Genomic DNA, 173,562 nt, shown 5'->3' on the forward strand with positions numbered 1-173,562 from the left:
CGCGCAGCGCCTGGTAGCGCAGCCAGGCGCTGTGCGTCATCAGCAGCGTCTGAGCCTCCTGCGTGACGCTCCGGGCGTTCTTCTCGAGCCACGTCCGACGGGCCGTCGAGCTGTCGAGCGCGGTGAGCTCCTCGTGGTGACGCCGGGCGGCCTGCAGCGACAGCTCCAGCAGCTCGCGGAGCTTTGTCTCGCTGGCCTGTGCCTGCGCTTGGGCCCAGATGCCGGGTGTCACCTCGCCCAGGGCATTGGCGTGGCCGAACTCCTCGGCGATCGCATCGAAGTGCGACTTGGCGCTGGCCCACCGCTCGTCCTCGACCGCCTGCAGCAGCGACCGGGTGAGGAAGATGTTCTCCTCGACCAGCGCGGAGATCTCGGCGAGCTGGACCTGGATGGCCATGAGGGCCGCCGCCGGGCCGGCGGACGCGGCAACCGAGACGGCGCCCTGGCTCCCGGCCGGCGCCCACCGCACGGAGTGCGCGAACTTGCCCTCCTGCATCAGCGTTCCGAGGTTCCAGCCGTCCTTGGTGACCGGATTGGCCCCCGCCTTCAACGCAGCGACGGTCTCGGGCGACAGCCGGACCAGGCCCCGAGCCGTGTTGATGCCGTTCGCGATCTGGGCGACCACGTTGGCGCCGCCGATCGCGATGGCCGCCGCGTCGGCACCTCCCGGCCGTGCACCGCCGGCGTCGAAGGTGAGCGGCATGACGTGCGCGCCGAGAACGGAGAGGTCCCCGCTGGCGAGATAGACCCCGGACACCGACGTCTCGGCAAGTGCGACCGCGGTCCGCTCGCTGTCGTCGACGGCGTCCGCCACCGCTGTCCCGTCCCCCAGATCGACCTGCGCGTCCATGCTTCTCCCATGTGTTCGCTCCGAGCCTGGCCGGGACTGTAGGCACGGCTCCGGGCCTGATTGGTGCTCCCACACCGACGATGAGAGGCAGGCGAGTCCCCCGAGGCGGGTGGGGTGAAGGAGCGTTCCGTACCCCGTCGATGCCCAGGAGCACGGGGGCGCCCCCGCGGTTCCTCGGTCCGGTCGGCGCGGATCTTTGGCCGGAGGGCTGTGAGGCCCGTCGCGGCGGACCATGACGCAGCGGTGGACCGAATCCGGAGGCATCGGCTCGACGGCGTCCGCACCCATGCCAGGGCGCGCGTACGAGGCGCTGGCCGTACTGACGTGTCCGCGGTGCGTGCAGCCCACACGTTGGCACAATAGGTAGCAACGCGCTACCGCTTGTGCCAACAGGAGGGAGTCCGCCGTGCTCACCGTCGGCCAGGCCGCCGAACGCCTCGGCGTCGGACCGGAGCAGGTGCGCCGGCTGATCCGCGCGGGGAAACTCGCCGCCCGCAAGGTGGGCCGGACGCTCGTGCTCGACGACGACGCGGTCGACGGCCGGGCCCGTCTCCCGATCACGGCGGGGCGGGTCCTAGCTCCGCGGACGGCGTGGGCCGCGCTGTGGCAGCTCTCCGGTGAGGACGTCGACTGGCTGCCCGCGCCCGATCGTTCCCGCTTGGTGGCGCGGATCCGCTGCTACGACGCCGAGCGGCTGGTCGCCGCATCCCGGGACCGCGCGGAACGGTGCGAGCTGCGCGTCCTGCCGGCCTACCGGCAACAGGTGCTGGCCGCCGACGGCGTCGTCCCCTCCGGGCTGACCGCGGCCGCCGCGGTCGGCGCCGACATCGTCGCCGCCGAGTCCGTCGACGAGGTGTACTGCTCAGCGGGCACGCTGGCCGCGCTGCGTCGTGAGCTCGGCCTGTCCGACCGCGGTCAGCCGAACCTCGTGGTGCGGGTGCCCCGGTACGACCGGCTGGACCTCACCGGCCGAGCGCACATGCCGACCGCGGTCGTCGCGGTCGACCTGGCCGAGTCCGCCGAGGTCCGCACCCGGCGGGCCGGGCTGGACATGCTCGCCGCCGCGCTGAGCGACCTGGCCCGGTGACCACGGCCCCGGCCGCGGGGCGGCGTGCTGTGGACGCGATGCCGCGACAGGAGCTCTGAGCAGCAATCTGCAGCCCACGCTGCTAATGTGCATGCATGCCGGTGTCGATGACCATCCGCGACGTCCCTGACGAGACGCGTGATGAGCTGGCTGCCCGCGCGGCCCGCGCCGGTCAGTCGTTGCAGGAGTACGTCCGCGCCCAGCTGACCGAGCTGGCCCGGCGGCCCAGCCCCGCCGACCTGTGGGACCGGGTACAGCACCGGGTCCGGGCGACGGGCACCAGGTTGCCGGCGGCGGAGATCCTCGACCTGCGCGACCACGACCGCACGTGACCATCGTCGTCGACTCCTCCGCGGTGGTCGCCGCATTGGTGGACGACGGTCCCGAGGGGGCGTGGGCGCGGAGCGGCCTGCGTCGCAACGTCCTGGTGGCGCCGGCACATCTGTACGTCGAGGTGTCGAACGTGCTCCGGCGCGCGGTCCTGGCCCGGCGACTCGGGCGGGATGCCGCCGCACTGGCGCACCGCGACCTCGTGCAGCTGCCCGTGACGACCTTCCCCTTCGAGCCGTTGGGCGACCGCGTCTGGGAGCTGCACCCCACGGTGACCGCCTACGACGCCGCCTTCGTCGCCCTCGCCGAGGAGCTGGGCGCGCCGCTGTGGACCCTCGACCGGAGGCTCGCCGACGCATCAGGTCCGCGGTGCACCTTCCGGACACCTGACCGCTGAGCCGTCACCGGTCGCGGTCGGCCAGCCGGGCCCGGTCCGCAGGCGGAGGCCCGTGGCCGACGCCGCGGGCTGCTCGCGCCGAGCGAGATGACCCGCATCGAGGGACAGCTGCGGGTGTACCTCGGACTCTGAACGCGCGGCCGGTGGCTCGACGCCCTGCTCCGGTCGCCATGACGGCTTCGGGGCGCTCGATGGTCAGGTCAGCCCGGGCAGGTTCACCACGATCGCCTCCTGGCTGCTCCGCGCGATGACCACCACGGCCTCCTCGTCGGTCGGGTTCTCCTCGCGGTGCGGGGTGTACGGAGGGACGAAGACGTAGTCACCGGGCGCGGTGGCCAGCCGGACCTCCTCGCCGTCCTCCGCGAAGACGAACACCGGGTGGCCGCGTAGCACGTGGATGGCGGTCTCGGAGTCACCGTGGTGGTGGTCGCCCGACGACGTCCGCGGGGCGACGTGCGTCTGGCCCATCCACACCCGCTGGGAGCCGACCGTCTTCGCCGACACCGCCTCCAGCCTCGTCATGCCGCCGGTCTGGCCGGTGTCGCCGGTGAGCTCGTCGGCCCGGACGTGCCGCAGCGGCTGGTGCCAGCCGTCGATGGGTTCCTCGGTCATGGCGGTCAGCCGACCGCGCCGCCACGCGGGCGTCAAGCCGAGGTTTGGACACCGCCTGCTGTGAGCACCGTCACGGGCTGGTGACCCAGAGCTGGAGGACCAGTGACCCGTCCGCGAGCAGGACTGCGCCGGCGCATCGGCGTCCTGGCGACCGCCTTCGTCCTCGCCGTCGCCGGCCTGACCGCCGGCCAGGCCGCGCAGGGAGCGGCACCTACCGCGCTGCCCCGGCTGGCGACCAGCGGCACCTACGTCACCGGCATCTCCTCCGGCGGGTACATGGCCACCCAGCTCCAGGTGGCCTACTCGAGCCGGATCCGCGGTGCCGCCGTGGTCAGCGCCGGCCCCTACTGGTGCGCCATGGGCAACGTCGCCGTCGCGCTCTACGCCTGCGCCGACTCGGCCCTGCCGCGCGACCTGTCGCTGCAGTACGCGAAGACGGCCGAGTACGAGCGCGACGGCAAGATCGACCCCACGGCGAACCTGGCCCGCATCCCCACCTGGCTCTTCCACGGCAGCCAGGACCCGACCGTCAAGCGCCCGGTCGCCGACGACCTGGCCGCCTACTACCGCCACTACGGGACGCCGCTGACCTACCAGTCCGGCATCGCGGCCGGTCACGGCTGGATCAGCCCGCTCGGGCCGGTCGCATGCGGTGCCACCGCAGCGCCATACATCAACAACTGCGCCCCTTACGACGCGCAGGCCGAGTCGCTGCGCGTCATGTTCGGCTCGGTCAACGCCCCGAACGCCGGCAAGGCCCGCGGCACGGTCACCGAGTTCTCCCAGGACCCGTACGCCGTCCCGCCGTCCCCGGGCATCGGCGACGTCACCCGCACCGGGGCGGCCGCGATCGGCATGGGCTCGACCGGCTACCTGTACACGCCGGCCGACTGCGCGAAGAAGAACGCCTCGTGCAAGGTCGTCGTGGCCCTGCACGGGTGCCAGCAGACCGCCGAGCAGATCGGCCGCACCTTCGTCGAGCAGTCCAACCTCAACGCCTACGCCGACACCAACCGCTTCGTCGTCCTCTACCCGCAGGCCCGGCCCGACGCCACGCTCGGCAACCCCAAGGGGTGCTGGGACTGGTGGGGCTACCTCGGCCCCGGGGACGTCGACTACGCGACCAAGCGCGGGCCGCAGATGGCCACCGTGATGAGCATGGTGACCGCCCTGGGTGGCTGAGCGGGCCGTCAGGACGTGAGGCCGTGCCGCTCGACGATGCGCTGCGATCCCTCGAAGTCGGTGTCGCACTGATAGGAGGCGGCGAGCGCGACGAGCTGCTCCTGCGTCGGTGGCTCGGTCAACGCGTCGAGCCGGCGGAAGAACTGCTCGAGCCCGGCCGGGGAGACGAGGTCCAGCACCGCGGCCGGCTCGTCCCCGGCGTTCCAGTACGTGTGCCACTGGTCGCGCGGCTTGACGATCAGGTCACCGGGTCCGGCCAGCACCTCGTCGTCCCCGAGGACGGCGCCCATCCGCCCGGAGAGGACGTAGGTGAACTCGTCCTCCCGGTGGTGGCGGTGCAGCGGGGCGGCCAGCGACCGGGGTGCGAACACGTGCCGGACGACGGCGAACCGGCCGCCGGTGTCCTCCCCGTCGATCAGGAACCGGTCCCGGGCGCGGACGGAGCCGTCCATCGTCGTCCCTCCTACACGTGGTCGGATCTCCGGAGCCAGGCGAAGGCAGCCCAGCCGGGCAGGATCGGCAGCCAGAACGTGGCGAGCCGGTAGAGGAACACGGCCGGGACGGCGACCGTGTGGTCCATCCCGGCGGCGACCAGCCCCGCGATCAGGGCGGCCTCCAGCGCGCCGAGGCCGCCGGGCGTCGGGGCGGCGGCCGCGACGGCAGCCCCGACGAGGTAGACGGCGCCCACGGTCGCCAGGCCCAAACCCCCGCCGAAGGCCCGCGTGGACAGGTAGAGGCAGACCAGATAGCCGAGGGTGACCACGGCCGCGCCGCCCAGCAGCAGCGCCAGCTTCCCGGGGCGGCGCAGAGCGGGGCCGACGCCGTGGACCGACCGCTGCACCAGCGGGACCAGCCTCGCGACGACCAGCCGGCGGACCGCCGGGACGGCGAGCGCCGCGGCGGCCAGCGCGAGGACCACCAGCACCCCCCACAGGACGGCCTGCGGGCGGGGCAGCCGGAGGGACCCGAAGGCCGACTGCCCGGCCCAGACGGCGAAGACCACCATGAGGACGACGTGCACGACCGAGCCGGCCGCGTAGCTCAGCCCGACCCCGGACGTGGCCACCGGCAGGTCCACACCGCTCTTCTGCAGGTAGCGCACGTTCAGCGCCATCCCGCCGAGTCCGGCCGGCGCCAGCTTGCTGGCGAACGAGGAGGCGAGCTGGGCGACGAAGGTCGTCAGCGGGCGCAGCCGGGCCGGGACGGCGCCGACGATGCTCAGGGTGGCCCCCGCGTAGGTCAGCGCGGACACCGCCAGGATCCACGGCAGCCAGACCCAGTCGGCGGCGCGGACCCGCGCGACCATGCCGCCCACGTCGCCGAGCTGGGGCGCGAGGAGGTAGGTGGCGGCCACCAGCAGGACGACGGTGAGGACCGTCGTGCGGTGGATCCGCTCCAGGTCCGCCAGCTCCGGCTCCGGGACCCCGCTCCGCCGGCACACGGCCGCCCGGATACGGGGGAGGAGCTGCTCCTTGCGGTGCCTCAGCGCGTCCCGGGTGGCGCCGCTGAGGCTGTTCGGCTGCAGCCGGGGGAGCGCGGCGGCCACGGCCTCGGGTCCCAGCCGGTCGATCGCCGCGTCGACGGCCGGCTCGACGCCGACGTCCAGGGCCAGCGCGACGAGGAGCTGGGCGACGTCCGCGTCGAGGAGCGCGGGGGAGGCGGCGACCTCGCTGAAGCCGAAGTCGATCAGCCACGGGGTCCCCGTGGGGTCGAGCAGGATGTTGGCGCGGCGCAGGTCGCGGTGGGCGACGGAGTGCCGGCGCAGGACGGCGACCTGCTCCCAGATCTGGGACAGCACCAGAGGGGGAACGGAGTCGGGAGGCAGCCGGTCGAGGGTGGAGCCGTCCACGAGGTCGTAGGACAGCAGGAACGAGTCGGACCCCACCGGCGCGATGGCGCGCAGCCGCGGGGTCCGCGCACCGGCGTCCCGGACGAGCAGCGACACCAGCGCCTCGTGCTCAACGGTCCGGCGCAGCGAGGAGAACGGCCGCTCGTCCCCGACGTCCTTGAGCCGGAGGAAGCGGTAGACCCGGAACAGCAGGTCCGCGGCGCGGTTGTCCGCGCCCATGACCTTGGTGAAGACCCGGCCGCCGTCCTGCAGAGTGGCGACGTAGGGCACCGAGCCGCGGGCGTCGACCACCGCCGGGTGCAGGTCGGCCGGGGGCAGGCCGCCGCCGGTCAGCGCCGCGGCGACCGCGCCGAGCGTCGGCCGCCTGCTGGGGCGGCCGAGCAGCAGCAGCGTCGCGGAGCCCGCCAGGGCGCCGAGGACGAGCGCGACCGCCAGCGTGCCCGGGTGGGCGATCGGCACCAACAGCCGCAGCAGGACGACCAGCGCCAGCAGCCGGGCCCCGGCGCGTCGCCAGCGCCGGGACACGAACGGCCCGAGGACGACGAACGACGCGGCCATCACCGCGACGCCGTCCACGGTGAGCGTGCTGTCGACGCCACCGCGCCGCGCCACCTCGGCCACCAGGGCGTCCGTGTCCGCCCGGTCGACGAGCCACCCGGCCCCCAGCAGCAGCAGGACCGCGAGGACGCCGCTGATCAGCAGGTGCCCCAGCAGCCGGGCGTGCCGCGTCACCAGCGGCGCGGCCCATGCTCCGACGAGCGACGCCAGGACCAGCAGGGTCACCGCGCCGGCCAGGATCCGGCCGACCGCTGGAGTCAGGAACGACAGCCGCTGGACGAGGTCCTCGTCCAGCGCGGTGGACTCGTCGCGCGCCCACCGGGCGAGGCCGAGGAGCAGCAACGCGAGGACGGCGAACACGACGGTGCGGAGGACGTCGCTCGGGGACCGTTCGTAGCCGGTGACCTCCTCCTCGGTGCGGTCGCCGCTCACCGGTACGGCGTCGCGCGCCGGAGGAACCGGGGGAGCCGCCACGCGTGGGGCGCGAGGGCTCGGGAGCGCCGTCCCTGTAGTCCGCTCCATGCCGTCCACCCCTCCCGGCCACGGTCCCGGGTCGTCGGCCACACGGGCGGGGTGGCCGGCCCGGTCGACGGACTCGGCGGGCAACGAGGGTAGGGGTGGACGCCCCGCGGTGGGCCCGGTCAGGCCTCGCCGGCCTTCGGTCGAAGCCCCCACCGGCGTGCTGCACCTGCCCGTGGGAGCGCGGTCGCGGTGCGAGTGGGCTGACGCTCCGCCACGTCCGGGGAGCGGGGGAACAGCGGCTCAGCGCGGAGCGGGCAGGTCCTCGAGGTCTGGGATGCTTGGTGGTATCGCACGGAGCTCACGGTCAGGGCCGCTCGCGGACCCCACCTGCACCGTGCTCCGGCGCCGTGGCCGGTCGGCGCGGGAGGCACCAGGACGGCGTCGTCCGTGGCAGGGTCCTCCAGGCTCTGCACTCGGCACCACGGGGGGACGTTGTACCGCGTCGACGGGCGGCTGGTCCTCAGCCCCAGTGACCTGACCCGGCACCAGGAGTGCCACCACCTCACCGCGCTCAACCTCCAGGTGGCCGAACGCCGGCTGGACCCGCCGGCCGAGGGTGCCAGCGACCAGACGGTGCTCGTCGCCGACCTCGGGATCGCGCACGAGCTGCGCTACCTGGAGTCGCTGGAGGAGCAGGGGCTGACGGTCGCCCGGCTGGCGGGCCGCCGCAGCGAGGAGGCCACGCTCGCGGCGATGCGGGCCGGCGTCGACGTCGTCCACCAGGCGACGCTGTCCGACGGCACCTGGGGCGGCCAGGCCGACTTCCTCCTCCGCGTGGACCAGCCGTCCGACCTCGGGGAGTGGTCCTACGAGGTCGCCGACGCCAAGCTCGCCCGCCGCATCAAGGTGCCGGCGCTGCTGCAGATGGCCACCTACGCCGACCGGCTCGCCACCCTGCAGGGCCGCACGCCCGAGCGGATCAGCGTCGTCACCGGCGACGGCGAGACCCGCCCGTGGCGGCTGGTCGACGTGGCCGCCTACGCCCGCCGCGCCCGCGCCCGGCTGGAAGGCTTCATCGCCGACCCGGTGGACACCGTCCCCGTCCCCGTCGCCCACTGCGACCAGTGCACCTGGGCGGTCCGCTGCTCCAGCGAGCTGCGCACCAGCGACGACCTCAGCCTCGTCGCCGGCATGCGCCGCGACCACCGCGCCGCCCTCAACGGCGCCGGCATCGCCACGCTCGAGCAGCTCGCCGGCGCACCCGACGACGTCCTCCGGGCCACCGGCATCAGCCGGGGGACCCGGGAGCGACTCCGCGACCAGGCCCGCGAGCAGCTCCGCGGCCGCGCGGCCGGCGCCCCCACGCGGACGCTGCTCACGCCGCAGACGGCGCAGGGACTCCTGCGGCTCCCCGAGCCCAGCCCCGGCGACCTCTACCTCGACTTCGAGGGCGACCCGCTCGCCGGCGACGGCGACGGGCTGGAGTACCTCGCCGGCCTGGGCGACCGAGCAGGCACCTTCACCGCCCTCTGGGCGCATGACGCCGCCGAGGAGCGGCAGATGGTGACCGACCTCGTCGACCGGATCGTCGCGGCCTGGCGCGCCGACCCCGGCATGCACGTCTACCACTACGCGGCCTACGAGGTCAGCGCGCTCAACCGGCTCACCGGGCGGTACGGCGTCCGCGAGGCGGAGCTGGACCAGCTGCTGCGCGCCGAGCGGTTCGTCGACCTCTATCCGGTCGTGACGCAGTCGATGCGGATCAGCGGGGAGTCCTACTCGATCAAGAAGGTCGAGGCCTTCTACGGGCGCGCGCACACCGGCGACGTCGCCGACGCGATGAGCAGCGTCGTCGAGTACGAGAAGTGGCTGATCGACCGCGACCCGGCCCGGCTGCGGTCGATCGAGGACTACAACAGGGACGACGTCGACTCCACCCGCGAGCTGCACGACTGGCTGGAAAGGGAACGCGCCGAGCTGGCGGCGCTGCACGGTCCGCAGCCGCGCCCGGGGGTGGCCGAGATCGCCGTCCCGGCGCCGCGCTCGGACGCCGAGGTCGCGGAGCTGGCGCTGGTCGAGCAGCTGCAGGACCGCGGGCACGACCTCCTCGGCGACCTGGTGCAGTGGCACCGCCGCGAGGCCCGTCCCGGCTGGTGGGAGTTCTTCAGCCGCGGCGACCTGGACGACGACCAGCTCGTCGAGGACCGGACGGCGCTCGGCGGGCTGTCCGCCGCGGTCGAGATCGGCGCCGAGAAGCGCAGCAGGCTCTACGAGTTCAGCTTCCCGCCGCAGGACGCCAAGCTCTCGGTCGGCAAGCCGGCGTTCGACGTCGACAGCCGGGTGCGGATCGGCGAGGTGCGCGAGCTGGACGCGGTCGCCGGGCGGGTCGTCGTGAAGAGCACCAAGCCGCCTTCCCCGGTGCGTGGCCTCGGCCCGGAGGGGCCCTTGAACGACGAGCAGCTGCGCGCGGCGATCGCGGCCACCGCGGACGCCGTCCTGGCCGGGGAGTCCTGTCTCGGCCGGCGGCTGCTCGACCGCGTCGTCCCCGCGGACACCCGCCGGCTGCCGGGGGAGGAGGCCGGCGACGCCGTCGTCCGGCTCGGCCTGGCGCTGGACGGCGAGGTGCTCGCGGTGCAGGGGCCGCCCGGGAGCGGCAAGACGCGGGCGGCGTCCCGGCTGATCCGCGCGCTGCTCGACGCCGGCAAGAAGGTCGGGGTCACGGCGCAGTCCCACGCGGTGATCGGCAACGTGCTCAGCGCCGTCGGGCGGCCGGCGCTGCAGAAGTGCGAGGAGTCGCAGGCCTGCGGGGCGCCGGGGGTGGAGTGGTCCCGCGACGCCGCCGACGTGGCCTCGCGGCTGCTGGACGGGTCGGCGTCGCTGGTCGGCGGGACGTCGTGGTTCTGGGCTCGTCCGGACCTGGCCGAGGCGGTCGACGTGCTGGTCATCGACGAGGCCGGGCAGTTCTCGCTGGCCAACGCGGTCGCCGTGGCTCGGTCGGCTCGCTCGCTGGTGCTGCTCGGCGACCCCCAGCAGCTGGCCCAGCCGACGCAGGCGGTGCACCCGGGGGAGTCGGGGCTCTCGGCGCTGGAGCACCTGCTCGACGGGCACCCGACCGTGCCCGAGGACCGCGGCGTGTTCCTCGACCGCACCTACCGGATGCACCCGGCGCTGACCGCGTTCGTGTCCGACCTGGCCTACGAAGGCCGGCTGGAGTCCGCGGCCGGCCGCGAGCGGATCGCGGTGGACGGCCGGTCCAGCGGGCTCGCCGTCCGGTTCGTGGAACACCTGCAGCCGTCGATGGCGGCGTCGCCGGACGAGGCGTCTGCGGTGGCCGGGGTGTGGCACTCGCTGCAGGGGGTCGGCTGGGTCGACGCGGCGGGGGAGCGGTCTCCGATCGTTCCGGACGACGTGCTCGTGGTCGCGCCGTACAACAACCAGGTCGCGCTGATCCGGCGGGCGCTCCCGGACGGCGCACGGGTCGGCACCGTGGACAAGTTCCAGGGGCAGGAGGCGCCGGTCGTCGTCTACTCGATGACGTCGACCTCGGCCGAGGACGCGCCCCGCGGGGTCTCCTTCCTCTACGACCTGCACCGGCTCAACGTCGCGGTGTCCCGGGCCAAGGCGCTGGCCGTCGTGGTGATGAGCGAGGAGCTGCTCGACGCCGCCGTCCGGACGCCGGAGCAACTCCGCCAGGTCAACGCGCTGTGCCGGTTGGTCGAGATGGCCACCGTCATCCGCTGACGCTCGACTGCCGGTGCCGACCCGGCTCCGGTGTCATGAAGCCGGCGAGGCGGCTCCGCGGCGAGCGATACCTACTCAGCCGGACCTCAGCCTCTGCTCACCCGTGTAAGCAGAGGCTGAGGTCCGCGGAGAGGACTCCGGGCCGGCGGACCTCACGTCGTCCGGGCGTTCGAGCCGCCCAGGGTGTGGCGGCCCGGAGTCGCGGGCGGCCACCAGCTCAGAGCCACGCCTCGATCGCGTCCAGCTGCCCGTGCGTCAGCCCGACGAACAGGTCCGGCGCGACCACCAGCACGTGTGGGTTGGCGGCCAGCCAGTCATCGGTGTCGGCCGCCTGCTGGGCCAGGTCGTCGTCGATCCACACGATGCGCCGGTCCGGTTCTGCTTCGGCGACGGCCTGGGCAGCGGTCAGCTTCCACCAGCCCGACCGGCCGCCCAGCGAGCCGAGGAAACCGGTCGGCGCCGAGTCCGCGCGGGCGTGGGTCCTGAGCCCTCGCGGCAACCCCATGGGCTCGGCCAGCAGCCGGTCGGCGTCCGTCGTCCAGGTGGTCAGCCACTGGATCTCCACCCGGCCAGACTCGTGCAGCTCGCGCAGCCGGGCGGTGATCGTCGGGTCCCACGACAGCACGTACCCGTTGAACGTGCCCCGCCTCCAACCCTCGGGCAGGTCCACGGACGCCGCGTTCAGCACGCCGTCGACGTCCAGCAGCAGGATCGGACGGTCACCGGTCGAGGCCATGCCGTCCTCCAGGAAGCGTGCGGTGTCGCGGTCGAGCATTCCTACCCGTCATCGGCGGGGCATCGATGTACCTACGATCGACTACGATGTAGTCATGGCGACACCTCGGTCGGTCCGGCTGTCGGACGACGTCCTCCGCCGGCTCGGTGACTTGGCCGGGCGGCGCGGGACGTCCGTCTCGTCCACCATCGAGCGGCTGCTCGACGAGGCGCTGCGCCGCGAAGCCCATCCAGGCATCACCTTTCGCGACGGCCCCAGCGGCCGGCGGACCGGGCTGGTGACCGGGCCGGACGTCGACGAGGTCGTCCGGACCCTGCGCGCCGTTCAGGCGGAGGTTCACGAGGACGCCGTCGCCGTGGTCGCCCGGACGATGTCGCTGAGCGAAGCGCAGGTGCGCACGGCCGTCGCCTACTACGCCGACCACACGGCAGAGGTGGACGCGAGGATCGCCGCCAACGAGCAGGCCGCCGAGGAACTGGAGGCCGCCTGGCGCCGGCAGCAGGAGATCCTGGCCGGCCCCATCCGGTGAGGCTGTTGCTCGACGAGATGTACCCACGGCGGCTCGCCGATCAGCTGCGCGCCGACGGCCACGACGTCGTCGCCGTCGTCGAGCTGCCGGACCTGGTCGGACGGGCGGACGACGAGGTGGTGCGCTGGGCTCGCGAGCACGGTCGCGTCGTCGTCACCGAGAACGTCGTCGACTACGCACCCCTGGACCCGGCCGACCACACGGGGCTCCTGCTGGTGAACTCCCGCCGCTGGCCGCGTGCACCGGGCGGACTGCCGCGGCTGTCGGCGGCACTGCGCTCCTGGCTCGACGTCCGGGCCGACAGGGGAGCCCCGGGACCGGGAGGAGCCGGCCTGGTCGAATGGCTCTGAGGACGTTCCCGCGGGAACGACCACCGGGAGCACGCAGCGGGGACCCAGGGACCTTCGCGTCTGGTGACGGCCGTCGTCCGCTCCTAGCGTCCGGCGCGTGTGCGGGAGCAGCCCATGACCGGCGTCCCGCTGCTGGTCGTCGTCGACGAGGACCCCGCCCAGCGACGGGACGTCGAGCGCGAGCTGCGCAACCGGTACGGGGCCGACTACCGGGTCTGCTGCCTGAGCTCCCCGCGCGAGGGCATCGCCATGCTGCAGCGGCTCGCGGAGGACGGCGCCGAGGTCGCCCTCGTCCTCGCCGGGGAGGTGCTCGACGGCGCGCCCGGGACCAGCCTGCTGGCGCAGGTGCGCAACCTCTTCCCGCACGCCCAGCGCGTCCTGCTGCTCCGGTGGGGCCTGTTCGGCGACTCGGCCACCGGCGACGCCATCTTCGAGGCGATCGCCAGCGGGCGGATGGACCACTACCTGCTGCGGCCGTCGACGCCACCGGACGAGCTGTTCCACCAGTCCATGTCGACCTTCCTGCTCGCCTGGGCCGAGTCGCAGCACCGCTCCCCGCACACGATCGACGTGGTGGGGGAGACCTGGTCCGGCCGGGCGTACGAGCTGCGCGAGGTCCTGGAGCGCTGCGCGATGCCGCACCGGTTCTGCCTCGCCGCCTCCGAGGAGGGGCGCGCGCTCCTCGCCGAGGCGGGGGAGCGGCGGTTCCCGCTCATGGTCATGCCCGACGGGCACGTCCTGGAGGACCCCAGCGACGTCGACATCGCGCGGGCGTCGGGCACCGCGGTCGCCCCGGACCGGGACCGCTACGACCTCGTGATCGTCGGCTGCGGACCCGCCGGGCTGTCCGCGGGCGTCTACGGCGCCTCCGAGGGGCTGCGCACCATCGTCATCGACGCGGGCGCCCTCGGCGGGCAGGCGACCACGAGCTCGTCGATCCGCAACTACCTCGGCTTCCCCCGCGGTGTGAGCGGCGCGGACCTCGCCCGCCGGGCCTACCAGCAGGCGTGGGTCTTCGGTGCCCGCTTCGCGTTCATGCAACGGGTCACGCACCTGGCCCGCGAGCGCGACGGCGTCGTCCTCACCCTGGACACCGGCGGGGTCGTGGAGGCCCGTGCCGTCGTCCTGGCGACCGGTGCCAGCTACCGCCGCCTCGGCGTCGAGTCGCTGGAGGCGTTGCGGGGAGCCGGCGTCTTCTACGGCGCGGCCGCGTCCGAGGCGCCGATCGTGGCCGGACAGGACGCCTACGTCGTCGGCGGTGCGAACTCCGCCGGGCAGGCCGTGCTGCACCTGGCCCGCTACGCCCGGCGCGTGACGCTCGTGGTGCGCGCGGAGTCGCTGGCCGCCGGGATGTCGCACTACCTGGTCCGGCAGATCGAGGAGACGCCGAACATCGAGGTCCGGACGGCGACCGAGGTCGTCGGCGGCGGCGGTGACGGCCGGCTCGAGCACCTGGTGCTGCGCGACCGGGGGGACGGCGAGCTGCGGGACGCCGAGGCGCACGCCCTGTTCCTGATGATCGGCGCCCGGCCGCACACCGACTGGCTGCCGGGGACGATCGAGAAGGACGACGCCGGCTTCATCCTGACCGGCGCGGACCTGAGCGACGACGCGCGGCGGGCGTTCGGGCGGCCCCCGCTGCCGCTGGAGACGAGCATCCCCGGCGTGCTCGCAGCCGGTGACGTCCGGCACGGGGCGGTGAAGCGTGTCGCGTCGGCCGTCGGCGAGGGCGGCATCGCCATCCAGCTCGTCCACCGCCTGCTCGCCGTGTGAGCCGCTCCCGACCTGCCAGGCCGGGGCCTCTCGGGACGGTCAGGACGGCGGCTGGCCACCGATCACGCCGGCCACCACCGCGGCCGCAGCGTGACCGGCGCGGACGGCGTCCAGGACCGACCTCCCGGCTCGCCAGCCGGCCAGCACGCCGGCGGCGAAGGCGTCGCCGCAGCCGGTCGTGTCCCGCAGCCGCCACGGCAGGGGCTCCACCGGGACCTCGGCCGCACCGGCCCGGGTCAGCACCCGGGTCGGTCGGGAACCTGCGTGCACCAGCACCAGGTCCGGCGCCCACCCCGGCAGGTCGCCGTCCAGCCCCAGCACCGCGGCCTCGGCCGCGTTGCAGAACAGGACGACGGGCCGCAGCCCCGCGAGCAGCTCGACGTACCTGTCTGTGCCGTGCTGCTCGACCCGGGTGGCCGCCGCCACGTCGACGCTGACCGGCACCCCCGATCCGTGCGCGAGGGACGCCGCGGTGCGTACCGCCTCGGGGAAGCGCAGGAGGTCGTAGCCGTCCAGGTGGAGGACGGCGGCGCCGCCGAACCACTCCGCGCGGACGTCGGCCGGTTCCAGCCCGCCCTCGCCACGGTCGGTGAGCAGGGTCCGCTCGCCGTCCGGGTGGACCAGCACCGTCGACAGCGGCGCCCGGCCGTGGCGCACCACCACGATCTCGACGCCGCATCCGGTCAGTCCCGCCAGCAGGCCGTCCGAGAGAGGGTCTGCACCGGCCCAGCCCGCCAGCCGCGCCGGTACACCCAGCCGGGCCAGGTTCGCCGTCACGTTCGCCGGCGCCCCGCCCGCCGTCGTCGTCCGCACGACCCGCTGCTGACCGCCCACCACGAGGGGCGCGGACAGCTCCAGCACCTGGTCGGCGACCAGCTTCCCCAGCGCGACCACCGGTCCCGGGCCTGCGGGGCGAGGCCACCGAGGAGTGCTGTCCTCCATCCGTCAGCCGCGCGACCGCTCGAGGCGGTGCAGCGCTTCGGTGAAGCTGTCGTTCCACAGCCCGAGGTGCGGCCATCGCTCGGCGACGTACGCCGTCGCCGCCTCGACCGACATCCCCTCCTCGCGGACCAGCCAGCCGCGCAGCACCAGCCCGGTGCGCGAGGCGCCGCCGTGGCAGTGCACGAGCAGCCGGTGGCCCTCGGCGCGCAGCGCGGCCATGTCGTCGAGGACGTCGGCCAGCATCGCGTCGAGGTCGGCGTTGTGGTCGTCGTCGGCGATGTAGGCCATCCGGTGCACCGGGTGCGGGAACGGCTCGCCCAGCCGGCACAGCGAGATGACGGCGAAGTCCTCCTCGCTGTAGCGGGCGCCGTCGAGGTTGCCGGCCCAGATGCCCGGCAGCACCTCGCGCGGGCCGATCCGCGGGATCACCCCGGGGTCGTAGCTCTGCTGCGCACCGCCGTCCAGCGCGGCCGCGAGCTGCTGCAGGTCGGCCAGCCGCCACACGCGATCGCCGTGCCCCGGGATGCGCCCGTGGACGACCGACGCCCAGCGGATCGGGATGCCGCCCATCCCGTACACCGCCCCGGCCAGCCCGCCGGCGACCGCGGCGACGGTGTCGGTGTCCCCGCCCAGGTCGACGACCAGCCGCAGCACCTCGGCGAACGACGTGCCGCGCCGCAGCGCCCACACCGCCTGACCGAGCGTCGGCCACACCGCGCCGTCGGACTCGCTCGCCCGCTCCGGCGTCCAGTCCGGCGCGAGCACCGTCGCCCACCGCTCGCGGTGCTCCTCGGCGACCGCCGCCAGGGCCGGAGGGACGGCGGCCAGCGGGTCGCCGCCGTCGAGGGCCACCCGCACGAGCTCGTGGTAGACCGCGCAGCCCTCGCCGGCCGCCGGGTCGCCGTGGGTGAGCGCGGAGATCCGGCGGGCGGCGTCCATGGTGGCCTCGCGGCCGTCGCGGGCGAACCGGATCGCCGCCGGGGTGGTGCGCATCAGCGAGCCGTTGCCGGCCGCGTGCCCTGAGCGGGCGAAGTGCTCGGCGGCGGCGACGTCCCACGGCAGTCCGGAGCCGAGGACGGCGCGGGTCTGGTTGCCGATGTCCGGCGGGCCCGCCTCGGCCCAGCGCAGGAAGCGGTCGAACAGGTCGGCCTCGTCCAGGCCGCCGCGCTCGACCAGCGAGGTGCCGGCGAGCAGCGCCATCTGGGTGTCGTCGGTGAACTCGCCCGGCTCCCGACCCGGCGACCCGCCGCCGCACATCTCGGTCTCCGCACCGCGGGCCGGGGTGGGGAAGCGGGCGCCGAACTGCCCGGGTGGACCGAACTCGAAGGGCGCGCCGAGGGCGTCGCCCACGGCCGAGCCGACCAGCGCGCCGGCGGCACGGGACGAGCGGTGCAGGCGCGGGCTCACCGGGACTCCGTCACGTCCCCGATGATGACCCCGCGGCCGGTCACCTGCCGCCGTCGGCTCATGTGCTGCCAGATGGCGGCGTCCAGCGCGCCTGGCGAGCACCCGCGCAGCCTGGCGGCCGCCCTGACCACTGCCCCGTATCGCTCGTAGGTCGCGACGTCGACGCCGGCGTCCCTCACGAAGCCCCGGACGTGGACGTCCACCGCGACGTGCTCGCTGGACCCGCAGAGGATCGACAGGTAGTCGAGCGTCTTGGGACCCACGCGGCGCACGGTCCGCAGCGTGGAACGCAGACCGCCGGCCGGGTCGGCCAGTGCTCCTCGCAGGTCGGGAACGGTCTCGACGTCGGCTCGCGCGAGTGCGTCGGTGAGGTCGCTGATGACACGCAACTTGGTGGGCCCGCGCCAGGGGAGCGTCGCCCCGATGTCGGACGTCTCCAGGCGTGCGGAGAAGCGGGAGACGGTGGTGGCCTCCGGCCACGCCGCGACGAGCCGGCGCACGCGCGGCTCGACGACGCGGCGGTAGCTGCACCGCGGCTGCAGTGCCGCATCGCAGATGACCGCGCCCATGTGGTCCCAGCCCCGCGTCCGTTCCTCCACGACCAGACCGACGGCGTCGACGTGCCGCAGCAGGAGGACGGCATCCGGTTCCGTGGTGGGGCCCATCGCGCTCACGGGTTCCCGTATCGGCGGCCCGCCCGGTCCTGCGGACCCTCCGTCACCGGCGTCCGCCGTCACCCACGCGATCGGAGGACGACGGCGTCCGGCGCGTGGACGCCGCAACGCCCCGGTGCTGTGCTGTCACTCGCCGGGAACCCCCAGGACAGGAGCACGCCGTGACCGATCGCGAGCTCGAGCCGAGCACCGGCAGCCGGACGCGTCCGGCGCCCTGCGCCAGCACCGCCGCGGGCCACGGCGTCCATCCGACCCGGGTCCTGCTCTGCGACAGCACCCCGCACGACGCCTGGACCCCGGTCGTCGTCATGGGCGCCGTCGGCGACGTGCTCACCGTCGCCTGTGGTGCCGAGCTGCGTCGCTACCGCAACCACGATCCCGGCCGCCTGCTCGACCTGGCCGCCGTCACCGGCCCGGACGCGCTGCTCAACGAGCGCTACGGCCTGCTCTTCCTGCGCACCTGGCCGCAGGACGCGGCGTCGGTGTTCTCGCTGCAGGAGGCCGACCGGCCACCGCACCCCTGCTGCTGACCTCCGCGGGGAGACAGCCGGGATGCCCCGGCCGGCGGCGTCGCCGGCCGGGGCACCCCCTGCTGGACAGGGTCAGACGACCCGGCGGGCGCCCGCGTAGCTCGGCATCGAGTCCAGGGACACGACGCTCACCGGCTTGCCGGCGCTCGAGGAGTGCACCATCTGGCCGTTGCCGATGTACATCCCGACGTGCGAGACCGGGCTGTAGAAGAACACCAGGTCACCGGGCTGCAGGTTCGCCTTCGACACCGGGGCGCCGAACGTCGACTGGGCCTTCGACGTGCGCGGGATCGAGACCCCGGCCGCCTTGTAGGCGAAGCTGGTCAGCCCCGAGCAGTCGAACCGGTCGGGACCGGTCGCCCCGTACAGGTACATGTCACCGCGCTGGGCGAGCGCGGTGTCGACGGCCGTCTGGGCCGCGCCGGTGGCAGCCGCGGCCGGAGCGGCGGCCACGGTGCCCCCGCCACCACCACTGTCACCCGCAGCGGCCGAGGCCGGCAGGGGCGAGAGGACGATGCCGGCTCCGGCGATGGCCGCGACGGCGATGCCGCGGAACGAGCGACGAGAAGTGGACGTGCGTGCAGTCGTCATGGACGACGGTTCTCCTGTCTCCGCAACCGCCTACCGGGTTAGCTGACGGGTTCGGGCGGTGGAGTCGCCCGGCGCGACGGATCGCGCTTCACCCCAGTGCTGCTGTGGGTCCCCGGTCCGTTGCCGGCGAGTCGGCCGGCGCCTGGTTCGGCGTGTCGGGCGGGTGTCACACGGGTACGTGACGAAGGGCCCTACCGACGGCGACCGAGGCTAGGTGGACCACCGGCCCGGCTCCACGTCGGAGCGGGGGGTTGCCGACGGCGACCCTGCGTGACCCCGACACGCCGTGCTGACCACCGCAGACACCGTTCCGGCCAGGCGTCCCCCAGCGCGTAACCGCAGGTCAACGGCTCGACGACGACTTGTCCCGAGCACGGAGCGCCCGAACTCAGCGTGGTCGGACGGCGACGTACGGCCGAGCGAACCGAAGGGGTTGGGCGGGCCGGGTCGGGGGCACGACAGAGGGCAACCACGACGACGGACGAGTGCACGGAGGAGGGACACCATGGCCGGCATGTTGAGGAAGCTCATGGCCTCGGGGATCGCGGCGAAGGTCATCCAGGAGGCCAGCAAGCCGCAGAACCAGGCCAAGATCAAGGAGTTCATCGCCAAGATGGGCGAGCAGAACAAGAAGCAGGGCGGCGGCCGGGGTTACGGCCGCGGTCCCGTGCGCTGAGCGCGCCGCACCGACTGCACGGCGACCCCCGCCCGCACCGGGCGGGGGTCGCCGTGCCGTCCTCGGGCTACGGGCGGCCGGCGTGCGGGACGTCGACCTCGGTCGCCAGCAGCACCGCCTCGCGCACCGACATCCCACTCGTGATGGGTCGGAGGCCGGTCACCCGCGCCGACCTGCCCTCAGGCCGCGCCCATGGGCGAGCGGTCTGCCGTGCTGTCGATCAGGTCGGTCATGCCCACCAGGCGCAGCAGCTGCGCGGTGAACGGCGACGGGGCGGTGACCCGCAGCCGGCCGCCCCGGCTCTCGGCCAGCGCCGCCCCCGCGGCCAGCGCCCGCAGGCCGTCGGCGTCGCAGAAGCTGATGCCCGCGGCGTCGACGGTCCAGGTGCGGTGCCCGGTCTGCACGAGCGCGAGCAGCGCGTCGGTGAGCCGGTGCGCGACGGCACGGTCGAGCTCACCGGCGGCCGTGATCAGGCCGTTCCGCAGGTCGATGGACAGCAGCAGCGGGCGGGAGGAGTGCTCGGCCCACCGCCCCGCGATGACGCGTGCGCACATGGTGGTCCCCCTTGCCGGGCGCCGGGTCGCCGGCGGCAGCCGGCTGACGGCGTCCCACGGACGTGTGCGACGAGGCCGGCTGTTCGACCTGAGTGGAACGCTAACAGGACTGGAGTGACTCTGCTGAGGGCGATGGGGTTGCCTGCCTCCAGATGTGTGCCGACGCGCCGGGGGACGGGAGCGGACCCCGGACGGAGGCCTGAGGAGAGCGGTCACGCGCTGCTGCTCGACGAGCCCGAGCGCGTCTCCAGCGGGCGGTCCCCGACGTCCACGCCGACGCGAGGTGTCGCGGTGGTCGACGCTTGCATGGCGCCGGTCGGGGTAGCCGACGTCCGTGAGCGAGACGACGAACAGCCGGGTCAGCAAGGTCGAGGCGGTCGAGGTGGAGGCCGGGCAGATGGGGCAGCGGTACCTGGCCGCCGGTGCCCGGGTCGGGATGCGGCTGTGGGCTGCGCAACCGCCCAGCGAGGGCAAGCCCGAGGCGGCCCGGGACTACGAGACGGTGGGGTACGTCGTCCTCGGGCAGGCCCGGCTGCGTGCCGGGGACCAGACGCTGGAGCTGGGGCCGGGTGACTCCTGGGTCGTACCGGCGGGCGTGAGCCACACCTACGAGATCCTCGAGGCGTTCACCGCGGTCGAGGCGACCTCCCCGCCCGCCCAGCAGGCCGGCCGGGACGCCCCGCCCGCCTGAGTCACCGCTCCGCTCGTGCTCTGCCGCGACGGGACGCTGGCGGCCGGCTCCACTCGACCGGTGACGTGTCGGTGGCCGCGCGGTGGGTGATGTGCGGGCATGGCGTGCTTCCGCCCGCAGAGTGCGCCACGACCGCACATCACCCCGCCTGCGGGCACGGGGCTCTCAGTCGCCCTTGACGTTGACCACCTGGCGAAGCGTGTGCCGGACCTCCACCAGGTCGGCCGCGTCGGCCATGACGACGTCCACCGGTTTGTAGGCGTCGGGGTGCTCGTCGAGGAACGCGTTCGAGCGGCCCCAGGCGATGCCCCTCATCCGCCGGTCGAGGTCCGCCCGGCTGAACCGCTTCCGCGCGGCCGTCCGGGAGAACGCCCGCCCGGCGCCGTGCGGCGCGGACGTCAACGACTCCACGTTCCCCTTGCCGACCACGACGTAGGACGCCGTGCCCATCGAGCCGGGGATGAGCCCCCACTGGCCGGCCCGCGCGGAGATCGCGCCCTTGCGGGACAGCCACACCTCCGAGCCGTAGTGGGTCTCCCGCTCGGTGTAGTTGTGGTGGCACTGCACGACCTGGGCCCGCTGCACCTCGTCGGTCAAGAAGCGCGACACCTGCTCGGCGAGGCGGTCCATCATCTCCTCGCGGTTGAGTGCGGCGAACCGCTGCGCCCAGTGCAGCGCCTCGACGTACGCGTCGAACTCCGGCTCGCCCTCCTCCAGGTAGGCGAGGTCGCGGTCGGGGACGTCGACGCCCTTCGCCTTCGTCCGGTCCTGCGCGATCCGGATGTGCTTGGACGCCAGCCGGTTGCCGACCCCTCGTGAGCCCGAGTGCAGGAACAGCCAGACCCGGTCGTCCTCGTCGAGGCAGACCTCGATGAAGTGGTTGCCCGAGCCCAGCGAGCCCAGCTGCAGCGGCCAGTTGTGCGCGACGCCGTCGGCCTGCGCGACCCCGGGGAGGTCACGCAGCTCCGCGACCCTCGCGGCCGCGGTCTCGCGCAGCTCCTTGTTGTAGCGCCCGGCCGACAGCGGGACCGCCCGGGAGACCTGCTCGTGCAGCGTCCCGAGGTCGCGGCCGCGGACGTCGTCGCCGGTGAACTGGGTGCGCACGGCCATCATCCCGCAGCCGATGTCCACGCCCACCGCCGCCGGGATGATCGCCCGGTCGGTCGGGATCACCGAGCCCACCGTCGCGCCGAGCCCCAGGTGCGCATCGGGCATCAGCGCCACGTGCGGGTGGATGAACGGCATCGAGGCGGTGCGCTCGGCCTGCACGCGGGTGGTCGGCTCGAGGATCGACGCCCAGTTGAGCAGCCGGTCGCTGATCTTCTCCATGTTCTCGCTCCGGGTCGGCCCCGTCCCGGGCACCGCCCCGAGCCTGCGAGGGGTGGGGAGGACGGGGTCCTCGATCAGTCGTCCTCGTCGTCCTTGCCGTTGCCGTTCCCCCGGCCGCGACCCCGCCCGGGCTGCTCGTCGTCCCCGTCGCCGTCCCCGTTCGCCGTCTCGGCAGGAGCCGGCGCGGGTGCCGCGGTCGGCGGCGGCGGTGGCGGGGCGACGGCGTGGGTGACCACCACCGTGGTGCCGACCGCGAGCTCGCCGGTCGGCTCCAGCGCGGTCACCCGGCCGGCGGGGACGTCGGCGGTCTCGACGGTGCGCAGTTGCACCGGCAGGTCCAGGCCGGTCAGCCAGGCCTGCACCTCGGCGACCGGGCGCCCGATGTACTCGGCGGGGTCGACCCGGACGAACGTGCCCGTCGCCCGCGGCGCGTCGGGGGTCGGCGGCGCGCTCGTGGCGGGTGCCGCCGCGGGGGCGACCGGCTCGGGGACGTCGCGCGACCCCAGCACCAGCCCGGTCACCACCAGCGCGGTGGCGACCAGCCCGACCAGGACCGGCACCAGCAGCCGGCGCAGGCGGCCGCGGTCGTCGCCGTCCCCGTCGTCGGGCAGCGGGACGGCGACCGGGTCGGTGTGCACCGGGGCCGCGGCGGCGACCGGGCTCACCGGCAGCGTGCGGGTGACCGGCGCCTGCTCCACCGGGGCGACGGGCAGCACGCGGGTCGCCGTCCGCTCGTCGTCCGGGACGGTGGCGGGCTCCGGCACGCGGCCCGCGGCGGCGGCGGCCACCGCGGCACCCAGCGCGCCGCCGTCCGGGATGCGCTCGGCCGGGTCGGTCACCAGCGTCGCCTCGACCAGCGCGCGCACCGGCGCCGGGACGTCGGCCGGCAGCGGTGCGGGCGGCTCGGTGAGCCGCTGCATCGCGACCTCGACCGCGTTGGGCCCGTCGTAGGGACGGCGCCCGGTCAGGCACTCGTAGGCGACCGTGCCCCAGGCGTACACGTCGGCGGCCGGCGTCGCCTTCTTCCCCTGCACCAGCTCGGGGGCGAGGTACTGGGGGGTGCCGACGACGTGGCCGGTGCGGGTGACCGTGGCGTTGGCCGCCGACCAGGCGATGCCGAAGTCGGTGATCTTCACGGTGCCGTCGGGGCGGACCAGCAGGTTGGCCGGCTTGACGTCGCGGTGCACGACGCCGGCCGTGTGGGCCGAGGCCAGCCCGGCGGCGACCTGGCCGAGCAGGCCCAGGGTCCGCTCCGGCGTCAGCCGGCCCTCGCGCGCCAGCAGGGTCGACAGCGGCTCGCCGTCCACCAGCTCCATGACCAGGTAGACCAGCCGGTCGCCCCCCGGCTGCGCCGGCTCCACCTCGCCGTAGTCGTGCAGGACCGCGACGTTGGGGTGGCCGAGCCCGGCCGACAGCCGCGCCTCGGTGCGGAACCGGGTCAGGAACACCGGGTCGCCGGTGAACTGGGTCTTGAGGACCTTGATCGCCACCTCGCGGCCGAGCACGCGGTCCAGGCCGCGCCAGACCTCGCCCATGCCCCCGGTCGCGATCAGCGACGAGAGCTCGTAGCGGTCCGAGAGGACGTCTCCGGCGGTCGGCATGCTCAGACGGGATCGACCAGGCGCAGCGGCGGGTGCGGGGTCAGCCGCTTCTCGAGCGTGACCCGGTGCCGGCCGTCGGCCTCGTGCCGGAAGTCCAGCGAGTCGACCAGCGCCTGCATGAGCAGCAGGCCGCGGCCGTCGTCCAGCGGGGAGCGCTCGTCGCGCGCGGACAGCTCGGCGGGGTCGAAGCCCTCGCCGTTGTCCACCACGCCGATCCGGCACAGCCGGTCGTCGATGGCCACCGCGACCTCGTAGAGGGCGTGGTCCCCGGCGTGCCGGACGACGTTGGCGCACGCCTCGGTGAGCGCGAGCGCGATCTCGTCGATCACCGTGCCCTCGACGTGCAGGTGCTCCAGCGCCTGGCGGCACAGCCCGCGGATGAACGGCACGCTGCCGGTGTCCACCGGGAGGTGGACCGTGAAGGCGATGTCCACGCCTCGTTCCCCCCTCCGGCCGGCAGGCGACTAGGCTGCTCGGGTTGCGCGTCGACGATGGGGAGGACCGATCCGTGGAGTTCGACGTCCACCGGACCACGGCCCTCGGGCGGCCGGCGCTGAGAGTACGCGGCGAGCTGGACATCGCGACCGCCCCGCGCCTGGCGGAGGCCGTCGAGTCCCAGCTGTCCCGGCAGCCGCAGTCCCTGGTCGTCGACCTGACCGACACGACCTTCCTGGACAGCTCCGGTGCGCGGACGCTGGTGGCGGCCGCCCGCCGGGCCGCAGCCGCCGGGGTCTCCCTCGAGGTGGTCTGCCCGCGCGCCAACCGGCCGGTGCGGCTGGTCATCGACCTGCTGGACCTGCGGGCGGTGGTGCCGATCGTCGAGTCGCCCAGCCTGACGGAGAACGAGGTCGGTCCGTAGGGTCGGCCGGCGATGACGCAGACCGCCACGGACGACGCCCTGCGGCGCTGCGCCGACGAGCCGATCGCCGTCCCCGGCGCCGTCCAGCCGCACGGCGCGCTGCTGGCGGTCACCGAACCCGACCTGGCCGTCGTCGTCGCCTCCGCCGACGCCGCCGACGTCCTCGGCACCGTCCCGGCGACGCTCGCCGACGTGCTGGCCCCCGCCGACCTCGACCGGCTGCGCCTCGGCCTGGCCGGGGACCTCGCCGAGCTGAACCCGCTGCGGGTGCGCATCGGCGGCGCGGAGGTCGACCTGGTCGCCCACCGCGCCGACGGGCTGCTGGTCGCGGAGTGGGAGCCGCTCGCCGGTGCGGGGGAGGCCGGCGCGGCCTGGCACCGGCGGCTGCCCCTGGTCCTGCAGCGGCTGTCGGCCACCACCAGCCTCGACGACCTGACGGCGGTGCTGGCCCGCGACGTCCGGTCGCTCACCGGCTTCGACCGCGTGATGGTCTACCGGTTCGACCCCGAGTGGAACGGCGAGGTGGTCGCCGAGGACCGGCGGGCCGACCTCGAGCCCTTCCTCGGCCTGCGCTATCCCGCCAGCGACATCCCCGCCCAGGCCCGCGCCCTCTACGAGACCAACTGGCTGCGGCTGATCCCCGACGCCACCTACCGCCCGGTGCCGCTGGAGCCGGCGGCGAACCCGGTCACCGGCCGGCCGCTGGACCTCTCCGGCGCCGTCCTGCGCAGCGTCTCCCCGGTGCACCTGGAGTACCTGGCCAACATGGGCGTGGTCGCCTCGATGTCGGTGTCGCTGGTCGACCGCGGCCGGCTGTGGGGGCTGATCGCCTGCCACCACTACGCCGGACCGCACCGGCCCTCCTACGCCGACCGCGTGGCCGCGGAGTTCCTCGGCCGCACCGCCTCGCTGCTGCTGCACACGACGGTGGACGCCGGCGAGCAGGGCCGGGTCGTCGCCGTCGCGCAGCGGCAGGCCGAGCTGGTCGCCGCCCTCGGCCGCACCCCGCGCGCGCCCGCGCGGGCGCTCACCGAGGGCACGCCGACCCTGCTGGACCTGCTGCCGGCCGCCGGCGCCGCGCTCCGCCTCGACGGCCGGCTGCACCTGCTCGGCAGCACCCCGCCCGCCGACCGGGTGCCCGGCCTGGTCGCCGCGCTGCTGGCCGCGCAGCGCCCGGCCACCGACGCGCTCGGCGGCCTGGTGCCCGGGGCCGCCGACGTCGCCGACACCGCCAGCGGCCTGCTCGCGGTCGAGGTCGGCGGTGGCCGCGGGGACTTCCTGGCCTGGTTCCGGCCGGAGACCGTCCGCCAGGTCACCTGGGGCGGCAACCCGCACGCGTCGAAGACGGTGCCGACCGCGGCCGGGCCGCGGTTGAGCCCCCGCCGCTCGTTCGCGGCCTGGCGCGAGACGGTCCGGGGGACGGCGACGCCGTGGCGGGAGCACGAGGTCGCGGCCGCCCGGGCGCTGGCCGCGCACCTCACCGAGTCGGCGCTGCTGCGCGCCGGGGAGGACAGCCGGCTGGCCGCGGCACTGCAGCGGACCCTGCTGCTCGAGGAGCTGCCGAAGGTGCCCGGCGTCGCGCTCGCCGCCCGCTACCGGCCCAGCGCCGCGGACGTCGTCGGCGGCGACTGGTACGACCTGGTGCCGCTGCCCAGCGGCCGGCTGGCGATCGTGCTGGGCGACGTCGCCGGCCACGGCCTGGCCGCCGCCTCGGTCACCGCCCAGCTGCGGCACGCCCTGCGCGCGCACCTGCTCCGCGACCGCGGTCCGGCCGCCGCCCTGCAGGCGCTGGGCGGGGTGATCGCCGCGCTGCTGCCCGGGGAGCTGGCCACCGCGGTCGTCGCCGAGCTCGACCCGCAGACCGGGGACGTCGCCGTCGCCAGCGCCGGGCACCTGCCGGTGCTGCACGCCGCGGACGACGGGGTGCGGCTGCTGTCCGGGGGACGCGGCCCGGCGCTCGGCCTGCTCGACGAGGTGGACTACGCCGAGACCCGGCTGCGGCTGGCCGGCCCGGACCGGCTGCTGCTCTACAGCGACGGGCTGGTGGAGCGCCGCGACGTCCCGCTACCGGACCGGCTGGACGCGCTGTGCGCCGCGGTGGCGACCGGCAGCGAGCCCGACGCGCTGCTCGACGGGGTGCTGGCCGCGCTCGACCCGCCGGACGCCGACGACGTCACCCTGGTCGCCCTCGGCCGGGTCTGATCAAGGGCCCCCTCGCCCCCCGCCCCTCGCAGGCTCGCGACGGGACCCTGCGAGGGGGCCACCCGCTGCCCCCGCCTCGCAGGCCTGGCGGGGGTGGGCGACCTCTGCCCCTGTCCCGCGTGGTGGGCGGGGGCGGAGGTCGCGCGTCACCGGGTGCGGCCGTCGGCCTCCGTGCGGCCCGGGACCGGCGGCTGGCGACGCGGACCGCCGTCGAAGCGCTGCGTGAGGTCGCCGGGCTCGTCCTCGCCGTCCGCCGCGTGGCGCCCGAGGGTCGCCAGCGAGAACTCCGCGGTCTCGTTGAGCAGGTGCTTGGCCACGATGTCGTCGTCCTCTCGTGCGTGGTCGCCTCCGAGGCTAGGAGCCCGGCAGGTGACGGCTGGGGCGCCCGGGCCAGGTGGGCCCGGTGGGACTGCCGGGTGCGGAGAGTCGTCGCCCGGTGGTGCCTTCCGCGCGCGAGAGGCACCACCGCTCATCCGTCGCGGCGGAAGCGGCGGCGGAAGGAGTTCTCGTCGCCGCGGCCGCGGGCGAAGGACTCGGCGATCTCCCGCGGCCAGCCGTCGTCCACCAGCAGCAGCTCCAGCCGCCGGCCGAGCACCTGGTCCACCTCGGCGGCCGGCAGCTCCGAGCCGAACACCACCTCCCGCAGCGCCCAGCCGCGCCCGGCGCCGGACCCGGCGGCCACCGCAGCGGCCAGCGACTCCACGCCGGCGACGTCCATCCGCAGGGCCGCCCAGCGCAGCACCGGCGGCAGCACCGCCACCGGCACCACCTCCTCCAGCCGCCCGAGCCAGCCGGGGTCGGCGACCAGCAGGTGCCCGAGCAGCGCGCCGTGCTCGGCGGTCCAGCCGGGGGCGCGCCGCCACTGCGCGACCAGGGCCTCCCGGACCACCGGACGGCGGGTGGCCAGCAGCGCGAGCTCCCACGTCTCCCCGGTGAGCCCGAGCAGCGGCAGGTCGACCCCGCGCTCCAGCGCCTGCTCGACCAGCTGGCCGGTCGCGCGGTCCAGCCGGGCGATGCGGCGGCCGCGGCGCACCTCCTCGCCCAGGGCGGCGCACAGGTCGCCCTGGCCGATGCCGGCGACCTCGACGGCCAGCTCCGCCGGGCCCTCGGTGCCGTCGAACACCTCGTCCAGCAGCGCGCCCAGCACCCGGCCGCGCACGTGCTCGGCGACCGCCGGCCACCGGTCGACCGCCGCCCGCAGGGCCGCCTCCACCGTCGGGTTGCCGGCGGCGGCGGCGAGAGCGAGGTCGGCGGTCGTCCCGCGGGCCAGCCAGCCCGGCGCGGCCGAGGACTCCAGCACGCTGGCCAGCTGGTCGGCCGACAGCCCCGCCGGGTCCTGCTCGGCCCACGCGTCGGCGAACAGCCAGGCGTCGAGCCGGCGGACGTCGGCCAGGTCGTCGGGGGCCAGCTCGCCCTTGCTGGCGGCCTCGAGCAGGGTGCGGGCCCGCTCGGTGTCGTGCGGCCCGGCCGGTGCCGGCGCGGCGCCGGACAGCTCGACCCGGACCGGCGCGGTGTCGCCGTCGTCCTCCCTCGGGCCGGCGGACAGCGAGACCGCGGCGGTCAGCGCCCGCGGCAGGACGGCGAACACGACCTCGGCCGCCTCCCGCCCCGACGCCGTCCGCAGCGGGAGCGCGCAGCGGCCCGCACCCGCGGCGAGGGTGGCCAGCAGCCCGGCCAGGGGCGGGGTGAGCGCGTCGACCTCGTCGGGGTTCAGCGCCGGGGCGGCCCGGTCGGCGAAGGCCACCCGCAGCGGCGGCAGCTCGGCGGTGGGCGCGGAGTCCGCGGGCAGCGCGTCGAGGAACCGCCCGGCCCGCCGCAGCGCCAGCAGCTCGCGCACGCCGAGCCGGCCGCTGTCGTCCCACAGCAGGTGCACCAGGTAGTTGCCGGGGCGGCCGAAGCCGTCGGCGCTCGCGGCGACCGCGCGGTGCAGCAGCCGGCCGGTGCCGCGGGAGAGCACGCCGTAGGCCTCGCCGTCCGAGGGCCGGAAGCCCACCAGCGCGCCCAGCGCCTTACGGGTGCGGCCGACCTCGGCCGGCCAGTCCGGCGAGTGCGCGTAGACCCCGAAGCCCGGACCCTCCAGCGTCCGGCTGGCGGAGGTGTACAGCGCCTGCGGGCAGGCCCGGCCGCTCACCGCGACCACTCGCCGCGCAGCGTCGTGCCGTACTCCTCCTCGTCGAGCCCCTCCTCGGAGAGGAAGCCGGCGCGGGCCAGCAGCACCAGCAGCGGGTCGAGCACACCGACCGGGGTGATCCGCGGGTAGCCGCCGTCCCGGGCGTCGGCGCCGGTGGCCGAGACCGCGTGCACGGTCGGCCGCGGCAGCCGGTGCAGCGCCGCGGTCAGCAGGTTGGACCCGCCGCTGAGCTCCAGGAAGTCGACCAGCCGGGAGCTGGTGGCGCGCACCTCGGAGAACCAGGAGGCCAGCGGCGCGCTGCGCAGGTCGGTGTCGCGCAGGGTGTCGGCGGGGAACTCCGGCACCGCGCCCAGCTTGTCGGCCTTGCTCAGCACGACGGCGGTCGCGACGTCGTCGACGTGCGCGTCGGGCGGCAGGTTGCGGGCCGCGCGCAGCACGTTGGCCAGGTTCACCACCATCTGGGTGTGCCGGGCCAGGCCGATCGAGTCCTCGCCCGGGTCGGCCAGGTGCCGCAGCCGGGGGAAGACGCCGGGGGACAGGACGACCAGCAGCGACGTCGCGGCGAAGAGGAACCGGCCGTACTGGCCCATGTCCTCGCTGCGGTAGAGCTGCTCGCCGGAGGCGTCGAAGAACACCAGGTTGACCGCGCGCTCGGCGCCGTTCCGGCCGGTGCCGCGCAGCACCAGCATGAACGGCTCGGGGGAGCTGCCCTCGCCGAGCAGGGGAAGGGTCAGCGGCAGCTGCTGGCGCTGCACCACCAGCCGGTAGCGGTGGTCGTCGAACCGGGCGGCGCTGTCCTCGTCCATCTCCACCGAGATGCCGAGCGGGGCCAGCGCCCCCTCGTGCAGCAGGTCGATCAGCACCGTGAGGTAGGTGCTCTTCGACGCGCCGGTCAGCCCGACCAGACCCACGACGACCGTCGGCCGGTCCAGGTACTCCGGCGGCAGCCGGTGCCCGCGCGGGCAGGTCGGCACCACGTTGGCCGCGGCCGCACCCGCGGCGTCCCGCGCCGTCGGCACCGGCAGCGGGTCGGTGCGCAGCGGGTCGAGCAGCCGCTGCCAGCGGCCGCGGCGTTCCACCGGCGGGCGGGTGGGCGCCCCGGTCGCGTCGCGCCAGACGGGCGCGGTGAGCGGCTCCAGGCAGCGGGGGCAGACGCGTCGGCGCATGTCAGCGGACGAAGACGGCGAAGAACACGACGGTCGTCACGGCGAGGATCGCCAGCAGCAGGCGCTGGCGCTCGCGGAACCGCTGGCGGCGCGCGTCGAGCCGCTGCTGGGCCAGCGCGCGCTCGTACATCCCGGACACGGTGCTCCTCCTCGGGTCAGAAGACGGCGTGGTAGAGGACGGCGAGCAGCAGCCCGGCGACGATGCCGAGCAGCACCACCACTGCGGCGGCGACCGCGAAGCCGGCCCAGGTGTCGGCGACCGCGCGCTCCACCCGGGCCAGCTCGAAGCGGGCGGCCTCGGTGACCCCGCCCAGCGACTGCAGGTCGCGCATCGTCGTCCGCGGGTCGGGGATCTGCGAGGTCTCACCCAGCCAGCGGGTCTCCTGCTCCACCTGGCGGGCCAGGGCCGCGACGGTGGGACGGCGCTCGGGGTTGAACCGCAGCGCCTTCTCCACGCTGTCGAGCAGGTTGGCCGGCACGCGGGACAGGTCCAGCCGGCCGGCCCGCAGCGCCAGGTAGTAGTCGGAGTCGGGCATCGTGTCGTCGGGGTCGACCGGGTGCACCGCGCCCGCGGCGAAGGCGATCACCAGGCCCCAGCTGTAGACGTCGCTGGCCTCGGTGAGCACCGCGCCGGCCAGCTGCTCGGGGCTGGCGAACAGCTTGGTGCCCAGCGCCGCCATCCCGGTGGTCGCGGTGCCCGACGGCTGCTCGGGCCCGATGTAGCGGCTGATCCCGAAGTCGACCAGCCACACCTCCGCGCCGGAGATGATGATGTTGCCCGGCTTCACGTCGCGGTGGACGACGCCGGCGCCGTGCACGTCGCGCAGCGCCCGCAGCAGCCCGATGGCGATCCGGCGCAGCTCCTCGGCGTTGAGCCCGCCGGCGCGGGAGGCCATGAACTCGTCCAGCGGCGTCCCGGAGACGTACTCCTGCACGTAGTAGGGCGCCTCGGCGGTGAGGTCCTGGTCGACGATGGCGGCCACCCGCGAGCTCTTCACCCGGGCGGCGTTCTCCACCTCGCGGGCCAGCCGCTTGCGGGCCAGCTCCGGCGCGGCCGCGGGCAGCTGCTTGATGACCACCAGCGCGCCGTCGGGCCCGGCCGAGCCCACGAACACGTCGGCGCCCTGGCCGCCGCGGGGCAGCCGGCACAGCAGGTCGTAGGGGCCGATGCGGTCGGGGTCGCCGGGCTCGAGCAGGGCGATCTTCCGGGTGCCGGCCAGGTCGGCGACCGCACCGGCGGGGTCGAGCGCCTCGTCCACGGTCCTCCGGCCCTCTCCTGTCGGCGGCGGCTGGACCCCGACGGTAGAGGACCGGCCTGTGCACCGGCTGTGAGTCGCGCGCCCCTCCGGAACACCGGGCCGGGGCCCGCGCGTTCGGCGGGGGAGGATCGAGTGGGGCCGGACGGGGAGGTGTCATGGGCGGCGTGCGCACCGGGGTGCGACCCGGGTCCGGTGTGCCCGGGCGCACCGGGAGGCACCGCCGTCCGCCGCGGCGCCCCGGCCGCTGGGTGCTGCTCGCCGGGGTGGTGGCGCTGCTGGTGGTCGTGGCGGCCGTCGTCGTCCCCCGGCTGGCCGAGGACCCCGCGGCCGAGCCGCCGGCGTCCGCCCCGGTGGACACCAGCGACCTCACCGACCCGGACAAGCGCGACGTGGCGATGCAGCTGGTCGCCAGCGCGGAGAACTCCACGCTGGACTGGCGCGCCCAGTACAGCTACGTCGAGTGGGACGTCGAGGGCGTGCCGGCGGAGAACCGCGGCTACACCGCCGGCCTGGTCGGCTTCTGCAGCGGCTGCGGCGACATGACCCGCGTCGTCGAGCGCTACGCCGCCCTGGCGCCCGGCAACGAGCTGGCGCAGTACCTGCCCGCGATCCGGCGGCAGGCCGAGCTCGGCATGGGGAGCGTGACCCAGGAGGGCCTGGGCGCGCCCTTCGTCGAGGACTGGCGCGCCGCCGCCGAGGACCCGCTGTTCCGCCAGGCGCAGGACGACGTCCTGTCCGCGGAGTACTTCGACCCGGCCGTGGCGCAGGGCATCGCGGACGGCGTGCACGCGCTCGGCCAGTTCGTCTACTACGACGCCCTGGTTATGCACGGCCCCGGGGAGCAGGCCGGCGCGTTCGGCGGCATCCGGGCCGACGCGCTCGAGGAGGCCACCCCGCCGTCCCGGGGCGGGGACGAGACCGCGTGGCTGCACGCGTTCCTCGACGCCCGGGTGGCGGCCATGCGCACCGAGCGGGCGCACCTGGACACCACCCGGGTCGACACCGCGCAGCGGGTGTTCCTCGAGGAGGGCAACCTGCACCTGAACCCGCCGCTGTCCTGGTCGGTCTACGGCGACGACTACGAGATCGGCTGACCGCCTGCGGTCAGCACCCCGGACTCCTGCCGGACCAGCCGGCCGCCGTCCAGCGCCCGGGTGAGCGCGGCCTGCAGCAGCGGAGCCAGCGACGGCGTCCGGCGGCGGTAGCCGAACACCTCGGCGGTGCGCGTGGCCAGCTCGTCCTCGGCCAGCCCGTCGGCGGCCCGGCACAGGGCCACCATCGCGTTGCCGACCTCCTCGGGCGCGACGTGCTCCAGCGGCCGGTCGGCGCTCGCGGCCTGGCGGCGGAACCCGGTCCACGCGGTCCGGTCCAGCGCCTCGGGCCAGGCGAACTCGCCGTCGACGGCGCCCTCGGGCAGCAACCGCAGCAGCGCGTCGCGGCGGGCCTCGCTCACCCGGGACAGCCCGAAGGCGCCCGCGGCGATGCGCACCAGCCGGTCGCGGTGCACCGGCCCCTCGGCCCGCAGGCCGGCGACCAGCACCCGCCGGACGGTGCGCGCGGCACGCGGGTCGTCGAGGGAGTCCAGCGCCTTGCGCTCCAGGCCGCCCTTCGGCGTCCACGGCACGAACGGCGCCTCGCCGTCCGGGGAGGGGACGGCGGTGGCCCGGCGCGGGGTCCGGCGGGCGGGCCGGGCGGGCGGCTCCCCGTCGACGGCCGGCGCCTGCTCGGCGACCGGGGCGTCCGCGACGGCGGGCTCGGGCCGGACGACCGGCTGGGGCTCGACCGGCACGGCTTCGACGACCGCCGACGGCGCCGCGCGCAGCGCGACCACGGCCCGCTGCTCCGGGGCCGGCGGGCCGGCCGGCTCCGGGACGGCGGGCGTCTCCGGCTCCCCGGCCACCGGCGCCTCGGCAACCGGGTCCCCGGTCACCGTCTCCTCGGCCACCGGCACCATCGGCGCCTCCCCGGCCACCGGCGCGGGCTCGCGGACCGGCACCGCCGCCACCGTCGCCGCCAGCCGGTCCAGCACCGCCTCGCGGTCGCGCAGCCAGGTCGGCAGCCAGACCCGCTCGACGGCGGGCCAGCCGAGGATCCCGGAGAGCACCTCGACCGGGAGCCCGTCGCGGTCGCCGACGGTGCGCCGCCGCGCCCACGACGGGCCGTCGAGCAGCACGGCCAGCACCGGCTCGTCCGGCGTCCCGGCCCGGGCCACCGACAGGTCGACGCGGAAGTCCGACAGCCCGACGTCGGTGCGCACGCTCAGGCCCCGGTCGCGCAGCGCCGCCGCGATCTCCTCGCGGTGCCGGTCGGCCACGGCGACCGGCCGGGCGTCCCGCGGCAGCGCGTCGGTGCCCAGTGCCGCCAGGTCGAGGTAGGCGCGCAGGTGCTTCACGCCGACCGACGAGGTCTGCTCGGCACGCAGCTGCGAGGGGTCGAAGGAGGAGACGACGACGACCTGCCGCCGGGCCCGGGTGACCGCGACGTTGAGCCGCCGCTCGCCGCCGACCCGGTTGAGCGGGCCGAAGTTCAGCGGCAGGAGGCCGCGGTCGTCGACGCTGAAGCCGGTGGAGAACAGCACGACGTCGCGCTCGTCGCCCTGCACGTTCTCCAGGTTCTTGACGAACAGCCCCTCGCCGTCGGTGCGGTCCAGCGCCTCGGCCAGCCGCTCGTCGCCGGCGTCGCGCAGCAGGCCCTCGATGTAGGCGCGCTGCTGGGCGTTGAAGGTGACCACGCCGATCGACGGGAGCGTGTCCGGGGAGGCGTCGAAGCGGCGGCGCACCTCCGCGACGACCGCCTTGGCCTCCATCGGGTTGGTGCGCAGCAGCCGCCCGGCGCCGGTGCGGTGGAAGGTGCCGTTGACGCGGACGAGCGAGATGCCGCGGCCGTCGACGTCGGAGGAGGGCCGGCCGTGGGTCGGCGCGGGGAACGACGAGAGCCGGTTGCCGTAGTAGTTGGCGTTGCTGAAGGCGATGAGCGACTCGTCCCGGCTGCGGTAGTGCCAGGACAGCCACTGCCGCGGCACCCGGGCCTGCACGCACTCCGAGAGGATCGACTCCTCGTCCTCCACCGAGGTGCCCAGCAGCTCGACCGCGTCGTCCTCGCCGACCCCGTAGGTGGGCTCGGCGAAGGACGTCGGCGGCATCTGCCGGCTGTCCCCGACGACGACCGCGGCCCGCGCCCGGCCGAGCGCGCCGACCGCGTCGGCCACCCGGATCTGCGAGGCCTCGTCGAAGACGACCAGGTCGAACAGGCCCGCCTCGGCGGGGAAGAAGCGCGCCACCGAGTCCGGGCTGACCAGCACGCACGGCATGACGGTGGTGACCAGCCGGCCGTAGCGGGCCAGCAGCGCGCGCACGCCCAGCCCGCGGCGGGCCTTGGCCAGCTCCCGCCGCAGCGCGCCGACCTCGCCGTCGGCCGCGACGGGCGGCCGCGCGGCGAGCACGGAGGCCGGCAGCGCGGTGCGCAGGTGCTCCCGGACCGCGCGGGAGGCGGCGGTGAAGCGGGTGATCGCCCGCTCGTGCACCTCGGCGTCGAAGTCGTCGAGCCCGGAGGCGTCGCGGCGCTCGACCACCGAGGCGCGCGCCAGGCCCTGCTCGAAGGCGCGGACGGCGTCCTCGGCGGGCAGCTCGCCGGTGACCAGCAGCGCCCGCGCCTCGTGCAGGCCTGCGGCGCGCAGCGGCTCGAGGGTGTCGACGAGGTCGGCCCAGCGGCGCAGCGACATCAGCCCGGTGTGCTCGACGCCGCGCTCCGGGCGGGTCATCTGCCAGCGCAGCACCAGGCCGTCGTCCCCGGCCCACTCGGCCAGCCGCCGCTGGCTGCTGCGGACCACCCGCAGCAGCACGGTGAGCGTGTCGCGCAGCCGGGCGACCGCCGCACCGGCGGCGGGGTCGGGGCCCTCGCCCTGCACGACCCATCGGCGCAGCGCGACGGCGAACTCGCTGGCGCTGTCGGTGGCCGCGCCGGCCCGCTCCAGCCACTCGACCTGGCCGACCAGCAGCTCGGGCTCGGCCAGCGGGTTCCAGGTGGGCGGCACGGACAGGCCGGGGATGACCGAGGCGCGGGCGACGATGCCGGAGGCGGCGGTCTGCAGCCGCCACAGCTGCTCGGTGAGCGCCGGGACGTCTCCCAGCGGGACCTTCACCCCGGGGCGCAGCACCGGCGCCAGCTGGTCGCGGACGGCGCGCAGCCCCGCGCGGCGGGCCATGAACCGGCCGGCCTGCGCGGTCTGCGCGGCGACGTACAGCTCGCCCAGCGGCAGCGCGAGCGCCGCCGGGGTGGTCCGCTCCAGGCCCGGGTGGACGGCGCTGCTGAACGCGGCGACCTCGCCGAGCACGGTCGTCGTCGCGACGTTCCAGCGCTCGGTGGGCACCTCGTCGAGCACGGCGAGCGACGTGACCGGGCCGCTGAGCAGGTGGGCCAGCGCGTCGAGGTCCGCGGGCGTGCGGACCTCGCGCAGCACCCGGGCCAGGTGCGGCTCGGCCGGCAGGTCGCGGACCGCCTGGTCGACCGCGGCCGCGGTCTGCTGCGCGGCGAGCAGGTCGACGTGCGCGGTGTCGACGAAGGCCCAGGCGTGTCGCGGCGAGGGGCGCACCAGGTCTGCGATGTCGGGCAGCAGCGCCAGCGCGCGGCGCACCTCGGTGAGGGTCTCCCGCGACGCGGCGGCCACGAAGGCGGGGGAGACCGGCAGCGTCGGGACGCCGTCGCGCCGGGTCAGCGTCGCGGTCCGCGCGGTGTAGTACGACAGCCCGGCGGCGTTCTCCGCCTGCAGCCGGTCGGCGTAGCGGGCCAGGGTGCGGCGGGCCGCGCGCAGGTCGTCGCCGTCGGCGGTCAGCGCCTCGTCGTCCACGGCGACCGCGTGCTCCAGCGCGGCGGCGACCTCGGCGCGCACGACGGAGGCCTTGGCGCCCTTGTCGTGCAGGTCCAGGGCGAACGGGCCCATGCCGACGGCCTCGAGCCGCCGCGCGACGACGTCCAGGGCCGCCCGCTTCTCGGCGACGAACAGCACCCGCTTGCCGTCGGCGACCGCGCGGGTCAGCAGGTTGGTGATCGTCTGGGACTTGCCGGTGCCGGGCGGGCCCTCGAGCACGAAGGTGCGCCCGGCCGCGGCCTCGGCGACCGCGCGCAGCTGCGAGGCGTCGGCGGGCACCGGGCAGGCCGCCGCCAGCTCGTCGAGGTCGGTCGCGGCGGCGGTGTCGGGCGCGGGGTCGACGAATGCCTCGGTCGGCCGGTGCACGAGGTGGCGCACCAGCGGGTTGGCGGTGAGGTCGGCCCAGTGCTCGTCGAGGTCCTTCCACAGCCGGTACTTGGCGAACTGCAGGACGGCGAGGTCGGCGGTCGGCTCGACGCGGTGCGGGAGGCCGGCGTCGGCCAGGGCCTGGCGCATGGCCTGCAGCGAGCGGTCCAGGTCGATGCCGGCGCCGTCCTCGCCGGGCTCGATCAGCCCGGGGACGGCCAGGCCGTGCACCTGCCGCAGCTTCTCCAGCAGGCAGTAGTTCGGTGTGCTGGACCCGGTGTCGTCCAGCGTCATCCGATAGACGCCGTGCCGGCTGGTCGGGCTCAGCGCGACCGGGACCAGCACCAGCGGGGAGCGCAGCGGGCGGCCGTCGAGCTCCCACACCAGGCTGCCGAGCGCCAGGTAGAGGTTGTTGGCGCCGGTCTCCTCGCGCACCGTCTTGGCCTTGTAGGCGAGGTTGCGCAGCCGCGGCAGGTAGCCGCCCTCGCTCACCCCGGCGTGCACCGCGCGCCGCTCGACGAGGGTCTCGGCGAGCAGGTCGGTCGGCAGGTCGCGCGCCGAGGCCAGGCCGCGCTCGCGGTGGACGGCGGCGATCCGGTCGTCGGGCAGCAGCTGGACCGCGGTGCCGGTGTGCAGCAGGTCCTCGAGGACGGCCAGGTGCGTCGCGGGCACGGTCAGCGGCAGGCCGGCGCGCTCGGTGTAGTTGATCAGCCGGTTGCGCAGCGAGAGGTCCAGCAGGCTGTTCTTCCACTGCTGCACGCGGGCGGGGACCTCCGGGCCGTGCTGGCTCCCCGGCCCACCCGGCGGGGCCGGCGTCCGCTCGACCGGCCGGGCCGCGACGCTGTGCACCGCCGGCCGGTACTCGACGACCTGCACCGCCCCGTCCCGGCCGCGGGTGCGCGCCGGCAGCGGCACGATGCCGTCGCGGCGGGCCCGGTGGACGTCGGTGACACCGAGGACCCGGTCCAGGTCGCCGGTCAGCCAGGCGTCGTAGGCCGCGCGGTGCAGGTCGGCACCGGCCGCGCCGCGGCTGGTGAGCAGCGTGGTCTCGACCAGCCGGACCAGACCCAGGTCGACCAGGTTGACCAGCGGGGCGACGTCGGTGGTGGCGACGCTCTCCGCGCTGCGCTCCTCGCGCCAGTAGCCGAGGAACGCGTGCCCCTCGGCGACCCACAGCAGCGGCCGGATGCCGGCCTGCTCCAGGGCCGCGGCGAGGGTGACGACGGTGTCCAGGCAGGTGCCGACCCGCCCGTCGAGGACGTCGCCGGGGGTGCGCACCTTCTGGCCGACGTCGGCCCAGCTGGCCGGGGGCTCGGTGTAGCGGACGTGCCGGCGGTGCACGGCCTCGGTCAGCGCGGCGACGATCTCGTCGACCCGCTCCGGGCCGGACTGGTAGCCCTGCACCGACCCGCTGCCGGTCGTCTGCTCGAGCAGGTCGGCGGCCTCGGCGATGAGCGCGGTGACCGCCGGGTGGTTGGGCAGCACGTGCGCGGCGAGCATCTCCAGCGCCAGCGGCAGGGGAGCGGCCAGCCACTGGCTGGCGGCCAGCACCTGCACCGGGACGGCGGTGCCGCCGACGTCCTCGCCGTCCACCAGCAGGTCGATCTCGATCGAGCCGGGCCGCTGCTCCTCGATCTGCAGCATCGCGGCGGGGTCCATGACCAGGTCGACGTCGCTGAGCACGGTGGTCTGGCCGGCGTCGAGGTCCACGAGGAGCTCGACCGGGGTGCCGATCGGTCCCTCGGCGTCGCGCACCCCGACCCGGACGGTCGCCCCGCGGATCGCGGCGCCGTGGTTGGTGAACGCCAGCCGCGAGACGACCGGGACGCGGTTGTGCGCGAGGGCGTAGCTGAGCACCGGCGTCGAGGTCGCCTGGATCGCCACGGCCGGCCGGGTGCGGGGGTCGGAGGGCCGGACGTGCGTGGTGCTCATGGGCTCCTGTCTACCGGTCCGGACGGACCGGTCCCCTCAGGCCGGCGAGGCGTCTGGGAGCCCTGTGACGGGTGGGGCGCGACTGACTCCGGATCCGGCCGGGGCTCCTCGCGGAGGGTCACGAAACCGGGCCCGCGTGCCGATGGAGGCCGTCGGTGTTCCCGTTCCCGCTCGGCGTCGGATCGCCCGGACCGGCCGGGAGGCGGCGCCTCAGCCCAGCTGGAAGGGGTCGCGCGTGCCACCGGTCAGCTCGACGAAGACGGACTTCGTCTCGGTGTACTCGTGGACGGCCTCGATGCCGTTCTCCCGACCCAGGCCGCTGTGCCCGAAGCCGCCGAAGGGCATGTTGGGTGCGACCACCCGGTAGGCGTTGATCCAGACGGTGCCGGCACGCAGCTTCGCCGCCACCCGGTGCGCCCGGTGCACGTCCTTGGTCCAGACCGCCCCGGCCAGCCCGTACGGGGTGTCGTTGGCCAGCTCCAGCGCCTCCTCCTCCGTGGTGAAGGTGACCGCGGCCAGCACCGGCCCGAACACCTCCTCCCGGACGATGGTGTTGTCCGGGGTCACCCCGGTGACCACGGTCGGCTTGACGAACAGGCCGCCGCGGTCGCCTGCCGCCTCTCCGCCGCAGGCGAAGGTGGCGCCCTCCTCGCGGGCTCCCCGGAGGTAGCCGAGCACCTTCTCGTACTGCGGCCGGTTGGCGACCGGGCCCATCTCGGTCTCCGGGTCGGTGGGGTCCCCGAGCCTGATGGTGTCGGCACGGGCCACCACCTTCTCGACCAGCGCGTCGTGGACGTCGGCGTGCACGATCAGCCGCGAGCCGGCCATGCAGGTCTGGCCGGTGGCCGCGAAGACCCCGGCGACCAGCCCGTTGGCCGCCGCGTCGAGGTCGGCGTCGGGGAAGACGATCTGCGGGCTCTTGCCGCCGAGCTCCAGGGTCACCCGGTTGACGTTGGCGGCCGCCGCCTGCGCCACCTTGATCCCGGTCGGGGTGGACCCGGTGAAGGCGACCTTGTCGACCCCGGGGTGGGCGGCGAGCCGCTCGCCGGTCGACCGGTCCCAGCCGGTCACGACGTTGAGCACGCCGGCGGGCAGGCCCGCCTCGTGCAGCACCTCGGCGAAGGCGACCGTCGAGGCGGGGGAGTGCTCGGAGGGCTTGACGACGCAGGTGTTGCCGGCCGCCAGCAGCGGGGCGAGCTTGAAGGTCAGCAGGAGCAGTGGGGAGTTCCAGGGCGTGATGGCACCCACGACCCCGACCGGCTCCCGCCGCGTGTAGCCGAAGTAGTTGGCGTTCACCGGGGGCACGGTGCGGCCCTCGAGCTTGTCGGCCAGGCCGGAGAAGTAGAGGTACCACTGCGGCAGGGCCGTGAGCTGGCCCAGCATCTCGCGGAGCAGCTTGCCGGAGTCGCGGACCTCGAGCAGCGCCAGCCGCTCGGCGTTCGCCGCGATGCCGTCGGCGCAGGCGCGCAGGACGGCGGCCCGCTCGAAGCCGGTCAGCTGCCCCCACCGGCCGTCGAACGCGGCGCGGGCGGCGCCCACGGCGACGTCGACGTCCTCCGGCCCGCCGTCGGCGATCCGCGCCCACGGCCGTCCGCGGTAGGGGTCCTGCGACTCGAAGGTCGCGCCCGACAGCGCGTCGACGGAGCGGCCGTCGATGAAGAGCTTGAACTCCTCCAGTCCGGTGGTGGGCTCCGTGGCGGTCATCGGCCTCTCCTCCTCGGTGGGGCGCACGGTCCGTGGCCCCGGTCGTCATCAGGACCGCAGCGTGCGGCTGGGCAGCTCGCCGAACCGGTCGCGGTACTGCTGCGCGAAGCGGCTCTGGTGGCAGAAGCCCCACGCCGTCGCGACGTCGGTGACGCGGACGCGCGCCGGGTCACCGCGCAGCAGCTCGGCGCGGACCCGCTCCAGCCGGACCCGCCGCAGGTGGGACATCGGTGTCTCGCCGAGGGCCTGCTGGAACGCCGCGTGCAGCGTGCGGACGCTCATGCACCCCACGCGGGCCAGCTCGTGCGGTGTCAACGGCTCGCCGGCGTGCGCCTGCACGTACGCCACGACCGCCGCCAGCCCCGGGGTCGCGCAGCGGGTGGCGGACCGCTGCCCGGGCCGGTCGAGGGTGTCGGTGGGCAACCCCGCACCTCCGCCGATCGCCGGGCGGGCCGGTGTGCCACCGGCCTGTGGCGCACGCCACAGTTGGGCACCATACTTCCGCTGTGGCGGGCGGGTACACCCGGCTGCAGGTCCCGGCCGGTACCGGTCCGGCCGCGGGCCGCGCCCCGCGGATGGTGCACCCCCGTCGTCCGTGATCGGCTGGAGGAGCCGGTGCGACGGCCCGGCGATCGGCGAGCGACACCCAGGAGCGACGACGGCATGAGCCTCACGGCCACCCCCGCGGACAGCGACACGGGCACCGACCGGGTCCTGCGCGAGATCGAGGAGCGGGTGCTCTGGCTGGCGACCGCGATCGTCGACCACGCCAACCGCGTGCGGCCCAACCCGGGCGGCCTGAAGGTCGGCGGCCACCAGGCGTCCAGCGCCTCGATGGTCACGATCATGACCTCGCTGTGGCTCGAGCAGCTGCAGGCCGACGACCGGGTCTCGGTCAAGCCGCACGCCTCCCCGGTGCTGCACGCGCTGGAGTACCTGCTCGGCCAGCTCGACGCCTCGTACCTGACGACCCTGCGGGAGTTCGGCGGCCTGCAGAGCTACCCCAGCCGGTCGAAGGACCCGGTCCCGGCCGACTACTCGACCGGCAGCGTCGGCATCGGGGCGACCGCCCCGATCTGGGGCGCGATCGCCCGCCGCTACGTCAACACCCAGCTCGGTGCCGGCGGCACCGGGCGGCAGTGGTCGCTGGTCGGGGACGCCGAGCTGGACGAGGGCGCCGTCTGGGAGGCCGTGCTCGACCCGATGGTCGCCGAGCTCGGCGAGGTGGTGTGGGTCGTCGACCTCAACCGGCAGTCGCTGGACCGCGTCGTCCCGATGATGGGGGCCACCCGGCTGCAGGGGATGTTCGCCGCGGCGGGGTGGCAGGTGCTCACCGTCAAGTACGGGCGGCTGCTCGAGGAGCTGTTCACCCGGCCGGGCGGGGCGGCGCTGCGCGGGCGGATCGACGGGATGTCCAACCCCGAGTACCAGCGGCTGCTGCGCCACGACGCCGCCGACCTGCGCCGGCTGCTGCCCGGGGAGGGGCCGGGTGCGGCGGACGTCGCCGCGCTGGTCGCCGACCTGTCGGACGCCGACCTGAGCGCCGCGGTGCGCAACCTCGGCGGGCACGACCCGGCCGCGCTGCGCGAGGCGTTCGAGCAGATCGACGACACCCGCCCGACGGTGGTCCTCGCCTACACGCTCAAGGGGTACGGGCTGGCCACCGAGGGCCACCCGCAGAACCACTCGGCCCTGCTGACCGAGGCGCAGCTGCACGAGCTCGCCGCACGCCTGGGCGTGGACCCCGCCGACCCGTGGGCGGGCCTGCCGGCCGACGGCGCCGCGGGCCGGCTGCTGGCCGCGGCTGCGGAGCGGCTGCGCCGGCGGGCGTACGAGGCGCAGTCGGCCCCGCCGGTGCCGGCCGACCTCGGCCGCACGCCCTCGGGGACGGCCACCACGCAGGCCGCCCTGGGCCGCACCCTGCTCGACCTCAACCGGGCCGCCCCCGAGGCGGGTCGGCGGGTGGTCACCGTCAGCCCGGACGTCAGCTCCTCGACCAACCTCGGCGGCTGGGTCAACAAGGTCGGTGTCTGGTCGCACGAGGACCGGCGCAACTGGTTCGCCGACGACGCGGAGACGATCCTGCACTGGCGGGAGCGCCCCACCGGTCAGCACATCGAGCTCGGCATCGCCGAGACCAACCTGGTCGGTGCGATCGGTGAGCTGGGGGCGACCTGGAGCCGCTGGGGTCAGCCGCTGCTGCCGATCGGGGTGCTCTACGACCCGTTCGTCGAGCGGGCGCTGGAGCCGTGGTCGTTCGGCATCTACGCCGGCGGCCAGTCGGTCCTGGTCGGGACGCCGTCGGGCGTGACGCTGGCCCCCGAGGGCGGCGCCCACCAGTCGATCACCACGCCGTCCGTCGGGCTGGAGCAGCCCGGTTGCGTGACCTACGAGCCGGCGTTCGCGCTCGACACCGAGTGGTGCCTGCTGGCCGCGCTCGGCCGGCTGGGCAGGCCCGGCGGGTCCTCGGCCTACCTCCGGTTGTCCACCCGCCCGGTGGACCAGATGCTGGCGGCCGTCCCGGCCGACCCGGCCGCGCGCGAGCGCCGTCGCCGCCAGGTCGTCGCCGGCGCCTACCCGCTGCGACGGCCCGCCCGGCCGGTGGTCACCGTCGCGGCCATGGGCGCCCTGGTGCCCGAGGCGCTGGCCGCCGCCGACCGGCTGGACGCGCTCGGTTTGGCCGCCGACGTGGTCTGCGTGACCAGCCCGGGGCAGCTGTTCCGGGCGCTGCAGGGCCGCCGCGGGCTCGACGAGGCCCCCGGCTGGGTGCTCGACAGCGTGTTCCCGGCGGAGCGCGCGGCGCCGATGGTCACCCTGCTGGACGGGCATCCGCACACGCTGGCGTTCCTGGCCGGCGTCCGCGGCGTGCCGGCCACCCACCTGGGCGTCACCGCCTTCGGGCAGAGCGGCGACCTGGACAGCGTCTACCGCCACCACGGCCTCGACGTGGACTCGATCGTCGGTGCCGCCCTGGACCTGGTCGAGTAAGGAGAAGGACCCCCTTGCCCCCCGCCCCTCGGAGAAGGACCCCGTCCTCCCCACCCCTCGCACGCTCGGGGCGGGACCCGGGACGGGGCCAGGGCCCCTGCACGGGGGCCGTTCCAGCACCTCACCGTGGAGAGGACCCGCCATGACCGCAGTGCAGACGTCCGGCGTCGTCGCCGAGCAGACCCGGATCGCCGAGGAGACGCTGCAGGAGGTCGAGGACCTGCTGCGCAGCATCTCCGACGCCGACCTGCACCGGGCCGACCCGGGTGGCGGCTGGACGGGGGCCCAGATCGTCAGCCACATGACGCTGGCCGGCCTGCTGTGGGTGGGCGACGTCCAGCGGCTGGTGGCCGACCCCGACCTCGACCTGTTCTACCGGGAGGAGATCGGGCACGACGTCACCGGCGCGGTGCCCCCGACGGCGGCCGAGGCGGCCGACAAGATCGCCTCCCTGCGGCACACCGTGGTCGGCACCATGCCCACGCACACCGAGGAGGTGCTGCGCCGGGAGGTCGAGATCACCACACTGGGACGGCGCACCGTGGCGGAGTGGCTGCCGGTGGTCGTGGGGCACCTCGCCCACCACCGGGACCAGCTGCACGACGTGCTGAGGTCCCGCGGCCGGCTGCCGGAGCGGTTCGACCGGGCCGCCGGCGCGCCCGGGGCGGAGGGCTGAGGTGCGCGCCGCCGTCCTGACCGGCGTCGGGCGGGTCGAGGTGCAGGAGCGGCCCGAGCCGGTCGCGGCGCCCGGCTGGGTCGTCGTCCGGGTGGACGTGGCCTCGCTCTGCGGCACCGACGCCCACCAGTACGAGGGCCGGATCGACTCGCCGTTCCCGCGCGTCCCCGGGCACGACTTCGCCGGCACGGTGGACTCGGTCGGCGACGGCGTCGACCCGGGGCTGGCCGGCCGGCAGTTCGCCGTCAAGCCGTCCCTGCCGTGCGGGGAGTGCGCCGCCTGCACGGCCGGGTCCCCGCTGGACTGCCCGCGGAAGAAGCTGATCGGCTTGTGGTCCGACGGCTGCCTGGCCGAGCGGATCGCCGTCCCCGCGGTCAACCTGGTGCCGATACCCGACGGCGTCCCGGTGTGGGGCGCGGCCCTCCTGGAGCCGTTCGCCGTCGCGCTGAACTGCGTCGACCGGCTCGACCTGCGGCTGGGCGACACCGTGCTGGTGCTCGGGCAGGGGCCGATCGGGCTGGCGGTGGCCCGCCTGGCGGCCGCGTCGGGCGCCGGCCAGCTGCTGGTCACCGACGTCCGCGAGGAGGTGTTCGAGGTGTCGCGGGCCTACGGCGCGACGGCGTGCCTGGACAGCCGGGCCGACGACCTGGTGCAGCAGGTCCTCGGCGCCACCGGCGGGCGCGGCGCGGACGTGGTGATCGAGACCTCCGGGGCGCCGGCCGCCACGGCCTCGGTCATCGACCTGGTCCGCAAGGAGGGCAAGGCGAGCTTCATCGGCTTCGCCAACGACCTGCCCGGGATCCCGGTGGTGCCGATGATGCTCAAGACGCTGACCGTCTTCGGCATCGGCGGCAACGGTGGTCGCGGCCAGTACGAGCGCTCGCTGGAGCTGATCCGGACCGGCCGGGTGGACCTGGCGCCGCTGGTCACCCACCGGTTCGGTCTCGATGACGTCGCCGAGGCGTTCGAGGTCGCCTCGACCAAGCGGGACGGCGCGATCAAGGTGGTGGTCGAGCTGTGACCCTGGCAGGACCCCCGTGCCCCCCACTGCTCGGAGAAGGACCCCGTCCTCCCCAGCCCTCGCCAGCTCGGGCCGGGACCCGGGACGCGGCCGGGGACCCTGCACGGGGGCCGGAGTGCTTCAGCCGCTGATCCGCTTGAAGCGGTCGGGCGGGGCCTCCCCGCCGGCCGTGACCTGCGCCGACCACCCGTCCAGCCGGCGGGTCAGCTCGGGCAGGTCGGGGCCGATCGCGTCGAGCACGGGAGCGAGCGCCGCCTCGGTCTGCTCCTCGATCCCGGCGCGCAGGCGACGGCCCGCACCGGTCAGCCCGCGCTCGTCCGCCAACCCGCGCCCGGCCAGCTCCGCAGCGGCCGCGGCCATCGCCTCCGGGGACCACCCGCGGGTCGCGGCGTAGCTGGTCGGCTCCCAGCCGACCCAGTGCTCGGTCATCAGGTTCATCTGCAGGCCGGTGAGGCCCGCGGCGACGTTGGCCGCCTGGTGGACGTCGCCCCGGTATTCACGCAGCAGGCCGGCGGCGTGCCAGAGCCCACCGAGCGGGTCGGCCGGCCACGGCAGCGAGACCAGCCCGGCGAACAGCGGCCGGCCGGCGAGGTCGGCCGTCACCGCGTCGATGCCCCGGCGGAGCTGCTCGACAGCGTCCTCGACGTCGGCGTCGGCGAGCAGCCGGCGCAGCGACTCGACCGAGCCCTCCTCGCGCGCGGCCAGCACCTCCTCGCGGGACGCGAGGCCGCGGGCCTGCTCGTAGAGGGAGCCGATGAGGCCCGGTTCGAAGACACCGAAGGCGGCGACCACGACCGGTGCGACGGGTTCGCCCATGGGTGCCGCGCGCCCCCACACGTACCCGGTCAGGAAGTCCAGCCCCAGTGCGGCGAACCGCTCGTTGACCGCCCGGGACCAGAAGCTGATCGTGGCGAGGGGCTCGGCGGCGTCGCGCAGCCGGCGGGCGGGGGTGTCGGGCACCCCGGGTGCCGGCCGCGGGGTCTCGGGCTCGGAGAGGAAGACGGTGCGGGCGGTGGCGTAGTCCACCGTCGCATCGTGGCCCGCGGGGTGGTCCGGCCACCATCCGCACAGCGCAGCGCTGCGGCGGCTCCCCGCTTGCCCGGCGGGCGCGGGTGCCGCAGGTTGCTGGCATGGCTGATGCGCAGCGCAGGGAGTCGGGACTGGTCGTCGAGGAGCGCGGGCACGTCCGCGTGCTCACCCTGGACCGGCCCGAGCGCCGCAACGCGCTTTCGACCGCGCTGCAGGCCGACCTGGTCGAGGAGCTGCTGCGCGCCGGGGAGGACGGCGACGTGCGCGCGGTCGTCCTGGCCGCGAACGGGCCGGCCTTCTGTGCCGGCTTCGACCTCGACGAGATCCGCGAGCAGGATCGCCGCGGCGAGCGGTTCCGCCCGCCCATGGACCGGCCCACCCGCGCGCTGTTCGAGGTGGTCACCGAGGTGCCGGTGCCGGTCGTCGCGGCGATCGCCGGTGCCGCGGTCGCCGGCGGATTCGAGCTGGCGCTGGCCTGCGACCTGCGGGTGGTGGCGCCCGGCGTCCGGATGGGGCTGCCCGAGGCGAAGATCGGCATGGGCGCCAACTTCGGCTCCGTCGTCCTGCCCAAGCGCATCCCGATGGGCATCGCCCTGGAGCTGCTCTACACCGGGGAGTACGTCACCAGCGAGGTCGCCGAGCGGTGGGGCCTGGTCAACCGCCTCGTGCCGGCGGACGACGTGCTGCCCACCGCACTCCGGCTCGCCGAGGCCATCGCCGCCAACGCCCCGGTGTCGGTCCGCCGGATGAAGGCCACCGCGGTCAAGGGCCTGGAGCTGCCGCTGTGGCAGGCGCTGCGGCTGGACGTCGGCCCGAACCCCTACCTGTCCGAGGACCGCGTGGAGGGCATCGCGGCCCAGCGCGAGAAGCGCCCGCCGCGGTGGACCGGCCGGTGAGCGCACCGCCCCGCGTCCGCGGCGTGCGCAACCGGCTGGCGTACGCGGAGGGCACGCTGCTCGACGAGCGGATCGTCCCCGGGTCGGTGACGGCGCGGCACGCACGGCTCGGCGAGCCGCACGTCGCCGAGCTGAACCGCTGGGCCCGGGACGTCGCCGCCGCCGAGCGCCGGCGCGTGCCGTTCCTCGACCCGGAGTCCGGTGGGGCGGCGGCCCGGGTGCTCGTGCTGCTGCAGGACCCCTCGGAGGTCGCCGCGCACGGGTCCCGGCTGATCAGCCGCCACAACAACGACATGACCGCGGCCAACACCCACCGCATCTCCACCGAGGTCGGGCTGCCGCACGCGACGACGGTGCACTGGAACGTCGTGCCGTGGTGGGTGGCCGACCCGGCGATCCCGGCGGGGGAGCGGCTGGGGTTGTCCGCGGCCGCGCGCCGGGCCCGCCCGCACCTCGGCACGCTGCTCGGCCTGCTGCCCGACGTCCGGGTCGTCGTCCTGCTCGGCAGGCTCGCGCAGCAGGCCTGGGACGCGAGCGGCCTGCGGCCCGGGAGCCGGGAGGTCCTGCGCGCCCCGCACCCCTCGCCGCAGGCCATCCACCAGACCGACCCGGCGACCGGCCGCCGCAACGGGGACGTGCTGCGGGACGTCCTCGCGGAGGCGGCCGCGCAGGTGCGCTGACTCGCTGACGGTGACGACACGCTCGTGGGGCCCCGGAGGCGTCCTCGGACGGGCCGAGGGGTCTCGGCCGGCGCCGGGCGGTGTCCGCTCCCGTGGTCCACCCGGTGGTCCCGGGACGACCGCGCGCCATGGTCGCTGGTCAGCGGGCGGTCGCGCGTCGGTCCGGGCGGGCGGCCGCTCCCGGACACTCCACGCTCCTCGGTGCTGCCGCCGCTCCACGGGGGTGACGCTGTGGGCGGTCTCACTGCCGACGGGACGCTGGCCGTCACCCGCGACGGGCACGGTGGGGCTGTCGGGCCTTCGCGCCCGGCAGGTCCGGTGCCGGCTCCGACCCGGCACCACCCCCGGTCAGCCGAGGCCGGAGAGGGCCCCACTGCGGGCGGCGTGTCCACTGACACCGCTCGCCACGACGAGAGGCCACATCCTCGATGACCGAGTCCAACAGCACGACGAGCAGCAAGACCCCGCCGACCGCCGACGCCCCCGTCGAGCAGGGCGACCCGGGCCGCAAGGGCCCGACCGGTCGGCCCGGCCCGGCCGGCGAGCGGGGCGACAAGGGCCCCAAGGGCCCGGTGGGTCCGGCCGGCCCGGTGGGTGAGCAGGGCGACACGGGTCCGGTGGGCCCGGTCGGCCCCGTGGGCGAGCAGGGCGACAAGGGAGCCAAGGGTCCGGTCGGCCCGGCCGGCGAACAGGGCGACACGGGGCTGAAGGGCCCGGTCGGCCCGGTGGGCGAGCAGGGCGACGAGGGCCCCCGCGGTGAGCAGGGTGACAAGGGTCCGGTGGGCTCCGTGGGCCCGATCGGCGAGCGCGGCCTCCAGGGGCCGATCGGCCTCCGGGGCGAGACCGGCCCCCAGGGTGAGACCGGACCGCGCGGCGCCCAGGGTGCCGAGGGCGAGACCGGTCCGCAGGGCGAGCGGGGACTGCCCGGCTCCACCGGGCTGCCCGGCGAGCAGGGCCCCCAGGGCCTGCCCGGCCAGCAGGGCCTGCGGGGGCCGGCCGGAGAGCAGGGTCCGGTCGGTGAGCAGGGACTGCAGGGTGAGCAGGGCCTGCGCGGTGCCCAGGGCCAGCGCGGGGTGATCGGCGAGACCGGCGAGGCCGGGGAGAAGGGTCTGCGCGGGCTGCAGGGCGAGCAGGGCGAGCGCGGGGAGTCGGGCGAGTCCGGCGTCCGCGGGCTGCAGGGACCGCAGGGCGTGCAGGGCCCGGCCGGCCCTGCTGGTCCGGTCGGTCTGCCCGGGGTGCAGGGGCCGCAGGGCGCGTCCGGTCCGGCGTGGCTGTACCAGCCCAGCCCCGCCGAGCTCGCGGCCAAGGTCAAGCAGGCCGCGCTGGACGTCTCACCGCGCACCGTGCTCGACCCGCGGGTGGGTGCCCGCTACCTCGCCACGCTGGCGTCGCGACTGGTGAAGCTGCAGGGCGGGTTGTTCCTGCGCGCCGTCGTCGACACCGACGCGGCGGCCACCAGCGAGCCGGCGCCCGACCGGTCCAACGTGCGCTCCATCGTCTGACCGCAGTGCAGGCCCGGAGGGCGCCTCGCACCGCTGCGGCGGTACGAGGCGCCCTCCGCTGCGTCGCGGGCTGCTGCTCTCACGCGCCGGTGAAGCGCTGCTCCAGGTCCTGCACCTCGGGCAGGCCGATGAGGTCGGTGAACTCCTCGAACGACGGCAGGGCCGCGAGTGACGGGACGCCGTCGCGGCGCAGCGTCGCCAGCAGCGAGCGCATCCCCGCCGTCGCCGCCAGCAGCGTGCCGATCGGGTAGATGACCAGTGCGAACCCCAGCTCGGCCACCCGGTCCAGGGACAGCGGGGGAGTGCGCCCGCCCTCGGCCCAGTTGAACACCAGCGGCGCGACGCCCGCGAGCTCCCCCGCCACGCGCTCGACGTCGGCCTCCGACGTGGGCGCCTCCACGAACAGCAGGTCCGCGCCGGCGTCGGCGTAGGCGCGGGCCCGGTCCAGCGCGTCGTCCACCCCACTGACCGCGACCGCGTCGGTCCGCGCGATGACCACCAGGTCCGGGTCGCGGCGGGCGGCGACGGCGGCCCGCACCTTGCCGACCATCTCGTCGCACCCGATCAGCGCCTTGCCGCTCATGTGCCCGCACTTCTTGGGCATCACCTGGTCCTCGAGCTGGATGCCGGCGACCCCGGCCTGCTCGTAGAGCTGCACCGTGCGGACGACGTTCAGCGCGTTGCCGTAGCCGGTGTCGGCGTCGGCGATGACCGGCACGTCGACGGCGGCGGCGATGCGCCGGGCGTTGTCCACCATCTCCGCGCCGGTGAGCAGCCCGACGTCGGGACGGCCGATGAGCGACGCCGTCGTCCCGAAGCCGGTCATGTAGACGGCGTCGAAGCCGGCCTGCTCCACCAGCCGGGCCGACAGCGCGTCGTAGGCCCCCGGCGCGACCAGCGGGGGGCCGGCCGCGAGCAGCTCGCGCAGCCGGGCGCGCGGTGCGCGGTCGCTTCCCAGGATGTCCCCCACGACGGCCTCCTTGTATGCAGTTCGACAGATCTTGCCGGACGGGATTGCCGGTGACCTGCTCTCGCCCCTAGGTTTGCACACAATCTCCGAGGGGGTGTGACGGCTGACACGCTCACTGACGTCCGCTGAGCGGGCGCTGACCACCCTGCGCGGCCTGATCATGGGCGGCGACCTGACCCCCGGTGCCCGCCTGGGCGAGGCCGAGCTGGCCGAGCGGCTCGGGGTCAGCCGGACGCCGGTGCGCGAGGCGCTCTCCCGGCTGGCCGCCGAGGGGCTCGTCGAGATCGTCCCCAACCGCGGCGCCCGCGTGGCCACCTGGACCGTCGCCGAGCTCGAAGGCGTCTTCGACCTGCGGTCCAACCTCGAGCCGAAGCTCACCGCCTTCGCCGTCCCGAACGCCGGCCCCGCCGACGTCGCGGAGCTCGACGACCTCGCCCAGCGGATGCTCGACGCCGGCTGTCCCGGCCCGCGGCAGGACCTCGACGCGCTGGTCCCGCTGAACCGGGCCTTCCACGACAAGCTGGTCGCCCTCGCCGCGCACCCGACGCTGGCCTCCGCGCTGGCCGCGGCGATCCACCCGCCGATCGTGCGCCGCAACTTCCTCACCTACGACGAGGCGTCGCTGCGCCGCAGCCTGGCCCACCACGTCGAGATCGTGGCGGCCATCCGGGCCGGCGACCCCGAGTGGGCCGGCGCCGTCATGACCTCGCACATCGCCAACGCCCGCGCCGTCATGGTCCGGGCCGCCCGCCAGCAGACAGCCCGGGAAGAGGAGTCCGCATGAGCTACCGGCTCGGAGTCGACGTCGGGGGCACCTTCACCGACGTCCTGCTCGTCGACGAGGACAGCGGCGCCACCTGGCGGGCCAAGACCGCCTCCACCCCGGCCGACCAGGCCGTCGGCGTGCTCACCGGCATCGAGAAGGTCTGCGCCGACGCCGGCATCGGCATGAGCGAGGTCGCCCAGGTGCTGCACGGCACCACCGTGGCGACCAACGCGATCCTCGAGGGCAAGGGCGCCACCGTCGGCCTGGTGACCACCAAGGGCTTCCGGCAGGTGCTGCAGATCGCGCGGAGCTTCGTCCCCGGCGGGCTGGCCGGCTGGATCATCTGGCCCAAACCCGAGCCGCTGGCCGACCTGGAGGACACCGTCGAGGTCGACGAGCGGATCGCCAGCGACGGCTCGGTGGTGCGCCCGCTCGACGAGGACGACGTCCGGCGGCAGCTGGGGAAGCTGGCCGGCCGGGGCGTGCAGGCCCTGGCGGTCAGCCTGATCAACTCCTTCGCCGACCCGGCCCACGAGAAGCGGATCGCGGCGATCGCGGCCGAGGTGCTGCCCGGCGTCCCGGTGTCGCTGTCCTCCGACGTGCTGCCCGAGCTGCGTGAGTACGAGCGCACGCTCACCACCGTCGCCAACGGCTACGTGCAGCCGCAGGTCGAGAAGTACGTGCGGCACCTCTCCGCCGGGCTGGGCGAGGGCGGGGTGACCGGCGAGCTGTCCATCCTGCGCAGCGACGGCGGACTGCAGTCGGCCGACGCCGCGGTCGCCGCCCCGGTGACCATGCTGCTGTCCGGCCCGGCCGGCGGGGTCACCGGCGCGGTGTGGGTCGCCGAGCAGTGCGGCCACCGCGACCTGATCACCTTCGACATGGGCGGCACCTCGACCGACGTCGCGCTGGTCCGCGACCTCGACCCGCGGATCGGCCGCGAGACCAAGGTCGGCGACCTGTCGGTGCGGGCCTCCAGCGTCGACGTCCGCACGGTCGGCGCCGGCGGCGGCTCGATCGCCCACGTGCCCCAGCTGACCCGGGCCCTGCGGGTCGGCCCGCAGTCGGCCGGCGCGGACCCCGGCCCGGCCGCCTACGGCAAGGGCGGGGTGGAGCCCACCGTCACCGACGCCGACGTCGTCCTGGGCTACCTGCCCTCCTCGCTGGCCGGCGGGGAGATCACCCTGGACGTCGAGGCGTCCCGGGCCGCGGTGGGCAAGGTCGCCGAGGCCATGGGGCTGGACTCACCGGAGGCGGCGGCCGCCGGGATCGTCGACATCGTCAACGAGAACATGCTCGGCGGCCTGCGGCTGGTCTCGGTGCAGCAGGGCTTCGACCCGCGCGACTTCGCCCTGGTTGCCTTCGGCGGCGCCGGCCCGCTGCACGCCAACGCGCTGGGCCGGCTGACCGGGGCGTGGCCGGTGATCGTCCCGCCCGGGCCCGGGCTGCTGTGCGCGCTCGGCGACGCGACCACCAGCCGGCGCGACGAGTCCGCCCGCACCGTGCTGCGCCGGTTCGGCCGGCTCACCGGTGCGGAGCTGGCGCAGGTCCTGCGCGAGCTGGCCGGCGAGGCGGGCGAGCGGCTCGCGGCCCAGGGGCTGGCGCGCGCGGACCAGACGGTCGGCTACCAGGTCGACGTCCGCTACCACGGCCAGGGCTTCGAGATCCCGGTGACCGTGGACCCGTCGTGGCTGGACGGTGGGGACGCGCTGGCCGAGCTGGGGAAGGCCTTCGACGCCGAGCACGACCGGCTGTTCTCCTTCCTGCTCGACGTCGACCACGAGCTGGTCAACGCCCGCGCCACGGTCACCGGCCCGCGTCCCGACGTCGCCCCGGTCTCCCTCGAACCGGGGGACGGCGACCCGCGGGGCGCCCTGGTCGACGAGCACCCGGTGTACGTCGACGGCGGGCACGCCACCGCGGCGGTCTACGACCGGGCGCGGCTGCGGGCCGGCGACGTCGTCCGCGGGCCGGCGATCGTCACCGAGATGGACTCCACCACCCTCGTCCTGCCCGGCCACCAGGCCACCGTGCACGCGTCGGGCTCGCTGCTGATCACCCCGGAGGCATGACCCATGGCCCGGATCATCGAGACCGCGACCGGCACGCCTCCGCGGGTGGACGTCGACCCGGTGACCCTCGACCTGATCGAGAACGGGCTGCGCAACGCCCGCTACGAGATGGACGAGGTGCTCTTCCGGACGGCGCTGTCACCGGGCATCCGCGAGCAGCACGACGAGTTCCCGCTGATCGGCGACCCCGAGGGGAAGATGGTCGTCGGCCAGTTCGGCCTGTCCGTCCCCGACTTCCTCGAGGGCTTCGACGACACCGTCGAGGAGGGCGACGTCCTGCTGACCAGCGACCCGTACGCCTGCGGGGCGGCGATCAGCCACGCCAACGACTGGCTGCTGGTGCTGCCGGTCTTCCACGAGGGCCGGGTCGTGGGCTGGGCGTCGATGTTCGGGCACATGTCCGACGTGGGCGGCAAGACGCCGTCGTCCATGCCCACCGACGCGCGGACCATCTACGAGGAGGGGGTGGTCATCCCGCCGTTCAAGCTCTACCGCAAGGGCGAGCTGAACGACGACGCGCTGCGGATCATCCTCAACCAGGTCCGCATGCCCGACTGGAACCGCGCGGACCTCAACGGCCTGGTCGCCGCGTGCCGGACCGCCGCCCGGCGGGTGGTGGAGATGTGCCAGCGGTTCGGGACGGCGACCTACCTGTCGGCGCTCGACGCGCTGCTGCAGCGCAACCACGACGCGATGAAGGTGCTGCTGCAGGCGGTGTTCGAGGAGGGCCGCACGCTGTCGTTCACCGACTACATCTGCGACGACGGCGTCGGCAACGGGCCCTACGAGCTGAAGCTCTCGCTGACCCGCACCGGCGAGAAGGTGCACCTGGACTTCACCGGCTCCTCGCCGCAGGCGGCCGGGCCGATCAACTACTACATCAACGAGAACCTGACCCGGATGTTCTTCGGGATCTACATGATCACCGTGGCCGACCCGCAGATCCTCTGGAACGACGGCTTCTACCCGCTGATCGACGTCACGATCCCGGAGGGCTCGTACTGGCGCCCGAAGCACCCGGCCGCGCTGAACGGGCGCAACCACGGCATCGGGCGGGTGTTCGACCTCTTCGGCGGGCTGCTCGGGCAGACCAACCCGGCGCTGCTCAACGCCGCCGGCTTCTCCTCCTCGCCGCACTTCATGTACTCCGGCCACTACTCCGGCGGCGAGCGGAAGGGCGAGTGGTTCCAGCTCTACTCGATCGGCTTCGGCGGCATCCCCGGCCGGCCGCTCGGCGACGGTCCCGACGGGCACTCGCTGTGGCCGAGCTTCGTCAACATCCCCTGCGAGTACCTCGAGTCCTACTACCCGCTGCGCATCGAGAGGTGGGAGACCGTCCCGGACACCGGCGGTCCCGGCCTGCACCGCGGCGGCAACGGCGTCGACGTCGCCTACGTCTTCGAGGAGCCCGGCGAGATCGCGATCCACGACGACCGCTGGCTCACCTACCCGTGGGGCGTGAACGGCGGGCACCCCGGCGCGCGCGGGCGCAAGTGGATCGACCGGGCCGACGGCACCCGCGAGGTGCTGCCCAGCAAGTGCCACGGGGTCGCGGTGGCGCCGGGCGACGTCCTGCACTTCGTCACCTGGGGCGGCGGCGGGTGGGGCGACCCGCTGGAGCGCGACCCCGAGCTGGTGGCGCGGGAGGTGCGCCGCGGGCTGGTCACCGTCCAGGGCGCCGAGCGGTACGGCGTCTGCGTGACCGAGGACGGCGAGGTGGACGCCGAGGCGACCGAGACCGTCCGGGACCAGATGCGCGCGGACCGGCCGGCCGAGCTGCCGGTGTTCGACATGGGGCCGCCGGTGGAGGAGCTGCTGGCCCGCTGCGAGGAGGAGACCGGGCTGCCCGCCCCGAGGCGCCCGGTGTGGGCGGCGACGTGACCGCCCGCCCTCCCCGGCGAGATCGGCGATGTCGTCGCCATCCGGCGCCGATCACCACGAGACCGCCGATCTCGTGGCCACAGGGGCAGTCGCCGTGACCGGGCCGCACGGGTCGGCGTTCTCCGGCCGGGTCGGGTGGGGCCGGCGCCCGGCGCTGCTGGTCATCGACCTGTGCCGCGCCTACACCGACCCGGGCGGGCCGTTCGCCCTGCCCGACCCCGGCCCGGCGGTGGCGGCGACCGCCGACCTGGTCGCGGCCGCGCGGGCCGGCGGGCACCTGGTCGTGTGGACGGCGGTCCGCTACGCCGCGGGCCTGGCCGACGGCGGGCTGTTCGTGCACAAGGTGCCGGCGCTGGCCTGCTTCGTCGAGGACGCCCCCGGCGACTGGGGCGCGCTGACCCTCGAGCCTGGCCCGGGCGAGCCGGTGGTGGTCAAGCAGTACGCCTCGGCGTTCTTCGGCACCTCGCTGGCCTCCACGCTGCACGCCGCGGGGGTGGACACGGTGGTCGTCGCCGGCGTCTCCACCTCGGGCTGCGTGCGGGCCACCGCCACGGACGCGCTGGGCTCCGGCTTCCGCCCGCAGGTGGTGCGCCAGGCCTGTGCCGACCGGACGCCGGCGCTGCACGACGGCAACCTCGCCGACCTCGACGCCAAGTACGCCGACGTCGTCGACCTGCCCGACGCGCTGGCGCACCTGTGAACCCGCTGGTGCACCCCTGATCGCGGCGCCGCCCGGCTGCCACCCCCTGCGCCGGGCGGCGCCGCTCCCACGACGAGGACGAGGACCGTGCCGAAGACCAGTGCGGGGCTGCTGCTGTACCGGCGGCGGGCCGCGGGCGTGGAGGTGCTCGTCGGGCACATGGGCGGACCGTTCTGGGCGCGCAAGGACGCCGGCGGGTGGTCGATCCCCAAGGGCGAGCACGGCCCGGACGAGGAACCGCGGGACGTCGCGCTGCGCGAGTTCGCCGAGGAGCTGGGGTCCCCGGCGCCGGTCGCCGACCTGGTCCCCCTGGGCGAGGTGCGGCAGTCCGGCGGCAAGCGGCTGACCGCCTGGGCGGCCGAGGGCGACCTCGACGCGGCCGCCGCCGTCAGCAACACCTTCTCCCTCGAGTGGCCGCCGCGGTCCGGCCGCGTGCAGGAGTTCCCCGAGATCGACCGCGCCGCCTGGCTGACCGTCGAGGAGGCACGGGCGAAGCTGGTGGTCGGCCAGGTGCCGCTGCTCGACCGGTTGCTCGACGTGATCGATGCGCAACGGTCCGACGAAGACTCGTCCCACTGATCACATCGCCGGTCACCGGGCCGTCATGGGATGGCAGGGTCCCCGGCGGGTGGAGTCGCCGGACTTCCCGAGACCGAGGAGGAAGCCATGGCGTCGTGTGCGAAGTGCGGTGCGTCCCGCCAGTCGGGCCGGTTCTGCATCGGGTGCGGCGCGGCGGTCCCGCCGTCCCCGTCGCCGCGCCCCCGGTCACCGCTGGCCGACGAGCTGACCCAGCCCGTGCTGCGGCTGGACCGGCCGGGCAGGCCCGCCGTCCCGGCGCGCTGAGCGGCCCGGTCCCGGGTCGCGCACCGCGGCCCGGGACGCGCCGGCCGGGTGGCACGTCGACACGTCGACGTGTCGTGATGCGGTTCACAGCTAGCAATACGCTTGCAGGAGTTAGCAGACGGCGGACACGGGGCAAGACTGGAGACGTCAGGTCACCCCGATGTCTGGAGCTCTCCCCGTCATGACCGACAACGCCAAGATCATCAACCAGCTCCGCGCTCTCGTCCTCCTGACGCAGACCGAGGAGCAGGTCGCTCGCACCCGCGTGTCCCAGGCCCGCACCGAGGCCGTCCGCCGCGAGCTGACCCAGAACGCCGACCACGCCGCCGAGCGGACCCGGGCGATCACCGACCAGCTGCGCGCCCTCGGTGGCGTGCCCGACGTCATCACCCCCGTGGTCGGCCGCCTCTCCGCCGTCCTCAAGGCCGGTTTCGAGCAGGCCGAGCCGCTCGAGGAGGCCCTGCTGCAGGACCTCTCCCTCGAGCACCAGCTGCACGACCGCGCGACCTACGTCAAGGTGCTCGCCGAGCAGGCCGAGCTGCCCCGGGTCCGCGCGCTCGCCGAGCGGCTGCAGACCGCGCACGCGGCCACCATCGAGTGGCTGACCGTCGTCCTCGCCGAGGAGGCCATGGGCGGCCCCGCCGCGCTGCAGGCGACCGCCCTGCAGCGGGTCGCCGGCACCGCCGCCCGCGCGGCCAACGCCCCGGTCCGCTTCTGGGCCAACCGGGTCAACGAGGTCGTCGAGACGGTGCACCAGCGCCGTGAGCAGGCCGGCGAGAAGCTGGACGAGGCCGCCGACAAGGCCAGCTCCTTCACCGACGCCGTCCGCGAGACCCTCACCGTCGGCCGCAGCGCCGCGCTGCGCCGGGCCGAGCGCATCGCCCGCCGCGAGGGCAACAAGGACGCCGCGGACGCCGCCCGCGCCGCCCGCGAGGAGCTCGGCGACGTCAGCGCCGACGAGCTGCCGATCAAGGGCTACGACTCGCTGTCCACCCAGGACGCGGTCAAGGCGGTCAAGCAGCTCAGGACCGCGCACGACGTGCGGGTGATCATCCGCTACGAGGAGACCCACAAGGCCCGGACCAGCGTGGTCAACGCCGCGCAGACCCAGGTCGCCTCGCTGGCCAAGGAGGCCGTGGGCGTCGACAGCTGATCGAAGGACCTCCCTGCCCCCCACCGCTCGCAGGCTCGCGGCGGGACCCTGCAGGGAGGCCGCCGTCCTCCTCACCACGCGCAGGTTCGTGGCGAGCCGCTGGACGGGGCCACCGAGGGCCCGCTCCCACCCCGGGAGCGGGCCCTCGCGCTGTCCGGGGCAGGCCGCTGACGTGCGCGGACGGGCGCGGTCGGTCGGGGCTCGCGGGCGCCGGGAGATCTCCGTCGCACCGGGTTTGACCCGCCGACCGCCCCGGGGATGGGATGCCCCATGAGCATCACACCCGAGGCCCTCGAGCAGGAGTTCTCCCTGTCGACGGCCGTCACCCGACTGGACTTCCTCAGCCGGCGCGACTCCGGGGCCACCACGCTGAACACCGTCACCGACGTCGACACCGACGACTGGAGCTCCTTCAAGGACGCCGCGACGTCCCTCGACGTCCCCGAGTCGCTGGAGCTGCTCGCGCTCGGTGAGGTCGTCGCCCGCAAGGCCCGGGACAGCCAGCTGACCGGGTTTCGCGCGGCGCTCCGCGGCGGGGCCTCCTGGGAGCAGGTCGCCGAGGCGCTCGGCGTGCCGGCCGCCGAGGCGTGGGCCCGGTACCACCAGCTCATCGAGCGCCAGGAGCGCTCGCGTGTGCTCGCCACGGACGAGGCCGCGGCCGCCCGCGAGCTCGCCGGCACCCGCCCGCGCTGACCGAGGACCCTCCCGCCCCGCGACCCGCAGGCTCGCAGCGGAGCCCGAGGAGAGCCGTTCCCGCAGGCACCCGGCGCGCACGGCCCGGTTCCGCTCCGGGGGCCGATCCGCTGGACTGGTCCGGCCGGCGTCGTCCCGGGCAGCCGCCCCGGGAGCGCCGGCACGCACGGGGGTCCGAGCAGCCGAGGAGGCACGCGATGAGCACGCCCACCGAGACCGGCGACGTCACCGGCACCAAGGACAAGGACTACAACCTCATCTGGTTCACCGAGCAGTGCCTGAGCAACGCGCTGCGGCTGGAGACCTACATCCAGGACGCCGAACGGGAGGGTGACAGCGAGCTCGCCGAGCTGTTCCGCAAGGCGCAGAGCGACAGCCGCAAGGGTGCCGAGCGGGGCAAGGCCCTGCTCGGCACCCGGATGAGGGGCTGACGAGCGGCGCGGAGGGGCGGACGCCGGACGGCGTCCGCCCCTCCGCGTCCAGCCGGCCGTCCGGCGGTCAGCGCTGCAGCAGCGCGAACGTGGCGACCGCGTGCGCGAGCGCCTCGCCGTCCTGCTCGACGTCGGCCTCGCAGACGGTCAGGTGCGCGCCGCGGGTGCGGAGCCGGCCGCTGACCACCAGCCGGCCCGGCCTGCCGGGGCGCAGGTAGGTGACGGTGAGCTGGCTGGTCGCCGGCACCTCGCCCGCCCCGGTCGTGGTGCGGACCGCCTGGCCCATCGCGGTGTCCACCAGCGTGGCGACCACACCGCCGTGCAGCGTGCCGGCCGGGTTGAGGTGCTCGTCGCGCACCTCGAAGGCGATCCGGGCGCTGCCGTCCCCGGTGTCCTCGACCGCCGCACCGATCCGCTCCGCGAATCCGCCGGGTCCCGTCTGTCCGCTCATGCCGTCGCGCTACCCGGGGCGACGGCGTCCGACGCACCGGTCGGCTCGTGCCGCGGGCCCCGGGGCCCTAGCGTCGACGTCGTGAGCGCCCCGCAGCAGACCCTGGACCGCTGGGCCGACGGCGAGCGGCTGTTCGCCACCGCGCTCGGCCGGCTGACCGACGAGGAGTTCGACCACCCCTCCCTGCTGCCCGGCTGGGATCGGCGGCACGTGGTCGCCCACGTCGCCCGCAACGCCGACGCGCTGGTCAACCTGCTGACCTGGGCGCGCACCGGTGAGGAGACCCCGATGTACCCCTCGGGCGAGGCGCGCGACGCCGGGATCGCCGCGGCCGCCGCGCTGGACCCGCCGGCGCTGCGCACCGAGGTGATCGCCGCGACCGCCCGGTTCGCCGACGCCGTCCGCGGGTTGCCCGCACCGGCCTGGTCGGCGCAGGTGCGCACCATGCAGGGCCGCGCGGTGCCCGCCACGACGATCCCGTGGATGCGCTGCATCGAGGTGGTCGCGCACGCCGTCGACCTCGACGCCGGCGTGGGCTTCGCCGACGTGGCCGAGGACGTCCAGTCGGCGATCTGCGAGGAGGTGCTGGCCTCCTGGGAGCGGCGCGGCGAGACCCCGGACGTCGTCGTCTTCGCCGGCGACCGGGAGTGGGGGAGCGGCGCGGTCGCGGTCTCCGGCCCGCTGCCGGCCGTGACCGGCTGGCTCACCGGCCGCAGCCGGGGCGAGGACCTGACGGCGGACGGCGACCTGCCGGAGCTGCCCCGCTGGATCTGACCCTGCGGCACCCCGGCGGCGTCGGCAGGCTGCGGGGATGCAACCGCTGGTGGGCTGGCTGGTCACGGCGGCCGGGGCCGTCCTCGTCGCCCTGGCCCTGCGCGACATCTTCCACACCCTCTGGCGCCCCACGACGAGCTGCTCCCGCTGGTCGACGTGATGGTGACCAACGGCGGCTGGGGCGGCGTCCTCTCCGCCGTCGAGGCGGGGGTGCCGCTGGTGGTCGCCGGCGCGGACCTGGACCCGAGGTCGCCCGCCGGGTCGCCTGGAGCGGCGTGGGGATCGACCTGCGCACCCGCCGCCCACGGCCGGCCGCCGTCCGGGCCGCGGTGCGGCGGGTCCTCGCCACGCCCGGCATGCGGGGCCGCCGCCGGGCGGCTGGGGGAACGGATGGTCGCGGCCGGGGGCGCGGCGAGCGCGGCGGACGCCGTCGAGCGGGTGCTGGCCGGCCGCTGACCGGAACCCGGCGCGCCGATCTCGTCACCGTCTGTATCAGAACGTCATCGTCTCGTACAGTGCTACGGAGCCCGGCGTCACGGGGGCGCCGGGCTCGCGCCCCGTCCAGGGCACGGCCCGGGGCTTGCGAGGGGTCGGGCGGACGGGGTCCTCCCTCAGCAGAGCCGGGCCAGCAGCGCCCGGGCGAACGCCTCGGCCGCCGGCTCCACGGGCTCCCGCGCCGCCGCGGCCCGCAGCCAGCCGGCCAGCGGGGCGGCGAGGGCGGGGGAGAGCGCGGCGATCCACGCGCCGGTGCCCGCCCGCGCCTCGGCCACGTGCTCGGTGCCGCCACCGGGGGTGTGGGCGACGACCTCGGGCCGGCTGGCCAGCAGGCCGCCGAGCCGCCAGTCGCCGTCCGTCGTCCGTGCGGCGAGCGCCGCCAGCCGGTCGGCCGCCGTCCGCAGCACCTGCTCGGGGTCCATGCCCGGATGGTGCCGGACCCGGCGGTTGCCCGAGGTGGCGCCCCGGGTAGGCCAGGCGCCACCCACCCCGTCCCGGAGCCGCCCGTGGAGTCCTCCGACCGTCCCGTGCCCGAGCTGCAGACCATGCCGCTGGGCCTCTACGACGTCGTGCAGTTCGCGATCCTGGGGGCGGGCTTCGCGCTGCTCGCCTACTTCCTCTACACGCTGATCAGCCGGGACGAGGTGTCCGCCCGGCACCGGCCCTCGTCGTACGCCGCGGTGTGCCTGGCCGCGGTGGCCACGGTGGCCTACGCGCTGCTCTTCCTCGACTGGGACAGCGGCTTCCGGCTCGAGGACGGCGTGTACGTGCCGACCGAGGAGGCCCGGACGACGGAGGGCACCCGCTACATCGACTGGTCGGTCACCGTTCCGCTGCTGGTCGTCGAGCTGCTGGCCGTCTGCTCGGTCGCCGGGGCCGCGGCCCGCCGGCTGCGGCTGAGCACCATGGCCGCGGCCTTCCTGATGATCGCCACCGGCTACCTGGGGGCGCAGGTGCTGGACCAGGGGCGCGACGTGACCGCCCTGGTCGTGTGGGGGCTGGTCAGCACGGCGTTCTTCGGCTACCTCTGCGTGGCGCTCATCGGCGCGGTGCGCCGCTCGCTGCCCACGATGGGCGCCGAGGCGGCCACCAGCCTGCGGAACGCGACGGTCGTGCTGCTGGGCAGTTTCGGCGTCTACCCGCTGGTCTACGCGGTCCCCGTCTTCGCCGAGGTCACCCCGGCGTGGTTCACCGCCATGCAGGTGGCCTACTCCGCGGCCGACGTCGTGGCCAAGATCGGCTTCGGCGTCCTGGTGCACAAGGTCGCCAAGCTGCGCACCGCCGAGGACGTGGCCGCCGGGGTGGACACCCACCCCGAGCCGGTGTGGTCGAGCAACGTGCACAAGAGCGACGGCGTGCTCCCCGAGCTCGGCCGGGTGTCCCCGGCGGTGCTCGACCGGCTGGGACGGGTCGCGCCCCAGCGGCCGGACGGGTCACGGCCGTCGCCCTCCGCGGCCCGCGACCGACCCTGAGCCCCGTGGCCCGGGGGGCGTCGCGGGATCAGCCGGCCGGCTCGCGGCGCATCGGGACGTGCGGGATGCCGTCCTCGACGTAGCCGGGGCCGCTGGTCCGGAAGCCGAACCGCGCGTACCAGCCCGCGAGGTGGGCCTGCGCGCCCATCGTGATCGGGTGGCCCTCGCACAGCGCGATGCCGGCCTCGATCAGCTGCGCGGACAGCCCCCGCCCGCGGTGCGCGGCCGCGGTGGCGACCCGGCCGATCGCGCGGGTGTCGCCGTCGTCGAGCACCCGGATGGTCGCCACGACGCCGTCGTCGCCCTCGAACCACAGGTGCACCGTGGCCGGTTCGACGTCCCGGCCGTCGAGCTCGGGGTAGGGGCACTGCTGCTCGACGACGAACACGTCCACCCGCAGCCGGCACAGTCCGTAGACCTCGGCTCCGGTGAGCTCGGCGAAGCGGGCGGTGCGCATGCGCAGCGGTGCGTCGGTCACGGTGCTGTTCTAGCCGATGGGCCAGGTCCGCCCCGCTGCCGCCCGTGGTACACCTTTGCTGAGGTTTGGCTTGCCTATCTTCTGGAGTTCCTACGTGACCAGGCTCGTGCGGACCACCGCGACCGCCCTGTCCGCCCTCACCGTCGCCGGGGCGCTGGCCGGCTGCGGGGGGAGCGACGCGGAGGCCGCCGAGACGCTGACGGTGTACAGCGCCCAGCACGAGAGCCTGGTCCGCACGATGCTCGAGGGCTTCACCGAGGAGACCGGCATCGCGCTGGAGTTCCGCGACGCCAACGACGCGGAGCTGGCCAACCAGATCGTGCAGGAGGGCGAGGCGTCACCGGCCGACGTCTTCCTCACCGAGAACAGCCCGTCGATCGACGTCCTCGACCGCGAGGGGCTGCTCGCGCCGCTGGACCAGGCGACCCTCGACCAGGTCGGCGAGCAGTACCGGCCCTCGTCGGGGAACTGGACCGGCTTCGCCGCCCGGTCGACCGTGCTGGTGCACAACCCCGCGCAGCTGCCCGCCGCCGAGCTGCCGGCGTCGATCATGGACCTCGCGAACCCCGAGTGGCAGGGCCGCGTCGGCATCGCCGCGGGCGGCGCGGACTTCCAGGCCATCGTCGCCGGCGTCCTCGCGCTGCGCGGGGAGGAGGCCACGCGGGCCTGGCTCGAGGGGCTGGAGCGCAACGCCGACGTCTACCCGAGCAACACCGCGGTGATGGTCGCCGCCGACGAGGGCAAGATCGACGCCGGCGTCATGTACCACTACTACTGGTACCGCGACCAGGCCGAGAACGCGCTCAAGGGCGACGACGCCGAGCTGCACTACTTCCGCAACCAGGACCCGGGCGCCTTCCTGAGCATCTCCGGCGCGGGCGTGCTCGCCTCCAGCGACCAGCCGGAGGAGGCCCAGCGGCTGGTCGCCTACCTCACCTCCCCGGAGGCCCAGCAGCGGCTGGCCGAGAGCACCGCGCTGGAGTACGCCGTCGCGAACGGGGTGGCATCGGCCGAAGTGCTGCCGCCGCTGGAGGAGCTGCAGGCGCCGCCGGTCGACCCGGGCTCGCTCGACCAGCAGCGGGTCACCGAGCTCATGCAGGACGTGGGGCTGCTCTGAGCACCGCCGCGCCTCCCACCCCCGGGACGGCGGTCCGCCCGGCCGTCCCGGGGCGGTCCCGCGCGCCGCTGACCCTGCTGCTCGCCGCGGGAGTCGCGCTGCTGGCGCTGCTGCCGCTGGTGCACGTCGTCGCCGGGCTGGCCGGCGTCGGGTGGCCGGGCGTCCGGGAGCTGGTGGTCCGCCCGCGGGTGGCCGAGCTGCTGTGGAACACCGCGCGGCTGACCGGCGGCACCGTGCTGCTGTGCGCCGTCCTCGGCGTGGGCGCGGCCTGGCTGGTCGAGCGCACCGCCCTGCCCGGACGCCGGGTCTGGCACGTGCTGCTGGTCGCGCCGCTGGCCGTGCCGGCGTTCGTCAACAGCTACGCCTGGATCTCGCTGCTGCCGGGGCTGGACACCTACGGCGGCGCGCTGCTGGTCGTCACGCTGTCCTACTTCCCCTTCGTCTACCTGCCGGTCGTCGCCGCCTTCCGCGGCCTGGACCCGGCCCTGGAGGACACCGCCCGCGGTCTCGGTCTCTCCGGTGCCGCGGTGTTCCGGCGGGTGCAGCTGCCGCAGCTGCGGGTGGCGGTGCTCGGCGGCAGCCTGCTCGTCGCCCTGCACGTGCTGGCCGAGTTCGGCGCGCTGCAGATGCTGCGCTACCCGACCTTCACCACCGCGATCTACGACCAGTACCGGGCGACCTTCAACGGGCCGGGGGCGACCGCCCTGGCCGGCGTCCTGCTGCTGCTGTGCCTGGTGCTGCTGCTCGCCGAGCTGCGGCTGCGGGGCGCGCGCGGGTACGTGCGGACCGGGGCCGGCGTGGCGCGCGCCGGGCGGCCGGTGGGGCTGGGCGCGTGGGCGCCCCCGGCGCTGCTCGCGCTCGGCGGGCTGGTCGCGCTCTCGCTCGCCGTCCCGCTGGGCAGCCTCGCGCTGTGGATGGCGCGCGGATCCTCGACCGCGCTCTCGGTCCCGGCGCTGGTGCAGACCACCGGGACGACGCTCGGGCTGGCCGCGGTCGCCGCAGCCGTCACCACGGCGATGGCGCTGCCCACCGGCCGGCTCGCCGTCCGCGCGCGGGGCCGGGTCGCCACGCTGCTGGAGCGCAGCACCTACCTGGGCAGCTCGGTGCCGGCGATCGTCATCGCGCTCGCGCTGGTCAGCGTCTCCCTGGAGGTGACGCCGTGGCTCTACCAGACGGTGCCGGTGCTGCTGGCCGCCTACGCGGTCCTGTTCCTGCCGCGGGCGGTCGTGCCGGTCCGGGCGGCCTTCGAGCAGGCACCGCCGCTGTACGACGACGTCGCCGCCTCGCTGGGCTCCTCGGCGGCCGACCGGCTGCGGCGGGTGACGCTGCCGCTGCTGGCGCCGGGTCTCGGCGCCGGCGCCGCGCTGGTCTTCCTCGCGGTGGTCACCGAGCTGACCGCCACCCTGCTGCTCGCGCCCACCGGCACCACGACGCTGGCCACCGCCTTCTGGTCGGCCAGCAGCGCGCTGGAGTACGGCGCGGCCGCCCCCTACGCGGTGGTCATGGTGCTGCTCTCGGCGCCGGCCACCGTGCTGCTGTCCCGCGACGCCCGGCGGGGACTGACGACGTGAACCCCCATCGAGGACGGCTGCCATGAGCTCGCTGACGGTCACCGGCGTGACCAAGGCCCACGGCGGGACGCCGGTGCTGACCGGCGTGGACCTGCACGTGCCCGAGGGCAGCTTCACCGCGCTGCTCGGGCCCTCCGGGTGCGGCAAGACGACGCTGCTGCGGCTGGTCGCCGGCTTCGACGACCCCGATGCCGGGACCGTCGAGGTGGGCGGGCGCACCGTGGCCGGCCCGGGCGTCAGCGTGGCCGCGCGCCGCCGCCGGATCGGCTTCGTGCCGCAGGAGGGCGGGTTGTTCCCGCACCTGTCGGTCGCCGGCAACGTCGCCTTCGGGCTGCCGCGGCGGCAGCGCCGGGACGCCGGGCGGGTGGCCTCGCTGCTGGAGCTCGTGGGCCTGGACGCCGCCCTGGCCGAGCGCTCGCCGCACCAGCTCTCCGGCGGGCAGCAGCAGCGGGTCGCGCTGGCCCGGGCGCTGGCACCGGCGCCGTCCCTCGTGCTGCTCGACGAGCCGTTCTCCTCGCTGGACGCGTCGCTGCGCGAGGAGACCCGGCAGGCGGTCGCCGACGCGCTGACCGCGGCCGGCGCCACCGCGGTGCTGGTCACCCACGACCAGGCCGAGGCGCTGTCGATGGCCGACCAGGTGGCGGTGCTGCGCGGCGGCCGGCTGGTGCAGCTGGCCGACCCGCGCACGCTCTACCGCAGCCCGCGGGACCTCGACGTCGCCACGTTCGTGGGGGAGTCGGTGGTGCTGGACGCCGACGTGCGGGCGGGGCGGGCGCACTCGGTGCTCGGCGTGCTGGAGCTGGAGCAGGCCTGCCAGGACGGTCCGGCGCGGGTGCTGCTGCGCCCGGAGCAGCTGCGGCTGGGGCCGGTCTCCGGGGCCGGGCCGCGCGCGCGGGTGCGCGGCGTCGACTTCTTCGGCCACGACGCGAGGGTGCGCCTGGTGCTGCCGTCGGGGGTGGCGTTCAGCGCGCGGCTGGAGGGCCGGGACCTGCCCGCGGCGGGGGACGACGTGACGGTCGGCGTCCTCGGGGCGGCGCTGCCGTTCCCCGAGCCGCGGCTGGACGAGGCCCCGGTGATCGCGTCGAGTTAGGTGTGCCTAAGCTCACCGCCGTGGACCTCCTCCTCTTCACCGTCGACCCAGCGTGGGGTGCCGACGTGGTCGCCGCGGGTGCGGCCGGGATCGTCGTGGACTGGGAACGGCGCGGCAAGCTCCGCCGCCAGCTCGGCGAGGGCACCCAGATCAACAGCGACACCCCCGCCGACCTCAGCCGCATGCGCGCGGCCACCGACGGGCGGCTGATCTGCCGGGTCAACGGCTTCGGCCCGTGGACGCCGCGCGAGGTGGACGACGCGGTCGCCCGCGGCGCCGACGAGGTCCTGCTGCCGATGGTGCGCACGACCGCGGAGGTCGACCGGACCCTCGACGCCGTCGCCGGCCGCTGCGGGCTGGGCATCCTCGTGGAGACCCGGGACGGGGTGGCGCGCGCGGGCGAGCTCGCCCGTCGGCCGCTGTCCCGGGTGTACGTCGGCCTCAACGACCTGCGCATCGACCGCGGCTCGGACCAGCTGTTCACGCCGCTGGTCGACGGGACGGTGGACGGCGTCCGGGCGGTGGTGCCCGGGCAGTTCGGCGTGGGCGGGCTGACCCTGCCCGAGCGGGGTGCGCCGGTGCCGGCGTGGCTGCTCGCCGCCGAGCTGGTCCGCCTGGGCACCGACTTCACCTTCCTGCGCCGGTCGTTCACCGCCGACATGGCCGGGCGCGACCCGTTCGTCGAGGTGCCGCGGCTGCTCGCCGTCCTCACCGGGCTGGCGACCGCGACCGCCGACGAGGTGGCCGAGCGCCGCGCGGCCTTCGTCGCCGCGGTGACCGGGGTGCCGGTGGCACTACCGGCGTGAGGGCCCTCGTCACCGGTGCCGGCGGGTTCGTCGGCCGGCACCTGGTCGCCCGGCTGCGCGGGGACGGGTGGGACGTCGTCCCGCTGACCCGCGCCTCCGTCGACCTGACCGATGCGGTCGCTGCTGCCGCCTTCGTCCGCGACGCCGACCCGGACGTCGTCTTCTCCCTCGCTGCCGCTCGCCGAAAGGCGACCCCGTCGGAGCGCGCGGACACCGTCGCGGTGAACACGTCGCCGTGGCTGGTCGACGCGCTGCCCTCGCGATGCCGGGTGGTGGTCCGGCTCGGGTCGTCGACGGAGTACGCCGCGGCGCCGGTGCCGCTGGCGGAGGACGCCCCGCTGCAGCCGCGCGGGTTCTTCGGTGCGTCGAAGGCGGCCGGCTCGCTGCTGCTGCAGGCCGCGGCGGCCGAGCGCGGGGTCCGGTCGGCCGTGCTGCGTGCGTTCCAGGTGTACGGGCCCGGCGACCACCCGACCCGGCTGGTGCCGGTCGTGCTCGACGCCGCGCGCACGGGCGCCGCCGTCCCGCTGCCGGCACGCGTGAGCCGGCGCGACTGGGTGTGGGTCGGCGACGTGGTGGACGCGTGCGTGCGGGCGGCTCTCGCGGACGACCTGCCGCCGGGTCAGGTGCTCAACGTCGGCACGGGGGTTCAGACCTCGACCGAGGAGCTGGTGGCCACGGCGTCGCGGGTGACCGGCCGGCCGATCGCTGGCGTCGCCGGTGGCCACCCGGGCCGCGACTGGGACACCGACTGCTGGGTCAGCGACCCCTCGCTGGCGGCGTCGCTGCTGGGCTGGGAGCCGACGGTCGACCTGGCGGAGGGGCTGGCCCGGACCTGGGCCGCGCTGTCGTGAGGGAGGTGTCGTCGTGAGCCGGGTGTCGGTCGTGGTCCCGGTGTACCGGAACGCGGCGACCCTGCCGGCGCTGGTCGACCGGCTGGGGGCCGCGCTGTCCGGTCACAACTGGCGGGTGCGGTTCGTGGTGGACGCGTGCCCGGCCGGCAGTGCGGAGGTGGCTTCCTCGTTGGTGGGCCCGCGGGTCGGGGTGACGGTGCTGCCCGTCAACGGCGGGCAGCACGCCGCCCTGCGGCGGGGACTGGCCGACGAGCCGGACGCCGATGCGTGGGTGTGCATGGACGCCGACCTGCAGGACCCGCCGGAGGCCGTGCCGCTGCTGCTCGACCGGCTGGAGCGCGGCGACGTCGAGGCGGTGTTCGCCGGACGGCGCGGGGCGTACGAGTCGCGGGCGCGGCGGCTCACCGGCGGGCTGCACCGCCGGGTGGCCGCACGGCTGACCGGCCTGCCGCCGGACGCCGGCGCCTTCTTCGCCCTGGGCCCTGCCGTGCGGTCCGCCGTGATGGGGGCGTCGGACGCCCCGAGCGTCGTGCTGGCCGTGGGCCTCGCGCGCCGGCCGGTGACGAGCGTGCCGGTGGAGCGGGACCTGCGGCCGGAGGGGCGCTCGGCGTGGACGACGCGGGCCCGGCTGGAGCAGTCGGCGCGCTCGCTGGGCTGGGCCCTGCGCCACCGGTAGGGCTGCGGATGCCCGGTGCCCCCCTGGGTGTTCTTCGCGCTCCGGGATGCTGCAGGACTTCTGTAGTGCCAGTTTCACTCCAGGAGCCGCGGGCTCACGTCAACAGCCTTCTGAGCTCTGTGGACAGGCCTCTGAGCTGCGGGTTCATCTTGATCGGGACCTGTTCGTCGGCTAGACTTCGAACACTTGATCGAACCGGTGGGAGGTGTCGTGGACGAGCTGCTGGCCTCCCTCGACGCGCTCGCCGCGGAGGACCTGGCCCCGTTGTTCGGCCCGGCGCTGCTGGAGCGGTTGCGCCCGCTGCTGGTGGCGCAGAACCGGATCGCCGCCGAGGTCGCGCGCACGGTGCGGGAGTGCGAGGTGTCCGGCGCCGCCGAGCACGACGGGCTGAAGACGATGGGCTCCTGGCTGCGCGGGCACGGGCACCTGTCCGACGCCCAGGCCGCGCGGATGGTGCGCGCCGGGCGGGCGCTGGCGCACCTGCCGGGGATGGCTCAGGCGTTCGCCGCCGGTGCGGTGACCGGCGAGCAGGCCGCGGTGCTGGGCCGGGTGGCCGAGCCGGCGGCCTTGGCGCTGGCCGCCGAGCAGGGCGTGGACCTGGCCGCGGTGGACGCGGTGCTCACCGAGGTGGCGTCTGCTCGGCCGCATGCGGACACCGCGCGGGCGGTGCGGCACTACCTGGACCGGCTGGACGCCGACGGCCCCGAGCCCGATCCCACCGAGGGCCGCCGGCTGGCGATCACCCGGCACGCCGACGGGTCGGTCACCGGCCGGTTCGACCTGGACGCGGTGGGTGGGGAGCGGCTGCAGACCGCGCTGGAGGCGGTGGTGCAGGCCGGCCGGTGCGCCGGGGATGAGCGCAGCCGGTCCCAGCAGCAGGCCGATGCGCTGGTGCAGCTGTGTGACACCGCCCTGGCCGCCGGGCGGCTGCCGGTGCTGCGCGGGCACAAGCCGCAGGTCATCGTGAAGATCGACGCTGAGGACCTGTTCGGGCCCGGCACCCACCCCGGCGCAGGGGAGATGGGGTTCGGCGCGGCCATCTCCGCGGCCCGGGCCCGCTGGCTGGCCTGCGACAGCCAGGTCACCCGGATCGTGATGGGCCCCGACGGGGTGCCGCTGGACCACGGCCGCAGCCTGCGCCTGGTGCCACCCCACCTGCGCCGGGCCGCGGAGGTCCGCGACGGCGGCTGCGTGTTCAGCGGCTGCGGGGCGCCCACCTCCTGGTGCGACGTGCACCACCTGCTCGAGTGGGTCAACGGCGGCCCGACCAGCCTGGCGAACTCCGCGCTGCTGTGCGAGCGGCACCACACCAAGGTCCACCACGGCTTCCGGGTGGAACGACAACCCGACGGCCGATGGCGCACCTGGCGACCGGACGGCACCGAGATCCTCACCGGACCCCGACTCACCGGTCCGCCCCTCACCGCAGCCGCCTGACCGAGCAGCCGCACCACCCGTCTGCCGCGCACCCGTCACGGGTGCGCGGCTCCCGGTGCGCACAGCAGAGCATCGCTGTCCGAGCAAACTCCTAACCTGGCCGCATGGTCGGCGGCGGTGCGGTTCCCCCAGTCACACGGTGGAGAGACGGCCGGGAGTGGCGCATCGGCAGCGACGCGGACGTGGCGTGGATCAGGGACAGCACTCCGCCGGGACTGTCCATCACGTCGGCGATCCCACCGGTCTTCCCGTCGTACGCGACCGTCCTCGTGCCGAACAAGGACGAGGGTCGAGCAGCGGACCTCGACGTCCTGCTGCGGCTGCTCGGCGAGCAGTCACCCGACCAACCGTGGTGGCTCGGCTACCTCGAGACCGGTGCCGACGACGTCGTCTTCGCCGACGCACCCCGCGTGACGCTGTACGCCGACTGGCGGTACGTGCTCGTCCAGGCGACCCCGGCGGAGGCGGGACGCTGGCGGGCCGATCTCGGGTCGTGGCGGGCTCCCGGACCGGACCTGGTCTTCCCGGCCGACCACTCGTGGCTGGTGTCGTGGCTCTGGGACGACGACTGGCGCTGCGTGGGGGGACCGGCCGCACTCGTCGGCCGGCTGCTGGACCAGCCGCTGCTGCAGGTGCGGCGCGTCGGCCTCCACGAGGACGCCACGCCACCGGGACATGTCGCGCGCTGACTCCCGGCTCTCGCCCGCCGGATGAGGGTCAGCGCTCCCAGAGCTGCACCAGCAGATTGGTCTTGCCGGCGGGGAACTCGTACTCCGCGGTCACCCGCAGGCCGGCGTCCTCGAGGACGCCGTCGTCGTCGGTGGACACCACCTCACCCCGGATCATCCGGCGGACCAGCCACACCCGGTCCGCCGACGCGGGGGCGTCGTCAGGCGGCAGGACGACGTCGGGCCGCAGCTGCGGGGCCGCCGTCCGCACGTAGTGGTCCAGCCCCGTCGCCGAGCGCTGGTCGGCCGCCACGATGGGCTCGCCGGCACGGTGCCGGTCGGCCAGCAGCGCCACCACGTCGTCCGCACGTTCCCGCGGCTCGCGCTCGGCCAGCGGCGCCGCCGCCAGCAGCGAGCACGCCACCAGCAGCCCGGCCACCGGTGCCCGGGCGGCGCGCGGCAGGGTCAGCGCGCCCACCGCCGCCAGCACGCCCAGCCCGAGCAGCCCGGCCAGCAGGTACCGCGGCAGGAAGACCGGCCGCGCGAACTCGGCCAGGACCAGCAGCAGCAGCGGCACGAGGACCCAGCAGGCGCCGACCACCCGCACGCCGACGCCGCGCAGCGCACCCAGCACCGCCAGCCCGAACGTGAGGAACAGCAGCGGCGTCGACCCGCCGGTCCACGCCGCCGCGGCCAGGTCGGCGAGCTCGCCGTCCGTGTCCCGCAGGTGCTCGGCGTTCCGCGACCCGGTCCCGTTGAGCAGGTTCACCCCGATCAGGCCGATGACCGGCAGCGCCGCGATGCCGCCGATCAGCACGATCGGCAGCGCCCGCCGTCCCCGCAGCAGCAGCGCCGCCACCACGAACGCCGCCAGCACCGTGACCGCGTACCAGTGGGAGAGCCCCATCCCCGCGCCCGCCAGGCCGAACAGCGCGAGCCCCCGCGGCGGCTCCTGCAGCCAGCGCACCAGACCGAGCAGCGTGGCCCCGGTCGCCAGCACCGCCAGCCCGTACGGGCGCGCCTCCACCGCCTGCTCGAGCAACAGCGGGTCCGCCGCCAGCACCAGCCCGGCCAGCACCCCCGCCGCCCGCGAGGTCAGCCGGGTCACCGCGCGGGTCACGAGCGCCAGCCCACCGGCGGTCGCCAGCAGCGCAAGCACCCGCAGCGACGTGTCGCCGCCGATGCCCGGCAGCAGCAACCACGTGTGCACCACGAAGTACCAGGGCGCGTTGTACGACGGCGGGACGTCGGCCAGGTAGCTCGTCGTCCCGCGGCCCTCGACGATCGCCGCGAGGATCTCGGCGTACGACCGGCGACCCACCTCGGCGGTGAACAGCTCGTCGAACCACAGCCCGTGCCCGGGCAGCAGCAGCACCGTGCCCAGCAGGACGACCGCCAGCGGTGGCAGCAGCTCGAGGGACGACCAGCGGGGGGACGGCGACGGCGGGGTGACCGGCCGGGGGAGTGCGGACACCCGGTCCGTCGTCGTGCTCACGCCGAGCAGGTTAGGCGACCCTTCCTCCGGCTCCGGACGCGTCGGTGGCGCGTCGTAGCGTCCGCCCCGAGGAGGTTCCGTGGACCCGAGCCCACCGCCGTCGTCGGAGACCGTCGCACGGCGGTTCCGCCGCCAGCCCCGCCGCGACACCGCGCCCGAGCTCGCCGTCCGCCGGCGGCTCCACGCCCGCGGCGTCCGCTACCGCGTCGACGTCCGCCCGAGTCCCGCGACACGGGCTCGCGGCGACCTCGTCTGGAAGGGGCGGCGGCTGGTCGTCTTCCTCGACGGCTGCTTCTGGCATGCCTGCCCTGAGTGCGGCCACCTGCCGCACGCCAACAGCGCCTGGTGGGCCGCCAAATTGGCCGGCAACACCGCACGCGACCGCCGGGCCGACGCGGTGCTGCGTGCCGAGGGCTGGCGGGTGCTGCGCTTCTGGGAGCACGAGGACCCCGACGCGGTCGCCGACGCGATCTGCCGGGCGCTGGGCCGCCCGGTGTCCGGGGAGGTCAGTTCCCCCGGTGCCGTGACCGCAGCCAGTACGGGACCGCGAGCCACCACCAGAGCAGGAAGACGGCGACCGCACCGGCGGTGACCCACGCGAGGGTCAGGTCGAACAGCACGTCGGTCACCAGCAGCACGGCGCCGACGATCGCCAGCGCCAGCACCGTCAGGCCGAGGAACGCCGACCGGTTGCTGCGCTGCAGCAGTGCCTCCTTGTCGTGCTGCCGGAACAGCACCCGGTGCTGGGCGGCGGGTGCGATGAGCAGCCCGGTCGCCACCGCGGCGGCCAGCAGCGTCGCGAGGTAGACGTCGCGCTGGAAGTCGCTGAGCTCGGGAGCCTGCGGCGAGAACGGCACGATGAGCAGGAACGCGAACAGGAACTGCACCCCGGGCAGCGCGACCCGGAGCTCGTTGAGCAGTTCCATGAGCTCCCGGTCGACGCGCTCCTTGCGGCTCTCCTCCGACGAGTCGTCGCGGCGCTGCGCAGTCCGCACGTCGGTCATCGCCCTCACCGCCCTCGTTCACCTGCCGTTCACCTTCGGCGGGATGGTGCCACGCGGCGGCGCCGGGTACGCGGAGTTCGAACGCCCCACCTGACAGGAGGACGACGGCATCCCGGCCGCCGACCCCGGAGCCGGCGCACCGCCCCCGGCGGACGGGTTCGGCGTCGGCGGCGAGGAGCCAGACCGGCCCGAGGAGACGGACGCCGTGCCTCCGGCCGGTGACGCGGCACGTGCCGACACCCCGTTCCGCACCCCCGACCCGGGTGAGGTCGGACGAGGCTGAGCGGCCGGATGCGCGACGAGGCCCGGCGGACCGCAGATCAGCGGTCGGCCGGGCCTCGTCGCGTCGTGCGGGGTCAGCCCCGGACGGCGGCCAGCGCGCGGTCGACCAGGTCGAAGTGGCCGACCGCCCAGAAGACGACACCGGCCGCCACCAGGCCGCCGATCGTCACCGCCGCCGAGCTCACCGGGTGCTGCTTGGCGTGCGCCCAGGTGTCGCGGGCCTTCTTGCGGAAGGTCACGAAGATCCGCCGCGCCCACTCGAACTCCGTGGACCACACCCACAGCCCCACCAGGATCGGCGGGATGGTGAGCGGCCCGGGCAGCACGGTCAGCGCCAGGCCGAGCAGGACGAACAGCAGCCCGGCGACGAAAACCCCCACCCGGTAGGCGATGCCCAGGCCCGGCTTCTGCCGGATGCGGTCCCGCCACGAGCCCGGCTCCACCGGTCGCGGCTTGCCCAGGCCGTCGGTGCAGTCGGCGCACCGGGTGGCGCCTCCGCGGGCATGCGTGTCCTGGGTGTCGAGGGTGCGGGTCACCGGTGCTCCTGGCTCGGGTAGGGGTGCTGCGGGGACGGTCAGCGCTGGGCGAGCCCGCGCGCGACCTCGCTGGGCCGCTGCTGCTCACCGGCGTAGGAGCTGACCACCACGAGCGCGCCGGTCAGAGCCGGGATCACCCACTGCAGCTGGTCGAGCTTGGCCTGCGCCGCGGCGACCTCGGCCTTGGCGCGCTTGCTGGGCTTGGTGCCGGACCGGGACGGCGTGCCGCCGGCGTCGGAGACGACCTTGCCCAGCGCCCGGCTGTAGGCGGTGACGCCCAGCGCTGCTGCGGTCAACGCCGTCTTGAGCGTGCTCATTCCGGCCACGCCCTCCTGGTTGGCCACCCGCCGGCGGTTGGCCTGCAGCTGGCCGATGCTGCCGATCAGGTGCGCGCCGATGGCCGCGGCGTTGACCGGCGTCCACCGGTCCCAGCCGGCGTTGGCGACCCGGCCGGTGTCCGATGCGCTGCCGGCCTCGGCGGCCGCGGCGTTGAGCGCGACGGCGTTGGCCAGCGTGCCGCCGAACCAGGCGGAGAGTCCGAGGTCGTGCAGCGAGCGGGACAGGGTGTTGCGGGCCATTGCAGAACTCCTCGAGAGGGGGGATCGGTGGAGCCGCTCTACCCCGCCGATCGCGTTCCCACTCCGTGGTGCGTCATCAGGTGCCGTAGCGCACCGCCGCCCGCCTGCGCGCCTTGGCCGCCTCCTCCTCGCGGTCCTTGGGCGGCGCGGTGGTCACCAGCTCGGCGAGCAGCCGCGCGGAGACCTCGGCGACCTCGGCCACCGCGCGGTCGAACGCCGCCGCGTTGGCCCGCGACGGCCGGGCCGTCCCGCTGATCTTGCGCACGTACTGCAGCGCGGCCGCCTGCACCTCCTCGTCGGTGACGGGCGGGTCGAAGTTGGCCAGCGGCCGGATGTTGCGGCACATGCGGGGAGCGTAGGAGCGCGGGCCGCCGTCCGGGAGGGTCAGCCGGCGAAGCCGGCCCGGTCCACGCGGCGGTGGTAGCCGGTGCCCAGCGCGCCACCGAGCACCGCGCCCAGCAGCGTGGCCCCCGCGGCGGCGCCCAGCGTGGCCAGCCCGGCGGTGGTCGCGGTGCCCTCGCCGACGGGGATGCGCGGCAGCTCCAGCCGGGCCAGCACGTTGAACTCGCTGCCCAGCACCGCCACCGCACCGGCCACCAGCAGGACGACGACCAGGCCGACCAGCCACACCGCCAGGCCCTGCCGGACGCCGGAGAAGCGGGCCATCCGCCCGGCCACGTACCCACCGGCGAGGAAGGAGACGAACAGGACGACGAGCAGCGCCACCGCACCGCGCAGCCCGATCGTCTCCGCCGACGCACCCGCGGTCAGGCCGAGTGCGACACCGCCCGCCGACACCAGCGCGAGCAGCAGCACCGCGAGACCGGTCGCCGACAGCCAGCCGAAGAACGCCGCGCCCCACTTGGTCCCGCCGAACACCGACTGCTGGACGGCCACGGCCTCGCGCGCCGGGTCGCGGGTGGCCGGGGCGCCGTCGCGGGCGGGCAGGGTGCGGCCGGTGCGCGCCATGACGGGCCTCCTGGGGAAGATCGGGCCTGCCGGTGCAGTGCCCGGCGGCGGTCGGCGCAAACGGGAGGGGACGGCGTGGCGGTGCTGCTGGTGGACGCCGCCAACACGGTCGGCGCCCGGCCCGACGGCTGGTGGCGCGACCGGGCCGGCGCGACCTCCCGGCTGCTCGCCCGGCTGGCCCCGCTGGCCGGGCGCGACCTGCCCGCACCCGGCGGCGGCCGGGTGCGCTGCGACGAGGTGGTCGCGGTCGTCGAGGGGGCGGCGCGAGGGGTGGACGCCCCGGACGGCGTGACCCTGGTGCGGGCACCCGGCAGCGGGGACGACGCCCTGGCCGCCACCGCCGCCGCGCTGGTCGCGGACGGGCGGGAGCTGCTGGTGGTCACCGCCGACCGGGGCCTGCGCGCCCGGCTGCCCGGGAGCGCCGCCGTCACCGGCCCCGGCTGGCTGTACGACCTGCTGCCTGCATGACCACGCGAGCCCGCGGGTAGAGCGACTCCAACGACGCGCTCCGGACCGGTCCGCGCGTATCCCCTCCCCAGACCCGAGGAGCCGCATGCCGCCGACCGCTGCGCCGTCCCGCCCCCTGACCGCCCTCGTCACCGGCGCCTCGAGCGGGATCGGCCGGGCCACCGTGCACGACCTGGCGGCCCGCGGCGCCCGGCTGGTGCTCCTCGCCCGGGGCCGCGAGGCGCTGGAGGAGACCGCCGCCGAGGCGCGGGCGAGAGGCGTCGCCGAGGTCCTCGTCTGCCCTGCCGACGTCGCCGACGCCAAGGCCGTGCAGCGGGTGGTCGAGACCGCCGTCGAGCGCCTGGGCCGGCTCGACGCGGTGATCCACTCCGCGCAGACCATGGCCTACGGCCGGATCGAGGACGTGCCCCGCGAGGTGTTCGAGAGCGTCGTCGACACCTCGCTGCACGGCACGGCCAACCTCGCCCGCACCGTGCTGCCGGTCTTCCGCGCCCAGGGCGCCGGGCACCTCGTCGTCGTCAGCTCGCTGCTGGCCGAGGTGACCGCGCCGCTCATGGGCACCTACGCCGCGGCGAAGTGGGGGCAGCTGGGGCTGGTCCGCACGCTGCAGCAGGAGACCCGGGACGTGCCGGGCGTGCACGTGTCCGCCGTCGCGCCCGGCGGGGTCAACACCCCGATCTACTACCAGGGCGCGACGTGGGCCGGCAGCACCGGCCGGCCGCCACCCCCGGTGTACTCCCCGGAGCGGGTGGCGCGCGCGGTGGTGGCCCGGCTGGACCGGCCGCGGCGGCTGGTGCAGGCCGGTATCGCCAACCCGGTGGTCATCGCCGGCTTCCGGCTGCTGCCGGCCGTCTACGACGCGCTGGTCGGCCCGCTGTTCCGGGTCTTCGCCCTGGCCGGTGACGGCGCGCCGCCGACCGAGGGCAACGTCTTCGCCTCCCGGCCCGAGCGCAACGCCAAGGACGGGCGCTGGCACGGCGTCTGAGATCTCATCCCCAGCGGCTGTGGCCGTCGGTCAGGCCCTCCTCGAAGGCCGCGACCACCCCGGCGGCGACGTCGCGCAGCTTGACGTTGCGACGCTGGGAGGCGATCCGCAGCAGATCGAACGCCCGCGCCGCGGTGCACCGCTCCTGCGCCATGAGGAGGCCGACCGCCTGCCCGATGGTGGCCCGGGTGTCCAGCCCGCCCAGCAGCGACTGGGCGCGCTCGTCGCTGTCGGCGATCCGCAGCGCCACGGTCAGCGCGCCGGTGGCCTGGCCCGCCCAGCGGGCGGCGGTCGCCTCGTCGTCGGCGCCGAACGCCCGGGGCGCGGTGGCGTAGAAGTTCAGCGCGCCGCTGCTGTGACCCTCGACGACCAGGGGCAGCGACAGCGACGACCGGACGCCGAGCTCCGCGGCCCGCGCGGGATAGGGCGCCCATCGGTCCTCGGCGGCCATGTCCTCGACCCGGATGACGGTGCCGGTACGCATCGACTCCAGGCACGGCCCGGTGTCCACCTCGTACTGCCGCTCGTCGGCCCGGTCGGCCAGCGGGCCGGTGCTGGCCACGGTGACCCCGGTCGAGTGGCGGGTCAGCGTCAGGCCGCACGCGCGGGCGGCCGGCACCTGCCGCGCGGCCAGGTGGACCAGGTCGTGGAGGAAGGTGTCCAGGTCCCGGCCGGACGCCAGCAGCGCCACCAGGTCGCCGTCGTCCGGACCCACCATCGTCGCCACTGCCGTCCGTCCTCCGAGTCGCGCGCCATCCGGTGGCGCGCCGCCGGCCGATCATCCCGCATCCGCACCGGGTCGTGACAGCCTCGACCGCGGCGCTGCGGTGAACGGCGTGTTGCGCCCGCCGCAGGCCGTTGACCCGGCCAGGGCGCGGGACCACGCTGGCCCTCCCCGCCTCCGGCGGGCCGACCGCGGAGGCGCCCGTGACCGTCGATCCGACCGCCCGTCCCACCCCGTCCCGACCGGCCCACGCCGGCGTCGAGGCCGAGCGGGTCGACGCCGGCTACCTGGAGAAGCGCCGGCTGCGCACCGGGACGGCGGGCTGGCTGCTGCTGGCCGGTCTCGGCGTCTCGGCGGTCATCTCCGGGGACTACGCCGGCTGGAACTTCGGTCTGGCCGAGGGCGGGTTCGGCGGGCTGCTGATCGCCACCGTGCTCATGGCGGTCATGTACACCGCGATGGTGTTCGGGCTGGCCGAGCTCGGCTCCGCGCTGCCGACCGCCGGTGGTGGCTACACCTTCGCCCGCCGCGCGCTCGGCCCGTGGGGCGGCTACGCGACCGGCGTCGCGGTGCTCATCGAGTACGCGATCGCGCCGGCCGCGATCGCCACCTTCATCGGCGCCTACGTCGAGTCCCTCGGGCTGTTCGGCATCACCGACGGCTGGTGGGTCTACCTCGCCGTCTACGCCCTGTTCGTCGGCATCCACCTGCTCGGCGTCGGCGAGGCGCTCAAGGCGATGTTCGCCGTCACCGTGGTCGCGCTCGCCGGCCTGGTGGTGTTCCTCGTGGGCGCCGTGCCGCGGTTCGACCCGGCCAACCTGCTCGACATCGCGCCCACCGACGCCGCCGGCGCCTCGGCCTTCCTGCCCTACGGGATCCTCGGGATCTGGGCGGCGTTCCCGTTCGCGATCTGGTTCTTCCTCGCGGTGGAGAGCGTGCCGCTGGCCGCCGAGGAGGCCCGCGACCCGGCCCGGTCGATGCCGCGGGGGATCGTCGCGGCGATGGGCGTGCTCGTCGTCCTCGCCGTCCTCATGCTGGTGTTCACCCCGGGCGCGGCCGGGTCCTCGGCGATCGCTGAGTCGGGCAACCCGCCGGTCGACGCGCTGGCGGGGGCCGGGGCGTCCGAGGGGCTGACCACGGTCGTCAACTACGCCGGCCTCTTCGGGCTGGTCGCCAGCTTCTTCTCGATCATCTACGCGTACTCGCGGCAGACCTTCGCGCTGTCCCGCGCCGGCTACCTGCCGCGCGCCCTGTCGGTGACCAACGCGCGCAAGGCCCCGGTGCTGGCGCTGCTGGTGCCCGGGGCGATCGGCTTCGTGCTGTCGCTCACCGGGCAGGGCGCGATGCTGCTCAACATGGCGGTCTTCGGGGCGACGGTGTCCTACGTGCTGATGATGGTCAGCCACATCGTGCTGCGCCGCCGCGAGCCGGACCTGCCGCGCCCGTACCGCACGCCGGGCGGGACGGCGACCACCGGCGTCGCGCTGGTGCTGGCCGCCGCCGCGGTCGTGGCCACCTTCCTCGTCGACGTCACCGCCGCGCTGTGGACGCTCGCGGCCTACGCCGCCTTCCTCGCGTACTTCGCCCTCTACAGCCGCCACCACCTGGTGGCCTCGGCGCCGGAGGAGGAGTTCGAGCTGCTGGCCGACGCGGAGGAGGACGTCCGATGACGGCGCGCCGGGCCACCGTCGGCGGGCACACCTACGAGTTCCCCACCCTGGTCGAGCTGATGGCGAGGGCGACACCGGCCCGCTCCGGCGACGTCCTCGCCGGGTGCGCGGCGGAGTCGGCCGCCGAGCGGGTCGCCGCGCAGACGGTGCTCGCCGACCTGCCGCTGGCCACCTTCCTCGACGAGCAGGTGGTCGGCTACGACGAGGACGACGTCACGCGGCTGGTCCTGGACACCCACGACCCGGACGCCTTCGCGCCGGTCGCCTCGCTGACGGTGGGGGAGTTCCGCGACCGGCTGCTGGCCTGGGCCGCCGCGGGCGACGAGGCGGCGATCAGCGCCCTGGCCCCCGGGCTGACCCCGGAGATGGTCGCGGCCACGTCGAAGCTGATGCGCAACGCCGACCTGGTCGCCGTCGGCCGGCGCACCCGGGTGGTCACCGGGCTGCGCAGCACCCTGGGCCTGCCCGGGCGGCTGGCGTCGCGGCTGCAGCCCAACCACCCGACCGACGACCCGCTGGGCGTGACGGCGTCCATCGTCGACGGGCTGCTGCAGGGCTGCGGCGACGCCGTCATCGGCATCAACCCCGCCACCGACTCGCCGGCCCGCACGGTCGCGCTGCTCGAGCTGGTCGACGAGGTGATCAGCCGGTACGGCATCCCGACCCAGTCCTGCGTGCTCGCGCACGTGACCACCACGCTGCGGGCGCTGGAGGCCGGCGCGCCGGTGGACCTGGTGTTCCAGTCCGTCGCCGGCACCCAGCCGGCCAACCGCGGCTTCGGTGTCACCCTCGACCTGCTCGCCGAGGCCCGCGCCGGGGCGCTGGCGCTGGGCCGCGGCACGGTCGGGGCGAACGTCACCTACTTCGAGACCGGGCAGGGCTCGGCGCTGTCGGCCGACGCGCACCACGGCATCGGCGGCCGGCCGGTGGACCAGCAGACGCTGGAGGCCCGCGCGTACGCCGTCGCCCGGCACTTCGAGCCACTGCTGGTCAACACCGTCGTCGGCTTCATCGGCCCGGAGTACCTCTACGACGGCAAGCAGGTGTTGCGCGCGGGGCTGGAGGACCACTTCTGCGGCAAGCTCCTCGGCCTGCCGATGGGCGTGGACGTCTGCTACACGAACCACGCCGAGGTCGACGAGGACGACATGGACTCCCTCATGCTGCTGCTCGGCGCGGCGGGCTGCACGTTCCTCATCGCCGTCCCGGGGATGGACGACGTGATGCTGCACTACCAGTCGCTGGCCTTCTCCGACGTGCTGACCACCCGCTCGGTGCTCGGGCTGCGCCCGGCGCCGGAGTTCGAGGCGTGGCTGGCGCGGATGGACCTGCTCGACGAGGCCGGCCGGGTCCGCGAGCTGACCGCGGACGCGCCCGCGGCCCGGGCCCTGCTCGCGGCGGCGTCGGCATGACCGTCCCGGAGAGCCAATATCGCGATAAAGGCGACCCGTGGGCGGTGCTCCGCGCGGCCACCCGCGCCCGGGTCGCGCTCGGCCGGGCCGGCGACGCGCTGCCGACCGCCCGGGAGCTGGAGTTCCGCGCCGCGCACGCGGCCGCCCGCGACGCGGTGCACCAGCCGCTGCACCCGGACGTGGTCCGCGCCGCACTGCCGGACGTCGAGCTGCTCGAGGTGCACTCCGCCGCGCCCGACCGCGCCACCTACCTGCAGCGCCCCGACCTCGGCCGGCAGCTGGCGGAGGGCACGGAGCTGCCGCGGGTGGGTGCGGACCTCGCGGTGGTCGTCGCCGACGGGCTCTCGCCGCGGGCGGTGCACGAGCACGCCGCCGGGCTGGTCACCGCGCTGCTGGACCGGCTGCCCGGGTGGAGCCTCGCCCCGCTGGTCCTGGCGCACCAGGCCCGCGTGGCGCTGGGCGACGCGGTGGCCGACGCGCTGGGGGCCCGCGCCGTCGTCGTGCTGATCGGGGAGCGGCCGGGGCTGTCCTCGGCGGACTCGCTCGGCGTCTACCTGACCTGGGACCCGCGCCCGGGGCGGGCGGACTCCGAGCGCAACTGCGTCTCGAACGTGCGCCCGCCGCACGGGCTGTCCTACGCGCAGGCCGCCGACACCGTGGCCGCGCTGCTGGGCGCCGCCCGCGAGCTCGGCGCGTCCGGCGTGGTGCTCAAGGACGAGGGCCCGGCGCTGCCCGCCGGCGCCGGCTGAGCGCAGCGACGGGGACGGGCGACCGCGTCGGCGTCGCCGGGCGGACGACCCAGAACGACGCTCGGCGACACCGGCGGGCGCGTGCAGTGTCGACCCCGCCGTCCCGCCGGGGAAGGGGTCTGGCGGCGGCCGGGTGTGGTGGTCGCCGTCCGTCCCCGCCTCGGTGGTGCAGGGTCACCGCGGCTCGGCCTCCTGCCAGGCCGGCCGGCGGCCGACCAGCGAGGGAACCGGCGGGTGACGGCCCGGCCCGACAGCTCGGGAACGGTCGGTGTCGGGGAGTGCACGCGGCCACGCCCGGGAGGGCCGGACGCCCCTCCGAGAGCGTCCTCATCGGGCGCTCGCGGCCACCCGTGTGTCGTTCCCATGCGGGCGCGGAGGGGCCGGTACCGAAGCCTCCGCGCGCCTCAGTGCCCGTCGGGGTCGGTGGACCTGCCCGAGCCGGTGCTGCCCGAGGCGCCGGCCGCCCCGTCGCCCGTGAGGACGTGGACGGCACGGTGGCCCAGGCTGTTGGCGACGTGGCGGCGCATGTGCTCCTCGGCCGCGTCCGGCTCGCCCGCCAGCACGGCCGTCATGATCGCCTGGTGCTCGGCTCGCACGCGGGCCCGGTCGTCGACGGGGTCCTCATCGGCCTCCAGGGCCGCACGGCGGTAGCGGTCGGCCTTGTCCCACAGCCCGTCCAGCAGGGTGATCAGCAGGTCGTTGTGGGAGGCCCGGTAGAGCGCGACGTGGAAGGTGCGGTGCGCGTCGAGCGCCGCGAGACCACTGCCGGCGTCCAGGGGCTGCAGGGAGGCGGCCGCCTCCTGGACCCGCACGCGGTCGGTGTCGTCGCGACGCTCTGCGGCCAGGCGCACCGCGAGCGGGTCCAGCTGCTGGCGGACCTCGAACAGGTTCTGGGCCTCGTGGGCCGTCAGCGGGGTGACCCGCGCGTCCCGATGGGCGTCGAGGACGACCAGTCCCTCGGAGGCCAGCCGGCGCATGGCCTCACGGAGAGGCGTGGTGCTGACGTCGAGCTCGGCGGCGAGCGCCTCCTGGCTCAGGGTGGCGCCGTGGGGGAGCGCGCCGGACATGATCCGGCTCCGCACCTCGCCGTACGCGTAGTCCGCCTTCGTCAGCACCGGCCGCCTCGCAGGCACGGTCATGTCGTTCCTCCCGCTCGGATGGTGGGCTCACCCCAGGACCCCTTGTAGCCTATAAGGACGACGACCCCGAGGAGGACCCGTGCACCCGCTCGACAGCTTCGGCGCCCGACGCACCACGACCCTCGGGACGGCGAGCTCCGAGATCTGGGCGCTCGATGCGGTCCCCGGCGCACGAGAGCTCCCGTTCTCGCTGAAGATCGTGCTCGAGAACCTGCTGCGCCACGAGGACGGCACCGCGGTGACCGCCGAGGCGATCCACCGCCTCGTGTCGGGTGCCGGAACCGGTGAGGCCGTCGCATTCGCCCCGTCGCGGGTCTTCCTGCACGACACCAACGGTGTCCCGGTCCTGGCTGACCTGGCGGCCATGCGGGAGGCGGTCCGCGACCTGGGCGGCGACCCGGCGGCGGTCGACCCGGTGGTCCCGGCCGAGCTGACCGTCGACCACTCGGTGGTCACCGACGTGTTCGGCCGACCGGATGCGATCGCGGTCAACGTGGCCCGGGAGTACGAGCGCAACGACGAGCGCTACCGGTTCCTCAAGTGGGGCCAGCGGCAGTTCGAGCACCTGGCCGTCGTCCCGCCGGGCACCGGCATCATGCACCAGATCAACCTCGAGTTCCTCGCCGACGTCGTGGTGCGGCGGGACGGGCGCGCCTTCCCCGACACGCTGGTCGGGACCGACTCGCACACCACGATGGTCAACGGGCTGGGCGTCCTGGCCTGGGGCGTCGGCGGCATCGAGGCCGAGGCGGCGATGCTGGGTCTGCCGGTGAGCACGCTGCTCCCGCCGGTCCTGGGTCTGGAGCTGACCGGCGAGCTCAGGCCGGGGGTCACCGCCACCGATCTCGTGCTGACCCTCGCCGAGGTGCTCCGGGCGCGCGGTGTCGTGGGCAGCTTCGTCGAGTTCACCGGCCCCTCGGTCGGGGCCGTGCCGCTCGCGGACCGCGCCACGCTGGCCAACATGAGTCCGGAGTTCGGCTCCACCTGTGCCGTCTTCCCGATCGACCAGGTGACCCTGGACTACCTCCGCTTCACCGGTCGCGACGAGGAGCACGTCGCGGTGGTGGAGCAGTACGCCAAGGCCCAGGGGCTCTGGCACGACCCGGCCGTCCGGCTCCGCTTCGACGACACGGTGCGCCTGGACCTGTCCACGGTGGAACCGTCGCTCGCCGGACCCCGTCGCCCGCAGGACCGCATTCCCCTGGCCAGTGCGCGCAGCCGCTTCCAGGCCGCGCTCGCGGAGCTGCTGGCCGACCGGCCGCCGTCGCCCGTCGACGACCGCGTCGACGAGGCCGGCCGGGAGTCGTTCCCGGCCAGCGACGCGCCGGCGCTCCCGGTCGGCCCCTCCGGCGTGGGGGTGCCGCGCGGCCTCGAGCACGGAGCCGTGGCGATCGCCGCGATCACGTCCTGCACCAACACCTCCAACCCCTCGGTGATGGTCGCGGCCGGTCTCCTCGCGCGGAACGCGGTCGCGGCGGGACTCACGACCCGGTCGTGGGTGAAGACCAGCCTCGCGCCCGGGTCGAAGGTCGTCACGGACTACCTGGCCCGGTCGGGGCTCGACGGCCCCCTGGAGCAGCTGGGCTTCCACACGGTCGGCTACGGGTGCATGACGTGCATCGGCAACTCCGGCCCGCTGACCGCCGAGGTCAGCGCCGAGATCGCGGAGCGGGACCTGGTGGTGGCCGCGGTGCTCTCCGGCAACCGGAACTTCGACGGGCGCATCAACAACGACGTCCCGCTGAACTACCTCGCCTCGCCACCGCTGGTCGTGGCCTACGCGCTCGCCGGTTCCATGGACGTCGACCTGCTGCACGACCCGATCGGCACCGGACCCACCGGGGACCCGGTCTTCCTCGCGGACCTGTGGCCCGGCGACGCGGAGATCGCGGCCGTCGTCCGGAGCGACCTCGACCCGGCCATGTTCTCGGAGCGCTACGCGGACGTCTTCGCCGGGGAGGAGCGCTGGGCCCGGCTCCCGGCCGGGGGAGGGGCCACGTTCGACTGGGATCCCGGCTCGACCTACGTCCGGCGTCCGCCGTTCCTCGACGGACTCACCCCGGGCCCGGGTGAGGTGCACGACATCACCGGTGCGCGCGTCCTGGCCGTCCTCGGGGACTCCGTCACGACCGACCACATCTGCCCGGCCGGCCGCATCCCGGTCGACAGCCCGGCCGGGGAGTTCCTCCGCGAGCGCGGCGAGACCGATCTCAGCACCTACGCCTCCCGGCGGGGCAACCACGAGGTGATGCTGCGCGGGGCCTTCGCCAACCAGCGGCTGCGCAACGGGCTCGTGCCCGGCCGTCGCGGGGGATGGACGCTCGACCACCTGGACGGCGTCGAGCGCACGATCCACGACGCGGCGGAGCACTACCGCGGGACCGGGACGCCGCTGCTGCTCCTCGCCGGCACGGAGTACGGCACGGGCTCCTCCCGTGACTGGGCGGCCAAGGGCACGGCCCTGCTGGGCGTGCGGGCCGTGCTCGCCGAGGGCTTCGAGCGCATCCACCGCTCGAACCTGATCGGCATGGGGGTGCTGCCGCTGCAGTTCCTACACGGCGACGGCGTGGCCGCGCTGGGACTCACGGGGCGGGAGAGCTACGACGTCGAGGGCCTGCAGGGCCTCGACGGGGACTCCTGGCCCGAGCGCGTGACCGTGCGGGTCGAGGCGGAGGGGGTGTCCCGGAGCTTCGAGGTGCGGGTGCGGCTGGACACCGCGAGCGAGGCCACGTACCTCCGCCACGGCGGGATCCTGCCGTTCGTGGCCCGCTCGCTGGTCCGCGGCCGGGGCACGCCGGAGTGACACGCATCCTCGGACGGGCGTGCGGGCCGGACCCGTGCGGGACGGGGCGGTACCTGCCGCCCCGTCCCGCACCGGGTCAGCCGTCGTCGCGCGGGTCCTCGCGGGACGGGCGCCGCTCGACCGAGACGGCGTCGGTCGTCCCGTGGTGGTGGTGTGCCTCCTCGAGCTCGTGGACCGCCTCGTCGAGGACCGGCACGTGCGCCTTCGCCGGCAGCACCCGGCGAACGAGCGGGAACAGCAGGACCAGCGCCACGATCGCGTACACGACGACGGACATCGGGTCGATCAGCCCGCCGAGGTCGCCGTTGCTGATCTGCAGTGCCTGCCGGAGCTCCGCCTCGGCGAACGGGCCGAGGATCAGGCCGACGATGGCCGGCAGCAGCGGCAGCCCGTAGCGGCGCATCATGAAGCCGAGCGCGCCGATGACCAGCAGCAGGAACAGGTCGAACACATTGGCGTTCGCCGCGTACGCACCCAGGCTGGCGAAGAACAGGATCCCCGCGTAGAGGTAGGTGCGCGGGATGCGCAGCAGGCGTGCCCACAGCGGCGCCAGCGGCAGGTTGAGCACCAGCAGCGCGGCGTTGCCGATGAAGAGGCTGGCGATCAGCCCCCACACCAGCTCCGGCTCGTCCTCGAACAGCTGCGGTCCCGGCTGGATGCCGTAGCTCTCGATGGCGGCGAGCAGGACCGCCGCCGTGGCGGTCACCGGGATGCCCAGGGTGAGCAGCGGCACGAGCCCGCCCGCGGCCGAGGCGTTGTTGGTGGCCTCCGGGCCGGCGACGCCCTCGATGGCGCCCGTGCCGAACTCCTCGGGGTGCTTCGAGAGCCGCTTCTCGGTGACGTAGGAGAGGAACGTCGGGACCTCCGCGCCACCGGCGGGGACGGCGCCGAAGGGGAACCCGATCGCGGTGCCGCGCAGCCACGGCTTCCACGACCGGCGCCAGTCCGACCGGCTCATCCGCGGGTTGCCCACCGGGATGACCTGGACGGGACGTCGGCGCAGGTGGGCGGCGGTCCACAGCGCCTCACCGACGGCGAACAGGCCCACGGCCGCGACGACGACGTCGATGCCGTCGGCGATCTCGGCGATGCCGAAGGTGAGCCGCTGCTGCCCGGAGGTCGCGTCGATGCCGATCAGGCCGATGGTCAGGCCGAGCCCGAGCGAGGCCAGGCCGCGCACCCGCGAGCTGCCGAGCACCGAGGTCACCGCGATGAACGCCAGGACCATGATCGCGAACATGTCGGCCGGCGAGACCTCGACGGCGAGGTCGGCGACCAGCGGCGCCACCAGTGCCAGCAGCAGCGTCGCGATCGTGCCGGCCACGAACGACCCGATGGCCGCGGTCGCCAGGGCCTGCGCGGCCCGGCCGGAGCGGGCCATCTTGTTGCCCTCGATGGCGGTCACCACCGAGGCGCTCTCGCCCGGGGTGTTGAGCAGGATCGACGTGGTCGACCCGCCGTACATGCCGCCGTAGTAGATGCCGGCGAACATGATCAGCGCCGTGGTGACGTCCAGGCCGCGGGTCAGCGGCAGCAGCAGCGCCACCGCCATGGCCGGGCCGATCCCGGGCAGGACGCCGATCGCGGTGCCCAGCAGCACGCCCAGCAGCGCGAACGCCAGGTTCGTCGGGGTCAGCGCGGTGCCGAACCCGTCGATCAGGGAGCCGAACGAGTCCATCAGAGGATCCCCCTCAGGACCCCGGGGGGCAGCACGATGCCGAGCCCGAGGGCGAACAGGTAGAAGGAGCCGATCGACAGGGTGAAGGCGATCACCGCGTCGCGCACGTAGTGGCGGCTGCCGAGGGCGAAGGCGCTGCCCCAGAACAGGATCGCGCCGGAGAAGACCCAGCCCAGCGGCTCGATCAGCAGGGCGTTCGCGACGAAGGCCGCCGCGAGCATCCCGACCGTCCGCCAGTCGCTGCCGCCGGTCAGCTCGACGTCCTCGCCGCCCTCGGGCTCCCCGCGGCCGCCGCGCCGCACGTCGACGCCGAGGGCGATGCCGACGACGACCAGCAGGCCGCCCACGACCAGGGGGACGGCGGCGGGCCCGACCGGCCCGCGGACGATCCGGCTCTCCGGGATGAGGAGGGCCTGCACGATGACGAGGAGACCGAGCGCCGCCAGGAACAGGGCCACTCCGTACTCGGAGCGGCCCTGCTCCCGCGTCGTGCCTCCCGAGGAGGCAGTGGTCACGTCAGGCCCAGCTCGCTCAGCACGCCCTGGACGCGGTCGCTCTCGCTCTGCAGGAACTCGGAGAACTCGTCGCCGGTGACGAAGGCGTCGGTCCAGCCCTGCTCCTCGAGGACCGCCTGCCAGGCCTCGCTGTCGTGCATCGCGGTGACCGCGTCGACGAAGGCCTGCGTCTGCTCCTCGGAGATGCCCGGGGCCGCCACGATGCCGCGCCAGTTGGTGAAGGTCAGGTCGACGCCCTCCTCCTGCAGGGTCGGCGCGTCGATGCCCTCGACCGGCTCCTCGCTGGTGACCGCGAGGATGCGGACGTCACCGCCCGCCGCGGACTCGGCCACCTCGCCCACGCCGGTCGCGGCGAACTGGACGTCGCCGCCGAGGATGCCGGCGAGCAGTTCGCCACCGCCGTCGTAGGCGACGTAGTTGACCTCGGTCGGCGTGACGCCGACCTCCTGCGCCAGCAGCATCGGGGTCAGGTGGTCCGGGCCGCCGGGGTTGGACGCGCCGCCGACCGGCACGTTGCCGGGGTCGGCGCTCCAGGCCTGCACCAGCTGGTCGAGCGTCTGGTACGGGGAGTCGGCCGGGACGACGATCGCCTCGGCCTCCTCGATGAGCTTGGCGACCGGGGTCGTCTGGTCGAGGGTGGCCTCGGACTGGTTGCTGTACTGCGCGCCGACGACACCGAGGCCCATCTGCATGAGCATGTCGGCGTTGCCCTCCTCGTTGACCAGGCGCTGCAGGCCGACGGTGCCACCGGCGCCCTCGAGGTTGAACACCTCGACGCCCTCGGCGAGCCCCTCGTCCTCCATGACCTGCGCCCAGGCGCGGGCGGTGGTGTCGTAGCCGCTGCCGGGCGAGTTCGGGACCATGACCCGCAGGCCGGTGATCGGGCCCTCCTCGGCGGCGCCGCCCCCGCTGGAGGCCGAGCCGCCCTCGGCCGTGGTGCCGCAGCCGGTCAGCAGCAGCCCGGCAGCGAGACCACTGCTGATGGCGCCGACCTTGAGCTTCCGCAGGGAAGCAGTGCGCATCTCGTTCCTCCTGTGTGTCCGGCGGGTGTCCGCCGCTCGCAGCGAAGGTCGCAAGGGCAGTGGTGCGTGTCACGCTTGCGTGCGCATTGGGCTTTGTGGTCGTTGTGTGCACGCCGATCGGCGGCGCCGGCCCTGGTTCGATGACAGGCCCCGTCCCCGACCAGTCAGGAGTGCCCGTGACGCGGCGGCTCTCGCTCGCCGGCCAGCTGCTCGCGATGCAGGTGGTCATCGTCTGCGTCGTCCTCGTCGGCGTCGCCGCGGTCACCGTCGCGCAGTCGACCCTGCGTGCCGAGGAGGTCGAGGGGCGCCGGGCCCTGGTGGTCGCCGAGACCCTGGCCAACGCCCGGGCGACCCGTGAGGCGCTGGCCGTCGGGCTGCTCGACTACGTCCGCATCGCGGCGGAGAACAGCCGCAGCACCTCCGGCTCGGAGGACGTCGTCGTGGCGCGGGCCGACCGCACGGTCCTGGCCAGCGCCGACCCGGGCCGGCTGGACGAGCCGTTCGACCTCGGTGCCAGCCGGGTGCTGGAGGGCCGGTCCTGGGTCGGGGACGTCGACGTCCCCGACGGCCGGGCGGCGGTCGCCATGGTCCCGGTCTACTCACCGCGGGGGGACGACGTGCTGGGGTTCGTGTCGGTGCAGCGGCCCTACCCGGGGGTCGTCGAGGGGCTCTCGGCCGCCGCGCCGAACCTGCTCACCTACCTGGGCCTGGCCAGCGCCATCGGCATCGGCGGCTCGCTGCTGGTGGCCCGGCGGGTCAAGCGGCAGACCCTGGGGCTGGAACCCGCGGAGATCGCCGGACTGGTCGAGCACCGCGACGCCATGCTCCACGGCATCCGCGAGGGCGTCGTGGGGCTGGATCTGCACGGGCGGGTCACACTGGTCAACGACGAGGCCATCCGGCTGCTGCGCATCCCCGGCGACGCGCTGGGCCGCACCCTGGCCGAGCTGGACGTCGCCCCGGAGGTGGCCGATGCGCTGCTCTCCCCGAGCGTCGAGCGGGACCGGGCCGTGGGCACCGCCGGCCGGGTGCTCGTGGTGAACCGGCTGCCGCTCACCAGCCGCGGCCGGCCGATCGGGTCGGTCACCACGCTGCGCGACCGCACCGAGCTGCTGGAGCTGCGCCGCGAGCTGGACCTGAACCGGCACGTCACCGACACGCTGCGGGCCCAGGCGCACGAGTTCGACAACCGGCTGCACACCATCGCCGGTCTCATCGAGCTGGGGGAGGCGGAGGAGGCGGTGCGGTTCGTGCACCGGGTCAGCACCAGCCGGTCGGAGTTCGGCGGCGCGGTCACCGCCGCGGTGCGCGACCCGGCGATCGCCGCGCTGCTGGTGGCCAAGGCCAGCCAGGCGGCGGAGCTCGGCGTCGACCTGCGCATCGCCCCGGACTCCGCGCTGCCCGCGCTCGACCCCGAGCTGAGCACGGACGTCGCGACCGTGGTGGGCAACCTGGTCGACAACGCCATGGACGCGGCGTCGGCCGCGCCCCGGCGCTGGGTCGAGGTGGAGCTGGGACTCGTCGACGGGGAGGTCGACGTCGTGGTCCGCGACTCCGGTCCCGGCGTCCCACCGGGGATGGAGGCCGAGGTGTTCCGGCGCGGGGTCTCCACCAAGGGCACCACTCCCCACGACCCGGAGGTCCCCGGGGGTCGGGGGATCGGGCTGTCCCTGGTGCAGCTGGTGTGCACCCGCCGGGGCGGCGAGGTCACGGCGAGCTCGTCCGACGGGTCGGTCTTCACCGCCCGGCTCCCGGTCGGCGCGACGCTGGTCGACGCATGACCGCAGGGAGACCGGCGGGCGGGGGCACGGTGCGGGTGCTCATCGTCGACGACGACTTCATGGTCGCCAAGGTGCACGCCGGCTTCGTGGCCGCACTCGACGGCTTCGAGGTGGCCGGGACCGCGTCCACCGGCGCCGACGCGCTCGCGCAGGTGGCGCGGCTGGCCCCGGACCTGGTGCTCCTCGACGTCTACCTGCCGGACATGACCGGCCTGGAGGTGCTCCGCCGGCTGCGGGCGGACGCCGCGCCGGTCGACGTCGTCGTGATCAGTGCCGCCCGGGACGTCGAGAGCATCCGCAGCGCCCTGCACGGCGGCGTCCTGCACTACCTGGTCAAGCCCTTCGACCGGCAGACCTTCCAGAGCAGGCTGCGCGAGTACGCCGCGGCGCGGGCGGAACTGGCCGCGCTGGACGAGGCACGGCAGGTCGACGTCGACCGGGTGTTCGCCGGTGTGCGCGGCGGGGGCCGGCCCGCGCCCGTCACGCCCAAGGGGATCGCGCCGGAGACGCTGGAACTCGTCCGCGGGGCGCTGCGGTTGGCCGGCCAGGACGGCCTGTCGGCGACCCAGTGCAGCGAGCAGACCGGGCTGGCGCGGGTCAGTGCCCGCCGCTACCTCGAGCAGCTGGTCGCGCAGCAGGAGGCCGACGTCCGCCAGCGCTACGGCACCGCCGGGCGACCGGAGCGGCGGTTCACCCTGCGTGCCGCGCACCCCGGACCGTGACGCGGGGCACGCAACGACCGAAAGGATCGTTAGCGCCGCAACGCTGACGTTCCGGCGTCGGTGCCGCAGCCTGTCGTCCATGACCATCGTCGTGGGCTACGTCCCCACCCCCGAGGGCGAGGCCGTCCTCGACGCCGCGATCGCCGAGGCCCGGCTGCGCGACCAGCCGCTGCACGTCGTCAACAGCTCGCGGGGTGACGCGCTGGTGGACTCCCGGTTCGCCTCAGGGGAGGCGCTGGAGCAGGCGCGGGCCAGGCTCGACGCCGCCGGGGTGGTCTACGAGATCGACCAGCGGGTGGCCGGGCACGAGGCCTCGGACGAGGTCGTGGACGCCGCGGACCGCGTCAAGGCCAGCCTGATCGTCATCGGCATGCGTCGCCGCTCGCCCACCGGGAAGCTGATCACCGGCAGCCAGGCGCAGCGCATCCTGCTCGACGCCCACTGCCCGGTGCTGGCGGTCAAGGCCACCTACTGACAGAGGGCCACCCTTCCCCCACGCCTCGCAGGCTCGGCGTGGGGGGAAGGGTGGCCGTTCCCGTACCCCACCACGCTCGCCGCGGCCGTTCAGCCGAGGAGGTCCAGCGCGTCGCCGGGGCCGGTGGCCAGGTTCCGGAAGATCGTCCGGAGGCTCTGCGCGAGGTGCTCGGTGATCGCCGCGGCGGCCTCGTCGGCGTCCCCCGCGAGCAGCGCGTCGCACATGCGGAGGTGCTCGGCGACGGACACCTCCACCCGCTGCGGGTCGACGTGGGAGAGGTTGCGCAGCCGGGCGGTGTGCGGCCGCAGCTCGGCGATGGTCCGCCGCAGGTGCTCGTTGCGGGTGGCGTCGATGATCGCCCAGTCGAACCGGTCGGCCAGCTCGTAGAACGCGCGGGAGCGGGCCTGCGACGGCGCCCGCCGGACGACGCGGGCGAACTCGCCCCGCATCGAGGCGAAGGTCCGGCGCAGCGCGGGATCGGCCGCCGCGGCCTCGGTGGCCTGGCGCATGGCGGCGGGCTCGAGCAGCGAACGGAAGTCGAACAGGTCGCGGACGCTCTGCAGCGACACCCGGGACACCCGGGCCCCCTGCCGGGGCACCAGGTCGACCAGCCCCTCGGCGGCCAGCCGGCGCAGCGCCTCCCGCACGGGCGTGCGCGAGGCGCCGGTGCGCTCGACCAGGGACAGCTCCGACAGCGGCGTGCCGGGCGCCAGCTCACCGAGCTCGATCTCCTCCTTGAGCCGGCGGTGGACCAGGTCGGCCTTGCTGACGTCGGACGCGGCTCCCTCGGGCACGGTGCTCACCGCGCCTCCGCCGCCGGGAACGGCACGCCGGTCCCGGCGCCGAGCGCGCGCAGGTCGGACAGCGACTGCTCGGCGAGGACCACGCCCCCGGCTGCGAGGTTCGCCGCCTCGGCGCGGTCCTCGACCTCGCCCGGGTAGAAGACCTCGTCGAAGCCCTGCGCGAGCGGGACCGTCTTGACCTCGTCGACCAGCCGCCGCACCCGCGCCTCGTACCCGGTGCGGTCGCCGAAGGCACCGGGGTCGAGGGCGAGGAAGAGGTGGCCGGCACCGCTGGGCCGGTCGGCCTCGTACGGCCCGTGGACACCGGTGCCCACGGCGCTGCCGGTCAGGGCGCCGGAGAGCACGTCCATCAGGAAGCTGATCGCGTAGCCCTTGTGGCCGGCCATCGGGAGGACCACGCCGAGCACCCCCTCCGCCGGGTCCGTCGTCGGCGCCCCGTCCGCGCTGAGCGCCCAGGTCTCCGGGATGGACTCGCCGCGCTTGTCCGCCAGGTAGATCTTGCCCCGGGCCACCGCAGTGTTCGCGATGTCGACCGCGACGACCCGGCCGTCCGGGCCGGGGGCGGCGATCGACCAGGGGTTGGTGCCCAGCCGCTTCTCCCGCCCACCCCACGGTGCCATCGCCGGGCTGGCGTTCGTGGTCAGGACGGCGACGAACCCGTCCCGCGCCGCCCGCCGGGTGAAGTACATGGCCGTGCCGAAGTGGTTGGAGTCGCGCACCCCCACGACGCCGACCCCGTGCACCCGGGCCCGGTCGACGGCCAGGCGGCGGGCGCGCTCGGTGAGCACCTGGCCGATGCCGTCGCGGCCGTCGAGCAGCACCAGCGGCCCGGTGTCGGACAGCACCGCCGGGTCGGTCACCGCCCGCATGGCGCCGCTGCGGAGTCGGGCCGCGTACCAGGGCAGTCGCAGGAGGCCGTGGGAGCCGTGCCCCCAGAGGTCGGCCTGCACCAGGCTGTCGGCCACCAGTGCGGCGTCCTCGTCCGGCACGCCGAGCGCGGCCAGGACACCCGTACCGAAGGCCCTCAGCGGCTCCGGCGCGAGACGTTGGGCAGTCATCCTCGTGCCTCTTCCCCATGCTGTGTGCTGACCTGTATACAGGTTCGCATACAACGAGGCGGAGGTCCAGCGTGTTCAGCCTGATGGTCCAGATGGAGGTGCGGCGGGGCCGGCGGGACGAGTTCCTGGCCGGCATGTCCGCCAACGCGGAGGCGTCCGTCCGCGACGAGCCCGGCTGCCTGCGGTTCGACGTCTGCGCGGTCGAGGGCGACGAGCACCGCTTCGTCCTCTACGAGCTCTACACCGACGCGGACGCCTTCGCGGCGCACAAGGCCGCCCCGCACTTCGCGCGGTGGCGCGCGATCGCCGAGCAGGTCCTCGTCGGCCAGGTCAACACCCCCGGCGAGCTGCTGGTCACCCACACCTCCGAGGAGTCCGCATGAGCACTGCACCCCAGCCCGTCCCGCCGTCGATGGTCCTGCGCCCGGAGGAGATCGAGCGCTTCGACCGCGGCAACGGCGTCGTCACCATCCCGTTCGTCGGGAAGTGGAACTGCGCGGAGAACGAGGTGACGACGGGGATGACCGTCTTCTCGCCCGGCACCGGGATCCCGCTGCACTCGCACAACGTCGAGGAGTCGGTCCTCGTCTACGAGGGGGAGGCGACCGCGGTCGTCGGCGACGACGAGTTCGACCTGGTCGCCGGCCAGGCCACCTGGGTGCCGGCGGGGATCCCGCACTGCTTCCGCAATCGCGGCGAGGGCACGATGACCATCTACTGGGTCTACGGCGGCCGCGACGTCACCCGCACCATCACCGCCACCGGCGAGACGTTCGAGCACCTGTCCGAGAGCGACCGTGGCGCTGGGCTCGTCCGCCGGGGCACCGGCGCGAGCAGGGCATGAGCGCCGTCGTCACCGTCAACCCGGCCACGGGGGAACCGCTCGCCGAGTACCCCGCCTTCGCGGAGGGCGACGTCGCAGCTGCGCTCGACCGGGCGGCCGACGCCCAGGCCGGCTGGGCCGCCCTGCCGTTCACCGAGCGCGCCGCCGTCCTCCGCCGGGCGGCCGGGGTGCTGCGCGCCGAGGTCGGCGAGCTGGCCCTGCTGGTCACCCGCGAGATGGGCAAGCCGCTGACCGAGGCCCGTGCCGAGGTCGAGAAGTGTGCCACGGCGTGCGACCACTACGCCGAGCACGGGGAGGAGTTCCTCGCCGACGAGCCGGTGGACACCTCGGCGGACCGCAGCTGGATCGGCTACGAGCCGGTCGGCGTCGTGCTCGCCGTCATGCCCTGGAACTTCCCGCTCTGGCAGGTGCTCCGCTTCGCCGCCCCGGCGCTGATGGCGGGCAACGCCGCCCTGCTCAAGCACTCGCCGAACACCACCGGCTGCGCGCTGGCCGTGCAGCGCGTGCTGGCCGACGCCGGCGCGCCGGACGGCCTGTTCACCGCGCTCGTGGTCGCCGAGCCGGACGTCCCCGCGGTGACCCGGCGGCTGATCGAGGACCCCCGTATCGGCGCGGTCACCCTCACCGGCAGCGAGCGCGCCGGCCGGGCCGTGGGTGCGGCAGCCGGCGGCGCCGTCAAGAAGTCCGTGCTCGAGCTGGGCGGCTCCGACCCGTTCGTCGTCCTCGCCGACGCCGACCTGCCGCGCGTCGCCCACCTGGCCGCCCGGGGGCGCTTCCTCAACGCCGGGCAGAGCTGCATCTCCCCGAAGCGTCTCGTCGTCGACGCCTCGGTCGACGAGGAGTTCACCCGGCTCCTGGTCGCCGAGGTGGAGTCGCTGACCGTCGGCGACCCCGAGGCGCCGGGGACCGACGTCGGGCCGATGGCCCGCGCGGACCTCCTGGACGGCGTGCACCGGCAGGTCGAGGCCTCGGTCGCGCAGGGGGCCCGGTTGCTGACCGGGGGACGACGGCTCGAGGGCAGGGGCAACTTCTACGCGCCCACCGTCCTGACCGACGTGGCGCCGGGTCAGGTCGCCTACGACGAGGAGCTCTTCGGCCCGGTGGCCACGGTGATCGTGGCCGACGGGGACGACGACGCGGTGCGCATCGCCAACGACACCCGCTTCGGCCTGGGCGCCAGCGTGTGGACCACCGACCCCGAGCGCGGGATCGCCGTGGCCCGGCGGATCCGCTCGGGCGCCGTCTTCGTCAACGCCGTCGTCGCCTCCGACGTCCGGATGCCCTTCGGCGGCACCCGCGCCAGCGGCTACGGGCGGGAGCTGGCCGCGGCCGGCATCCGCGAGTTCGTCAACGTCCGCACCTGGTGGGTCCAGGACCGGCCCGCCGTCACCGCTCCCGCGTCCGAATAGGAGTTCCCGTGTCCACGAACCGCCCCTACCGCCTCGGCGTGATGCTCGGTGACGGCATCGGTCCCGAGATCGTCCCCGCCTCCGTGCGCGTGGTCGACGCGGCGCTCGCCGCCGCCGGCGCCGAGCCGGTCGAGTGGCAGGAGCTGCCGCTCGGCGCCTCGGCGATCGACGAGCACGGCAGCGCCATCCCTGCGGCCACCCTGGAGGCGCTCGCCGGGCTGGACGGCTGGCTGCTCGGACCGCACGACAGCGCGGCCTACCCCGAGCCCTTCCGGTCGCAGCTGAACCCGAGCGGGGCCATCCGCAAGCACTTCGACCTGTACGCGAACATCCGGCCGGCCCGCGGGTTCGAGGGAGGCGAGGCGATCGCCCCGGACACCGACCTCGTCATCGTCCGCGAGAACACCGAGGGCTTCTACGCCGACCGCAACACGTTCGCCGGCACGGGGGAGTTCATGCCGACCGCGGACGTGGCGATCTGCCACGGTGTCTTCACCCGGCCGGCGGTCGAGCGGATCGCCCGGACGGCGTTCGAGCTGGCCCGGCGCCGGCGGAACAGGGTGACCATCGTGCACAAGGCCAACGTGCTGCAGCTGAGCTCGGGGCTGTTCAAGCGCGTCTGCCTCGAGATCGCCGAGGGCTACCCCGATGTCGCGGTGGACGACGTCCACATCGACGCGATGACGGTGCACCTGCTGCGCCGGGCGGGTGCCTTCGACGTCGTCGTCGCCGAGAACATGTTCGGTGACATCCTCTCCGACATGGCGGGCGAGCTCGCCGGATCACTGGGCATCGCGCCGTCCGTCAACGCCTCGGACGACCGCTGCATGGCGCAGGCCTCGCACGGCTCCGCGCCCGACATCGCGGGCAAGGGGCTGGCCAACCCGACCGCGATGATCCTGTCGGCGGGGATGCTGCTCGACTGGCTGGGCACGCGGCACGGCGACGAGCGCGCTGCCGACGCCGCCGTCCGCGTCGAGGACGGCGTGCGGGCGGCCGTGCGCGCCGGCGTGAGCACCCGCGACCTCGGCGGCACGGCGTCCACCGACGAGTTCGCCGCCGCCGTGGTCGAGCGCGTCACCGCGGGCAGGTCATAGCCTCCCGCCATGACCGACCAGCAGGTCCCCGCGACCACCGACCTCTGCGACGAGCACCCGGAGGCGCAGGTGTGCGAGCCGGTGTTCCAGTCCTTCGGCGGCCGCGCCGCGTTCAGCGGGCCGATCACCACGCTGAAGGTGTTCGAGGACAACACCCTGGTCAAGCAGGCGGTCGAGGGGCCCGGGGAGGGCCGGGTGCTGGTGGTCGACGGCGGGGGGTCGAGGCGCTGCGGGCTGGTCGGCGGCAACCTGGCGGTCTCCGCGGCGACCAACGGCTGGGCCGGGCTGGTCGTGTACGGCTGCATCCGGGACGCCGACGAGCTGGCCGGGCAGCCGATCGGGGTCCGCGCGCTGGCGGCCTTCCCGCGGAAGAGCGAGCGCGGGCTGCACTCCGGCCAGGTGGGCCGGCCGGTCGTCTTCGCCGGGGTGGTCTTCCGCGAGGGGGAGTGGCTCTGCGCGGACAGCGACGGCGTCGTCGTCCTGCCGGCCGCGCCGGCCTGACCGGTCAGCGCCGGCGCAGCACCCGCGCGAGCCGGTGCCCGCGGCCGGAGACCAGCTCGGCCGGCGTGACCGGGTCGGGGACCTCGGCCAGCGCGGCGTGCCGCTCGCGCAGCCGGGTGCGCACCTCCTCGGGGGTGTGCGCCCGGCGCTGCCGCTCGCCGCGGGCCAGCACCGCCCCGGTCGCCGCGACGCCGGCGAGACCGGCCAGCCCGAGCAGCTTCCACAGACGCACGGCCCTAACGTAGCGCCGTGCCCGAGCTGACCCTGGACGCCGCGGTCGACCTCACCCGCACCGGCGACGTGTGGGTCTTCCGCGGCGCCTCGGTGGCCGACCGGGCGATCCAGACGCTCACCAACGCCCCGGTCAACCACGTGGGCATGGCCGTCGTCCTGGAGGACCTGCCGCCGCTGCTCTGGCACGCCGAGCTCGGCCGCTCGCTGCCCGACGTGTGGACCGGGCAGCACCAGCGCGGCGTCCAGCTGCACGACCTCGCCGACGCCGTCCGCACCTGGCGGCACCGCTACGGGCAGCGCGCGTGGCTGCGCCAGCTGGTCGGCCCGGCCGACGACGGCGGGGTGACCCGCGAGATGGAGGACGCCGTCCTGCGCACGATCGCCCGCCTGGACGGCCGCCCGTTCCCGACCACCCCGGGGCTGGCGCGCGGCTGGCTCACCGGCCGGCTGCGCCGGGGGACGTCGGCGGAGACGGTGTACTGCGCCGAGCTGGTGGCCACCACCTACACCGCGATGGGGCTGCTCGACGGCCGGCGCCCGCGCAACGCCTACGACCCGGGCAGCTTCTGGTCCGGCGACGACCTGCGGCTGCTGCGGGGCGCGACGCTGGGCCCGGAGATCCCGGTCGAGGTGCCGGCTCAGCGCACCCGGTAGGTCGTCTGCACCATCCCGGCGGCGTACGTCTGCGTCCGCACGTGCTCGAGCAGCACGTCGGCCGGCAGCGGCCCGAACGGCGTGTGCCCCTCGCCGATGAGCACCGGCACCCGGGAGAGGGTGAGGTCCCCGATCAGCCCGGCGGCGAGGAAGGTGTGCACCAGCCGGCCGCCGTCGACGTAGACCCGCCGGTACCCGGCGGCGGTGAGCGCGGCGACCGCCTCGTCGAACGAGCGGTGCACGGTGATCCGGTCGTCGGCGCCGGGCTCGAGCGTGGTGCTGACGACGTGCACCGGCTTCCCCTGGTACGGCCACTCGGCCAGCGGCGCGATCACCCCGTAGGTGCTGCGGCCCATGACCAGCGCGTCGATGCCGCTGACGAACTCGGCGAAGCCGAAGTCACCGCCCGCCCCGTCGTCGGGCGGGCCGCCGGCCTCGTCGCCGCCGGTGAGCCAGCCGAGGTCGCCGTCGGGCCGGGCGATGAACCCGTCGACGCTCATGCCGAGGAAGACCGATCCGGTGAAGGGCGCGTCCATGGCGGTCAGGCTGCCCGACGCGGCTGTCGGACGGGGCCGTTCGACCGCGGCGACCGCCCGGAACTGTCGCCACCCTGGAGTAGGCAGGGCATGCACGACCTCCCCGACGCGTTGCACCGGACGCGGGGGACCCGCCCAGGAGGGCACCATGTTCGAGGCCACGCAGCACCAGCACTGGGGCCGGCCGGACATCGCCGCCGACCTCCTCGCCGTCGCCCTCACCCGGGGCGCCGCCCCACCCCGGGAGATCCGCATCCGTCCCGAGCTCTACGCCCGGATGGTCGCCGGGATGGGGCCCGACGAGCGCGCCGCCGTCGTCGACCGCCGCCTCCTCGGGCCGCCGCCGGGCGTGCCGGTCGTGGTCGACCCCGCGCTGCCGGAGTTCCCGGGCTTCGAGGTCGTCCGCGCCCGGCCGGGAGCAGCGGCCGGGACGCACGCCGCCGCCGCGTAGCCGCTCAGCCGACCGGCACCACCTCCGCGGCACCCAGCCGGACGACCGTGTCGCCGGCCTGCTCGACGCTGTCGTCGTGCGTCACGCAGACGACCACCCGGCCGGCGAGCGCGGTGCGCAGGTCGCGCAGCAGCGCGGCGGCGGTCGGCGGGTCCAGGTGCGCGGTCGGCTCGTCGAGCAGCACGACGTCCCGGTCTGCCAGCAGCGCCCGGGCCGCGGCCAGCCGACGCCGCTCGCCGCCGGACAGCGCGGTCCCGCCCGCGCCGACCGGGGTGTCCAGCCCGTCGGGGAGGGACACCAGCAGGCCGGCGAGGCCGGTGGCGTCGAGGGCCGCGCGCATCCGGACCTCGCCGTCCGGCCCGGCCAGCTCGCCGCGCGGCGCGGCCAGGGCCAGGTTGGCGCGGATCGTCGAGGCGAACACGTGCGCCTCCTGCGGCAGCCAGGCCAGCCGTGAGCGGACAGCGTCCCCGGTCAGCCGCGCGGTCGGGACGCCACCCAGCGCGTAGCCGCCGGAGCGGGGCCGCAGCGCCGCCAGCAGCACCGCGAGGAACGTCGACTTGCCCGCGCCCGAGGGCCCGCGCACGACCAGCCAGCCGCCGTCCGCCGCGGCCCGCGTGGTGAGCCCGCGCAGCACGTCCGGACCGCCGGGCCAGCCGGCGACCAGGCCGTCGGTGGCCAGCTCGCGCACCGGGACGGGCGCCGGCAGCGGGTCCGCGGGGTCGGCCGGCACCGGCGCGGTGAGGACGGCGTCGAGGCGGTCGCGGGCGTCGGCCAGGGTGCCCCGGCGCTGCAGGGCGGTCACCAGCCCGGCCAGCGGCTCGGCCAGCGCGAGCGGGGCCAGGGCGAGCACCGCGATCGCGGGGCCGTCGACCCCGGCCGCGGCCCCGGCCGTCGCCGCGGCGACCGCGGCCAGCCCGGTGCCGAGCACGACCACCCCGGTGCCCAGCGCGCCGGCGCGGGTGCGGGCGCGGTCGGCCGCCGTCCGGTCCGCGGCGACCGCGGCCAGGTCGGCCGCCGTCCGCCCGGCCAGGCCGTGCGCCCGCAGGTCCGCCGCGCCCTCGAGCGCGGTGGTGGTGTCGCGCAGCGCGGCGATCCGCAGGGCCGCCTCGGCGCGGGCGGCGCCGGCATCGACCCGGCGGTGCGCGACGAGGACCAGCGCCACGCTGGCCAGCAGCACCAGCGCCGCGGCCCCCGCGGCGGCGGGGGAGACCAGTGCCAGCGCGCCGACGGTCGCCGCGGTCACCGTGCCCGCGACCAGGGCCGGGGGGACGACGCGCACCGAGAGGTCCTGCACCAGGCCGACGTCGCCGACCACGCGGGCCAGGGCCGAGCCCGGCGTCCGGTCGGCTGCGGGACCCTGCGCGGCCAGCGCCCGCCAGACCCGCACCCGCAGGTCGGCGGCCAGCCGGAGCGCCGCGTCGTGCGCGGTCATCCGCTCCACCCAGCGCAGCCCGGCGCGGCCCAGCCCGAACGCCCGCACGCCGACGATCGCGACCAGCAGGGTCAGCACCGGCGGCATCTCCGCGGCCCGCACGATGAGCCAGCCCGACACGGCGGTCAGCGCGACCCCCGCGCCGGCCGACGCCGTGCCGGCGAGCACCGCCCACACCAGCGCCCGCCGCGGCCAGCGCAGCCCGTTCGCCGGCGAGGCGCTGGACCCGGTGGTAGGCGCGTCGAGCCCTGCGAACTCGTGGTGATGAGCGGCTGATGGCCACGAGTTCGCAGGTCTCGCCGCGGGGAGAGGGGACGCGGCAGGGGAGTAGAGGTCCACCGTGCGGTCGGCGAGCGCGGCCAGGCCGGCGTCGTGGGTGACCAGCAGGACGCTCACCGTGCCCCGCAGCCCGGCCAGCACCGCGGCCACGGTCGCGGCGGCGTCGTCGTCCAGGTGCGCGGTCGGCTCGTCGAGCAGCAGCAGCCGGGCGCCGCGGCGGACCCGCACCAGCGCGCGGGCCAGCGCCACCCGCTGCAGCTCGCCGGGGGACAGGGTGGTGCAGGCGCGCCCGGCCAGCGTCGTGGCGCCGACCCGGGCCAGTGCCTCGACGACGTAGGCCTCGCCGACCAGCTCGTCCACCACGTCTCGACTCCCACCCCGCCCCGAGCCCGCGTGCCGGCGCAGCTCGTCGGCGACGGTCGCGCCGGTGGTGCGCGGGTGCTGCGGCACGTACGCGACCCCGCCGGCCGGGACGCCGGTCACGGTGCCCTCGACGGTCGCCGCCGGGTCGGTCAGCCCGGCGAGGACGGCCAGCAGCGTCGACTTGCCCGAGCCGCTGGCCCCCCGGACGGCGACCAGCTCACCCGGCCGCACGGCCAGGTCGACCCGCGGCAGCGCGGCGACCGCCCGGCCGGGGAAGCGCACGGTGAGCCCGCGGACGGCGACGTCGGCGCCGCGCGGGTCGTCGTCGTCCTGCGGGGGAGCCGGGACGGCGACCGGGACGGCCAGCACGGCGCGGGCCTCGGCGGCGGCCAGCGCGGCGTCCTCGCCGGCGTGGTGGGCCGCCCCCAGCGCGCGCAGCGGGGTGAACGCCTCCGGCGCCAGCAGCAGCGCGGTGAGGCCGACCGCCAGCTCGAGGTCACCGTGGACCAGCCGCAGGCCCACGGTCACCGCGACCAGCGCGACCGACAAGGTGGCGAGCAGCTCCAGCACGAGGGCGGAGAGGAAGGCCAGCCGCAGGGTCGACAGCGTGCGGCGACGCGAGGCCTCGCCCAGCTCGGCGAGCGCGGCGGCCTGCTCCGCGGCCCGGCCCAGCCCGACCAGCACCGGCAGCCCGCGCACCAGCTCGGCGACGTGCGCGGCGATCCGGTCCAGCGCGCGGGCGGCGGCGGTCGTGCCGTCCCGGGTGGTCAGCCCGACCAGCACCATGAACACCGGCACCAGCGGCAGGGTGACCGCGACCAGGACGGCCGAGAGCAGGTCGGTCCAGGCCAGCACGACGAGCAGCACCGGCGGCACGACCAGCGCCTGGGCCAGCGCCGGGAGACGGGTGGCGAGCGCCGGCCCGAGGTCGGCCAGCCGGGTGGTGGCCAGTACCGCCGCGGGACCCGGTCCGCCGGCGGCCGCGACCGCCGCCGGAGAGACGGCCAGCCGGGCGGTCAGCGCCGTCCGCAGCTCCTCCTCGGCGCGGCGGGCGTCCCGGGCGGCGAGCAGCTCACCGGCCCAGCCGGCGACCGCGCGCAGTGCCACGCCGGCGGCCGCGACGAGCAGCGGGCCGGTCAGCCCGCCGTCCGCCTGCCCCGCCGCGCGGGCGACCGCGTGCGCCAGGCCGGCGGCGAGCAGCACCAGCCCGGCCACCTGGACCAGGGCGGCGACCGCGGCGCGGAGGAGCGCCCCGGTCACCCCGGGGACGCCGGCCAGCGCCCCCAGCGGCCCGCGGTCCGAGGTGCCTTTATCGCGATATCGGCGGTTCACGGGTGGGCCCCGACGTGCTGCGCCTCGGCGGTGAGCCGCTTGCGGAACACCCAGTAGGTCCAGGCCTGGTAGCCCAGCACCACCGGCAGCCCGACCCCGGCGGCCCAGGTCATCACCGTGAGCGTGTAGTCGCTGACCGAGGCGTCGGCGATCGTGACGTCGAACGCCGGGTCGACCGTGGAGGGGACGACGACCGGGTACGCCGCCCCGAACACCGTCGCGGCGGCCGCCGCCAGCATCGCGCCCCACGCCGCGAACCCCTGGCCCTCGCGGCCGACCCGCAGCCGTGCCCAGGCGACCAGCACCGCCAGCGCGGCGACCAGCCACAGCGCGCCGGTGACCGGCGTGCCGGACCGCAGGTGCACCAGGCCGGCCCAGGCCAGCATCGGCAGCGCGGCCACCGGCGCCCACCGCAGCGCGAAGCGCCGGGCGGCGACCCGCAGCGGGCCGTCGGTCTTCAGCGACAGGAACACCGCGCCGTGCACCACCGAGAAGGCCAGGACGGCGACCGCGCCGAGCAGCGCCGGCCAGCCCAGCCCGGAGAGCGCGCCGCCGACGCGGATGCCGCCCTCGCCGATCGGCAGGCCCAGGGTGGTCGCCCCGAGCGCGGCGCCGATGCCGGCCGCGGCGACCAGCGAGCCGCCGGTGACGACCCGGGTCCAGGTGGTGTCCCACGCCTCGGTGGAGTGCGAGTGCCGCCACTCGAAGGCCACCGCGCGGACGATCAGGCCGAACAGCACCAGCACGAAGGGCAGGTAGAGCGCCGGCAGCCAGGTGGCGTACCAGCCGGGGAAGGCGGCGAACACCGCGCCGACGGCGGTGATCAGCCAGACCTCGTTGCCGTCCCACAGCGGGCCGATGGTGCGCAGCATGAGGTGCCGCTCGGCGGTGCGCCGGCCGAGCACCGGCAGCAGCGCGGCGACGCCGAAGTCGAAGCCCTCGAGCAGCAGGAAGCCGGTCCACAGCAGGGCGACGGCGGCGAACCAGAGGGTCTGCAGGTCCACGGGAAGGCTCCTCAGTACGCGAAGGACAGGACGTCGTCGTCGTCCTCGTCACGGGACTCCGGCGTGCCCTCGGGTGTGTGGCCCGGGGTCGGGGCGCCGTCCCCGGTGGTGACGCCGCGGCGCACGAACCGGGTGATCAGCCACAGCTCGACGACGGCCAGCGCTCCGTAGACGAGGGTCAGCAGCGACAGCGACGTCCAGACCTCGGCGGCGGTGACGCCGGGCGAGACGGCCTGCGCGGTGAAGAACCAGGTCTGCTCGTCCACCGGGACGTCGGGGTTCGGGTACACGACGAAGGGCTGGCGGCCCATCTCGGTGAAGACCCACCCGGTCGCGTTGGCCACGAACGGCGCGGCGACGGCGAGCAGCGAGCCGTACACGCCGATCCGCGAGGTCGGCACCCGGCCCTTCCGGGTGGCCCACAGCACGTAGGCGGCGACGCCGGCGGAGACCGCGCCCATGCCGATCATGAGCCGGAAGCTCCAGTAGCTGACCGCCAGCAGGGGCGTGTAGTCGACCTCCTCGCCGGCGAGCGCGCCGAACCGCGACGGGTCGTCGGGGTAGGTCTCGCCGTAGACCGCGGCGTACTCCTCCTGCAGCTGGTTGACACCCGGGACGGCGCTGGAGAAGTCGCCGTGGGCGAGGAAGGACACCAGCCCGGGGACGGTGATCGAGTGGACGTCGTCGCACTCGTTGGACCCCAGCTTGCTCCAGGCGAAGACGGAGAACGGGGCCGGCGCCTCGGTCTCGCACAGCGCCTCGGCCGAGCTCATCTTCAGCGGCTGCTGGGCGTACATGAGCTTGCCCTGCCAGTCGCCGGTGAGGGCGACGAGGACGAAGGCGGCCAGCGACACCCAGCCGCCCAGGCGCACCGAGCGGCGCCACACGCCGTGGTCGACGTCCTCCGGCCGACCCGCCAGCTCCCGCCGGCGCAGGTGCCACAGGCCGATCCCGACCAGCAGGGCGCCGGCGACCATGAGCGCGGCGACGACGGCGTGGCTGAAGGCGGCCAGCGCGGTGTTGTTGGTCAGGACGGCGAGGAAGTCGACCTGCACCGGGCGTCCGGTGGCGTCGTCCACCTCGACCCCGACCGGGTGCTGCATCCAGGAGTTGGCCGCGATGATGAAGTAGGCGCTCACGATCGAGCCGACGACCGCCGCCCACAGCGCGGCCAGGTGCAGCTTCTTGGGGATGCGGCCCCAGCCGAAGATCCACAGGCCCAGGAAGGTCGACTCGAGGAAGAAGGCCAGCAGCGCCTCCAGGGCCAGCAGCGAGCCGAAGACGTCGCCGACGAAGCGCGAGTACTCGCTCCACGCCAGGCCGAACTGGAACTCCTGCACCAGCCCGGTGGCCACGCCGAGGACGAAGTTGATCAGGTAGACGCGGCCCCAGAAGCGGGTCATCCGCAGCCACTCGGGCGAGCCCGTGCGCACCCACATCGTCTGCATGACCGCGACCAGGAGCCCCAGCCCGATGGTCAGCGGGACCATCAGGAAGTGGTAGACGGTCGTGATGCCGAACTGCCAGCGCGCGATGTCCAACACGTCGAGGTCCAGGACGTCCACGGCGGGCCCCTCTCCGGTCGTCGTACCATCGACGCATTCTTTCTACGCCTCGTAGAAGGACAACTTCTACACGACGTAGAAAAGTCCGGTGTGATCCCGGGGACAGGAGGAGCGGTGGCCTCGCTGGGAGAACTGGAGCGCGCGGTGATGGACCGGCTGTGGTCGGCCGGCGGCCCGCTCGCCGCCACCGAGCTGCGCGACGGGCTGGCCGACCGGGGGCTGGCGCTGACCACCGTGCACACCGTGCTGAGCCGGCTGGAGCAGAAGGGCTTCGTCGTCCACGACGACGCCCGGCCGCGGCGCTTCCGCGCCCGCGGCACCCGCGAGGACCACGCCGCCGAGCTGATGCACGAGGTGCTCGGCCAGGCCGGCGACCGGCAGGCGGTGCTGGCCCGCTTCGTCGGCGGCGTCGACCCCGACGAGGCCCGGCTGCTGCGCGAGCTGCTGGCCCGCGCGACCGGGCCGGACGGCGTTCCCGGCTGACCTCGCCGCCCGCCGCCTGATGCTGCCCGCCACCGCGGCCGCCCTCGCCGTGCTGGCCGCGCTGCTGGCGTGGCCGGTGCCGGCGCTGCTGGCCCGCGCCCGCTGGCCGCGCCGCGACCCGCTCGTCGCCCTGGTCTGCTGGCAGGCGATCGGCCTGGCCGGCGGGCTGTCGATCATCGGCGCGCTGCTGGTGCACGGCCTCGCGCCGTGGGGCCACTCGCTGCCCGAGGCCGCCTGGTCGGTGCTCACCCGGCAGCCCGCCGAGGCGCCGGTCCGCGGCGACCACTGGGTCACCCTGACCCTCGCCGGCGTGCTCGCCACCGAGCTGGTCGGCGTCCTGCTGCTGTCGTGGGTGCGCACCGCCCGCGCCCGCCGCCGGCACCGCGCGCTGCTGGAGCTCGTCGTCCAGCCGGCCTCGCTGCCCGACGCCCGGCTGCTCGAGCACCCCGCCCCGGTGGCCTTCTGCATCCCCGGCGCGCGACCGCTGCTGGTGCTGTCCTCCGGCATGGTCGCCGAGCTCGACGACGCCCAGCTGGCCGCCGTCGTGGCGCACGAGCGGGCGCACCTGCGCGAGCACCACCACCTGTACCTGCTGCCGTTCGTGGCGTGGGAGGCCGCGCTCCCGGTGCTGCCGGCCGCCGCCCGCGCGCACGCCGCCGTGCGCGCGCTGGTGGAGATGCGCGCCGACGACGTGGCGCTGGGCTCGCTGCCCGGCCCGGCGCCCCGGCGGGCGCTGGCCCAGGCGATCGTCGTCGCGGCCGGCGGCGCCGGGGGAGCGGGCGTGCCGTCGGGGGCGCTCGCGGTCACCGGCAGTGCGGTCGCCTCCCGGGTGGTGCGGCTGCTCGAGCCGCCGTCCCCCCTGCCGGGCTGGACGCGGGGAGCCGCGCTGCTGTCGGCCGGCCTGCTGCTCCTGGTCCCCACCGCGCTGCTGCTGCTCCCCGCGCTAGAACTGCCTTTATCGCGATAAAGGCAGTTCGAGCGCCGGGCGGCCCGGTCGGCGGTGGGGCAGGCTCCGTGCGTGGCCGAGACCGTCGTGACCCCGTTCCGCGTCGACGTGCCGCAGGAGGACGTCGACGACCTCACCGACCGGCTGCGGCGCACCCGCTGGCCGGTCGCCCAGGACCTCGCCGGTGAGCGCGGCATCCCGACCGACCGGGTCCGGGCGCTGGTCGGACGGTGGACGACGGCCTGGGACTGGCGGGCGCAGGAGGCCGCGCTCAACGCCTGGCCGCAGGTGGTCACGACGGTCGACGGCACCCGGGTGCACGCGCTGCACGTGCGCTCCCCGGAGCCGGACGCCGTCCCACTGGTGCTGCTGCACGGCTGGCCCGGGTCGGTGGTCGAGTTCCTCCGGGTGCTCGGGCCGCTGAGCGACCCCGCGGCGCACGGCGGCGACCCGGCCGACGCGGTGCACCTCGTCGTCCCGTCGCTGCCCGGCTACGGCTTCTCCGGCCCCACGCCGGACGGCGGGTGGACGCCGGCCCGGATGGCCCGCGCGGTCGCCGAGCTCGTCGCCCGGCTCGGGTACGACCGCTACGTCGTCCACGGCGGCGACTGGGGCTCCCACGTCGGGCGCGATCTCGCCGCGGCCGACGCGGCGCACGTCGCCGGCCTGCACGTGACGATGACGCCGGGACCGGCGATGGACGGCGACCCGGCCGCGGCCGAGAAGGCGGCCCACTACGCCCGCGAGCTCTCCGGCTACGCCAAGGTGCAGGGCACCCGCCCGCTCTCGCTGGCGCCCGCGCTGACCGACTCGCCGGCCGGGCTGCTGGCCTGGATCGCCGAGCGCTTCGCCGAGTGGACCGACCCGGCGAGCGAGATCGACGAGGACCAGCTGCTGACCAACGTCGCCGTCTACTGGTTCACCCGCACCGGGCCGTCGTCGGCGCAGCTGTACTGGGAGCGCGCGCACGCGCCCGCGCCCGGGTGGTCGCGGGACGTGCCGACCGGCGTCGCGGTGCTGCCGCACGACCTGTTCCGGCCGCCCCGCGCGACGGTGGAGGAGGCGGTGGACCTGGTGTCGTGGACCGAGTTCCCGCGCGGCGGGCACTTCGCGGCGATGGAGGTCCCGGACCTGCTCGTCGAGGAGCTCCGCCGGTTCGTCCGCGCCGTCGCGCGGTGAGCGGGGTCAGGCGGGGTCAGCGGCGTCGCCCTGCCCGGGCTCCTGCCGTGGGGCGACGGCCGGTGCCAGGACCGCGTACCCCGCAGCGACCGCGCCGCTGATGACCGCCGCCCGCCGGTAGCGGGGCGAGCGCACCAGCGGCGCCATGCTCGCCGCGTGCAGCAGGTCCACCGCCGAGCCGACGCGGACGACGCTCGGCGTCGGCACGGCCAGGACGGCGGCGTGCTGGACCACCAGCCGGGCACCCAGCAGCGGCACCGCCCAGCGCCGGGATGCGGGGAGCTCGGGGCAGAGGGCGTCGACGACCCGCCTCGGCGCGGAGAGCAGGGTGAGCCCCCAGAGGACTCCGGCTCCGCCGAGGAGACGGGTGAGCCGGCGGCGCCTGTCGTCCGCAGTCATGGCCGTCGCGCCCTCCTCCGACGTGGTCCGGGTCAGGTGTCGTGCTCTGCCCACCAGTGTGGGCAGAGCACGACCTCCTCGGGAGGGGATCCGGGTCAGGCGGCCGGGACGGCGGCGCGGCGGCCCGAGGGGACGGCGGTGGTCGCATCCGCGTTGCCCGGCAGCGGGGCGAACCGGCGCAGCCGCAGGCTGTTGGTCACCACGAACACCGAGCTGAACGCCATCGCCGCGCCGGCGATCATCGGGTTGAGCAGCCCGGCCATCGCCAGCGGGATCGCCGCGACGTTGTAGGCGAACGCCCAGAACAGGTTGCCCTTGATGACCGCCAGGGTGCGCCGGGCCAGCCGGATCGCGTCGGCCGCGGCCCGCAGGTCACCGCGCACCAGCGTGAGGTCGGAGGCCTGGATCGCCACGTCGGTGCCGGTGCCCATGGCCAGCCCGAGGTCGGCCTGCGCCAGCGCCGCGGCGTCGTTCACCCCGTCGCCGACCATGGCCACGACCCGCCCCCCGGCCTGCAGCCGGCGGACGGCGTCCACCTTCTCCTGGGGCAGCACCTCGGCGACCACCTCGTCGATGCCGACCTCGGCGGCCACGGCGCGGGCCACGGTCGCGTTGTCGCCGGTCAGCAGCACCGGGTGCAGGCCGAGGTCCCGCAGCTGGCGGACCGCCTCGGCCGAGGTCTCCTTGACCGCGTCGGCGACGGCCAGCACCCCGCGGACGGCGCCGTCCCACGCGACCAGGACGGCGGTCCGCCCGGCGGCCTCGGCGTCGGCCTGCGCGCGCTGCACCCCGGCCGGCACGGTCACGCCCTCGCGCGCCAGCAGTCCGGCCCGCCCGACGAGCACGGCCGTCCCGTCGACGACGCCGCGCACGCCGAGCCCGGCCTCGTTGGCGAAGCCGGTGACCGGCCGCAGCGGGCCGGTGCGCACGGCGGCCGCCTCGGCCACGGCCCGCGCGAGCGGGTGCTCGGAACCGTGCTCCAGCGCGCCGGCCAGCGCCAGCACCCGGTCGGCGTCCTCACCGGGTGCGGGGACGACGTCGGCCAGGGTCATCCGGCCGGTGGTGACCGTGCCGGTCTTGTCCAGCACCACGGTGTCGACGGCGCGGGTGGACTCCAGCACCTCGGGGCCCTTGATCAGGATGCCGAGCTGGGCGCCGCGGCCGGTGCCGACCATCAGCGCGGTCGGCGTGGCCAGCCCCAGCGCGCACGGGCAGGCGATGATCAGCACGGCGACCGCGGCGGTGAAGGCCGCCGGCAGGCCGGCGCCCGCGCCGATCCAGAAGCCGAGCGTCGCGACCGCGAGCGCCAGCACGATCGGCACGAAGACGCCGGAGATCCGGTCGGCCAGCCGCTGCACCTCGGCCTTGCCGTTCTGCGCCTCCTCGACCAGTCGGGCCATCTGCGCCAGCTGGGTGTCGGTCCCGACCCGGGTGGCCCGCACGACGAGCCGGCCGCCGGCGTTGACGGTGGCGCCGACGACGGCGTCCCCGGGACCGACCTCGACCGGCACCGACTCGCCGGTGAGCATCGAGGCGTCGACGGCCGAGGCGCCCTCGGTCACCACGCCGTCCGCGGCGATCTTCTCCCCGGGGCGGACGACGAACTCCTCGCCCACGGCGAGCCGCTCGACGGGCACCCGGGTCTCGACGCCGCCGCGCAGCACCGCGACCTCCTTGGCGCCGAGTTCCAGCAGCGCCCGCAGCGCCGCGCCGGCCCGCCGCTTGGAGCGGGCCTCGACGTACCTGCCGGCCAGCAGGAACGTGGTGACGCCGGCCGCGGCCTCGAGGTAGACGTTCGCGCTGCCGTCGGTGCGGGCGATGGTCAGCTCGAACGGGTGCGTCATGCCCGGCTCGCCGGCGGTGCCGAGGAACAGCGCGTACAGCGACCAGAGGAACGCCGCACCGGTGCCGAGGGAGACCAAGGTGTCCATGGTGGCCGCGCCGTGCCGCAGGTTGGTCCAGGCGGCGCGGTGGAACGGCAGCCCGCCCCACACCACGACCGGCGCGGCGAGGGTGAGCGAGAGCCACTGCCAGTAGGTGAACTGCAGCGCCGGGACCATCGCCATCGCGACCACCGGCACGGTGAGCAGCGTGGAGACGACCAGCCGCTGCCGCAGCGGCCGCGTGGGGTCGTCGTCGGCCGGCTCCGCGTCCGGCGCGGGCGGCTCCGGGAGCGCGGCGGTGTAGCCGGTCCGCTCGACGGTGGCGATCAGGTCGTCGGGCGTGACGTCCCCGCCGTAGCTGACCCGCGCCTTCTCGGTGGCGTAGTTGACCGTCGCGGTCACGCCGTCCATCCGGTTCAGCTTCTTCTCGACGCGCGCCGCGCAGGACGCGCAGGTCATGCCGCCGATGACGAGCTCGACCTCACCGGTCCGGACGTCGGGGGTGCTCATTGCTGCGTCTCCTCAGCCGCCGTGCCCGTGGCCGGCCGGCTCGTCGGGTGCCGCCCCACCCGTCGCGGGGACGGTGAAGGCGGCGGTGTGCACGGCGTCGCCGTGCCGGAAGTCCAGGAACAGCCGGTAGCTGCCGGCGGACGGCGCGGTCGCGGCGAACTCCATGTGCGGGCCCGGGGCCGGGGCGACGGAGTCGTCCTCGACGGGGTGCACGTGCAGGTACTCCAGGTCCCCCTCGCGCAGCGCCACCAGGTGGCCGTACGCGCCGAGGTACGGCTGCAGGTCGGTCACCGGGACGCCGTCCCGGCTGACGCTGAACGTCAGCCCGGATGCCGCGCCGGGGGTCAGGTCGCCGGTCAGCACGACGGTGTAGCCGTCGACCTCGGCGACCGTGGACGGCCCGGGCAGCGGCTGGGGGTCGTACGGGCCGGCCACCTGCAGGTCGCCGGTCAGCGCGAGGTCCCCGCCGGCGGCGGGCGTGGTGTCGACGACCAGCCGCCAGCTGCCCGGGGTGAGCGTGAGCGGCGCCGTCCAGGTGCCGTCGGCCGCCATCTCCGGGTGCACGTGCTGGTAGCCGGCCAGGTCGCTGCGGACCGCGACCAGGTGCAGGTCCTCGCCGTGGTCCTCGGTGTACGCGGTCACCGGGGCGCCGTCGGCGCCGAGCACCCGGAAGGCGACCGTCGCCGTCCCCGGGGCCGGCCGCTCGTCGAGGACGTCGAGGACGTACCCGGCCTCGGCCTCGGCCCCGGCCGCGACCTGGGCCGCGGGGGCGCTGGTGTGCGCCTCCGGGGCACCGATCGGGCCGACCGCCGCGCCGACACCCACGGCGCCGGCGAAGACGGCACCGAGGCCGGCGGCGACGACCGCGAGCCGCACCGGGGTCCTCATCTCAGTCACCCGTGACCGAGTAGCCGGCCTCCTCGACCGCGGCGCGAACGGCGCCCTCGTCGACCGGCTCGCTGCTGGTGACGGTCAGGCCGCCGCTGGCCAGGTCGACGTCCACGGCGGTGACCCCGGGGACGGTGCCGACCTCCTCGGTCACGGCGTTCACGCAGTGCCCGCAGGTCATGCCCACGACGGTGTAGCTGGCGGTGCTCACAGGGGGTTCCTCTCAGCGGTTGGGTCGGGCGGGAGTGGAGGCGCGGCTCAGGACCGGACGAGGCGGGCGATCGCCTCGGAGGCCTCGCGGACCTTCTCGTCGGCCTCGCGGCCGCCGGCCTGCGCGGCCTGGACGACGCAGTGCGACAGGTGCTCCTCGACCAGGCCGAGGGCGACCGACTGCAGCGCCTTCGTCATCGCCGAGACCTGGGTGAGGATGTCGATGCAGTACTTCTCGTCCTCGACCATCCGCTGCAGGCCGCGGGCCTGCCCCTCGATGCGGCGTAGCCGCTTGAGGTAGTCGTCCTTGCGCTGGATGTAGCCGTGCTGTCCGGATGCGGTGTGCTCCACGGTGGGTCCTCCCGGCGCCCCGGCGGGCGCTCGAGGAGAACCATACCCCCCTAGGGCATGTCGTGCAGGTGTCGGTCGTCACCCCGGCCGCGCAGCCGGTCGACGGTGGCCTGCAGCCGCTCGCCGTCGGCCCGGGCGTCGGCCAGTTCGTCCTGCAGCCCGAGGATCACCTCGGCCGACGCGAGGGTGTGCCCCTCGTCGAGCAGCGCGCGCAGTCGGGCGGCGAGGGTCAGCTGGTGGCGGGAGTAGCGGCGGTGGCCACCGGGGGAGCGGTGCGGCTGGAGGACGCCGGCGGTGTCCAGGCTGCGCAGGAAGGCCGCCTGGACACCGAGCAGCGCCGCGGCCTGGCTCATGGTCAGCGCGGGGTAGTCCGGGTCGTCGAGCCGGCCGACCGGGTCCTCGTCCCGGGAGCCGGGCGTGCTCATGGCGGTCCTCCGGGTCTCCAGATGGCGCGGGGGCCGGGTCCGTGCGGACCCGGCCCCCGGTGGGTTGCCGCCGATCAGCTCTCGACGGACTTGCGCTCGGACGACTCGCCCTCGATGGTCCGCCCCTCCACGGCGGAGGGCGTGTCGGCCCGGCTGACCGTGATCTTTCGGGCCTTCGCCTTCTCGGCGACCGGGATGCTCACCGTCAGCACGCCGTCGTGGTAGTGCGCCTCGAGCCGGTCGGTGTCCAGGCTCCGGCCGAGCACCAGCTGCCGGGTGTAGCTGCCGTAGGGCCGCTCGGCGATCGCCCACTCGGCGTTCTCCAGGTGCGGCACCGAGCGCTCCGCGGTGACGGTCAGCGTGGTGCCCTCGACCTGCAGGTCGATCGAGCCGGGGTCGACGCCGGGCAGGTCGAAGTGGGCGACGAAGTTGTCGCCGACGCGGTAGGCGTCCATCGGCATGCCCGACAGCGGTCGGGCGGTCAGCCCGCCGCCCCGGCCGGTCAGCTGGTCCAGGGCCCGGAAGGCGGCGTTCGTGGCGGCGAACGGGTCGTAGGCGGTCAGCATGGCCATGGCTCTCGTCAACCTCCTGTGTAGCTGCTGGTGTGTCCGCTGCCCGAGGTGAACCTCTAGTGGCAACTAGAGATTACCTCGTGCACGCACCCCAGTAAACATCCACCGCGTAGAGATGTTCCCAGCTCGTCAGGCGGCCGGCACCGGCAGGTCGACCCCGGTCAGCTCGGCCGACGCGGTCCACAGCCGGCGGGCGAGGTCGGGGTCGCTCGCGGCGGGCGTGCGGCCGACCAGCGTGGGCGCCCCGCGCCACTCACCGAGGCCGCGGGGGCCCAGGTAGCTGCCCCCGGGCAGGTCCAGGACGGCCGCGGCCAGCGTGGGCAGCGCGCCCTGCTCGGCCGACTGCGCGACCAGCGCGTTGCCCAGCCGCATCGCCCGGTCGGTGAGCGGGTTGCCGGTCCGGCCCTGCAGCTCGGTCGCCGCCCAGCCGGGGTGGGCGGCCAGCGAGCGCACCGGCGACCCGGCCGCGGTCAGCCGGCGCTGCAGCTCCAGGGTGAACAGCAGGTTGGCCAGCTTCGACTGCGCGTAGGCGCCGGTCGGCGAGTAGGGCCGGCGCCGCCAGTTCAGGTCGTCGAGGTCGATCCGCCCGGCCCGGTGCATCGAGGACGACAGCGTCACCACCCGGTCGGTGACGTGCGGCAGCAGCAGCGCGGTGAGCGCGAAGTGGCCGAGGTGGTTGGTGCCGAACTGCCGCTCGAACCCGTCCGCGGTCACCCCGGCCGGCACCATCATGATCCCGGCGTTGGCCACCAGGACGTCGAGGTCGCCGCTCCAGCCGGCCGCGAAGGCCCGCACCGACGCCAGGTCGGCCAGGTCCAGCCGCCGCACCTCGACGTCCCCCGGGACGGTGGCGGCCGCCCGCTCGCTCCGGGCGGGGTCGCGCACGGCCATGACGACGCGCGCGCCGGCCTGCGCCAGCGCCCGGGTGGTGGCCAGGCCCAGCCCGCTGTTGGCGCCGGTCACCACGACGGTGCGGCCGGCCTGCGAGGGGATGTCCGCGGTGCTCCAGGTCGAGGTCATGCCACCGAACGTAGGCGCGCGGCGCGGAGGCCCGCGCGTGAGCCGGGGCCCGCCGGGGCAGGAGACGCCCGTGGACGAGACCAGCGACCCCCGCCCGCAGGGGGAACCGGAGCAGCAGCGGCACGGCGACGTGGAGCCGGAGGTCACCACCGACCTGGAGGCCGACGTCCCCACTCTGACCGTCGGCGGCGAGTTCACCGAGGGTGCCCGCCGCCCGCTGGTCCGGACGATGACCGACCTGTTGCTGAGCCGGCCCGAGCTCCGCCGGGTGCGGCTGGACCTGCGCGGGGTCACCTACCTCAACTCCGCCGGCGTGGCGGTGCTGGTGCAGCTGGAGAAGCTCGGCCGGCCGCGCGGCGTGGAGGTCGTGCTGGTGGCCCCGCCGCCGGTGGTCGCCCGGCCGCTGCAGCTGTCCGGGCTGTGGCTGCGCTTCACGGTCGAGGGGCAGCCGGCCGTGGTGGACGACCGCGTCGACCGGGAGGGTGGCGGCTGAGTGCTGGTGTCGCGGGCGGCGCGGCCGGGGTGAACTCCTAGCCTGGCCGGGTGCCGCCGAGCCATCCCCACAGCCACGGTCCTGACCCGGACGCGCCGCCGCCGAGCCCGGAGGTCCTCACCCGCCGCCGGCGCGCGGTCTGGCTGATGCTGCTGCTCCTGGTCCCGGTCGGTCTGGCCACGGTCGTCGGGCTGGTGGTGCTGTGGCCCGGCGACGAGCCGACCCGCGCCGAGCAGGCCGCCGAGCTCTACCTGCCGCCGGGCACCACCTACCCGGAGGGGCGGGTCTCGGTGGTGGAGCCGATCGACTGCTCGCTGCCCGGCGGCGGGGGGGTGCCGGCACAGCCGCTGACCTGCGCGAACGTCGTCGTGGAGGTGCTCGACGGGGACGGCGCCGGCGAGTTCCGGGAGCTCCAGCTCCCGGCGGAGGTCTACGCCGCCGGGATCGAGGAGGGCGACGTCCTGGTGCTCACCCGGGACCCCGCGGTGGAGGGGGAGGGGCAGTACGCCTTCTTCGACTACGACCGCGACGTGCCGATCGTCGCGCTCACCGTGGCCTTCGCCGTCGTCGTGGTCGCGGTGGCCCGGCTGCGCGGGCTGGCCGCCCTCGTCGGGCTGGCGTTCGCGTTCACCGTGATGCTGCAGTTCCTGCTGCCGGGGCTGCTCGGTGACTCCTCGCCCACGATGGTCAGCCTGGTGGGGTCCTCGGCGATCATGTTCGTCGTCCTGTACCTGGCGCACGGGTTCTCCGCGCGGACGACGACGGCGCTGGTCGGCACGCTGTTCGGGCTGGCGCTGGTCGCCGTCCTCGGTGCCGTCGCGGTGTCCACCGCGCGGCTCACCGGGCTGACCAGCGAGGAGACCAACACGCTCAACGGGTTCGACCCGGGCATCGACTTCTCCGGCATCGTGCTCGCCGGTGTCGTCGTGGCCGGGCTCGGCGTGCTCAACGACGTGACGATCACCCAGGCCTCGGCGATCTGGCAGCTGCACGAGGTCGACCCGGGGATGACCTGGCGGGACCTCTACCGCCGCGGCATGGTCGTGGGCCGGGACCACATCGCCTCGACGGTCTACACGATCGTCTTCGCCTACGCCGGGGCCTCGCTGCCGCTGCTCACGCTCTTCGAGGTCTACGCCCAGCCGTGGGACGTCGTCCTGACCAGCTCCGCGCTCGCCGAGGAGGTGATCCGGACGCTGGTCGGCTCCATCGCGCTGGTCCTCGCCGTCCCCGTGACGACCGCGGCCGGCGCCTTCTTCGCCAAGGCCGCCGGCACCGCGGCCGGCACGGCCACCGAGCGGCGGGTGACCGCCCTGCGGGCCCGGTTCGCCCGGTGAGCCAGGCTGGTGGCGTGCCCCCGGACCTGCTGACCGCCGCCCGCGCCGCCCCCGGCTTCATGCCCGACGACGAGGGGACGGCGCTCTACGAGGCCGCCCGCACCGTCGCCGTCCCCGGGCCGCTGCTCGAGGTGGGCAGCTGGATGGGGAGGTCCGCGCTCTACCTGGCCGCGGCCGCCCGGGAGACCGGCCGGCAGGTGGTCACCGTCGACCACCACCGCGGGTCGGAGGAGCACCAGCCCGGCTGGGAGTACCACGACCCGTCGCTGGTCGACCCCGCCGTCGGGCTGGTCGACACCCTGCCGCGGTTCCGCCGGACCATCGCCGACGCCCGCGCCGAGGACATCGTCATCGCCGTCGTGGCCCGCTCCGAGGTCCTCGCCCCGCTGTGGACGACGCCGCTCGCGCTGCTGTTCCTCGACGGCAGCCACACCGAGGAGTCCGCGCGCCGCGACCAGGACGCCTGGGTGGCCAGGCTGGCCGTCGGCGGCACGCTGGCCATCCACGACGTCTTCCCCGACCCGGCCGACGGCGGGCAGGCGCCCTACGGCGTCTACCGGCGGGTGCTCGCCTCGGGCGACTTCACCGAGCTGCCGGGCACCGGGTCGCTGCGGCTGCTGCGCCGGGTCCGGTGACGGACCCACTGTCCGCCGAGCGGGCCGCGGCGGTGGCCCAGATCGCGGCGCTCACCCGCGAGTTCGACCAGGTCGTCGACGCATCCAGGCAGTCCAACGCCGACGACGAGCACGACCCGGAGGGCGCGACCATCGCCTTCGAACGGCAGCAGGTCGCCGCGCTGCTGGACTCGGCGCGCCGGCGGCTGGCCGACGTCGAGGCGGCGCTGGAGCGGCGGGCGGCCGGTGGCTACGGCGTCTGCGAGACCTGCGGCCGGCCGATCGCCCCCGAGCGCCTGGCCGCCCGCCCCGCCGCGCGCACCTGCATCGACTGCGCCCGCTGACGACCTCGGCTCGGCGGGACGTGCTCGCGTCGTCGTCCCGGGCCCGACGATGTGCGCTGGAGCGTGGTTCTCGGCCGAGGAACTGCGCATCCGCGCACACCGTCGGCGGAGCGCTGAGCCGCCGGGTCAGCTGACGTAGCGGCGGGCGGTGGAGGTCCGCTGGGTGTGCTCCAGCGCGGCGAACCGGGCCTCGGCGTGCGGCGGCAGCACCCGCCGTTCCCGCACCACCCACGGCAGCCCGCGCACCGCGGCCCACAGGCCCTGGGCGGTGACGCGGTCGCGCGGCAGGGTCCGCAGCAGGTGCCCGGTGCGGCGCAGCGCGGGACGCACCGGGCGGCGCAGCCACGTCGTCCACAGGGTGTTGCGGATGCCGTCACGGCGCCGGCGGTGGGAGTCCCGCGCCTTCGACGCCTGGTGGTGGACGGTGAGCGCGGGCAGGTAGCACAGCTCCCACCCGGCGGCGGCGAGGTCGCCGGCCATCAGCTCCTCCTCCCCGCCCAGCCACAGCCGCTCGGAAAAGCCGCCGACCCCGGTGAAGGCCTCCCGCCGGACCACCGAGGCGCCGGCCAGGAAGGAGCCCAGCGCCGGGCCGGGGAGCCAGTCCGCGCCCCGGACGGGGGAGTCCCGCAGCTCGGGCACGATCGGGTCCTCCCGGCCGCCGGGCTCGACCAGGATCCGCGCGGTCACCACCGCCAGCCGCGGGTGCGCGTCGAGGACGTCGGCCGCCGTCCGCAGCGAGCCCGGGTCCCACCAGGTGTCGTCGTCGCAGAACGCGACGTAGGCGGTGTCCACGCGGGCCACGCCGACGTTGCGGCCGATCGCGCCCAGGTTCTCCGGGCTCGCGACCAGCTCCACCTGCGGGAACCGCGCGGCCACCGCCGCCGCCGTCCCGTCGGTGGACCCGTTGTCGACCACGACGACGTGCGGCTGCTCCGGCAGGGCCACCAGCCGGGAGAGGGCGAGCAGCACCTCGTCGCGGCGCTGGTGGGTGATGACGACGACGGACACCCGCGGGTCGGGACCCGTATCGAGCTCCTGCGGCCTGGCCTCGGTGGCCGTCATGCCCCCGCCTCGGCCAGCACCCGCAGGTCGGCGCGCACGCCCTCCGGGACGACCCGGCGGCGGCGCAGCGCGGCCGGCACCTCCCGCAGCGCGCGCAGCAGCCCCCGCCGCTCGGGCCCGGTGCGCACCGCGGTGAGCACCAGGCGGCCCACCTCCGGCCACGGACGGCGCATCAACGCGGTGAGCAGCCGGCTGCGCCAGATCGCCGCCCGCCGCTGTTCCGGGGCGTGCCGCTTCGTCGAGGGGTGGTGGTGCACGGTCACGCCGTCGACGTAGGCGATGCCCCAGCCGGCCGCGGCCAGGTCCAGCGAGAGCCGCTCCTCCTCGCCGGGGAAGCGGACGACGGGGTCGAACCCGCCGACGGCGAGGAAGGCCCCGGTGCGCACCATCGCGCCGCAGGCGATGAAGCCGAGCAGCGCCGGACCGGGCAGGTCGTCCGGCGTCCCCAGCGGGCTGCGCGCCAGCTCGGAGCAGAACGAGTCGAGCCGCTCCTCCGGACCGACGAGGATCCGCGCGTTGAGCACCGCCAGCCGCGGGTGCGCGCGCATCACCGCCACGGCGCGCGCCAGGTCGCCGGGCGCCCACCACGAGTCGTCGTCGGCGAAGGCCACGAACTCGGTGCCGGCCCGCTCGACGCCGAGCGTGCGCGCGTAGGAGCCGACGTTGCGCTCCAGCGGGACGACGGTCACCCCGGGCAGCGCCGCGCGCACCGCCTCGACCGTGCCGTCGGTGGACGCGTTGTCGACCAGCACGACCGGCGCCTCGTGGCGCGGCAGGGTGCGCAGCAGGTCCTCGCGGCGGTTCTGGCTCATGACGACGACGGCGACCTGCGGATCGGGCCGGCCCTCCTGCAGGGTCCCGCCGCGAGCTTCGATCGGCCCTCCTGCAGGGTCCCGCCGCGAGCTCGCGAGGGGCGGGGGGCAGGAGGGTCCTTCACGGGGGGTAGGAGGGTCCTTCTTCACGGCCTCCCCCTGCCCGCGGCGCCGGGCAGCCAACCGGCGGTCTCCTGTGACGTCTCCGTCCCGGCCGCGGGCAGCGCCCCGGGGTCGGTGAACAGACCCGACGCCGCGGTCGCGCCGGACAGCGCGTCGGCGGCGAGGACCACGGCGGCCGCGGTCCACGTCGTCCGCTCCACCGGCCAGCGGGCGTCGTCGGGGTAGACGTACCCGGTCCAGTACGACCCGTCGTCGGCGCGCAGGTGCTGCATGGCGGCGACCTGCTCCAGCGCGGCGTCCGGCCGGCCCGCGGCGGCCAGCGCGAGCGCCAGCTCGCAGGTCTCCGCGCCGGTGACCCACGGCCGGTCGGCTACGCAGCGCGCGCCCAGCCCGGGGACGACGAAGCGGTCCCAGTCGGCCGCCAGGCGGGCGTCGGCCGCGGTGCCGGTCACCGCCCCGCCGAGCACGGGGTAGTACCAGTCCATCGAGTAGCGCGACCGGTCGGCGAAGGCCTCGGGCCGGGTGCGCAGCGCGGCGCCGAGGCCGACCACCGCGAGCTCCCAGTCCGGCTGGGCCGCCCCGACGAGCCCGGCCAGCGCGACCCCGCAGCGCAGCGCCTGGAACAGGCTGGCGTTGCCGGTGAGCAGCGCGGTGTCGTCGGCGGTGCCGTCGGGGCGCAGCGCCCAGCCGATCGCGCCACCGGGCAGCTGCATGCGGGTGACCAGGTCCAGGCCACGGCGCACGGTGGGCCACAGCGTCGCGACCAGCTGCTCGTCGCCGGTGAGCAGCCAGCTGTGCCAGACGCCGACGGCGAGGTAGCCGGCGTGGTTGCTCTCCGCGGCGGGGGAGACGACCGCGCCGTCCCGGTACTCGGCGGGCCACGACCCGTCGGACCGCTGGCGGCGGGCCAGCCAGCGGTAGGCCGCCCGCGCCCGGTCGTGCTCGCCGCCGAGGTCCAGCGCCATCGCGGCCTCGACCATGTCCCACGGGTCGAGCCGGCCGCCGCGGAACCACGGGATCGCGCCGTCGTCCCCCTGCTCGGCGGCGATCGCCGCGACGGTGGCGCGCACCTGCCGGCCGGTCAGCACACCGGGCAGCTCGGGGAGCGGCTCAGACAGCGGTCCGCTCCAGCCCGGGCTCGCTGACCGCGGCCGGCACCGCCGGCTTCTCCGCGTACACGACCAGGCTCTTGCCGATCACCGGGTCGAGCAGCCGCTCGGCGGTGCGGGTCACCCACGGCCGCTCCGTCAGGTCCCACACCAGCAGCCGGTGGTAGGCGCGGACTGCGGCGGGGTCCCGCTCGACGCCGACGGCGCACCTGAGCCACCAGAACGGCGCGTGCAGCGCGTGCGCGTGGTGCTGCGCGCCGGGCACCAGGCCCGCCGCGGACAGCCGGGCCCGCAGCTCGTCGCCGCGGTATATGCGGACGTGGCCGCCCTCGTTGGCGTGGTACTCGTCCGACAGCGCCCAGCAGACCCGCTCCGGCCCGTACCGCGGCACGGTCACCGCGACGGTGCCCCCTGGCCGGAGCACGCGGGCGATCTCGGCCATCGCGGTCGCGTCGTCCGGGATGTGCTCGAGCACCTCGGAGGCGATGACCCGGTCGACGCTCGCGTCGGGGAAGGGCAGGGCCAGCAGGTCGCCGCGCACCACCTCGTAGCGGGCACCCGCCGGGGCCTCGCCCGCCTCGGCGATCGCGCCCAGCCAGCGCTTCGTCGTCCGCACCTCGGACTCGCCCCGGTCGACGGCGACCACGCGGGCGCCGCGGCGGTAGGCCTCGAAGGCGTGCCGGCCCTCGCCGCAACCCAGGTCCAGGACGGTCATCCCCGGCCGCAGGTCGAGCAGGTCGTAGTCGACGGTCAGCACGGGACGCCTCTCCGCTGCAGCACCTCGCGGTACCACTCCGCCGTCCGCTCGGCGGTCGAGCGCCAGGTGTAGGAGGCCAGGACGCGCCGCCGACCGGCCCGGCCCAGCTGGTCGGCGAAGGACGGCGAGTCGAGGACCAGCTGCAGCGCCGCGGTCAGCTCGCCGACGTTCCCCGCCCGCACCCGCAGGCCGGCCTTCCTCCCCACGACCTCGGGCAGCGCCCCGGCGTCGGTCGTGACCAGTGCGGTGCCGCAGGCCATCGCCTCGATCGCCGGCAGGGAGAAGCCCTCGTACAGGGAGGGGATGGCGACGACGGCGGCCGACTGCAGCAGCCGCACCAGGTCGGCCTCGGGCAGCGGGCCGGTGAAGCGGACGGCGTCGCGCAGGGCCAGCCGGTCCAGCGCGGTCTCGGCCGGTCCGCCGGGGCGCGCCGTGCCGACCACGGTCAGCCGCACCGCCCGCTCGGTGCGCAGCTTGGCCACCGCCTCCAGCAGGTGCACCAGCCCCTTGAGCGGGACGTCGGCGCTGGTGGTGACCACGATCGAGTCGGGGTCGCGGGGGCGGTCGGCCGGCGGCGGGGTGAAGACGTCGGGGTCGATGCCCACCGGGATGACGCGGATGCCCTCGGCCGGGACGCCGAGGTGGCTCTCGATGTCGCGGCGGGAGTTCTCCGAGACGGTGGTGACACCGTCCAGGTGCGGGGCCACGCGGGCCTGCATGCGGGTGAAGCCGTACCAGCGGCGCAGCGTGAGCCGGCGGCGCAGCGAGGGCGCCGCGGCCAGCTCCAGGTCGCGGTCGATGGCGACCGGGTGGTGCACGGTGGCCACGGTCGGGATGCCGGCGCGGGTCAGCTGCAGCAGGCCCGAGCCCAGGCACTGGTTGTCGTGCACCAGGTCGAACAGCGGCGCCCGGGGGAGGAGCAGCCGGGCCACCCGGAGGCTGAAGGTCAGCGGCTCGGGGAAGCCCGCCGTGCACATCGTGGCGTACTCGAGCAGGTCGACCCGGTCGCGGAACTCCGAGGGCCGGGGGGTGCGGAACGGGTCGGGTTCCCGGTAGAGGTCCAGGCCGGGCACCCGGGTGAGCGGCACGCCGTCGTCCAGCTCGGGGTAGGGCTGGCCGCTGAACACGGTGACCCCGTGACCGAGGGCGGTGAGCTCGCGGGACAGCGCCCGGACGTAGATCCCCTGACCGCCGCTGTGCGGCTTGCTCCGGTAGGACAGCAGTGCGATGCGCAACGGCCGTCCCATGGTCGGCGACTCTAACCAGCCCTGGTCACCGACCGTTGCGGGGAGCCCTGGGCTGCGGCGCCGCCGCCGGCCTGACAGGATCGCGGCCGTGCTGCGCCACGTCGTCCTCTTCACCTGGTCCGATGACGCCGACGAGGAGCGCCGGGAGCAGACCCTGGCCGCCCTCCGCCGGCTCCCCGAGGAGGTGGGCGGGATGACCTCCTTCGCGGTCGGCCCCGACGCCGGGCTGCGCGAGGGGAACGCGCACACCGCCCTGGTGGCCGACTTCCCCGACGTCGAGGCCTGGCAGCGGTACGCCGCCGACCCGGTGCACCTGCAGGTCATCGCCGACCACGTCACGCCGATCCTCGCCGCGCGCACCGCCGTCCAGTACGAGGTCTGAAGAAGGACCCCCTGCCCCCCGCCACTCGCGAGCTCGCGGCGGGACCCTGCAGGGGGCCGTTCCAGTCCCTCACCGGGCTCGCGGGGGGACCCTGCAGGGGGCCGACGGGGGCGGGCGTCCACAGCCGCCCCGCCGGTCCACAGATCTCCCCGCGCGGCCCTCCGGGCGGGCGCGGCGGCGAGGGTCGGGCGCATGGACGACCCCACACGCGCCGTCGTGCGCCTCACCGACTCCGCGGAGCTCGCCGCCGCTCTGCCCCACCTCGTCGGCTTCCACCCGCACGAGTCCGTCGTGCTGGTGGCCCTCGGCGGGCTGACCGGCAACCGGGTGGGCCTCACCGTCCGCGCCGACCTGCCCGCGCGGGATGACTCCGCCGCGGTCGTGGCCGCGCTGGCGAGCAGCGTGGCCACCGACGATCCCGCCGGGGTCGTGGTCGCCGTGGTCTCGGAGGCCGCCGACGAGTCCGAGCCCCTGCCCGGCGGCGAGGCCTCCGCCGGGCTGCCGCACCGCGACGTCGTGCACGACGCCGTCGTCGCGCTGGCCGGCCTGGACATCCCGGTGCGGGACACGCTGCTCGTGCGCGGCGGGCGGTGGTGGTCCTACGACTGCCCGGAGCCCTGCTGCGCACCCGGGGCCGGCGAGCCGCTGCCCGGCGGCGTGTCCGCGCTGGCCGCCGCCTCGGTCGGCGCCGGGCAGGTGGTGGAGCGCGACCGGTCGGCCCTCGAGGCGCGGATCGCCCCGCTCGACGGCCCCGCCCGGGCCGCGATGGAGGGCACCGTCTGGCGGCTGGTCGACCGCCGCGCCGCGGCCGCGCTGGACGCCCCGGACGCCGAGGCCCGCCGCTCGTGGGACGCCGTGCTGCGCGCGCTCCGCCGCTGCGGGCCCGGCGGGGGCCGGGTGCCCGACCGGGAGGTCGCCGCGGTGCTCTGGGCGCTGGCCGACGTCCGGGTGCGCGACCGCGCGCTCACCCTGGCCCTGGGGGACGACGCCGCCGCGGCCGAGGTGCTGTGGACCGAGTGCACCCGCCGCGGCCCGGCGCCCCTGGACGCCGCGCCCGCGACGCTGCTGGCGGTGAGCGCGTGGCTGCGCGGGGACGGCGCCATGGCCAACGTCGCGCTGGAGCGGGCCCTGGACAGCCGTCCCACCTACCGGCTGGCCCGGCTGCTCGCCCAGGGGCTGGCGGCCTGCCTCCCCCCGGCCGAGCTGCGCGGGATGCTCACCTCGGTGTCGGCCGGCCCGGGCGAGGTCTGGGCGGCGGGGTGAGCCTCACAGCAGCTCGGGCCGGCGCCACTGCTGGCCGTGCACGTGCTCGGCCAGGAAGGCGAGCACGGTGTCGTACCAGACCCGCGCGTTCCCCGGCGTGAGCACCCAGTGGTTCTCGTCGGGGAAGTAGAGGAACCGGGAGGGGACGCCGCGCTTCTGCAGGTCGTACCAGAGCCGCAGCGCCTCCCCGATCGGGACGCGGTAGTCGCGGTCACCGTGGACGACCAGCATCGGCGTGCGGATGGCGTCGGCGAAGCGGTGCGGCGAGTGCTGCTCGTAGCGCTCCGGCCGGCGCAACGGGTCGCCCCACTCCTTCTCCCAGTAGTAGGCCGCGTCGGTGGTGCCCGCGAAGGTGTCCACGTCCCACAGGCTGGCGTGGGTGACGATCGCGGCGAACCGGTCGGTCTGGGTGGCCACCCAGTTGGCCATGTAGCCGCCGAAGGAGCCGCCCATCGCGGCGGTCCGCGTCTCGTCGATCTCCGGGCGCTGCTCGGCGGCGTCCACGGCGGCCATCAGGTCGGTGTAGGGCGCCTCGCCCCACCTGCCCCAGCCGCGGCGGACGAAGTCCTGCCCGTACCCCTGCGACAGCGCCGGGTCGGGCAGCAGGACGGCGTAGCCGCGGGCGGCCAGCACCCACGGGCACCACCGCCAGGACCACGAGTTCCAGCTCATCAGCGGCCCGCCGTGGATCCACAGCACCAGCGGCGCCGGGCGCTCGGCCGACGCCCCCTCGGGCAGCACCAGCCACGAGTGCACGGTCGCGCCGTCGGGTGCGGTGGTCTCGAACTCGTGCAGCGTGCCGGGCAGCGGGGCGAGCGTGCCGGGGCTGGGCAGCGGCTCGGGGTGCTGGCCGGTGGCCTCCGGGTCCAGCCGGACCGGGGCGGGCGGCTCGTCGTAGGCCGAGCGCAGCGCGTAGAGGGCGCTGCCGTCGCGGGCCACCTGCAGGTCGCTGTAGGACCCGTCGGTGGTCATCCGCACCGGCTCGCCGCCGCCCACCGGCACGCGGAACAGGGCGTGCCGGCCGCCGTCGTCGGCGAGGAAGTAGACGGCCGTCCCGTCGGCGCCGAACTGCGGGGCCGAGGGCCAGCGGTCGAAGCCGGCGGTGAGCTCCCGCGCGGTCGCGGTGGCGACGTCGACGTGCAGCAGGGTGTGGTCGGGCGGCTCGTCGTAGCTCGACAGGGACTCCCGGCCGCAGACGACCGCGGTGCCGTCGGGGGAGAAGCGCGGCGAGTGCAGGTCGGCCAGCGGGTCGTCGACCAGCACGCGGGTGTCCCCGGTCGCGGTGTCCAGCAGCACCAGCCGGTCGCGCTGCCCGGCCGGGCCGTCGGGCACCGTCTCCACGCGCACCAGGGACCGGCCGTCGGGGGACAGGTGCAGCGCGCCCCCCGCGCCGGCCGGCGGGACGGCGTCGGGTGTCAGGTCCCGCAGCTCGACCGTGGTCCGCTCGGCGCCGGCGGGCTCGTCGGCGGGCAGTGCCCCGACCCAGAACAGGTGCGGGGTGGCCGGGCCGAGGTCGGCGTCCCAGTACCTCACCGGGTAGGCCTCGTGCAGGATCGCGCTGACCCCGGCCTCCTTGCGCTGCTTCCGGCGCTCCGCGTCGGCCTCCGCGTCGGCCGCGCCCGGCATGGCCGAGGCGGTCACCACCACCTGGCCGGTGTCCGCGGCGACGGCCACGCCGCCGATCCCGCCCGGGTGGGTGAGCACCGGCCGGGCCTCGCCGCCGTCCGCGGGCAGCGCCCACAGCGCGGGCTTCGGGTCGTCGGCGCCCTCACCGGCCCCCGGGTCGGGACGGGTGGAGGTGAACAGCAGCGAGCCGTCGGGCGCCCACACCGGCGAGGACTCGCCCGGTGCGCTGCGGGTGAGCCGGCGCGCGGGCCGCCGTCCCCCCGGGTCGACCTCCCACAGGGCCGACTGCCACTTCGTGCCCTCGCGGTCGAGGGTCTGCACCGCGACGGCCAGCCGCCGCCCGTCGGCCGACAGCGCCAGCCCGGCGATCCGCGGCAGGGCGACGAAGGACGCCAGGTCGGCGAAGGGGGAGGCGGCGGGCGGGGCGTCGGTGGGCTCGCTCACCGGGCCCACCGTAGGAGCCGGGCGAGCGCGGTCCCCGTGCAGGGTCCCGCCGCGAGCCCGGCGAGGTGCGGGAACGGCCGCCCGTCAGGAGCCCGCGCCGAGCGGGCGAGGCGTGGGGGGAAGGGTGGTCCTCTTTCAGAGGCGGGGGGCCGCCTCGACCGGGGTGAGCTCCTCGTCGAGGGCGCTGACGAACACGTGCTGGGCGACGCCCGCCGGCAGCACGTTGCCGTCGAGGCTGACCGTGCCGGCGGTCAGCTGCGCGACGGCGGTCATGCCCGGGCGCAGGCCCTGGTCGGCCAGCTGCCGCAGGAGCTCGTTGTCCTCCTGCAGCTGCTCGCTGATCCGCTTGATCTCCACGCGGCGCCCCTCGGGGGTGGCCGTGGTCGACAGCAGCGTGAGGGCGTCGAGCACCGCGGAGGTCTCCCCGCCCAGGGCGTCCAGGCCCGGGATCGGGTTGCCGAAGGGGGACACGGTCGGGTTGCCGAGCAGGGTGAGCAGCTTGCGCTCCACGGCCTCGCTCATGACGTGCTCCCAGCGGCACGCCTCCTCGTGCACGTCGGCGTAGTCCAGGCCGATGACGTCGACCAGCAGGCACTCGGCGAGGCGGTGCTTGCGCATCACCGCGGTGGCCAGCTGCCGCCCGGACTCCGACAGCTGCAGGTGCCGGTCGCCCTCGACGGTCAGCAGGCCGTCGCGCTCCATCCGCGCGACCGTCTGGCTCACCGTGGGGCCGCTCTGGTGCAGCCGCTCGGCGATGCGGGCGCGGAGGGGGACGATCCCCTCCTCCTCCAGCTCGAAGATCGTGCGGAGGTACATCTCGGTGGTGTCGATGAGGTCGTTCACAGGTCTCCTCCGTGTCGTCCCCGATGGTACGGAAGGAGAGCGCGCGCCCGCTTCCGCGACGGCGTCGTCGCAGGCACGCCCCGACCGTCCCGACCGCCCCGGCGGTAGCGTCGCCGAGGACATCGCCGTCAGCGTCAGGGAGTGTCCCGTGAGTGACTCCGTCGCCGTCGTCTGGGACGACGCGCTGCTCGGTTACACGATGGGCGGGGACCACCCGCTGCACCCGGTTCGGCTCGACCTGACGATGCGGCTGGCCGACTCGCTCGGGGTGCTGGCCACCGACCGGCTGCGGGTGCTGCGGCCCACGCCGGCCGACGTCGACCTGCTCACCCGGGTGCACGACCCGGCCTACCTCGACGCGGTGAAGCGCGCCCCGGCCGACCCCGGTGTGGGCCACGGCCTGGGGACGACGGACAACCCCGTCTTCGACGGCATGTACGACGCCGCCGCGCTGATCACCGGCGGCAGCGTGCTGGCCGCCCAGGAGGTGCACGCCGGCCGGGCGCAGCACGCGGTCAACATCTCCGGCGGGCTGCACCACGCGATGCGCGACCGCGCCTCGGGCTTCTGCGTCTTCAACGACGCCGCGGTCGCCATCCAGTGGCTGCTGGACCAGGGGCACCAGCGGATCGCCTACGTCGACCTCGACGTCCACCACGGCGACGGCGTGCAGGCGGTCTTCTACGGCGACCCGCGGGTGCTGACCGTCAGCATCCACCAGACGCCGCTGACCCTCTTCCCCGGCACCGGGTTCCCCGAGGAGACCGGCGACCCCGACACGGCGCTGGGCAGCGCGGTCAACCTGGCGCTGCCCAACGGCACCGACGACTCCGGCTGGCTGCGGGCCTTCCACGCGGTCGTGCCCAGCGTCCTCAAGGCGTTCCGGCCGGAGATCCTGGTGACCCAGTGCGGCTGCGACGCCCACCACGAGGACCCGCTGGCCGACCTCGCCCTGACCATCGACGGGCAACGGGCGGGCTACCGCGCGGTCCACGAGCTGGCCCACGAGATCTGCGACGGCCGCTGGATCGCCCTCGGTGGCGGCGGGTACGGCCTGGTGCGCTGCGTGCCACGGGCCTGGACCCATCTGATCGCCGAGGCCGCCGACGCCCGGCTGGACCCGGCCACCGAGATCCCCGAGTCCTGGCGGGAGGACGTCGTGCGCCGCGGGCTGCGTGCGCGGCCGCCCACGCACATGACCGAGGGCGGCTACACCGGCTTCGCGCACTGGGACCCGTTCACCGAGTCCCGCGTCGACCGGGCCATCTCGCGCACCCGCACCGCCGCGTTCCCCTACTTCGGCCTGGACCCGGACGACCCCCGTGACTGAACAGAGCACCCAGACCCCGCCGGCCGGGTCGCTGGACACGCCCCAGGAGGCCCCGCAGCCACCCGCGCACTGGGAGGCCGACATCATCGCCGCCGACGGCGGCACGGTGCACCTGCGCCCGATCCAGCCCGAGGACGCCGACGGCCTGGTCGGGCTGATGGACCGCAGTTCCGACCAGACCCGCTACTACCGGTTCTTCGGGCCGATGAAGCGGCTGTCGGACAAGGACCTGCACCGCTTCACCCACGTCGACCACGACTCCCGGGTCGCCTTCGTGCTGGTGCTCGGCGACCAGGTCATCGGCGTGGGCCGGTACGACCGCTACCCGGGGACCGACGACGCCGAGGTCGCCTTCCTCGTCGAGGACGCGCACCAGGGCCGCGGGCTGGGCTCGGTGCTGCTCGAGCACCTGGCCGCTGCCGCACGGGAGCGGGGCATCACGAACTTCGTCGCCGAGGTGCTGGCGCAGAACAACCGGATGGTCCGGGTCTTCCTCGACGCCGGGTACACCCCCACCCGGTCCTACGAGGAGGGCGTCGTCCACCTCACCTTCCCCATCGCGCCGACCGAGACCGCCCTGCAGGTGGCCTACGAGCGCGAGCAGCGCAGCGAGTCGCGGTCGATCGCGCGGCTGCTCACCCCGTCGTCGGTCGCCGTGGTGGGCGCCAGCAACGACGAGGGCAAGCTCGGCAACGCCGTCCTGCGGCACCTGCTCGACCTCGGCTTCGAGGGGCCGGTCTACCCGGTCAACCCGGGCACCCGGCACGTGCGCGGGGTCCCGGCCTACGCCGGCATCGAGGACATCCCCGACGACGTCGACCTCGCCGTCCTCGCGGTGCCCGCCGACGAGGTGGCCGACGTCGTCGAGGCGTGCCGGCGCAAGCGGGTCCACGGGCTGGTGGTCATCTCCGGCGGTTTCGGCGAGTCCGGCCCGGAGGGGCGCGCACGCGAGCGGCAGCTCGTGGCCGCGGCGCGCGCCTCGGGCATGCGGGTGGTCGGCCCCAACTGCCTGGGCATCGTCAACACCGACCCGGCGGTGCGGCTCAACGCCAGCCTGGCGCCGCGGGTGCCCGGCCGCGGCCGGGTCGGCTTCTTCGCCCAGTCCGGTGCGCTCGGCTCGGCGCTGCTCGGGCAGGCGCGCAACCGCAACATCGGCCTGTCCAGCTTCGTCTCCGCGGGCAACCGCGCCGACGTCAGCGGCAACGACCTGCTGCAGTACTGGGCCACCGACCCGGGCACCGAGGTCGTGCTGCTGCACCTGGAGAGCTTCGGCAACCCGCGCAAGTTCGCCCGGCTGGCCCGCCGCGTGGGCCGCACCAAGCCGGTCGTCGCGGTGAAGAGCGGCCGGCACGTGCGGCTGACCGAGGGGCTCGCCGGTACCTCGGTGGCGGTGCCGGAGGAGTCGGTGGCCGCGCTGTTCGCCTCCGCCGGCGTCATCCGGGTGGAGACGCTCGCGCAGCTGTTCGACGTCGGCACGCTGCTGGCCCACCAGCCGCTGCCCGCCGGGGACCGGGTCGCGGTGGTCGGGAACTCCACCGCCATGGGCTGGCTGGTCACCGATGCCGTCCTGGAGAACGGGCTGCAGCCGGCCCACGAGGCGCCGACCGACATCGGCGCCGGCGGCTCGGCCGAGGACTTCCGCGCCGCGCTGCAGGGTGCGGTCGACGACGAGGCGGTGGACGCGGTGGTGGCGGTGTTCCTGCCGCCGGTGAGCCGCGGTTCGGCCGAGTTCGGCCGCGCGCTGCGCGAGGTCGCCGTCGGTGCGGACAAGCCGATCGTCGCCACCTTCCTCTCGACCGAGGGCATCCCGGCCGAGCTCGTGCTCCCCGGGGAGGACGGGGCGCCGGCCCGCGGCTCGGTGCCGTCCTTCTCCACCCCCGAGCGGGCGGTGATCGCGCTGGCCAAGGTGGCGCAGTACGCCGCCTGGCGGCGGCGGCCGGTCGGTGAGGTGCCCGAGCTCGAGGGCATCGACGAGCAGACCGCCCGGGACGTCGTGCTGCGTGCGCTCGCCGCGGCGCCCGGCGGCCGGGCGCTGAGTGACGACGAGCTGATCGTGCTGCTGGCCGCGTACGGGATCCCGCTGCTGGGCACCCGCACGGTCACCGACGCCGATGCGGCGGCCGCCGCGGCCGAGCAGATCGGCTACCCGGTGGTGCTCAAGTCGACGGCGCCGTGGCTCCGGCACCGTTCCGACCTCGGTGGGGTGCGGCTGGACCTCACCGACGCCGAGGCGGTGCGGGCGGCCTTCGCGGCGATCCCGTCGGGCGACCCGGTGATCGTGCAGGAGATGGCCGCACCCGGCGTGGCCACGGTCGTCGAGATCGTCGACGACCCGTCCTTCGGCGCGCTGGTCAGCTTCGGCCTCGGCGGCGTGGCCACCGACCTGCTCGGCGACCGCGCCTACCGCACCCTGCCGCTGACCGATCTGGACGCCGCCGAGCTGGTGCGCGCCCCGCGGGCCTGGCCGCTGCTCAACGGCTACCGCGGCTCCGAACCGGTCGACGTGGCGGCGCTGGAGAACCTGCTGCTGCGGGTCGCCCGGCTCGCCGACGACCTGCCCGAGGTGCTGCAGCTGAGCCTGGAGCCGGTCATCGTCGGTCCGCCGCACCCGTGGCACGGCGGGCGGTCGCTGGTCGTGGCCGGCGCCGCCGTCCGCGTCGGCCCGCCCACCGGGCGCGTCGACCCCGGACCCCGCCGCATGCGCAACCCGATGTGATCTGTCGTCACCGATGATCAGGTGAGCTCACCGTCGCGGGTCCTGGCTCACCGTCGACGGTGAGCCAGGACGTAGGAGGATCAGCCCAGCTGATCATCGAGGGCCCCGCCCGCGGCGCCGTTGCTCGCGGAGCGACCCACCTGCCTGGGCCGCTCTGGAGACGGCGAGAGCCGGCCACCTCGCGGTGACCGGCTCTCGCCGTGCCCGGGTTCAGGCCAGGTAGTCGCGCAGCGCGTCGGCGCGCTGCGGGTCGCGCAGCTTGGCCATCGTCTCGCGCTCGATCTGGCGGACCCGCTCGCGGGACAGGCCGAACTGCTTGCCGATCTGCTCCAGCGTGCGCGGCTGGCCGCCGTCCAGGCCGAACCGGAGCACGACCACGTCGCGCTCGCGGTCCTCCAGCGTGGAGAGCACGGTGCGCACGTCGCCCTTCATCATCTGGAACGCCACGGCGTCCTCGGCGACCGCGGCGTCGGCGTCCTCGATGAAGTCACCGAGCCGGGACTCCTCGTCGGCGCCCACCGTCTGGTCCAGCGACACCAGGTCGCGGGAGTACTCCAGCAGCTCGGTGATCCGCTCCGGGGTCATGTCGAGCTCCAGGCCCAGCTCCTCGGCGGTGGGCTCGCGCTCCAGCTCCTGGTGGATCCGGCGGCGGGTGCGCACCACCTTGTTGACCTGCTCGGCGAGGTGCACGGGCAGCCGGATGGTGCGGCCGGAGTCGGCCATCGCGCGGGTGATCGCCTGGCGGATCCACCACGTCGCGTACGTCGAGAACTTGAAGCCCTTGGTGTAGTCGAACTTCTCGACCGCCCGGATGAGGCCGACGTTGCCCTCCTGGATGAGGTCCAGGAACGTCATACCGTGGCCGGTGTAGCGCTTGGCCACCGAGACGACCAGGCGCAGGTTGGCCTCCAGCAGGTGCCGCTTGGCGGCCTTGCCGTCGGCGGCCAGCGCCTTGTAGTCCCGCTGCAGGGCAGGGGTCAGCTGCCGCTCGACCAGCAGGCGCTCGGCGTACAGGCCGGCTTCGATCCGCTTGGAGAGCTCGACCTCCTGCTCGGCGGTCAGCAGCGCGGTCTTGCCGATGGTGTTGAGGTACACCCGGACGAGGTCGGTCGAGACCAGACCGCTCGTGTCCGGCTCACGCCGGGGCGAGCGCACCTCGAGGGTGTCGGTGGTGGAAGACTGCAGCAGCGTCACGATCTGTCTTCGTCCTTGCCTTCGTATCGGATGCACACCGTCGGTCGTCGATGGGCGACGGTGCACCCGGGCGTCGGGGTCCGGGCCACTCGCCCGGCCCTGTGCAGCCGGTGAGCCCCCGCTCTGTGTCCCTGTGGTACGCCCAGTCCAACGGCTTCGACCGGGCCGGGTGTTCCACGGATGCCCGTTTCACAGCAAATGCACAGGGCGTGTGTCGCGTCACGCTGCCTTACCCCGTCCGGACGGCGGTCAGACCTCCAGCAGCAAGGTCATCGGCCCTTCGTTCACCGACGAGACGAGCATCCGGGCCCCGAACACGCCGGTGGCCACCTCGGTGCCGCGGCGGCGCAGCTCGGCGACCACCTCCGCCACCAGCGGTTCGGCCACCTCGCCGGGGGCGGCGTCGGCCCACGAGGGACGGCGGCCCTTCCGCGTGTCGGCGTAGAGGGTGAACTGGCTGACGACCAGCACCGGCAGGCCCAGGTCGCCGACCGACCGGGCGCCGTCGTCGGTGGGGAAGACCCGCAGCTCGTGCACCTTGCGCGCCAGCGCCCGGGCCCGGTCCACGCCGTCCTCGCGGCCCACGCCGACCAGGGCCAGCAGCCCGCGGCCGATCTCGCCGACGACCGCGCCGTCCACCGTCACCGCCGCCGTACCGACCCTGCTCACCACCGCGCGCACCGGGACATCCTCCGGTCGGGCAGGATCGCGGGCGTGCCCACCCTGCGCCTCACCCAGGACGCCGCCGCCGACGAGCTGCTCGGTCGCGACCCGCTGGCCCTGCTGCTCGGGATGCTGCTGGACCAGCGAAGCGCTTAGCCAGTAGGTAGGGGACCCGCGATGCAGGGCCAGTGGCACCGCACGTCCGCCGCGTACGGGCGGGATGCGGCCCTCAATGAGGCGGGCGCGGGCAGCGCCTGGGTGTTTCTCTGGTGCGAAGGCAAGGTGTCGAGGTCCACCGATGAGCCGCAGGACTCGGACGCTGTCGACTACGCCAGAACGCATCTCATCGAGCCCGCCGAGCGGGAGCGCCTCTTCGCCAAGGCACGACGCAAGGGGCGCACCAAGACTGTCGTCATGGCGGAGCGTTGGGAGGACGACCGCGGTCGTCCGCTCATCGTCTTCTACGAGACCGGGCCCTATCTGCTGCCTGACCGTCCTGAGCCGGACCGCTTCTAGAACGCGGCTGGCCGTCGGTCGCCCGCGCCTTGCCACCCGGTGCACGATGTCCGAGTGACCCTGTGGTTGACGGACGACGACCAGGCCAACGCGCTGCTGGAGAACGACCCGCTCGCACTGCTCCTCGGCATGCTGCTCGACCAGCAGTTCCCCATGGAGCGGGCGTTCTCCGGGCCGCGGCTGCTGGCCGACCGGATGGGGGTCGACACGCTCTCGGCAGCCGCCGTCGCCGAGGCCGACCCCGACCAGCTGACGGCCTGGTTCCAAGGGCCGCCCGCCGTGCACCGCTACCCGGGCTCGATGGCCGGCCGGGCGCAGGCGGTCTGCCGGCTGCTCGTCGAGCGCTACGACGGCCGTGCCGAGCGGCTGTGGGCCGACGTCCCCGACGGCGCGACCCTGCTGGCGCGGATCGGCGAGCTGCCCGGCTTCGGTGCGCAGAAGGCGAGGATCTTCGTCGCGCTGCTCGGCAAGCAGTACGGCGTGAACCCGCCGGGGTGGCGGGAGGCCGCCGGCGACTACGGCCAGGACGGCTCGCGGCGGTCGGTCGCGGACATCACCGGCCCCGAGTCGCTGGCCGAGGTGCGGGCGTTCAAGCAGCAGGCCAAGCAGGCGGCGAAGGCGGCCGTGACCTCCTGAGATGCAACGCCGGGGTGCCTGCATCGCGCGCGATCCGGTGGCACGATGGGCGGCGGACCCCGGGCTGTACGGGGACCCGGGCGCCGTCGGGACGCCGGGCACCGCAGCCCGCGGAGGGGATCCGCCGCACCCACGGGGGACGGCGGTAGGGAGGAAGCCCGTGGCCTCGAGCCAGCAGCCCGCACGATCCCGCCGACCGGAGCCGGTGCTCATCACCGAGGCGGCGCCGAGCCTGTCCGAGCAGCACGCGGCCCGGAAACGCCGGTACGTGCTCACCATGGCCGTCCGCGCCGTGAGCCTGGTCCTGGCGGCGGTCTTCTACCAGGTCCTCTGGCTGGCGCTCATCTTCGCCGTCCTCGGTACCGTGCTGCCCTGGATCGCGGTGATGATGGCCAACGACCGGCCGCCGAAGAAGAAGCTCGACGTGCACCGCTACGACCCGCCCCGGCCGGACCGGATCCTGGAGAACCCGGCACGCCCGGGCCGCATCATCGAGCACTGAAGAAGGACCACCCTTCCCCCCCACGCCTCGCATGCTTGGCGCGGGCCCCTGAAGGGTGGCCGTTCCAGCAACTCACCTGGCGCCCGGCCGGGCGACGACGGCCGCCGCCCGGGCCAGCCCGGCCTCCAGCGCCGCGGCCGGGTCGCCGTCCGGGTCGCCCGACCACACGGCCAGCAGCCCGGCGGTGAACGCGTCGCCGGCGCCGGTGGTGTCGACGACGTGCGCCGGGTGGGCCGGGCGGTGCACCAGCCGGTCGCCCGCAGCCCACAGCGCGCCCTCGGCGCCCAGCGTCACGACCGCGACGGGATGGCGTGCCGCGAGCGCCTGGGCGGCCGCCGCCGGGTCGGCGCAGCCGGTGAGCAGCCGGGCCTCGTCCGCGTTGGGCAGCACCAGCGTGGCCGCGGCGGTGTCGGCGAGCCACCGGTCCACGCCGTAGCCGGCCAGCGGTCCGGTGGAGGCCGGGTCCACCGAGACGGTGCAGCCGGCCTCCGTTGCGGCCGCCAGGGCGGCGAGCCCCGCGGCGCGCGGCCCGGCGGTGAAGAGCGTGTAGCCGGACAGGTGCAGGTGCCCGCCGGAGGCCGGCACCGGGACGTCGCCCGGCTCCAGCGCCAGGTTGGCGCCGCGGTCGGCGAGCATGCTCCGCTGCCCGTCCGGCTCGACCAGGCTCACGATCGTCCCGGTGGCCGCGCCGGGGACCCTCCGTACGGCCGGCGTCACCCCGGCCGCGGTCAGCTCGGCGAGCAGGCCGGTCCCCGCGGCGTCGTCCCCGGCGCAGCCGGCGAAGGTGACCGGCGTGCCCAGCCGGGCCAGGTGGACGGCGACGTTCGCGCCGGCGCCGCCGCCGCGGGTGCGGATGGCCGCCGGGCGGTCGGAACCGGGTGCCGGGTGGCCGCCGAGCAGCACGACGACGTCGGTGGCGAGGTCACCGACGACCACGACGTCGCGCACGGTCAGCGGGGGAGCGCGGCCAGGGCGGTGGCGATCCGGCCGGCCAGCTCGGCGTTGCGCAGCACCAGCCGCACGTTGACCGCCAGCGTCGCGCCCTCGCTGACCCGGTGCAGGTGGTCCAGGACGAAGGGCGTCACCGCCTTGCCCCGCACGCCGGCCCGCACGGCCGCCGCCAGCGCGTCGGCGATCACCCGGTCGTGGAGCGCGGGGTCCAGCTGCTCGTCGTCCGGCAGCGGGTTGGCCACCACCACGCCGCCGGGCGCCAGGGTCCGCCGCGCGGCGAGCACCGCGGCCGCCTCCTCGGGGGAGGACACCGCCCAGTCCACCGTCGAGCCGGAGTCGGCGACGTAGAAGCCGGGGAAGGTCGTCGTCCGGTAGCCCACGACGGTGACCGACAGGGACTCCAGCCGCTCCAGCGTCGCCGGGACGTCGAGGATCGACTTCACGCCCGCGCAGACGACCAGCAGCGGGGTGCGGGACAGCGTGGTGAGGTCCGCGGACTCGTCGAAGGTGTCGGCCGCCTCGCGGTGCACCCCGCCCAGGCCGCCGGTGGCGAAGACGCCGATGCCCGCGGCCGCGGCCAGCAGCGCGGTGCTCGACACCGTCGTCGCCCCGCTGCGACCCAGCGCCAGTGCGACGGGCAGGTCGCGCACGGCCAGCTTGGCGAGGTCGGCGTCGGCGCACACCCGGTCCAGCCGGTCCGGCGTCAGGCCGACGTGCGGCACCCCGTCCAGGACGGCGACGGTCGCGGGGACCGCACCCCCGGCCCGCACCGCCGCCTCCACCTGGTCGGCCGCGGCGCGGTTCTCCGGCCGGGGCAGGCCGTGGGCGAGCAGCGTGCTCTCCAGCGCCACGACCGGACGGCCGGCCGTCAGCGCGTCGGCGACCTCGGGGGAGAGCGCGGTCGTCGGGACGGCGGGCGAACCGGGGGAGGGCGGCGGCACCCTGCCATCATGGGGGGTGGGGGAGTCGCGCCCGTCAGGGCGCCTCCCGATCCCAGTCCCGACCCGAGGGAGCACCGCGTGAGCAACACCGACCTCCTCGAGAAGCCCGACGTCCGCGAGGGCGACACCGGGAACGCCAACGAGGTCTTCCACTACGTGCGCAAGAACAAGATCGCGGAGAGCGCGGTCATGGGCACGATGGTCGAGGCCCTGTGCGGCGAGGTCTTCCCGGTGACCAAGAGCCCGAAGCCCGGCAGCCCGGTGTGCCCGGCCTGCAAGGAGATCTACGAGCAGCTCAAGAGGGAGTGACCGGCCCGCCCACGGCGGGTGGACCGGTCGCGGGGCCCGGAGGGTCTCCCGACCGGGACACGGGCAGCGGCTCGACGGGGCAGGGACCGGCACGTGGCCGCGGCGCGGTCCGGGAGGACCGCGGTGTCACAGCTCCCTGGCGCGCTCGAGCTTGGCCGCCCGCCGTTCCTGGCTGCGCCGCTGGTGTCGCTTCAGCGGGGCGGGCCAGCGGTCCTGGATGGTCGCGTTGAGCTCGGCGCCGAGCAGCACCGACATCCCGAAGAAGAAGCAGAACAGCAGGGCCGCGATCGGGGTGGCCAGCGCTCCGTAGGGCAGCGTGGCCGTGAGGATGTCGGCCACGTAGGCGCGGGTGGCCAGTGCCGTGACGACGAAGAAGGCGACCGCCAGGACGGTGCCCAGCAGGTGCCGGTGCCAGGGCAGCCGCCGCGGCAGCACCACGTGGTAGAAGCTCGTCAACGCCAGGAGCAGGCCGACGAGCACGACCGGCCAGTACACGGCGTTGACCAGCACGGTGGCCGTGTCCTGCCAGTCCGCGGGGAGCAGCGACACCAGCACACCCCGGCCCAGGACCAGCAGGGGCAGCGTCAGCACCGCCAGCAGCAGGCCGACGACGAACAGCCACAGCGCCATCAGCCGGGTGCGGATCGGACCGCGGACGTCGCGCTGGTCGTAGGCGATGACGACCGTGTTCATGAACGTGGCGGTCGCCGAGGAGCCGGCCCACAGCGACAGCAGGAAGCCGACGCTGACCAGCTCCAGCCGCCCCGAGCCCAGGATGTCGTCGAGGGTCGGCTGCACCAGCGAGGCGACGACGTCGGGGGTCAGCACCCGCGTCGAGGCGCGGACGAGCTGCTCCTCGATCTGCGCCACCGAGACCTCGCCGATGAGCGTGCCGAGGTAGCCCAGCGTGCCCAGCAGCCCGATCAGCAGCGGGGGTACGGAGAGGATCTGCCAGAAGGCCGCCTCCGCGGAGAGGCCGAGGATGCGGTCCTGCCAGGCCTTGGCGAGCGTCCGGCCGAGCACCTGCAGCGGGACCCGCAGCGGCGCCGGCCAGCCGGCCACCCGGCTCGGTCGCCGGGTCCCGGCGTCCACGGGCGCGGCGGTGGCCCCTGCCGGTGGGTCCTCGTCGCCGTCCTCGGGGTGCCCGGTGCCGGCCGGTCGGCCCCCGGGCAGGACGGTGCGCATCGCCCCAGTGTGCACGTCAGGGCCCCGTCCGGCCCGCCTCCAGGGTCCCGCCGCCGGCCCCGTCCCGAGGCTCCGGCCCCGTCTCGGGTCCCGCTGGCCCCCTGCAGGGTCCCGTCGCGAGCGCGCGAGCGGTGGGGAGCAGGGGGTCCTTCCACGAGGGGTGGGGAGGACGGGGTCCTTCTCCGAGGCGTGAGGAGGACGGGGTCCTTCCATGGCGGGGGGCAGGGGGTCCTTCCTCAGCCGCCGGGGGCCGGCGCCGGGGCCGGGGCCTCGCCCGCCGGCGGTGCAGCCGGGTCGGCCACCGGCACGCAGCGGACCACGGGCTCGGCGGCGTAGCGGGTGCGGAAGTCCTCGCGCCGGATCTCCGCGCCGCTGGCCGGGTCGTTGAAGACACGCGTGACGGTGATGTCGAAGCCGGTCGACCCGCCCTGCGGGCTGCAGCTCCCGTCGTCCGGCTTCTCCTGCACCACCGGCTGGCGGAGGTTGTAGCGGTCGCTGCTGATCGACTCGATGTCGTAGCGCTTGGTCCCGTAGAAGGTGACCGTCAGCGAGCCCGGCGTCCACTGGGTGTCCACGTAGACGCCGGTGTCGCTGTCGTTGCGCCACTCCAGGTCGATCGAGTCGTAGTAGACCGTCGCCTCGCGGCCGGCCGGGTAGCGGCTGATGTAGAAGCTGTGCGGCTTGTGGTAGACGTCCTCGAGGCCGGCGAAGAAGACCGCGTTGAACATCGTCGTGGCCACCTGGCTGACCCCGCCGCCGACCGCGGTGGCGAACTCGCCGTTCTGGATGACGCCGGCCTCCACATAGCCCTGCGAGGCGGTGCGCGGGCCGGTGTGGTCGTTGAGGCTGAAGGTCTCCCCGGGCCGGACCAGCGCGCCGTCGATCTCCGCGGCCGCGACCCGGATGTTGGTGCCGCTGGCGGCGCTGGTGAAGTTCGTCGTGAAGGTGCTGATCTCCTCGCGGATGCCCAGCGCCTCGGCGTCGGCGGTGCTGAACTCCGCCTCGACCGGGCCGAGCTCGGCGGTCACCGTGCGCGGGGCCGGCTGCGGCAGGACCTCCAGCAGCTGGCCGGCCAGCGCGTTCGGGTCGATCCCCGTGCCGTCGACGGAGGGCACGATCGACACGCTGCCACCGGACACCTCGAAGCGGGCGTCCTCCGCCGGGTTGCCGAACTCGGCGAACCCCTCGCCCACGGCCTCCTGCAGCGCGGCCGGGTCGACGGCGACGGCGAGCTCGCCGTCCTCCTGCGGCGTGAAGGTCAGCGAGGCCGCGATCGCCTCCTCGTCGACCTCCACGGAGGTGGCGCCGTCCTGGCTGGACACCGTCACCGGCGCGGCCAGCGCCGGGGTGACCGTCTCGTCCAGGACCCGCTGGGCCTCCGCGGCGTCCACCGAGACCTCGGTGACGTCGACCGGCAGCTCGATGGGGGTGCTGGGGTCGCCGCCGGAGGCGAGCGCGTCGGTGACCGCGTCGGCGGCGCCCTCGCGGTCGAGGGTCCGCCCGGGCACCGGCTCGACCACGCCCGCGGTGGTCCCCTCGATGGCGATGGTGGCGTCGACCGGGGCCCGGTCGACCTGCTCGGCGAGCACGTCGATCTGGGCGGCCAGCGCGGTGTCCTCACCGGTGATGACCGGGTCCACCGGGCGCTCGCCGAACAGCGTGACCAGCCGCGTCCAGGGGTTGAGGGGCTGCTCGGTCGCCGCCTCCACGGTCGCCGGGACGTCGAGGGTGATGCCGGCGGTGGCCGGGGAGAGGCTGGCCTCGACGTCGTCGGCCAGCACGACGTGGTCGGCGACGACGCGGGGCGCGAGCTCGGTCTCGAGCCGCTCGGCGGCTGCGGCGGGGGACAGGCCGCCCAGGTCGAGGCCGGCGACGACCGTGTTCCGGGGGACGTCACCCCCGGTGGCCAGCAGGTCCACGCCGTAGGCGGCGGCCAGGACGCCGGCCGCGGCCACCGGTGCCGCCACGGCCGGGCGGCGCCACCAGGGGCGGCGCGGTTGCGGGGTGCCGGTGTCCGGGCCGGAGCCCTCCCCGCCGGAGCCGTCGCCGCCGGCCGCGGTGACGTCCGGGGTCGTGGCGAGCGGGGCGGTGGCGTCCACCGCAGCGGCGGCGGGGGCAGCGCCGGCCGGGACGCCGGCGGCGGGGACCGGGCCGTCCTGCACCGGCGGCAGCACGCCGGTCCGGTCGTCGTCGTCCGCGGCGGGCGGGGGCAGCCCGGGCGCCTCGCTGGGGGCGAAGCGGATGTCCTGCGTCTCGCCGTCCTCGACGGCCGGCTCGCGGGTGGCCGCGGCGGGTGTGTCGCCGTCCGGAGCCGGGACCGGCGCCGGGGAGGCCGGGGTGTCGCTGGCGGTCGCCGGGCCGGGGACGTCGGGACCGACGGGGCCGCGGTCGCGGGGTACCGGCCGTGTCTCGTCGGACAGCTCGTCCGCGTCGAACCGGGTGGCGTGGTCCGGCACCGGCCCGGGAACGGACTGCTGGGCGTGCGGCGCGGGGGACTGCGGGGGCATCGCGGGATCTCCGGATGGGCGTCGGCCGGGGGATCCCGGGAACGACGGAGCCGCCGGCGCCCCGTCCCCGTCAGGCGGGGACGGAACGCCGGCGGCGGCGTCGGGTGAGGGCTTCATCGCTGGCAGCGACGATAGCGCCTCGGTCAGTGGCTGAGGCGCTGTTCGCCGTCGGTCTCGATGATGTCGATGGCGATGTCGCGGAGCTTGCCCTCGTACTCACGGGCGTGGTGCCCGCAGAAGACGAGGTCGCTGCCGCTGGCGAGGACCACCCGCACCTTGGCCAGTGCGCCACAGCGGTCACAGTGGAAGGGAACGACGAGGTCGTCGGCGGGCGGGGTCGTCGTCAGCGTCTGGGTCATCTGGGTCATCACTCGCTCTCTACCGCACGGACCCGCGGCTGCGGATCGGCCTCCTGCACAGCGCCAGGATGTCCCCCTGTGTTCCCGTTCCGTCCAATCCCCCGGTGGACTCGCCGAGAGCGGTGAGGCCGGTGCCGGTGGTGCGGGTGGTGCCGGGCCAGCAGGGACGCACTGGGTGGTGCAGGTCTGTCGGATCGTGCTGTCTTCGTCGTTCGCGTGCGCCGGTCGTCATCCGGCTGGTGGGTCCGCTGCTGTCTTGACGACCCCCACGCTACGCCGTCTACCCGGCGCGCGACGCCGTACACCGGCCGACCGGCTCGTCCGGGTGAGATCGTGACCTCGCCGAGACACGAGACGGCCCCCGACCGCGGAAGTCGGGGGCCGTCTCGGCGACGTGCTGGAACGGCCTCCTCGCCGGGGGCGCGGAGGTCCTTCTGCTAGTCCAGGTAGTCGCGGAGCACCTGGGAGCGGCTGGGGTGGCGCAGCTTCGACATCGTCTTGGACTCGATCTGCCGGATCCGCTCGCGGGTGACCCCGTAGACCTGGCCGATCTCGTCGAGCGTGCGCGGCTGGCCGTCGGTGAGGCCGAACCGCAGCCGGACCACGCCGGCCTCCCGCTCCGACAGCGTCTGCAGCACGCTGGTCAGCTGGTCCTGCATCAGGGTGAAGCTGACCGCGTCGACGGCGACGACCGCCTCGGAGTCCTCGATGAAGTCGCCGAGCTGGCTGTCGCCCTCGTCGCCGATGGTCTGGTCGAGGCTGATCGGCTCCCGGGCGTACTGCTGGATCTCCAGCACCTTGTCCGGGGTGATGTCCATCTCCTTGGCCAGCTCCTCCGGGGTGGGCTCGCGCCCGAGGTCCTGGAGCAGCTCGCGCTGGATGCGGCCGAGCTTGTTGATGACCTCGACCATGTGCACCGGGATGCGGATGGTGCGGGCCTGGTCGGCCATGGCGCGGGTGATCGCCTGCCGGATCCACCAGGTGGCGTAGGTGGAGAACTTGTAGCCCTTGGTGTAGTCGAACTTCTCGACCGCGCGGATCAGGCCGAGGTTGCCCTCCTGGATGAGGTCCAGGAACGCCATGCCGCGGCCGGTGTAGCGCTTGGCCAGGGAGACCACGAGGCGGAGGTTGGCCTCCAGCAGGTGGTTCTTGGCGCGCTCGCCGTCCCGGACGATCCAGTTGAGGTCGCGGCGCATCTGCGGGGAGAGCTTCTGGCCCTCCTCCTCGGCCTGGCGCAGCCGCTCGGCGCCGTAGAGCCCGGCCTCGATGCGCTTGGCGAGGTCGACCTCCTCCTCGGCGTTGAGCAGCGCGACCTTGCCGATCTGCTTGAGGTAGGCGCGGACCGAGTCGGCCGAGGCGGTGAGCTCGGCGTCCTTGCGGGCCTGGCGGAGCGCCTCGGACTCCTCCTCGTCGTCCCACTCGAAGTCGCCGCCCTCGGCGGCGGCCTCCTCGGCGGCGGGCGCCTCGGTCTCGGCGACCCCGTCGGGCGTGGCGACGACGGTCTCGTCGATCTTCAGCCCCTCGCCACCGGCGTCGACCACGGCGACCGTGGCGCCGTCGGAGGCGACGGCGGTGAGCACGGCACCCTCGCCGCCACCCGGCGACGGGGTGATGGCGGGCTTGCGGGCGCCCGGAACGGCGGTGGGCTTCGCCGCGCTCTTGACCGTCCGCTTGCGAGCGGGGGCCTTGGCCGGTGCTGGCTGGTCGGCGGGCACTCAGGTTCCTTCCCGTGCTGGGTGCGTTCCCCGGGAGGCCGTCTGGTCCCCGGGCAGCGGCCTCGGCCGGCGTCCGGAGCGGGAGAGGACCCGTCGGACGCCCCGGGTTTCACCGGTGCGCAGGCGGGGGATGCCTCTCGGCTGGGGAGCGACGGGGCGTGGCTCATCCATTGTAACGACGCGTCCGGGCGGGTCCACCGTTTCACCGGGCGAGCTGCCCCCCGACCTGGGGGAGCCCCCGGGTCCGGGAGGCGTTGCTCACCCTGCGTGATGACGCGACGGCGGGCGGCGTGCCCCGCGGTCACTGGCCGATGCGCTCCTCGGCGGCGAGGGCCGCGCCGACGATGCCGGCGTCGTTGAGCAGCTCGGCCGGGACGACGGGGGTCCGGGTGGACAGCAGCGGGACCCACTTGTGCGCCTTCTTGCTCACCCCGCCGCCGACGATGATGAGGTCCGGCCACACGGCGGCCTCCAGGACGTCGAGGTAGCGGTCGACCCGCTTGGCCCACTGCGGGTAGCTGAGGTCCTCCCGCTCGCGGGCCGACGCCGAAGCCCGCTTCTCGCCGTCCTCCCCGTCGACCTCGATGTGCCCGAACTCGGTGTTGGGCACCAGGACCCCGTCGGTGAACAGGGCGCTGCCGATGCCGGTGCCGAAGGTCAGCAGGAGGACGACGCCGCGCTTGTCCCGGCCGGCGCCGTAGCGCATCTCGGCGATCCCGGCGGCGTCGGCGTCGTTCAGCGTCTGCACCGTGCCGGGGATCCGCGAGGCCAGCCCCTCGGCCAGGTGCGTGCCGAGCCAGCTCTTGTCGACGTTGGCCGCGGTGCGCGCGACCCCGCCCTTGAGCACCCCGGGGAAGGTCACGCCGATCCGCCCCTCCCACCCGAAGGACCCGACGATCCGGGCGACCACGTCGTACACGGGCTCCGGCAGCGAGGGCTGCGGCGTCTCGATGCGGACCCGCTCGCCCTGGAGCTCCCCCTTCTCGAGGTCGACCAGGCACCCCTTGATGCCGCTGCCACCGATGTCCACGCCGAACCCGAGCACGCGGTCAGGGTAGTGATCGCTGCGGCCGGCGCCAGACCCGCTCGGGCAGGATCGGCCCATGACCGCCACGCCGGAGCCCGACGCCCTGCTCGACCTCGCCGTCGCCACCGCCCGGGAGGCCGCCGAGCTGGTGGCCCGCGGGCGCGCCTCGGGGGCGGAGCAGGTCGACGTGAAGTCCAGCCCGGTCGACATGGTCACCGCCGTGGACCGCGCCTGCGAGGAGCTGGTCACCCGCCGGCTGCTCGGTGCGCGTCCGGACGACGGGCTGCTGGGTGAGGAGGGCGGCGAGCGCACCGGCACCAGCGGGGTGCGCTGGGTCGTCGACCCGATCGACGGCACCACCAACTTCGTCTACGGCCTGCCGGCCTACGCGGTGTCGATCGCCGCGGAGGTCGACGGGCGGGTGCTGGCCGGCGTGGTCCTGAACGCGGCCACGGGGGAGCTGTGGTCGGCGACGGCCGGCGGGGGCGCGCACCTCGCCGTCCCCGGGTCGGACCCGGTCCGGCTCACCGGCAGCCGGCCGGCCTCCCTGGACCGGGCGCTGGTCGCGACCGGCTTCGGCTACCGCGTGGAGGAGCGCCGTGCCCAGGCCGCGGTGTTCGCCGAGCTGCTGCCGCGGGTGCGCGACATCAGGCGGCACGGGTCGGCGGCGCTGGACCTGTGCACCGTGGCCGCCGGCCGGGTGGACGCCTACTACGAGATGCACCTCAACCGCTGGGACTTCGCCGCCGGCGCCCTGGTGGCCGCCGAGGCGGGCGTGGTGGTCACCGGCCTGCCGGGTCGGCCGTTCGCCGAGCCCCTCGGGATCGCCGTCGCGCCGTCGGTGGCCGACGAGTTCCTGTCCCTGCTGGACCGGCTGCACCCCCACGGAGCCTGATGGAACGGCCCCGCTGCAGGGGCCCGCCGCGAGCCTGCGAGCGGTGGGGAGCAGCGGGGTCCTTCAGCAGGCGGCGGCCGCGCTGGCACCGGCGGCGAGCGCGGCGTCGACCTCCTCCGGCGGGGCGAGGGTGCCGAACTCGGGGCCGATCACCACGTCGACCTGGGCGGTGGCCCGGGTGTCGAGGAACTCGCCGGCGCCGGGCACGAACAGCTCGACGAAGCCGGCCGCCTCGCGACCGCGCGGGCCGTACCGCAGCTCGCCGACGCCGGTGACCTCGCGCTCGGTGGGGTCGTTGGCGATCTCCTCGACGACGAAGCCGCGCTCCTGCAGCGACGCGGCGACCGTCTGGGCCAGGCCCGCGGTGTCGGTGGCGTTGAGGACGCGCAGGGACACCGTGGTGGGGTCCAGCGACGGGGGGGCCGCCGAGGCGCTGGCGCAGGCCTCGGCCTCCTCGGCCTGGATCTCGCCCTCGGTGTCGAAGACGTTCCACCAGACGACGAGGGCCGCCAGGGCGAGGACCAGGAGGAAGACCAGCGGCGGGATCGGCCGGCGGCCGCTGCGGGGACGGACCGCGGAACGGTCGGCGGGCGGCGCGCTCACGGGTTCTGGTCCCCCTCGGTCACTGGCGTTCGGCCGGAGTGTAGGACCGGCGGCGCTACCTAGATCGCACCGTCGTCCAGCGCGGCGCGTCCTCGCTCCACGCACGGGTCGATGCGGTCGGCGTAGCCGGCGGTGTCCTTGCCGGCCATGGCGCCGGCGGCCGAGCGGGCCACGATGCCGGCGACGATCGCGGCGAACTTGAAGTAGGCGAAGGCGACGTACCAGGGCAGGTCGGAGAGGTCGAGGCCGCTGCGCTCGGCGTAGCGGGCGTCGACCTCCGCGCGGGTGGGGAAGCCCTCGAGTGCGGTGACCGTGCTCTGCCCGGCGACGCTCTCCTCACCGGTCTGCGGCCAGTAGACGTGCAGCATGCCGAGGTCGGCCAGCGGGTCGCCGAGGGTGGACATCTCCCAGTCCAGCACCGCCCGGACGCGGCCGGGGGTGTGCGGGTCGAGCAGGCAGTTGTCGAGCCGGAAGTCGCCGTGGACGATCCCCGTCCGCTGCGTCGTGGGCACGGTCTGCGCCAGCCGGGCGGCAAGGGTGTCCAGCCCCGGGCGCTCGCGGTCGCGGGTGGCGTCCCACTGCTGGGTCCAGCGGCGCACCTGCCGGGCCATGAAGCCCTCCGGCCGGCCGAAGTCGCCCAGGCCCACCGCGACGTGGTCGACGGCGTGCAGGTCGGCCAGGACGTCGACCAGCCCCTCGCCGATCGCCCGCCGCTGCGCCGGCTCGTCGGCGTAGCCGGCCGGGAACTCGTCCACGACGTGCAGGCCGACGACGCGCTCCATCACGTAGAACGGGGCGCCCAGGACGGCGGTGTCGGTGCACAGGTGCAGCGTCCGCGGCACGGGGACGGCGGTGGGCCCGAGCGCGGACACCACCCGGTGCTCGCGGGCCATGTCGTGCGCGGTGGCCAGCACGGCGCCGGTCGGCGGGCGCCGCAGGACCACCGCGTCGTCGTCCGGACCCCCCTCCGGCGTGACCACGTACGTGAGGTTGGACATGCCCGCGGCGATGAGGTCCACGCGGACCCGGGACCACCGCTGGTCGCCGAGGACGGAGGCCAGGTACGGGCCGACGACGGCTGGATCAGCACCCACGGGAGTCGCCACGGGCGCAGGGTAACCTCTGCCGCTCCGCGCCCCGTCCGCCCCGTTCCGGCAGCGGGCTGGTCACCCCCTGGCGCGCCGGGCACAAACGGGAGCCGCTCGACGTTGGGGGGTCCGCCGGTCAGACCGTGCCGGCTCCCCGCCGTCCGCCGGTGGGGCCGACGGCGCGGTCGAAGAGGACACCGACCGGTGCCCGCGCAAGCGGTCACCGGTCCCCAGACCCCCGGTCGCCCCGGCGACCGGACAGCACGGCGGCGCCGCAGCGCGCCGCCGCACGTTGCGGGCCCCGCGCCCGCGAGAACCCCGGAGGAGGGGCACTTCCCATGGCCACCGACTACGACGCCCCGCGCCGCAACGAGGCCGACGAGCTCGGCGAGGACTCGCTCGAGGAGCTCAAGGCCCGCCGCGCCGAGGCGCAGTCCTCGTCGGTCGACGTCGACGAGACCGACTTCAACGAGAACCTCGAGCTCCCCGGCGCCGACCTGTCCAACGAGGAGCTGACCGTCCGCGTGCTGCCCAAGCAGGAGGACGAGTTCACCTGCTCGCGCTGCTTCCTGGTGCAGCACCGCAGCCGGCTGGCCGCGACCAAGGGCGACCAGCTGTACTGCCGCGACTGCGCCGCCTGAAAGAGGACCCCGCTGCCCCCCGCCACTCGTAGGAGGACCCCCTCCCCGAGCCCTTCGCAAGCTCAGGGCACGCCAGGAGAGGGCCGGGGACCCTGCAGCGGGGCCGAGGAAGGGCACGCGACCGGAGGAGTGAGGACGTGACCGAGCACCGGGAGCGCACCGGGCCGGTGCGGGACGTGCCGCCGCCCCGCCCGGTCGCGCCCAGCACGGCCGGCAGGACCACGACGCCGCCCGCGGAGGAGGGGCCGGCCGGCCGCGCCGGCCGGCTGCTCGCCGACGCCGTCGCCGGGCTGCTCGGCGCCACGGGCGGGCCGGCTCCCGACGGACGCCGCTCGGCCGCGGCGACGCTGCGCGACGTCGTCACCGCGGTCGCGGCCGCCGGGGCCCGCGCCGGTCGCGGCACCCCCGGGACGGCGACCCCGGGCGACGGGCAGCCGGGGCGGACGCCCAGCGCGCTGCTCGCCACCGCCGCCCCGCTGCTCCCGATCCGGGACGCGGGGCGGCTGCGCGCGACCCATCCCGGCGCCACCGACGACGAGATCGCCGACGCGCTGGTCGCCCGGGCCGCCAAGCTCACCGCCGGCATCGGGGCGGCCACCGGCGGGCTGTCGGCCGCCCACTGGCTCGCGCCGCCCTCGCTGCTGGCGCTGCCGCTGGAGCTGGGTGCCGAGACGGTGCTCACCGCCGCGGTCGAGGTCGTCCTGCTGGGCGAGCTGCACGAGCTGCACGGCCGGCCCGCCGGCGGCGACGCCCGCGACCGCGCGCTGGCCTACCTCTCGAGCTGGACCCGGCAGCGGGCGGTCGACGACGCCGTGGTGCCCGGCCTGGGCGCGGTCCTGGGCTCGGCCGGTCTGAAGACGCTGAGCCGCCGGATGACCCGGCGCATGGCCCGCAGTGCCCCGGGCGCGGCGCCGTTCCTGGTCGGTGCGGCCCTCGGCGGGCGGGCCAACCGGAAGGCGACCGAGGCGCTGGCCCGGCGGGTGCTCGCCGACCTGCGCCGCTCCCGCCCCTGAGCCGAGGACCCGGCACCCTCGGAGGGGCCCGCGCCGAGCCGGTGCGGGGCTGGAACGGCCCCCGTGCAGGGTCCCGCCGCGAGCTGGTGACGGGCTGGAACGGCCCCCTCCCGGGTCCCGCCCCGAGCGGAGCGAGGGGTGGGGAGGAGGGGGTCCTTATAGGGTCGCGGACGTGTCCGACGCGTTCCTCCCCGCCGTCCCCGAGGTCGAGGTCCCGGTGCGGCTGACCTCGCCGGAGGACGTCGTCCCCGCCTATGCGATGCCGGGTGACGCCGGTGCGGACCTGGCGATCGCCGAGGACCTCGAGCTCGCGCCGTTCCAGCGGGCGCTGGTGGGCACCGGCGTCGCGGTGGCCGTCCCGGAGGGGTACGCCGCGTTCGTGCACCCGCGCTCGGGCCTGGCCCACCGCGTGGGACTCTCGCTGGTCAACGCGCCGGGCACCGTCGACGCCGGCTACCGCGGGGAGATCAAGGTCAACCTGGTCAACCTCGACCCCACGACGCCGCTGACGCTGCGCCGCGGCGACCGGGTCGCGCAGCTGGTCGTGCAGCCGGTCGTCCGGGCGCGGTTCGTGCCCGTCGAGCAGCTGCCCGAGAGCGTGCGCGGGAGCGGTGGCCACGGGTCGACCGGCGGGCACGCGAGCGTCCAGGCGAAGGGAGTCAGCTGACATGCCGTTCGGACGGCGACGCAACCGGATCGACCGCAGCCTGCGCGAGCGCGGGGTGCCGCCGGAGCCGCAGCAGAAGGCGCGCGAGGTCGCGGAGACCACCGGGCCGTACGACTCCGCCGACGCCCCGGACGACGGCACCGCGCGCATCGACCTGGGCTCCCTGCAGCTGCCCGCGGTGCCGGGCACGGAGCTGCGGGTCGACGTCAACGCCCAGCAGAAGGTGATCGGCGCGACCCTGCGTTACGGCGACTCGATGCTGCAGGTGGCGGTGTTCGCCGCGCCGCGGGCCGGCGGCATCTGGGACGACGTCCGCGCCGACCTGGCCCGCAGCGCATCCGGGCAGGGCGGGTCGCTCTCCGAGGTCGAGGGGCCGTTCGGTCCGGAGCTGGCCGGCTTCGTGCGGGCCAACCCGCCCGCTCAGCCCGGGCAGCCGGCTCCCGCGCCGGTGCGCCGCCCGGCCCGCTTCGTCGGCGTCGACGGCCCGCGCTGGTTCCTGCGCGGCATGATCAGCGGCCCCGCCGCGGAGAGCCCCGAGGCCGCCGCCGCGCTGGAGCAGGCCTTCCGGCAGATCGTCGTCGTCCGGGGGACCGCGCCGATGCCGGTCCGCGAGCCGCTGCCGCTGACCCTGCCGCCGCAGGCCGCGGCGCAGGTCGCCGCCCAGCAGCAGGCGGCGCAGCAGCAGGCCGGTCGCCGGCCGTCCGCGCCCCCGACCGGCGCGTGACGGCCGTCCGCACCGCCTACGGGCCGCACCCCGACCAGTTCGTCGAGCTGACGCTGCCCGCCGGCGCCGCCCCGGCGCCGGTCGTGGTGGTGCTGCACGGCGGCTTCTGGCGGGCCGCCCACGGCGTCGAGCTGGCCCGGCCGCTCGCCGCCGACCTGGCCGCGGCCGGCTTCGCCGCCGTCGCGGTCGAGTACCGCCGCGTGGGGTCCGGGGGCGGCTGGCCGGCCACCCTGGCCGACGTCGCCGCCGCGCTCGACGCGCTCCCGGACCTGGCGGACGCCGGCCGGCTGGACCTCACCGACGTCGCGGTCGTCGGGCACTCCGCCGGCGGGCACCTCGCCGCGTGGGCGGCCGGCCGGTCCCGGCTGCCCGAGGAGGTGCCGGGCGCGGGACCGCGGGTCGCGGTGACCGCCGCCGTCCTGCAGGCGGGCGTGCTCGACCTCGAGCGGGCCGCGGCGCAGCGGCTGGGCGGCGGGGCGGTGCAGGACCTGATCGGCGGGGAGCCCGCCGGGGCGCCGGAGCGGTACGCCGTGGCCGATCCGGTGCGGCTGGTGCCGGAGGGCGTGGACCTGCTCTGCGTGCACGGCACGGAGGACGACGTCGTCCCGCCGGAGCAGAGCACCCGTTACGCGCGGGCCGCCGCGGCGCGGGGCGTGCCGGTCGACGTGCGCCCGGTGCCGGGCGACCACATGGTGCTCGTCGACCCGGCGGGGGAGCCGTGGACGCTGGTCCGCGACTGGTTGCGTGCCCGCGCCAGGGGAGGCCCGGCCCGATCTACGCTGGGTCCGTGACGGAGACACGCCAGGGCGGTTGGTTCTCGCGGACGCTGCAGCGGCTGACCGCCGACGACCAGACCATCGACGCGGAGCGGCTGCGCGCCGGGTCGGTGAGCGCCGGCTGCGAGCAGGTCAGCGCCTGCCGCAAGGGCGCCGTCGTCACCGTGACCGGCCGGCTGAAGTCGGTGGTCTACACCCCGCGGGAGACGGTGCCCACGCTGGAGGCCGAGCTGTTCGACGGCTCCGGCTCGGTGACCCTCGTCTGGCTCGGCCGGCGGCGCATCCCGGGTATCGAGCCGGGCCGCACGCTGAGCGCCCACGGCCGCTTCGCCTCCTTCGACGGGCGGCAGGTCATCTACAACCCCCGGTACGAGCTGAGCGCCGGGTGACCGCTGCGCCCGAGGGGGGCGGGCAGCCCGGCGTGGCCTTCGACCGGCACCTCGTCCTGGAGCAGCTCGGCGGCTGGCGGGGGATGCTCGACGCCACGCTGCCCACGGTCGCGTTCATCGTGGCCAACTCGGTCGCCGGGCTGCGGGCCGGCATCTGGGCCGCCCTCGGCGTCGCCGTCGTGCTGTTCGGGTTCCGGCTGGTGCGCCGCGAGAGCGTGCAGCAGGCGTTCAGCGGCCTGTTCGGCGTCGCCATCGCGGTCGCCATCGCCGCGGCGTCCGGGCAGGCCCGCGACTTCTTCGTGCCCGGCCTGATCCGCAACGCCGCCCTGGGCGTGGTGCTCATCGGCTCCATCGCGTTCCGCTGGCCGCTGGTCGGGGTGGTCGCGGAGTTCCTCGCGCCCAGCCACCTCGGCTCGATGGCGTCCTCCTCGCTGCCCGGCCTGCGCCGGCGCATCGACCGCGTGAACGCCACGCTGCACCACCGCCCCGCCCCGGACCCCGCCAGCGGCGCCCGCCCGGCGGACCCCGCGCCCGAGCGGCACTGGCGCGACGACCCGCGGATGGTGCGCGCCTACTCCTGGCTCACCCTGCTGTGGGGCGCGGTCTTCCTGGTGCGCGTCGCCGTGCAGTGGGTCCTCTACCGCGCCGACGAGGTCGAGCTGCTCGGCACCGCCTCGCTCGTGCTCGGCCTGCCGGTCACCGCCGTCGAGGTCGTGGTGACCCTGTGGGTGGTGTCCCGGCTGCACCGGCACCGCGCCGACGCCGTCCCGCCCGCCGATCCCTCGACCGGCGGGGAGCAGCGCCCGGCCGCGTAGGCGCCTACAGCGAGGGCTCGGGGGAGAGCACCTGCTGCAGCTGCTCCTCGACGTCGGCGTGGGTGACGAACAGCAGCTCGTCACCGACCTCGAGCGGCTCGTCCGGGCTCGGCGTGATCACCCGGTCGCCGCGCAGGATGGCGGTCAGCACCGTCTCCCGCGGCAGCGGCACCTCGCGCAGCGGCTTGCCGGCCCACGGGGTGTCCTCGTCGAGGGTGATCTCCACCAGGTTGGCCGCGCCCTTGCGGAAGCTCATCAGCCGGACGACGTCGCCGACGGTCACCGCCTCCTCGACCAGGGCGGCGAGCACCCGCGGCGTGGAGACCGCGACGTCGACGCCCCAGGCCTCGGTGTAGAGCCACTCGTTGCGCGGGTCCTTGACCCGGGCGACGACGCGGTTGACCGCGAACTCGGTCTTGGCCAGCAGGGAGACGACCAGGTTGGCCTTGTCGTCACCGGTGGCGGCGACCACCACGTCGCAGGTGGCCAGCTGCGCCTCCTCCAGGGAGCTGACCTCGCACGCGTCGGCCTGCACCCACTCGGCGCCGGGCACCGCGCGGGTGCGGACCTTGCGGCCGTCCTTCTCGATGAGCATCACGGTGTGCCCGTTGGAGAGCAGTTCCCCGGCGATCGAGCGCCCCACGGCACCCGCGCCCACGATGGCGACTCTCATGCCCGGTCCCCTCGTGCCGCGCGCATCAGTGTCCCTCTCCCGTGGGGCCCTGCTCGACCACCTGGTGCACCCGCTGCGTGATCGCGTCGGTCGAGGCGACGACCAGCTGGTCGCCGTCCTGCAGCACGGTGGCCGGCGTGGGCAGCTGGGCGTCGCCGTAGCGGACCAGCCACGCGGCCCGCGCCCCGGAGGCGGCCTCCAGGTCGGCCAGCTTCCGGCCCACCCACGGCTCGGTGACGGTCACCCGCATGAGCAGCACCTGCCCGGTCGGCTCGCGCCACAGCTCGCTGACCTTGACCGAGAGCAGCTCGCGCAGCAGCCGGTTCACCGTCCAGGGGACGGTGGCGACGCTCGGGATGCCCATCCGCTCGTAGACCTCGGCGCGCTTGGAGTCGTAGATGCGGGCCACGACGTGCTGGACGCCGAAGGTCTCGCGGGCGACCCGCGCGCTGATGATGTTGGAGTTGTCGCCGCTGCTCACCGCGGCGAAGGCGCCGGCGGAGTCGATGCCGGCGTCGAGCAGGGTCTGGCGGTCGAAGCCCAGGCCGGTGACCTGCCGCCCGGCGAAGTCCGGGCCCAGCCGGCGGAACGCCTCCGGGTCCTGGTCGATCACGGCCACGCTGTGGCCGACGTCCTCCAGCCGGCGGGCGATCGCCGACCCGACGCGGCCGCAGCCCATCACGACCACGTGCACGGGGTTCTCCCAAGCTCCAGAGTGCGGTGCACGGACGCCGTCCGCCCGCGCGTGTCCGGCCGCGAAGCTACACCTGGCCGCGCCCCGGACCGCGCCGCAACTCACCCTCCCGGGCGGGGGCGCGGGGGGTCCCGGCGTCCGTACCATCGCCGCCGTGCCGACCCTGTCCGACCTCGGACAACTCCCGAAGCGCCTGGTCCTGGGCCGCCCCGTGCGCAGCGACCGGCTCGGGGAGTCCCTGCTGCCCAAGCGCCTGGCGCTGCCGATCTTCGCCAGCGACCCGCTCTCCTCCGTGGCCTACGCCACGCAGGAGATCCTCATCGTGCTCACCCTCGCGGGGACGGCGTTCCTCTTCCTGACGCCCTGGCTGGCGATCGGCGTCGTCGTGCTGCTGGTCACGGTGGTCCTGTCCTACCGGCAGGTCGTGCGCGCGTACCCGTCCGGCGGGGGCGACTACGAGGTCGCGATCAAGAACCACGGGCAGTTCGCCGGTCTGGTGGTGGCCAGCGCGCTGCTGGTCGACTACGTGCTCACCGTGTCGGTGTCGGTGTCGGCGGGCACCGACAACATCATCTCGGCGTTCCCGGACCTGGACGAGCACCGGGTCGCCATCGCCGTGGGCCTGGTCGCGCTGCTCGCCGCGGCGAACCTGCGCGGGGTGCGGGAGTCCGGGCGCACCTTCGCCCTCCCGGCGTACCTGTTCATCTCCGGCATCATGGTGCTGGTCGTCACCGGACTGCTGCGGCACTTCTTCGGCGACGGCATCACCGCCGAGAGCGCCGCGTACTCGGTCACCCCGGAGCCGGGGTACGAGCAGGTGACCGGTCTGGCGCTGCTGTTCTTCGCACTGCGCGCCTTCGCCTCCGGCTGTACCGCGCTCACCGGGGTGGAGGCCATCGCCAACGGCGTCCCGGCGTTCAAGCCGCCCAAGAGCCGCAACGCCGCCACCACGCTCGCGCTGATGGGCGGCATCGCGGCGACCATGTTCTCCGGCGTCACCGCGCTGGCGATCCTGGCCGACGTCCGCTACACCGAGTTCCCTTGTGACCTGGAGGGGTTCACCGCCTGCGAGACCGAGCCGCAGCGGACGGTCATCGCCCAGCTCGCCGCCGCGACCTTCGGCGGGGACACCTCGCCCGGGTTCTTCTACGTCCAGGCGGCGACCGCCCTGGTGCTCATCCTGGCCGCCAACACGGCCTTCAACGGGTTCCCGCTGCTGGGCTCGGTGCTCGCCCAGGACCGCTTCCTGCCCCGCCAGCTGCACACCCGCGGCGACAAGCTGGTCTACAGCAACGGCATCGTGCTGCTGGCCGGGTTCGCCGCCCTGCTGATCGTCACCTTCGACGCCGACGTCACCCGGCTGATCCAGCTCTACATCCTGGGCGTCTTCACGGCGTTCTCGATCGGCCAGTGGGGCATGGTGCGGCACTGGAACCGGGAGCTGCAGTCGCAGACCGCCTCCGCGGAGCGCCGGCGCATCCGCCGGTCGCAGGCGATCAACTTCGTCGGCGGCAGCCTGACCACGGTGGTGCTGACGATCATCGTCGTCACCAAGTTCACCCGCGGTGCCTGGCTGGTGCTCGTGGCGATGCCCATCCTGTTCGTGGTGATGAGGGCGATCAACAAGCACTACTCGCACGTGGCCGAGCAGCTGGTGCCCGACACCGACTCCCGGATGCTGCCGAGCAAGGTGCACGCGGTCGTGCTCGTCTCCAAGGTCCACAAGCCGACGCTGCGGGCGCTGGCCTTCGCCCGCGCCACCCGGCCGGACCACCTGACCGCGCTCACGGTCAACGTGGACGACGCCGAGACCCGGGCGCTGCAGACCCAGTGGGACCGCTACGACATCCCCGTGCCGCTGACGGTGGTGGAGTCGCCGTACCGGGAGATCACCCGGCCGGTCGTGGACTTCGTGAAGTCGATCCGCCGCGACAGCCCGCGCGAGCTGGTGGTCGTCTTCGTGCCGCAGTACGTGGTCGGCCACTGGTGGGAGAACCTGCTGCACAACCAGAGCGCCCTGCGGCTGCGCGCCCGGCTGCAGTTCCAGCCGGGGGTGATGATCACCTCGGTGCCGTGGCAGCTGGAGAGCTCGGTCGGGCGGGAGGACGCCGGCCTGCGGGCGACCGGCCCCGCGCCCGGTGACCTGCGCCGCGGCCTGGCCGACGAGCCCGAGGGCCCCCCGTATGGCTGAGCGGCGCCGCCGGCCGGCTGCGCACCCGGACCGCGGGGGCGGGTGGACCGGGCGGGAGTTCGAGGTGACTGTCGGCCCGGTGGCCCACGGCGGGCACTGCGTGGCCCGGCACGAGGGGCGGGTCGTGTTCGTGCGGCACACGCTGCCCGGCGAGCGGGTCGTCGTCCGGGTGACCGAGGACCGCCAGCCCGGTTTCTGCCGGGCCGACGCCGTCGAGGTGCTCGAGGCCGCGCCCGACCGGGTGCCGCGGCCCTGCCCGTACAGCGGCCCGGGACGCTGCGGCGGCTGCGACTGGCAGCACGTGCGGCACGAGGGGCAGCTGCGGCTCAAGGCGGCGGTGGTCCGCGAGCAGCTCACCCGGCTGGCCGGGCTCTCCGACGACGACGCCCTGGTGCGCGACCTCGCCGTCGAGGCGCTGCCCGGTGGCCCGTTGCGCTGGCGCACCCGCGCCCGGTTCGCCGTCGACCGCGCCGGGGCGCCCGGCCTGCGCCGGCACCGCTCGCACGACCTGGTGGTGCTCGACGACTGCCCGATCACCGTGGAGCCGGCCGCGCGCGCCGTGCTGGACCGCCGCTGGCACGGCGCCGGGGCGGTGGACGTCGCCGTCGACTCGGCGGGCACCGTGACGACGACCCGGCTGGACCGGCGGGGCCGGCCGCAGTCGACGCGGGTGACGCGCGCCGGCGAGGACGGGCGCGGGTGGGACGACGGCACGGAGCCTGCCGGCCGGGCCGCGCGCTCGGCCGCCGGGCGCGACTGGGAGGTCGAGGGCACCGGCTTCTGGCAGGTGCACCCGGCCGCCGCCGACGCGCTGACCGAGGCCGTGGCCGGGTTCGCCGCCGTGCGGGCGGGGGAGACGGTGCTGGACCTCTACGCCGGGGCCGGCCTGTTCGGCGGGGTGCTCGCCCCCGCCGCCGGGGACCGGGGACGGGTGGTCTGCGTGGAGGCCGACGAGGCCGCCTGCGCCGCCGCCGAGGTCAACCTGGCCGCGCTGCCCCAGGCCGAGGTCTGGCAGGGCGAGGTGGACGCCGAGGGGCTGACCGAGCTGCTCGCCGAGCTCGGCGGCGCCCCCGACGTCGTCGTCCTCGACCCGCCGCGGGCCGGTGCCGGGGCGGCGGTGAGCCGGGTGCTGGCCGGGGCCGGGCCGCGCGCGGTCGTCTACGTCGCCTGCGACCCGGCGTCACTGGCGCGGGACGTCGCCGCCTTCGCCGGGGGCGGCTATCGGCTGGCCGGGCTGCGCGGGTTCGACGCCTTCCCGATGACCGCGCACGTGGAGTGCGTGGCGCTGCTCGTCCGGGCCCCGTCCTAGTCGTCGGCCCGCGGTCATCCCACGGGGCACCGGCCCGACGATCTTGCGCGGTCCTTGCGCATCCGTCGCGGTGACCCTGCGATCGGGCAGCCAGGGTCGTGGTCGTCGGCGGGAGTCCCCGCCATCGAGGCCACACCTGGAGACCCCCGTGACACTCGCCCTCGACCGGTCCGACCAGCGCGGCCAGCTCGATCGGCCCGCCGTCCGTGCGGCGCTGCGCGTGCTGGTCGTCGACGACCACCGCGCGTTCGCCGAACTGCTCGCCGGCGCCCTGAAGACCGCCGGGATGGCCGTGCTCGGGACGGCGTACTCCGCCGCCCGGGCCGTCGCCATGGCCCAGGAACTGCAGCCGGACGTCGTGGTGATGGACATCCAGATGCCGCGGCAGGACGGGCTGGCCGCGACCCGTCGGCTGCGTGAGGTGGCGCCGTTCACCGTCGTCGCGGTGGTCAGCGACCACCGCGACCCGGAGTGGGTGGTGCGCGCCACCCAGGCCGGTGCGTCCGCGTTCATCCCGAAGGAGGGCTCACTGGCCGAGATGCTCGACGTCCTCACCCGCGTGCGGGCCGGCCAGATGCTCATCGCCCCCTCCACGTTCGCCACCGCACCGTCCGACGGCACCCGACCGGCGCCGGAGAGCGGAGTCCGCCCGCAGCTGACCCGCCGGGAGCAGGAGGTGCTCGACTGCCTGGGCAGCGGGATGCACATCAAGGCCATCGCCCGGGTCCTGGGGATCACCCTGGAGACCTGCCGCGGCTACGCGAAGGCGCTGTACACCAAGCTCGGCGTCCACTCCCAGCTCGAGGCGGTCGTGAAGGCCCAGCAGCTGGGACTGCTGAGCTCCGCCGCGGCCTGACCGCACCGGCGACGTCCCGGTGCCGGCGTGCCGGACGACCGGGTCAGTCCCGGCCCTTCCTGCCCCGCTCGCGGGGCTCGTCGTCCTCGTCGTCCTCGTCGTCCTCGTCCTCCGGCTCGCTCGAGGGGCGCGCCTCCTCCGTCGGCGGAGTGGGGGCGGGCTCGGTCGAGGGCACGGCCTGCGGGACGGCGGCCACCGCGGCCGGCTCGGGGACGGCGACGGGCACCTCGGGGACCGCGGCCGACGACGCAGCCGCGGAGGACGGGGCGGGGGTCGCCGCCCGGCCGGCCGGCGTCTCCGCCGGAGCCGGGGCGTCCACGGGAGCCGGGACCGGCGCCGCAGCCGGCAGCTCCGGCCGTCGCTGTCCCGGCGAGGGAGCGGTCGTGCCCACGGGCACCGGCACCTCGGCCGCGGCGGTGGGGCTGCCGGTGTCCCGGGGGAGCGGCGCGGCGGGGGAGGTGCCCGGCGCGGGTGCCCGGCTCCCGGATCCGGGAGCGCGGACGGCGTCGCCGACCTCGCCGGCGCGCACGGCGTCCCCGACCTCGCCGGCCCGCACGGACGCCCCGACACCGCTGGCCGTGGCGTCGACGGTGCTGTGCGCCGCGACGGTGCCCGGCCCGGGGACCCCGCCGTCGTCGGCCGCCACGGCACCGAGCCCCGCGGCCATGCCGATGAACGACAGCATGCCCAGGGCGGTGGTGGCGGTCCGGGAGGCGCGGGAGCCCTCGGTGCGGGTCGGGCGGAGCATGCAGGCGGTCCCCTCGGCGGGTGCGGGCTGGTGGAGAGCGGGGCGACCATCGACCGGAGCTGCACACGCAGAGCACTCGGTCAGGCGCGCCACGTGACGGTAGCCCGGGTGGCGCCGTGACGGAAGGGTCCGGTCGGGACGGGATCGGCCGATACGGGTGTGAACTGCACGACCGGCTACCGTTCCGACCGTGACCACCTGGGAGTACGCCTCGGTCATCACGGCCAACGACGCGGAGTCGCAGCGCGCTGGGGTGAGCGTCAAGCTCCCCGGCGGGCCGCTGGAGCGCCAGGCCGGTGACACCAGCTCGGTGCTCAACCGGCTCGGCAGCGAGGGCTGGGAGCTGGTGAACTACCACTCCAGCGGCGCGGGCACCTGGGGCTTCGAGCAGTTCTGGCTCAAGCGGCCGACCTCCTGAGGGCACGGCCCCGCGCGGACGCGGCGGGGAGTGCCGTCGAACACCCGTTCGACCGATGCGGCAGACTGGTGCGGTGGACGCGTCGCTGCCCCCGGGCTGGCCTGCTGCCGTGCGGCCGCCCGGTGCGCCCGACTGGGAGCTGACCGCCGTCGCCTGGCTGTTCGACCTGGTGCCGCCGGACTACCGGGCGCACGAGGTGCTGCGGCGCTACCCGGTGCTGCTCGCCCGCTTCGCCCGCGACCACGTCTCCGCCGGGCTGGAGGCCGCGCGGGAGGGCTGGCGCACGGTCCGCGTGGAGCTCGCCGACGACCTGCCGGCCGACGCGATGGAGGCGGCGATCGCGGCCTACGAGCGGGAGGGCGCGCGGCTGCGGTCGGCGGCCCGGGGGGTCGAGGCGGTGGCCGGTGCCCTGCGGGGGGAGCGCTGGGTGCCGCGGCTGTGAGCGGCTCTGTGGTCGTCCGGCGTCCCTCGCTCGACCGGAAGAGCCACGCGCACGCGTCTACAGTTGGCCGGCGGCCGTAGCGACGCCGCTCCCGCCGCCGATGGAGAGGACGCACCCCCTCGTGTCGCTCCTGCGATCGCTCCACACCCCCGACGACCTCAAGGCCCTCCCGGCCGAGCAGCTGCCGGTCCTGGCCGCCGAGATCCGCGACGCGCTGGTCACCAGCGTCGCCCGGACCGGCGGGCACCTCGGGCCCAACCTCGGTGCGGTGGAGCTGACCATCGCCCTGCACCGGGTGTTCGACTCCCCGCGCGAGCCGATCGTCTTCGACACCGGTCACCAGAGCTACGTGCACAAGATGCTCACCGGCCGGGTCGAGGACTTCCGTCGGCTGCGCCAGCGCGGCGGCCTGTCCGGTTACCCGAGCCGCGCCGAGAGCGAGCACGACTGGGTGGAGAACAGCCACGCGTCGACGTCGCTGTCCTACGCCGACGGGCTGGCCAAGGCCTTCGCCGTCCGCGGGGAGGACCGCCCCGTGGTCGCCGTCATCGGCGACGGCGCGCTCACCGGCGGCATGGCCTGGGAGGCGCTGAACAACATCGCCGGCGCCCAGGACCGCCCGGTGGTCATCGTCGTCAACGACAACGGCCGCTCCTACTCGCCGACCATCGGCGGGGTCGCCGACGCGCTGGCCACCCTCCGGCTGCGCCCCGGCTACGAGCAGGCGCTGCTGCAGGTGCGGCACACGCTCAACCGCGCCCCGGTGGTGGGCTCGGCGCTCTACGACGCGCTGCACGCCATCAAGAAGGGCCTCAAGGACGTCCTGTCGCCCCAGGGCATGTTCGAGGACCTCGGCCTCAAGTACATCGGCCCGGTCGACGGCCACGACGTCCGGGCGATGGAGTCCGCGCTGCGCCGGGCCCGGTCCTTCGGCGGGCCGGTCATCGTGCACGCCGTCACCACCAAGGGCTTCGGCTACCCGCCGGCCGAGACCGACCAGATCGACGCCTGGCACGCCACCGGGGTCTTCGACCCCGACAGCGGGGCGAGCACCACGGCCGCCGGCCGCGACTGGACGACGGCCTTCTCCGACGAGCTGGTGCGGATCGGGGCCGAGCGCTCCGACGTCGTCGCGATCACCGCGGCCATGCTGCACCCGACCGGGCTGGCCGCCTTCGCCGAGCGGTTCCCCGACCGCACCTACGACGTCGGCATCGCCGAGCAGCACGCGCTCACCTCGGCCGCGGGCCTGGCGATGGGCGGGATGCACCCGGTGGTCGCGGTCTACTCGACCTTCCTCAACCGGGCCTTCGACCAGCTGCTGATGGACGTCGCGCTGCACCGCCAGCCGGTGACCGTCGTCCTGGACCGGGCCGGGGTGACCGGCAGCGACGGCGCCTCGCACAACGGCATGTGGGACATGTCGATCCTGTCCGTCGTCCCCGGCGTGCACCTGGCCGCCCCGCGCGACGAGCCGACCCTGCGCGAGGCGCTGCGCGAGGCGCTCGAGGTGTCCGACGGGCCGAGCGTGGTCCGCTTCCCCAAGGGCACCCCGCCGGTCGACATCCCCGCGCTGGAGCGGCGCGGCCCGGTCGACGTGCTCCGTCGCGGCGAGCGCCGGGAGGTGCTGCTGGTGGCCGTCGGCTCGATGGTGCCGATGTGCCTGGCCGCCGCCGAGCGGGCCGCCGACCACGGCATCGACGTCACGGTCGTCGACCCGCGCTGGGTGCTGCCGGTCTCGAGCGAGCTGGTCGACCTGGCGGCCGGCCACCGGCTGGTGGTCACCGTCGAGGACGGCGGCCGGGCCGGTGGCGTGGGCACCACGCTGACCCAGGCGCTGCAGGACCGCGGCATAGACGTCCCGCTGCGGGCCCTCGGCCTGCCGCAGGCCTTCCTCGAGCACGGCAGCGTCGGCCAGGTGCTGGCCGACGCCGGCCTCACCGAGCAGGACGTCGCCCGCCGGATCGCGGAGTGGACCGCGGTGCTCGCCGAGCGCACCGAGGGCAGCGTCGCCGAGGCGGTCGAGGAGCGGCCGTGATCGCCGAGATCCGGTGAACCGGACGATGGAGAGCCTCACCCGCACGTTCCGCTGACCACCGGCGACCACCGGCGTGCTGGCTCACCGTTCCGGGTCCTGGCTCACCACCGGTCGTGAGCCAGGACCCGGGTCGATCAGCTCAGCTGATCACCGGTGAGCCGTCAGGCCGGGAGGCTGGCCACCCCGCGCGGGAGGAACCGGGAGCCGGTGACCCGCTCCGAGACGCCGGTGCGGTCGAGGTGGGCGGTGATGCCGCCCAGCCAGAACGGCCAGCCCGCACCGAGCAGCATGCACAGGTCGATGTCCTGCGCGGCCTGCACGACGCCCTCGTCCAGCATCAGCCGGATCTCCTGCGCCAGGGCCTCGACGGCCCGCTCGCGCACCTGCTCCTCGGTGAGCGGGGAGTCGCCGGCGTCGATGCCCACGAGGTCGGGGTCGACGACGCCCGGCTCGCTGTACACCGACGACCTGCCCAGCTCGACCATCTTCTTGAGCCCCTCGCCGACGGAGAACCGGTCGGGGAAGGCCTCGTGCATGCGCTCGGCCACGTGCAGCGCCACCGGCGGGCCGACGAGCGTGAGCAGCTCGAACGGCGTCATCGGCAGGCCGAGCGGGTCCAGCGCGCGGTCGGCGACCGCGACCGGGGTGCCCTGCTCCACCGACGCGGTGACCTCGCCGAGGAAGCGGGTGAGCAGCCGGTTGACCACGAACGCCGGGGCGTCCGCGACGAGCACGCAGCTCTTCCTCAGCTTCTTGCCGATGGCGAAGGCGGTCGCCAGCGTCGCGTCGTCGGTCTGCTCGGCGCGCACGACCTCCAGCAGCGGCAGCACCGCGACCGGGTTGAAGAAGTGCAGGCCGACGACCCGCTCCGGGTGCTCGAGCTTGGAGGCCATCTCGGTCACCGAGAGCGCCGAGGTGTTGGTCGCCAGCACGCACTCGGGCGAGACGACCGCCTCGACCTCGGCGAACACCTGCTGCTTGACCGACATCTCCTCGAACACGGCCTCGATGACGAGGTCGGCGTCGGCGAAGGCGTCCTTGGACAGCGAGCCGGTGACCAGGCCCTTGAGCCGGTTGAGGGCGTCGGGGTGCAGCCGGCCGCGCTGCGCGAGCTGGTCCAGCTCGCCGTGCACGTAGGCCACGCCCTTGTCGACGCGGGCCTGGTCGATGTCGGTCAGCACGACCGGCACCTCGAGCTGGCGCACGAACAGCATCGCCAGCTGCGAGGCCATCAGACCCGCCCCGACCACCCCGACCTTGGTGACCTTCCGGGCCAGCGACCTGTCCGGCGCGCCGGCCGGGCGCTTGGCCCGCTTGTTCACCAGGTCGAACGAGTAGAGCGAGGCCCGCAGCGGGTCGCTCATCAGCAGCTCGGTCAGGGCGTCGTCCTCGGCCGCGGTACCGGCCGTGAACGCGTCGCCCACCACGCCGTTGCGCGCCAGGTCGAGCAGCTCCACGGCCCGGACGGCCCCCGGGGAGGCGTTCCGGGTGCGGCCGGCGACGATCGCCTTCGCCCGGGCGATGGCGTCGTCCCACGCCGACCGGTCGACGTCGGGACGCGTCACGGTCACGTCGCCACCGAGCACGCCGACCGCCCACTCGAGCGACCGCTCCAGGAAGTCCGCGGGCTCCAGGACGGCGTCGGCGATGCCGAGCTCCGCCGCCTTCGGCGCCGGCGTCATCCTGTTCTGCGCCAGCGCGTTCTCGACGACGACCGTGACGGCCGGGTCGATGCCGATCAGGTTCGGCAGCAGCTGGGTGCCGCCCCAGCCGGGCACCAGGCCGAGGAAGACCTCGGGGAAGGCGACCATCGCCGTCGAGGCGATCGTCCGGTACCGGCAGTGCAGCGCCAGCTCCAGGCCGCCGCCGAGCGCGACACCGTTGACGAAGGCGAACGTCGGGACCGGGGAGTCCTCGAGCCGGCGGAACACGCGGTGGCCCGTCTCGGCGATCTCCCGCGCCATGGCGGCGTCGGTGATCGCCGGGACGCCCGAGAGGTCCGCACCCACCGCGAAGACGAACGGCTTGCCGGTCACGCCGATCGCCACGGGGGCGGGGGAGCGGGCGGCGATCTCGTCCAGGGCGGCGTCCAGCGACGCCAGCCCGCCGGGGCCGAACGTCGACGGGCGGGTGTGGTCGTGCCCGTTGTCGAGGGTGATGAGCGCGAACTCACCCGACAGCCCCGGGAGGGCGAGGAACCGGACCAACGCCCGGGTCACGACCTCGTTCTCGAAGACAGCAGTCACGTGGCCGCACATTCCCAGTTCGGGTTCTCCCAGATCACGGTGGCGCCCATGCCGAGGCCCACGCACATGGCGGTCAGGCCGTAGCGGACATCGGGCCGCTCGGCGAACTGCCGCGACAGCTGGGTCATCAGCCGGACGCCGGAGGAGGCCAGCGGGTGGCCGACGGCGATGGCGCCGCCCCAGGGGTTGACGCGCTCGTCGTCGTCGGCGATGCCGAAGTGGTCGAGGAAGGCCAGCACCTGGACGGCGAAGGCCTCGTTGAGCTCGAACAGCCCGATGTCCTCGATCGTGAGCCCGGTGCGGGCCAGTGCGCGCTCGGTCGAGGGCACCGGACCGACGCCCATCACCTCGGGCTCGACGCCGACGAAGCCGTAGCCGACCAGCCGCATGCCGATGTCCAGGCCGAGTTCCTGGGCGACGTCCTCGGCGGCCAGCAGGCAGCCGGTGGCGCCGTCGTTCAGGCCGGCGGCGTTCCCCGCGGTCACGTGCCCGTGCGGGCGGAACGGCGTCTTGAGCGACGCCAGGCCCTCGAGGGTGGTGTTCGGCCGCGGCGGCTCGTCGACGGTCGCGACCCCCCAGCCGTGCTCGGCCGAGCGGGTCGCCACGGTCACCAGCTCCGGGCCGATCTGCCCGTTGGCGACGGCCTTGGCGTACTTCTGCTGGCTGGCCAGGGCGAACGCGTCGGCCCGCTCCCTGGTCAGGTGCGGGAAGCGGTCGTGCAGGTTCTCCGCCGTCGCCCCCATGACGAGGGCTGACTCGTCGACCAGCTCCTCGCTGAAGAAGCGGGGGTTCGGGTCGGCGCCCTCGCCCATCGGGTGCCGGCCCATGTGCTCGACCCCGCCGGCGATGGCGACGTCGTAGGCGCCGAAGGCGATGCCGCTGGCCGTGGTGGTCACCGCGGTCATGGCGCCGGCGCACATGCGGTCGATCGAGTAGCCGGGGACCGACGTCGGCAACCCGGCCAGCAGCGCGGCGGTCCGGCCGAGGGTGAGGCCCTGGTCGCCGACCTGGGTGGTGGCGGCGATGGCCACCTCGTCGACGCGGTCGGCCGGCAGGGCCGGGTTGCGGCGCAGCAGCTCGCGGATGACCCGGACGACGAGGTCGTCGGCGCGGGTCTCGGCGTAGACGCCCTTCGGGCCGGCCTTGCCGAAGGGGGTGCGGACGCCGTCGACGAAGACGACCTCACGCAGCGGGCGTGGCCGCCGCTCTCGAGATGACACAGGACCTCCGCAGTTCGGTGCCGGCCGGTACGGCGCGGCACCGCCGAAGTTACCCGCCGGTAACCGGGGTTCCAAGCGCGGCACGTCACTCCGCGGGGGCAGCCCCCGGGACGGCGAGATCGGCGGTCTCGTGGTCATCAGGCGCTGATCGCCACGAGACCGCCGATCTCGCTCGGGGGCTGTGCGAGGGGACCCCCGGAGCGTGGGGGCCCGGTCTAGGCGCGGTTCAGGGCGTCGGCCAGCAGGACGCCGGTCAGCTCGACCTGCCACTCGCGCGCGCCGCCGGCCCGCAGTGCGGCGGCCACCGTGCCGGCGTCGCGGGGCTCGGGCGGGGTCCACATCAGCCGGCGCACGAGGTCGGGGGAGACCAGGTTCTCCACCGGCAGGTCGTGCGTCGTGGCCAGCTGGGCGAGCCCGGCGCGGGCGGCCTGCAGCCGGGTGGCGGCCGCGGGGTCGCGGTCGGCCCAGCGGTTCACCGGCGGCGGGCCGTCACCGGGCCGGCTGTGCAGCGGCAGGTCGGCCTCCGGCAGCGCCCGGCCGCGGGCCAGCGCCCCGAACCAGGTGCCGACCAGCTTGCGGTTGGCCCGGCCGCGGAAGACCGGCAGCTCCAGCAGCGCGGCCTCGGTGCGCGGGTCGGCCTGCACCGCGGACACCATCGCCGCGTCGGGCAGCACCCGCCCGGGGGCGATGTCACGGCGGCGGGCCAGCTCGTCCCGGGCCTGCCACAGCGAGCGCAGCATCCCCAGCTGGCGGCGGTTGCGCAGGCCGTGCACCCCCGACGTCCGCCGCCACGGGTCGGCCTTGGGCGCGGGCGGCCCGGCGGCGAGGATCGCGGCGAACTCCTGCCGCGCCCACTCGGTCTTGCCCTGCTCCTCGAGGATGGCCGCCAGCGCGTCGCGCAGGTCGACGAGCACCTCGACGTCCAGGGCGGCGTAGACCAGCCACTCCTCCGGCAGCGGGCGGGTGCTCCAGTCGGCGGCGGAGTGGCCCTTCTGCAGGGAGTAGCCCAGCAGCGACTCGACGACCGCGCCCAGGCCCACCCGCGGCAGGCCGGCCAGCCGGGCGGCGAGCTCGGTGTCGAAGACCCGCGAGGGGACCAGGCCGATCTCGGCGAGGCACGGCAGGTCCTGGTTGGCCGCGTGCAGCACCCACTCGGCGTCGGCGATCGCGTCCTGGACCACCGACAGGTCCGGCAGCGGGATCGGGTCGATCAGCCCGGTGCCGGCCCCGGCGCGGCGCAGCTGCACCAGGTAGGCGCGCTGGCCGTAGCGGTAGCCGGAGGCGCGCTCGGCGTCCACGGCGACCGGACCGGTGCCGGCGGCCAGCGCCTCGGCGTACCGGACCAGTGCGGTGGAGGTCTCGACGACCGGGGGCAGCCCGTCACGCGGAGCGAGCAGCGGGACGGCGGTCGGCTCGTCGTCCGGGGTGGGGTCGGAGGCCGGGATGGGCTCGGTGCTCAGGGCTGGTCCACCTCTTCGCCCGTCTCGACAGTCGGTACAGCGCGCCGTGCCGCAGCAGGCCCCGCGGGGAGGGGGCGCCGGCGTGGGGGTGTCGCACCCCCGGGACACCGATGTTACGGAGTCCCGTCGTCCGCCGGGCCGGAGGGACCCAGCAGCCGGACGCCGGGGGGTGGCAGCCCGGCCGCGCTGCCGAGGACGTCGAGCCAGGCGGTGAGGTGCCGGTCGAGGTTGCTGTCCTCCGCCGTCCAGGACGCGCGGATCTCGACGTCGACGGTGTGCTCGGGTCCGGCCAGCTCGCCGAACCGCGTGGAGGCGGTGCGGGTGACGGTGCCGCCGAGGGCGTGCGAGGTGGCGCCGCACTCCTCGAGCGCGTCGGTCAGCCAGCTCCAGGCGACCTCGGAGAACATCGCGTCGTCGACCATGTGCTCGTCGGTGGTCGCCGAGAGGTAGCCGACGCAGCGGGTGGTGCCCGCCCAGGCCTCGTGGCCGGCCGGGTCGTGCAGCACGATGAACCGGCCGTTGGCGACCTCGACGTCCTCGTCGCCGTCGGGCTCGGTGACCAGCGCGCCCACCGCGTACGCGTGCGGGGCGAGCCGCTGCGGGGCGGGGATGGCCTCCAGCAGGATCTCCGGGCGGGCGGTCACGCCGGCCAGCGCCTCCAGGGCAGCGCGGAACTCCTCCGGCGGCTCGCCACCCGGGCGGTCCCCGGCGCCGTGCCCGGCACCGGCCAGGCTGGAAGGCTCCACGTTCGCAGGGTAGGTCGCGCGACCGCCCCGTGCCGCCGACGCGCCGCACGGGTTCTGGGAGGATGGGACGTCGTGACCGCCGAACCCGCGCCGACGTCCTCTCCCGCCGACTCGGACCTGGTCCGGGCCGCCCGCGGCCTGCCGGTGCGGCGCACCCCGGTGTGGTTCATGCGCCAGGCCGGCCGCTCGCTGCCGGAGTACCGCGCGCTGCGGGAGGGCACCCGGATGCTCGAGGCCTGCCAGGACCCGGACCTGGTCACCGAGATCACCCTCCAGCCGGTGCGCCGGCACGGGGTGGACGCCGCGATCCTCTTCTCCGACATCGTGCTGCCGCTGGTGGTCGCGGGCGTCGACATCGACATCAAGCCCGGCGTCGGCCCGGTGATCGCCCAGCCGGTCCGCAGCGTCGCCGACGTCGACGCGCTGCCGCCCCTGGAGCCCGACCGGCTGGCCTTCCTCGCGACCGCCGTCCGCCGGCTGGTCGGCGAGCTCGGGGCCACGCCGCTGATCGGGTTCGCCGGCGCGCCGTTCACCCTGGCGACCTACCTGATCGAGGGCGGCCCCTCCAAGGAGCACGCCCGCACCAAGGCCTTCATGTACGCCGAGCCCGAGGCGTGGGGCCGGCTGCTGGACCGGCTGGCGGTCTCCGCGGCGACGTTCCTGAACACCCAGGTGGACGCCGGCGCCTCCGCGGTCCAGCTCTTCGACTCCTGGGCCGGGGTGCTCTCGGCCGCCGACTACGCGGAGCGGGTGCTGCCGCACTCGCGCGCGGTGTTCGACGCCCTCGGCGACCGGGACGTGCCGAAGGTCCACTTCGGCGTCGGCACCGGCGAGCTGCTGCCGCTGATCGGCGACGCCGGCGCCGACGTCGTGGGCGTCGACTGGCGGGTGCCGCTGGACGAGGCCGCCCGCCGGGTGGGCCCGGGGCGCTCGCTGCAGGGCAACCTCGACCCCGCCGTCCTGCTGGCCGACCGCGCCACCGTCGACCGCGAGGTGCGGCGCGTGGTGGAGCAGGGCCGGGCCGCGCGCGGGCACGTGTTCAACCTGGGCCACGGCGTGCTGCCCGACACCGACCCGGGCGTGCTCACCTCCGTCGTCGAGCTGGTGCACGAGCTCAGCGCACGATGAGCCGGCTCGTCGTCGTCGGGGCCGGGATCACCGGCCTGGCCGCCGCGTTCGAGTGGCGGCAGCGGCGCCCGGACGACGAGATCGTCGTCCTCGAGGCCGGTGACCGGGTCGGCGGCAAGCTGGACCGCGTCGAGCTGGCCGGGCACTGGTACGACACCGGCCCCGAGGCGATGCTGGCGCGGGTGCCCGAGGCGGTGCGGCTGGTCGAGCGGCTGGGCCTGGCCGACCGGCTGGTCGCGCCGGCCACCACGCAGGCCGCGGTCGTGCTGCCCGACGGCCGGCACCCGCTCCCGGCCGGCACCGTGCTCGGCGTCCCGGCGTCGGCCGACGGGCTGGAGGGGATCCTGACCCCGGACGGCGTCGCCCGGGTGGCCGCCGAGGCGCAGCTGCCGCCGCTGACCTGGGACGGCGACGTCGCGGTCGGCGCCCTGCTGCGCGAGCGGCTCGGCGACGAGGTCGTCGACCGGCTGGTCGAGCCGCTGCTCGGCGGCGTCTACGCCGGGCGGGCCGACGAGCTGTCGCTGGTCGCGACGATGCCGCAGCTGGCCGCGCAGCTGCCGGCCGCCGGCTCGGTGCTCGGCGCGGCCGCCGCCGCCCGCGACGCCGGCGCCCGCAGCCGCTTCGACCCCGACGCGCCGGTGTTCGTCACCGTCGCCGACGGCATCGGCTCGCTGCCCGCCGCCCTGGTCGCCGCCTCGCGCGCCGACGTCCGGCTGCGCTGCCCGGCGCACGGCCTGACCCGGACGGCGGCCGGCTTCGAGCTCTCGGTCGGCCGGGCGAACGCCCCCGAGCGGCTGACCGCGGACGCCGTCCTGGTGACCGCACCGGCACCCAAGGCCGCCCGGCTGCTGGCATCGGTGGCGCCCGGCGCGGTCGAGCCGCTGCAAGGCATCCCGTACGCGTCGATGGCCGTCGTCGCGATGGCCTTCCCGGACCAGGAGGTCGCCGCCGGGTCCGGGCTGCTGGTGCCGCCGGTGACCGGCCGGCTGGTCAAGGGCGTGACCGTCTCCTCGCGGAAGTGGCCGCACCTGGCCGGCGGGCACCTGCTGGTGCGCTCGTCGGTCGGCCGGTTCCGCGCCGAGCACGAGCTGCAGCGCGACGACGACGACCTCGCCGCGGCCGTGGTCGCCGACGTCGCCGACCTGCTCGGGCTGTCGCGGCCGGAGCCGGTGGCCACCCGCGTCGTCCGCTGGGGCGGCGGTCTGCCGCAGTACCTGGTCGGCCACCAGGGCCGGGTGGACGCCGTCCGGGAGGCCGTCAGCGCCGTCCCGGGGCTGGCGATCGCCGGGGCGGCGTTCCGCGGGGTCGGCGTGCCGGCCTGCATCCGCGACGCGCAGCACGCCGTCGACGCGCTGCTGTAGTGGTGGCCGACGACACGGAGCGGCCCGGGCATGCCGGCCGGGGCGCGGTCGTTGAGCCTCCAGTGAGTTCCGTGCACCACTCCACCCGACCCGTCCTCCGACCCGCCCGCTGCCTGCGCCACCACGTCTGGATGGCCGCCTGCGGGGACTGCCGCGACGCGCACGCCGCGTCCGCCCGGGGTCAGCGGGACACCGCCTCGGCGACCCGCTGACACTTGCCGCCGCCCACCCGACCCCGGTCGGGTGGGCGGCGGCGTCCCGGCGCCGCGGGGGATGATGGGCCCATGAGCGAGCAGACCGACCAGCGCAGCATCGGCAAGCGGGCGAACGAGTTGAACGCCACCATCCGCTACACGATGTGGTCGGTGTTCCGGCTGGCCCGCCCGCTGGGCGACGAGGGCCGCAACCTGATCGCCGACGAGGTGGCGGAGTTGGTCGCAGAGCTCGCGCACAAGGACGTCGTCGTCCGCGGGACCTACGACGTCAGCGGCCTGCGGGCCGACGCCGACCTCATGGTCTGGTGGCACTCCTCGACGCCGGAGGGGCTGCAGGAGGCCTACACCCGGCTGCGCCGCACCCAGCTCGGCCGGCACCTGGACCCGGTCTGGTCGCAGATGGCGCTGCACCGGCCGGCGGAGTTCAACCGCAGCCACATCCCGGCGTTCCTGGCCGACGAGGAGCCGCGCCGCTACGCCTGCGTCTACCCGTTCGTGCGGTCCTACGAGTGGTACCTGCTGCCCGGCGAGGAGCGGCGGGACATGCTCAAGGAGCACGGCATGCAGGCCCGGCCCTACCCGGACGTGCGGGCCAACACCGTCGCCTCGTTCGCGCTCGGCGACTACGAGTGGATGCTGGCCTTCGAGGCCGACGAGCTGCACCGCATCGTCGACCTGATGCGGGACCTGCGGGCCAGCCGCGCCCGCCGGCACGTCCGCGAGGAGGTGCCGTTCTACACCGGCGTCCGCAAGCCGGTCGCCGAGCTGGTCAACGACCTGCCGTAGGGATGGCGGGTCCACTGCGGACCGTCCGGCGTACCTGCACGCTCGACGCGCCGGCGGACGTCGTCTGGCGCGCCCTGGGGTCGCCGGCCGCACTCGTGCACGTCGCCGCCCCGCTGCTGCGCATGCCGGCGCTCGAGCGCCGGCGCCGGCCCTGGCGGCAGGGCGAGACGGTGACCACCTGGCTGCTGGTCCTCGGGCTGCTGCCCGTCTCGCGGCACACGGTGGTCGTCGAGGTCCTCGACGACGCGGCGATGTCCGCGCGCACCGAGGAGCACGGCGGCCCGGTGCGGGTCTGGCGGCACCGGATCACCGTCGAGCCGACGGGGGCCGACCGGTGCTGCTACACCGACGAGATCGAGATCGGCGCCGGGGCGCTGACGGGACCCGTGTCCGCCGTGGCGGCCGGTTTCTTCCGCTGGCGGCAGCACCGCTGGCGGCGGCTGGCGCCGGTGCTCGCCGCGGCGGCCCGGCCGTGACCGCTCCGGGGGCGTTCCGGGCGCTGCAGGGGTCCGGCAGGACCCCGGGAGCACGGGAGCGCCCCAGGAGTCGGCTACTGCGCGGGCTCGAGGCGGATGCTCACCGAGTTGATGCAGTAGCGGTCCCCGGTCGGCGTCTGCGGGGCGTCGTCGAAGAGGTGCCCGAGGTGGCTGTGGCAGGTGCCGCAGAGGACCTCGGTGCGGACCATGCCGTGGCTGCGGTCCTCGCGGAGCACCACGTTGTCCTCGGCCGAGGCCTCGTAGAACGACGGCCAGCCGCAGTGCGAGTCGAACTTCGTCTCCGACCGGAACAGCTCGGCCCCGCAGGCGCGGCAGGTGTAGACGCCCTGGGTCTTCGTGTCGGCGTACTCCCCGGTCCAGGGCCGCTCGGTGCCGGCCTGACGGAGGACGGCGTACTCCTCCGGCGACAGCTGCGCCCGCCACTCCTCGTCGGACTTGGTCACCTTCGGCTGGTTCTGCGCGGACGTGGTCATGCGCTCAACGGTACGACCCGCCCGCGCCCGGCTCAGCGCCCCAGGCCCGCCTCGCGCGCCCGCACGATCGCCTGCGCCCGGTCGGTGACCTGCAGCTTCGTCAGCACGTTGGACACGTTGTTGCGCACCGTCTTCGGCGACAGGTACAGCGCCGCGGCGATCTGCGCGTTCGACCGCCCGGCCGCGACCAGGTCGAGCACCTCCCGCTCGCGGGCGGTCAGCTGCGGGAAGGCGGTCTCCGGCCCGCTGGGCCCGGCGGCGAAGAACTCCGCGATCCGCCGCGCGAGCGCCGCGCCGAACACCGCGCCGCCGCCGGCGACGGTGGTGATCGCGCGGACCACCTCCTCCTGGTCGGCGCCCTTCAGCAGGTAGTCGCGGGCCCCGGCGCGGACGGCGGCGAACACCGTCCCGTCGTCCTCGCTCATGGTCAGCACGACGACGCCGACCGACGGCGACTCGCCGGTGATCCGCCGGGTGGCCTCGATCCCGTCGAGGACCGGCATCTGCACGTCCATGACCACGACGTCGGGCTGCTCCTCGCGGGCGAGGTCGACCGCGGCCGCGCCGTCCGCCGCGGTGCCGACGACGGCCAGCCCGGGCACCGAGCCGAGCAGCACGGCCAGGCCGTCGCGGTAGACCGGGTGGTCGTCGATGACCAGCACCCGGAGTGGCTCCTCGGGCTCCGTCACCGTGTGCCTCCTCCGTCCGTGGGTAGCACCGCCCGCACCACCGTGCCGCCGGTCGCGGGGCACTCCACGGCGCAGCGGCCGCCGAGCTCCGCGGCCCGCTCGCGCAGCGACACCAGCCCCACGCCGGCCGGGGCGCCGGGCGCGATGCCCACCCCGTCGTCGGCGACCGTGACCCCGAGCGCGCCGCCGTCCTCCCGCTCCAGGCAGACGCGCACCCGCGAGGCCGACGCGTGCCTCGCCACGTTGGCCAGCGCCTCGGAGGTGATCCGGTAGGCGGCGACCTCCACCGCGGCGGGCAGGTCGGCGACGTCGCCGGCCTCGACGGTCACCGCCACCCGTGGGGCGAGCAGCCGCTCGGCCTGCTGGCGGACGGCGCCGGCGAGCCCGAGGTCGTCGAGGGCCGGTGGGCGCAGGTCGTGCACCAGCCGGCGCAGGTCGGTGAGCGCCGCGGAGACGTCGCCGCGCACCTGCCGCAGTATCCGGTCGGACTCCTCGGGCCGGGTGGCGGCCAGGTTGCGGGCGGTGTCGATGCGCAGGACGACGGCGCCGAGCGCGGGCCCGAGCCCGTCGTGCAGGTCCCGGCGCAGCCGGCGGCACTCCTCCTCCCGCGCGGCGACCAGCTGCTCGCGGCTGTGCTGCAGCTCGGCGGCCAGCGCGCTGGCCCGCGCGGCGGCGGCGGCCTGCCGGACGACGTCGGCCAGCAGCCGCTCGTCGCGGGCGACCCGCACGGCGTCCACCCGGACGGTCCGCACCGCCGGCGTGATGGTCGCCGCCGGCTCGACCGCCTGGGCGGGCGGGATCCTGACCTTCGGCTTCGGCGGCGCCGAGGGCTGGGCCGGGATCGCCCACGAGATGACGTCGTTCCTGTTCCAGCTGGGCCTCGTCGCCCTGGTGGCGGTGCAGCTGCGCACCGGCGCCATCGGCACCGGCCTCCTGGCGCGCTCCCTCCTGCACGCCGAGCACGTGCTGCTGGGGCTCGCGATGGTCTCGACCCTCTGCTACGCGTTCCTGCCCGAGTACCGGGAGGAGGGCTGGTTCCTGGCCCTGGACGCCTTCTGGCCGCTGTCGATGCTCGGCATGTTCGCCATCGGCATCCGGATCGCCGTCGCCGGCCGCTGGACCGGGGCGGCGCGCTGGTGGCCGCTGGGCGCGGAGAGCTGGGCGCCGGTGAACATCCCGATCGCCCAGGCGCTGCCGGCGCTGTCGCCCTACGTCGCCGCGGGTCACCTGCTCGTCGGCTACGCAGCGCTCGGCGTCGTCCTGGCCCTGCGTCCGGAGCTGACCGGGCCCGCGACTAGAGGACGACTTCCCTGCGCCTCGTCAGCGCCCCGCCACCCCGTGACCCCGGGTGGCGGGGCGCCGTCGCGTGCGGCGGAGACTGGCCCGGTGACTTCGCTGGACGCCCCGCTGCCCGATGTCTGGTTCACCCGCGACCTGCCGGTGCTGCGCGCGATCGCCCGCCTGGTCGACGGTCCCGAGTACGGCGGCAACCCGTACCTGGGGCAGGTGGTGCCGGCGAGCGGCCTGCCGAAGCCGGAGGTGACCGCGGCGGCGCGGGCGCTGGTGTCGGCCGGCTACGTGGAGGCGCTGACGAACTACGCAGGCGAGATCGTGCGGTTCACCGGCATCTCCGCGGAGGGCCGCCGGCTGGCCGGGCTCTGGCCGACGCCGCAGGGGGAGTGGGACCGGCTGGTCGAACAGCTGACGACCCGGGCGGAGCACGCGCCGACCGACGTGGAGCGGGCCCGCTGGCGGTCGTTCGCCGACGCGGCGGCGGCGGTCGGCCCGGACGACGGCGCGCTGCTCATGTCGGCGCTCATCGGGGGGTACGTGCCTCGGGCGCGGTGAAAGGTCCACGAACGACAGCGCCCCCGCCCGGCTGAGCCGGACGGGGGCGCTGTGCTGATCGTGGGATCAGAGCGGGTTGACGTTCGCCGCCTGCGGGCCCTTCTGGCCCTGCTCGATGTCGAACGAGATCCGCTGGCCTTCGTCGAGCGAGCGGTACCCGCTGGTCTGGATGGCCGAGTAGTGGACGAACACATCCGGTCCGCCACCGTCAGGGGTGGCGAAGCCGAACCCCTTCTCCGCGTTGAACCACTTGACAGTTCCTTCGGGCATTGCTCGCTCCTAGCTGAGGTGGTGCATCGGGGTCCTGCCATAGCGCAGGGCCTTCCCGACGGAGACGACCATAGCCGTCCGAGGGGTCGCGCGGGGCGATGGGGCGGGCACGACCGATCTTGCGGTGATCCTGCGGCTTCCTCGGCGGCTCCCTGCGGACCGGCTCGGATCGTCGTTCCTGCCGGGACGGACCCGGCACCACGAGGAACGGACTCCCACCGTGTACGACGCCACTGCGCTGCTGACCGACCCGATCGCCCTCGTCGACGTCGAGGACCTCGCCGAGGCCGACCTCGAGGCCGACTTCGCCGAGCGGCTGGAGTCGGAGGGCTGGCTGTTCCTCCGGCCCGACGGCGCGGGCGCCCCGGCCGACGAGGTCGGGCGGCTGGTCACCGGCACGGGCCCGCGGCCCGGCCCGGCGGACGCCGTGTCGCTGGCGTGGGCCATCCGCCGGGGCGGTGCCGCCGCGGTCGCCGTGCACGACCTCGGTCTCAAGGCCGCCATGCTCGCCGGCTGACGGTCGTTGCCGGCGCGGTTCCCGTCCTGCGGGGATGCTGCAGGGCCGCGCAGCGCGACCTCGGCTGGACTGGCCGTGCGGCTGGCGTCAAGAGCTCGCTCGCATCCGTGGACAAGCCTTTGAGCTGGGGATCCAGGTTGTCGACCTTGGCGCCTGTCGGTATCCTTCGTACATGTGTTCGAACGGTGAGGGCGGTGCGATCGAGGCGTTGACCTCGGCGCTGGACGCCCTTGCTGCGGAGGATCTGGCTCCGTTGTTCGGCCCGGCGCTGCTGGAGCGGTTGGGTCCGTTGCTGGTGGCGCAGAACCGGATCGCCGCGGAGGTGGCGCGCACGGTGCGGGAGTGCGAGGTGTCCGGCGCCGCGGAGCACGACGGGCTCAAGACGATGGGCTCCTGGCTGCGCGGGCACGGGCACCTGTCCGATGCCCAGGCCGCCCGGGTGGTGCGGGCCGGGCGGGCGCTGGTGCACCTGCCGGGGATGGCGGCGGCGTTCGCCGCCGGTGCGGTGACCGGCGAGCAGGCCGCGGTGCTCGGCCAGGTCGCCGAGCCCGCGGCCCTGG

174 protein-coding genes, 1 pseudogene and 1 riboswitch (1 of these 176 running past the window's edge) are annotated in these 173,562 nt (G+C 75.5%); of the genes and pseudogenes, 94 read left to right on the forward strand and 81 right to left on the reverse strand.

Features of this window, described 5'->3' with window-relative positions; genetic code table 11:
- Positions 1 to 850: the 5' portion of a hypothetical protein gene (locus BLR12_RS19450; protein WP_091381632.1), read on the reverse strand. 722 nt of this gene lie to the left of the window's left edge; the window shows 850 of its 1,572 coding nt (coding positions 1–850); the start codon lies at positions 848 to 850; the stop codon falls past the left edge of the window.
- Between the two features lie 406 nt (positions 851 to 1,256).
- Here BLR12_RS19450 and BLR12_RS19455 point away from each other — a divergent pair, with 406 nt between their 5' ends.
- The 3 genes from BLR12_RS19455 to BLR12_RS19465 all read left to right on the forward strand — a co-directional run bounded on the left by BLR12_RS19455 (position 1,257) and on the right by BLR12_RS19465 (position 2,664).
- Positions 1,257 to 1,937 carry a helix-turn-helix domain-containing protein gene (locus BLR12_RS19455; protein WP_091381634.1) on the forward strand — a complete coding sequence of 227 codons (681 nt, stop codon included), beginning with the start codon at positions 1,257 to 1,259 and terminating at the stop codon, positions 1,935 to 1,937.
- Between the two features lie 95 nt (positions 1,938 to 2,032).
- Positions 2,033 to 2,269: a FitA-like ribbon-helix-helix domain-containing protein gene (locus BLR12_RS19460; RefSeq protein WP_091381636.1), complete on the forward strand. Its 237-nt coding sequence runs from the start codon at positions 2,033 to 2,035 to the stop codon at positions 2,267 to 2,269.
- Positions 2,266 to 2,664: a type II toxin-antitoxin system VapC family toxin gene (locus tag BLR12_RS19465; RefSeq protein ID WP_091381638.1), complete on the forward strand. Its 399-nt coding sequence runs from the start codon at positions 2,266 to 2,268 to the stop codon at positions 2,662 to 2,664. The genes BLR12_RS19460 and BLR12_RS19465 overlap by 4 nt, the downstream gene beginning before the upstream one ends.
- Positions 2,665 to 2,859: 195 nt before the next feature.
- Here the strand turns inward: BLR12_RS19465 and BLR12_RS19470 are convergent, their stop codons facing one another.
- The gene (locus BLR12_RS19470) at positions 2,860 to 3,276 is read right to left on the reverse strand and encodes a cupin domain-containing protein (protein ID WP_091381640.1); all 417 of its coding nucleotides are present in this window, start codon (positions 3,274 to 3,276) and stop codon (positions 2,860 to 2,862) included.
- Positions 3,277 to 3,378: 102 nt separating this feature from the next.
- Between BLR12_RS19470 and BLR12_RS19475 the strand changes: the two genes are divergently transcribed.
- Positions 3,379 to 4,458 carry an extracellular catalytic domain type 2 short-chain-length polyhydroxyalkanoate depolymerase gene (locus BLR12_RS19475; protein ID WP_091381642.1) on the forward strand — a complete coding sequence of 360 codons (1,080 nt, stop codon included), beginning with the start codon at positions 3,379 to 3,381 and terminating at the stop codon, positions 4,456 to 4,458.
- Between the two features lie 8 nt (positions 4,459 to 4,466).
- On the opposite strand, the gene BLR12_RS19480 is transcribed toward BLR12_RS19475, so the two are convergent.
- Positions 4,467 to 4,910 (reverse strand): cupin domain-containing protein, encoded by a 444-nt coding sequence (locus tag BLR12_RS19480; protein ID WP_091381643.1) that lies wholly within the window; start codon positions 4,908 to 4,910, stop codon positions 4,467 to 4,469.
- Between the two features lie 11 nt (positions 4,911 to 4,921).
- Positions 4,922 to 7,297 (reverse strand): lysylphosphatidylglycerol synthase transmembrane domain-containing protein, encoded by a 2,376-nt coding sequence (locus BLR12_RS25585; protein ID WP_091381645.1) that lies wholly within the window; start codon positions 7,295 to 7,297, stop codon positions 4,922 to 4,924.
- Between the two features lie 522 nt (positions 7,298 to 7,819).
- Here BLR12_RS25585 and BLR12_RS19490 point away from each other — a divergent pair.
- Entirely contained in the window at positions 7,820 to 11,068 is a 3,249-nt protein-coding gene (locus tag BLR12_RS19490; RefSeq protein WP_091381647.1) for a TM0106 family RecB-like putative nuclease, read from the forward strand.
- 217 nt (positions 11,069 to 11,285) lie between these two features.
- Here BLR12_RS19490 and BLR12_RS19495 read toward each other — a convergent pair whose 3' ends face one another.
- Positions 11,286 to 11,843: an HAD domain-containing protein gene (locus tag BLR12_RS19495; RefSeq protein WP_255363644.1), complete on the reverse strand. Its 558-nt coding sequence runs from the start codon at positions 11,841 to 11,843 to the stop codon at positions 11,286 to 11,288.
- Between the two features lie 55 nt (positions 11,844 to 11,898).
- Here BLR12_RS19495 and BLR12_RS19500 point away from each other — a divergent pair, with 55 nt between their 5' ends.
- The 3 genes from BLR12_RS19500 to BLR12_RS19510 all read left to right on the forward strand — a co-directional run bounded on the left by BLR12_RS19500 (position 11,899) and on the right by BLR12_RS19510 (position 14,456).
- Positions 11,899 to 12,333, forward strand: a complete 435-nt coding sequence (locus BLR12_RS19500) for a ribbon-helix-helix protein, CopG family (RefSeq protein ID WP_091381649.1) — start codon at positions 11,899 to 11,901, stop codon at positions 12,331 to 12,333.
- Positions 12,330 to 12,683: a DUF5615 family PIN-like protein gene (locus tag BLR12_RS19505; RefSeq protein ID WP_091381651.1), complete on the forward strand. Its 354-nt coding sequence runs from the start codon at positions 12,330 to 12,332 to the stop codon at positions 12,681 to 12,683. The genes BLR12_RS19500 and BLR12_RS19505 overlap by 4 nt, the downstream gene beginning before the upstream one ends.
- A gap of 114 nt (positions 12,684 to 12,797) precedes the next feature.
- Positions 12,798 to 14,456 carry an NAD(P)/FAD-dependent oxidoreductase gene (locus tag BLR12_RS19510; protein WP_091381652.1) on the forward strand — a complete coding sequence of 553 codons (1,659 nt, stop codon included), beginning with the start codon at positions 12,798 to 12,800 and terminating at the stop codon, positions 14,454 to 14,456.
- 39 nt (positions 14,457 to 14,495) lie between these two features.
- Here the strand turns inward: BLR12_RS19510 and BLR12_RS19515 are convergent, their stop codons facing one another.
- The 3 genes from BLR12_RS19515 to BLR12_RS19525 are packed head-to-tail and all read right to left on the reverse strand — an operon-like array spanning position 14,496 to position 17,479.
- On the reverse strand, positions 14,496 to 15,350 hold the full coding sequence (locus tag BLR12_RS19515; RefSeq protein ID WP_176832596.1) for a carbohydrate kinase family protein: 855 nt from the start codon (positions 15,348 to 15,350) through the stop codon (positions 14,496 to 14,498).
- Between the two features lie 51 nt (positions 15,351 to 15,401).
- Entirely contained in the window at positions 15,402 to 16,805 is a 1,404-nt protein-coding gene (locus BLR12_RS19520) for an ADP-ribosylglycohydrolase family protein (RefSeq protein WP_091381656.1), read from the reverse strand.
- The gene (locus BLR12_RS19525; RefSeq protein WP_091381658.1) at positions 16,802 to 17,479 is read right to left on the reverse strand and encodes a lipoyl synthase; all 678 of its coding nucleotides are present in this window, start codon (positions 17,477 to 17,479) and stop codon (positions 16,802 to 16,804) included. The genes BLR12_RS19520 and BLR12_RS19525 overlap by 4 nt, the downstream gene beginning before the upstream one ends.
- Positions 17,480 to 17,640: 161 nt before the next feature.
- Here BLR12_RS19525 and BLR12_RS19530 point away from each other — a divergent pair, with 161 nt between their 5' ends.
- Entirely contained in the window at positions 17,641 to 18,009 is a 369-nt protein-coding gene (locus BLR12_RS19530; RefSeq protein ID WP_091381660.1) for a hypothetical protein, read from the forward strand.
- 72 nt (positions 18,010 to 18,081) lie between these two features.
- Here BLR12_RS19530 and BLR12_RS19535 read toward each other — a convergent pair whose 3' ends face one another.
- The gene (locus BLR12_RS19535; RefSeq protein WP_091381662.1) at positions 18,082 to 18,600 is read right to left on the reverse strand and encodes a C40 family peptidase; all 519 of its coding nucleotides are present in this window, start codon (positions 18,598 to 18,600) and stop codon (positions 18,082 to 18,084) included.
- A 12-nt stretch (positions 18,601 to 18,612) separates the two neighbouring features.
- Positions 18,613 to 18,747: riboswitch (cyclic di-AMP (ydaO/yuaA leader) on the reverse strand.
- Positions 18,748 to 19,114: 367 nt separating this feature from the next.
- Between BLR12_RS19535 and BLR12_RS24690 the strand changes: the two genes are divergently transcribed.
- Positions 19,115 to 19,276 carry a hypothetical protein gene (locus BLR12_RS24690; protein ID WP_176832586.1) on the forward strand — a complete coding sequence of 54 codons (162 nt, stop codon included), beginning with the start codon at positions 19,115 to 19,117 and terminating at the stop codon, positions 19,274 to 19,276.
- A 179-nt stretch (positions 19,277 to 19,455) separates the two neighbouring features.
- Here the strand turns inward: BLR12_RS24690 and BLR12_RS19540 are convergent, their stop codons facing one another.
- Positions 19,456 to 19,830, reverse strand: a complete 375-nt coding sequence (locus BLR12_RS19540) for an STAS domain-containing protein (protein ID WP_091381664.1) — start codon at positions 19,828 to 19,830, stop codon at positions 19,456 to 19,458.
- 334 nt (positions 19,831 to 20,164) lie between these two features.
- Between BLR12_RS19540 and BLR12_RS19545 the strand changes: the two genes are divergently transcribed.
- Positions 20,165 to 20,521: a cupin domain-containing protein gene (locus tag BLR12_RS19545; protein WP_176832597.1), complete on the forward strand. Its 357-nt coding sequence runs from the start codon at positions 20,165 to 20,167 to the stop codon at positions 20,519 to 20,521.
- 165 nt (positions 20,522 to 20,686) lie between these two features.
- Here the strand turns inward: BLR12_RS19545 and BLR12_RS19550 are convergent, their stop codons facing one another.
- Genes BLR12_RS19550 through BLR12_RS19560 form a run of 3 tightly spaced genes read right to left on the reverse strand, consistent with a single transcriptional unit; the run spans position 20,687 to position 23,885 of the window.
- The gene (locus BLR12_RS19550) at positions 20,687 to 21,883 is read right to left on the reverse strand and encodes an RtcB family protein (RefSeq protein WP_255363645.1); all 1,197 of its coding nucleotides are present in this window, start codon (positions 21,881 to 21,883) and stop codon (positions 20,687 to 20,689) included.
- Positions 21,884 to 21,924: 41 nt separating this feature from the next.
- Entirely contained in the window at positions 21,925 to 23,451 is a 1,527-nt protein-coding gene (locus BLR12_RS19555) for a serine/threonine-protein kinase (protein ID WP_091381666.1), read from the reverse strand.
- Between the two features lie 2 nt (positions 23,452 to 23,453).
- A complete protein-coding gene (locus BLR12_RS19560; RefSeq protein WP_091381667.1) occupies positions 23,454 to 23,885 on the reverse strand; it encodes an ATP-binding protein in 432 nt (143 codons plus the stop codon).
- Positions 23,886 to 23,959: 74 nt separating this feature from the next.
- On the opposite strand from BLR12_RS19560, the gene BLR12_RS19565 reads away from it, so the two are divergent.
- Both BLR12_RS19565 and BLR12_RS19570 read left to right on the forward strand, forming a co-directional pair.
- The gene (locus BLR12_RS19565; protein WP_176832598.1) at positions 23,960 to 24,310 is read left to right on the forward strand and encodes an STAS domain-containing protein; all 351 of its coding nucleotides are present in this window, start codon (positions 23,960 to 23,962) and stop codon (positions 24,308 to 24,310) included.
- Positions 24,311 to 24,322: 12 nt separating this feature from the next.
- Positions 24,323 to 26,512, forward strand: a complete 2,190-nt coding sequence (locus BLR12_RS19570) for a SpoIIE family protein phosphatase (protein ID WP_091381670.1) — start codon at positions 24,323 to 24,325, stop codon at positions 26,510 to 26,512.
- 146 nt (positions 26,513 to 26,658) lie between these two features.
- Here the strand turns inward: BLR12_RS19570 and BLR12_RS24695 are convergent, their stop codons facing one another.
- The 5 genes from BLR12_RS24695 to BLR12_RS19585 all read right to left on the reverse strand — a co-directional run bounded on the left by BLR12_RS24695 (position 26,659) and on the right by BLR12_RS19585 (position 31,068).
- Entirely contained in the window at positions 26,659 to 26,829 is a 171-nt protein-coding gene (locus BLR12_RS24695; RefSeq protein ID WP_176832599.1) for a hypothetical protein, read from the reverse strand.
- A 152-nt stretch (positions 26,830 to 26,981) separates the two neighbouring features.
- Positions 26,982 to 28,643: a GAP1-N2 domain-containing protein gene (locus tag BLR12_RS24700; protein ID WP_176832600.1), complete on the reverse strand. Its 1,662-nt coding sequence runs from the start codon at positions 28,641 to 28,643 to the stop codon at positions 26,982 to 26,984.
- On the reverse strand, positions 28,640 to 29,809 hold the full coding sequence (locus BLR12_RS19580) for a TRAFAC clade GTPase domain-containing protein (RefSeq protein ID WP_091381673.1): 1,170 nt from the start codon (positions 29,807 to 29,809) through the stop codon (positions 28,640 to 28,642). The genes BLR12_RS24700 and BLR12_RS19580 overlap by 4 nt, the downstream gene beginning before the upstream one ends.
- A gap of 1 nt (position 29,810) precedes the next feature.
- Positions 29,811 to 29,948, reverse strand: coding sequence for a hypothetical protein (locus tag BLR12_RS24705; protein WP_176832601.1), 138 nt, complete (start codon positions 29,946 to 29,948; stop codon positions 29,811 to 29,813).
- A 16-nt stretch (positions 29,949 to 29,964) separates the two neighbouring features.
- Positions 29,965 to 31,068, reverse strand: coding sequence for a serine/threonine-protein kinase (locus BLR12_RS19585; protein WP_176832602.1), 1,104 nt, complete (start codon positions 31,066 to 31,068; stop codon positions 29,965 to 29,967).
- A 155-nt stretch (positions 31,069 to 31,223) separates the two neighbouring features.
- On the opposite strand from BLR12_RS19585, the gene BLR12_RS19590 reads away from it, so the two are divergent.
- On the forward strand, positions 31,224 to 32,162 hold the full coding sequence (locus tag BLR12_RS19590) for a chitosanase (protein ID WP_091381677.1): 939 nt from the start codon (positions 31,224 to 31,226) through the stop codon (positions 32,160 to 32,162).
- On the opposite strand, the gene BLR12_RS19595 is transcribed toward BLR12_RS19590, so the two are convergent.
- From BLR12_RS19595 to BLR12_RS24915, 3 genes are all read right to left on the reverse strand, one after another.
- Positions 32,147 to 38,233, reverse strand: coding sequence for a DUF4011 domain-containing protein (locus BLR12_RS19595; protein WP_091381678.1), 6,087 nt, complete (start codon positions 38,231 to 38,233; stop codon positions 32,147 to 32,149). The two genes, BLR12_RS19590 and BLR12_RS19595, sit on opposite strands and share 16 nt — an antisense overlap.
- A 210-nt stretch (positions 38,234 to 38,443) precedes the next feature.
- Positions 38,444 to 39,937, reverse strand: a complete 1,494-nt coding sequence (locus BLR12_RS19600) for an aldehyde dehydrogenase (RefSeq protein WP_091381680.1) — start codon at positions 39,935 to 39,937, stop codon at positions 38,444 to 38,446.
- 48 nt (positions 39,938 to 39,985) lie between these two features.
- Entirely contained in the window at positions 39,986 to 40,360 is a 375-nt protein-coding gene (locus BLR12_RS24915) for a helix-turn-helix domain-containing protein (RefSeq protein WP_218120752.1), read from the reverse strand.
- Between the two features lie 240 nt (positions 40,361 to 40,600).
- Between BLR12_RS24915 and BLR12_RS19610 the strand changes: the two genes are divergently transcribed.
- The 3 genes from BLR12_RS19610 (at position 40,601) to BLR12_RS19620 (ending at position 44,622) form a co-directional block, all read left to right on the forward strand.
- Positions 40,601 to 42,925: a transketolase-like TK C-terminal-containing protein gene (locus tag BLR12_RS19610; RefSeq protein ID WP_091381681.1), complete on the forward strand. Its 2,325-nt coding sequence runs from the start codon at positions 40,601 to 40,603 to the stop codon at positions 42,923 to 42,925.
- A 142-nt stretch (positions 42,926 to 43,067) separates the two neighbouring features.
- Positions 43,068 to 43,601, forward strand: coding sequence for a DinB family protein (locus tag BLR12_RS19615; protein ID WP_091381683.1), 534 nt, complete (start codon positions 43,068 to 43,070; stop codon positions 43,599 to 43,601).
- 1 nt (position 43,602) lies between these two features.
- Positions 43,603 to 44,622 carry a zinc-dependent alcohol dehydrogenase gene (locus BLR12_RS19620; RefSeq protein ID WP_091381684.1) on the forward strand — a complete coding sequence of 340 codons (1,020 nt, stop codon included), beginning with the start codon at positions 43,603 to 43,605 and terminating at the stop codon, positions 44,620 to 44,622.
- Positions 44,623 to 44,742: 120 nt separating this feature from the next.
- On the opposite strand, the gene BLR12_RS19625 is transcribed toward BLR12_RS19620, so the two are convergent.
- Entirely contained in the window at positions 44,743 to 45,648 is a 906-nt protein-coding gene (locus BLR12_RS19625) for an SCO6745 family protein (protein ID WP_091381686.1), read from the reverse strand.
- A 104-nt stretch (positions 45,649 to 45,752) separates the two neighbouring features.
- Between BLR12_RS19625 and BLR12_RS19630 the strand changes: the two genes are divergently transcribed.
- From BLR12_RS19630 to BLR12_RS19640, 3 genes are all read left to right on the forward strand, one after another.
- Positions 45,753 to 46,547 (forward strand): enoyl-CoA hydratase/isomerase family protein, encoded by a 795-nt coding sequence (locus BLR12_RS19630; RefSeq protein ID WP_091381688.1) that lies wholly within the window; start codon positions 45,753 to 45,755, stop codon positions 46,545 to 46,547.
- Complete coding sequence (locus BLR12_RS19635) at positions 46,544 to 47,227, forward strand: uracil-DNA glycosylase (protein ID WP_176832603.1); 684 nt, start codon at positions 46,544 to 46,546, stop codon at positions 47,225 to 47,227. The genes BLR12_RS19630 and BLR12_RS19635 overlap by 4 nt, the downstream gene beginning before the upstream one ends.
- A gap of 428 nt (positions 47,228 to 47,655) precedes the next feature.
- On the forward strand, positions 47,656 to 48,729 hold the full coding sequence (locus BLR12_RS19640) for a collagen-like domain-containing protein (protein WP_091381691.1): 1,074 nt from the start codon (positions 47,656 to 47,658) through the stop codon (positions 48,727 to 48,729).
- A gap of 79 nt (positions 48,730 to 48,808) precedes the next feature.
- Here the strand turns inward: BLR12_RS19640 and BLR12_RS19645 are convergent, their stop codons facing one another.
- A complete protein-coding gene (locus tag BLR12_RS19645) occupies positions 48,809 to 49,699 on the reverse strand; it encodes an isocitrate lyase/PEP mutase family protein (RefSeq protein ID WP_176832604.1) in 891 nt (296 codons plus the stop codon).
- Between the two features lie 136 nt (positions 49,700 to 49,835).
- On the opposite strand from BLR12_RS19645, the gene BLR12_RS19650 reads away from it, so the two are divergent.
- The 9 genes from BLR12_RS19650 to BLR12_RS19685 all read left to right on the forward strand — a co-directional run bounded on the left by BLR12_RS19650 (position 49,836) and on the right by BLR12_RS19685 (position 58,238).
- The gene (locus BLR12_RS19650) at positions 49,836 to 50,483 is read left to right on the forward strand and encodes a GntR family transcriptional regulator (protein WP_255363664.1); all 648 of its coding nucleotides are present in this window, start codon (positions 49,836 to 49,838) and stop codon (positions 50,481 to 50,483) included.
- The gene (locus BLR12_RS19655) at positions 50,480 to 52,537 is read left to right on the forward strand and encodes a hydantoinase/oxoprolinase family protein (protein ID WP_091381696.1); all 2,058 of its coding nucleotides are present in this window, start codon (positions 50,480 to 50,482) and stop codon (positions 52,535 to 52,537) included. Before BLR12_RS19650 ends, BLR12_RS19655 begins: the two co-directional genes overlap by 4 nt.
- A 3-nt stretch (positions 52,538 to 52,540) precedes the next feature.
- On the forward strand, positions 52,541 to 54,418 hold the full coding sequence (locus BLR12_RS19660; RefSeq protein WP_091381698.1) for a hydantoinase B/oxoprolinase family protein: 1,878 nt from the start codon (positions 52,541 to 52,543) through the stop codon (positions 54,416 to 54,418).
- Between the two features lie 94 nt (positions 54,419 to 54,512).
- Positions 54,513 to 55,118, forward strand: coding sequence for an isochorismatase family protein (locus BLR12_RS19665; protein ID WP_218120753.1), 606 nt, complete (start codon positions 54,513 to 54,515; stop codon positions 55,116 to 55,118).
- Positions 55,119 to 55,205: 87 nt separating this feature from the next.
- The gene (locus BLR12_RS19670) at positions 55,206 to 55,697 is read left to right on the forward strand and encodes an NUDIX hydrolase (protein ID WP_091381702.1); all 492 of its coding nucleotides are present in this window, start codon (positions 55,206 to 55,208) and stop codon (positions 55,695 to 55,697) included.
- Positions 55,698 to 55,784: 87 nt separating this feature from the next.
- The gene (locus tag BLR12_RS24710) at positions 55,785 to 55,961 is read left to right on the forward strand and encodes a hypothetical protein (RefSeq protein WP_176832605.1); all 177 of its coding nucleotides are present in this window, start codon (positions 55,785 to 55,787) and stop codon (positions 55,959 to 55,961) included.
- Positions 55,962 to 56,142: 181 nt separating this feature from the next.
- Positions 56,143 to 57,114 carry a hypothetical protein gene (locus tag BLR12_RS19675; protein ID WP_091381705.1) on the forward strand — a complete coding sequence of 324 codons (972 nt, stop codon included), beginning with the start codon at positions 56,143 to 56,145 and terminating at the stop codon, positions 57,112 to 57,114.
- A 270-nt stretch (positions 57,115 to 57,384) separates the two neighbouring features.
- On the forward strand, positions 57,385 to 57,807 hold the full coding sequence (locus BLR12_RS19680) for a hypothetical protein (RefSeq protein WP_091381707.1): 423 nt from the start codon (positions 57,385 to 57,387) through the stop codon (positions 57,805 to 57,807).
- Between the two features lie 197 nt (positions 57,808 to 58,004).
- Entirely contained in the window at positions 58,005 to 58,238 is a 234-nt protein-coding gene (locus tag BLR12_RS19685; RefSeq protein WP_091381709.1) for a hypothetical protein, read from the forward strand.
- A 67-nt stretch (positions 58,239 to 58,305) separates the two neighbouring features.
- Here BLR12_RS19685 and BLR12_RS19690 read toward each other — a convergent pair whose 3' ends face one another.
- Positions 58,306 to 58,689, reverse strand: coding sequence for a PaaI family thioesterase (locus BLR12_RS19690; protein ID WP_091381711.1), 384 nt, complete (start codon positions 58,687 to 58,689; stop codon positions 58,306 to 58,308).
- Positions 58,690 to 58,770: 81 nt separating this feature from the next.
- Between BLR12_RS19690 and BLR12_RS19695 the strand changes: the two genes are divergently transcribed.
- From BLR12_RS19695 to BLR12_RS24715, 3 genes are read left to right on the forward strand one after another with little or no spacing between them, the layout of a single operon-like run.
- Complete coding sequence (locus BLR12_RS19695; protein WP_218120754.1) at positions 58,771 to 59,463, forward strand: maleylpyruvate isomerase family mycothiol-dependent enzyme; 693 nt, start codon at positions 58,771 to 58,773, stop codon at positions 59,461 to 59,463.
- Between the two features lie 37 nt (positions 59,464 to 59,500).
- A complete protein-coding gene (locus tag BLR12_RS25365) occupies positions 59,501 to 59,623 on the forward strand; it encodes a hypothetical protein (protein WP_255363646.1) in 123 nt (40 codons plus the stop codon).
- Positions 59,620 to 59,919, forward strand: a complete 300-nt coding sequence (locus tag BLR12_RS24715) for a hypothetical protein (protein WP_091381713.1) — start codon at positions 59,620 to 59,622, stop codon at positions 59,917 to 59,919. Before BLR12_RS25365 ends, BLR12_RS24715 begins: the two co-directional genes overlap by 4 nt.
- A 155-nt stretch (positions 59,920 to 60,074) precedes the next feature.
- Here BLR12_RS24715 and BLR12_RS19705 read toward each other — a convergent pair whose 3' ends face one another.
- Positions 60,075 to 60,380, reverse strand: coding sequence for a hypothetical protein (locus BLR12_RS19705; RefSeq protein ID WP_091381715.1), 306 nt, complete (start codon positions 60,378 to 60,380; stop codon positions 60,075 to 60,077).
- A gap of 84 nt (positions 60,381 to 60,464) precedes the next feature.
- On the opposite strand from BLR12_RS19705, the gene BLR12_RS19710 reads away from it, so the two are divergent.
- Positions 60,465 to 61,430: a bacteriorhodopsin gene (locus tag BLR12_RS19710; RefSeq protein WP_255363647.1), complete on the forward strand. Its 966-nt coding sequence runs from the start codon at positions 60,465 to 60,467 to the stop codon at positions 61,428 to 61,430.
- Positions 61,431 to 61,458: 28 nt separating this feature from the next.
- On the opposite strand, the gene BLR12_RS19715 is transcribed toward BLR12_RS19710, so the two are convergent.
- Positions 61,459 to 61,908 (reverse strand): GNAT family N-acetyltransferase, encoded by a 450-nt coding sequence (locus BLR12_RS19715; protein ID WP_255363648.1) that lies wholly within the window; start codon positions 61,906 to 61,908, stop codon positions 61,459 to 61,461.
- A 94-nt stretch (positions 61,909 to 62,002) separates the two neighbouring features.
- Here BLR12_RS19715 and BLR12_RS19720 point away from each other — a divergent pair, with 94 nt between their 5' ends.
- From BLR12_RS19720 to BLR12_RS24720, 8 genes are all read left to right on the forward strand, one after another.
- Entirely contained in the window at positions 62,003 to 63,025 is a 1,023-nt protein-coding gene (locus tag BLR12_RS19720) for an iron ABC transporter substrate-binding protein (RefSeq protein ID WP_091381719.1), read from the forward strand.
- 119 nt (positions 63,026 to 63,144) lie between these two features.
- Positions 63,145 to 64,596: an ABC transporter permease gene (locus BLR12_RS19725; RefSeq protein ID WP_255363649.1), complete on the forward strand. Its 1,452-nt coding sequence runs from the start codon at positions 63,145 to 63,147 to the stop codon at positions 64,594 to 64,596.
- Between the two features lie 22 nt (positions 64,597 to 64,618).
- Positions 64,619 to 65,686 carry an ABC transporter ATP-binding protein gene (locus BLR12_RS19730; protein WP_091381721.1) on the forward strand — a complete coding sequence of 356 codons (1,068 nt, stop codon included), beginning with the start codon at positions 64,619 to 64,621 and terminating at the stop codon, positions 65,684 to 65,686.
- Positions 65,687 to 65,706: 20 nt separating this feature from the next.
- Entirely contained in the window at positions 65,707 to 66,492 is a 786-nt protein-coding gene (locus tag BLR12_RS19735) for an aldolase (RefSeq protein WP_255363650.1), read from the forward strand.
- Positions 66,489 to 67,343 (forward strand): NAD-dependent epimerase/dehydratase family protein, encoded by an 855-nt coding sequence (locus BLR12_RS19740; RefSeq protein WP_091381725.1) that lies wholly within the window; start codon positions 66,489 to 66,491, stop codon positions 67,341 to 67,343. The genes BLR12_RS19735 and BLR12_RS19740 overlap by 4 nt, the downstream gene beginning before the upstream one ends.
- Before the next feature lie 13 nt (positions 67,344 to 67,356).
- Positions 67,357 to 68,019, forward strand: a complete 663-nt coding sequence (locus BLR12_RS19745) for a glycosyltransferase (RefSeq protein WP_091381726.1) — start codon at positions 67,357 to 67,359, stop codon at positions 68,017 to 68,019.
- A gap of 210 nt (positions 68,020 to 68,229) precedes the next feature.
- Positions 68,230 to 69,456 (forward strand): HNH endonuclease signature motif containing protein, encoded by a 1,227-nt coding sequence (locus BLR12_RS19750; protein ID WP_091381728.1) that lies wholly within the window; start codon positions 68,230 to 68,232, stop codon positions 69,454 to 69,456.
- A gap of 182 nt (positions 69,457 to 69,638) precedes the next feature.
- Positions 69,639 to 70,145, forward strand: coding sequence for a hypothetical protein (locus BLR12_RS24720; protein ID WP_218120755.1), 507 nt, complete (start codon positions 69,639 to 69,641; stop codon positions 70,143 to 70,145).
- 28 nt (positions 70,146 to 70,173) lie between these two features.
- Here the strand turns inward: BLR12_RS24720 and BLR12_RS19760 are convergent, their stop codons facing one another.
- Positions 70,174 to 71,619, reverse strand: a complete 1,446-nt coding sequence (locus BLR12_RS19760; protein ID WP_255363651.1) for a glycosyltransferase family protein — start codon at positions 71,617 to 71,619, stop codon at positions 70,174 to 70,176.
- Between the two features lie 79 nt (positions 71,620 to 71,698).
- Here BLR12_RS19760 and BLR12_RS19765 point away from each other — a divergent pair, with 79 nt between their 5' ends.
- On the forward strand, positions 71,699 to 72,211 hold the full coding sequence (locus tag BLR12_RS19765) for a very short patch repair endonuclease (protein ID WP_091381729.1): 513 nt from the start codon (positions 71,699 to 71,701) through the stop codon (positions 72,209 to 72,211).
- Here BLR12_RS19765 and BLR12_RS19770 read toward each other — a convergent pair.
- The 5 genes from BLR12_RS19770 to BLR12_RS19790 all read right to left on the reverse strand — a co-directional run bounded on the left by BLR12_RS19770 (position 72,126) and on the right by BLR12_RS19790 (position 74,988).
- Positions 72,126 to 72,623 (reverse strand): DUF6328 family protein, encoded by a 498-nt coding sequence (locus tag BLR12_RS19770; RefSeq protein ID WP_091381731.1) that lies wholly within the window; start codon positions 72,621 to 72,623, stop codon positions 72,126 to 72,128. The two genes, BLR12_RS19765 and BLR12_RS19770, sit on opposite strands and share 86 nt — an antisense overlap.
- A 356-nt stretch (positions 72,624 to 72,979) precedes the next feature.
- Positions 72,980 to 73,441 (reverse strand): PGPGW domain-containing protein, encoded by a 462-nt coding sequence (locus BLR12_RS19775; protein WP_176832607.1) that lies wholly within the window; start codon positions 73,439 to 73,441, stop codon positions 72,980 to 72,982.
- 38 nt (positions 73,442 to 73,479) lie between these two features.
- Positions 73,480 to 74,019: a hypothetical protein gene (locus BLR12_RS19780; protein WP_091381735.1), complete on the reverse strand. Its 540-nt coding sequence runs from the start codon at positions 74,017 to 74,019 to the stop codon at positions 73,480 to 73,482.
- A gap of 76 nt (positions 74,020 to 74,095) precedes the next feature.
- Positions 74,096 to 74,365, reverse strand: coding sequence for a DUF2277 domain-containing protein (locus BLR12_RS19785; protein ID WP_091381737.1), 270 nt, complete (start codon positions 74,363 to 74,365; stop codon positions 74,096 to 74,098).
- Positions 74,366 to 74,403: 38 nt separating this feature from the next.
- Entirely contained in the window at positions 74,404 to 74,988 is a 585-nt protein-coding gene (locus BLR12_RS19790) for a hypothetical protein (protein ID WP_091381739.1), read from the reverse strand.
- A gap of 75 nt (positions 74,989 to 75,063) precedes the next feature.
- On the opposite strand from BLR12_RS19790, the gene BLR12_RS19795 reads away from it, so the two are divergent.
- Both BLR12_RS19795 and BLR12_RS19800 read left to right on the forward strand, forming a co-directional pair.
- A complete protein-coding gene (locus BLR12_RS19795; protein ID WP_091381741.1) occupies positions 75,064 to 75,456 on the forward strand; it encodes a hypothetical protein in 393 nt (130 codons plus the stop codon).
- Between the two features lie 85 nt (positions 75,457 to 75,541).
- On the forward strand, positions 75,542 to 76,441 hold the full coding sequence (locus BLR12_RS19800; protein ID WP_091381743.1) for an SDR family NAD(P)-dependent oxidoreductase: 900 nt from the start codon (positions 75,542 to 75,544) through the stop codon (positions 76,439 to 76,441).
- Positions 76,442 to 76,445: 4 nt separating this feature from the next.
- Here BLR12_RS19800 and BLR12_RS19805 read toward each other — a convergent pair whose 3' ends face one another.
- Complete coding sequence (locus BLR12_RS19805; protein ID WP_091381971.1) at positions 76,446 to 77,159, reverse strand: GAF and ANTAR domain-containing protein; 714 nt, start codon at positions 77,157 to 77,159, stop codon at positions 76,446 to 76,448.
- A gap of 209 nt (positions 77,160 to 77,368) precedes the next feature.
- Here BLR12_RS19805 and eat point away from each other — a divergent pair, with 209 nt between their 5' ends.
- From eat to eutC, 3 genes are read left to right on the forward strand one after another with little or no spacing between them, the layout of a single operon-like run.
- The gene (gene eat, locus BLR12_RS19810; protein WP_218120757.1) at positions 77,369 to 78,835 is read left to right on the forward strand and encodes an ethanolamine permease; all 1,467 of its coding nucleotides are present in this window, start codon (positions 77,369 to 77,371) and stop codon (positions 78,833 to 78,835) included.
- Positions 78,832 to 80,247 (forward strand): ethanolamine ammonia-lyase subunit EutB, encoded by a 1,416-nt coding sequence (locus tag BLR12_RS19815; protein WP_091381746.1) that lies wholly within the window; start codon positions 78,832 to 78,834, stop codon positions 80,245 to 80,247. The genes eat and BLR12_RS19815 overlap by 4 nt, the downstream gene beginning before the upstream one ends.
- A complete protein-coding gene (gene eutC / locus BLR12_RS19820; RefSeq protein WP_091381748.1) occupies positions 80,244 to 80,996 on the forward strand; it encodes an ethanolamine ammonia-lyase subunit EutC in 753 nt (250 codons plus the stop codon). The genes BLR12_RS19815 and eutC overlap by 4 nt, the downstream gene beginning before the upstream one ends.
- 404 nt (positions 80,997 to 81,400) lie before the next feature.
- Here the strand turns inward: eutC and BLR12_RS19825 are convergent, their stop codons facing one another.
- On the reverse strand, positions 81,401 to 82,135 hold the full coding sequence (locus BLR12_RS19825; RefSeq protein ID WP_091381751.1) for a GntR family transcriptional regulator: 735 nt from the start codon (positions 82,133 to 82,135) through the stop codon (positions 81,401 to 81,403).
- Between the two features lie 79 nt (positions 82,136 to 82,214).
- Between BLR12_RS19825 and acnA the strand changes: the two genes are divergently transcribed.
- Positions 82,215 to 84,938: an aconitate hydratase AcnA gene (gene acnA / locus BLR12_RS19830; protein WP_091381752.1), complete on the forward strand. Its 2,724-nt coding sequence runs from the start codon at positions 82,215 to 82,217 to the stop codon at positions 84,936 to 84,938.
- Positions 84,939 to 85,014: 76 nt separating this feature from the next.
- Here acnA and BLR12_RS19835 read toward each other — a convergent pair whose 3' ends face one another.
- Genes BLR12_RS19835 through BLR12_RS19845 form a run of 3 tightly spaced genes read right to left on the reverse strand, consistent with a single transcriptional unit; the run spans position 85,015 to position 88,153 of the window.
- Entirely contained in the window at positions 85,015 to 86,616 is a 1,602-nt protein-coding gene (locus BLR12_RS19835) for a tripartite tricarboxylate transporter permease (RefSeq protein WP_091381754.1), read from the reverse strand.
- Positions 86,616 to 87,131: a tripartite tricarboxylate transporter TctB family protein gene (locus tag BLR12_RS19840; RefSeq protein ID WP_091381756.1), complete on the reverse strand. Its 516-nt coding sequence runs from the start codon at positions 87,129 to 87,131 to the stop codon at positions 86,616 to 86,618. Before BLR12_RS19840 ends, BLR12_RS19835 begins: the two co-directional genes overlap by 1 nt.
- Positions 87,128 to 88,153 carry a Bug family tripartite tricarboxylate transporter substrate binding protein gene (locus BLR12_RS19845; RefSeq protein WP_091381758.1) on the reverse strand — a complete coding sequence of 342 codons (1,026 nt, stop codon included), beginning with the start codon at positions 88,151 to 88,153 and terminating at the stop codon, positions 87,128 to 87,130. The genes BLR12_RS19840 and BLR12_RS19845 overlap by 4 nt, the downstream gene beginning before the upstream one ends.
- A 176-nt stretch (positions 88,154 to 88,329) precedes the next feature.
- Between BLR12_RS19845 and BLR12_RS19850 the strand changes: the two genes are divergently transcribed.
- The 3 genes from BLR12_RS19850 (at position 88,330) to BLR12_RS19860 (ending at position 91,131) form a co-directional block, all read left to right on the forward strand.
- Positions 88,330 to 89,934: a sensor histidine kinase gene (locus tag BLR12_RS19850; RefSeq protein ID WP_091381760.1), complete on the forward strand. Its 1,605-nt coding sequence runs from the start codon at positions 88,330 to 88,332 to the stop codon at positions 89,932 to 89,934.
- Positions 89,931 to 90,656 (forward strand): response regulator, encoded by a 726-nt coding sequence (locus BLR12_RS19855; protein WP_091381762.1) that lies wholly within the window; start codon positions 89,931 to 89,933, stop codon positions 90,654 to 90,656. Before BLR12_RS19850 ends, BLR12_RS19855 begins: the two co-directional genes overlap by 4 nt.
- Before the next feature lie 79 nt (positions 90,657 to 90,735).
- A complete protein-coding gene (locus BLR12_RS19860; RefSeq protein WP_091381764.1) occupies positions 90,736 to 91,131 on the forward strand; it encodes a universal stress protein in 396 nt (131 codons plus the stop codon).
- A gap of 89 nt (positions 91,132 to 91,220) precedes the next feature.
- Here the strand turns inward: BLR12_RS19860 and BLR12_RS19865 are convergent, their stop codons facing one another.
- Both BLR12_RS19865 and BLR12_RS19870 read right to left on the reverse strand, forming a co-directional pair.
- Positions 91,221 to 91,934, reverse strand: coding sequence for a GntR family transcriptional regulator (locus tag BLR12_RS19865; protein ID WP_091381766.1), 714 nt, complete (start codon positions 91,932 to 91,934; stop codon positions 91,221 to 91,223).
- Entirely contained in the window at positions 91,931 to 92,992 is a 1,062-nt protein-coding gene (locus BLR12_RS19870; protein WP_091381768.1) for an Ldh family oxidoreductase, read from the reverse strand. Before BLR12_RS19870 ends, BLR12_RS19865 begins: the two co-directional genes overlap by 4 nt.
- Before the next feature lie 71 nt (positions 92,993 to 93,063).
- Here BLR12_RS19870 and BLR12_RS19875 point away from each other — a divergent pair, with 71 nt between their 5' ends.
- From BLR12_RS19875 to rraA, 5 genes are read left to right on the forward strand one after another with little or no spacing between them, the layout of a single operon-like run.
- The gene (locus BLR12_RS19875; RefSeq protein ID WP_091381770.1) at positions 93,064 to 93,375 is read left to right on the forward strand and encodes a putative quinol monooxygenase; all 312 of its coding nucleotides are present in this window, start codon (positions 93,064 to 93,066) and stop codon (positions 93,373 to 93,375) included.
- Positions 93,372 to 93,836 carry a cupin domain-containing protein gene (locus BLR12_RS19880; protein WP_091381772.1) on the forward strand — a complete coding sequence of 155 codons (465 nt, stop codon included), beginning with the start codon at positions 93,372 to 93,374 and terminating at the stop codon, positions 93,834 to 93,836. The genes BLR12_RS19875 and BLR12_RS19880 overlap by 4 nt, the downstream gene beginning before the upstream one ends.
- Positions 93,833 to 95,245 carry an NAD-dependent succinate-semialdehyde dehydrogenase gene (locus BLR12_RS19885; protein WP_091381773.1) on the forward strand — a complete coding sequence of 471 codons (1,413 nt, stop codon included), beginning with the start codon at positions 93,833 to 93,835 and terminating at the stop codon, positions 95,243 to 95,245. Before BLR12_RS19880 ends, BLR12_RS19885 begins: the two co-directional genes overlap by 4 nt.
- A gap of 8 nt (positions 95,246 to 95,253) precedes the next feature.
- On the forward strand, positions 95,254 to 96,342 hold the full coding sequence (locus BLR12_RS19890) for an isocitrate/isopropylmalate dehydrogenase family protein (protein ID WP_255363652.1): 1,089 nt from the start codon (positions 95,254 to 95,256) through the stop codon (positions 96,340 to 96,342).
- Between the two features lie 9 nt (positions 96,343 to 96,351).
- Complete coding sequence (rraA, locus tag BLR12_RS19895) at positions 96,352 to 96,843, forward strand: ribonuclease E activity regulator RraA (RefSeq protein ID WP_091381775.1); 492 nt, start codon at positions 96,352 to 96,354, stop codon at positions 96,841 to 96,843.
- 4 nt (positions 96,844 to 96,847) lie between these two features.
- On the opposite strand, the gene BLR12_RS19900 is transcribed toward rraA, so the two are convergent.
- Entirely contained in the window at positions 96,848 to 97,075 is a 228-nt protein-coding gene (locus BLR12_RS19900; protein WP_091381777.1) for a hypothetical protein, read from the reverse strand.
- Positions 97,076 to 97,092: 17 nt separating this feature from the next.
- Here BLR12_RS19900 and BLR12_RS19905 point away from each other — a divergent pair, with 17 nt between their 5' ends.
- A complete protein-coding gene (locus BLR12_RS19905) occupies positions 97,093 to 97,731 on the forward strand; it encodes a hypothetical protein (protein ID WP_091381779.1) in 639 nt (212 codons plus the stop codon).
- On the opposite strand, the gene BLR12_RS19910 is transcribed toward BLR12_RS19905, so the two are convergent.
- Positions 97,716 to 98,267, reverse strand: a complete 552-nt coding sequence (locus tag BLR12_RS19910) for a dihydrofolate reductase family protein (protein WP_091381781.1) — start codon at positions 98,265 to 98,267, stop codon at positions 97,716 to 97,718. The two genes, BLR12_RS19905 and BLR12_RS19910, sit on opposite strands and share 16 nt — an antisense overlap.
- Positions 98,268 to 98,415: 148 nt before the next feature.
- On the opposite strand from BLR12_RS19910, the gene BLR12_RS19915 reads away from it, so the two are divergent.
- Positions 98,416 to 98,718, forward strand: coding sequence for a hypothetical protein (locus BLR12_RS19915; protein WP_091381783.1), 303 nt, complete (start codon positions 98,416 to 98,418; stop codon positions 98,716 to 98,718).
- A gap of 4 nt (positions 98,719 to 98,722) precedes the next feature.
- On the opposite strand, the gene cydC is transcribed toward BLR12_RS19915, so the two are convergent.
- The 3 genes from cydC to BLR12_RS19930 are packed head-to-tail and all read right to left on the reverse strand — an operon-like array spanning position 98,723 to position 104,693.
- Positions 98,723 to 102,124: a thiol reductant ABC exporter subunit CydC gene (gene cydC, locus BLR12_RS19920; protein ID WP_091381785.1), complete on the reverse strand. Its 3,402-nt coding sequence runs from the start codon at positions 102,122 to 102,124 to the stop codon at positions 98,723 to 98,725.
- A complete protein-coding gene (gene cydB, locus BLR12_RS19925; RefSeq protein ID WP_091381787.1) occupies positions 102,121 to 103,128 on the reverse strand; it encodes a cytochrome d ubiquinol oxidase subunit II in 1,008 nt (335 codons plus the stop codon). The genes cydC and cydB overlap by 4 nt, the downstream gene beginning before the upstream one ends.
- A gap of 11 nt (positions 103,129 to 103,139) precedes the next feature.
- Positions 103,140 to 104,693, reverse strand: a complete 1,554-nt coding sequence (locus tag BLR12_RS19930) for a cytochrome ubiquinol oxidase subunit I (RefSeq protein ID WP_091381789.1) — start codon at positions 104,691 to 104,693, stop codon at positions 103,140 to 103,142.
- Positions 104,694 to 104,807: 114 nt separating this feature from the next.
- Here BLR12_RS19930 and BLR12_RS19935 point away from each other — a divergent pair, with 114 nt between their 5' ends.
- The 3 genes from BLR12_RS19935 to BLR12_RS19945 are packed head-to-tail and all read left to right on the forward strand — an operon-like array spanning position 104,808 to position 107,301.
- The gene (locus tag BLR12_RS19935) at positions 104,808 to 105,176 is read left to right on the forward strand and encodes a BlaI/MecI/CopY family transcriptional regulator (RefSeq protein WP_091381791.1); all 369 of its coding nucleotides are present in this window, start codon (positions 104,808 to 104,810) and stop codon (positions 105,174 to 105,176) included.
- Between the two features lie 19 nt (positions 105,177 to 105,195).
- Positions 105,196 to 106,143 carry a M56 family metallopeptidase gene (locus BLR12_RS19940; RefSeq protein WP_091381794.1) on the forward strand — a complete coding sequence of 316 codons (948 nt, stop codon included), beginning with the start codon at positions 105,196 to 105,198 and terminating at the stop codon, positions 106,141 to 106,143.
- Between the two features lie 51 nt (positions 106,144 to 106,194).
- Positions 106,195 to 107,301, forward strand: coding sequence for an epoxide hydrolase family protein (locus BLR12_RS19945; protein WP_176832608.1), 1,107 nt, complete (start codon positions 106,195 to 106,197; stop codon positions 107,299 to 107,301).
- 6 nt (positions 107,302 to 107,307) lie between these two features.
- Here BLR12_RS19945 and BLR12_RS19950 read toward each other — a convergent pair whose 3' ends face one another.
- The 8 genes from BLR12_RS19950 to BLR12_RS19985 all read right to left on the reverse strand — a co-directional run bounded on the left by BLR12_RS19950 (position 107,308) and on the right by BLR12_RS19985 (position 113,559).
- The gene (locus BLR12_RS19950) at positions 107,308 to 107,700 is read right to left on the reverse strand and encodes a hypothetical protein (protein ID WP_091381796.1); all 393 of its coding nucleotides are present in this window, start codon (positions 107,698 to 107,700) and stop codon (positions 107,308 to 107,310) included.
- Between the two features lie 95 nt (positions 107,701 to 107,795).
- The gene (locus BLR12_RS19955) at positions 107,796 to 110,093 is read right to left on the reverse strand and encodes a heavy metal translocating P-type ATPase (protein ID WP_091381798.1); all 2,298 of its coding nucleotides are present in this window, start codon (positions 110,091 to 110,093) and stop codon (positions 107,796 to 107,798) included.
- Positions 110,094 to 110,105: 12 nt separating this feature from the next.
- Positions 110,106 to 110,981 carry a hypothetical protein gene (locus tag BLR12_RS19960; protein ID WP_091381800.1) on the reverse strand — a complete coding sequence of 292 codons (876 nt, stop codon included), beginning with the start codon at positions 110,979 to 110,981 and terminating at the stop codon, positions 110,106 to 110,108.
- A 1-nt stretch (position 110,982) separates the two neighbouring features.
- On the reverse strand, positions 110,983 to 111,192 hold the full coding sequence (locus BLR12_RS19965) for a heavy-metal-associated domain-containing protein (protein WP_091381801.1): 210 nt from the start codon (positions 111,190 to 111,192) through the stop codon (positions 110,983 to 110,985).
- A 47-nt stretch (positions 111,193 to 111,239) separates the two neighbouring features.
- On the reverse strand, positions 111,240 to 111,542 hold the full coding sequence (locus tag BLR12_RS19970; RefSeq protein WP_091381803.1) for a metal-sensitive transcriptional regulator: 303 nt from the start codon (positions 111,540 to 111,542) through the stop codon (positions 111,240 to 111,242).
- A gap of 50 nt (positions 111,543 to 111,592) precedes the next feature.
- Positions 111,593 to 111,967 carry a helix-turn-helix domain-containing protein gene (locus BLR12_RS19975; protein WP_091381805.1) on the reverse strand — a complete coding sequence of 125 codons (375 nt, stop codon included), beginning with the start codon at positions 111,965 to 111,967 and terminating at the stop codon, positions 111,593 to 111,595.
- Positions 111,968 to 112,041: 74 nt separating this feature from the next.
- Positions 112,042 to 112,539, reverse strand: coding sequence for an Hsp20/alpha crystallin family protein (locus tag BLR12_RS19980; protein ID WP_091381807.1), 498 nt, complete (start codon positions 112,537 to 112,539; stop codon positions 112,042 to 112,044).
- A gap of 129 nt (positions 112,540 to 112,668) precedes the next feature.
- On the reverse strand, positions 112,669 to 113,559 hold the full coding sequence (locus tag BLR12_RS19985) for an oxidoreductase (RefSeq protein WP_091381809.1): 891 nt from the start codon (positions 113,557 to 113,559) through the stop codon (positions 112,669 to 112,671).
- A gap of 70 nt (positions 113,560 to 113,629) precedes the next feature.
- Here BLR12_RS19985 and BLR12_RS19990 point away from each other — a divergent pair, with 70 nt between their 5' ends.
- Genes BLR12_RS19990 through BLR12_RS20005 form a run of 4 tightly spaced genes read left to right on the forward strand, consistent with a single transcriptional unit; the run spans position 113,630 to position 116,347 of the window.
- Positions 113,630 to 114,052, forward strand: a complete 423-nt coding sequence (locus BLR12_RS19990; protein WP_091381811.1) for an STAS domain-containing protein — start codon at positions 113,630 to 113,632, stop codon at positions 114,050 to 114,052.
- A 50-nt stretch (positions 114,053 to 114,102) separates the two neighbouring features.
- Positions 114,103 to 115,389, forward strand: a complete 1,287-nt coding sequence (locus BLR12_RS19995; RefSeq protein WP_091381812.1) for a YibE/F family protein — start codon at positions 114,103 to 114,105, stop codon at positions 115,387 to 115,389.
- A 14-nt stretch (positions 115,390 to 115,403) separates the two neighbouring features.
- The gene (locus BLR12_RS20000) at positions 115,404 to 116,024 is read left to right on the forward strand and encodes a class I SAM-dependent methyltransferase (protein WP_091381814.1); all 621 of its coding nucleotides are present in this window, start codon (positions 115,404 to 115,406) and stop codon (positions 116,022 to 116,024) included.
- Positions 116,021 to 116,347, forward strand: coding sequence for a TraR/DksA family transcriptional regulator (locus tag BLR12_RS20005; protein ID WP_091381816.1), 327 nt, complete (start codon positions 116,021 to 116,023; stop codon positions 116,345 to 116,347). Before BLR12_RS20000 ends, BLR12_RS20005 begins: the two co-directional genes overlap by 4 nt.
- Positions 116,348 to 116,473: 126 nt before the next feature.
- On the opposite strand, the gene BLR12_RS20010 is transcribed toward BLR12_RS20005, so the two are convergent.
- The 5 genes from BLR12_RS20010 to BLR12_RS20030 all read right to left on the reverse strand — a co-directional run bounded on the left by BLR12_RS20010 (position 116,474) and on the right by BLR12_RS20030 (position 121,457).
- Positions 116,474 to 117,409: a glycosyltransferase family 2 protein gene (locus BLR12_RS20010; RefSeq protein WP_091381818.1), complete on the reverse strand. Its 936-nt coding sequence runs from the start codon at positions 117,407 to 117,409 to the stop codon at positions 116,474 to 116,476.
- Entirely contained in the window at positions 117,406 to 118,284 is an 879-nt protein-coding gene (locus BLR12_RS20015) for a glycosyltransferase family 2 protein (protein ID WP_091381979.1), read from the reverse strand. Before BLR12_RS20015 ends, BLR12_RS20010 begins: the two co-directional genes overlap by 4 nt.
- Positions 118,285 to 118,367: 83 nt before the next feature.
- Positions 118,368 to 119,432 carry a prenyltransferase/squalene oxidase repeat-containing protein gene (locus tag BLR12_RS20020; protein ID WP_255363653.1) on the reverse strand — a complete coding sequence of 355 codons (1,065 nt, stop codon included), beginning with the start codon at positions 119,430 to 119,432 and terminating at the stop codon, positions 118,368 to 118,370.
- Positions 119,433 to 119,454: 22 nt separating this feature from the next.
- Positions 119,455 to 120,210: a class I SAM-dependent methyltransferase gene (locus BLR12_RS20025; RefSeq protein WP_091381822.1), complete on the reverse strand. Its 756-nt coding sequence runs from the start codon at positions 120,208 to 120,210 to the stop codon at positions 119,455 to 119,457.
- Positions 120,204 to 121,457, reverse strand: a complete 1,254-nt coding sequence (locus BLR12_RS20030; RefSeq protein ID WP_176832609.1) for a glycosyltransferase family 4 protein — start codon at positions 121,455 to 121,457, stop codon at positions 120,204 to 120,206. Before BLR12_RS20030 ends, BLR12_RS20025 begins: the two co-directional genes overlap by 7 nt.
- A gap of 88 nt (positions 121,458 to 121,545) precedes the next feature.
- Between BLR12_RS20030 and BLR12_RS20035 the strand changes: the two genes are divergently transcribed.
- Positions 121,546 to 121,839 carry a Dabb family protein gene (locus BLR12_RS20035; RefSeq protein WP_091381824.1) on the forward strand — a complete coding sequence of 98 codons (294 nt, stop codon included), beginning with the start codon at positions 121,546 to 121,548 and terminating at the stop codon, positions 121,837 to 121,839.
- A 192-nt stretch (positions 121,840 to 122,031) separates the two neighbouring features.
- Positions 122,032 to 123,102, forward strand: a complete 1,071-nt coding sequence (locus BLR12_RS20040) for a DUF4192 domain-containing protein (RefSeq protein WP_091381827.1) — start codon at positions 122,032 to 122,034, stop codon at positions 123,100 to 123,102.
- A gap of 3 nt (positions 123,103 to 123,105) precedes the next feature.
- Here BLR12_RS20040 and BLR12_RS20045 read toward each other — a convergent pair whose 3' ends face one another.
- Together BLR12_RS20045 and BLR12_RS20050 are read right to left on the reverse strand one after the other, a co-directional pair.
- The gene (locus tag BLR12_RS20045) at positions 123,106 to 125,172 is read right to left on the reverse strand and encodes a S9 family peptidase (RefSeq protein ID WP_255363654.1); all 2,067 of its coding nucleotides are present in this window, start codon (positions 125,170 to 125,172) and stop codon (positions 123,106 to 123,108) included.
- Positions 125,173 to 125,307: 135 nt separating this feature from the next.
- A complete protein-coding gene (locus BLR12_RS20050; RefSeq protein WP_091381831.1) occupies positions 125,308 to 126,015 on the reverse strand; it encodes a metal-dependent transcriptional regulator in 708 nt (235 codons plus the stop codon).
- A gap of 148 nt (positions 126,016 to 126,163) precedes the next feature.
- Here BLR12_RS20050 and BLR12_RS20055 point away from each other — a divergent pair, with 148 nt between their 5' ends.
- Both BLR12_RS20055 and BLR12_RS20060 read left to right on the forward strand, forming a co-directional pair.
- On the forward strand, positions 126,164 to 127,345 hold the full coding sequence (locus BLR12_RS20055; protein WP_091381833.1) for an acetoin utilization protein AcuC: 1,182 nt from the start codon (positions 126,164 to 126,166) through the stop codon (positions 127,343 to 127,345).
- Positions 127,338 to 130,061, forward strand: a complete 2,724-nt coding sequence (locus BLR12_RS20060; RefSeq protein WP_091381835.1) for a bifunctional acetate--CoA ligase family protein/GNAT family N-acetyltransferase — start codon at positions 127,338 to 127,340, stop codon at positions 130,059 to 130,061. Before BLR12_RS20055 ends, BLR12_RS20060 begins: the two co-directional genes overlap by 8 nt.
- Before the next feature lie 210 nt (positions 130,062 to 130,271).
- Here the strand turns inward: BLR12_RS20060 and sigB are convergent, their stop codons facing one another.
- Both sigB and dtd read right to left on the reverse strand, forming a co-directional pair.
- The gene (sigB, locus tag BLR12_RS20065) at positions 130,272 to 131,255 is read right to left on the reverse strand and encodes an RNA polymerase sigma factor SigB (RefSeq protein WP_091381837.1); all 984 of its coding nucleotides are present in this window, start codon (positions 131,253 to 131,255) and stop codon (positions 130,272 to 130,274) included.
- A gap of 249 nt (positions 131,256 to 131,504) precedes the next feature.
- Positions 131,505 to 131,936 carry a D-aminoacyl-tRNA deacylase gene (dtd, locus tag BLR12_RS20070; protein ID WP_091381839.1) on the reverse strand — a complete coding sequence of 144 codons (432 nt, stop codon included), beginning with the start codon at positions 131,934 to 131,936 and terminating at the stop codon, positions 131,505 to 131,507.
- Positions 131,937 to 132,095: 159 nt separating this feature from the next.
- On the opposite strand from dtd, the gene BLR12_RS20075 reads away from it, so the two are divergent.
- The 3 genes from BLR12_RS20075 to BLR12_RS20085 all read left to right on the forward strand — a co-directional run bounded on the left by BLR12_RS20075 (position 132,096) and on the right by BLR12_RS20085 (position 133,572).
- Positions 132,096 to 132,434 (forward strand): hypothetical protein, encoded by a 339-nt coding sequence (locus BLR12_RS20075; protein ID WP_091381841.1) that lies wholly within the window; start codon positions 132,096 to 132,098, stop codon positions 132,432 to 132,434.
- 54 nt (positions 132,435 to 132,488) lie between these two features.
- Positions 132,489 to 133,070, forward strand: a complete 582-nt coding sequence (locus tag BLR12_RS20080; RefSeq protein WP_091381844.1) for an HhH-GPD-type base excision DNA repair protein — start codon at positions 132,489 to 132,491, stop codon at positions 133,068 to 133,070.
- Between the two features lie 160 nt (positions 133,071 to 133,230).
- Complete coding sequence (locus BLR12_RS20085) at positions 133,231 to 133,572, forward strand: DUF3099 domain-containing protein (protein ID WP_091381845.1); 342 nt, start codon at positions 133,231 to 133,233, stop codon at positions 133,570 to 133,572.
- A gap of 72 nt (positions 133,573 to 133,644) precedes the next feature.
- Here the strand turns inward: BLR12_RS20085 and BLR12_RS20090 are convergent, their stop codons facing one another.
- Both BLR12_RS20090 and BLR12_RS20095 read right to left on the reverse strand, forming a co-directional pair.
- Complete coding sequence (locus tag BLR12_RS20090; RefSeq protein WP_091381847.1) at positions 133,645 to 134,520, reverse strand: carbohydrate kinase family protein; 876 nt, start codon at positions 134,518 to 134,520, stop codon at positions 133,645 to 133,647.
- Positions 134,521 to 134,522: 2 nt separating this feature from the next.
- Positions 134,523 to 135,464, reverse strand: a complete 942-nt coding sequence (locus BLR12_RS20095) for a pseudouridine-5'-phosphate glycosidase (protein ID WP_091381848.1) — start codon at positions 135,462 to 135,464, stop codon at positions 134,523 to 134,525.
- Positions 135,465 to 135,542: 78 nt separating this feature from the next.
- Here BLR12_RS20095 and BLR12_RS20100 point away from each other — a divergent pair, with 78 nt between their 5' ends.
- Positions 135,543 to 135,773 carry a DUF3039 domain-containing protein gene (locus BLR12_RS20100; protein ID WP_091381850.1) on the forward strand — a complete coding sequence of 77 codons (231 nt, stop codon included), beginning with the start codon at positions 135,543 to 135,545 and terminating at the stop codon, positions 135,771 to 135,773.
- A 126-nt stretch (positions 135,774 to 135,899) separates the two neighbouring features.
- Here BLR12_RS20100 and BLR12_RS20105 read toward each other — a convergent pair whose 3' ends face one another.
- The 5 genes from BLR12_RS20105 to ppgK all read right to left on the reverse strand — a co-directional run bounded on the left by BLR12_RS20105 (position 135,900) and on the right by ppgK (position 142,584).
- Complete coding sequence (locus BLR12_RS20105; protein WP_091381851.1) at positions 135,900 to 136,958, reverse strand: YihY/virulence factor BrkB family protein; 1,059 nt, start codon at positions 136,956 to 136,958, stop codon at positions 135,900 to 135,902.
- A gap of 236 nt (positions 136,959 to 137,194) precedes the next feature.
- Positions 137,195 to 139,465, reverse strand: a complete 2,271-nt coding sequence (locus BLR12_RS20110; RefSeq protein WP_091381853.1) for a VanW family protein — start codon at positions 139,463 to 139,465, stop codon at positions 137,195 to 137,197.
- Between the two features lie 143 nt (positions 139,466 to 139,608).
- A complete protein-coding gene (locus tag BLR12_RS20115; protein ID WP_091381982.1) occupies positions 139,609 to 139,833 on the reverse strand; it encodes a DUF7455 domain-containing protein in 225 nt (74 codons plus the stop codon).
- A gap of 428 nt (positions 139,834 to 140,261) precedes the next feature.
- The gene (locus BLR12_RS20120) at positions 140,262 to 141,539 is read right to left on the reverse strand and encodes an RNA polymerase sigma factor (RefSeq protein ID WP_091381854.1); all 1,278 of its coding nucleotides are present in this window, start codon (positions 141,537 to 141,539) and stop codon (positions 140,262 to 140,264) included.
- 301 nt (positions 141,540 to 141,840) lie between these two features.
- The gene (ppgK, locus tag BLR12_RS20125) at positions 141,841 to 142,584 is read right to left on the reverse strand and encodes a polyphosphate--glucose phosphotransferase (protein ID WP_091381856.1); all 744 of its coding nucleotides are present in this window, start codon (positions 142,582 to 142,584) and stop codon (positions 141,841 to 141,843) included.
- A 58-nt stretch (positions 142,585 to 142,642) separates the two neighbouring features.
- Between ppgK and BLR12_RS20130 the strand changes: the two genes are divergently transcribed.
- On the forward strand, positions 142,643 to 143,461 hold the full coding sequence (locus tag BLR12_RS20130) for an inositol monophosphatase family protein (protein WP_091381858.1): 819 nt from the start codon (positions 142,643 to 142,645) through the stop codon (positions 143,459 to 143,461).
- A gap of 63 nt (positions 143,462 to 143,524) precedes the next feature.
- On the opposite strand, the gene BLR12_RS20135 is transcribed toward BLR12_RS20130, so the two are convergent.
- On the reverse strand, positions 143,525 to 144,064 hold the full coding sequence (locus tag BLR12_RS20135) for a LytR C-terminal domain-containing protein (RefSeq protein ID WP_091381860.1): 540 nt from the start codon (positions 144,062 to 144,064) through the stop codon (positions 143,525 to 143,527).
- A 59-nt stretch (positions 144,065 to 144,123) separates the two neighbouring features.
- On the reverse strand, positions 144,124 to 145,170 hold the full coding sequence (locus BLR12_RS25590) for a phosphotransferase family protein (protein ID WP_176832610.1): 1,047 nt from the start codon (positions 145,168 to 145,170) through the stop codon (positions 144,124 to 144,126).
- A gap of 320 nt (positions 145,171 to 145,490) precedes the next feature.
- Here BLR12_RS25590 and BLR12_RS20145 point away from each other — a divergent pair, with 320 nt between their 5' ends.
- The 7 genes from BLR12_RS20145 (at position 145,491) to BLR12_RS20175 (ending at position 150,177) form a co-directional block, all read left to right on the forward strand.
- Positions 145,491 to 145,793 (forward strand): DUF4193 domain-containing protein, encoded by a 303-nt coding sequence (locus BLR12_RS20145; RefSeq protein ID WP_089306675.1) that lies wholly within the window; start codon positions 145,491 to 145,493, stop codon positions 145,791 to 145,793.
- Positions 145,794 to 145,930: 137 nt separating this feature from the next.
- Entirely contained in the window at positions 145,931 to 146,806 is an 876-nt protein-coding gene (locus tag BLR12_RS25595; RefSeq protein ID WP_091381864.1) for a hypothetical protein, read from the forward strand.
- A gap of 172 nt (positions 146,807 to 146,978) precedes the next feature.
- A complete protein-coding gene (dut, locus tag BLR12_RS20155) occupies positions 146,979 to 147,473 on the forward strand; it encodes a dUTP diphosphatase (RefSeq protein ID WP_218120759.1) in 495 nt (164 codons plus the stop codon).
- Position 147,474: 1 nt separating this feature from the next.
- The gene (locus tag BLR12_RS20160) at positions 147,475 to 148,197 is read left to right on the forward strand and encodes a DUF3710 domain-containing protein (RefSeq protein WP_091381866.1); all 723 of its coding nucleotides are present in this window, start codon (positions 147,475 to 147,477) and stop codon (positions 148,195 to 148,197) included.
- A complete protein-coding gene (locus tag BLR12_RS20165; protein ID WP_091381867.1) occupies positions 148,194 to 148,988 on the forward strand; it encodes an alpha/beta hydrolase family protein in 795 nt (264 codons plus the stop codon). Before BLR12_RS20160 ends, BLR12_RS20165 begins: the two co-directional genes overlap by 4 nt.
- Positions 148,985 to 149,362, forward strand: a complete 378-nt coding sequence (locus BLR12_RS20170; RefSeq protein WP_091381869.1) for an OB-fold nucleic acid binding domain-containing protein — start codon at positions 148,985 to 148,987, stop codon at positions 149,360 to 149,362. Before BLR12_RS20165 ends, BLR12_RS20170 begins: the two co-directional genes overlap by 4 nt.
- Positions 149,359 to 150,177 carry a DUF3159 domain-containing protein gene (locus tag BLR12_RS20175; RefSeq protein ID WP_255363656.1) on the forward strand — a complete coding sequence of 273 codons (819 nt, stop codon included), beginning with the start codon at positions 149,359 to 149,361 and terminating at the stop codon, positions 150,175 to 150,177. Before BLR12_RS20170 ends, BLR12_RS20175 begins: the two co-directional genes overlap by 4 nt.
- A 4-nt stretch (positions 150,178 to 150,181) precedes the next feature.
- On the opposite strand, the gene BLR12_RS20180 is transcribed toward BLR12_RS20175, so the two are convergent.
- Positions 150,182 to 150,850, reverse strand: coding sequence for a potassium channel family protein (locus tag BLR12_RS20180; RefSeq protein WP_091381871.1), 669 nt, complete (start codon positions 150,848 to 150,850; stop codon positions 150,182 to 150,184).
- A 25-nt stretch (positions 150,851 to 150,875) separates the two neighbouring features.
- On the reverse strand, positions 150,876 to 151,544 hold the full coding sequence (locus BLR12_RS20185; RefSeq protein ID WP_091381873.1) for a potassium channel family protein: 669 nt from the start codon (positions 151,542 to 151,544) through the stop codon (positions 150,876 to 150,878).
- Between the two features lie 154 nt (positions 151,545 to 151,698).
- Here BLR12_RS20185 and BLR12_RS20190 point away from each other — a divergent pair, with 154 nt between their 5' ends.
- From BLR12_RS20190 to BLR12_RS20200, 3 genes are all read left to right on the forward strand, one after another.
- Positions 151,699 to 153,735, forward strand: coding sequence for an APC family permease (locus BLR12_RS20190; RefSeq protein ID WP_091381875.1), 2,037 nt, complete (start codon positions 151,699 to 151,701; stop codon positions 153,733 to 153,735).
- Entirely contained in the window at positions 153,728 to 155,044 is a 1,317-nt protein-coding gene (locus tag BLR12_RS20195) for a class I SAM-dependent RNA methyltransferase (protein ID WP_091381877.1), read from the forward strand. Before BLR12_RS20190 ends, BLR12_RS20195 begins: the two co-directional genes overlap by 8 nt.
- A 148-nt stretch (positions 155,045 to 155,192) precedes the next feature.
- On the forward strand, positions 155,193 to 155,900 hold the full coding sequence (locus BLR12_RS20200; RefSeq protein ID WP_143018821.1) for a response regulator transcription factor: 708 nt from the start codon (positions 155,193 to 155,195) through the stop codon (positions 155,898 to 155,900).
- 43 nt (positions 155,901 to 155,943) lie between these two features.
- Here BLR12_RS20200 and BLR12_RS20205 read toward each other — a convergent pair whose 3' ends face one another.
- Positions 155,944 to 156,648 carry a hypothetical protein gene (locus BLR12_RS20205; RefSeq protein ID WP_091381881.1) on the reverse strand — a complete coding sequence of 235 codons (705 nt, stop codon included), beginning with the start codon at positions 156,646 to 156,648 and terminating at the stop codon, positions 155,944 to 155,946.
- Between the two features lie 190 nt (positions 156,649 to 156,838).
- Here BLR12_RS20205 and BLR12_RS20210 point away from each other — a divergent pair, with 190 nt between their 5' ends.
- From BLR12_RS20210 to dxs, 3 genes are all read left to right on the forward strand, one after another.
- Complete coding sequence (locus tag BLR12_RS20210; protein ID WP_091381883.1) at positions 156,839 to 157,066, forward strand: DUF4177 domain-containing protein; 228 nt, start codon at positions 156,839 to 156,841, stop codon at positions 157,064 to 157,066.
- 73 nt (positions 157,067 to 157,139) lie between these two features.
- Positions 157,140 to 157,508 (forward strand): hypothetical protein, encoded by a 369-nt coding sequence (locus tag BLR12_RS20215; RefSeq protein WP_255363657.1) that lies wholly within the window; start codon positions 157,140 to 157,142, stop codon positions 157,506 to 157,508.
- Positions 157,509 to 157,629: 121 nt separating this feature from the next.
- Positions 157,630 to 159,546 carry a 1-deoxy-D-xylulose-5-phosphate synthase gene (dxs, locus tag BLR12_RS20220; protein ID WP_091381886.1) on the forward strand — a complete coding sequence of 639 codons (1,917 nt, stop codon included), beginning with the start codon at positions 157,630 to 157,632 and terminating at the stop codon, positions 159,544 to 159,546.
- 161 nt (positions 159,547 to 159,707) lie between these two features.
- Here dxs and BLR12_RS20225 read toward each other — a convergent pair whose 3' ends face one another.
- From BLR12_RS20225 to BLR12_RS20240, 4 genes are all read right to left on the reverse strand, one after another.
- Positions 159,708 to 161,792: a 3-hydroxyacyl-CoA dehydrogenase NAD-binding domain-containing protein gene (locus tag BLR12_RS20225; RefSeq protein ID WP_218120760.1), complete on the reverse strand. Its 2,085-nt coding sequence runs from the start codon at positions 161,790 to 161,792 to the stop codon at positions 159,708 to 159,710.
- Complete coding sequence (locus BLR12_RS20230) at positions 161,789 to 163,012, reverse strand: thiolase family protein (RefSeq protein ID WP_091381890.1); 1,224 nt, start codon at positions 163,010 to 163,012, stop codon at positions 161,789 to 161,791. Before BLR12_RS20230 ends, BLR12_RS20225 begins: the two co-directional genes overlap by 4 nt.
- Positions 163,013 to 163,227: 215 nt before the next feature.
- On the reverse strand, positions 163,228 to 164,472 hold the full coding sequence (locus tag BLR12_RS20235) for an HRDC domain-containing protein (protein WP_091381986.1): 1,245 nt from the start codon (positions 164,470 to 164,472) through the stop codon (positions 163,228 to 163,230).
- 113 nt (positions 164,473 to 164,585) lie between these two features.
- Entirely contained in the window at positions 164,586 to 165,218 is a 633-nt protein-coding gene (locus tag BLR12_RS20240; protein WP_218120761.1) for a DUF3000 domain-containing protein, read from the reverse strand.
- 72 nt (positions 165,219 to 165,290) lie between these two features.
- Between BLR12_RS20240 and hemE the strand changes: the two genes are divergently transcribed.
- From hemE to BLR12_RS20265, 4 genes are all read left to right on the forward strand, one after another.
- On the forward strand, positions 165,291 to 166,346 hold the full coding sequence (gene hemE / locus BLR12_RS20245) for a uroporphyrinogen decarboxylase (RefSeq protein WP_091381892.1): 1,056 nt from the start codon (positions 165,291 to 165,293) through the stop codon (positions 166,344 to 166,346).
- Positions 166,343 to 167,707, forward strand: coding sequence for a protoporphyrinogen oxidase (gene hemG, locus BLR12_RS20250; protein ID WP_091381894.1), 1,365 nt, complete (start codon positions 166,343 to 166,345; stop codon positions 167,705 to 167,707). Before hemE ends, hemG begins: the two co-directional genes overlap by 4 nt.
- A gap of 284 nt (positions 167,708 to 167,991) precedes the next feature.
- Complete coding sequence (hemQ, locus tag BLR12_RS20260) at positions 167,992 to 168,708, forward strand: hydrogen peroxide-dependent heme synthase (RefSeq protein ID WP_091381899.1); 717 nt, start codon at positions 167,992 to 167,994, stop codon at positions 168,706 to 168,708.
- Between the two features lie 2 nt (positions 168,709 to 168,710).
- Positions 168,711 to 169,184, forward strand: coding sequence for a hypothetical protein (locus BLR12_RS20265; RefSeq protein WP_091381901.1), 474 nt, complete (start codon positions 168,711 to 168,713; stop codon positions 169,182 to 169,184).
- A gap of 74 nt (positions 169,185 to 169,258) precedes the next feature.
- Here the strand turns inward: BLR12_RS20265 and msrB are convergent, their stop codons facing one another.
- Genes msrB through BLR12_RS20280 form a run of 3 tightly spaced genes read right to left on the reverse strand, consistent with a single transcriptional unit; the run spans position 169,259 to position 171,119 of the window.
- Positions 169,259 to 169,678, reverse strand: coding sequence for a peptide-methionine (R)-S-oxide reductase MsrB (gene msrB / locus BLR12_RS20270; RefSeq protein ID WP_091381903.1), 420 nt, complete (start codon positions 169,676 to 169,678; stop codon positions 169,259 to 169,261).
- Between the two features lie 32 nt (positions 169,679 to 169,710).
- Entirely contained in the window at positions 169,711 to 170,367 is a 657-nt protein-coding gene (locus tag BLR12_RS20275; protein WP_091381905.1) for a response regulator transcription factor, read from the reverse strand.
- Positions 170,364 to 171,119 (reverse strand): sensor histidine kinase, encoded by a 756-nt coding sequence (locus BLR12_RS20280; RefSeq protein ID WP_218120762.1) that lies wholly within the window; start codon positions 171,117 to 171,119, stop codon positions 170,364 to 170,366. The genes BLR12_RS20275 and BLR12_RS20280 overlap by 4 nt, the downstream gene beginning before the upstream one ends.
- Positions 171,120 to 171,126: 7 nt before the next feature.
- On the opposite strand from BLR12_RS20280, the gene BLR12_RS25385 reads away from it, so the two are divergent.
- Positions 171,127 to 172,215: a hypothetical protein gene (locus tag BLR12_RS25385; protein WP_255363658.1), complete on the forward strand. Its 1,089-nt coding sequence runs from the start codon at positions 171,127 to 171,129 to the stop codon at positions 172,213 to 172,215.
- Between the two features lie 66 nt (positions 172,216 to 172,281).
- Here BLR12_RS25385 and BLR12_RS20290 read toward each other — a convergent pair whose 3' ends face one another.
- A complete protein-coding gene (locus BLR12_RS20290; protein ID WP_012948038.1) occupies positions 172,282 to 172,485 on the reverse strand; it encodes a cold-shock protein in 204 nt (67 codons plus the stop codon).
- 220 nt (positions 172,486 to 172,705) lie between these two features.
- On the opposite strand from BLR12_RS20290, the gene BLR12_RS20295 reads away from it, so the two are divergent.
- Positions 172,706 to 173,002 carry a hypothetical protein gene (locus BLR12_RS20295; protein ID WP_091381909.1) on the forward strand — a complete coding sequence of 99 codons (297 nt, stop codon included), beginning with the start codon at positions 172,706 to 172,708 and terminating at the stop codon, positions 173,000 to 173,002.
- Between the two features lie 172 nt (positions 173,003 to 173,174).
- A pseudogene (locus BLR12_RS20300) lies at positions 173,175 to 173,562 on the forward strand (endonuclease); the annotation flags it as partial.

The organism is Geodermatophilus sp. DSM 45219 (assembly GCF_900104025.1).
Classification (GTDB): domain Bacteria; phylum Actinomycetota; class Actinomycetes; order Mycobacteriales; family Geodermatophilaceae; genus Geodermatophilus.

What these genes read in the sequence shown, in the direction of transcription:
- BLR12_RS19500 (WP_091381649.1), top strand. Translation starts at nt 11,899, where the DNA reads ATGGCGACACCTCGGTCGGTCCGGCTGTCGGACGACGTCCTCCGCCGG.
- BLR12_RS19955 (WP_091381798.1), bottom strand. Translation starts at nt 110,093, where the DNA reads ATGAGCACCCCCGACGTCCGGACCGGTGAGGTCGAGCTCGTCATCGGC.
- BLR12_RS24690 (WP_176832586.1), top strand. Translation starts at nt 19,115, where the DNA reads ATGTTGAGGAAGCTCATGGCCTCGGGGATCGCGGCGAAGGTCATCCAG.
- BLR12_RS19660 (WP_091381698.1), top strand. Translation starts at nt 52,541, where the DNA reads ATGGCCCGGATCATCGAGACCGCGACCGGCACGCCTCCGCGGGTGGAC.
- BLR12_RS19655 (WP_091381696.1), top strand. Translation starts at nt 50,480, where the DNA reads ATGAGCTACCGGCTCGGAGTCGACGTCGGGGGCACCTTCACCGACGTC.
- BLR12_RS24710 (WP_176832605.1), top strand. Translation starts at nt 55,785, where the DNA reads ATGGCGTCGTGTGCGAAGTGCGGTGCGTCCCGCCAGTCGGGCCGGTTC.
- BLR12_RS19960 (WP_091381800.1), bottom strand. Translation starts at nt 110,981, where the DNA reads ATGAGGACCCCGGTGCGGCTCGCGGTCGTCGCCGCCGGCCTCGGTGCC.
- BLR12_RS19570 (WP_091381670.1), top strand. Translation starts at nt 24,323, where the DNA reads ATGACGCAGACCGCCACGGACGACGCCCTGCGGCGCTGCGCCGACGAG.
- BLR12_RS19730 (WP_091381721.1), top strand. Translation starts at nt 64,619, where the DNA reads ATGAGCTCGCTGACGGTCACCGGCGTGACCAAGGCCCACGGCGGGACG.
- BLR12_RS20130 (WP_091381858.1), top strand. Translation starts at nt 142,643, where the DNA reads ATGACCGCCACGCCGGAGCCCGACGCCCTGCTCGACCTCGCCGTCGCC.
- hemQ (WP_091381899.1), top strand. Translation starts at nt 167,992, where the DNA reads ATGAGCGAGCAGACCGACCAGCGCAGCATCGGCAAGCGGGCGAACGAG.
- BLR12_RS19825 (WP_091381751.1), bottom strand. Translation starts at nt 82,135, where the DNA reads ATGACCGTGCCTGCGAGGCGGCCGGTGCTGACGAAGGCGGACTACGCG.
- BLR12_RS20030 (WP_176832609.1), bottom strand. Translation starts at nt 121,457, where the DNA reads ATGGGACGGCCGTTGCGCATCGCACTGCTGTCCTACCGGAGCAAGCCG.
- BLR12_RS25365 (WP_255363646.1), top strand. Translation starts at nt 59,501, where the DNA reads ATGCAACCGCTGGTGGGCTGGCTGGTCACGGCGGCCGGGGCCGTCCTC.
- BLR12_RS20040 (WP_091381827.1), top strand. Translation starts at nt 122,032, where the DNA reads ATGGACGACCCCACACGCGCCGTCGTGCGCCTCACCGACTCCGCGGAG.
- BLR12_RS19835 (WP_091381754.1), bottom strand. Translation starts at nt 86,616, where the DNA reads ATGGACTCGTTCGGCTCCCTGATCGACGGGTTCGGCACCGCGCTGACC.
- BLR12_RS20195 (WP_091381877.1), top strand. Translation starts at nt 153,728, where the DNA reads ATGGCTGAGCGGCGCCGCCGGCCGGCTGCGCACCCGGACCGCGGGGGC.
- BLR12_RS19630 (WP_091381688.1), top strand. Translation starts at nt 45,753, where the DNA reads ATGGCTGATGCGCAGCGCAGGGAGTCGGGACTGGTCGTCGAGGAGCGC.
- BLR12_RS19590 (WP_091381677.1), top strand. Translation starts at nt 31,224, where the DNA reads ATGGGCGGCGTGCGCACCGGGGTGCGACCCGGGTCCGGTGTGCCCGGG.
- BLR12_RS19540 (WP_091381664.1), bottom strand. Translation starts at nt 19,830, where the DNA reads ATGTGCGCACGCGTCATCGCGGGGCGGTGGGCCGAGCACTCCTCCCGC.
- BLR12_RS20115 (WP_091381982.1), bottom strand. Translation starts at nt 139,833, where the DNA reads ATGACCCAGATGACCCAGACGCTGACGACGACCCCGCCCGCCGACGAC.
- BLR12_RS20290 (WP_012948038.1), bottom strand. Translation starts at nt 172,485, where the DNA reads ATGCCCGAAGGAACTGTCAAGTGGTTCAACGCGGAGAAGGGGTTCGGC.
- msrB (WP_091381903.1), bottom strand. Translation starts at nt 169,678, where the DNA reads ATGACCACGTCCGCGCAGAACCAGCCGAAGGTGACCAAGTCCGACGAG.
- BLR12_RS20145 (WP_089306675.1), top strand. Translation starts at nt 145,491, where the DNA reads ATGGCCACCGACTACGACGCCCCGCGCCGCAACGAGGCCGACGAGCTC.
- BLR12_RS19975 (WP_091381805.1), bottom strand. Translation starts at nt 111,967, where the DNA reads ATGAGCACGCCCGGCTCCCGGGACGAGGACCCGGTCGGCCGGCTCGAC.
- BLR12_RS19615 (WP_091381683.1), top strand. Translation starts at nt 43,068, where the DNA reads ATGACCGCAGTGCAGACGTCCGGCGTCGTCGCCGAGCAGACCCGGATC.
- BLR12_RS19555 (WP_091381666.1), bottom strand. Translation starts at nt 23,451, where the DNA reads ATGCCGACCGCCGGAGACGTCCTCTCGGACCGCTACGAGCTCTCGTCG.
- eutC (WP_091381748.1), top strand. Translation starts at nt 80,244, where the DNA reads ATGACCGTCCCGGAGAGCCAATATCGCGATAAAGGCGACCCGTGGGCG.
- BLR12_RS20265 (WP_091381901.1), top strand. Translation starts at nt 168,711, where the DNA reads ATGGCGGGTCCACTGCGGACCGTCCGGCGTACCTGCACGCTCGACGCG.
- hemG (WP_091381894.1), top strand. Translation starts at nt 166,343, where the DNA reads ATGAGCCGGCTCGTCGTCGTCGGGGCCGGGATCACCGGCCTGGCCGCC.
- BLR12_RS20105 (WP_091381851.1), bottom strand. Translation starts at nt 136,958, where the DNA reads ATGCGCACCGTCCTGCCCGGGGGCCGACCGGCCGGCACCGGGCACCCC.
- BLR12_RS19980 (WP_091381807.1), bottom strand. Translation starts at nt 112,539, where the DNA reads ATGGCCATGCTGACCGCCTACGACCCGTTCGCCGCCACGAACGCCGCC.
- BLR12_RS19860 (WP_091381764.1), top strand. Translation starts at nt 90,736, where the DNA reads ATGACCATCGTCGTGGGCTACGTCCCCACCCCCGAGGGCGAGGCCGTC.
- BLR12_RS19535 (WP_091381662.1), bottom strand. Translation starts at nt 18,600, where the DNA reads ATGACGACTGCACGCACGTCCACTTCTCGTCGCTCGTTCCGCGGCATC.
- BLR12_RS19910 (WP_091381781.1), bottom strand. Translation starts at nt 98,267, where the DNA reads ATGGACGCGCCCTTCACCGGATCGGTCTTCCTCGGCATGAGCGTCGAC.
- BLR12_RS19460 (WP_091381636.1), top strand. Translation starts at nt 2,033, where the DNA reads ATGCCGGTGTCGATGACCATCCGCGACGTCCCTGACGAGACGCGTGAT.
- BLR12_RS20205 (WP_091381881.1), bottom strand. Translation starts at nt 156,648, where the DNA reads ATGCTCCGCCCGACCCGCACCGAGGGCTCCCGCGCCTCCCGGACCGCC.
- BLR12_RS19780 (WP_091381735.1), bottom strand. Translation starts at nt 74,019, where the DNA reads ATGGCCCGCAACACCCTGTCCCGCTCGCTGCACGACCTCGGACTCTCC.
- BLR12_RS19680 (WP_091381707.1), top strand. Translation starts at nt 57,385, where the DNA reads ATGAGCATCACACCCGAGGCCCTCGAGCAGGAGTTCTCCCTGTCGACG.
- BLR12_RS19595 (WP_091381678.1), bottom strand. Translation starts at nt 38,233, where the DNA reads ATGAGCACCACGCACGTCCGGCCCTCCGACCCCCGCACCCGGCCGGCC.
- BLR12_RS19880 (WP_091381772.1), top strand. Translation starts at nt 93,372, where the DNA reads ATGAGCACTGCACCCCAGCCCGTCCCGCCGTCGATGGTCCTGCGCCCG.
- BLR12_RS20075 (WP_091381841.1), top strand. Translation starts at nt 132,096, where the DNA reads ATGCAGGGCCAGTGGCACCGCACGTCCGCCGCGTACGGGCGGGATGCG.
- BLR12_RS19510 (WP_091381652.1), top strand. Translation starts at nt 12,798, where the DNA reads ATGACCGGCGTCCCGCTGCTGGTCGTCGTCGACGAGGACCCCGCCCAG.
- BLR12_RS19495 (WP_255363644.1), bottom strand. Translation starts at nt 11,843, where the DNA reads ATGCTCGACCGCGACACCGCACGCTTCCTGGAGGACGGCATGGCCTCG.
- BLR12_RS19480 (WP_091381643.1), bottom strand. Translation starts at nt 4,910, where the DNA reads ATGGACGGCTCCGTCCGCGCCCGGGACCGGTTCCTGATCGACGGGGAG.
- BLR12_RS19800 (WP_091381743.1), top strand. Translation starts at nt 75,542, where the DNA reads ATGCCGCCGACCGCTGCGCCGTCCCGCCCCCTGACCGCCCTCGTCACC.
- BLR12_RS19805 (WP_091381971.1), bottom strand. Translation starts at nt 77,159, where the DNA reads ATGGTGGGTCCGGACGACGGCGACCTGGTGGCGCTGCTGGCGTCCGGC.
- BLR12_RS19675 (WP_091381705.1), top strand. Translation starts at nt 56,143, where the DNA reads ATGACCGACAACGCCAAGATCATCAACCAGCTCCGCGCTCTCGTCCTC.
- BLR12_RS19685 (WP_091381709.1), top strand. Translation starts at nt 58,005, where the DNA reads ATGAGCACGCCCACCGAGACCGGCGACGTCACCGGCACCAAGGACAAG.
- BLR12_RS20160 (WP_091381866.1), top strand. Translation starts at nt 147,475, where the DNA reads ATGCCGTTCGGACGGCGACGCAACCGGATCGACCGCAGCCTGCGCGAG.
- BLR12_RS20110 (WP_091381853.1), bottom strand. Translation starts at nt 139,465, where the DNA reads ATGCCCCCGCAGTCCCCCGCGCCGCACGCCCAGCAGTCCGTTCCCGGG.
- BLR12_RS19855 (WP_091381762.1), top strand. Translation starts at nt 89,931, where the DNA reads ATGACCGCAGGGAGACCGGCGGGCGGGGGCACGGTGCGGGTGCTCATC.
- BLR12_RS19845 (WP_091381758.1), bottom strand. Translation starts at nt 88,153, where the DNA reads ATGCGCACTGCTTCCCTGCGGAAGCTCAAGGTCGGCGCCATCAGCAGT.
- BLR12_RS19610 (WP_091381681.1), top strand. Translation starts at nt 40,601, where the DNA reads ATGAGCCTCACGGCCACCCCCGCGGACAGCGACACGGGCACCGACCGG.
- BLR12_RS19915 (WP_091381783.1), top strand. Translation starts at nt 98,416, where the DNA reads ATGTTCGAGGCCACGCAGCACCAGCACTGGGGCCGGCCGGACATCGCC.
- BLR12_RS20180 (WP_091381871.1), bottom strand. Translation starts at nt 150,850, where the DNA reads ATGAGAGTCGCCATCGTGGGCGCGGGTGCCGTGGGGCGCTCGATCGCC.
- BLR12_RS19785 (WP_091381737.1), bottom strand. Translation starts at nt 74,365, where the DNA reads ATGTGCCGCAACATCCGGCCGCTGGCCAACTTCGACCCGCCCGTCACC.
- rraA (WP_091381775.1), top strand. Translation starts at nt 96,352, where the DNA reads ATGACCGACCAGCAGGTCCCCGCGACCACCGACCTCTGCGACGAGCAC.
- BLR12_RS19985 (WP_091381809.1), bottom strand. Translation starts at nt 113,559, where the DNA reads ATGACCTCGACCTGGAGCACCGCGGACATCCCCTCGCAGGCCGGCCGC.
- BLR12_RS19640 (WP_091381691.1), top strand. Translation starts at nt 47,656, where the DNA reads ATGACCGAGTCCAACAGCACGACGAGCAGCAAGACCCCGCCGACCGCC.
- BLR12_RS19790 (WP_091381739.1), bottom strand. Translation starts at nt 74,988, where the DNA reads ATGGCGCGCACCGGCCGCACCCTGCCCGCCCGCGACGGCGCCCCGGCC.
- BLR12_RS19580 (WP_091381673.1), bottom strand. Translation starts at nt 29,809, where the DNA reads ATGCGCCGACGCGTCTGCCCCCGCTGCCTGGAGCCGCTCACCGCGCCC.
- BLR12_RS19690 (WP_091381711.1), bottom strand. Translation starts at nt 58,689, where the DNA reads ATGAGCGGACAGACGGGACCCGGCGGATTCGCGGAGCGGATCGGTGCG.
- BLR12_RS19705 (WP_091381715.1), bottom strand. Translation starts at nt 60,380, where the DNA reads ATGGACCCCGAGCAGGTGCTGCGGACGGCGGCCGACCGGCTGGCGGCG.
- BLR12_RS19470 (WP_091381640.1), bottom strand. Translation starts at nt 3,276, where the DNA reads ATGACCGAGGAACCCATCGACGGCTGGCACCAGCCGCTGCGGCACGTC.
- BLR12_RS19815 (WP_091381746.1), top strand. Translation starts at nt 78,832, where the DNA reads ATGACGGCGCGCCGGGCCACCGTCGGCGGGCACACCTACGAGTTCCCC.
- BLR12_RS20010 (WP_091381818.1), bottom strand. Translation starts at nt 117,409, where the DNA reads ATGACGGCCACCGAGGCCAGGCCGCAGGAGCTCGATACGGGTCCCGAC.
- BLR12_RS19940 (WP_091381794.1), top strand. Translation starts at nt 105,196, where the DNA reads ATGCTGCCCGCCACCGCGGCCGCCCTCGCCGTGCTGGCCGCGCTGCTG.
- BLR12_RS19600 (WP_091381680.1), bottom strand. Translation starts at nt 39,937, where the DNA reads ATGACCGCCACGGAGCCCACCACCGGACTGGAGGAGTTCAAGCTCTTC.
- BLR12_RS19770 (WP_091381731.1), bottom strand. Translation starts at nt 72,623, where the DNA reads ATGACCGACGTGCGGACTGCGCAGCGCCGCGACGACTCGTCGGAGGAG.
- BLR12_RS19950 (WP_091381796.1), bottom strand. Translation starts at nt 107,700, where the DNA reads ATGACTGCGGACGACAGGCGCCGCCGGCTCACCCGTCTCCTCGGCGGA.
- BLR12_RS19885 (WP_091381773.1), top strand. Translation starts at nt 93,833, where the DNA reads ATGAGCGCCGTCGTCACCGTCAACCCGGCCACGGGGGAACCGCTCGCC.
- BLR12_RS19870 (WP_091381768.1), bottom strand. Translation starts at nt 92,992, where the DNA reads ATGACTGCCCAACGTCTCGCGCCGGAGCCGCTGAGGGCCTTCGGTACG.